The sequence below is a fragment of the Noviherbaspirillum autotrophicum genome (assembly GCF_000818395.1).
In the GTDB taxonomy this organism is placed as follows: domain Bacteria; phylum Pseudomonadota; class Gammaproteobacteria; order Burkholderiales; family Burkholderiaceae_D; genus Noviherbaspirillum; species Noviherbaspirillum autotrophicum.
The window spans coordinates 3,428,303-3,658,988 of record NZ_JWJG01000028.1; the positions used below are offsets into that span (position 1 = coordinate 3,428,303).

General features: G+C 57.9%; 222 protein-coding genes and 6 tRNA genes (1 of these 228 only partly in view). 144 read left to right on the top strand and 84 right to left on the bottom strand.

Translation table 11 applies throughout. The features are described from left to right. The 8 genes from TSA66_RS17155 to TSA66_RS17190 all read left to right on the top strand — a co-directional run. Window positions 1-175: flagellin (locus TSA66_RS17155; protein ID WP_269748417.1), on the top strand; the 175-nt coding region annotated here is incomplete at its 5' end. 78 nt (window positions 176-253) lie between these two features. Beyond that, a complete protein-coding gene (locus TSA66_RS17160) occupies window positions 254-634 on the top strand; it encodes a flagellar protein FlaG (RefSeq protein WP_040042708.1) in 381 nt (126 codons plus the stop codon). A 101-nt stretch (window positions 635-735) separates the two neighbouring features. Beyond that, window positions 736-3,333 carry a flagellar filament capping protein FliD gene (fliD, locus tag TSA66_RS17165; protein WP_040040815.1) on the top strand — a complete coding sequence of 866 codons (2,598 nt, stop codon included), beginning with the start codon at window positions 736-738 and terminating at the stop codon, window positions 3,331-3,333. A 34-nt stretch (window positions 3,334-3,367) separates the two neighbouring features. Then, on the top strand, window positions 3,368-3,835 hold the full coding sequence (gene fliS / locus TSA66_RS17170; protein ID WP_040040816.1) for a flagellar export chaperone FliS: 468 nt from the start codon (window positions 3,368-3,370) through the stop codon (window positions 3,833-3,835). 5 nt (window positions 3,836-3,840) lie between these two features. Further along, window positions 3,841-4,176, top strand: a complete 336-nt coding sequence (locus TSA66_RS17175) for a flagellar protein FliT (protein ID WP_040040817.1) — start codon at window positions 3,841-3,843, stop codon at window positions 4,174-4,176. 3 nt (window positions 4,177-4,179) lie between these two features. Beyond that, window positions 4,180-5,502 carry a flagellar hook-length control protein FliK gene (gene fliK, locus TSA66_RS17180; protein WP_040040818.1) on the top strand — a complete coding sequence of 441 codons (1,323 nt, stop codon included), beginning with the start codon at window positions 4,180-4,182 and terminating at the stop codon, window positions 5,500-5,502. A gap of 69 nt (window positions 5,503-5,571) precedes the next feature. Beyond that, entirely contained in the window at window positions 5,572-5,859 is a 288-nt protein-coding gene (locus tag TSA66_RS17185) for an EscU/YscU/HrcU family type III secretion system export apparatus switch protein (RefSeq protein WP_040040819.1), read from the top strand. A 43-nt stretch (window positions 5,860-5,902) separates the two neighbouring features. Continuing rightward, complete coding sequence (locus TSA66_RS17190; RefSeq protein ID WP_052452673.1) at window positions 5,903-6,664, top strand: flagellar brake protein; 762 nt, start codon at window positions 5,903-5,905, stop codon at window positions 6,662-6,664. Window positions 6,665-6,783: 119 nt separating this feature from the next. On the opposite strand, the gene fliE is transcribed toward TSA66_RS17190, so the two are convergent. Then, window positions 6,784-7,125 carry a flagellar hook-basal body complex protein FliE gene (gene fliE / locus TSA66_RS17195; RefSeq protein ID WP_040040821.1) on the bottom strand — a complete coding sequence of 114 codons (342 nt, stop codon included), beginning with the start codon at window positions 7,123-7,125 and terminating at the stop codon, window positions 6,784-6,786. A 236-nt stretch (window positions 7,126-7,361) separates the two neighbouring features. On the opposite strand from fliE, the gene fliF reads away from it, so the two are divergent. The 13 genes from fliF (at window position 7,362) to fliR (ending at window position 18,722) form a co-directional block, all read left to right on the top strand. Then, window positions 7,362-9,074 carry a flagellar basal-body MS-ring/collar protein FliF gene (gene fliF, locus TSA66_RS17200; RefSeq protein ID WP_040040822.1) on the top strand — a complete coding sequence of 571 codons (1,713 nt, stop codon included), beginning with the start codon at window positions 7,362-7,364 and terminating at the stop codon, window positions 9,072-9,074. Next, the gene (fliG, locus tag TSA66_RS17205) at window positions 9,071-10,066 is read left to right on the top strand and encodes a flagellar motor switch protein FliG (protein ID WP_040040823.1); all 996 of its coding nucleotides are present in this window, start codon (window positions 9,071-9,073) and stop codon (window positions 10,064-10,066) included. The genes fliF and fliG overlap by 4 nt, the downstream gene beginning before the upstream one ends. A 31-nt stretch (window positions 10,067-10,097) precedes the next feature. Further along, window positions 10,098-10,781, top strand: a complete 684-nt coding sequence (gene fliH, locus TSA66_RS17210; protein ID WP_040040824.1) for a flagellar assembly protein FliH — start codon at window positions 10,098-10,100, stop codon at window positions 10,779-10,781. Next, complete coding sequence (fliI, locus tag TSA66_RS17215; RefSeq protein WP_040040825.1) at window positions 10,778-12,181, top strand: flagellar protein export ATPase FliI; 1,404 nt, start codon at window positions 10,778-10,780, stop codon at window positions 12,179-12,181. Before fliH ends, fliI begins: the two co-directional genes overlap by 4 nt. 35 nt (window positions 12,182-12,216) lie before the next feature. Beyond that, window positions 12,217-12,657, top strand: coding sequence for a flagellar export protein FliJ (gene fliJ / locus TSA66_RS17220; protein WP_040040826.1), 441 nt, complete (start codon window positions 12,217-12,219; stop codon window positions 12,655-12,657). Window positions 12,658-12,676: 19 nt separating this feature from the next. Then, window positions 12,677-14,107, top strand: a complete 1,431-nt coding sequence (locus TSA66_RS27830) for a flagellar hook-length control protein FliK (protein WP_052452399.1) — start codon at window positions 12,677-12,679, stop codon at window positions 14,105-14,107. 281 nt (window positions 14,108-14,388) lie between these two features. Beyond that, complete coding sequence (fliL, locus tag TSA66_RS17230) at window positions 14,389-14,919, top strand: flagellar basal body-associated protein FliL (protein WP_040040827.1); 531 nt, start codon at window positions 14,389-14,391, stop codon at window positions 14,917-14,919. Between the two features lie 4 nt (window positions 14,920-14,923). Then, the gene (gene fliM, locus TSA66_RS17235) at window positions 14,924-15,988 is read left to right on the top strand and encodes a flagellar motor switch protein FliM (RefSeq protein ID WP_084199681.1); all 1,065 of its coding nucleotides are present in this window, start codon (window positions 14,924-14,926) and stop codon (window positions 15,986-15,988) included. After that, window positions 15,981-16,388, top strand: a complete 408-nt coding sequence (gene fliN, locus TSA66_RS17240; protein ID WP_040040828.1) for a flagellar motor switch protein FliN — start codon at window positions 15,981-15,983, stop codon at window positions 16,386-16,388. Before fliM ends, fliN begins: the two co-directional genes overlap by 8 nt. Continuing rightward, on the top strand, window positions 16,385-16,801 hold the full coding sequence (gene fliO, locus TSA66_RS17245; RefSeq protein WP_040040829.1) for a flagellar biosynthetic protein FliO: 417 nt from the start codon (window positions 16,385-16,387) through the stop codon (window positions 16,799-16,801). The genes fliN and fliO overlap by 4 nt, the downstream gene beginning before the upstream one ends. After that, a complete protein-coding gene (gene fliP, locus TSA66_RS17250; protein WP_084199683.1) occupies window positions 16,791-17,579 on the top strand; it encodes a flagellar type III secretion system pore protein FliP in 789 nt (262 codons plus the stop codon). Before fliO ends, fliP begins: the two co-directional genes overlap by 11 nt. 9 nt (window positions 17,580-17,588) lie before the next feature. Next, window positions 17,589-17,858 (top strand): flagellar biosynthesis protein FliQ, encoded by a 270-nt coding sequence (gene fliQ / locus TSA66_RS17255; protein WP_040040830.1) that lies wholly within the window; start codon window positions 17,589-17,591, stop codon window positions 17,856-17,858. A gap of 69 nt (window positions 17,859-17,927) precedes the next feature. Further along, window positions 17,928-18,722: a flagellar biosynthetic protein FliR gene (fliR, locus tag TSA66_RS17260; protein ID WP_040040831.1), complete on the top strand. Its 795-nt coding sequence runs from the start codon at window positions 17,928-17,930 to the stop codon at window positions 18,720-18,722. Between the two features lie 29 nt (window positions 18,723-18,751). Here fliR and flgL read toward each other — a convergent pair whose 3' ends face one another. The 11 genes from flgL to flgB all read right to left on the bottom strand — a co-directional run bounded on the left by flgL (window position 18,752) and on the right by flgB (window position 29,434). After that, window positions 18,752-20,020: a flagellar hook-associated protein FlgL gene (flgL, locus tag TSA66_RS17265; protein ID WP_040040832.1), complete on the bottom strand. Its 1,269-nt coding sequence runs from the start codon at window positions 20,018-20,020 to the stop codon at window positions 18,752-18,754. A 73-nt stretch (window positions 20,021-20,093) separates the two neighbouring features. Next, window positions 20,094-22,082, bottom strand: a complete 1,989-nt coding sequence (gene flgK / locus TSA66_RS17270; protein WP_052452400.1) for a flagellar hook-associated protein FlgK — start codon at window positions 22,080-22,082, stop codon at window positions 20,094-20,096. A 126-nt stretch (window positions 22,083-22,208) separates the two neighbouring features. Further along, complete coding sequence (gene flgJ, locus TSA66_RS17275; RefSeq protein ID WP_040040833.1) at window positions 22,209-23,096, bottom strand: flagellar assembly peptidoglycan hydrolase FlgJ; 888 nt, start codon at window positions 23,094-23,096, stop codon at window positions 22,209-22,211. A 5-nt stretch (window positions 23,097-23,101) separates the two neighbouring features. Beyond that, the gene (locus TSA66_RS17280) at window positions 23,102-24,226 is read right to left on the bottom strand and encodes a flagellar basal body P-ring protein FlgI (RefSeq protein WP_040040834.1); all 1,125 of its coding nucleotides are present in this window, start codon (window positions 24,224-24,226) and stop codon (window positions 23,102-23,104) included. Then, window positions 24,223-24,891: a flagellar basal body L-ring protein FlgH gene (locus TSA66_RS17285; RefSeq protein ID WP_040040835.1), complete on the bottom strand. Its 669-nt coding sequence runs from the start codon at window positions 24,889-24,891 to the stop codon at window positions 24,223-24,225. Before TSA66_RS17285 ends, TSA66_RS17280 begins: the two co-directional genes overlap by 4 nt. Before the next feature lie 23 nt (window positions 24,892-24,914). Next, on the bottom strand, window positions 24,915-25,697 hold the full coding sequence (gene flgG, locus TSA66_RS17290) for a flagellar basal-body rod protein FlgG (protein ID WP_040040836.1): 783 nt from the start codon (window positions 25,695-25,697) through the stop codon (window positions 24,915-24,917). 78 nt (window positions 25,698-25,775) lie between these two features. Next, window positions 25,776-26,516 carry a flagellar basal-body rod protein FlgF gene (gene flgF / locus TSA66_RS17295; RefSeq protein ID WP_040040837.1) on the bottom strand — a complete coding sequence of 247 codons (741 nt, stop codon included), beginning with the start codon at window positions 26,514-26,516 and terminating at the stop codon, window positions 25,776-25,778. Window positions 26,517-26,589: 73 nt separating this feature from the next. Continuing rightward, complete coding sequence (flgE, locus tag TSA66_RS17300) at window positions 26,590-27,888, bottom strand: flagellar hook protein FlgE (RefSeq protein ID WP_040040838.1); 1,299 nt, start codon at window positions 27,886-27,888, stop codon at window positions 26,590-26,592. Window positions 27,889-27,921: 33 nt separating this feature from the next. Next, window positions 27,922-28,599 (bottom strand): flagellar hook assembly protein FlgD, encoded by a 678-nt coding sequence (locus tag TSA66_RS17305; protein WP_084199685.1) that lies wholly within the window; start codon window positions 28,597-28,599, stop codon window positions 27,922-27,924. 14 nt (window positions 28,600-28,613) lie between these two features. Continuing rightward, a complete protein-coding gene (gene flgC / locus TSA66_RS17310) occupies window positions 28,614-29,018 on the bottom strand; it encodes a flagellar basal body rod protein FlgC (protein WP_040040839.1) in 405 nt (134 codons plus the stop codon). Window positions 29,019-29,020: 2 nt separating this feature from the next. Next, complete coding sequence (gene flgB, locus TSA66_RS17315) at window positions 29,021-29,434, bottom strand: flagellar basal body rod protein FlgB (RefSeq protein ID WP_040040840.1); 414 nt, start codon at window positions 29,432-29,434, stop codon at window positions 29,021-29,023. Between the two features lie 199 nt (window positions 29,435-29,633). On the opposite strand from flgB, the gene flgA reads away from it, so the two are divergent. From flgA to TSA66_RS17330, 3 genes are all read left to right on the top strand, one after another. Further along, a complete protein-coding gene (gene flgA / locus TSA66_RS17320; RefSeq protein ID WP_040040841.1) occupies window positions 29,634-30,338 on the top strand; it encodes a flagellar basal body P-ring formation chaperone FlgA in 705 nt (234 codons plus the stop codon). Between the two features lie 117 nt (window positions 30,339-30,455). Beyond that, window positions 30,456-30,755: a flagellar biosynthesis anti-sigma factor FlgM gene (gene flgM / locus TSA66_RS17325; protein ID WP_040040842.1), complete on the top strand. Its 300-nt coding sequence runs from the start codon at window positions 30,456-30,458 to the stop codon at window positions 30,753-30,755. 8 nt (window positions 30,756-30,763) lie between these two features. Then, window positions 30,764-31,240 carry a flagella synthesis protein FlgN gene (locus TSA66_RS17330; protein ID WP_040040843.1) on the top strand — a complete coding sequence of 159 codons (477 nt, stop codon included), beginning with the start codon at window positions 30,764-30,766 and terminating at the stop codon, window positions 31,238-31,240. A 43-nt stretch (window positions 31,241-31,283) separates the two neighbouring features. On the opposite strand, the gene motD is transcribed toward TSA66_RS17330, so the two are convergent. From motD to cysS, 30 genes are all read right to left on the bottom strand, one after another. Beyond that, complete coding sequence (gene motD / locus TSA66_RS17335) at window positions 31,284-32,057, bottom strand: flagellar motor protein MotD (protein WP_040040844.1); 774 nt, start codon at window positions 32,055-32,057, stop codon at window positions 31,284-31,286. Beyond that, entirely contained in the window at window positions 32,057-32,794 is a 738-nt protein-coding gene (locus TSA66_RS17340) for a flagellar motor protein (RefSeq protein WP_040040845.1), read from the bottom strand. Before TSA66_RS17340 ends, motD begins: the two co-directional genes overlap by 1 nt. Then, complete coding sequence (locus TSA66_RS17345) at window positions 32,776-33,507, bottom strand: RNA polymerase sigma factor FliA (RefSeq protein WP_040040846.1); 732 nt, start codon at window positions 33,505-33,507, stop codon at window positions 32,776-32,778. The genes TSA66_RS17340 and TSA66_RS17345 overlap by 19 nt, the downstream gene beginning before the upstream one ends. Before the next feature lie 63 nt (window positions 33,508-33,570). Beyond that, window positions 33,571-34,404 (bottom strand): MinD/ParA family ATP-binding protein, encoded by an 834-nt coding sequence (locus TSA66_RS17350; RefSeq protein WP_040040847.1) that lies wholly within the window; start codon window positions 34,402-34,404, stop codon window positions 33,571-33,573. Then, a complete protein-coding gene (gene flhF, locus TSA66_RS17355; protein ID WP_040040848.1) occupies window positions 34,397-35,773 on the bottom strand; it encodes a flagellar biosynthesis protein FlhF in 1,377 nt (458 codons plus the stop codon). Before flhF ends, TSA66_RS17350 begins: the two co-directional genes overlap by 8 nt. Beyond that, window positions 35,770-37,854 (bottom strand): flagellar biosynthesis protein FlhA, encoded by a 2,085-nt coding sequence (gene flhA, locus TSA66_RS17360; protein WP_040040849.1) that lies wholly within the window; start codon window positions 37,852-37,854, stop codon window positions 35,770-35,772. Before flhA ends, flhF begins: the two co-directional genes overlap by 4 nt. Then, a complete protein-coding gene (flhB, locus tag TSA66_RS17365; protein WP_040040850.1) occupies window positions 37,851-39,023 on the bottom strand; it encodes a flagellar biosynthesis protein FlhB in 1,173 nt (390 codons plus the stop codon). Before flhB ends, flhA begins: the two co-directional genes overlap by 4 nt. Before the next feature lie 154 nt (window positions 39,024-39,177). Further along, window positions 39,178-40,380 carry an EAL and HDOD domain-containing protein gene (locus TSA66_RS17370; protein WP_040040851.1) on the bottom strand — a complete coding sequence of 401 codons (1,203 nt, stop codon included), beginning with the start codon at window positions 40,378-40,380 and terminating at the stop codon, window positions 39,178-39,180. 65 nt (window positions 40,381-40,445) lie between these two features. Then, window positions 40,446-41,111 (bottom strand): protein phosphatase CheZ, encoded by a 666-nt coding sequence (gene cheZ / locus TSA66_RS17375; protein ID WP_040040852.1) that lies wholly within the window; start codon window positions 41,109-41,111, stop codon window positions 40,446-40,448. Window position 41,112: 1 nt separating this feature from the next. Beyond that, the gene (cheY, locus tag TSA66_RS17380) at window positions 41,113-41,511 is read right to left on the bottom strand and encodes a chemotaxis response regulator CheY (RefSeq protein WP_040040853.1); all 399 of its coding nucleotides are present in this window, start codon (window positions 41,509-41,511) and stop codon (window positions 41,113-41,115) included. Window positions 41,512-41,739: 228 nt separating this feature from the next. After that, on the bottom strand, window positions 41,740-42,816 hold the full coding sequence (locus tag TSA66_RS17385; protein WP_040040854.1) for a protein-glutamate methylesterase/protein-glutamine glutaminase: 1,077 nt from the start codon (window positions 42,814-42,816) through the stop codon (window positions 41,740-41,742). Between the two features lie 42 nt (window positions 42,817-42,858). After that, window positions 42,859-43,470, bottom strand: a complete 612-nt coding sequence (cheD, locus tag TSA66_RS17390; RefSeq protein ID WP_040040855.1) for a chemoreceptor glutamine deamidase CheD — start codon at window positions 43,468-43,470, stop codon at window positions 42,859-42,861. Continuing rightward, complete coding sequence (locus TSA66_RS17395; RefSeq protein ID WP_040040856.1) at window positions 43,467-44,360, bottom strand: CheR family methyltransferase; 894 nt, start codon at window positions 44,358-44,360, stop codon at window positions 43,467-43,469. Before TSA66_RS17395 ends, cheD begins: the two co-directional genes overlap by 4 nt. A 221-nt stretch (window positions 44,361-44,581) precedes the next feature. Next, window positions 44,582-46,300 carry a methyl-accepting chemotaxis protein gene (locus TSA66_RS17400; RefSeq protein ID WP_040040857.1) on the bottom strand — a complete coding sequence of 573 codons (1,719 nt, stop codon included), beginning with the start codon at window positions 46,298-46,300 and terminating at the stop codon, window positions 44,582-44,584. Between the two features lie 116 nt (window positions 46,301-46,416). Next, on the bottom strand, window positions 46,417-46,926 hold the full coding sequence (locus TSA66_RS17405; RefSeq protein ID WP_408639508.1) for a chemotaxis protein CheW: 510 nt from the start codon (window positions 46,924-46,926) through the stop codon (window positions 46,417-46,419). A gap of 16 nt (window positions 46,927-46,942) precedes the next feature. Then, window positions 46,943-49,135, bottom strand: a complete 2,193-nt coding sequence (gene cheA / locus TSA66_RS17410) for a chemotaxis protein CheA (RefSeq protein ID WP_040040859.1) — start codon at window positions 49,133-49,135, stop codon at window positions 46,943-46,945. A 55-nt stretch (window positions 49,136-49,190) separates the two neighbouring features. Then, window positions 49,191-49,556 (bottom strand): response regulator, encoded by a 366-nt coding sequence (locus TSA66_RS17415; protein WP_040040860.1) that lies wholly within the window; start codon window positions 49,554-49,556, stop codon window positions 49,191-49,193. A 65-nt stretch (window positions 49,557-49,621) separates the two neighbouring features. Then, the gene (locus TSA66_RS17420) at window positions 49,622-50,167 is read right to left on the bottom strand and encodes a hypothetical protein (protein WP_040040861.1); all 546 of its coding nucleotides are present in this window, start codon (window positions 50,165-50,167) and stop codon (window positions 49,622-49,624) included. 51 nt (window positions 50,168-50,218) lie between these two features. Continuing rightward, a complete protein-coding gene (gene motB, locus TSA66_RS17425; protein ID WP_040040862.1) occupies window positions 50,219-51,163 on the bottom strand; it encodes a flagellar motor protein MotB in 945 nt (314 codons plus the stop codon). A 38-nt stretch (window positions 51,164-51,201) separates the two neighbouring features. Next, a complete protein-coding gene (motA, locus tag TSA66_RS17430; RefSeq protein WP_040040863.1) occupies window positions 51,202-52,062 on the bottom strand; it encodes a flagellar motor stator protein MotA in 861 nt (286 codons plus the stop codon). A gap of 192 nt (window positions 52,063-52,254) precedes the next feature. Further along, window positions 52,255-53,022 (bottom strand): class I SAM-dependent methyltransferase, encoded by a 768-nt coding sequence (locus tag TSA66_RS17435; protein ID WP_040040864.1) that lies wholly within the window; start codon window positions 53,020-53,022, stop codon window positions 52,255-52,257. A 45-nt stretch (window positions 53,023-53,067) separates the two neighbouring features. Continuing rightward, window positions 53,068-53,628 carry a flagellar transcriptional regulator FlhC gene (gene flhC / locus TSA66_RS17440; RefSeq protein WP_040042714.1) on the bottom strand — a complete coding sequence of 187 codons (561 nt, stop codon included), beginning with the start codon at window positions 53,626-53,628 and terminating at the stop codon, window positions 53,068-53,070. Window positions 53,629-53,680: 52 nt separating this feature from the next. Continuing rightward, window positions 53,681-53,998 carry a flagellar transcriptional regulator FlhD gene (gene flhD, locus TSA66_RS17445; protein WP_040040865.1) on the bottom strand — a complete coding sequence of 106 codons (318 nt, stop codon included), beginning with the start codon at window positions 53,996-53,998 and terminating at the stop codon, window positions 53,681-53,683. Between the two features lie 403 nt (window positions 53,999-54,401). Then, entirely contained in the window at window positions 54,402-56,081 is a 1,680-nt protein-coding gene (locus TSA66_RS17450) for a methyl-accepting chemotaxis protein (RefSeq protein WP_052452401.1), read from the bottom strand. 250 nt (window positions 56,082-56,331) lie between these two features. After that, window positions 56,332-56,425: transfer RNA gene (locus tag TSA66_RS17455), tRNA-Ser, on the bottom strand. Window positions 56,426-56,524: 99 nt separating this feature from the next. Further along, window positions 56,525-57,775, bottom strand: coding sequence for an aspartate kinase (locus tag TSA66_RS17460; protein WP_040040866.1), 1,251 nt, complete (start codon window positions 57,773-57,775; stop codon window positions 56,525-56,527). A gap of 131 nt (window positions 57,776-57,906) precedes the next feature. Then, window positions 57,907-59,310: a tRNA lysidine(34) synthetase TilS gene (gene tilS / locus TSA66_RS17465; protein ID WP_052452402.1), complete on the bottom strand. Its 1,404-nt coding sequence runs from the start codon at window positions 59,308-59,310 to the stop codon at window positions 57,907-57,909. Between the two features lie 3 nt (window positions 59,311-59,313). Continuing rightward, window positions 59,314-60,288 (bottom strand): acetyl-CoA carboxylase carboxyltransferase subunit alpha, encoded by a 975-nt coding sequence (locus TSA66_RS17470; RefSeq protein WP_040040867.1) that lies wholly within the window; start codon window positions 60,286-60,288, stop codon window positions 59,314-59,316. A 32-nt stretch (window positions 60,289-60,320) separates the two neighbouring features. Continuing rightward, window positions 60,321-60,959: a DNA-3-methyladenine glycosylase family protein gene (locus TSA66_RS17475; RefSeq protein WP_040042717.1), complete on the bottom strand. Its 639-nt coding sequence runs from the start codon at window positions 60,957-60,959 to the stop codon at window positions 60,321-60,323. A gap of 5 nt (window positions 60,960-60,964) precedes the next feature. Further along, complete coding sequence (gene cysS / locus TSA66_RS17480; RefSeq protein WP_040040868.1) at window positions 60,965-62,356, bottom strand: cysteine--tRNA ligase; 1,392 nt, start codon at window positions 62,354-62,356, stop codon at window positions 60,965-60,967. Window positions 62,357-62,590: 234 nt separating this feature from the next. Here cysS and TSA66_RS17485 point away from each other — a divergent pair, with 234 nt between their 5' ends. Genes TSA66_RS17485 through TSA66_RS17495 form a run of 3 tightly spaced genes read left to right on the top strand, consistent with a single transcriptional unit; the run spans window position 62,591 to window position 64,510 of the window. Continuing rightward, window positions 62,591-63,169, top strand: coding sequence for a peptidylprolyl isomerase (locus TSA66_RS17485; RefSeq protein ID WP_040040869.1), 579 nt, complete (start codon window positions 62,591-62,593; stop codon window positions 63,167-63,169). 24 nt (window positions 63,170-63,193) lie between these two features. Next, complete coding sequence (locus TSA66_RS17490) at window positions 63,194-63,682, top strand: peptidylprolyl isomerase (protein ID WP_040040870.1); 489 nt, start codon at window positions 63,194-63,196, stop codon at window positions 63,680-63,682. A 15-nt stretch (window positions 63,683-63,697) separates the two neighbouring features. Next, window positions 63,698-64,510 (top strand): UDP-2,3-diacylglucosamine diphosphatase, encoded by an 813-nt coding sequence (locus TSA66_RS17495; protein ID WP_040040871.1) that lies wholly within the window; start codon window positions 63,698-63,700, stop codon window positions 64,508-64,510. On the opposite strand, the gene TSA66_RS17500 is transcribed toward TSA66_RS17495, so the two are convergent. The 4 genes from TSA66_RS17500 to rnr form a co-directional block, all read right to left on the bottom strand. Beyond that, window positions 64,491-65,192, bottom strand: a complete 702-nt coding sequence (locus TSA66_RS17500) for a YceH family protein (RefSeq protein ID WP_040042718.1) — start codon at window positions 65,190-65,192, stop codon at window positions 64,491-64,493. The two genes, TSA66_RS17495 and TSA66_RS17500, sit on opposite strands and share 20 nt — an antisense overlap. Window positions 65,193-65,202: 10 nt before the next feature. Then, a complete protein-coding gene (gene cysE, locus TSA66_RS17505; RefSeq protein WP_040040872.1) occupies window positions 65,203-65,955 on the bottom strand; it encodes a serine O-acetyltransferase in 753 nt (250 codons plus the stop codon). A 128-nt stretch (window positions 65,956-66,083) separates the two neighbouring features. After that, entirely contained in the window at window positions 66,084-66,824 is a 741-nt protein-coding gene (rlmB, locus tag TSA66_RS17510) for a 23S rRNA (guanosine(2251)-2'-O)-methyltransferase RlmB (protein WP_040040873.1), read from the bottom strand. A 3-nt stretch (window positions 66,825-66,827) separates the two neighbouring features. Then, complete coding sequence (rnr, locus tag TSA66_RS17515; protein ID WP_040040874.1) at window positions 66,828-69,278, bottom strand: ribonuclease R; 2,451 nt, start codon at window positions 69,276-69,278, stop codon at window positions 66,828-66,830. A 146-nt stretch (window positions 69,279-69,424) separates the two neighbouring features. On the opposite strand from rnr, the gene TSA66_RS17520 reads away from it, so the two are divergent. Both TSA66_RS17520 and TSA66_RS17525 read left to right on the top strand, forming a co-directional pair. Then, window positions 69,425-69,511 (top strand) — tRNA-Leu (locus tag TSA66_RS17520). A gap of 45 nt (window positions 69,512-69,556) precedes the next feature. Beyond that, a tRNA-Leu gene (locus tag TSA66_RS17525) sits at window positions 69,557-69,641 on the top strand. Window positions 69,642-69,831: 190 nt separating this feature from the next. On the opposite strand, the gene TSA66_RS17530 is transcribed toward TSA66_RS17525, so the two are convergent. From TSA66_RS17530 to TSA66_RS17540, 3 genes are read right to left on the bottom strand one after another with little or no spacing between them, the layout of a single operon-like run. Continuing rightward, complete coding sequence (locus TSA66_RS17530; protein ID WP_157691721.1) at window positions 69,832-70,341, bottom strand: hypothetical protein; 510 nt, start codon at window positions 70,339-70,341, stop codon at window positions 69,832-69,834. A 34-nt stretch (window positions 70,342-70,375) separates the two neighbouring features. Beyond that, window positions 70,376-70,576 carry a hypothetical protein gene (locus TSA66_RS17535; RefSeq protein ID WP_040040876.1) on the bottom strand — a complete coding sequence of 67 codons (201 nt, stop codon included), beginning with the start codon at window positions 70,574-70,576 and terminating at the stop codon, window positions 70,376-70,378. A 45-nt stretch (window positions 70,577-70,621) separates the two neighbouring features. Beyond that, window positions 70,622-70,849 (bottom strand): hypothetical protein, encoded by a 228-nt coding sequence (locus TSA66_RS17540; RefSeq protein ID WP_040040877.1) that lies wholly within the window; start codon window positions 70,847-70,849, stop codon window positions 70,622-70,624. 189 nt (window positions 70,850-71,038) lie between these two features. Between TSA66_RS17540 and TSA66_RS17545 the strand changes: the two genes are divergently transcribed. Continuing rightward, window positions 71,039-71,464, top strand: a complete 426-nt coding sequence (locus TSA66_RS17545; RefSeq protein ID WP_040040878.1) for a CopG family transcriptional regulator — start codon at window positions 71,039-71,041, stop codon at window positions 71,462-71,464. Between the two features lie 19 nt (window positions 71,465-71,483). After that, window positions 71,484-72,719, top strand: a complete 1,236-nt coding sequence (locus tag TSA66_RS17550; RefSeq protein WP_040040879.1) for an extracellular catalytic domain type 1 short-chain-length polyhydroxyalkanoate depolymerase — start codon at window positions 71,484-71,486, stop codon at window positions 72,717-72,719. A 44-nt stretch (window positions 72,720-72,763) separates the two neighbouring features. On the opposite strand, the gene TSA66_RS25715 is transcribed toward TSA66_RS17550, so the two are convergent. Further along, complete coding sequence (locus tag TSA66_RS25715; protein WP_052452404.1) at window positions 72,764-75,622, bottom strand: EAL domain-containing protein; 2,859 nt, start codon at window positions 75,620-75,622, stop codon at window positions 72,764-72,766. Between the two features lie 481 nt (window positions 75,623-76,103). Here TSA66_RS25715 and TSA66_RS17560 point away from each other — a divergent pair, with 481 nt between their 5' ends. Beyond that, window positions 76,104-76,751: a cytochrome c oxidase subunit 3 family protein gene (locus TSA66_RS17560; RefSeq protein ID WP_198358837.1), complete on the top strand. Its 648-nt coding sequence runs from the start codon at window positions 76,104-76,106 to the stop codon at window positions 76,749-76,751. A gap of 3 nt (window positions 76,752-76,754) precedes the next feature. After that, window positions 76,755-77,024: a hypothetical protein gene (locus TSA66_RS17565; RefSeq protein ID WP_040040880.1), complete on the top strand. Its 270-nt coding sequence runs from the start codon at window positions 76,755-76,757 to the stop codon at window positions 77,022-77,024. 33 nt (window positions 77,025-77,057) lie between these two features. Here the strand turns inward: TSA66_RS17565 and TSA66_RS17570 are convergent, their stop codons facing one another. Next, complete coding sequence (locus TSA66_RS17570; RefSeq protein WP_040040881.1) at window positions 77,058-77,525, bottom strand: Lrp/AsnC family transcriptional regulator; 468 nt, start codon at window positions 77,523-77,525, stop codon at window positions 77,058-77,060. A 434-nt stretch (window positions 77,526-77,959) separates the two neighbouring features. Here TSA66_RS17570 and TSA66_RS17575 point away from each other — a divergent pair, with 434 nt between their 5' ends. The 5 genes from TSA66_RS17575 (at window position 77,960) to TSA66_RS17595 (ending at window position 83,232) form a co-directional block, all read left to right on the top strand. Then, the gene (locus TSA66_RS17575) at window positions 77,960-78,730 is read left to right on the top strand and encodes a DUF3348 domain-containing protein (protein WP_040040882.1); all 771 of its coding nucleotides are present in this window, start codon (window positions 77,960-77,962) and stop codon (window positions 78,728-78,730) included. Further along, window positions 78,727-80,895, top strand: coding sequence for a DUF802 domain-containing protein (locus TSA66_RS17580; RefSeq protein WP_040040883.1), 2,169 nt, complete (start codon window positions 78,727-78,729; stop codon window positions 80,893-80,895). Before TSA66_RS17575 ends, TSA66_RS17580 begins: the two co-directional genes overlap by 4 nt. Next, complete coding sequence (locus TSA66_RS17585; protein WP_040040884.1) at window positions 80,895-81,533, top strand: OmpA family protein; 639 nt, start codon at window positions 80,895-80,897, stop codon at window positions 81,531-81,533. The genes TSA66_RS17580 and TSA66_RS17585 overlap by 1 nt, the downstream gene beginning before the upstream one ends. Beyond that, complete coding sequence (locus tag TSA66_RS17590; RefSeq protein ID WP_198358838.1) at window positions 81,526-82,269, top strand: DUF2894 domain-containing protein; 744 nt, start codon at window positions 81,526-81,528, stop codon at window positions 82,267-82,269. The genes TSA66_RS17585 and TSA66_RS17590 overlap by 8 nt, the downstream gene beginning before the upstream one ends. A gap of 123 nt (window positions 82,270-82,392) precedes the next feature. Beyond that, window positions 82,393-83,232, top strand: coding sequence for an N-acetylmuramoyl-L-alanine amidase (locus tag TSA66_RS17595; RefSeq protein WP_084199689.1), 840 nt, complete (start codon window positions 82,393-82,395; stop codon window positions 83,230-83,232). On the opposite strand, the gene TSA66_RS17600 is transcribed toward TSA66_RS17595, so the two are convergent. Then, window positions 83,195-83,497 carry a hypothetical protein gene (locus TSA66_RS17600; protein ID WP_040040885.1) on the bottom strand — a complete coding sequence of 101 codons (303 nt, stop codon included), beginning with the start codon at window positions 83,495-83,497 and terminating at the stop codon, window positions 83,195-83,197. The two genes, TSA66_RS17595 and TSA66_RS17600, sit on opposite strands and share 38 nt — an antisense overlap. Window positions 83,498-83,767: 270 nt before the next feature. Here TSA66_RS17600 and TSA66_RS27090 point away from each other — a divergent pair, with 270 nt between their 5' ends. The 4 genes from TSA66_RS27090 (at window position 83,768) to TSA66_RS17615 (ending at window position 87,264) form a co-directional block, all read left to right on the top strand. Continuing rightward, window positions 83,768-83,920, top strand: a complete 153-nt coding sequence (locus tag TSA66_RS27090; RefSeq protein ID WP_157691722.1) for a hypothetical protein — start codon at window positions 83,768-83,770, stop codon at window positions 83,918-83,920. A 160-nt stretch (window positions 83,921-84,080) separates the two neighbouring features. Then, window positions 84,081-85,373 (top strand): phospholipase D-like domain-containing protein, encoded by a 1,293-nt coding sequence (locus tag TSA66_RS17605; RefSeq protein ID WP_040040886.1) that lies wholly within the window; start codon window positions 84,081-84,083, stop codon window positions 85,371-85,373. A 92-nt stretch (window positions 85,374-85,465) separates the two neighbouring features. Then, window positions 85,466-86,788 (top strand): D-serine ammonia-lyase, encoded by a 1,323-nt coding sequence (locus tag TSA66_RS17610; protein ID WP_040042723.1) that lies wholly within the window; start codon window positions 85,466-85,468, stop codon window positions 86,786-86,788. Further along, a complete protein-coding gene (locus TSA66_RS17615; RefSeq protein ID WP_052452406.1) occupies window positions 86,785-87,264 on the top strand; it encodes a GNAT family N-acetyltransferase in 480 nt (159 codons plus the stop codon). The genes TSA66_RS17610 and TSA66_RS17615 overlap by 4 nt, the downstream gene beginning before the upstream one ends. On the opposite strand, the gene TSA66_RS17620 is transcribed toward TSA66_RS17615, so the two are convergent. Then, window positions 87,261-88,175, bottom strand: a complete 915-nt coding sequence (locus TSA66_RS17620) for an MBL fold metallo-hydrolase (RefSeq protein WP_040040887.1) — start codon at window positions 88,173-88,175, stop codon at window positions 87,261-87,263. The genes TSA66_RS17615 and TSA66_RS17620 overlap by 4 nt on opposite strands. A gap of 450 nt (window positions 88,176-88,625) precedes the next feature. Between TSA66_RS17620 and pstS the strand changes: the two genes are divergently transcribed. The 9 genes from pstS to TSA66_RS17665 all read left to right on the top strand — a co-directional run bounded on the left by pstS (window position 88,626) and on the right by TSA66_RS17665 (window position 96,916). Further along, the gene (gene pstS, locus TSA66_RS17625) at window positions 88,626-89,669 is read left to right on the top strand and encodes a phosphate ABC transporter substrate-binding protein PstS (RefSeq protein ID WP_040040888.1); all 1,044 of its coding nucleotides are present in this window, start codon (window positions 88,626-88,628) and stop codon (window positions 89,667-89,669) included. Between the two features lie 203 nt (window positions 89,670-89,872). Then, the gene (gene pstC, locus TSA66_RS17630) at window positions 89,873-90,820 is read left to right on the top strand and encodes a phosphate ABC transporter permease subunit PstC (RefSeq protein WP_232429577.1); all 948 of its coding nucleotides are present in this window, start codon (window positions 89,873-89,875) and stop codon (window positions 90,818-90,820) included. Further along, window positions 90,817-91,662, top strand: coding sequence for a phosphate ABC transporter permease PstA (gene pstA, locus TSA66_RS17635; RefSeq protein WP_052452407.1), 846 nt, complete (start codon window positions 90,817-90,819; stop codon window positions 91,660-91,662). Before pstC ends, pstA begins: the two co-directional genes overlap by 4 nt. A 1-nt stretch (window position 91,663) precedes the next feature. Beyond that, window positions 91,664-92,443, top strand: a complete 780-nt coding sequence (gene pstB / locus TSA66_RS17640; RefSeq protein ID WP_040040890.1) for a phosphate ABC transporter ATP-binding protein PstB — start codon at window positions 91,664-91,666, stop codon at window positions 92,441-92,443. A gap of 25 nt (window positions 92,444-92,468) precedes the next feature. Next, the gene (gene phoU / locus TSA66_RS17645; protein ID WP_040040891.1) at window positions 92,469-93,176 is read left to right on the top strand and encodes a phosphate signaling complex protein PhoU; all 708 of its coding nucleotides are present in this window, start codon (window positions 92,469-92,471) and stop codon (window positions 93,174-93,176) included. Window positions 93,177-93,178: 2 nt separating this feature from the next. After that, window positions 93,179-93,868 (top strand): phosphate regulon transcriptional regulator PhoB, encoded by a 690-nt coding sequence (phoB, locus tag TSA66_RS17650; RefSeq protein ID WP_040040892.1) that lies wholly within the window; start codon window positions 93,179-93,181, stop codon window positions 93,866-93,868. 8 nt (window positions 93,869-93,876) lie between these two features. Continuing rightward, window positions 93,877-95,184 (top strand): phosphate regulon sensor histidine kinase PhoR, encoded by a 1,308-nt coding sequence (gene phoR, locus TSA66_RS17655; protein WP_040040893.1) that lies wholly within the window; start codon window positions 93,877-93,879, stop codon window positions 95,182-95,184. Window positions 95,185-95,280: 96 nt separating this feature from the next. Next, window positions 95,281-95,871 carry a hypothetical protein gene (locus tag TSA66_RS17660; RefSeq protein ID WP_052452408.1) on the top strand — a complete coding sequence of 197 codons (591 nt, stop codon included), beginning with the start codon at window positions 95,281-95,283 and terminating at the stop codon, window positions 95,869-95,871. A 142-nt stretch (window positions 95,872-96,013) separates the two neighbouring features. Then, window positions 96,014-96,916 carry a patatin-like phospholipase family protein gene (locus TSA66_RS17665; protein WP_040040895.1) on the top strand — a complete coding sequence of 301 codons (903 nt, stop codon included), beginning with the start codon at window positions 96,014-96,016 and terminating at the stop codon, window positions 96,914-96,916. Between the two features lie 5 nt (window positions 96,917-96,921). Here TSA66_RS17665 and TSA66_RS17670 read toward each other — a convergent pair whose 3' ends face one another. Further along, window positions 96,922-97,383 (bottom strand): C40 family peptidase, encoded by a 462-nt coding sequence (locus TSA66_RS17670; protein ID WP_408639509.1) that lies wholly within the window; start codon window positions 97,381-97,383, stop codon window positions 96,922-96,924. Between the two features lie 195 nt (window positions 97,384-97,578). Between TSA66_RS17670 and TSA66_RS17675 the strand changes: the two genes are divergently transcribed. From TSA66_RS17675 to TSA66_RS17700, 6 genes are all read left to right on the top strand, one after another. Further along, window positions 97,579-98,760: a response regulator gene (locus tag TSA66_RS17675; RefSeq protein ID WP_040040897.1), complete on the top strand. Its 1,182-nt coding sequence runs from the start codon at window positions 97,579-97,581 to the stop codon at window positions 98,758-98,760. 64 nt (window positions 98,761-98,824) lie between these two features. Next, a complete protein-coding gene (locus tag TSA66_RS17680) occupies window positions 98,825-99,232 on the top strand; it encodes a GlcG/HbpS family heme-binding protein (RefSeq protein WP_040040898.1) in 408 nt (135 codons plus the stop codon). 235 nt (window positions 99,233-99,467) lie between these two features. Further along, on the top strand, window positions 99,468-100,637 hold the full coding sequence (gene carA / locus TSA66_RS17685; RefSeq protein ID WP_040040899.1) for a glutamine-hydrolyzing carbamoyl-phosphate synthase small subunit: 1,170 nt from the start codon (window positions 99,468-99,470) through the stop codon (window positions 100,635-100,637). After that, a complete protein-coding gene (gene carB, locus TSA66_RS17690) occupies window positions 100,630-103,860 on the top strand; it encodes a carbamoyl-phosphate synthase large subunit (RefSeq protein WP_040040900.1) in 3,231 nt (1,076 codons plus the stop codon). Before carA ends, carB begins: the two co-directional genes overlap by 8 nt. Before the next feature lie 100 nt (window positions 103,861-103,960). After that, window positions 103,961-104,437 (top strand): transcription elongation factor GreA, encoded by a 477-nt coding sequence (gene greA / locus TSA66_RS17695; protein WP_040040901.1) that lies wholly within the window; start codon window positions 103,961-103,963, stop codon window positions 104,435-104,437. Between the two features lie 6 nt (window positions 104,438-104,443). Beyond that, window positions 104,444-104,893: a DUF4149 domain-containing protein gene (locus tag TSA66_RS17700; RefSeq protein ID WP_040040902.1), complete on the top strand. Its 450-nt coding sequence runs from the start codon at window positions 104,444-104,446 to the stop codon at window positions 104,891-104,893. Window positions 104,894-104,899: 6 nt separating this feature from the next. Here the strand turns inward: TSA66_RS17700 and yhbY are convergent, their stop codons facing one another. Next, window positions 104,900-105,361, bottom strand: coding sequence for a ribosome assembly RNA-binding protein YhbY (gene yhbY / locus TSA66_RS17705; protein WP_040040903.1), 462 nt, complete (start codon window positions 105,359-105,361; stop codon window positions 104,900-104,902). Between the two features lie 36 nt (window positions 105,362-105,397). Here yhbY and TSA66_RS17710 point away from each other — a divergent pair, with 36 nt between their 5' ends. From TSA66_RS17710 to TSA66_RS17730, 5 genes are all read left to right on the top strand, one after another. Then, window positions 105,398-106,042 (top strand): RlmE family RNA methyltransferase, encoded by a 645-nt coding sequence (locus TSA66_RS17710; RefSeq protein ID WP_040040904.1) that lies wholly within the window; start codon window positions 105,398-105,400, stop codon window positions 106,040-106,042. Between the two features lie 136 nt (window positions 106,043-106,178). Continuing rightward, window positions 106,179-108,065, top strand: coding sequence for an ATP-dependent zinc metalloprotease FtsH (gene ftsH, locus TSA66_RS17715; protein WP_040040905.1), 1,887 nt, complete (start codon window positions 106,179-106,181; stop codon window positions 108,063-108,065). Between the two features lie 132 nt (window positions 108,066-108,197). Next, on the top strand, window positions 108,198-109,046 hold the full coding sequence (gene folP, locus TSA66_RS17720) for a dihydropteroate synthase (protein ID WP_040040906.1): 849 nt from the start codon (window positions 108,198-108,200) through the stop codon (window positions 109,044-109,046). Between the two features lie 13 nt (window positions 109,047-109,059). After that, window positions 109,060-110,397 (top strand): phosphoglucosamine mutase, encoded by a 1,338-nt coding sequence (gene glmM / locus TSA66_RS17725; protein WP_040040907.1) that lies wholly within the window; start codon window positions 109,060-109,062, stop codon window positions 110,395-110,397. Window positions 110,398-110,572: 175 nt separating this feature from the next. Beyond that, a tRNA-Pro gene (locus tag TSA66_RS17730) sits at window positions 110,573-110,649 on the top strand. 41 nt (window positions 110,650-110,690) lie between these two features. On the opposite strand, the gene TSA66_RS17735 is transcribed toward TSA66_RS17730, so the two are convergent. Genes TSA66_RS17735 through TSA66_RS25720 form a run of 3 tightly spaced genes read right to left on the bottom strand, consistent with a single transcriptional unit; the run spans window position 110,691 to window position 113,033 of the window. Beyond that, complete coding sequence (locus tag TSA66_RS17735) at window positions 110,691-111,668, bottom strand: tyrosine-type recombinase/integrase (RefSeq protein WP_408639510.1); 978 nt, start codon at window positions 111,666-111,668, stop codon at window positions 110,691-110,693. Further along, the gene (locus TSA66_RS28245) at window positions 111,578-111,907 is read right to left on the bottom strand and encodes a helix-turn-helix domain-containing protein (RefSeq protein ID WP_040040909.1); all 330 of its coding nucleotides are present in this window, start codon (window positions 111,905-111,907) and stop codon (window positions 111,578-111,580) included. Before TSA66_RS28245 ends, TSA66_RS17735 begins: the two co-directional genes overlap by 91 nt. Beyond that, window positions 111,894-113,033 (bottom strand): replication initiation factor domain-containing protein, encoded by a 1,140-nt coding sequence (locus TSA66_RS25720; protein ID WP_052452410.1) that lies wholly within the window; start codon window positions 113,031-113,033, stop codon window positions 111,894-111,896. Before TSA66_RS25720 ends, TSA66_RS28245 begins: the two co-directional genes overlap by 14 nt. A gap of 526 nt (window positions 113,034-113,559) precedes the next feature. On the opposite strand from TSA66_RS25720, the gene TSA66_RS17755 reads away from it, so the two are divergent. The 6 genes from TSA66_RS17755 (at window position 113,560) to rnk (ending at window position 120,502) form a co-directional block, all read left to right on the top strand. Continuing rightward, window positions 113,560-115,338, top strand: coding sequence for an NACHT domain-containing protein (locus TSA66_RS17755; protein WP_040040911.1), 1,779 nt, complete (start codon window positions 113,560-113,562; stop codon window positions 115,336-115,338). A gap of 506 nt (window positions 115,339-115,844) precedes the next feature. Next, window positions 115,845-118,061: a PAS domain S-box protein gene (locus TSA66_RS25725; protein WP_052452411.1), complete on the top strand. Its 2,217-nt coding sequence runs from the start codon at window positions 115,845-115,847 to the stop codon at window positions 118,059-118,061. Between the two features lie 3 nt (window positions 118,062-118,064). Then, entirely contained in the window at window positions 118,065-118,814 is a 750-nt protein-coding gene (locus TSA66_RS17765) for a putative bifunctional diguanylate cyclase/phosphodiesterase (RefSeq protein ID WP_040040912.1), read from the top strand. A 104-nt stretch (window positions 118,815-118,918) separates the two neighbouring features. Beyond that, window positions 118,919-118,995: transfer RNA gene (locus tag TSA66_RS17770), tRNA-Arg, on the top strand. A gap of 275 nt (window positions 118,996-119,270) precedes the next feature. Continuing rightward, window positions 119,271-119,642: an HPF/RaiA family ribosome-associated protein gene (locus TSA66_RS17775; protein WP_040040913.1), complete on the top strand. Its 372-nt coding sequence runs from the start codon at window positions 119,271-119,273 to the stop codon at window positions 119,640-119,642. Between the two features lie 446 nt (window positions 119,643-120,088). Further along, window positions 120,089-120,502, top strand: coding sequence for a nucleoside diphosphate kinase regulator (gene rnk / locus TSA66_RS17780; RefSeq protein ID WP_040040914.1), 414 nt, complete (start codon window positions 120,089-120,091; stop codon window positions 120,500-120,502). A 144-nt stretch (window positions 120,503-120,646) separates the two neighbouring features. Here rnk and TSA66_RS17785 read toward each other — a convergent pair whose 3' ends face one another. Genes TSA66_RS17785 through wrbA form a run of 4 tightly spaced genes read right to left on the bottom strand, consistent with a single transcriptional unit; the run spans window position 120,647 to window position 123,482 of the window. Then, entirely contained in the window at window positions 120,647-121,072 is a 426-nt protein-coding gene (locus tag TSA66_RS17785; protein ID WP_040040915.1) for a DUF4124 domain-containing protein, read from the bottom strand. Beyond that, entirely contained in the window at window positions 121,069-122,481 is a 1,413-nt protein-coding gene (locus TSA66_RS17790) for an FAD-binding oxidoreductase (protein ID WP_040040916.1), read from the bottom strand. The genes TSA66_RS17785 and TSA66_RS17790 overlap by 4 nt, the downstream gene beginning before the upstream one ends. Further along, on the bottom strand, window positions 122,478-122,870 hold the full coding sequence (locus TSA66_RS17795; RefSeq protein WP_040040917.1) for a DUF2069 domain-containing protein: 393 nt from the start codon (window positions 122,868-122,870) through the stop codon (window positions 122,478-122,480). Before TSA66_RS17795 ends, TSA66_RS17790 begins: the two co-directional genes overlap by 4 nt. 3 nt (window positions 122,871-122,873) lie before the next feature. Next, the gene (gene wrbA, locus TSA66_RS17800; RefSeq protein WP_040040918.1) at window positions 122,874-123,482 is read right to left on the bottom strand and encodes an NAD(P)H:quinone oxidoreductase; all 609 of its coding nucleotides are present in this window, start codon (window positions 123,480-123,482) and stop codon (window positions 122,874-122,876) included. A 68-nt stretch (window positions 123,483-123,550) separates the two neighbouring features. Between wrbA and TSA66_RS17805 the strand changes: the two genes are divergently transcribed. Beyond that, complete coding sequence (locus tag TSA66_RS17805; protein ID WP_052452412.1) at window positions 123,551-124,894, top strand: YihY family inner membrane protein; 1,344 nt, start codon at window positions 123,551-123,553, stop codon at window positions 124,892-124,894. Here TSA66_RS17805 and ssb read toward each other — a convergent pair. From ssb to TSA66_RS17825, 4 genes are all read right to left on the bottom strand, one after another. Then, a complete protein-coding gene (gene ssb / locus TSA66_RS17810) occupies window positions 124,861-125,301 on the bottom strand; it encodes a single-stranded DNA-binding protein (protein ID WP_040040919.1) in 441 nt (146 codons plus the stop codon). The two genes, TSA66_RS17805 and ssb, sit on opposite strands and share 34 nt — an antisense overlap. A 22-nt stretch (window positions 125,302-125,323) precedes the next feature. Further along, window positions 125,324-125,830, bottom strand: coding sequence for a siphovirus Gp157 family protein (locus tag TSA66_RS17815; protein ID WP_052452413.1), 507 nt, complete (start codon window positions 125,828-125,830; stop codon window positions 125,324-125,326). Next, window positions 125,827-126,756: an ATP-binding protein gene (locus TSA66_RS17820; protein WP_084200028.1), complete on the bottom strand. Its 930-nt coding sequence runs from the start codon at window positions 126,754-126,756 to the stop codon at window positions 125,827-125,829. Before TSA66_RS17820 ends, TSA66_RS17815 begins: the two co-directional genes overlap by 4 nt. Before the next feature lie 183 nt (window positions 126,757-126,939). Then, on the bottom strand, window positions 126,940-127,728 hold the full coding sequence (locus TSA66_RS17825) for a hypothetical protein (protein ID WP_157691723.1): 789 nt from the start codon (window positions 127,726-127,728) through the stop codon (window positions 126,940-126,942). 79 nt (window positions 127,729-127,807) lie between these two features. Between TSA66_RS17825 and TSA66_RS17830 the strand changes: the two genes are divergently transcribed. Continuing rightward, window positions 127,808-128,212 (top strand): hypothetical protein, encoded by a 405-nt coding sequence (locus tag TSA66_RS17830; RefSeq protein ID WP_040040920.1) that lies wholly within the window; start codon window positions 127,808-127,810, stop codon window positions 128,210-128,212. A 337-nt stretch (window positions 128,213-128,549) separates the two neighbouring features. Here TSA66_RS17830 and TSA66_RS17835 read toward each other — a convergent pair whose 3' ends face one another. Both TSA66_RS17835 and TSA66_RS17840 read right to left on the bottom strand, forming a co-directional pair. Then, window positions 128,550-129,362: an alpha/beta fold hydrolase gene (locus tag TSA66_RS17835; protein WP_040040921.1), complete on the bottom strand. Its 813-nt coding sequence runs from the start codon at window positions 129,360-129,362 to the stop codon at window positions 128,550-128,552. A 1-nt stretch (window position 129,363) separates the two neighbouring features. After that, window positions 129,364-130,674, bottom strand: a complete 1,311-nt coding sequence (locus TSA66_RS17840; RefSeq protein ID WP_040040922.1) for an O-acetylhomoserine aminocarboxypropyltransferase — start codon at window positions 130,672-130,674, stop codon at window positions 129,364-129,366. 162 nt (window positions 130,675-130,836) lie between these two features. Here TSA66_RS17840 and TSA66_RS17845 point away from each other — a divergent pair, with 162 nt between their 5' ends. The 3 genes from TSA66_RS17845 to TSA66_RS17855 all read left to right on the top strand — a co-directional run bounded on the left by TSA66_RS17845 (window position 130,837) and on the right by TSA66_RS17855 (window position 134,474). Next, complete coding sequence (locus TSA66_RS17845; protein WP_040040923.1) at window positions 130,837-131,283, top strand: CBS domain-containing protein; 447 nt, start codon at window positions 130,837-130,839, stop codon at window positions 131,281-131,283. 119 nt (window positions 131,284-131,402) lie between these two features. After that, entirely contained in the window at window positions 131,403-132,422 is a 1,020-nt protein-coding gene (locus TSA66_RS17850) for an NAD(P)/FAD-dependent oxidoreductase (RefSeq protein ID WP_040040924.1), read from the top strand. A 165-nt stretch (window positions 132,423-132,587) separates the two neighbouring features. Further along, window positions 132,588-134,474 carry an MFS transporter gene (locus TSA66_RS17855; RefSeq protein WP_040040925.1) on the top strand — a complete coding sequence of 629 codons (1,887 nt, stop codon included), beginning with the start codon at window positions 132,588-132,590 and terminating at the stop codon, window positions 134,472-134,474. Window positions 134,475-134,490: 16 nt separating this feature from the next. On the opposite strand, the gene TSA66_RS25730 is transcribed toward TSA66_RS17855, so the two are convergent. Further along, entirely contained in the window at window positions 134,491-137,751 is a 3,261-nt protein-coding gene (locus TSA66_RS25730) for a PAS domain S-box protein (protein ID WP_052452416.1), read from the bottom strand. Window positions 137,752-137,776: 25 nt separating this feature from the next. Continuing rightward, on the bottom strand, window positions 137,777-140,017 hold the full coding sequence (locus TSA66_RS17865; protein WP_040040926.1) for a putative bifunctional diguanylate cyclase/phosphodiesterase: 2,241 nt from the start codon (window positions 140,015-140,017) through the stop codon (window positions 137,777-137,779). A gap of 339 nt (window positions 140,018-140,356) precedes the next feature. Between TSA66_RS17865 and aroC the strand changes: the two genes are divergently transcribed. The 38 genes from aroC to TSA66_RS25735 all read left to right on the top strand — a co-directional run bounded on the left by aroC (window position 140,357) and on the right by TSA66_RS25735 (window position 182,433). Continuing rightward, window positions 140,357-141,457 carry a chorismate synthase gene (gene aroC / locus TSA66_RS17870; protein WP_040040927.1) on the top strand — a complete coding sequence of 367 codons (1,101 nt, stop codon included), beginning with the start codon at window positions 140,357-140,359 and terminating at the stop codon, window positions 141,455-141,457. 117 nt (window positions 141,458-141,574) lie between these two features. Continuing rightward, complete coding sequence (locus tag TSA66_RS17875; protein ID WP_040040928.1) at window positions 141,575-142,750, top strand: MFS transporter; 1,176 nt, start codon at window positions 141,575-141,577, stop codon at window positions 142,748-142,750. Window positions 142,751-142,758: 8 nt separating this feature from the next. Then, complete coding sequence (locus TSA66_RS17880; protein ID WP_232429489.1) at window positions 142,759-143,577, top strand: M48 family metallopeptidase; 819 nt, start codon at window positions 142,759-142,761, stop codon at window positions 143,575-143,577. A 154-nt stretch (window positions 143,578-143,731) separates the two neighbouring features. Further along, the gene (gene leuC / locus TSA66_RS17885; protein ID WP_040040930.1) at window positions 143,732-145,135 is read left to right on the top strand and encodes a 3-isopropylmalate dehydratase large subunit; all 1,404 of its coding nucleotides are present in this window, start codon (window positions 143,732-143,734) and stop codon (window positions 145,133-145,135) included. Between the two features lie 24 nt (window positions 145,136-145,159). Then, window positions 145,160-145,282 (top strand): entericidin A/B family lipoprotein, encoded by a 123-nt coding sequence (locus tag TSA66_RS26345; RefSeq protein ID WP_084199697.1) that lies wholly within the window; start codon window positions 145,160-145,162, stop codon window positions 145,280-145,282. Between the two features lie 51 nt (window positions 145,283-145,333). After that, entirely contained in the window at window positions 145,334-145,981 is a 648-nt protein-coding gene (leuD, locus tag TSA66_RS17890) for a 3-isopropylmalate dehydratase small subunit (RefSeq protein ID WP_040040931.1), read from the top strand. Between the two features lie 24 nt (window positions 145,982-146,005). Continuing rightward, entirely contained in the window at window positions 146,006-147,079 is a 1,074-nt protein-coding gene (leuB, locus tag TSA66_RS17895) for a 3-isopropylmalate dehydrogenase (RefSeq protein WP_040040932.1), read from the top strand. 35 nt (window positions 147,080-147,114) lie between these two features. Then, window positions 147,115-148,251 carry an aspartate-semialdehyde dehydrogenase gene (asd, locus tag TSA66_RS17900; RefSeq protein WP_084199699.1) on the top strand — a complete coding sequence of 379 codons (1,137 nt, stop codon included), beginning with the start codon at window positions 147,115-147,117 and terminating at the stop codon, window positions 148,249-148,251. 293 nt (window positions 148,252-148,544) lie between these two features. Next, complete coding sequence (locus tag TSA66_RS17905; RefSeq protein WP_040040934.1) at window positions 148,545-151,421, top strand: FimV/HubP family polar landmark protein; 2,877 nt, start codon at window positions 148,545-148,547, stop codon at window positions 151,419-151,421. Window positions 151,422-151,500: 79 nt separating this feature from the next. Continuing rightward, window positions 151,501-152,322, top strand: a complete 822-nt coding sequence (gene truA / locus TSA66_RS17910) for a tRNA pseudouridine(38-40) synthase TruA (protein WP_084199701.1) — start codon at window positions 151,501-151,503, stop codon at window positions 152,320-152,322. Window positions 152,323-152,351: 29 nt separating this feature from the next. Next, on the top strand, window positions 152,352-153,023 hold the full coding sequence (locus TSA66_RS17915; protein ID WP_040040936.1) for a phosphoribosylanthranilate isomerase: 672 nt from the start codon (window positions 152,352-152,354) through the stop codon (window positions 153,021-153,023). Window positions 153,024-153,035: 12 nt separating this feature from the next. Continuing rightward, window positions 153,036-154,304, top strand: a complete 1,269-nt coding sequence (trpB, locus tag TSA66_RS17920) for a tryptophan synthase subunit beta (RefSeq protein WP_040040937.1) — start codon at window positions 153,036-153,038, stop codon at window positions 154,302-154,304. Between the two features lie 93 nt (window positions 154,305-154,397). After that, window positions 154,398-155,195, top strand: a complete 798-nt coding sequence (gene trpA / locus TSA66_RS17925; protein ID WP_040040938.1) for a tryptophan synthase subunit alpha — start codon at window positions 154,398-154,400, stop codon at window positions 155,193-155,195. A gap of 96 nt (window positions 155,196-155,291) precedes the next feature. After that, window positions 155,292-156,164: an acetyl-CoA carboxylase, carboxyltransferase subunit beta gene (accD, locus tag TSA66_RS17930; protein WP_040040939.1), complete on the top strand. Its 873-nt coding sequence runs from the start codon at window positions 155,292-155,294 to the stop codon at window positions 156,162-156,164. A 74-nt stretch (window positions 156,165-156,238) separates the two neighbouring features. Further along, window positions 156,239-157,552: a bifunctional tetrahydrofolate synthase/dihydrofolate synthase gene (gene folC / locus TSA66_RS17935; protein ID WP_040040940.1), complete on the top strand. Its 1,314-nt coding sequence runs from the start codon at window positions 156,239-156,241 to the stop codon at window positions 157,550-157,552. Between the two features lie 52 nt (window positions 157,553-157,604). Beyond that, the gene (locus tag TSA66_RS17940) at window positions 157,605-158,531 is read left to right on the top strand and encodes an SPOR domain-containing protein (protein ID WP_040042733.1); all 927 of its coding nucleotides are present in this window, start codon (window positions 157,605-157,607) and stop codon (window positions 158,529-158,531) included. Window positions 158,532-158,546: 15 nt separating this feature from the next. After that, the gene (locus tag TSA66_RS17945; protein WP_040040941.1) at window positions 158,547-159,035 is read left to right on the top strand and encodes a CvpA family protein; all 489 of its coding nucleotides are present in this window, start codon (window positions 158,547-158,549) and stop codon (window positions 159,033-159,035) included. An 86-nt stretch (window positions 159,036-159,121) separates the two neighbouring features. Next, a complete protein-coding gene (gene purF / locus TSA66_RS17950) occupies window positions 159,122-160,639 on the top strand; it encodes an amidophosphoribosyltransferase (RefSeq protein WP_040040942.1) in 1,518 nt (505 codons plus the stop codon). Between the two features lie 235 nt (window positions 160,640-160,874). Then, window positions 160,875-162,116 carry a cystathionine gamma-synthase family protein gene (locus tag TSA66_RS17955; RefSeq protein ID WP_040040943.1) on the top strand — a complete coding sequence of 414 codons (1,242 nt, stop codon included), beginning with the start codon at window positions 160,875-160,877 and terminating at the stop codon, window positions 162,114-162,116. 100 nt (window positions 162,117-162,216) lie between these two features. Next, window positions 162,217-163,920, top strand: coding sequence for a GspE/PulE family protein (locus TSA66_RS17960; RefSeq protein WP_040040944.1), 1,704 nt, complete (start codon window positions 162,217-162,219; stop codon window positions 163,918-163,920). A 35-nt stretch (window positions 163,921-163,955) separates the two neighbouring features. Beyond that, the gene (locus TSA66_RS17965) at window positions 163,956-165,185 is read left to right on the top strand and encodes a type II secretion system F family protein (protein WP_040040945.1); all 1,230 of its coding nucleotides are present in this window, start codon (window positions 163,956-163,958) and stop codon (window positions 165,183-165,185) included. After that, complete coding sequence (locus TSA66_RS17970) at window positions 165,182-165,724, top strand: prepilin-type N-terminal cleavage/methylation domain-containing protein (RefSeq protein ID WP_157691724.1); 543 nt, start codon at window positions 165,182-165,184, stop codon at window positions 165,722-165,724. Before TSA66_RS17965 ends, TSA66_RS17970 begins: the two co-directional genes overlap by 4 nt. A 153-nt stretch (window positions 165,725-165,877) precedes the next feature. Continuing rightward, window positions 165,878-166,360, top strand: coding sequence for a type II secretion system protein (locus TSA66_RS28040; RefSeq protein WP_040040947.1), 483 nt, complete (start codon window positions 165,878-165,880; stop codon window positions 166,358-166,360). Window positions 166,361-166,413: 53 nt separating this feature from the next. Next, window positions 166,414-166,839, top strand: a complete 426-nt coding sequence (locus TSA66_RS28045) for a type II secretion system protein (RefSeq protein WP_040040948.1) — start codon at window positions 166,414-166,416, stop codon at window positions 166,837-166,839. Between the two features lie 77 nt (window positions 166,840-166,916). Continuing rightward, window positions 166,917-167,234, top strand: a complete 318-nt coding sequence (locus TSA66_RS17985; RefSeq protein WP_040040949.1) for a hypothetical protein — start codon at window positions 166,917-166,919, stop codon at window positions 167,232-167,234. Between the two features lie 107 nt (window positions 167,235-167,341). After that, a complete protein-coding gene (locus tag TSA66_RS17990) occupies window positions 167,342-170,143 on the top strand; it encodes an O-linked N-acetylglucosamine transferase family protein (RefSeq protein ID WP_198358839.1) in 2,802 nt (933 codons plus the stop codon). Between the two features lie 59 nt (window positions 170,144-170,202). Further along, entirely contained in the window at window positions 170,203-170,676 is a 474-nt protein-coding gene (locus TSA66_RS17995) for a pilus assembly FimT family protein (RefSeq protein WP_084199706.1), read from the top strand. After that, window positions 170,666-171,283, top strand: coding sequence for a type IV pilus modification PilV family protein (locus tag TSA66_RS18000; RefSeq protein WP_052452420.1), 618 nt, complete (start codon window positions 170,666-170,668; stop codon window positions 171,281-171,283). The genes TSA66_RS17995 and TSA66_RS18000 overlap by 11 nt, the downstream gene beginning before the upstream one ends. Beyond that, window positions 171,280-172,122, top strand: a complete 843-nt coding sequence (locus TSA66_RS18005) for a prepilin-type N-terminal cleavage/methylation domain-containing protein (protein WP_052452421.1) — start codon at window positions 171,280-171,282, stop codon at window positions 172,120-172,122. Before TSA66_RS18000 ends, TSA66_RS18005 begins: the two co-directional genes overlap by 4 nt. Next, a complete protein-coding gene (locus tag TSA66_RS18010; RefSeq protein ID WP_040040951.1) occupies window positions 172,119-172,562 on the top strand; it encodes a hypothetical protein in 444 nt (147 codons plus the stop codon). Before TSA66_RS18005 ends, TSA66_RS18010 begins: the two co-directional genes overlap by 4 nt. A 55-nt stretch (window positions 172,563-172,617) precedes the next feature. Beyond that, window positions 172,618-175,746 (top strand): DUF6701 domain-containing protein, encoded by a 3,129-nt coding sequence (locus TSA66_RS18015; RefSeq protein ID WP_040040952.1) that lies wholly within the window; start codon window positions 172,618-172,620, stop codon window positions 175,744-175,746. Window positions 175,747-175,857: 111 nt separating this feature from the next. Continuing rightward, window positions 175,858-176,805, top strand: coding sequence for a type IV pilus biogenesis protein PilM (locus TSA66_RS18020; RefSeq protein WP_040040953.1), 948 nt, complete (start codon window positions 175,858-175,860; stop codon window positions 176,803-176,805). Then, on the top strand, window positions 176,802-177,473 hold the full coding sequence (locus tag TSA66_RS18025) for a PilN domain-containing protein (RefSeq protein ID WP_040040954.1): 672 nt from the start codon (window positions 176,802-176,804) through the stop codon (window positions 177,471-177,473). The genes TSA66_RS18020 and TSA66_RS18025 overlap by 4 nt, the downstream gene beginning before the upstream one ends. After that, window positions 177,470-178,195 carry a type II secretion system protein M gene (locus TSA66_RS18030; protein ID WP_040040955.1) on the top strand — a complete coding sequence of 242 codons (726 nt, stop codon included), beginning with the start codon at window positions 177,470-177,472 and terminating at the stop codon, window positions 178,193-178,195. The genes TSA66_RS18025 and TSA66_RS18030 overlap by 4 nt, the downstream gene beginning before the upstream one ends. After that, complete coding sequence (locus TSA66_RS18035; protein ID WP_198358840.1) at window positions 178,180-178,581, top strand: MSHA biogenesis protein MshK; 402 nt, start codon at window positions 178,180-178,182, stop codon at window positions 178,579-178,581. The genes TSA66_RS18030 and TSA66_RS18035 overlap by 16 nt, the downstream gene beginning before the upstream one ends. 14 nt (window positions 178,582-178,595) lie before the next feature. After that, window positions 178,596-180,350 carry a pilus (MSHA type) biogenesis protein MshL gene (gene mshL / locus TSA66_RS18040; RefSeq protein ID WP_040040956.1) on the top strand — a complete coding sequence of 585 codons (1,755 nt, stop codon included), beginning with the start codon at window positions 178,596-178,598 and terminating at the stop codon, window positions 180,348-180,350. Between the two features lie 2 nt (window positions 180,351-180,352). After that, window positions 180,353-181,246 carry an ExeA family protein gene (locus tag TSA66_RS18045; protein WP_040040957.1) on the top strand — a complete coding sequence of 298 codons (894 nt, stop codon included), beginning with the start codon at window positions 180,353-180,355 and terminating at the stop codon, window positions 181,244-181,246. A gap of 14 nt (window positions 181,247-181,260) precedes the next feature. Continuing rightward, window positions 181,261-182,433, top strand: coding sequence for a tetratricopeptide repeat protein (locus tag TSA66_RS25735; RefSeq protein WP_157691725.1), 1,173 nt, complete (start codon window positions 181,261-181,263; stop codon window positions 182,431-182,433). A 71-nt stretch (window positions 182,434-182,504) separates the two neighbouring features. Here the strand turns inward: TSA66_RS25735 and TSA66_RS18055 are convergent, their stop codons facing one another. The 5 genes from TSA66_RS18055 to TSA66_RS18075 form a co-directional block, all read right to left on the bottom strand. Beyond that, window positions 182,505-183,098 (bottom strand): LOG family protein, encoded by a 594-nt coding sequence (locus tag TSA66_RS18055; protein ID WP_040040958.1) that lies wholly within the window; start codon window positions 183,096-183,098, stop codon window positions 182,505-182,507. Window positions 183,099-183,289: 191 nt separating this feature from the next. Further along, on the bottom strand, window positions 183,290-184,063 hold the full coding sequence (locus tag TSA66_RS18060) for a tetratricopeptide repeat protein (RefSeq protein WP_040040959.1): 774 nt from the start codon (window positions 184,061-184,063) through the stop codon (window positions 183,290-183,292). 13 nt (window positions 184,064-184,076) lie between these two features. Then, window positions 184,077-184,742: a TetR/AcrR family transcriptional regulator gene (locus tag TSA66_RS18065; protein ID WP_040040960.1), complete on the bottom strand. Its 666-nt coding sequence runs from the start codon at window positions 184,740-184,742 to the stop codon at window positions 184,077-184,079. 78 nt (window positions 184,743-184,820) lie between these two features. After that, window positions 184,821-186,077, bottom strand: a complete 1,257-nt coding sequence (locus TSA66_RS18070) for a patatin-like phospholipase family protein (RefSeq protein WP_084199708.1) — start codon at window positions 186,075-186,077, stop codon at window positions 184,821-184,823. Window positions 186,078-186,216: 139 nt separating this feature from the next. Next, window positions 186,217-186,747 (bottom strand): phasin family protein, encoded by a 531-nt coding sequence (locus TSA66_RS18075; protein ID WP_040040961.1) that lies wholly within the window; start codon window positions 186,745-186,747, stop codon window positions 186,217-186,219. A gap of 219 nt (window positions 186,748-186,966) precedes the next feature. Here TSA66_RS18075 and TSA66_RS18080 point away from each other — a divergent pair, with 219 nt between their 5' ends. Further along, complete coding sequence (locus TSA66_RS18080) at window positions 186,967-188,955, top strand: SDR family oxidoreductase (RefSeq protein ID WP_040040962.1); 1,989 nt, start codon at window positions 186,967-186,969, stop codon at window positions 188,953-188,955. Window positions 188,956-189,033: 78 nt separating this feature from the next. Here TSA66_RS18080 and TSA66_RS18085 read toward each other — a convergent pair whose 3' ends face one another. Further along, complete coding sequence (locus TSA66_RS18085; protein ID WP_040040963.1) at window positions 189,034-189,510, bottom strand: fasciclin domain-containing protein; 477 nt, start codon at window positions 189,508-189,510, stop codon at window positions 189,034-189,036. A 268-nt stretch (window positions 189,511-189,778) separates the two neighbouring features. Here TSA66_RS18085 and corA point away from each other — a divergent pair, with 268 nt between their 5' ends. Then, entirely contained in the window at window positions 189,779-190,744 is a 966-nt protein-coding gene (gene corA / locus TSA66_RS18090; protein ID WP_040040964.1) for a magnesium/cobalt transporter CorA, read from the top strand. A 6-nt stretch (window positions 190,745-190,750) separates the two neighbouring features. On the opposite strand, the gene TSA66_RS18095 is transcribed toward corA, so the two are convergent. Then, on the bottom strand, window positions 190,751-191,725 hold the full coding sequence (locus tag TSA66_RS18095; RefSeq protein ID WP_040040965.1) for an esterase/lipase family protein: 975 nt from the start codon (window positions 191,723-191,725) through the stop codon (window positions 190,751-190,753). A gap of 740 nt (window positions 191,726-192,465) precedes the next feature. On the opposite strand from TSA66_RS18095, the gene TSA66_RS18100 reads away from it, so the two are divergent. After that, on the top strand, window positions 192,466-193,176 hold the full coding sequence (locus TSA66_RS18100; RefSeq protein ID WP_052452424.1) for an FFLEELY motif protein: 711 nt from the start codon (window positions 192,466-192,468) through the stop codon (window positions 193,174-193,176). A 21-nt stretch (window positions 193,177-193,197) separates the two neighbouring features. Here TSA66_RS18100 and TSA66_RS18105 read toward each other — a convergent pair whose 3' ends face one another. Genes TSA66_RS18105 through TSA66_RS18120 form a run of 4 tightly spaced genes read right to left on the bottom strand, consistent with a single transcriptional unit; the run spans window position 193,198 to window position 195,334 of the window. Next, window positions 193,198-193,683 (bottom strand): RDD family protein, encoded by a 486-nt coding sequence (locus TSA66_RS18105; protein WP_084199710.1) that lies wholly within the window; start codon window positions 193,681-193,683, stop codon window positions 193,198-193,200. A gap of 16 nt (window positions 193,684-193,699) precedes the next feature. Beyond that, window positions 193,700-194,362: a DUF3106 domain-containing protein gene (locus tag TSA66_RS18110; protein ID WP_040040967.1), complete on the bottom strand. Its 663-nt coding sequence runs from the start codon at window positions 194,360-194,362 to the stop codon at window positions 193,700-193,702. A 1-nt stretch (window position 194,363) separates the two neighbouring features. Beyond that, a complete protein-coding gene (locus tag TSA66_RS18115; RefSeq protein ID WP_040040968.1) occupies window positions 194,364-194,768 on the bottom strand; it encodes a DUF3619 family protein in 405 nt (134 codons plus the stop codon). Further along, a complete protein-coding gene (locus tag TSA66_RS18120) occupies window positions 194,765-195,334 on the bottom strand; it encodes an RNA polymerase sigma factor (RefSeq protein ID WP_040040969.1) in 570 nt (189 codons plus the stop codon). Before TSA66_RS18120 ends, TSA66_RS18115 begins: the two co-directional genes overlap by 4 nt. 509 nt (window positions 195,335-195,843) lie before the next feature. Here TSA66_RS18120 and TSA66_RS18125 point away from each other — a divergent pair. The 6 genes from TSA66_RS18125 (at window position 195,844) to TSA66_RS18150 (ending at window position 202,991) form a co-directional block, all read left to right on the top strand. Then, entirely contained in the window at window positions 195,844-197,565 is a 1,722-nt protein-coding gene (locus tag TSA66_RS18125; protein ID WP_040040970.1) for an acetolactate synthase 3 catalytic subunit, read from the top strand. Further along, window positions 197,565-198,056 carry an acetolactate synthase small subunit gene (gene ilvN, locus TSA66_RS18130; protein WP_040040971.1) on the top strand — a complete coding sequence of 164 codons (492 nt, stop codon included), beginning with the start codon at window positions 197,565-197,567 and terminating at the stop codon, window positions 198,054-198,056. Before TSA66_RS18125 ends, ilvN begins: the two co-directional genes overlap by 1 nt. Window positions 198,057-198,103: 47 nt before the next feature. Beyond that, the gene (gene ilvC / locus TSA66_RS18135; RefSeq protein ID WP_040040972.1) at window positions 198,104-199,120 is read left to right on the top strand and encodes a ketol-acid reductoisomerase; all 1,017 of its coding nucleotides are present in this window, start codon (window positions 198,104-198,106) and stop codon (window positions 199,118-199,120) included. Between the two features lie 167 nt (window positions 199,121-199,287). Continuing rightward, a complete protein-coding gene (locus TSA66_RS18140) occupies window positions 199,288-200,037 on the top strand; it encodes an SIMPL domain-containing protein (RefSeq protein WP_040040973.1) in 750 nt (249 codons plus the stop codon). A 209-nt stretch (window positions 200,038-200,246) separates the two neighbouring features. Then, window positions 200,247-201,125: a CDP-diacylglycerol--serine O-phosphatidyltransferase gene (gene pssA, locus TSA66_RS18145; RefSeq protein WP_040040974.1), complete on the top strand. Its 879-nt coding sequence runs from the start codon at window positions 200,247-200,249 to the stop codon at window positions 201,123-201,125. A 327-nt stretch (window positions 201,126-201,452) separates the two neighbouring features. Beyond that, complete coding sequence (locus TSA66_RS18150; protein WP_040040975.1) at window positions 201,453-202,991, top strand: 2-isopropylmalate synthase; 1,539 nt, start codon at window positions 201,453-201,455, stop codon at window positions 202,989-202,991. A gap of 63 nt (window positions 202,992-203,054) precedes the next feature. Here the strand turns inward: TSA66_RS18150 and TSA66_RS18155 are convergent, their stop codons facing one another. Then, on the bottom strand, window positions 203,055-203,573 hold the full coding sequence (locus TSA66_RS18155) for a membrane protein (RefSeq protein ID WP_040040976.1): 519 nt from the start codon (window positions 203,571-203,573) through the stop codon (window positions 203,055-203,057). A 156-nt stretch (window positions 203,574-203,729) separates the two neighbouring features. Here TSA66_RS18155 and rpsO point away from each other — a divergent pair, with 156 nt between their 5' ends. After that, a complete protein-coding gene (rpsO, locus tag TSA66_RS18160; RefSeq protein WP_040040977.1) occupies window positions 203,730-203,999 on the top strand; it encodes a 30S ribosomal protein S15 in 270 nt (89 codons plus the stop codon). A 194-nt stretch (window positions 204,000-204,193) separates the two neighbouring features. Next, a complete protein-coding gene (gene pnp, locus TSA66_RS18165; RefSeq protein ID WP_040040978.1) occupies window positions 204,194-206,323 on the top strand; it encodes a polyribonucleotide nucleotidyltransferase in 2,130 nt (709 codons plus the stop codon). 123 nt (window positions 206,324-206,446) lie between these two features. Here the strand turns inward: pnp and TSA66_RS25740 are convergent, their stop codons facing one another. Then, on the bottom strand, window positions 206,447-209,260 hold the full coding sequence (locus tag TSA66_RS25740) for a sensor domain-containing diguanylate cyclase (RefSeq protein ID WP_052452426.1): 2,814 nt from the start codon (window positions 209,258-209,260) through the stop codon (window positions 206,447-206,449). Window positions 209,261-209,580: 320 nt separating this feature from the next. Between TSA66_RS25740 and TSA66_RS18175 the strand changes: the two genes are divergently transcribed. The 20 genes from TSA66_RS18175 to TSA66_RS18270 all read left to right on the top strand — a co-directional run bounded on the left by TSA66_RS18175 (window position 209,581) and on the right by TSA66_RS18270 (window position 227,773). Beyond that, window positions 209,581-210,561 carry an NAD(P)H-quinone oxidoreductase gene (locus tag TSA66_RS18175; RefSeq protein ID WP_040040979.1) on the top strand — a complete coding sequence of 327 codons (981 nt, stop codon included), beginning with the start codon at window positions 209,581-209,583 and terminating at the stop codon, window positions 210,559-210,561. A gap of 151 nt (window positions 210,562-210,712) precedes the next feature. Continuing rightward, window positions 210,713-211,459 (top strand): triose-phosphate isomerase, encoded by a 747-nt coding sequence (gene tpiA / locus TSA66_RS18180; RefSeq protein WP_084199717.1) that lies wholly within the window; start codon window positions 210,713-210,715, stop codon window positions 211,457-211,459. Window positions 211,460-211,509: 50 nt separating this feature from the next. Then, window positions 211,510-211,911, top strand: coding sequence for a preprotein translocase subunit SecG (gene secG, locus TSA66_RS18185; RefSeq protein ID WP_040040980.1), 402 nt, complete (start codon window positions 211,510-211,512; stop codon window positions 211,909-211,911). A 97-nt stretch (window positions 211,912-212,008) separates the two neighbouring features. Beyond that, window positions 212,009-212,093, top strand: a tRNA-Leu gene (locus tag TSA66_RS18190). Between the two features lie 96 nt (window positions 212,094-212,189). After that, window positions 212,190-212,549, top strand: a complete 360-nt coding sequence (locus tag TSA66_RS18195) for an NADH-quinone oxidoreductase subunit A (protein WP_040040981.1) — start codon at window positions 212,190-212,192, stop codon at window positions 212,547-212,549. A gap of 3 nt (window positions 212,550-212,552) precedes the next feature. After that, entirely contained in the window at window positions 212,553-213,029 is a 477-nt protein-coding gene (locus TSA66_RS18200) for a NuoB/complex I 20 kDa subunit family protein (RefSeq protein ID WP_040040982.1), read from the top strand. Window positions 213,030-213,047: 18 nt separating this feature from the next. Next, on the top strand, window positions 213,048-213,644 hold the full coding sequence (locus TSA66_RS18205; RefSeq protein WP_040040983.1) for an NADH-quinone oxidoreductase subunit C: 597 nt from the start codon (window positions 213,048-213,050) through the stop codon (window positions 213,642-213,644). Beyond that, a complete protein-coding gene (locus TSA66_RS18210; RefSeq protein WP_040040984.1) occupies window positions 213,644-214,897 on the top strand; it encodes an NADH-quinone oxidoreductase subunit D in 1,254 nt (417 codons plus the stop codon). Before TSA66_RS18205 ends, TSA66_RS18210 begins: the two co-directional genes overlap by 1 nt. Window positions 214,898-214,920: 23 nt before the next feature. After that, window positions 214,921-215,412, top strand: coding sequence for an NADH-quinone oxidoreductase subunit NuoE (gene nuoE / locus TSA66_RS18215; protein WP_040040985.1), 492 nt, complete (start codon window positions 214,921-214,923; stop codon window positions 215,410-215,412). Then, entirely contained in the window at window positions 215,409-216,704 is a 1,296-nt protein-coding gene (gene nuoF, locus TSA66_RS18220) for an NADH-quinone oxidoreductase subunit NuoF (protein WP_040040986.1), read from the top strand. The genes nuoE and nuoF overlap by 4 nt, the downstream gene beginning before the upstream one ends. A gap of 86 nt (window positions 216,705-216,790) precedes the next feature. Beyond that, complete coding sequence (gene nuoG, locus TSA66_RS18225) at window positions 216,791-219,127, top strand: NADH-quinone oxidoreductase subunit NuoG (protein ID WP_040040987.1); 2,337 nt, start codon at window positions 216,791-216,793, stop codon at window positions 219,125-219,127. Further along, window positions 219,127-220,194 carry an NADH-quinone oxidoreductase subunit NuoH gene (nuoH, locus tag TSA66_RS18230; RefSeq protein WP_040040988.1) on the top strand — a complete coding sequence of 356 codons (1,068 nt, stop codon included), beginning with the start codon at window positions 219,127-219,129 and terminating at the stop codon, window positions 220,192-220,194. The genes nuoG and nuoH overlap by 1 nt, the downstream gene beginning before the upstream one ends. Before the next feature lie 32 nt (window positions 220,195-220,226). After that, complete coding sequence (gene nuoI, locus TSA66_RS18235) at window positions 220,227-220,715, top strand: NADH-quinone oxidoreductase subunit NuoI (RefSeq protein ID WP_040040989.1); 489 nt, start codon at window positions 220,227-220,229, stop codon at window positions 220,713-220,715. A gap of 47 nt (window positions 220,716-220,762) precedes the next feature. After that, window positions 220,763-221,401 (top strand): NADH-quinone oxidoreductase subunit J, encoded by a 639-nt coding sequence (locus TSA66_RS18240; protein ID WP_040040990.1) that lies wholly within the window; start codon window positions 220,763-220,765, stop codon window positions 221,399-221,401. 12 nt (window positions 221,402-221,413) lie between these two features. Beyond that, window positions 221,414-221,722: an NADH-quinone oxidoreductase subunit NuoK gene (gene nuoK, locus TSA66_RS18245; RefSeq protein WP_040040991.1), complete on the top strand. Its 309-nt coding sequence runs from the start codon at window positions 221,414-221,416 to the stop codon at window positions 221,720-221,722. Between the two features lie 26 nt (window positions 221,723-221,748). Then, on the top strand, window positions 221,749-223,797 hold the full coding sequence (nuoL, locus tag TSA66_RS18250; RefSeq protein WP_040040992.1) for an NADH-quinone oxidoreductase subunit L: 2,049 nt from the start codon (window positions 221,749-221,751) through the stop codon (window positions 223,795-223,797). A gap of 27 nt (window positions 223,798-223,824) precedes the next feature. Next, window positions 223,825-225,315 (top strand): NADH-quinone oxidoreductase subunit M, encoded by a 1,491-nt coding sequence (locus TSA66_RS18255; protein WP_040040993.1) that lies wholly within the window; start codon window positions 223,825-223,827, stop codon window positions 225,313-225,315. Window positions 225,316-225,356: 41 nt separating this feature from the next. Further along, window positions 225,357-226,835, top strand: coding sequence for an NADH-quinone oxidoreductase subunit NuoN (gene nuoN, locus TSA66_RS18260; RefSeq protein ID WP_040040994.1), 1,479 nt, complete (start codon window positions 225,357-225,359; stop codon window positions 226,833-226,835). A gap of 11 nt (window positions 226,836-226,846) precedes the next feature. Beyond that, window positions 226,847-227,152 (top strand): DUF2818 family protein, encoded by a 306-nt coding sequence (locus TSA66_RS18265; protein WP_040040995.1) that lies wholly within the window; start codon window positions 226,847-226,849, stop codon window positions 227,150-227,152. A gap of 66 nt (window positions 227,153-227,218) precedes the next feature. After that, window positions 227,219-227,773: an NUDIX domain-containing protein gene (locus TSA66_RS18270; protein WP_040040996.1), complete on the top strand. Its 555-nt coding sequence runs from the start codon at window positions 227,219-227,221 to the stop codon at window positions 227,771-227,773. 51 nt (window positions 227,774-227,824) lie between these two features. On the opposite strand, the gene TSA66_RS18275 is transcribed toward TSA66_RS18270, so the two are convergent. Beyond that, window positions 227,825-229,513, bottom strand: a complete 1,689-nt coding sequence (locus tag TSA66_RS18275) for an electron transfer flavoprotein-ubiquinone oxidoreductase (RefSeq protein WP_040040997.1) — start codon at window positions 229,511-229,513, stop codon at window positions 227,825-227,827. A gap of 161 nt (window positions 229,514-229,674) precedes the next feature. Here TSA66_RS18275 and TSA66_RS18280 point away from each other — a divergent pair, with 161 nt between their 5' ends. Next, window positions 229,675-230,451 (top strand): SDR family oxidoreductase, encoded by a 777-nt coding sequence (locus tag TSA66_RS18280; RefSeq protein ID WP_040042743.1) that lies wholly within the window; start codon window positions 229,675-229,677, stop codon window positions 230,449-230,451. Between the two features lie 23 nt (window positions 230,452-230,474). Next, window positions 230,475-230,686 carry the 5' portion of an acyl-CoA thioesterase gene (locus TSA66_RS18285; protein ID WP_040040998.1) on the top strand. The gene runs 199 nt beyond the window's last position, so only the first 212 of its 411 coding nucleotides appear in the window; it begins with the start codon at window positions 230,475-230,477; the stop codon falls past the right edge of the window.

The window sequence follows — 230,686 nt, forward strand, 5'->3', positions numbered from 1 at the left end:
CCTGTCCACGACGGCGGAGAACCTCACTTCCGCACGCAGCCGAATCCAGGATGCCGACTTTGCTTCGGAAACGGCCAACCTCACCCGTGGCCAGATCCTGCAGCAAGCCGGTACCGCGATGCTCGCGCAAGCGAACTCGCTGCCTAACGGCGTGCTCGCCCTGCTCCGCGGCTAATTAGCACGGCAGGACCATGCTAACCGATACCCCGGCTGAAACCCTTTCAGTCGGGGTATTCCCTTTTAGGAGATGATCATGGACATCAAACCGATTGGTAGTTCGACAGCTCAACCCGGGCAGCGGATCTCGGACACAGGCAACTTCACTACGGACGTACCGATGGTTGCAGCAAGACAAGCCGCAGCTCCAGTACAGACAGTCAACGCGGTCAAGCAAGTCGCTGACATCCCGGCGCAAGCTCAAGTTAACGACGCGGTAAAGCAAATCAACGATACTTTGAAGAAGTTATCGCAAGATCTCGAATTTACACTGGATGAGGACAGTGATCGCCCGGTCGTGAAAGTAGTGGATCAGCAGACCAAGGAAGTCATCCGCCAGATTCCGACGCAGGAGGCACTGGAGATCGCGAAAGCCTTGGATCGCGTACAAGGATTGCTAATCAAACAACAAGCATGATCAGCCGCGGGCGGAAAACAGGCGGGTAAATCTCGCTCTAAAGTTCGGTTTGGTACCGCCGTTATTGAGATACAGTGATCACGTTTTAAAGGAGAGACAAGATGGGGATCTCATCTCCCGGTATCGGCTCCAATCTGGATATCAATGGCATCGTCGCCAAACTCATGCAGGCTGAAGCTCAGCCGCTGACGGCGCTCGCCAAGAAGGAAGCAAGTTACCAGGCCAAACTCTCCGCCTTCGGCACCTTGTCCGGCTCCCTGGGCGGACTACAGACGGCTCTGAATACACTGAACAATCAGTCCACGTTCACCGGGGTGAATGCCACCGCGTCGGACACGTCGATTTTCAGTGCATCAGCCACGTCCTCGGCCAGCGCTGGCAACTATAATGTCACCGTCACGCAACTGGCTCAGGCACAAACCATCTCATCGGCCGGCCAAACCAGCACGAGTGCGACCATCGGTACCGGCAGATCCACCAAGCTGACATTCCAGTTCGGCACGATCAGCGGCGGAAATTTCGTCACCACGGGCGCTCGATTAAGCTCCAGCGTTGCCACCAGCGGGATGCCGGCCAACTCGCTCAGCATTAACGGCAAGACAATCACCACCAGCGGGACGACCACCAGCGCCAAGGCGCTTGCCGACCAGATCAACCTTGAAAGCGCCACGACCGGCGTGACCGCTACAGCGAAGACGGATACTGGCGCGCTCGGCACGTTCACCACGACTTCCGCAGCCGGATACAGCCTGGACATTGGTGGCGTAAGCATTATCAGCAATGCGGCCGCCCCGGTCACAGCTGCCGATGCCCAGACGGCCATCAACAATGCGGCACCCGCTCTGACGGCGGCCGGCATATCCGTTTCGGGCACGGTGGCAACAGGTGACCTCAAGTTTACCAAGGCGGACGGAACTAACATTGCAATGCAGGAATCCGGGGCTGTCACCGGAGGATTCACATCTTCAATCGGAATTGGCGCGTCAAAGACAGCCGTTGGCGCAGTGTCGCTGAGCTCCGCAAATAAGATCAGCATAGACGGCACCAGCCCGGCGATTGCCGGATTCAGCGCGGGAAGCTCTGGCCCCTATACCTACAGCGGCGCAGGTTTTACCCTTGACCCGAACCAGCCCAGCGCCACGGTCACGATCGACAACACGAACAACTCGCTTCAGGGCATCCGCGATGCGATCAACAAGGCCAATATCGGCGTGACCGCATCGATCGTCTCTGATGGCAGCTCGGCGCCGAACCACCTGGTGATCAAGTCAAACAAGACGGGCGCTACTTCCAGCATGAAGATCAGCGTGGAAGATGCCACCGACCCGCTGCAGACCGAACAGAAGCTGGTCGATTTGCTTGCCTACAATCCTGCAGGCACGCAGAACATGACACAAAGCGCTGCCGGACAAAATGCAACTCTTTCGGTCAACGGCATTGCGGTGACCAGCACCACCAACACGGTGAGCAGCGCCATCGAAGGCGTGACCATGACCCTGTCAAAGGTGGGCAACGCCAATCTGTCCATTTCGGCAAACACCGCGGCCGTGACCTCGGCGGTGAACGGATTCGTCAAGGCATTCAATGACATCAATTCCACCATCAAGAAGCTAACGAGTTACGATGCAACCACTAAAAATGCGGGCATACTGCTAGGTGACTCATCCGTACGCAACATTCAGTCGCAGCTTCGCAAGATGATGTCGACTCCCCTGGTGGGATCGAGCGGCAGCCTGACAACACTGTCCCAGATCGGCTTGTCGATTGCCAAGGATGGCACGATGTCGCTCGACTCCGGAAAGCTGTCGGCAGCCATGAGCAAGAACATGAGCGATGTCGCCGCCCTGTTCTCCTCCGTGGGCACAACCACGGACAGTCTGGTCAAGTTCGAAGGCTCGACCTCGTCAAGTACGGCAGGCACATACAACGTACGCATAAACAAACTGGCAACTCAGGGAAACGTTACCGGATCGAACGCCGTCGCTCCCACCACCATCGACGGATCAAACAAGGACCTGGTCCTCTCGGTGGATGGCGTAACCGCCTCCGTTGCGCTGACTTCAGGCGCATATACGCCCGAGGCGCTGATTGCACAAGTCCAATCGAGCATCAACAGCGCCTCGGCGTTGTCTTCCGCCGGCATCGCAGTCAGCGTCACGCTCGATAATGCCGGCAAAATGGTCATCACATCGAACAAGTACGGCTCTACCTCCAAAGTCACCATTACCGGTAGCGGTGTTGCGGCATTGATGGGCACGGCGACAGCTACCGACGGCATCGACGTCGAAGGCACGGTCGCAGGAGTTAAGGGAATGGGCTCCGGCCAATACTTGACTGGCGCCTCCGGCTCGCCAGCGGCCGGTCTGAAATTGAATATTACAGGTGGCGCGGCAGATCCCCTATTAGGCGCAGATCGTGGCACGGTTACCTTTTCACATGGTTATGCCCATGACCTGAACAAGCTGATTGACGGCTATCTCGGCAGCTCAGGCCTGATTGGCGGCCGTACGGATGGACTAAACAGAAGCATCAAAGACATCGACAAGCAAAATGAAGTGCTTAACGCGCGACTGGCCGACACCGAGGCACGCTACCGCAAGCAGTTCACTGCTCTGGATACCCTGATCAGCAAGATGAACTCGACCAGCACTTACCTGACGCAGCAACTTGCGCAGATCAGCGCCAACTCCAAGTCTTAACAAACAACGCACGAAACATACGAGGAAAACGACAATGTTTGGATCGATGCGCAGCGGCGCAAACGCCTACGCCAAGGTCGGTATCGAAACCGGCGTCGTCGCGGCTAGTCCGCACAAACTGATCGTTATGCTGTTCGACGGCGCACTTGCGGCTCTGGCCACAGCTCTGCAGCACATGAATACAGGCAACATTCCGGGCAAGGGGCAAGCCCTGTCGAAAGCAATCACCATTATCGACAGCGGCCTGCGCGCCAGCCTTGACCATAAGGTTGGCGGCGAGATCGCGGCCAATCTGGACGCCTTGTACGAATACATGAGCACCCGGCTGATGACCGCCAACCTGAACAATCAGCCAGAACTGATCGAGGAAGTGCAGCGCTTGCTGCAAGACTTGCGAAGCGCGTGGGAAGCCATTGCCCCGGCAGGACAGGCAGCACCGGAAGCCCCCCCCGCAATCAACGATCCTCTCGCCCCCAATATTTCAGGACTAGTAAAGGCTTGACCACCATGACTGGCGAAGAAGTCATCTCTATCTACGAAAAGGTCGCGGTCATCACGCATCAGATGCTTGCCGCAGCGCGTGAATACGACTGGGAACAACTGGCGGAACTGGAATCCCAGTGCGCCAGCCATGTGGCAACGCTCAAGCGCGGCGAATCCGCCGTTCCGCTGACCGGCATGGTCCGCGAACAGAAGGTCAAGTTCATCCGCCAGATCCTGGCGGATGACCGCGAGATCCGTACTATCACGGAACCGTGGATGGAGCAGCTTTCCGTACTGATCAAGAGCACTGGAACAGAGCGCAAACTGGCCCAGGCATACGGCGCCAACCAGTCGGGTTAATCTATGCTCCCGCGGGCCGATATCGTTGGAACACGGCCCGTTGCCTCGGTTGAGGCAACCCGGCCGATCATCCCGGTCGGCGACGCCCACCAGGAATTATCGCAGCGCTTAAACCGGATTGCACTCGGCTCATTTCTCGAAGGCGAAGTACTGTCGCGACTGCAAGACGGGACATTTGTCGTAAAGGTAGCCGACACCGCCGTGCGCATGAATCTGCCGGCCGGCACCCAAGTCGGCAAATCCCTTGACCTGACGCTGGTGGCGACGCAACCGCGCCCCACCTTTCTGTTGGCCAGCCAGGCCCGAGACAATCCTCCCGCCCTCAGCAATGCCGGAAAACTCATTGACTGGATTATCCATACAGCGAAGGCTGCAGGCGCGCCAGTCACCCTGACCGGCAAGACGCCGCTGGTGCCGTCGGCCAACGCGGATACGGGACAAATCGCATCGTCAATGAAAGACTCGCTGGAGTTCAGCGGCCTGTTCTACGAATCTCACCTTGAACATTGGGCCAGCGGCGAGCGCCCGCTATCGGCGCTGCTGCGAGAACCACAGGCCGGCAACAGCAATCCCCGTCTGCTCCAGGCGGCGCTCCAGGCGGCGCTCCAGACAGCGCTCAAGGTCGCTTCACAAGGACAGTCACCGGCGGATACAGATCACGTTGCACGATTAATTGCCAGCCTGTCTAGCCAGCCCGAAGCCGCGCGCAACCTGCTGGCCGCATTGCATGCTGCACACAACCCGGACACAGCGCCCGCAGCCCTCACCCCTTCCCCGCAAGACAGCCAACAAGCCCCACAGGCATTGGCCAGAACGGATGGTGAAACCATGGCCGCGCTACCAGTCGATATATCGCTCTCCGACACATTGGCAGAAGCAGCGTCGAAGAATGCCGCGCTCGCTACCGCCGCCCCCCTTGCAAACGAAGTGGAGACCGCTGGACTAACCAAATTCATGAGCAGCGAATCGATCAACATGGTCAACCTGCAATTGAACACCCTCGAACAACACCGGATTGCCTGGCAAGGCGAGTTATGGCCGGGCCAACCGATCGAGTGGGAGATCGGCGAAGATACCCCGCAGACCAATCATGCCGAATTCCAGGAAAGGACGTGGCAAAGCGTGATCCGATTCGAGTTACCCACCTTGGGAAAGGTGGCGGCAACGATTCGACTGACCGGCGAGCGCGTTCAGGTTCAGGTCCGAGCAGCGAACGAAGACACAGCAACACTATTGCGCGCGTACGGCGATACGCTGGGCGCCGCCCTGGCCGCAGCCGGATCACCTTTGGAACAGTTTTCCGTAAAACGCGATGCAAAAGCATAGTCCAACGCCGAGAAAATCGCTTTCGCCGGTGCGACAAGGCATATCGGGCGTATCGAGGCGATAAACAAAATGACACAATCGCCCCCTCCCAAAAACGCTGTCGCACTCGCATATCAGAGCGGGGATGCTGCTCCCAAAGTAGTGGCCAAAGGGCGCGGCCTCGTTGCGGAACAGATCATTGCCCGGGCCAAGGAACACGGCGTGTTCGTGCATGAATCGCGCGAGCTGGTTGCCCTGCTGACCCAGGTCGACCTGGATGAACACATTCCACCGGCCCTGTACCGCGCCGTCGCTGAACTGCTGGCATGGGTGCACCACCTTGAGGCTGCCCAGCGAGGCACCAACGAGGTATCATAGAAGGTTGCACTTAATGTCACTCTTAATGCTCAACGAGAACCAGATGACTTCCGAATTTGACGACGACAGCCAGGATTTAAGTCGCTACCAGGTCTACTCGCGGCGGGAAATCGTCAGCCTGCTGCGTGCTGTAAGCACGCGCAATCAACTGGTGCGAATGCAAGCCAATAACGGCGCCGACGCCGTCATCACCTCTATCCTGGAAGTCGATGACGCCAACGATACGGTGATCATCGATCGCGCGCAGAGTGCATTGACCAACGAGCGCATCCTTGAAAGCGATGAGGTCGCGTTCGAAACCGTGCTGGAAAACATCCGCATCCTGTTTTTCGCGTCGAACGTATACAGCTGCGTGCATGACGGCCGCCCTGCATTGAGCATGGCGATCCCGGAAAGCTTGATTCGCTTGCAACGGCGCGAGTATTACCGGGTATCGACGCCGGTCGCGCACCCGGTGCGCTGCACCTTTACCATTCCCAGCGAGACGGGCGAAATCAGCGACACGATCACCGTCCCGTTGCACAATATCAGCGCAGGCGGCCTTGCCGTCGTCGACGAAAAGAAACAGATTCCCGCCACGCTCGGTATCGTCTATGACAAATGCCGTATCGAGCTGCCGGGCGGAGCCATCGAAACCCGGCTCGAGCTCATGAATATCCACGACCTCAAGCTCACCAACGGAAAGACCACGCGGCGCTTGGGTTTCATGTTCGTCAACATCCCCAACGCGGCTCTCGCGGCCGTCCAACGCTACATCACGAAACTGGAGCGGGAACAAAACGCGCGAGCGACAGGGATGGCCTGACTTAACGTTGTGATAACAACGAGAGGAAACTGGTTGTCGAAGATAGAAAAAAGGCGCGGCAATGCCGCGCCTTTTTTCTTCCCCAGATGAGCTGGCGCACATCCGGGAACAGGTACGGGTTACACCTGCATGTTCATGATGTCTTGATAAGCCGAGACCAGCTTGTTACGGACTTGAACCGTGGCTTGGAAGGAGATATTGGCCTTTTGCATGGAGATCATCACATCCGACAGGTTGACGCTGTCATCGCCCAATGCGAAACGCTGGCCAAGCTGCTCCGCTTTCTGTTGCGTGTTATTGACGGAGTCAAGCGAAGCGCGCAACGCAGCCGCAAAATCCGCCTTGGCTGCCGGCTGCTCGGCGTCGACCTGTTTGATGTCGCCCTTGGCGACTGCGGCAGCGGCCTTCAGTTGCGCCACCATGGCTTCGATGCGGCTGGTGTCGATCATCCCTGGTTTCATCATTCCTCCTTGCGGCAGATACGCATGGCAAAGGCACATCCGCCCTTTATGCTCACACATTATCACTTGGCGCAACAACAGACGGCGCGATAAGCAGCAGAAATGCCGCTCTATTCCAAAGATTGAAATCTTGTGCTGCACCGACAATTCAGGCTAAGGCATCATGTTTATTATTTGACGGCACCACAAGTGAAACTGACAACGATACTTAAAAACTGCACTCATGGAGGCCAGACATGGCAATAGTTGCGGAAGAGGATAACAAGGCCTCTCCCAACAATCTGCTGAACTTCGTGCGTACGCCGAACGGGCGCAATATAGCGCTGATGGTCGGTGTCGCGGCCGTCGCCGCAGCGATGGCCGGCGTATGGATGTGGGGTCAGCAGCCGGAGTACCGGGTATTGTTCTCCAATTACTCCGATCGCGACGGCGGCGCCATCGTCGCTTCGCTGCAACAGATGAACGTGCCGTACAAGTTTGCCGAAGGCGGCGGGGCCATCCTCGTGCCAGCCGAGCGTGTGCACGATGCACGACTCAAGCTGGCGTCGCAGGGGCTGCCGAAAGGCGGCAACGTCGGTTTCGAGCTGATGGAGAACCAGCGACTCGGCGTCTCCCAATTCCTTGAGCAGGTGAACTTCCAGCGTGCGCTGGAAGGGGAACTGGCGCGTTCCATCCAGTCCGTCGCCGCAGTGCAGGCGGCCCGCGTCCACCTGGCGCTCCCGAAAAACTCGGTGTTCGTGCGCGACCAGCAAAAACCGACCGCTTCCGTGCTGCTGAACCTGCACCCGGGACGGACGCTCGACCGACAGCAGGTAAGCGCAATCGTTCACCTGGTTGCCAGCAGCGTACCGGAACTGAATACGAAAAACATCACGGTGGTCGACCAGGAAGGCAATCTGTTGTCCGACACGAGCAAGCAGCCGGGCGCCAATGGACTCGACCCGACCCAGCTGAAATACGTGCAGGAACTGCAACAGAGTATCGTGCATCGCATAGAGTCGATCATCACCCCGATCGTCGGCACCAACAACGTACGCGCCGAGGCGACCGCAGACGTCGATTTTTCGACGAGCGAACAAGCCGCCGAGATGTACAAGCCCAACCAGGGCGACAACCCGGCCGCGGTCCGCAGCCAGCACAGCAGCGAAATGCGCAATGGCGGCAATACCGCTTCCGGTGTTCCCGGCGCATTGACCAACCAGCCGCCCGCACCGGCGACGGCGCCGCTGACCACCCCCCCCGGCACGGCAGCGACCGCAAGTGCGGCGGCAAGCGCGAACGGCGCCAATGGGGCCGCCGCATCCGGTCCAATGCAGCGCGATTCGACCGTCAACTACGAAGTCGACAAGACCGTGCGCTACGTGCAGCAGCCGATGGGCGGCATCAAGCGCCTGTCGGTAGCTGTCGTGGTCAACTACAAGCGCGTCGTTGAAAAAGGCGGTAAGGTCGCCTACAAACCGTTGAGCGATGCCGAAAAGGCCCAGATCAGCGATCTGGTCAAGGAGGCAATGGGCTACAACAAGGAGCGCGGCGACAGCCTGAACGTGGTCAACAGCCCGTTCGCCGGCCTGGACAAGGAAGTGCAAGCCGAACCGCCGCTCTGGAAGCAGCCGGAAATGCTGGACCTGGCGAAGGAAGCGGGCAAATACCTGCTGATTGCCCTGGTCACCCTGTTCATGTATTTCAAGCTGCTGCGCCCCTTGCTTGACCGCCTGACCGCAAAGGAAGAGGAAAAGACCGAAGCCCTCCCCGCCCCGGTGCTGGACGCCGAAGGCAATCCGATTCCACAGCCGACGGCAGCCGCCATCGATGACCTGTCGGATCTGAATGACGAGGAAGCGACGCCGGCGATCAGCACGTACCAGCGCCGCCTGGAAGCCGCTAAGCGTCTTGCCAAGGAAAACCCGAAAGTAGTGGCAAATGTTGTGAAGGAATGGGTAACCGAATGAGCGATATCGGCGTTCAAAAAGCAGCGATCCTGATGCTCGCATTGGGCGAGGATGAGGCGGTCGAGGTCATGAAGTATCTTGGCCCGCGCGAAGTACAAAAGCTCGGGACTGCAATGTCCACGATGAAATCGGTGACCACCGAGGAACTCGAAACCGTATTGCAGGAGTTCCGCCTGCGGACCAAGACCAACACGTCTTTCGGCCTCGATTCGGACGACTACATCCGCAATGTTCTGACCAAGGCACTGGGCGACGACAAGGCAACCTCCCTGCTCAACCGTATCCTGGGCGCGCGCGAGGCGCGCGGCATCGAAAGTCTTAAGTGGATGGACGCGCAATCGGTGGCTGAACTGATCCGCAACGAGCACCCGCAGATTATCGCCACCATCATGGTGCACCTGGAGCGTTACCACGCCTGCGAAGTGCTCGACCATTTCACGGAGCGCCTGCGCAACGACGTAGTGCTGCGCATTGCCACCCTGGACGGCGTGCAGCCTGCCGCTCTGCGCGAGCTTAACGACGTGCTGACCAAGCTCTTGACCGGCAACGAAAACCTGAAGAAGAAGCCGATGGGCGGCATCCGCACCGCGGCCGAGATCCTCAACTTCTTCAGCGGCGAAAACGAATCGTCCGCGATGGAAAGCCTGAAGGCCTACGATACGGAGATGGCGCAGCAGATCATGGACGAGATGTTCGTTTTCGAGAACATCATGGATATCGACGACCGCGGCGTACAGATCATCCTGCGCGAAGTGCAGTCGGAATCGCTGATCATCGCCCTGAAAGGCGCCAGCGAAGGCCTGCGCAACAAGATTTTCAAGAACATGTCGTCGCGCGCGGCCGAGATGATGAAGGAAGACCTGGAATCGAAAGGACCGGTCCGCCTGTCCGAAGTCGAGGAAAAGCAGAAGGAAATCCTCGCCATCATCCGCCGTCTCGCCGACGAAGGCCAGGTTGTCCTGGGCGGCAAGGGCGAAGATACCTACGTCTAGGCACGCATACACGTAATCGGATAACGACGAAATGAGTTCCAGCAGGATTCCCAAGGAACAATTGACCGCCTATCAGCGCTGGGAACTGGCATCGTTCGACGAGCCTTCTCCGGCCGAGAAGGCAGCAGCAGCGCTAGCCGACCAGGTCAAGAAAGCCACAGAAGAAGCGCGCAACGCTTCCTACGCGGCAGGCATGGAGGAAGGCCGCGCGGCCGGGTTCGAACAGGGCAAGGCGCAGGGCTTCGAACAAGGCTACGCCGACGGTTTGGCACAGGGCCGTGCGCAGGCAGATCAAGAACGTACGCAACTGCTGCAGATCGCGCAAGTCTTCAGCGACGAAATCGCGCAAGCCAACGAGAAGATCGCATCGGATATCCTGGACCTGGCACTCGACCTGTCCAAGGCCATGCTGAAGAGCGCGCTGCACGTGCGCCCCGAACTCGTCATCCCAATCATTGGCGAAGCGGTCCGTTACCTGCCCTCGCTGCAACAGCCAGCCCTGCTCTTTCTGCATCCGGAAGACGCCAAACTGGCCTGCACGCTGATGGGGGAAGAACTGACCACAGCCGGCTGGCGCATCGTTGAGGACGCTGCAATGGAGCGCGGTGGGTGCCGCGTCGACACGGCAAGCAATCAGGTCGACGCCACCGCAACGAGCCGCTGGCAGCGCATCGCCGCCGCTCTCGGCAAGGACTCCGACTGGCTGGCGCCATGAGCACGGACACACCACACAGCAGCCGTTGGCAAGCCTACCTGCGCGATTGCAGCGCACTGCTGTCAATCTCCGAGCCGCTGCTGGTTTCAGGCCGCATCACGCGCGTTACCGGCCTGGTGATGGAAGCCATCGGATTGCGGCTGCCGATCGGCGCGGCTTGCACCGTTCCAATGCCGAACGGTACGCGCATCGAAGCCGAAGTGGTCGGATTCCAGGATGACCGCCTGTTTCTCATGCCGCAAAGCGATGTCGAAGGCGTCGTGCCCGGCACCCGGGTCTTGCCGCTCGAACTGGCGCACAGCCTGCCCCGTCCCGGCGCCGTCAGCCATCCGCGCCGCCGCCCGAGCGATCGCGGCCGGCACCTGCCGGTCGGCAGCGAGTTGCTGGGCCGCGTGCTCGACGCGGCCGGCCGCCCGCTCGACAACCTCGGTCCGCTCAATGCATCGCATGTCGCCCCCTTGAACGCGCGGGCCGCCAATCCACTGTCGCGTGCACCGATTCAGGAAATACTCGATGTCGGCGTACGCGCAGTCAACAGCCTGCTGACGGTGGGCCGCGGCCAGCGCATGGGCCTGTTCGCCGGCTCCGGCGTCGGCAAGAGCGTCTTGCTCGGCATGATGGCGCGCTACACCAGCGCCGATGTGATCGTGGTCGGCCTGATCGGCGAACGGGGACGCGAGGTCAAGGAATTCATCGAGCAGATCCTCGGCCCCGAAGGACTGGCACGCTCCGTGGTCGTGGCCGCCCCGGCAGACACCTCGCCGCTGATGCGTTTGCAGGGCACTGCCTATGCGACGGCGATTGCGGAGCATTTCCGTGATGAAGGAAAAAATGTCCTGCTGATCATGGACTCGCTGACCCGTTATGCGATGGCGCAGCGCGAAATCGCCCTCGCCATCGGCGAACCGCCGGCTACGAAGGGCTATCCGCCATCGGTATTCGCCAAGCTGCCAGCATTGGTCGAGCGCGCCGGCAACGGCAAGGAAGGCGGCGGTTCGATCACCGCGTTTTATACCGTGCTTACCGAGGGCGACGACCAGCAGGATCCGATCGCCGACGCGGCACGCGCAATCCTCGATGGTCATATCGTGCTCAATCGCTCGCTGGCCGAAGCCGGGCACTATCCCGCGATCGACATCGAACAGTCGATCAGCCGCGCGATGCATTCAATTACCTCGCACGATCACCAGAATTTGGCGCGTCGCGTGAAAAAGCTGACGTCGAGTTTCCAGCGCAGCCGCGACTTGATCAGCGTCGGCGCGTACAGTGCGGGATCCGACCGCGTGCTCGACGAAGCGATCGCAAAACATGACAGAATTGAAACATTCCTGCAGCAGGATATCAGCGAGTGCGCCAGCCTTGCCGAGAGCTTGGGGCAACTTTCCGCGCTATTCCAGTGATTGAATAGAATCAGACAGGAGCTATACTCAATTACATGGCTACCCCTTCCGCACTCGATACGCTGATCGAACTGGCGACCCAACAAACCGACGAAGCGGCCAAGCGGCTCGGACGCGCGATCCGGAACAGCGAAGATGCCGAGAAAAAGCTGCAGTTGCTGCTCCAGTACCGGGACGACTACATGGCGCGCTTCCAGACGACACTGCAAGCCGGCCTGAGTGCATCGAGCTATCGGAATTTTCAGCATTTCATCGACAAGCTCGACGAAGCCATCAAGGGACAGCAACGCGTCATCCAGGATGCCCAGGGGCGCGTGACAAGGGAGCGCGGAGCTTGGCAGGACAGCGAGCGCAAGCGCATATCCTACGACACGCTGGCGACGCGCGCCGAAAAAGTGCGGCAATTGAAAGAGTCACGGCGCGACCAGAAACAAACGGATGAATTCGCAGCGCGTGCGCTGTTCAACAAACGCTAGGCAGCACAACGCGGAAAACATGAATACCTCAGCCATTTCGAATCTCGCCAATCTCGCTTCCGGCACCACACCGGCGGCAAAAGCGCCCGGCGCTGTATCCGACGCACCGTTCAGCCAGGTGCTGTCGCGCGAAATGGCCGCGCAACCGAAGCCCAGCGAGCCGGCCAAGGCCAGCAAGGCGCAAAACGACAAGGAATCGCAGCCTACGGAATCCGCTGCAAACGAATCGAAGCCCGTGCAACAGTCCGACGCGGCCGCTTCGTCGGATAGCACCTCTCCGGAAAACGCCGCGCGCTTCGCCAAGTCGGACAAAGCGGTTTCAAGCACGTCCGCCCGGGCCGGTGAAGACAAGGACCAAGACGACGATGTGCCGGTTTCGGCCGAGTCGGAACAATTGCTTGCCCTGGTGGCCAGCCTGACGCAACCGGTGGCAAAGCAAGCAGACACCAAGACTGAAGACGACAGCAAACAGGCGGCGCTCGATGCATCGGACGACGGTTCAGCGCAGGACAAGCAGGCAAAAGATATTTTGTTACTTGCGCAATCTGGACAACCTCAGAATACCCCACAAGAATTGGTGACAGACCCGGCTAAAGGCCGCCCGACTTCCGAAAAAATCGAAAGCCTGTCCCTCCCCGGACAAAACCGAGTCGAATCTGCATCGCCCCAGCCTGTCGGAACTGCCGCCAGCGCCGCTCGTCGTGGTGTCATTAATGCCGCCGGCGAGCATGTCAAAGCCGCGGGCACTTCCGAAGAGGTCTCCTCCGAGCCTGACGAATTCCGCACCAAACTCGCACAAGCCAAGGATGAGAAGACAGCGGCGGACAGCAGCGCCACAAAGGCACAGCCGAGCCACTCGGAGCTCCCCGCGACACAATCTGCCGACCACCAGTCCGCACTAAAACTGGTACAGCATGCTGAACAACCAACCGTTGCACCATTCACAATGAACGCCGCGCCCGCAGCGCAGCCTCAGCCGCTTCAAGCCATGGCTGCGCAGGCAAGCGACATGCTCTCCCCGCGCGTCGGCAGCCAGGGATGGGACAAGGCGCTCAGCCAGAAGGTCGTCTGGATGGTGGGCAGCGATGTGCAAAGTGCATCATTGACGCTCAATCCGCCTGACCTCGGCCCTCTGCAAGTCGTGTTGCACGTATCGGAGAACCAGGCGACCGCGAATTTCACCGCGGCACAACCGGAAGTACGTCACGCGCTCGAGGCTGCGATGCCCAAGCTGCGCGAAATGCTGGGTGATGCCGGCATTCAGCTCGGCCAGGCCAACGTCAATGCCGGCAACCCGAACAGCAACCCGCAAAACGCATTTGAGCAGCCGCAGCAATCGTCACGCCGCGGCTCCGGCGCAGCAAGCGAAAGCAGCGACAAGCCCCCGGTGAGAGTCGGCCGCACCCAGACGATCACGGGCGGAGAGGGATTGGTCGACACGTTCGCCTGAGCCCCGCAGGACCAGTCACCCGATAGACGCCGCCGTAAAGAATGGCGGCGGAGCTGACATCATTAGCGCCAAAAGTTGTAGGGCGCCCCTATCCTTTATGATTCCTGTGATTAATAATGGCGTTGCAGCGCGGACTCATACCGGCCAAGGAATACTCAATTGGCATGCGATGCCCGGATATGGAAGACCTTCCCCCTTCTTTTCGACGCATCCTGAGTACCGCTTTTTTTGAATAATGACTGCATGACTGCAGCAATGCCGCACACAAGGATTTAGCAACGATGGCGACCTCCGCTCCCAAAGCAGCCAATAAAGCAGGCGCGAAGCCGGACTCAGATCAACCGGCGGCCGGCTCATCGAAAAAAAAGAAACTGATGATCATTGCCGCAGCAGCACTGCTGCTGATCGTTGGCGCCGGTGGCGGCGCGTGGTTTTTCCTCGGCTCGAAGGCGCAACACAGTGACAAGCCGGCAAAAGAGCAGCACAAACCTGCCACTCCTCCAGTATTCATGGCGCTGGAAACCTTCACCGTGAATCTGCAGGGGGAAGACATGCAGCAGTTCCTGCAGGTGAACATGACTTTGCAGGTAGCTGACGAAGCCACGGCCGAACAGCTGAAGACAAACATGCCGCAGGTGCGCAACCGACTGCTGCTGCTCTTGTCCAGCAAGAAGGCGGCGGAAATACTGACCGTCGAAGGGAAAAAGAAGCTCTCCACCGAGATCGTCCAGCAGATTCAGGAGCCCTTCACGCCCAACGGTCCGAAACACGACGTGTCCGACGTCTTTTTCACTTCGTTCGTCGTTCAGTAAAGTCATGTCCGACAATTTCCTCTCTCAAGAAGAAATCGATGCCCTGCTCAAGGGCGTCACCGGCGACCAGGATGAAGTCGAGGTCCCGGAGGATCTGTCCGGCGTGCGCCCGTACAACCTGGCAACCCAGGAACGTATCGTACGCGGCCGCATGCCGACGCTTGAGATTATCAACGAACGTTTTGCCCGGCTGTTTCGCATCAGCCTGTTCAATTTCCTGCATCGCGCCGCCGAGGTGTCGATCGGCCCGGTGCGGGTATCGAAGTACAGCGAATTCATCCGCAACCTGGTGGTGCCGACCAATCTGAACCTGGTCCACATGAAGCCTCTGCGCGGCACTGCACTGATCGTATTCGACCCGAATCTGGTGTTCCTGCTGGTCGATAACATGTTCGGCGGCGATGGGCGTTTTCATACTCGCGTCGAAGGCCGCGAATTCACGCTCACCGAGCAACGCATCATTCAACGCATTCTAAATATCGTCTTCGAGACCTACGCCAAGTCGTGGGAACCGGTGTACCCGATCGAGTTCGAGTACATCCGTTCGGAGATGAACACGCAGTTCGCCAATATCGCCACGCCCAATGAAGTGGTGGTGACCACCACCTTCTCCATTGAACTGGGACCGGTCACCGGCGAAATGCACTTTTGCACGCCCTATTCCACGATCGAACCGATCCGCGACATCCTGACGTCCAGTCTGCAGGGCGAAACCCTGGAAATGGACAAGCGCTGGATCCGCCTGTTAAAGCAGCAGATCAAGACCGCCGAGGTCGAGCTGGTTGCCAATCTCGGTACCGCCGACGTCACCTTTGGCGACATTCTGAACATGAAAGTGGGCGACATCATACCGATCGCCGTTCCCAACCCGCTGTGCGCTACTGTAGACAGCGTGCCTGTCATGGAATGCACCTACGGCAAGCTGAACGGCCAATATGCATTACGCATCGAAAAGCTGATCTACAGCGCCAACGAGTCGCTGCGCGGCCACGAGCAACTGCGCCGGCTCAAGGAAACCGAAGCTCGGGACGACAACGAAATACCGCAAGGAGAAACAAAAAATGGCTAACGAAACAACCAGCCCGGACGATGATTGGGGCGCGGCCCTGGCCGAACAGGCCAAGATGGAAGCAGCCGATCAGTCAGCCCAGCCGACGCCGGCCGCGTTCCAGGATTTTTCCGGCGCCAGCGTCAAGAGTGGCACGCACAATGACATCGACTTCATCCTCGACATCCCAGTCCAGCTTACGGTGGAATTGGGCCGCACCAAGATCGCCATCAAGAATCTGCTGCAGCTGGCACAAGGTTCGGTGGTCGAACTCGACGGTCTGGCCGGCGAACCGATGGACGTGCTGGTCAACGGCTGCCTGATCGCGCAAGGCGAAGTGGTGGTCGTCAACGACAAGTTCGGCATTCGCTTAACTGACATTATCAGCCCTTCCGAGCGCATCAGAAAACTGAACAAATGATGCAAGCTCTCGTTCTTCCGCTGCTGTTGTGTGCTGGCGGAGTCGCGCATGCGGCCGAACAGACGGGACCGGGTTCGGCGGCAAGCCTGCTGCAGGTATTGCTGGGACTGGTCGTCGTGCTCGGACTGCTGGCCGGAACCGCATGGACCATACGCCGCCTCGGACTGGCAAAGCCCTCGACCGCAAGCGTGGTCAAGATCGTCGGTGGAGCAAGCATCGGCACACGCGAGCGCATCGTGCTCGTGGAAGTCGCGGACCAGTGGATCGTGGTCGGAGTCGCTCCCGGATGCATCAATGCCCTGTCCACCATGCCGCGACAGGAAGGCTATACACTGCAAGAGAACATGCCGCCCATGGCAAAGAATTTTTCAGCATGGCTGAAGCAAACGATTGACAAGCGTAATGCGCAATAAGGTTTCGTTGTTTAGAAAGATACAGCCAATTACCAAGGCTATATTGCGCCCGGCACCCATCGCCGCGCTGCTCTGTGTGCCCGCGCTCGCATTTGCCCAGCAGGCCGGATTGCCAGCGTTTAGCAGCACCCCGGGTCCAGGCGGCGGTCAGACTTATTCCCTCAGCCTGCAGACGCTCCTGTTGCTGACCAGCCTGTCGTTCCTGCCGGCGGCGCTGATGATGATGACCAGCTTTACCCGTATCATTATCGTACTGTCGCTACTGCGCCAGGCCCTCGGCACCCAGAGCGCCCCGCCCAATCAGGTGCTGATCGGACTGTCTTTATTCCTCACTCTGTTCGTGATGGGGCCAGTACTCGACAAGATCTATACCGAGGCCTACCAACCGCTCTCGGAAAACAAGATCAACATGTCGCAGGCGCTCGACAAGGGCGTGGCACCACTCAAGAGCTTCATGCTGAAGCAGACACGTGAATCCGACCTGGCACTTTACGTCAAGCTGTCGCGCGGCCCCGCCTTGCAAGGCCCGGAAGACGTCCCGCTGCGGGTGCTGGTGCCAGCCTTCGTCACCAGCGAGCTGAAAACCGCGTTCCAGATCAGCTTCGCGATCTTCATTCCGTTCCTGATCATCGACATGGTGGTCGCCAGCGTGCTGATGTCGATGGGGATGATGATGGTGTCGCCGGCCATCGTGGCCCTGCCGTTCAAGCTGATGCTGTTCGTGCTGGTCGACGGCTGGCAGCTGCTGATCGGCTCGCTTGCTCAAAGTTTTTACTAAGGAATTCCAATGACTCCCGAAAGCGTCATGGGCATCGGCCGCCACGCCATGGAAGTGACTTTAATGGTGGCAGCGCCGCTGCTGCTGGTGGCGCTTGCCATCGGCCTGATCGTCAGCATATTCCAGGCAGCGACGCAAATCAACGAGCAGACCCTGTCGTTCATTCCAAAACTGGTCGGCATTTTCGTCGCGCTGGTGGTGGCTGGCCCATGGATGCTGTCAGTCATGCTCGACTATATGCGAGAACTGTTCACGAATATCCCAAACATGATTGGCTAGCCCGCGGCACCAACTCAATTCGGCAATGCCGCCCTTGCACATCGTTTCAGGCGGTTTTTTGCTTTTCATATGCTCTCTTTCACCAGCACCGAACTAAACACCTGGATCGCATCATTCCTGTGGCCACTGACCCGCATACTCGGGCTGGTATCAGTTGCTCCGCTGTTCGGCAATGTCAGCGTGCCTGCCCGCGTCAAGCTAGGTCTTGGCGTCATGCTGGCGATGGTGATTGCCCCCACCGTTCCTGCGGTGTCCGCGATGGCCCCGATGTCGCTGCAGGGGCTTCTGATCCTCGTGCAGCAACTCGTGATCGGCCTGTCAATGGGATTTGCGATGCGCACTGTCTTTGCCGGTATCGAAATGGCTGGCGAAATTAGCAGTATGACGATGGGATTAGGATTCGCGACCTTTTACGACCCACAATCGCGCGGCCACTCGTCGGCAATCAGCCAGTTCCTGGCGCTGCTAACACTGATGATTTATCTGGCGACAGACTTGCATCTGGTGCTACTGTCGACGCTGGCGCAGAGCTTTTCCAGCCTTCCGATTTCCACCGGGGCCCTTTCCAGTGCCGGGTTTCTGCAAGTGGTAAGTTGGGGGGCGCGTATTTTCAGCGCCGGGGTGCAATTATCGCTGCCGATCGTTGCGGCACTTCTTATTACAAACATGGCGCTCGGCATCCTGACTCGGGCAGCACCACAGCTGAACATCTTCGGCATCGGTTTTCCGATCACCATCGGTGTCGGGTTCTCGATGATTGCCGTGACCCTGCCCTATCTCGCCACACCGATCGGACATGTACTGCATGAAGGCATCGACGCTATCCAGCAAATTACTGCATTGATGGCGCCCAAGGCGAACTAGCAGCCTCCCGACTTATGCGTAAATAGGCGTTAAATATAGTTAAAAAGCGACAGATGGGAAACCTGCAGAAAGGATTTCTGCGCGGCTTCGAGCGCCTGCTGCTGCTGCGTAAAGTTGGAAATCACTTCAGCAAGATCGATATCCTGCAATTGATGCAGGGCTTCGGTGTACTGGACGTTAAGATCATCACCCGTGCTGTCGAGCACGTCGAGCTCTTTCAGGCGAGTACCAACCGCAGCGCGGACGGACAGCAAGTTATCCAGCGCATTATCGATGTTGTTATTTGCTGCATTCAACCCATTGGTAAGCTTTGCCTGCCCGGCTGCTGACATGGCCGGAGAGCTTAGCGTGTTCAGCAGAGTCTTCAACGTGGTGAAGATGCTTTGATTGGTGCTGGGGCTGGTTGTGAACTTGTCGCCAGAGGCGGGGTCACCTTTGACATCAATCTGCAGGCCATCGAATGTAATCGCCTGTCCGCTCACATATGTCGTTCCGGTAGCCGGTGGCGCTGCCAAATTGAAAACACCAGTAGCGGGGTCCATGTAAAACCCGGTGTTCGTATCCTGTACTACATAGGTCGTTGTCGGAGGATTGAACGGTACAGCAGGTGGGACGACGGTAAAGTTCACGCTGTAGCTGTGCCCGGTAACAAGGGTGCTGTCCACTACCGCACCACTCCCGACAATGCCCGAACCGGTATTGGCGGGCGCGGCGGCGGCCAGGAAGTCACCATTACCGGTGCGATTGTTTTCAAAAACCGCAGTGCCTGAATCATTGAGTGCTGTATGGCGGGACGGGCCGACTTGCAGCATGCGCTGCCCCTGATCGCCGCTGTACTGCGCACCTGTTGGTGTTTCCGAGAATGGTTGCGATGAGATCTGGAAACCGCCAAACATGAAATTTCCAGCACCATCGCGGCTGTTTGCAAGCCCCATCAACTCATCGATGCGTCCCCGTAGTTCCGCCGCCAGATACTTGCGTTGCGAATCCTCCATTGCACCGTTACCGGAATTAACGACCAGGGTCTTTACATCCTGCAGCAGCGTGGTCACACCCTGCAACACGCTTTCCTGCTGCGACAATAGGTTCTTTGCGTTCTGCCGATTGGTTGCAAACTGCTCGTTGATCGACATCGACTGGGTAATCCCCAGAATATTGGACGAAGCAACCGGGTCGTCAGCAGGCGTCAGCACCCGGCGCTGAGTCGATAACTGCTGCTGAGTCTTCACCAGCTTAGCCTGGAGATCGCTGATCTTCGTGGAGCCCAGTTCGAAAATCGTATTCGTGCTAATGCGCATGATCTAATACTCCTACCAACCTGAAACCATTAAATTCACGCTACTGCGCCATATCGACGTATTAACCTGGACATCAGCCTTGGCCTAATCGGACCAAGGTATCGAACATTTCCTTCACAGCCTGCATGACTTTGCCTGCTGCTACATATGCCTGTTGGTAACGCAACAGATTCGCACCTTCTTCGTCCAGATTTACACCGGAATCCGCGTCTTGCGCTTCCTTGAGCTGGGTAACCAAATTGGTTTGCGCGTCCGTACCTACCTGCAGTTCATGCGTCTTGTTACCAACCATGCTTACCATTTGGGAAAGCGCCCCCTGGTAGGTAGTTGTTCCATTTACCAGCGTCACGGCTGTTTGCAGATTACCCAGCAACACCATGTTACGGTTGTCACCAGAAGTGCTGCTATTGGCCTTAACGACGAACTGGTCACCATTACCCGGCGCCCCGCTAATCTGGAGACTTATGCCACCGACATCAGGAGGCGGTCCAGGTAGCGACGCTCCAAATGTGATCGTGGCGCCTGACGTGTATGGAACTGCCGTGCCAGGCGCGTAAATTGTAGAGTTTCCGTTAATATCGGTGACCTTGACGTCAAACGGAAATCCGGTCGCAGACGGCGCATTGAGCGTACCTGTTGTAGCGTTATAAACCAACGTTTTCGGCGTGGCGACCATTGCAGTCGTAAAATTCTTATCGACTGTTCCTGCACTTAGAGTCGCAGTGCCAGTATTGGTCGTCGGGCTCGTTGTTGCAATCGGGGCAGCTGAAGCAATGTTGTTCAGATCCGATACGAGCACCTTGAACCCGGCCGCAGCATTGATCGTCGGCTTCACGATGTATTGGTCGCCTGCCACGGTTGTCCCGGCGCCCAACGTAATCTTTACGCCATCGACCGTAACGCCCGCGGCCAGCGCCGCCGGTGATGAAGTGGATACCAGCGTATTGTCAGACAGGCGCGTGATCGCGTAATTGCTGCCATCAAAGTTGATCTTATAATCGCTTGCCTTCAACGCCGATACGTCGGTAATGTCCGCATCCACGTCAGCCGTGCCGGCGTTCAGGTTGCTGTGAATGGACAAGGGCTTCGCCATATTGAAGAAGTCGCCCCCCATCGCACCAGTTCGATCCTTGCCCAGCTTGTGCTGGTCATTGAAAGTGGTGGCAAGTCCAATTGCAATTCGCCCCAACTGGTTCTGCGCATCGGTCAGGGTGGTGCTGCGAAACTCGAACAACCCACCCAGTTTGCCACCTTGCAGGCTGCTTTCGGAAAGACGTACCGTGCCTTTGGATGTAACCAGCCCAACCTCGACTTCACTGAGATCTGTTGGCGATGTGGCGGGAGCGAGCTGAGACACGGTCGATCCGACCACCATGGGTTGGCCGTTACCAATGAAAATTCCGTAATTGTTGCCGTCTTTGGACACTGTGACCTTGGTCAGCTTGCTCAACTCTCCGACCAAGTGATCACGCTGATCGAGCAAATCGTTCGGCATCTGGCCGCTGCCGCTCTGTGCCTTGGAGATTGCCTCATTGAGGTCTGCGATCTGCTCCGCATAGGAGTTAATTGCGGTAATAGTGGTTGATATCTCGGAATTGACCGCGACACGCAATTCACGCAACTGACCATCCATGCTTTGGAAACGGCTCGCCATCGATTGTGAAGCCGCCAACATTGAACCACGCGCGTCCGGATTTGCGGCCAGGTTTTGCACACTCTGGAAAAAATCTTGTAATACCGGCGACAGCCCAGAATTGGGGTCGGCGAGCATGTTATTAATACGGGATGCTTGGGTGTAATGAGCATCCAGCTGGCCTTGACTGGTCTGTACGGTGCGCAGTTGCGAGCCAAGGTATTCGTTATAGACACGCTGTACGGATATCACCTCGGTACCCTTGCCGATGAACCCGCCCCCCTCGTTCTGCCCGCTTACTGCGGCCTGCAGCACGATCTGGCGATGATAGCCTTCGGTTCGCGCGTTGGCGATATTGTGAGCGGTGGTCGCAAGTCCCTGCTGCGCAGCAACAAGTGCACTATTAGTGGAGCTGAGGATATTGGCCATGATTTTTTTCCTTGGTATCCCGATATACCGTGACGCCTCTATGTACGGCAGCTTGGGGGAAAACTTGAGGCAATTTTGAATATTTCGCCATTTTCGGCGCACCGCGGTGATCGAGAATTGTCAGATCTATAAGATTTGCGAAATGATCTGGGTCAGCTTGGCGGCATAGTGCGGGTCTGTCGCATATCCAGCGCGCTGTAAGCCTTGGGCAAAGCCACTAACGTCACTGACATTGGCTAGTACATTTTCATAGCGCGGATTGGAACGTAACAACCGGGCGTAATCGCGGAAGGAGTCCGCATAGGAATCGTAGGCACGGAATTTCTCGACCCGCCTTTGCGGAACACCATCGACGTATTCAGTCGTGACGGCTTCCACCACCCGGCCCTTCCAGCCGCTCCCAGCTTTGATGTTAAACAGGTTATAACTGTTGCTACCATCGGCTGCCAGAATTTCTTTTTTTCCCCAACCGGTTTCTAGTGCAGCTTGCCCAAGCATGAACTTGGCCGGAATACCGCTAACCCGGCTCGCCTCTTCCGCATGTACCGTCAAGCGCTCCTGAAATGCCTGTACATGAGCCGGCTGGGCACCGCTCGACTTCGAGCCATCCGCCGGCGCCGTCAGATCCGCCGGTTGCCATGCTGCGTACTGACGCGCTTGGACGCTCGATGCCTTGTAATAAGAGCTGGGCGTAGCCTCTGCTTGCCCCCCCACCGAGGCGGACAGCTGACGTACCAGCATGTCGGCCAAGCCGAGGCCTCGTTTGGATAGGTTCTGGCTCAATTGCGTGTCCAGCATCGACGTGTACATGCGGCTCTGTTCATTATCGAACATACCGTCCTGCGGTGAAGCTTCGCGCATGCTTTTCATGATCATGTTCATGAAAAGCGCTTCGAATTGCTTGGCGGCGGTCTTCAGCGCTTCAGGCGCATTGTCATGCGCAGAGCGGCGCAGCGAGTCGAGCCCCTTGGTATCGATTGCAAGATTATCCGAAGGATTGATTCGATTAACCATCGTACTTAGATTACTTCTAGTTCGGCGCGAAGCGATCCTGCCGCTTTCATCGCCTGCAGGATCGCCAACAGATCCTGTGGCGTCGCACCGATGGCGTTAAGCGCCTTGACCACATCGGCCAGCGAGGCGCCGCCCTTCAAGAACAATACCTGCCCCGGCTCCTTCTTGATCTCGATCTGCGAGGTCTGTGCAACCACGGTCTGGCCGCCTGAGAGCGGCGCCGGCTGGCTGATCACCGGTTCAGTATTGATTACCACTTGAAGATTGCCGTGGGAAATCGCGCAACTGTCAAGGGTAACAGCCTGATTCATCACCACCGAGCCCGTCCTGGCATTCAGAATGACCTTGGCTGCGACTTGCGCTGGAGTCACGTTCATGCTCTGCAGCGCGCCCAGGAAAGACACCCGCTCGTCGCTGCCCTGCGGCGCACGTACCCGGATCACTCGGCCATCCTGGGCTGCAGCCGTCTCGGCACCGAAGCGCTGATTAATCGTCTCAACCACCCGGCTGGCGGTAGAAAAGTCGGTATCGTTCAATTCAAGGTACACGAAGTCGCCCTGACCGAGTGCGGTCGGCACTGCACGCTCCACGGTGGCACCACCGGAAATGCGCCCAACGCTCAAGTGGTTAATCTGCGCCTTGCTGCCATTGGCGGCAGCACCGACGCCGCCCACCACTACGTTGCCTTGCGCGATACCGTAAATCTGGCCATCGGCACCTTTCAGGGGCGTCATCAGCAGCGTGCCGCCGCGCAGGCTTTTCGCATTACCCATTGACGACACTGTCACATCGAGCATCTGCCCCGGCTGCGCGAACGGCGGTAGCGACGTTGTGACCACGACCGCAGCGACGTTCTTGAGTTGCAGGCTAACGCCGGCCGGCAGGTTGACGCCCATGTTCTGCAGCATGCTGATCACGCTCTGTACCGTAAACGGTGTCTGCGTCGTTTGGTCGCCGCTGCCGTCCAGGCCCACAACCAAACCGTAACCAATCAACTGGTTCTGACGCACGCCTTGCACGCTGGCGAGGTCTTTTAGACGCTCTGCATGAACGGAGCCCGGCAATGCAAGGCAAAGCGCCGTGAAAGCGGCTGGAATGAGTTCTTTGAAAATGGAGATACTGATTCTCATAACGGCGCAAAGCTCAGGAAGAAGCGCGCGATCTGTGACATGAATTCTGACTTGTCGATCCGGCTATTGGTGCGGTATTCGATACGGGCATCGGCCACCTGGGTGGAGGACACGACATTTCCTGCCCCCACGGTCTGCGGACTAACAACGCCGGAGAAGCGGACAAATTCCACGCCCTTATCGAACGACACCTGCTTTTCACCTGCCACCAGCAGGTTACCGTTCGGGAGCACCTCGGTCACGGTGACCGTGATCGTGCCACTGAAGCTGTTGCTGGACGCCTGTGCGCCCTTCTCTTCGAACTTGTTGGCGCTGGATGCGCCTACGCCAAGATCGGCGACGGTTGCTGCCGGCACTCCAAACAGTTTCGATACGGATGAATCAGTGCTGCCTGTCTTGCTGCCGGAATTCAGTGCATTCTTGCCGGCGCTGGTCTTTTCGTTGATTGCGATAGTCAGGATGTCGCCCACGAGGCGAGCGCGGCGATCTTCGAACACCGGCCGATAGCTTGCCGCCTGAAAAATCGCACCATTGGCAGGAGGGACGGAAGCAGGCTGCTGCGGCCGAGCTGACAGCGGTTGCTGCACAATGGTTTCCGGTACAGTGCCGCAGGCGGCAAGACCCGCAACGGCGGCACAGATCAGAGCAAAAGACGACAGTTTCATTTCAGGCGTTTAATCCGACGTGATTACAGCTGCGCGAGCTTTTGCAGCATCTGGTCGGACGTCGAAATCGCCTTGCTGTTGATCTCATAGGCGCGCTGGGTCTGGATCATGTTGACCATTTCCTCGACCACGTTCACGTTCGAGGTTTCGACATAGCCCTGCACCAGCAAGCCAGAACCGTTGGTGCCCGGCGTATTGGTGTTGGGATTGCCCGACGCAGCCGTTTCAACGTACAGGTTTTCGCCCTTGCTTTCCAGGCCAGCCGGGTTCATGAAAGTTGCCAGCTGGATTGCGCCAATCTGGGTCGGTGTCGGATTGCCCGGCTGCGTAACCGAAACGGTACCGTCGCGGGCGACTGTCACGCTCTGCGCATCCGCCGGAATGGTAATCGCCGGTTGCACCACAAAGCCACTGGAAGTCACTAGCTGGCCCTGGTTGTCGACCTGGAAGGAACCGTCGCGGGTATAAGCTGTCGCACCATCCGGCAGCAGCACCTGGAAGAAGCCGGCGCCCTGGATGGCGATATCCTTGCTGTTGCCGGTCTGTTGCAGGTTACCCTGCGTGAAAATCTTTTCGGTCGCGACGGGACGCACGCCGGTGCCGATTTGCAGGCCCGATGGCAATTGTGTCTGCTGCGAAGATTGGGCGCCCGGCTGACGCATGGTCTGGTACAGCAAATCCTCGAATACTGCGCGCGAACGCTTGAAGCCGCTGGTGCTAACGTTGGCCAGGTTATTGGAGATGACATCCATCTGCGTCTGCTGCGCATCCATGCCGGTTTTGGAAATCCAAAGCGATTTGATCATGTTATCTCCTGAGACCCTAATTCGTTATGCCGCATATGGAAGGGAGCGGCCGCCCATTGTTCATTGATAAGGAAACGATCAACCTAAAGACAGGATTTCGTTTGCCTTGGACTCGTTGCTTTCAGCATTCTTCATCAGGCTCATGTTCAGCTCGAACTGGCGCGCCAGGCTGATCATGCTGACCATCGAATCGATCACGTTGACGTTGCTGCCTTCGAGCGCTCCGCCAATCAGCGTCACGCCGGCATCGGCATCGGCGGGTTCGCCGTCCTTGACGCTGAACAGGCCGTCGTCGCCACGCACCAGCGACTCGGTCGGCGGATTGACCAGCTTGATGCGTCCCACCACCGTAGTCGCGCCTGGCGAGTTCCCTTGAGTGACCGTGGAAATTGTGCCATCCTTCGCGACCGTGACAATCGCATCCGGCGGAATCGTGATCGGTCCGCCGTCACCCAGCACATTCAAGCCGCTCTGCGTCTGCAGCACGCCGTTTTCGTTCAGTTTCAGGCTTCCATGGCGCGTGTATCCTTCCGAACCATCCAGACGCTCCACTGCAATCCAGCCGTCGCCCTGAACAGCGACATCAAGCTCGCGGCCGGTTTGCTGAATCGCCCCGGGGCGAAAATCGGAGCCGACAGTCGCATCGACCACAAAGGTCCGTGTCGGCAATCCATCACCAACGACGGGCACAGCACGAAATGAATCGAGCTGCGCACGAAAGCCGGTCGTGGTCGCATTGGCCAAGTTGTGCGAGGTCGTTGCCTGCTGCTCCAGGATATGCTTAGCGCCGGTCATGGCTGTGTAGATCAGGCGATCCATCTGCTCCCTCCTTCGATTAGGCGCGTTGCCAGTACGGCAGGCGCCTCAATCTTCATGCATCACTTCAGCTCGATTACCTCAGATTGACCAGCGTCTGCATGATCTGGTCTTCGGTCTTGATGGTCTGCGCATTGGCTTGATAGATACGCTGCGCGGTGATCATCGATACCAATTCGGCAGTCAGGTCGACGTTGGACTCTTCAACGGCCGACGACTGTACCGCACCCAAGCCACTGTTACCCGGAGAACTAACTACTGGAGGGCCGGAAACCGCGGTTTCCTCCCATGCATTGTCGCCCTTCGACTGTAGTCCGTTTGGATTGGCAAAGCGCGCCAAAGCGACCTGTCCAAGCACATTCGTCTGGCCGTTGGTATAGCTGCCGACGATCTTTCCGTCTGACGATAGATTAAATGAAACCAGGTTACCGGCCGTGAAACCGTTTTGCTTCTGATCACGCACGCCGAACTCCAACGCATACTGCGTGGTGCCCGAGAAATCAACGTCTACTGACAGCGGAGACGCACCGTTCGTCAGTGTTGCAGTGGCAGTAGGAGTCGCTGGCACATATGACATTGCAACGCCGCCTGTACTGAACGTAATGCTGGACAGTGCAACCGGTGCAGCTGGCGGCGTATAGCCGATCGGCGTGCCGTCGAGAGTCGCATACACATCCCACGTGTTGCCTTGTCCCGCTGCGAGAGGCGCAATGGGGCCGCGGTTGACATAAAAAGTAGACAACACGTGCGAGTTACCAAGGCTGTCGTACACCCCTACGGAAGTCTGATTGCTATAGGTAGTCGGATCGGTAGGGTCGAAGGTAACCGCTCCAGGAACAGGCGCAGCAGGAGGCACTGATGGACGCAGGAGGACGGGCTTGCCTGAGTCCAGGTTCAGATTGACGTCGTAGGTAGTAGTCGGCTGCGGCGCCAAAGCAGTATTGGTGATCGTCAACGGCGCTGGCGCACCATTCGAGATCGTGCCGTTCGGACCGGCCGGATAACCCGTCAATACAGCACCATTGGCATTTTCAATGTTACCGTTCTTATTCAGCTGAAACTGCCCGTTACGCGAATACGAAATCGCACCGTTGTTACTCAAACGAAAAAAACCATCGCCGTTGATTGCGATATCGAGCGGATTGTTGGTGCCGGTGATATTCGCTTGCGTGAACTGCTGCGATACGCGAGCAAGTTTAGTACCAATACCGATTGGGGACGCGCCGCTGCCCACCAGAGAACTCGCATACACGTCGGCGAACTGCGCCTGCGATTTCTTGAAGCCGACGGTGCCGGCGTTGGCAACGTTGTTGCCGATTGTTTCCATGGTCTTTGATGCAGCATTCAAACCGCTCAAACCTTGTTGAAAAGCCATGTCATTCTCCCTTGGTGTTCTGCTGCTGATGGATCAAAGAATCTGCCGGACGTCCGCCAAATTGAGGGTGCCCATGCCGTTGACGTTGAGCTTGACGCCCTTGGCATCGGTCGAAACGGTATCGACCAGGCCGAATTGCAATGCGGTCGCCGTCACCTTGGCATCATTGTTGGTGGCTGCGACTTCGAATGTGTAACGACCGTCTGCAACGGCGCTACCGTCTTCTGCCTTGCCGTTCCAGGTCAGCGGCAGCGAGCCTGCCTTCTGCGCGCCGAGTTCCAGCTTACGCACCTCCTGACCGGAAGCGTCGCGTATCGTCACGCTGACTTTGGTGGCTGAATCGGCCAGCTCGACGCCCATCAGCGCACTGCCCTTTACAAGGTCGATTTTCGAGCCAGCCGACAGCACACCATGGCCGATCATGCTCACCGCCTGCAGCGTCTGGTTGGCCTGATAGCCAGCCATCATGGTCGCCATCGTGTCATTGAGCTTGTTGATCCCGGAAACCGTCGACAGCTGCGCGAACTGGCTCGTCACTTGCGCATTATCGAGCGGATTCATCGGATCCTGGTTCTTCATCTGTGTCACCAGCAGCTTCAGAAAACGATCCTGCGTTTCTTCCACGTCGGTTTTTGATGAAGCGCTCGCCTTTCCGTTCATCGTATCCATCAACGCGCTGGACACGCCACTGTTCTGTACCGTACTCACCATCGTACTTCCCTTTCTTACTGACCGAGGGCCAGCGTCTTCAACAGCATGTTTTTGGCGGTGTTCATGGTTTCCGCATTGGTCTGATAGGAACGCGATGCCGAGATCATGTTGACCATTTCCTCCACCACGTTCACGTTGGGCATCGCGACATAGCCCTTTTCGTCAGCCTGCGGATGCTTCGGGTCATACACCATCTTCAACGGCGAGGCATCCTCGATCACCTGCTGCACCTTGACGCCGGTCGCGGCCGCATTCTCGGTCGGTACGGCGGAAAACACCACTTGTTTCGCGCGATAGGTCTTGCCATCGGCGCTGGTCGCGCTGTCGGCGTTGGCGATATTGCTCGACACGACGTTGAGGCGCTGCCCCTGCGCGCTCATCGCGGAACCGGCAACATTAAAGATATTAAATAGCGACATAACTATTGTCCCTGGATGGCGGTCAGCAGATTCTTGATCTGATGCGAGATCATGGTCAACCCAGCCTCGTAGCGGATTGCGTTGTCGGTGAACTGGTTACGTTCCACGTCCATATCGACCGTATTGCCGTCCACCGCGCCCTGCGTCGGCTGCCGATACTGCGGCGTCAGGCCGCCGATGGTTGGCTGCCCTTGAACCGAAAGATGGGCGGAGGCAGTCTTGACCAGCTCGCCCTGCGCCGGCGCATTGCCGCGCGCTAGCGCGCCCTGCAGCGCCTTGCTAAAATCGACGTCCCGCGCCTTGTAATTGGGCGTGTCCGCATTCGCGATATTTGACGCCAGCAACTGCTGCCGCTGAGCCCGCAAGCTGAGAGCCGTTTCATGGAAGCGTAACGCTTCGTCAAGTTTTCCGATCATCGCCTTCTCCCGGGTATATCGACGCGAAATCCGGCACGGTAAGCCGCCACTCGCCCGATAGGTGGATTTGTGTAATCTCGATCATACGGACGCCCTTGGCAAGCCGATCACACGATAAGACTGCAAAATTCCGCCCTATTCGACCCTTTGCGCGGCCCCATCGCGCTTACCATGACGCTGGATCCAAACTCGAACCGCAATGAACCGCTATCGCCAAGCCCTCCTCACTCTGCTGACGCTGCCATTTTGGCAATACGCGTACGCACAGGATCCCGGCCCGCGCCAGCAGCATGCTGCCCTGCGCGACATGATCGAACAATTTCTTCACACCCAGGCCGCAGGCTTGCCAGGCAATGCCAGCATCTCGGTAGGCGCAATCGATCCACGATTAAATCTCGCCGCCTGCCCTTCACCCGAAGCCTTTTTCCCGGCTGGCAGCCGTGCTTGGGGCCGGACCACCGTGGGCGTGCGCTGTACGGCGCCGGCCAGCTGGACGATTTATGTGCCGGCGACGGTGCGCGTTCATGGCGATTACTTTGTTGCGGCGGCGCCACTGGCCCAGGGGCAGACCATCGGTCAGAACGACATCCGCAAGGTAAAAGGCGACCTGACAACGCAGCCCGCCGGCGTCATTACTGACGCCTCGCAAGCGATCGGTCGCAGTCTCGCCATTTCAGCACCGGCTGGCGCTGCATTGCGCCAGGACACGCTGCGCGCGCAGCAGGCGATCCAGCAGGGACAGACAGTACGGATCACGACGAATGGCCCTGGCTTTCGCGTCAGCGCAGAAGCGAGGGCGCTGACCAATGCAAACGAAGGCCAGGTGGTGCAGGCGCGTACCGCGTCAGGACAGGTTGTGAGCGGTGTAGCCCGGATGGGCGGGATCGTCGAAGTAACATACTGATACAAACACAATAAAATTGGGCTGCAAAAGTACCGCATTGGGCACTAAAGTTTGCGGTAATATCGCCGATATAGAGGCAGACAGCGGCGATAAGCCCGGACAAAACGAGGAACTGTGATGAAAATTTCTGACTCGCTCAACAAAGCCAACGGTTTAGGTGTGGCTGCGCCCAAGGCACGCGCCGCAAAGGCAGAGGACAAGGCAGGCGCGGACAAGATCGCGTCCGACAGCGTCACCATCTCGTCTGAAGCACAGGCGCTGTCGAGCCAAAACTCCGGCAATCAGGTGTTCGATTCGAAAAAAGTGGAAGAAATCAAGGCTGCGATTGCCAGCGGCCGCTTCCAGGTCGATGCGGGCAAGATCGCCGATGGGCTGATCGACACCGTCAAAGACTTGATTTCGGCTAGAAAAGGGTAATTGATATCATGCACGCCTCCGGCACCAGCCCTGCGCACGGACTCGACGAAGAGCAGCAGGCCGCCAACAGCCTGCTGCAACTGCTCCAGCAAGAGCAGGCAGCCCTCGTCAATGCCGACGTGGACGGCTTGATCAAGCTGACTGGTGAAAAGGCGAAGCTCGCGGCGCAGATGACGCAACTGGCGAAACGCCGCCACAAAGCGCTGGCCGCCGCCGGGTTCGACGCGACCGAGGCCGGCATGCAATCCTGGCTGGGCAGCTCCGGAGCCACCACTGCCGATAACAAGGTCTGGACCGACCTGCTGGCGGTGATGCAAGCGGCCAAGGAGCACAATCGCGTCAACGGCCTGCTGATCAGCCAGCACATGACGCGCAATCAAAACGCGCTCAACGTATTGCAGGGCAACGCCCAGGGCGGCCCCATTTATGGTCCGGACGGACAAGCGACCACCAAGATCGGCAGCCGCCGCCTGGTCGTTGGCTGACGCCGCAGGCCCTCTGTCGCCCCACCTTATCGAAAGCTCCCCCTTATTGCACCGGCGCCGTGGCAAGCGGCACTTCCGTTACGTGCTCTGGCAGGCTTGAAAGAATAATCACCGTTACCCGTCGATTGCGCTGCCGGCCTTCGGTGGTATCGTTGCTGTCGACCGGTTGCGTATCCCCCCTGCCGACTGCGGTCAGCCGGTTCTGCGTGACACCACTCTCGGCAAATAGACGCACGACGCTGCTTGCGCGTACCGACGACAGCTCCCAATTGGATGGAAAAGCAGAATTCCGGATCGGCACGCTATCGGTGTGACCTTCGACCTGAATCGCGTGGTCGTCGCTCTTGAGCACGGACGCTACCGCCTTGAGCACTTCGCCGGTATCGTCGCCCAGCCTGGCCTCGCCCGGCGCAAACAGCACGCTTGCATTAATCTCGACGCGTACGCCGCGCGGGCTTTGCGTCACTCGCACCTTCCCCTGGCTGACCAGCGGCGCGAGCGACTTCTGGATATCGCGCGCCATGTGCGTCATCTGCTCCCGCTCGCGCCGCAAGGCTTCGGCATTGCGGCGCTGTTGCGCCGCCTTGGGGATGCTTGGCGCATTAAGCTGCTGCGCATTGTCGCTCGCCGGAATAACCGGCGTACTCTTGAAGGCGCCAACCAGAGAACTGGCAACGGACCGGTACTTTCCCTCGTTGACCGAGGAGATCGCATACATCACAACAAAGAATGCGAACAGCAGCGTGATGAAATCGGCATACGATACCATCCAGCGATCATGGTTATCGTGCTCTTCTTCGTATTTTTTTCGAGGCATTAGCGATATGCGGCCAGGCGCTCCTGGATCACGCGAGGGTTGTCGCCGCTGGCGATACTGGAAAACACCTCGGCCAGCATTTCGCGCCTCGCCACTTCGCGTGAAATGATAGTCTTGAGCTTGTTGGCAATTGGCAGAAATACCAGATTGGCGAGGCCGACACCGTAAATCGTTGCAACAAAGGCAACCGCGATGCCGCTGCCAAGCTTGCTTGGATCGGCGAGGTTTTCCATTACATGGATCAGGCCGAGTACCGCGCCGAGGATGCCAATGGTCGGCGCATAGCCCCCGGCGGCTTCCCATATCTTTGCAGCCTGGCGCTCACCGCGCTCATAGGAAGAAATATCGATGTCGAGGATTTCCCGGATCTTCGCTGGCTCCAGCCCGTCCACCATCAGGCGCAGCGCAGTCGCCATGAACGGGTCCTGTACCGACGGCAGGTCTCGCTCCAGGCTGAGCAGCCCCTCGCGCCGTGCGGTAGCACTCCATGCCATGATCTCCATCGTTTCTGCCGCCGAATTGTCCTGTGGCGGAGAAAACACCCAGCGAGCCATTTTCACGCCGCGCATAAATACCTGCATACCGCTTTGCAGCAGTACCGCCCCGCAAGTGCCAACCACCACCACCGCGCCAGCGGCAGGCTGAAGCAGCGACGCGAGATGCCCTCCTTCGAGCAGCTGCCCCGACAGAATGCCCGCCAGCGCGATCACCAGCCCCGCTACGCTTGCCCAGTCCACGCCTGCTCCTTCAGCTTTGCGCGCAGGCGCGCCATTGCCTGACTGTGTAACTGGCACACGCGCGATTCCGACACGCCCATCACGGCACCGATCTCTTTCAGATTCAACTCCTGCTCGTAGTAGAGCCCAAGCAGTATTTTCTCGCGCTCCGGCAAGGCCTCGATCGCTTCGATGATCGCACTGCGAAAGGCGCCATCGAGCAGCGCGCGCAACGGATCGCCCTCTTCGTCAATTACATGACGATCGAGGAAATTTTCATTTCCCTCGGTGTCGTGGAAGTCTTCGTAATAGATCAGCTGGTGGCCGCTGCCGTCGCTTAGCATGTCCTGATACTCGGTCAGCGAGATCTTGAGCTCGCCCGCAATCTCGGCCTCGCCCGGCGGCCGTCCCAGCCGCTGCTGCAACGTATTGATGGCAACCTCGATCTTGCGCATGTTCTGGCGTATGCTGCGCGGCAGCCAATCGCTGCTGCGCAGCTCGTCCAGCATGGCGCCGCGTATGCGCTGCACGGCATAAGTCTCGAACTGCGCGCCATGCGTGTCTTCATAACGGTTGATGGCATCGAGCAAGCCCATCATGCCGGCCTGGATCAAGTCGTCAACCTCGACGCTCGGCGGCAGCTTCGCCATCATCTGATGCGCCAGCCGCTTCACCAGCGATGCATGGCTCGCCAGCAAGGCGTTCTTGTCTTTTTTTCCACTAACGGTGTACATGTAAAAGCCTGTTATGCATAGTCGCGCCCTGTGAACGGAAAATCAGCGGAGCGCGGCAGCGCCTCAGAAATTGGCGCCGCTGGCAGATAAATCATGCAGCTCTCCGATGGCGACCTCCGACGGCGCGAACTTCCCGGCCAGGCGCCGGAACGCCACAGACGCACCGGCGAGAGGAAAGGCATCGACCACGGAGCGCCGCAGGCGCGCCGCGCGCGACAAGTGCTCGTCGGCCGGCACCGAGCCCATCGAACAGAGCTTGACGGCGAGATAGCGGTTGGCGGCCTGCGCCATGTTCTGGTACACCACCTGCGCTTCCTTTTCCGAGGCACCGGTCACCAGCACGCCGCAGGGACGCCGTCCCAACTGGTTATTAAGGCGCTTGATGATGGCATATGCCGAAGTGATCGATTCCGGGCTGGTCGACACCTGCACCACGATCTCGCCATTGGCCAGAGCCGGCAGCGGAAAGCTGTCATCGCTGCCCAGCTCCGCGTCCACCACCACGATATCCGCCTGTGCCGCCACCATATCGAAGACATTCGACAGGCGCTGCACCTGCTTCGGCTCGCGGATTGCCGCGCGCTGGCTGCCGCGCATGAGTGCAGCCACGCCAAAGCCTTCCGGCACCGACTGCACCACCTCATCCAGCGCGCGCTCCTGCGCCGCCACCTGCTGAAGCGTCGCGCCATTCGCCTGCAGCCGCGCGGAGACACCTTCCGATGACGTGCAGGCATCGAGCACCAGCACGTCGCTGCCGGTTTGCGCGAGCGAAGCTGCCAGATTGACCAGCATCGCACCCTTTTCCTCGCCCGAAGTCGCCGACAGGAAGGTATAAATCCGCGTCCTGGCTCCGGCGAGCATGCGCCGCAGCCCTTCGGCCTGATCGAAATTAGCCAACTTTCACCTCGCGCAGGGCCTTGTCGTTCATGCCGCGCGCAGAATTTGCGACGACAAGCGGCAGCTCCTCGTCCTTGAGTTGAAATGCCGCCGTCTCGCGCTTGAGCTTGAATGCGCGGTCGACGAGGTAGTTGCGATTGACCACGTGCAAGTCTTCCGGCACGCGCTGCCCGTTCGCCACGTAATACACCTTCAACTTCTGGCGAATCACCACATCCAGCACATTGCCGATGGTCGCCGCCTCGTCGAGCTTGGTGACGATACAGCCAGCCAGTCCGCCGCCGAGATAGGAGCGCACCACTTCGTTGAGCGTCTCGCCGGTGGCGATCGCCGAAAGGCACAGCAGGCGCTTGACCTCGGTGCCCGCGCCCTGCAGCATCGCGACCTGCTCTGCCACCATCTTGTCGCGCTGGCCGACACCGACCGTGTCGATCAACACGATGTGCTTGTTCTTGAGCTCGTCGAGGGCGATACGCAGATCGGTTTCATCCTTCACCGAATGGACCATCACGCCAAGGATCTTGCCGTAAATGCGCAACTGTTCGTAGGCGCCGATACGATAGCCGTCGGTCGTGATCAGGGCCAGCTGCCCGGCGCCGTGCTTCATTACGCAGCGCGCCGCCAGCTTGGCGGTAGTCGTGGTCTTGCCGACACCAGTCGGGCCGACCAGCGCATACACGCCGCCTTTTTCCAGCAGGTCGCGTTCGTTGTCCATCACCGGCAGGTTGCGGCCCAATACCATCCTGATCCAGTTCATCGCCTCTTCCGGCTTTTCCGACGCTGGCAGCTTCTCGGCCAGCAGGCGCGACAGGCTGGCGGAAAATCCTGCCGACAGCATCTCGCGCAAGGCCATGGTCTTGTGCGGCGCCCGGTGCTGCTGACCGCTCCAGGCGATTTCCGCCAACTGCTCTTCCAACATGCCGCGCATCGAACGGATCTCGCCCATGACTTCGGTGCGGATCTCGCTCATGACTTCGGCCAGTTCGATGGCAGCCGAATCCTTGATCGGCGCAGGCGCCGCTTCCGCGGCGGCAGCGGGCATTCGCGGCGTTGCAGGTTCAGCTTGCGCCTGCACCGGAGCCTGAGTTGGGGGACGGACTGCGGCTGGCCTGGGAGCGGCGGGCTGCGGCGGCGCGCTCTCGGCACGGTACTTCGGACCGGAAAACGCCGCCAGCGTGGACTCCGATATGGGCTTTCTCTCCACAGCCGGTTCCGCAAGCGAAGACATGTCTTCCATCGGTAACGCCAGAATTTCGACCTTGCCGTCGACCGTGCGATTGGACAGGATCACTGCATCCGGTCCAAGCGCTTCGCGGACGAGGCGCCAGGCCTCACGCGAAGTACTTGCAAGGAATTTTTTGACGTTCATGCTTGCCCTCCAACTAGGCTGGTAACTCTAATAGTCTTTGAATCAGGAAGTTCCGCGTGCGAGAGAACCTTCAATTGCGGCAGCGCCCGGCGCAGGAAGCGCGACAGCGATGCACGCAGCGGCGCCGGCACCAGCAGCACCGGCGTCAGCCCCATCTGTTCCTGCTGGCGTGCCGCCTGCTCGGTCTGCGCCACCAGGGCGTCTGCCAGGCCCGGCTCCATGCCGCCGCCGTCAGGACCGCTCGACTGCATGGCCTGCATCAGTAATCGCTCAAGCTTGCTGTCGAGTGCCATCACCGACAGTTCATTGGTCGCCGGGAAAATCTGCTGGACGATAGCACGGCCCAGCGCGATACGCACCATTGATGTCAGATCCGTTGCATCCTGACTATGCGGCGCATGCTCGGCGAGCGTCTCGATAATGGTGCGCATATCGCGGATATGCACGCCTTCCGACAACAGGTTCTGCAGCACCTTCTGCAGGGTAGCCAGCGGCAGCAGCTTGGGCACCAGGTCTTCGACCAGCTTCGGCGACTCCTTGCCCAGATGATCCAGCAATTGCTGCACTTCCTGACGACCAAGCAGGTCAGCTGCATGCATGGTGATCACGTGATTGAGATGGGTCGCGATGACGGTGCCCGCATCCACAACGGTATAGCCCATTGCCTGTGCCTGTTCGCGCATGCCGTTGTCGATCCAGACCGCGGGCAGGCCGAATGCCGGATCAGTGGTCGCCGCACCCGGCAAGGTTCCGCTCACCATGCCAGGATTAATCGCCAGGAACTGGCCAATATGCGACTCGCCGCTGCCGACTTCCACGCCTTTCAAGGTAATGCGATAGGCCGAGGGCCGCAGCTCCAAGTTGTCACGGATATGCACGGACGGCGGCAGGAAACCGACTTCCTGCGCAAACTTTTTCCGAATGCCCTTGATCCGCCGCAGCAGTTCACCGCCCTGTGCCTTGTCGACCTGCGGAATGAGGCGGTAGCCGACTTCCAGCCCGAGCGTGTCGACCGGGACGATATCCTGCCAAGTCGCCTCTTCCACTTCAGGAGGAGCGACCGCAGCAGCCGGTTCGGGCAGTTGGGTTTCGACCTTGCGGGCGCGCTGGCTCATTGCATGGCCTGCGCCGCCGAGTGCGGCGGCCAGCAGCAGGAAGGCCAGATGAGGCATTCCCGGGATGATGCCCATGCCGCCGATGATGCCGGCCGTGATGTACAGGACTTGCGGCTTGCCGAACAGCTGGCCCATCAATTGGCCGCCGATATCCTGTTCGCTGGCCACGCGCGACACGACGGCACCGGCGGCGAGCGAAATGATCAGGGAGGGAATCTGTGCCACCAGGCCGTCGCCGATTGCCAGCAGCGTGTAATTCTTCAGCGCCTGGGAAAAGTCCAGGTCGTGCTGCACCATGCCGACCACCAGGCCGCCGACGATATTGATGATGGTGACCATGATGCCGGCGACCGCGTCGCCGCGCACGTACTTACTGGCACCGTCCATCGCGCCATAGAATTCTGCTTCCTGGCCTACCTCGGTACGGCGGCGGCGCGCCTCCTGCTCGCCGATCATGCCGGCATTGAGGTCAGCGTCGATCGCCATCTGCTTGCCGGGCATGGCGTCCAGGGCAAAGCGCGCGCCGACTTCGGCGATACGGCCGGCGCCCTTGGTCACGACGACAAAGTTGATGATAGTGAGGATGACGAATACGACAATGCCGACCGCAAAATTCCCGCCGATCAAGAAGTGTCCGAACGCCTCGATCACCTTGCCCGCGGCATCCGGTCCCGCATGCCCCTCGGTCAGCACCACGCGGGTGGAGGCGACGTTGAGCGACAGGCGAAGCATGGTACTCACCAGGAGCACCATCGGGAACGCCATGAAGTCAAGCGGCCTGACCGTGTACAGGCTGGTCAGCAGCACGATGATCGACAGCGCGATATTGAAGCTGAAGAAGATATCGAGGACAAATGCCGGCAGCGGCAAGATCATCATCACCAGGATCATGATGATGAGAATCGGCGCCGCAAGCGCCTTGCTCGATGGCCCGGAAAGCCAGGCCGGCAGTCTCAGGCTGTTCATTGCATCAACCCATTATCTGTTTTCTTTTGCGCGGCCGGATTGAGCGGATCAAGCTGCGCAGGAACATCCAGGTCATCCGGCACGTCAGGCCGTACGCCGCCATTCGTCTTGTACGCGCGCAGCTGGAATACATAGGCCAGCACCTCGGCCACCGCCGTGTACAACCCCTCCGGAATCTCGTCGCCCAGGTCGGTATGGGTGTACAGCGCACGCGCCAGCGGCGGCGCTTCCAGCAACGGTACGTTGTGCTCGGCGGCGAGTTCGCGAATCTTGGCCGCAACCTCGTCGGAACCCTTGGCGACAACCTTGGGCGCGCGCATCTTGCCGTCGGTGTATTTCAGCGCCACGGCATAGTGGGTCGGGTTGGTCACCACGACGTCGGCGGTCGGTACTTCGGCCATCATGCGACGCTTGGCCATCTCGCGTTGCATCTGGCGGATCTTGGCCTTGATATGCGGATCGCCATCCGACTCCTTCGCTTCCTGGCGCACTTCTTCGCGCGTCATTTTCAGCTTGTTGGCGTAATGCCAAAGCTGGTACGGCACATCGATCGCCGCGATAAACACCAGGCTGCCGACGATCGTCAGAAAGCCGGTCAGCATCAGATGGGCAAGGTGCGGCCCTCCCGTCTTCGGCGGATCCATCGTCAGCGCCAGCACCGACTCGATCTGGCTCGAGATGACCAGCCAGGAAACCGTGCCGACCACGAGCGTCTTGACGATCGACTTCAGCAATTCCACTCCGGATTGCGCGGAAACGAGGTTGCTCAAGCCCTTCATGGGATTGAGTCGCCCGAAGTTCGGTTGCAGCGCCTTGCCGCTGAACAGCCAACCGCCGATCAGCAGCGGGGAAATGACCGCGACAATCATCAGCAAGGCGGCAAAGGGGGCAAACCCCACCAGCAGATCGAAAATATCCGCGCCCAGACGCGTGACGAGCAGGTTGAAGTCGAAGGCCTGTTCGCGCTCGAATGACAGGCTCGATACGAGCATGTGATTGATCCGGGCAACGAGGCCGTCGCCCAACATCCAGAAGCCGACGCCCGCGGCGAGCAGAACCGTGCACGTGGCAAGCTCGCGCGAGCGCGGTACATCGCCTTCCTCGCGTGCCTGTTCTAGTCGCCGGGGCGACGCTGGTTCTGTCTTTTCGAGATCGCTGTCTTCGGCCATCACCGACTCCTGTCAAGTCCGCCCGGCGCCAGAATGACGCACTGAGGGACCATCAGGCACGATTATTGGGCAGAAGGCTGCCAGCCTATCGGAGGAACAGGTGTGAAAACCCCTCGCTTTTCGGCGCAGCGAGAGGCTTCGATGGCATGAAGGATTAGAGGTGCAGGCTTTGCGCCCAGGCCAGCGCGGACAAATGCGACTGATTCACCTGTAGCGCGCTGATGCACAACGCGCCGGCCATCGATTCGATATCCGAGGCCGGCGATTCGCACGCCTCGGCCAGCGCGATGAATGGACCATAAATGCCCTCCCTACTGAGCAGGGCTTCCGATACGGCGTCGGAAAGTTGAACTTTTTCCAACACTTCTTCCATCGGAACGCCCAGCAGGCGGTCGAGCAAGGAAAACATCCCGACCACAAACAGGTTTTCCGCCTCCCCCTTGGGCAGGAAGCCCTGACCGAGCAGTTCGGCGAAGCGCCCCCGGATAACAGCCGTCTGCATCAGCACCGGGGAATAACCGGTGGTGGTGGCAGTCGCCATCAGCAGCGCCAGCCAGCGGTACAGCGGGGAATAACCCAGCAACGTCACCGCATGCTTGAGGGATTGGATCTCGCAGCCCAGCCCGAATCCTGCGGAATTAATATAGCGTAGCAGTTTGTAGGAAATGGCGGCATCGTGCTTCAGCACGCTTTCGAGCTGCCGGACGTCTGCGCCTTTTTTAACCATGTCCATCAGTTGCAGGATCATAGTCTGCGCCGGATTAAGTTCCTTGGGGCGGCTGCCTTCGCGTGGCGACAATTGCATCGTGCCGGCAAACGACTGCAACCCCATGGAAGCGCACAGATCGAACTGCGCCCAGTCACCAAGATCGCGCGCGACAAGCTGCACCGCAGGCAAGTCAAGCGCGCGCCACTGCCTTACCTGTTCAGCGAAATCGCTTGCCGCAGCCGATATTTCGACATGCGATAAAAAAGACAGGAGGCTCTTGTCGATCGTTGCCGGATTGGCTTCGCGCAGTGAAATGCAATAGCCCTGCGCACCGCAGGTCTTGAGCGCTGTTACAGCGTCGCCATCCGCCAGCTGCGACGCGCGCACAGCCAGTACGGTACGTTTCTTTGGCAAGCCAGAAAATGCGTTCGCCTTCAGCAAGGCGGCAGGCGCCGCCAGAAACAGCAAATGATCGCCGAGGAGCGTTCCGGACTCCATTTCGCTGATGTGACCAGCAACAAAATCGACCAGCGCGCGCGCTTCCTCCTCGTTCGAATCATTCGTGCGCTGCCAGCCAAGCTCGTAGCCGAGGACCCGCTCCTGAGGATTGAGAAGCGGCTCCCTTACAATGAATTTATCTTCTTGCATGACTTTCTAAAACACCTTTATGCGCGGCCGGAACAACAGCAAGCCGCAGCAATGCAGCCAGCCGGTCAAAATCCCAAACTGTCCAGCAAGTCGTCGACCTGCTCCTGACCGGCAACGACGTCGGGGTTGCCCTCTGGGTTGATCTGCGGGCCGTTCAGCAATCCTGAGCCGGCATCGCGTCGCAATTCCGGCGGTGCGTAATCGATCAGGAGCTGGACCAGTTGCTGTTCGAGGCCATGAGCAAGTTCGGTCACCTTCTTGATCACCTGCCCGGTCAGGTCCTGGAAGTCCTGCGCCATCATGATGGTCAGCAGTTGCTGCTTGGTGTTGCCGGCATCGCTCCTCACCTGCCCCAGGAAGTCGAGGGTCTGCGCGGCCATGGCGCGATAGCGCTCATCCGCATCGGGGCTTTGCAACAGTTCCTGCCATGCCGCCGCCAGCTGCCCGGCACCGGCATCCATGCCCTCCTGCAGCGGAGTGGCAACGTCGGTCGCGTTGAGCACGCGCTGCGCCGCCTGTTCAGTCATCTTTGCGACATAGCTCAGGCGATCCCTGGCCGTCGGCATCTCATGCGCGGCTTTCTCGATGAGCTTGTCGAAGCCAAGCGCACGCAGGTTCTGGTGCAGCGCACGCGTCATCTGGCCGATGCGGGCAAGCACCTCTTCCTGCGTGCCCGCGGCGGCCGGCGGCATGGTAAGGTCGCCTGCGGCCTGCTGGCGCGGATGAACCATGTCAGCCTCCCGCCGCTGCCAGCTTCTCAAAAATTTTCGAGAGCTTTTCGTCGAGCGTGGCGGCGGTAAATGGTTTCACGACGTAGCCGTTGGCACCGGCTTGCGCCGCCGCGATGATGTTTTCCTTCTTGGCCTCGGCGGTCACCATCAGCACCGGAATCTTGGCAAGCGCGGCATCAGCGCGGATATTCTGCAGCATCGTCAGGCCATCCATCACAGGCATGTTCCAGTCGGTGATGACAAAATCGAACTGCTCGCTGCGCAGTTTCGCGAGCGCCATGGCACCGTCTTCCGCTTCGTCCACGTTTGAATACCCCAATTCTTTGAGCAGATTGCGAACGATACGACGCATCGTCGAGAAATCGTCGACAACCAAGAATTTCGTTTTCGGGTCAGCCATGAATCACTCCAATATTTCTTTAACGCGTTATCGAGCCTGCCGAACAATCAACCTTGAATGCGAACGGCTGGCAGAGTTCAAGTATAAATAAAACTTGCTCTAAAACCTTGCTCTATTATGCACCTTGGCATCGGCGGCAGCAGTCATCTTCCGAAGAAAATGCGCGGCTTCGTTGCGCTGCCTGCGCCTGCCTGACCAAGGCTCTCCTGCCATCTTTACAAGCCGCCGTCACACCCGCAGGGCGCGGCTGCTGTGGGTCGCCAGATAATCCAGCACCATCCGCGGCAATGCATTAAGCGCGCCGATCTCGTGCGCGGCACCGACCGCGATCGCCTCGCGCGGCATGCCGAACACGACGCACGACGCCTCGTCCTGCGCGAAATTATAGGCGCCCGCGTTTTTCATCTCGAGCATGCCTGCCGCGCCGTCCTTGCCCATGCCGGTCAAAATTACGCCTACCGCATTCTTGCCGGCACAGCGTGCGGCCGAAGAGAACAGTACGTCGACCGAGGGGCGATGGCGGTTGACCGGCGGGCCCTGGTCGAGCTGCGTCACATAGTTCGCGCCGCTGCGTGCCAGCAGGAGATGCGAATGACCAGGCGCGATGAATGCATGACCAGGCAGGACGCGCTCGCCGCCGGCGGCTTCCTGCACCGTGATCTTGCACAGACTGTCCAGCCGTCGCGCAAACGAACGGGTAAATCCTTCAGGCATATGCTGCGTAATCAGTATGCCCGGGCAGTCGGACGGCATCTGCATCAGGAATTCCTTGATCGCTTCCGTGCCGCCGGTAGATGCGCCGATGATGATGAGCTTCTCGCTACTAGTGAGCGGATTGCGGATCATCGGCAGCTCCGTTCCCGCTTCCTTGTTCGTATCGGCATGAACGATGGCGCGTGGCTTGACGCGCGCCTTTGCCGCCGCCCTGATCTTGTCGGCGATCAGCTCGGTATATTCGAGCATGCCGCTCTGGATCGACAGCTTTGGCTTGGTCACGAAGTCGACCGCGCCCAACTCCAGCGCACGCAGGGTGATTTCCGATCCGCGCTCCGTCAGCGAGGACACCATCACCACCGGCATCGGGCGCAAGCGCATGAGCTTTTCGAGAAAGTCCAGCCCGTCCATGCGCGGCATTTCCACATCGAGCGTCAGCACGTCGGGATTGGTCTGCTTGATCAGGTCGCGCGCGACGATCGGATCGGGAGCAACGCCGACCACTTCCATATCCGGCTGGCTGCCGATGATTTCCTTCATGACGCTGCGGATCAGAGCCGAGTCGTCGACAATCAACACTTTCGTTTTCATGATACGTACCTTCCGGGACTTGCTTTCCGAGCCACTGCCGGCTTAGCCGAACAGTTCGACGTCGCCAGATACCGGCGTCGTTTGCAGACGGCTTGCATAATCCTGTTCCCGATTTACCAATGTATTGTTATTCAGTTGCTTGAGTTTCTTGACCAGCACTTTACCGCTGCGCGGGAAAAAATATACCTTGCGCGGGTAGATATCGTTGAGGTCTTCGGCCACGATGCGGATATTCTCGGCGCGCAGATAGTCGCGCACGAACTGGGCATTCCGCTCGCCCACATTAATCGCGATGAAGCCGCGCAGCACGTTGCCTCCTCCGAACACCTTGGCTTCCAAGTTTTCCCTGCGCGCGCCGGCCTTTAGCAGATCGTTGATCAATATTTCCATTGCATAGGTGCCGTACCGCATCGATGCCGACACCGGGCTATCCGCGTCCCCGCCGCCATCCGGCAGCATGAAGTGATTCATCCCGCCGATGCCAGTAACGCGGTCACGGATGCACGCCGACACGCACGACCCGAGCACGGTGACGATCATCATGTCCTTGCAGGTGAAGTAATACTCGCCCGGCAAAATCTTCGCCGCGTCACAGTCAAATGTCCGGTCGTAATAGACGTTCGTCGCAAAATGTTCTTCGACTGCGTAGCTCATAATTCTTTCTCAAGCCGGCGCGGCGGCGCCGGGCGCCCGGCCGCGCGATGCGGGTCCAACTCGTACACGGTTTTGCCGCGCAGCTTGAACGCATCGGATACATACAGAAAATTTTCGGAGTGCCCTGCAAACAGCAGCGCATCCGGCTTCATCAACGGCACAAAGCGCGACAGGATTTTGCTTTGCGTGGGCTTGTCGAAATAGATCATCACATTGCGGCAGAAGATCGCATCGAACTGCCCCGAAATCGGCCAGCTGTCGGCCAGCAGATTCAATTGCTTGAATGTCACCATTTCGCGCAGTTCCGGCCGCACTCGCACCAGCCCTTCCTGCTGCCCCTTCCCCTTGAGGAAGAAGCGCTTGGCGCGTTCGGGCTGCATCTTGTCCAGTCGGTCGAGCGCATAGATGCCGCTGGAAGCCGTGTTGAGCACGTTGGTGTCGATATCGGTGGCCACGATATGCGCCTGCGGCGTGAGCGTACCCAGCGCTTCGCACAGCGTCATCGCGATCGAATAAGGCTCTTCGCCGGTAGAGCTGGCGCAGCACCAGATCGAGATCGGCTCTTTCCTGTTGCGCACATGATCCGCAAGAATCGGAAAGTGATGAGCTTCGCGGAAAAAACTGGTCAGGTTGGTGGTGAGCGCATTGGTGAACGCTTCCCACTCGCTATCGTCGCCCTTGCTCTCCAGCGTGTCGAGATAAGCCTGAAAGGAGCGGATGCCGGTGGCGCGCAAGCGCCGGGCCAGCCGGCTATACACCATCTCCTGCTTGCTCTCAGCGAGCGCGATACCGGCCCGTTTATAAATCAGGCCCCTGACTCGTTCGAAGTCGCGAGCGGTGAACTCGAACTCCTTGATGGCATCCGATTTGTTTGGTCTCACTGAATTCATCACGCCGAACTACTTCCCCTGTTTCGCACTGCCCGCGGACACCTCGATGGCGTCCGTCGTCGCTTCCCTGTCCAGATCGTGCCATGCCTGGAATTATGATTCTCCTGATCATGACATCATCAAAAGAAAAGAACCCCATTACCCTGCCTGTTAGGAAAAAGGCGTGCCTGTTCAAGCACGCCTTTTTCACCTGCTTGCATCGTGGCTAACGCGCGTCGGATTCAAAACTCTTCCCAGTCGTCCCCGCTGCCCGCCGGTGCGGCTTTCGGCCTGGCAGCCGGCGGCAACGCGGTACCACCGGCCGAGACACCGGAGCGGGCCGGAATCTTTGCCGGCGTCGCCGGGCGCGAAGGCGCGCTTGCGCTGCGCGCTGGAGCCAGGGCCAGCGACTGGGCGCCGTCCTTCAGCTTGAACACCGATACCGCCTGCGCCAGCGTCGCCGCCTGGCTCTGCATGCTTTCCGCCGCAGCCGCCGCTTCTTCCACCAGCGCCGCATTCTGCTGCGTCATTTCATCCATCTGGCTGATGGCGCGATTGACTTCTTCAATGCCGTTGCTCTGCTCGGCGCTCGCCGCCGCGATTTCACTCATGATGTCGGCCACATGCTTGACCGACGTGACGATCTCGTCCATGGTCTTGCCCGCCTCGTCAACCAGCTTGCCGCCCGCGTCGACCTTTTCCACCGAGTCCCCGATCAGCGACTTGATTTCCTTGGCCGCCCCCGCCGAACGCTGCGCCAGGTTGCGCACCTCGGCCGCCACGACCGCGAAGCCGCGTCCCTGCTCTCCCGCACGCGCCGCTTCCACCGCCGCATTCAGCGCCAGGATGTTGGTCTGGAACGCGATGCCGTCGATGACGCCGATGATATCGACGATCTTGCGCGAGCTTTCCTTGATCGAGCCCATCGTTTCGACCACCTGCCCCACCACCCGGCCGCCCTTGAGCGCGTAGTCGGAGGCCGACACCACCAGCTGGTTGGCCTGGCGTGCGTTTTCCGCGTTCTGGCGCACGGTCGAAGTCAGTTCTTCCATCGACGACGCCGTCTCTTCCAGCGAACTGGCCTGCGACTCGGTGCGCGCCGACAGGTCCGCATTGCCGGTGGCGATCTCGCGCGAAGCCACATTGATCGTTTCGGTGCCCTGCCGCACTTGGCCAATGGTATGAACCAGGCTGTCAGTCATGTCTTTCAGCGCCTGCAGCAATTGCCCGGTCTCATCCGATGAGCGCACTTCGATCCGCTGAGTGAGATCACCCGCCGCAACGCTCTTGGCAACGCGCACCGCTTCATTCAGGGGAGCCGAAATTGCGCGGATCAACCACATCCCGACGAACCCAGCCATCGCCAGCCCAAACAGGATGGCCGCAATCGACATGGCGCGCACAGTGAAGTAAACGCTCTGACTATGCTCGAACTCGCTTTTCGCCACGTTCTGCTGCAGCCTGACGAGTTCGTCAAAGCTCACCTGCATGGGGGCGTAGTACTGCGCCATCGGCCCCTGCATGACTTCCATCGTCATTTGCACGTTGTTGGAACGCTGCGCATTGATGGCCGGGCGCAGCCCTTCGGCGATGAACTTCTTGTAGTTCTCGTTGAATCTGTCGGCAAGCTTTCTCTCATCGGCAGTCAACGGCCCGGACAGATAGGATTCCCACGTCTTGTCTATTTCGACGATACGCTTTTCGGCCTCTTCCATCTTCTTGACGACGACGATCGGATCGCCGTTCATCGTCTCCGCAATCGCCATGCGATCGCTATCGATGGCGCGCGCGACAAAATCGAGCTTACCCATTGGCACTAGCCGCGTCTCGTACATCGTCTTGAGCGAGGCATTGGCGGAATGCAGGCTGGTCAGGCCGATAATGCCGCCGCTCACAAGCAGCATCGACAAGAAACCAATTACGAAAACCAGGCGCGACTTAATCGTCAGATTTCTGAACATTTGTCTCCTCCTCCCGCCGCAGTCAGATCGCCGGCACATGCCGGCATTCCCTGCAGCGCTGCTAATCGTTGTTATCGCCGCAGCGTGTTTCCGCTGCTTTTATGGCGTGGATGTTCTTATGCAGCGAGCTTGTCGATCAGTCCCATCTCGGCGCTCGACATGAGCTGGTCGATATCGACCAGAATCAGCATGCGCTGATCGACGGTGCCCAGGCCGATCAGGTAATCGGTATTGAGCGCCGTGCCCATTTCCGGCGCCGGCTTGATCTGCTCCGGCGAGAGGGTGATCACGTCAGAGACGCTGTCGACCACCATGCCGACCACGCGCCCGCCGATGTTGAGGATGATCACCACGGTGAACTGGTCGTAGGTCGGCGTGCCGAGGTTGAACTTGATGCGCATGTCGACGATCGGCACGATAATGCCGCGCAGGTTCACCACGCCCTTGATGAATTCGGGTGCGTTGGCAATGCGCGTGACAGTTTCGTAGCCGCGGATTTCCTGCACCTTCAGAATGTCGATTCCATACTCTTCCTTGCCCAGGGTGAAGGCGAGAAATTCCTGGCCGGCGACGTCACGATCGGATTTTTCGCCGGGTGCCGAAGTATTGATTTGCGCTGCTTGCATCATGTCGTTGTCCTTATCAGGAATAAATGGATTCGTCGCTGAGCTGCCGGCTCGAACGCAATAGCGCAGCGACGTCAATAATCAGGGCGACGCCGCCGTCGCCCAGAATCGTGGCACCGGAAATGCCGGCGACCTTGCGGTAATTCGATTCCAGGTTTTTCACGACCACCTGTTGCTGCCCCACGAGGTCGTCGATGAACAGTGCCGCCTTCTTTCCGTCTGACTCGAGGATGACGACGATGCCTTGCGACGGGTCGGTGAAGCGCGGCTCGATGCCGAACATCTGGTACAGGGGGATCAGCGGCAGGTACTCGCCGCGCACCTTGATCACGCGCCCTTGGCCGGTGATTTCCTTGACATCGGATGGATCGGGCTGCAGCGATTCGACCACATAGCCCAGTGGCAGAATGTAGATTTCCTCGCCCACCTTGATCGACATGCCATCGAGGATTGCCAGCGTGAGCGGCAGGGAGATCGATATCGTTGTGCCGAAACCCTTGGCCGAACGGATGTCGACCACGCCGCCCATCGCGGTGATGTTGCGCTTGACGACGTCCATGCCGACACCGCGCCCGGACACATCCGTGACCACTTCGGCGGTTGAAAAGCCTGGCGCAAAAATCAATTGCCAGACGTCGGAGTCGGACATGGAATCCGATACGGCCAGTCCCTTTTCCTTCGCCTTGGCCAGAATTTTTTCGCGGTTCAGTCCGCCGCCGTCGTCGGTGACTTCGATGATGATGTTGCCGCCCTGATGCGCCGCAGATAGCGACAGCTTGCCCATTTCGCTCTTGCCTGCAGCCAGACGCACGTCCGGCATTTCGATGCCGTGATCGATGCTGTTGCGCACCAGGTGTGTCAGCGGGTCCACAATGCGCTCGATCAATCCCTTGTCGAGTTCGGTTGCCGCGCCGTGCGTGACGAATTCGATGCGCTTGCCGAGCTTGGTCGCCAGGTCGCGCACCATGCGTGGAAAACGAGAAAACACATAATCCATCGGCATCATGCGAATCGACATCACGGCTTCCTGCAAGTCGCGCGTATTGCGGGTGAGCTGGCTGACGCTGTTGAGCAGGCGTTCGTGAATCATCGGGTCGAGCGAACCGGTACGCTGCTCGATCATGGCTTGGGTGATGACCAGTTCGCCGACCAGGTTGATCAGCTGATCCACTTTTTCAATCCCGACCCGGATCGACGTCGATTCCGAATTGTGGGCATTCTTGTCAGCGATCCTAGGGGTTGCCTTCTTCTCCGCCGCCGCATTGCTTGCCGCGTCATGCCCATGCGCCGACGCTACCGCAGTCACATCCTGCGGCGTTGCCTTGGCCGCGGCTTCTTTCGCCTCGCGGGCTTCCTTCATCACCGGCGTCTCGAATCCGTCGAAAAATCCGTAGCCCTGCCGTTCTTCCTGCGCCGACTTCTCGGCAGCCAGCTGTTCGGAGGTCGGCTCCAGCGGCTCGAAAAAACCGTATCCCTGCGCCTCTTCCTGCGCCGCCTTCAATTCGGCGGCCGTCATCACGCGCGGCATCTCTTGCTCGGAAATCTTCAGGTCCTTCGGGTCCAGGATAAACGAGCAGATCGCGACGATATCGTCGGCACTCGCATGACCGGCCAGCGTGAACACGACGCGGCCGTCGTCCAGAAGTGCCTTGCTGATCTGCCCCAGCAGACCCAGCTCTGCCATCAGCGCCTCGACGTCGCGCTCCGATGCGGGCGGCAGCTCGATCCGGAACTGGCGTAGGCCATCCGCGGCCACGACGGGCGCGGCTTCCGCTTTCGGCGCCAGCTCGATCGACGCGGTCGGAGCCGCCTTCGCCACCTCTCCCTGGGACAGCGACAGCAGCATCATCCGCGCATCGGCAACCGCTTCCTGATCGACCGGCGTCTGCAGTCGATGGCCGTCCAGCTGCATCTTGAGCACGTCCTTGGCGACCAGGAACGCGTCGACATGTTCCGCCGACAGCGCCATTTCTCCCTTGCGGATCTTGTCGAGCAAAGATTCCAGGACGTGCGTCACATCGATCAGGTCGGTCAGGCCGAAAGTGCCGGCACCGCCCTTGATGGAATGCGCAGCCCGGAAGATGGCGTTGAGATCCTCCGGGTCGGGCGACGCTACGTCGATCGCCAGCAGCAGCTTTTCCATTTCGGCGAGAAGTTCCTCGGTTTCGTCAAAGAACACCTGGAAGAACTGACTCATATCGATGGTCATAACACCCTCTACGCTCTACATGTTTCTTATGATGGTTTTTCGCGTCTTGCCTGTGCTATCCGATGACCTTCTTGACCACTTCCGTCAGGCGCTGCGGATCGAACGGCTTGACCAGCCATCCGTTGGCGCCGGCGGCACGGCCTTTCGACTTCATCTCGTCGCTCGACTCCGTGGTCAGCATCAGGATCGGCACCTTCTGGTACGTCGGCAGCCCGCGCAGCGAACGGATCAGGGTCAGGCCATCCATGCGCGGCATGTTCTGGTCGGTCAGGACCAGGTCGAACACCTGCGTGCGGGCCTTGTCCAGGCCGTCCTGTCCATCCACGGCCTCCGTGACCTGGTAGCCAGCGGCCCTCAGGCTGAACACCACCATTTGCCGTAGCGAGCCCGAGTCGTCCACCGCCAATATCGTTTTTGCCATCTTTCTAACTCCCGCTATTTCCGTTTTCCGGGCCTGCAGCCCGTTTTCCTGATTTTTGATTCCGGTTAAAACAACTCGACGTCGCCGCTTTCCATGTGAGTCTGGCAAACCGCCTTCCACAACGCGCTTTCCAGCTTGACGCTCTGTTCTTCCAGCACCGTGTTGATGCCTTTCAGTGTCGCGACAATCTCTTCGCCGGAGTTTTCCGATATGCCGGAACTGCCGGAACCGACCCCACTCAACACCTCGCGCAAGCCGATCACGCGTGTTACGGTGCGGCCGATCAATTGACTCGTCATATCCTGAAACTGCAGCCCGGTGACCGCCGCATTCACGTGCTGGCTGATCTCGCCCTGCTTGGCCTTGAGCTTTTCCGCAATCTCGGGGGTGGGTTTGGTACCGGACAGCAGCAGGTCGATCATCTCTTGCTGCGCTGTGACGGCTTCGTGAATTGCCATGAAGCTGGCGCCAAGCTTGCTGATGGCTTCGCCCAGCAGAATGCTGGTCTGCACCAGGTCAGTCTCGACTTCCGTCAGGTGTTGCGTCCCATGATCCGACAAGTTGGATAACAGGTGCTTTACCTGAGACCCCAACATTTTTTCTCTTGTCATGAAATTATCCTGTCCCACCCTCTCGTTGACTCGATCACGGGCCGAGTTTGCTCACTGAGCCGCTGCGCCGACCACTTCCTGCCGGGCCTGCGCCTCGTTAGTGACTTCCACCGACCCGCCATCCTTCGATGCGGATTCTTCCGCCTTTTTATTCATCACAATGATGCTGATGCGCCTGTTGATCGGATTGAACGGATCGGCCTTGTCGAACAACACCGCCGACGACAATCCGACCACGCGCAGCACCTTGGCTTCGTCCATACCGCCGGCAATGAGCGCGCGGCGCGATGCATTGGCGCGGTCGGCCGACAGTTCCCAGTTGCTGTAGCCCTTTTCACCGCTCGCATACGGCGTGGCATCGGTATGGCCGGACAGGCTGATCCGGTTCGGCACATCGTTGAGCGCTCGCCCGATCTCGAACAGGATATCTTTGGTGTAGGGCTGCAGCTCGGCCTTGGCCAGGGCGAACATGGGTCTATTCTGCTCGTCGACGATCTGGATGCGCAAGCCTTCCGTCGTGATATCGAGCAGCAGCTGATTCTTGAACTGCTTGAGTGCCGGCCGGGCGTCGATCGCGGCTTCGATTTTCTGCTTGAGCGCTTTCAGGCGATTGAGTTCTGCACGCGCCATTTCGGCCTGTACCGCTGCGGTATCGCTCTTCGAGGTGTACAGTCGCTTCGGCCCCGGATCCAGGTCGCTCTTCGTGACCTGCCCCACCTTGCGCGTCAGGTCGCGGCCGCCACCCTGGATCACGCTGGAGCTGTCGCCGCTGCCCGAGCCGCCGGCCATGGCTACCTTGAGCGGCGTCTTGAAGTACTCGGCGATCCCCTGCAGGTCGCCCTTGGTGGTCGAGCCAAGCAACCACATCAGCAAAAAGAACGCCATCATCGCCGTGACGAAGTCGGCATAGGCGATCTTCCATGCGCCGCCATGATGGCCGCCGCTGGTCTTGTTCACCTTTTTTACGATGACTGGCCGTAGCCCTTCGTCTGCCATATCGACTTCCGCGTTGTGTTGACTTGTTTTGGCTGTGCTTACTTCGATTTGGATTGCTTGATGTGCTCTTCCAGCTCGGTGAACGAAGGCCGCTCGGTGGAGAACAGTACCTTGCGCCCGAATTCGACGGCCAGCGCGGGCGCATAGCCGTTCAGGCTAGCCAACAGCGTCACCTTGACGCACTCGAGCATCTTCGACGATTCGTGCAGCTTCTGCTCCAGCAAGGTCGACAGCGGGCCGATGAAACCGTATGCCAGCAAAATGCCCAGGAAGGTACCGACCAGCGCGTGCGCAATCAGGATGCCGAGCTCGGCCGGAGGCAGGCCGACCGACTCCATGGTGTGCACCACGCCCATCACCGCAGCCACGATACCGAACGCCGGCATTGCGTCCCCCAGCTTGGCGACCGCATGCACCGGCACTTCGCCTTCGGCATGGTGCGTCTGGATCTCGTTATCCATCAGGTTCTCGATCTGGAACGCATCCATGTTCCCTGACACCATCAGGCGCAGATAGTCGGTCAAGAACTCGATCACGTGGTGGTCGTGCAGAATGCCTGGATATTTGCTGAAGATCGGGCTTTCCTCCGGCGCATCGATATCGCCTTCGATCGACATCAAGCCTTCCTTGCGTACCTTGCTCAGCAATTCGAACAGCAGCGTCATCAGCTCCATGTAAAGCGCTTTGGTGTACTTCGAGCCTTTCAGGGTGGTAGGCAGTGCCTTGAGCGTGGCCTTGATCGCCTTCCCGTTGTTCCCAACGAAAAACGCACCCGCCGCCGCGCCGCCGATCATGAGCAGCTCGACTGGCTGAACAAGCGCAGCAAGATGCCCGCCCGCGAGCGCAAAGCCGCCGAACACGGCGCCCGTCACGATGAGATATCCGAGAATGACTAACAAGGGTGATGCTCCGCTCTCAATTGATGGACTGCAGACCGCAGCCGGATTTTTTACCTGTACTCGTCAGAATAACAACTAGTCCGCTCAGGCAAATGCTCGAACAGATACCTGAAAGACGGCTTTCACTTTAATTACGGCGCGCACGCAGAAAACTTGACGGCGCACCGCCCACAATTTTATCGACCTGCCTTACTACATATGCCAGCCACATAGAAGCGGCCCACCCTCGGTCGGCGCCATCGTCAGATGCGACGCCACACCCGGTATTGCAAACTCGTAGCTCAGCAACAGCGCCCCGGAGCGCATTTCAGCGCGCGCCTTGCGCCATAGCGCCGGCATGGCCGCCGGCGATAAATAGGCAAATACGACGTCGTATTGTGAGAAATCGACGCGTTCATAGTCGCCACGCACAAAGCGCGCGCCAGTTGGCGATACTTTGGCGCGCAGCGCGCTGATCAGCCATGGCAATGGCGCGATCTCGATTCCCGTGAATACGCTGTCGGGCCGGGTGCGCGCAAGATGCAGGACCAGGCCACCCAAGCCGCTGCCAATATCGGCGAACTGGACTGGCCGGCCTGGCGGCAGCAAGGCGGCAACCGTCTTCCAGGCGGCCGGATTGGATGGATAAAACGGAACCTGTGTGCGGAACGTGCTCCAGTACAGCGCAAGCAGCGCGACGAACACGGCAAGGAAAATAGCCGGCGGAAGCTGCAGCGCCAGCATCGCGACCAGCGCCAATGGGAAGGCCGCCTGGATGGCGAGCCACCAGGGAGCAAGGCGGAACATGCGCGAAAGCAACGCCGCAATCACTCCCTGCAGCAGCGCGGCAACGGCGACCGTCACCTGACGGCCCGACAGCAGCGGCGCGACGGCAGCAAGCGCCAGCACGAATGCGAATGCCAAAATCTGGATCGATGCCGCCCGCATTGCAGGGGCGCGCAGAATCGTTTTGCGGCTCATCGGATGGAGCCCATCATGGTTGGTTCGATAATGCGGCCGGGTGCGCTACGCCAGCAATTCCGCTGCGGCGGAAGCGGCATCCTCTTTGGCTTTCTTGGTTTTCCCGGCGCGCGAAGGCATATGGCACAGGCCGCACACATAGTGGTTGTGCAAGTCGAGCTTATGCACGACGAACTCGCCTGCGCACTTGCTGCAACAAGCCGTTGACAGCATCTTGCTTTCGAAAAAGCGCACCAGAGTCCAGGCCCGCGTCAGCGACAGCACCGGCTCGCCGCTTGGGTCCGGCTCCACCTGCTCCAGGTAAAGCTTGTACGCTTTCATGACCGCCTCGATCCCGGTCACGCCAGCATGCTCCACGAGATACCTGTGAATGTTGATGAACAGGGAAGAATGGATGTTCGGCAGCCAGGTAATGAACCAGTCAGTGGAAAACGGCAGCATCCCCTTCGGCGGCGACACTCCCTTGAGCTCCTTGTACAGCTTCAGCAGCCGCTCACGCGACAGCGTGGTTTCCGACTCCAGCAGCTGCAGGCGTGCGCCGAGATTGATCAGTTCAATCGCGAGCTGGATTTCCTGCGCTTCTGTCACCACACTTTTTTTCGCCATACTCAACCTCGTATTGATGCGCGCCATCCCGGCCCGCACTGCATATTATTTTTTAGGAAATTTGTTCAACTGGTTGCCGCGCCATCAGGATGGCAGCATGCGAATGAGCCAGTTCGCGATCCTTGTTGTAGTTGGTTAACATGCCGAGAATGTGGCCGTCGTCGAAGCGGAAGCGTGCCAGCATCATATTGGTGCCGGCAAGTTTCAGGATTTGCGCATTGCTGAGCCCTTCGAGCAAATCCGCAATTTCGCTGCTAATACCAAGACGGAAAATCGCGGTTGCCTTATCGGCGCGAATCATTTGCTGGGCGAGCATCAAGTAACTCAGATTCGCCTCACGAATCTCGGCAATCATGTCATTCGTGTTCATTTCCCATCTCTCCAATCCAGCAGACGCTGGTGAAGAGCATTCTGCTTGTAGGATTGCCAGACGGAAATAGGTAGTCTTCGGTATTTTCCGTGGGAGAACCTATTGCGCACCACGTAGGGATTTGTCTTACACAATGCGCAAATCGATTGACAATCCGAGCCAGGCGAAACCCGGGTAAAGCCGCATGGATAATGGCTTTACAGCGCGAATTCAGGCGTCACTCGCTGCAATCAAGCTGAACCGGGAAGCAGGCCAAGCAGGACATTACAGGCGGCACCCCGCCTGCCGACAGCGTTAATTTTTCCGACGAACAGCGACAGAAGTGTTGCATTAAGACCGCATTCTCCACGACATCGAATTGCAATGCGCCGCAATGAAGTGCCGCGGCGCGTTGCACTTCCTGTCAGAATTCTTCCCACCCATCGGCGCTGGTCGCCTTGGGCAAGGCGGCTCGCGCCACCCGCTGCGGCACCGCCGCCACACTAGACGGATGAATGCTTCGTGTAGCTGTTGCAACAGGAAGCGCGCCTGGCACATTCGTCCCGTCCAGCTTGAAAACGCCCACCGCCTGCGCCAATCCGCCCGCTTGCCCGCGCATCGCGTCGGCCGCTGCCGCCGCCTGCTCAACCAGAGCGGCGTTCTGTTGCGTGACCTGGTCCATCTGACTCACTGCCCGGTTAATCTGTTCGATGCCGGCCGTCTGTTCATGGCTGGCTGCCGCGATCTCGCCCATGATTTCCGTTACGCTCCGGATGCTGGCGACGATTTCCTCCATCGTCGCGCCCGCCTGGTCCACCAGCTTGGTGCCGGCACCGACCTTTTCCACGGAATCGCTGATCAAGTCCTTGATCTCTCTGGCTGCGGCAGCCGAACGCTGCGCCAGCGTGCGCACCTCCGCAGCCACCACGGCAAACCCGCGCCCCTGCTCACCGGCGCGCGCTGCTTCCACGGCGGCGTTCAATGCCAGGATGTTCGTCTGGAATGCGATGCCATCGATGACGCCGATGATGTCGGCGATTTTCCGCGACGATTCGTTGATCGAGCCCATCGTGTCGACCACTTGCGATACCACCGCGCCGCCCCGGTTTGCGACGTCCGACGCCGATTGCGCAAGCCGATTTGCCTGCCCGGCGTTCTCGGCATTCTGCTTGACGGTCGATGTCAACTCCTCCAGCGAGGATGCGGTTTCCTCGAGCGAACTTGCCTGCTGCTCGGTGCGCGCGGAGAGGTCTTGGTTTCCGGCTGCGATCTGAGACGACGCAGTGGCGATAGCGTCGGTGCTGGCGCGAACCTGGGTGACGATTTGCACCAAGCTGTCGTTCATGTTCTTCAGCGCATACATCAACTGCCCGGTTTCGTCATTCGAGGTAGACGTGATCTTCTGCGTCAGATCACCGCCTGCCACGCTCGATGCCACTTTGACGGCTGCATCCAGCGGCTTGGTAATCGCCAACACCAGCCACCAGCCGACCAGGGCGGCAAACGACAAGCCGAGCAGTATGCCCGCGATGCTGATGTTGCGGACCCACTGGTAAGTGCTTTGCGATTTTTCGTACTCGACCTTCGCCACATCCTGCTGCAGTTTGATGAGCGCGTTGATCTTGTCGCGTACGGGCACGAAGAGGGTCGTCATCGGCCCATGCAGGGCAGCCACGCCAGCCTGAGTATCAAATGTACGCAACGCCTCGACGGCAGGCTTGAGCCCTTCCGCCAAATACTTCTTGCGCGCCTCGGCAAACTCGACCGCCAGCACCTTTTCTTCCGGCGTGAGATAGGTCGCCATGTAGGCGTCCCATTCCCGGTCGATATGCTGAATACGCTCGCCAATCTCCTTGACTGCTGCGTCCCGCTCCCCCTGCTCACCGGTGAGCGCTTTCGCAACATCGGATTCGTTCAGGTTCATCCAGCGGATGATGTGGTCCAGCTGGCCCAGCGCCACCATGCGGTCGTCATAAATCGTTCGAATCGCGCTGTTGGCATGCCCGAGACTGGACACTCCGACGAATCCGCCAACGACCAGCTGAAGGGACAGGAATGCGATAACGGCTATCAGCCGCGTCTTGATGGTAAGGCTTTTCAACATGAGGCAACTTTGGGGAAGGATTTAAACAAAGCGACGACGACCGCAGAGGAAGCGGGCTACGATTTCGCACGGCAGATGACCTAGGTGCGGAATGTAAATCTGTTTTCGGCAACACCGCTTGAAACTGAAGGGGGCGTTCCGCATTTCTCGCCATTTTCAAAAGCAGTAGCAAAGGAATTGCTGCATCAAGAATTGGGCTGAACGACTGGACATAAAAAAACCCGTTGAAAATCAACGGGTTTAGTGTTCCTGGCGGAGACGGAGGGATTCGAACCCTCGATACAGGTTTAAGCCCATATGCTTCCTTAGCAGGGAAGTGCCTTCGACCTCTCGGCCACGTCTCCACTCACTCGGACGACCATTAGCCCACCGAGTGAAGCCACGCATGATAACTGCTCATGCGGACTTGGTCAATGAAACAATGCAATTCCGTCAGGTTTTGATCAAGCTTTTTCCAGGTCGAACGCCTTGTGCAATGCACGCACGGCGAGCTCCATATATTTCTCGTCGATCAGGACGGAGATCTTGATTTCAGAAGTGGAGATCATCTGAATGTTGATCCCCTCTTCCGACAAGGTACGAAACATCTGCGAAGCGATGCCGACATGGCTGCGCATGCCGACACCGACGACCGATACCTTCGATACTTTAGTATCGCCGGTAATGCTGGCGGCACCGATGTGCTCCTTGACCGTCTTGTTCAGCACATCCATCGCCTTGGCATATTCCCCGCGCGGCACGGTGAACGTGAAGTCGGTCTTGCCCTCGACCGACTGATTCTGGATGATCATGTCAACTTCAACATTGGCATCGGCGATCGGGCCGAGAATCTGGTATGCGATGCCCGGCTTATCCGGCACGCCCATCACGGTGATCTTTGCTTCATCGCGGCTGAACGCGATACCGGAAATGACGGCTTGTTCCATGTGTGTATCTTCCTCAAACGAAATCAGGGTGCCGGAATTGGCCTCTTCTTCCAGCGGCATGAGCGGATCGGTCAGCGACGACAGTACGCGCGTCGGCACCTTGTAATTGCCGGCGAATTCCACCGAGCGGATCTGCAGTACTTTCGAGCCGAGCGACGCCATTTCGAGCATTTCTTCGAACGTCACCGTCTTCAGGCGGCGCGCGTCGGAAACCACGCGGGGATCGGTCGTATAGACGCCGTCGACGTCGGTATAGATCAGGCACTCCTGCGCCTTCAATGCAGCAGCAACGGCCACAGCGGACGTATCGGAGCCGCCGCGCCCCAGCGTCGTGATATTACCGCCATCATCCACTCCCTGGAATCCGGTAATGATCACGATCTTGCCCGCGTCCAGATCCTTGTGCACCCGCGCATCGTCGATCGACTGGATGCGCGCCTTGGTAAAGGCGGAATCGGTCTTGATCGGCACCTGCCAGCCGGCGTATGACACGGCTTTCTTGCCGATCGACAGCAGTGCCATCGACAGCAGCGCAACCGACACCTGCTCGCCTGTCGACGCCAGCATGTCGAGCTCGCGCGCATCCGGTTGCGGCATGATTTCCTTGGCGAGAGCAATCAGGCGATTGGTTTCGCCGGACATCGCGGAGGGCACCACGACGATCTGGTGGCCGGCGTCATGCCATTTGGCGACGCGCCTGGCGACGTTCTTAATGCGCTCGGTCGAGCCCATGGAAGTGCCGCCGTATTTGTGGACGATTAAAGCCATAAGGGTTGGGAAGCTTGCGCTGAAGAGAAATGAAGAAATATGATTAAAATCAACCTTTTACTTTACCTTCTGCAACGCAAAATGGCAAGTGGCAGGCCGGTAAAATTGGATCAAAAAGCTGCGAAAAATCGTCAGAAATCGATTGCCTCCCAGCGCATCCGAATCCGCCGGCCGTCGCCGGCTTGCAGGTCGCGCCAGTTCAATCCGATTCCGGCTGCAAACAGCAGCTGGCCGGCGACGGTATAGACCAACGGCAGGCGCAAACGCTCCCAGGCAGGAATATCGAGCGCCTGGTAATGATGTTTCAAGGAGCGTGTCGGGCGATTGCGCGCCGGTTTCAGCATCTCACCGCCACGGCGATATCCGAGAACCAAGTCTTGAGCGGCCAGCCATTCGGCATCAATCCCATCCTCCGCCGGCTCAAAATGGAGCCGCCCTCGATAGTCCCGGAAATCCATCCAATCCTCCCCCTGCCACCGGAAGGATAGGGACGACGCTTGCGGCGGCACTTGCCCCATTCTTGGCGTTACAAACACCTTGTTGCGATGGCGTCGGATGTGACAGTCGGGGTGCGACACGCACAGTTGCGCATCTTCCCGCGCCTCGAACAACTGCGAGCGCATTTCACCCAACCAGGAAGTCGAAGGCATGCGCACGCCACATGACGCGAGCCAATAGCGCAGCAGGTTATCAATCCGATCATGACTGAATGCTTTCAGTCTATCGAGATTAACCCCCTCTCCATCCCGGCACTTGGCAAGGTCGGACTCCGCCATTTCATCGAGCAAGCGGTGCGCGGATTGGGCATGTTGCGCCGACCGCGCGAATCGCAATTGATAGCCTGGAAAGTAACGAGCAAGCTCGGGCATCACGTGATGGCGCAAGGCGTTGCGCGCATAGCGCGGATCTGCATTCGACTCATCCTCGACGTAATCGATGGCGCACGCCGCCGCGAAGCGCTCTAATTCGGCACGCGCGATATCGAGAAACGGACGTGCCACAAGCAAGTTCGGATCGCCGAGCAGGTCCGGCGCGGAGTTGACGATTTCCATGCCGGACATGCCGGCCACACCGCAGCCTCGCAATAGCTGCAACAGGATTGTTTCAGCCTGATCGTCGAGATGATGGGCGGTCAGCAGCAGTCGCACCCGATGATGCCTGCAAAGCTCCCCGAGCGCCGCATAGCGGCCAAGTCGCGCTGCCTGTTCAAGCCCATGCCGGCTACGCTCACTCAGCGCCACCCGGCGCGCATCAAAGCGAATCCCGAGCCTCATGCATTCACGCTCGCAATGCGCCTGCCAGGTATCGGCATTGGAGCTGATTCCGTGATGGATGTGAAACGCGAACAGGATAACGCCGCGCGCCGCTGCATACCGCTGAGCCAGGTCCAGCAACACCGACGAGTCGAGCCCACCGCTATAGGCCACGGCAAGCGAAGGTGTCGCACTCTCCGCAGAAGCAGAAACGCGCGCCAGAATGACATCCAGCGCGCGTTCGAAGGCGTCGCTCAGCGACGCAGAGTGTTTTGCCGTCACGGCTTATTCGGGGGAATTGATTTCCTTGAATTTGCCGTAGCTGAGGAGCTTTTCATGGCGCGCTGCCAAAAGCTCCTTGGGTTTCATTCCCTGCAGCTGGCGTAGGGAATCAGCCAGCGCGCGCTTAAGCAACGCCGCCATCTGCTTCGGATCGCGATGCGCGCCGCCGAGCGGCTCGTTGACGATCTTGTCGACCAGATTCATCGCCTTCAGGCGATGCGCAGTCAGGCCAAGCGCCTCAGCCGCTTCCGGAGCGCGTTCGGATGTCTTCCACAGGATCGACGCGCAGCCTTCCGGCGAAATCACCGAATAAGTCGCATACTGCAGCATCAGGACGACGTCGCCCACCGCAATGGCCAATGCGCCACCGGAGCCGCCTTCGCCGATAATGGTCGCGATCAGCGGCACTTTCAATTCTGCCATTACATACAGGTTGTGGCCGATCGCTTCAGACTGGCCGCGCTCTTCCGCGTCGATGCCGGGAAAAGCGCCGGGCGTATCGACAAATGTGAAAATCGGCAGGCCGAATTTCTCCGCCACCTTCATCAGGCGCATCGCCTTGCGATAGCCTTCCGGCTTGGGCATGCCGAAGTTGCGCAGTGCGCGCTCCTTGGTATCGCGCCCTTTCTGATGACCAATCACCATGCAGGACTGGCCATTAAAACGCGCCAATCCACCGATGATCGACAGGTCGTCCGCATAGGTGCGGTCGCCGTGCAGCTCATGGAAATCCGTGAAGATCTCGTTCACGTAATCCATGGTATACGGGCGCTGCGGATGCCGCGCGATCTGCGATACCTGCCATGGCGTCAGCTTGGCGTAGATGTCCTTGGTAAGTTGCTGGCTTTTCTTCGACAGGCGATCGATCTCTTCCGAGATGTCGACGGCGGAATCGTCCTGCACGAAGCGCAGCTCTTCGATTTTTCCCTCGAGTTCGGCGATCGGCTGCTCGAAACCGAGAAAAGTTGTCTTGCTCATCGTGCCTCCTTTTATCTCAACACGAGACGGGTTCAATACACTACCGGCGCAGAATCGAGACTGCGCCACAGATACCATGTCGCGACGGTGCGCCACGGCTCCCAGTTGGCGGCCACCTCGCGCACATCGCTGCGGGATACCGGCTCGCCGGAAAAATAATTAACGCTAATACCCTTGAGCAACCCAACGTCGTCCAAGGGCAGAATATTCGGCCGGAGCAGATTAAATATCAAAAACATCTCTGCTGTCCAGCGTCCGATCCCGCGGATCTGAACCAATTCCGAGATGATTTCCTCGTCATCCATTTCAAGCCATCTCTCGGCATGCACGCGCTTGGCCTTGAAATGCTCAGCCAGATCGATCAAATACTCGGCTTTCCTCTTTGACAAGCCGCACGTTGCCAGTGTTTCAACGCCCGCTTTCAATACCTGCGCTGGAGTGCATTTCGGACATTGCGCCAGCAACCGCTGCCAGACCGCATCGGCAGCCTTCACCGAAATCTGCTGGCCGATGACTGCCCGCGTCAGCGTTGTGAAAGCCTCGCCGCGCGCCACGAGATGCATGTCGCCGAATTGCGGAATAATCTTGCGCATGATGCGGTCACGCTGCATCAGCTCTTCCTTGGCATCTTGCCAATAGACAGGAATGCCTGACTCCCTCGCTATAGACATGCCGCTTACGCCCTGCGCCACTCTGTCATGCCGCCTGGCTTGTCTTCAAGAACAATGCCATTGGCCAGCAGATCAGCCCGAATTCTGTCCGCCTCTGCAAAATTCCTCGCCTTCTTCGCCGCGGCCCTGGCTGCGATCTGTTCCGTGATCATCGCTTCGTCACAGCCACCTTGCTCGGCAGGTCCGGCTTGCAGAAACTCTTGCGGCACACGTTGCAACAATGCGACTGTCCCGGCTAATTCCTTCAATTGGCGGGCTAACGGCGCCGACTTGGTCTTGTTGACTTCATTGGCCAGGTCGAACAGCACGGCGATTGCAATCGGTGTATTGAAGTCATCGTTCATCGCCTCGGTAAAGCGCACGGCATGCACTTCGTCCTTATCTAGCGGCAAGGAATCGGGCGAGACTTCCTTTAACGCAGTATAGAGGCGAGTCAGGGCGTGCTTAGCATCATCCAGGTGGGCATCCGAATAATTCAACGGGCTGCGGTAGTGCGCGCGCAGGATGAAGAACCGCACTACTTCCGGATCATATTTTTTCAGGACATCGCGGATCGTGAAAAAATTGCCCAACGATTTGGACATCTTTTCATTGTCGACGCGGATGAATCCGTTATGCATCCAATAGTTCACGAAAGGGTGACGGTGCGCGCCCTCCGATTGCGCGATCTCGTTCTCGTGATGCGGGAATTGCAAATCTTCGCCGCCGCCATGGATGTCGAACTGTTCGCCGAGCAGATCGCAGCTCATTGCAGAACATTCGAGATGCCAGCCCGGACGGCCCTTGCCCCACGGCGAATCCCATTTCACTTCTGCCGGCTCAGACTCTTTGGCCGCCTTCCACAACACGAAATCAAGCGGGTCGCGCTTGCCGGTATTCAGCTCGACGCGCTCCCCTGCGCGCAAGTCGTCGAGTGACTTGCCGGAAAGCTTCCCGTAACCCGGAAAATCACGCACCGAATAATTCACGTCGCCGTCATTCGCCCGGTAGGCCAGGCCATTGCGTTCCAGTTTCTCGATCAGGCCAAGCATTTGCGGCACATAGTTGGTGGCACGCGGCTCATGGTCGGGTTTTTGAACCCCGAGCGCGGCGGCGTCCTGGTCCATCGCTTCGATAAAGCGCTGAGTCAGTCGAGAAATGGACTCCCCATTTTCAACGGCACGCTTGATGATCTTGTCGTCGATGTCGGTGATATTGCGCACATAAGTGACTTCCAGCCCCGATGCCCGCAACCAGCGCTGCACCATATCGAAAACCACCATTACGCGCGCATGTCCAAGATGGCAGAAGTCGTACACAGTCATGCCGCATACGTACATGCGAACTTTGCCGGCTTGCATAGGAACAAACGTCTGCTTTTCACGTGCGAGCGTGTTGTAGATCTTAATGGCGGTCATGGAAGGTTTTCCGTTTCGGCTGAGGATGCGTCACACACTTGGGCGAACAGCCTACGGACTTTTTCGGAGCGTTTATGTGACATTCTGCAACAGGGTCGCCGAACCCTCTTGTGATGGGTATTTTGATAAAATGCGCCTTTCGCCGCAGTATAACATCGAAGAAACCTCTCCCGGCGAAAGGGACAAGGAAGATACACAATCAATAATTGCCTGTAAAGAGATAAGGAACAAACGATGAAATATTCGCGTCGAGCTTTCGTTCAGCTGATGTCGGCCTTGGCTTTGACGGGAACGATGTACAGCGCCCAGGCGGCCGATACGCCACACGTATCGCTGAAGACCAACATGGGCGAGATCGTGCTCGAACTCTATCCGGAGAAGGCGCCGAAATCCGTCGCCAACTTCCTGCAGTACGTCAAGACCGGTCACTACAACGGGACGATCTTCCATCGCGTGATCGACAACTTCATGATCCAGGGCGGCGGCTTCGACAAGAGCATGGCGCAAAAGCCAACCAATCCGCCGATTGAAAACGAAGCAAAGAACGGCCTGAAGAACGAGCCCTATACGGTCGCAATGGCGCGTACCGCATCCCCGCATTCGGCGTCTGCCCAGTTCTTCATCAACGTCAAGAACAACAGCTTCCTCGACTATCCTAGCCAGGACGGCTGGGGATATGCCGTATTCGGCAAGGTCATCAAGGGCACCGACGTCGTCGACAAGATCAAGTCGGTCGAAACCACGACCGTTGGCCCGTTCCAGAACGTGCCGACCAAGCCGGTCGTGATCGAGTCGGCCTCCATCACCAAGTAACAACTCAACTTTTTAAGGATTCCCATGGCTGTTGTCCTCACTACCAATCATGGCAAAATCAAGCTCGAACTCGACGCTGAAAAAGCCCCCAAAACTGTTGAAAACTTCCTTTCGTATGTACGTTCCGGCCACTTCAACGGCACGATCTTCCACCGCGTTATCGATGGATTCATGATCCAGGGCGGCGGCTTCGAGCCTGGCATGAAGCAGAAGCCGACCGGCGAACCGATCGAAAACGAAGCAAAGAACGGCCTGAAGAACGAACCGTACACGATCGCGATGGCGCGCACCTCGTCCCCGCACTCGGCAACCGCCCAGTTCTTCATCAACGTCAAGAACAACAGCTTCCTCGACTATCCTGGCCAGGACGGCTGGGGTTACTGCGTCTTCGGCAAGGTCTCCGAAGGCACCGACATCGTCGACAAGATCAAGTCGGTCAAGACCACCCGTTCCGGCATGCATTCGGACGTACCGGTGGAAGACGTCGTCATTGAAAAAGCTGAAGAAGTCTAACCCTTCTGCAGACGCATGCACGATCCGAATCCAGGCTTGAAGGCCACGAAGAAAGCGCAATCGAAACCGGTTGCGCTTTTTGTTTCAGATGTTCATTTGCAGGCATCCATGCCGCGCACCACACAGGCATTTCTCGACTTTCTGAAACGTCATGCCGTCGACGCGCAACAGTTGTATCTGCTTGGCGATTTGTTCGAGTACTGGGCTGGGGACGATGATCTCGGGTCCAGCTACACCAAGCAGATCGTCGATGCATTACGTACGACAGGCGAAGCTGGCGTGAAAATTTTCTGGATCGCCGGGAATCGCGATTTCCTGGTCGGCGCGGAGTTTGCATTGGCAACAGGCGTAACGTTATTGCCAGATCCGACGGTCGAGACGCTATGCGGCCGGCGCATCGTGCTCACCCATGGCGACGCCCTGTGCACCGATGATTACGATTACATGGCGTTCCGGAACCAGGTGAGGACGCCGGGGTGGCAAACCCAGTTCCTGGCGATGCCTCTGGCACAGCGCAAGGCCATCATCGAAGGGCTACGCAACGGAAGCCGCGAAGCACAACGCGGCAAGTCATACGACATCATGGACGTGAATGCGGGAGCGACCGCAGCTCTGTTCGATGCTACAGTTGCCACAGTCATGATTCATGGTCACACGCATCGACCGGCATGCCATGAATATTCAAGCGACGGCCAATTGCGGCTGCGCTACGTGCTCCCCGACTGGGATTGCGAGGCAAACGCGGCGCGCGGCGGATGGCTCGCACTGAACGCCGACGGCTCTATCACGCACTTCAGGTTTGACGGTTCTAGTCAAACTGTTTCTTGAAATTGTCGAACTGCGCGCTGAGCCGCTCAACCTCGCCGCGCAGCCATACCACCTCCGCCTCGAGCTGCGCCACGCGGTCCTGGCGTGGCACCTCGGCCGCGCCGGAGAAACCGGCTGCGGTTTCCTGCCGCTCGATCACTTCTTCGCCTGCCAACAGATGCGCGTAGCGCGCCTCTTTCGTGCCCGGCGCGCGCGCAAGGCGCGCTACCAGCGGCGGGAACTTATCGATCAGGAACTGCAACCCCTGCTCCACGTCCGCCACAGTTGCGAATTCATGCAACCGTCCGCTGCGCGAACGGATCTCGCCGGCGGTCTGAATTCCACGCAGCATCAAAATTGTCAGCACCGCAAGCTTGTCCTGCTCGAGCGACCACTTCATCCGCATCCGGTGCTCGTACTTCGCCACCCGCGCGCCGGCCTGTCGCACCTCGGATACCAGCTTTCTCTGTGCCAGGCGCTGCAAGACGTCCTGCACCGTCTCCTCGGAAATCGACATCACCGGATCTCGACTGGACAATTGGTTGCAGCCGTTGGTCAGCGCATTGAGCGACAAGGGATAATTATCCGGCGTGAGCGCCTCTTTTTCCGCCAATACGGCGAGCACACGCACCTCGAACGGATCGAGCACTTCCCGCCCGTCCGCAGAAGCATCCGCCAGTTGCGGCGCAATCGTGTCAGTCACAGCAACATCCTCATTCAACCAACTTATTCAATTTCGCAGGATCGAAATGATCAGACTGCGGCAATACTTCACAATTCAAGCCGGCCGCATTTAACGCAGCGATAATTTCCTGCATCTGCCGCTCCTGGGCGACCGCGCGGTCGATTAACTGGTGCAAGGCGGTCGACAGCGGATCGTCGCCGCTGTTGGGTGTCACGCCGTAGGCCGCGAACACACGCGCCGCAGCTTCTTCGCGCTGCCTGTTGGCGTCCTTTTGCATGATGTGGGCGGGATTGCCGACTGCCGTCGCACCCGCAGGCACTTCCTTCACCACCACGGCATTGGAGCCGACCTTCGCCCCTTCGCCGACCGTAAATCCACCCAAGACCTTGGCCCCCGCACCGATAATCACGCCGCGCCCCAAGGTCGGATGGCGCTTGGCGCCCTTGCTTAACGAAGTGCCGCCCAGCGTTACGCCTTGATAAATGGTGCAATCGTCACCGATCTCGGCCGTTTCTCCGATCACGACGCCAAAACCATGGTCGATGAAAACTCTCCGCCCGATCGTCGCGCCAGGGTGAATCTCAATCCCGGTAAGGCCGCGCGCAATGTGCGAAATGAACCGTCCCAGCCATTTCAGCCCGTGCACCCAGCACAGATGTGCCCAACGGTGCATCATGATCGCGTGCAACCCCGGATAACAAGTCAGCACTTCCCATGCGGTACGGGCAGCGGGGTCACGCTCGATAATGCTGGAAATGTCTTCGCGGATGCGGCTGAACATAAAAATGCAGATGGCTTGTTGAAACCGTAATGTTATCGCGTTGATTGCGTCCACGAAACCAGGGAGGTGCGCCTCCCTTCGCGCGCGGCAAGCGCCGCCCGCGTACGTCTGACAGGGTAGGAGGCGAGTTATGCCAGCGCGATCCGCTGGCGTCGCGCTTCGTACAGGCATACGCCGGACGCCACTGAGACGTTCAGGCTTTCCACCGCACCATGCATCGGTATGCTGACCAGTACATCGCAAGTTTCACGCGTCAGCCGCCTCATGCCTTCCCCCTCCGAACCCATTACCAGCGCAACTGGCCCCTTAAAGTCGGCTTCATAGAGATTTTTCTCTGCATCGTCAGTTGTACCGATCAGCCAGACGTCGCGTTCCTTGAGCTCTCGCATGGTGCGAGCAAGGTTGGTGACAGTGATATAGGGAACCGTATCGGCGGCACCGCTGGCAACCTTGGCAGCGGTCGCATTCAGTCCGACAGCGCGGTCTTTAGGCGCAATCACTGCGTGCGCTCCGGCGCCGTCGGCCACACGGAGGCATGCTCCCAGGTTATGCGGGTCCGTGATGCCGTCCAGAATCAGCAGCAAGGGAGGTCCTTCGATCGCATCGAGCAGTTCGTCGAGATTGCGCGCAAGCGAAAGCTCTCCTGCCTTGGCGACAACGCCTTGATGACGGCGCGTACCCACCATGCCGTCGAGTCGCTGTCCATCCGCATGGATAATGCGCACCTTGGCGCCTTCCGCTGCGCGTAGCAGGTCAGTCATGCGGCGATCATGGCGGCTGGCATCGACATACATTTCCTCGATCGAGGACGCATCGTGGCGCAGCCGGGCTGTCACGGCGTGAAAGCCAAAAATCATTTTACTTTTCATGTCTTATCTTTTTTTCTTCCCGGCCTTGCCGGGCTTTGCCCGCGCATTGGCGGATCGGGAGGGCTTGCTTGCGCCAGACAGCGACTTCGCACGCTTGTCCTTTGCAGGCTTGCCTGCCTCGGACTTGCGTGGCGTCTTTGCCGAAGCCGTTTTTGCCGGCGCTTTCTTTTCGCGGGCATGTTCGGCGTCGGCACGACGCGCCTCGTTTCTCAGCACGGTCCGAATGCCAGGTTCGTTCACCAACCGCAAATCGATCTTGCGCGCATCCAGGTCGACCCTGCTCACCTGCACTGTCACGCGGTCAGTCAACTGATAGCGGATGCCGGTACGCTCGCCGCGCAGCTCATGGCGAACTTCATCGTACTGGAAGTAGTCCGCGCCCAGCTCGGTAACATGCACCATCCCTTCGATGAACAATGTGTCGAGCTGCACGAAAATGCCGAACGGGGCAACCCCGGAAATCGTGCCGGTAAATTCCTCGCCGAGTTTGTCGCGAATGAAATAGCACTTCAGCCAGGCTTCGACGTCGCGCGACGCTTCGTCCGCACGACGCTCGTTGGCAGAGCAGTGAATGCCGAGCGACTCCCAGATTGCGAGCTCTCCCTCTTTCCTTTTCTTGCCCGCTGCCTTGTCCTCGGCAAGCATCTTGCGCGCAGCCGGCGACAATGTCGTATTCAGGCTGCCGATATCGATTCCCTTCGGCTCGTAGCGCTTACCCTGCAGGATCGCCTTGATCGCCCGATGCGTCAGCAAATCCGGATAACGTCGGATCGGGCTGGTGAAATGCGCATACGCCTCATAGGCCAGTCCGAAGTGACCGATGTTGTCAGGACTGTACACTGCCTGCTGCATCGAGCGCAGCAGCATGGTCTGCAGCAGTACCGCATCCGGACGCAGTTTGATCTTCGGTATCAGCTCGGCATAGTCCGAGGCGGTCGGCGTATCCCCACCTCCCAGGTGCAACCCCATTTGCTTGAGGAAGGTTCTGACTTGGTTGAGCTTTTCCTTGGATGGCGCCGCATGCACACGATACATGCCGGGATGCTTGTGCCGCGCCAGCAGGTCTGCTGCACAAACGTTAGCCGCCAGCATGCACTCCTCAATCAGGCGGTGTGCGTCATTGCGCGTGCGCGGCAAAATCTGTTCAATCTTGCCTGCCGCATTGCAGACGATATAGGTTTCGGTCGTTTCGAAATCGATCGCACCACGCTTCTGGCGTGCATGCAATAGCGCATTGAACACGTCGTACAGGTTCAGCAAATACGGCACCAGGGCATGGCGCTTGGCAGCCTCCGCCCCCTTGGTGTTTTCCAGGATGGCGGCGACCTCGGTGTAGGTCAGCCGGGCAGCCGAATGGATCACCGCTGGATAAAACTGGTAAGCCTTGATTTCGCCCTTGGCGGTAATGACTGCGTCGCAGACGAGTGTCAGGCGATCGACATCGGGATTCAATGAGCACAGCCCATTGGAGAGCTTCTCCGGCAGCATCGGGATCACCCGCCGCGGAAAGTATACGGAAGTACTGCGCTCCAATGCGTCGGCATCGAGTGCATCGTTCGGCTTCACATAGTGGCTCACATCGGCGATCGCGACAATCAGTCGAAATGCCTTGCTGCGCCCGACCTTTACAGGTTCGCAGTAAACGGCATCGTCGAAGTCGCGCGCATCCTCGCCATCGATCGTCACCATGGGAATGTCGCGCAAATCGACGCGGTCGGCCAGATCGGCGGGGCGCACTTGCGCCGGCAGCTTGGCAGCCTGCTTTTTCGCCGCATCGGAAAATTCGTGTGGCACGCCATACTTGCGTACCGCAATTTCGATTTCCATACCAGGATCGTCGATGTCTCCCAGGACTTCGACGATCTTCCCGACCGGCTGCGTATAGCGTGACGGCTGCTCCAGCAACTCCACGCTCACAACCTGCCCTGTCTTCGCCTTGCCTGGCGAGCCGGACAGAAGGATATCCTGCCCGATTCTCTTGTCTTCAGGCGCGACGATCCAAACGCCGTTCTCGTTCAGCAGACGACCGATCACGTGCGTATTGGCACGTTCGACGACCTCGACGATCGTTCCTTCCGGGCGTCCTCGGCGGTCGGTGCCGACAATGCGAATCTGCACGCGATCACCGTGCAAGACCTTCTGCATTTCCTTTTCCGGCAAAAAGACGTCATCGCCGCCCTCGTCCGGCATCAGGAAACCGTAGCCTTCCCGGTGGCTGCTCACCCTGCCTTCGATAAAGTTGGCGTGATGCGTGAGTTGGTATTGGCCGCTTCGATTCGGCTTGATCTGACCGTCACGTTCCATTGCATTCAGACGGCGCATCAAGCCGTCCATTTCATTGGGTTTGACGGCGAGTGCCGCAGCCAGGGCGTGCGCATCCTGCGGTTCGGCCGCAGTGCGCAGGATGCCGAGAATTTCCTCCCGGCTGGGAATGGTGTAGGAGAATTGGTTCAAATGGGTGCTTCTATTCATTATTATTAATACGGGCTTAAGTGTAACGGAGGACTCCGTATTTACCTAACCCCAACTTTCGTAAAAATCCATTGCATCAGTGAATTGACATCCATTGGGATTCCGCTATAATTCTGATCTTTCGCATCGCCCAGATGGCGGAATTGGTAGACGCACTAGGTTCAGGTCCTAGCGGTGGCAACACTGTGGAGGTTCGAGTCCTCTTCTGGGCACCACTCTCATGCAGTGGTCATGGCGACATGACGCCAGCACACTCTTCAGCCCAGATGGCGGAATTGGTAGACGCGCAACGTTGAGGTCGTTGTGTCTTAGGACGTGGAGGTTCGAGTCCTCTTCTGGGCACCATTCTCGCAGCAGTCCCGCCTTGGCGGATGCCTTCGCTCCCCCTGGCGGGGCTTGCCCAGAAAAATACTATCCTTCTTCGAATTACGCGCTGCGGGCGGAAAGTATCCACCGCGTGTCGGCAGTCTTGCCTCCTCTTTCCTGAAACAGACCGGCGCACCAAACGCCGGCTATCCTTTGCAAAGGCCTCCGGCTAGCCCAGAGAATTCACGGCGCGCTGGGCCTGCTCGATTGCCGCAGCCAGTACATGGTTGGGCGCCGCGCTGATCGCATCGATGATCGGCGGAAGTGTCTCGCGCAGCCATTTCACTTCATCTTCGAGCGCGTAAAGGCGGCCTTCCTGCTGTTGCCTGTCGACGATGACGGCCAGGCGGCTGAGAATTTCAGTTCCGACAGGTTCATTGGTTATCAGGGTCCACAGTAATCCCATCATCTGCAGTTCCCCGATATGGCCCATGTCGAGCCAGTCAGTGTCGAGCGAGATCAGCGCGACGCGCGCAGGCAATTCTGTTTTGATCAGATGCTTTGCGTTACCGGGCAGCAGGGCATTGCGGGGGACATGTTTTTTTTTCATCGTTGCTCTGAAAATACTGAGATGCTGTTGCTGATCGGACTGTAGCACGCCCCGCCTTGCCGGGAGCCTTTTTACATGATTATCGGCAACATTTTTATCTAACAGCATCGACAGGGCATGTTCGGCCACTCTCGCTTTTGCCCGGGAACCGTCCACCCATTTCTTAGTCGTGCAAGGCTGCCTTCGCCGCTTCTTCCGGCGACAATCCGTCATAGAACATGTCGGTGAACCACTCGACCTGTTCCTCGATATGTTCTTGTGCCTGGGCAAGCGTAGCGCCGCCGGCCACCAGAAATCCTTCCACTTCCGTGCACCACTGAATTAACGCTTCGGTTTCCGGATCAAGCTTCTCTTTTTTCGCCATCGGATTTTCCTCTTCCTGTAAATGATGTGATCGCTTCAGCCAGGATCACAATGCTGCCGTCGTCCTGATTACCGTAACACGGCTAATGAGGAATTCACCGTCTACCACGGTTCGGTGCGGAATGCCGATCACATTGAATCCCGGCCCGCCATCGTCGAGCCAGCGTTGCGCCATCGGATCGAACTCCTGCGGCTTGATGCGGAGCATTTGCGCGGTGATGACAAACTGCGCGCCGGCTTTTTGTTTTCTTACCAAATCCTCAATGGAAGCCATACCTCACCTTTTCCGTCGTGACTGCCCATCATAAAGCAGTTTTCCGGAGAGATTCTATCGAGGCAACCGGTTTCAGCGGCGCCCACGAAGAGATCAATCTTTTCATCAACATCCATGAAGCTGAAAAACCATCCACATGGATGGGAACTGGATGGTGATTGGCTGGTCATAACGTGAAAGGAGACACTCATGGGACGCGAGATCGTTGTGCAGGATAACCGGGCGAAACCCGGCGACACCGAGAAAATCACCATTAACCTCGGGCCGATCGACCTCGGCCAGATCGACTTGCTGGTGCAGGAAGGTTTCTATTCCAACCGCACGGATCTCATCCGTACCGCGATCCGCAACCAGTTGCAGTTACACGGCGACGTGATCAAACAAACGGTCGCGCGCAAAAGCCTCGTTCTTGGCTTGCAACATTACACCCGTGCCGACCTGGAGGCGGTGCGGGACTCCGGACAGAAGCTGCAGATACAGGTGCTGGGGCTGGCAAGCATCGGCGCGGATGTCACGCCCGAACTGGCGCTGGCCGCCATCGACTCTGTCACCGTGCTGGGTGCCTTGCACGCCAGCGCAGCCGTCAAGGCCGCCTTGGCCGGACGGATACATTAACTACTTACGAAAGAATGCCATGAAAATCGACGAAGGTTTTCTCGCGCAAATGCGCGAAGCCGCAAAGATCCTGCAAAACGACGGCCCGATGGCCGCCACGGCCGCCATCCAGCGCGCCCTGCACGGCGCCGGCGCGGCAGATACGCCCGCGCCGCAAGCGGATTGGACCCGCTACCTGCCGAAGGCACCGGAACTGCGCGGTAGCGACGCGCCGCATGCCACAGAGGCGCAGCCGAGCGCACATTCGCCCGATCGCATACGTGCGCAGCTCCATAAATTCCAGCGCGCGTGGCCGGGGGCGATGGCCAGCCAGGAGATCGAGGATGTCGAAGCCAGGGAGGAGGTCGCCGACCTGGCGGGCAAGGGCCGTTTCCTGTCCGGCTCGTGCACCAGCCACGCCGGGACGCGCGCCTACAAGCTGTACGTCCCGAGCGGCTACACCGGTCAGGCGCTGCCTCTGGTCGTCATGCTGCATGGCTGCACGCAGCATCCGGATGATTTCGCCGCCGGCACCGGCATGAACGCCGCCGCCGAAGAGCGCAACTGCTTTGTCGTGTATCCGGCCCAGATCAAGTCGGCAAACACTTCGAACTGCTGGAACTGGTTCAACACCGGCGACCAGCGCCGAGATCAGGGCGAGCCTGCCATCATCGCCGACATTACGCGTGCCATCGTCCGCGAATACGCCATCGACACCGGTCGCATCTATGTTGCCGGCCTGTCCGCGGGCGGGGCCATGGCGGCAGTGATGGGCGCGACCTATCCGGACCTGTATGCCGCGATCGGCATACACTCGGGGCTCCCGTACGCCGTCGCGCACGACATGCCTTCGGCGTTCGCGGCGATGAAAAGCCGCAAGATCAAGGCCTCGGCACGCAAGACGGGATGCAAGCCGGCGAAGCCGTTCGGGCACACCATGCCGGTCATCGTGTTCCATGGCGATCGCGATGCCACCGTCGATCCTGCCAACGGCGAGCTGGCGTTGGCGCAGTGCATACCGTCGCCGGACGCGAACGGCAAGGTGGAAAGCGGCAAGGTTCACAATGGCAGAACGTATACGCGAACGGTTCTGCACGACGAGCAAGGCAAAGCCATCGCGGAAAAATGGATCGTGCACGGTGCCGGGCATGCATGGTCCGGCGGCAGCACCAGGGGGTCGTACACCGATCCGCAAGGGCCGGATGCATCGCGTGAAATGCTCCGCTTCTTCCAGGTGCACGGGCGAAATGCGCCGTCGAGCAAACCTGCGGCGTGACCTGGCCGGCTTTTGCGCTGGCGCGAAAGGGAGGGCAGGGCGGGCTAGCCCGCCTGCTCTTTAGTGAACGGAGCGAACAGCAGGAGCTCGGCGTCTGCCGGGGCTAACGGCTTGCTGAAGAAATAGCCTTGCATTTCGTCGCATCCATGCTCGCGCAAGAAGCTTTCCTGCGCCGCGGTTTCCACGCCTTCCGCGACGACCGTCAGGCGCAGGGTTTTACCCATCGCGATAATCGCTTCCGTAATGGCACGGTCTTCGCTATTCGTTTCCAGCTCGCGAATGAATGAACGGTCCACCTTCAGGATATCGATCGGGAAGCGCTTGATCTGCCCGAGCGACGAATAGCCCGTGCCGAAATCATCGATCGCAAGCCGCACTCCCATCCTTTTGAGGGCCCCCAGCAGCTGCCGCGCATGTTCGGGATCGTCGATGACCATGCTTTCCGTGATTTCCAGCTCCAGCAAGCCTGGCGCCATTCCTGTCTCTTGCAAGATGGAGGCGATATCATCGAGCAGGCAGGGATCGCTGAACTGGCGCACTGACAGATTCACCGCCATGGAAATCGGCGGCAGCCCGTGGCGCTGCCATTGCACCAGCTGCGCGCATGCGTTTTTCAGCACCCACTTGCCGATCTCGATGATGAGTCCGGTGTCTTCCGCAACCGGAATGAACTGCGCCGGCGGCACGCTGCCAAGCTCGAGGTTATTCCAGCGCAGCAGCGCCTCGACGCCGGTAATTCGCCCCCCGGCCAGATGGCGCTTGGCCTGGTATTGCAATGACAATTCGCCGCGCTCCAGGGCGTGGCGCAGATTGTTTTCCATGACCAGGCGTTCCAGCGATTGCGTGCGGATATTGTTCGTATAGAACTGGAAATTATTCTTGCCCTGATCCTTCGCGTAATACATTGCGATATCGGCGTTTTTCATGAGCGACTGCTCGTTTTCACCGTCCTGCGGATAGACGGCAATGCCGATGCTGGCGCTCACCCGGCATTCGCGCCCCGCCACCATGAGCGGTTCCGTGGCGGCGGCCAGCAGATCGGCCGCCAGGGTAGCGGCGCGGCCATGTTCGGACAGGTCCGGCATGAGCACCACAAATTCGTCGCCGCCCAGGCGGGCAATCACTTCATCGCCCTGTAGCACGCCCTCGAAACGCCTCGCCACTTCCACCAGGAGCTTGTCGCCGGCATCATGGCCGAACGTGTCGTTGATGAACTTGAAGCGATCCAGGTCCATGAACAGCACGCCCACACGGCTGCCGCTGCGCTGCGCATGCAGGATCGCGCTGCTCAGCAGGTGGGCGAACATCATGCGGTTGGGCAGCCCGGTCAGGCCGTCATGGGTTGCCAGGTGATGAATTCGCTCTTCCGCCAGTTTCTGGTCCGTGATCTCGCGCGACACGCCGCGGTATCCGCTGAATTTGCCGTCCTGGCCGAAGACGGGCTCGCCGCTGACGCTGATGAAATACGGCCGCCCGTCCGCCAGGCGCCGGTGCATGACGACATCGCGAAACGGTTTGCGGGCGGCCAGCACGGCGTGGTGCGACTGCCATCCTGCGCCGCCATCGATGTTCAGGCCGGCTTCCCACGGCCGCTTGCCGAGGAAGGAAAGCTGGGCCGCCCCCGCGTTTTCGTGGCGGCTCTCCATGCGGGTGTAGCGATACTCGGCATCCTGTTCCCAATACCAGTCGGACGACAGGTTGGTCAATGCGCGAAAACGCGCTTCGCTCTCGCGCAGCGCCTGCTCGATCTGGCGCCGGGCCGTGACATCGCGCACCATGCCGCGAAAGCCAGCCGCCTGACCGTCGCTATTGCGCACCAGCTGCACCGAGCCTTCGCCCCAGCGGATGCTGCCATCCTTGCGCACCATCGGCCAGTCGAAGCTGCGGGACGGCAGGCCGGTTCGGTAGACCTGGTTGAAAATCCCGAAAATGACGCGGGCGAATTCCGGCGTCTGGAACATCCGGCTGCTCTTGCCGATGAGTTCCTCGGCGCCGTAGCCGAGCATGCGTCCCATCGCGTCATTGCACAGGACGAAATTACCCAAGAGATCGACTTCGTAATAGGGATCTTCGATCGTTTCGAGGATGCCGCGATATTTTTCTTCACTCTCGCGCAATGCCTGTTCGACCTTGCGCCGCGCGGTGACGTCGCGCAGGAAGCCGCAGAATCCGGCCGGATTGCCGCCGGCATTGCGTACCAGTTGCACCGTGCCTTCGCCGAGCACCGTGGTGCCGTCCTTGCAGATGAGCGACCAGTCGAAACTGTCCGCGGCCTGGCCGGTTCGGAACACCTGGTTGAACGTCTGAAAAATCTTTTCAGCCATGTCTGGCGCCTGGAATCCCCGGTAATTCTGGCCGATCAGTTCGTCTGCCGTATATCCCAGCATGCGCAGGAAGGCGCCGTTGCACATGACGAGATTCCCGGTCAAATCCACTTCGTAATACGCATCGCTGGCCGAGTCGAGGATGCCGCGATATTTTTCCTCGCTTGCGCGCACGGCTCGTTCCATCGTCCGGGAGTCGGTCACGCGCTCCACCGTGCCGCGAAACCCGATGGTCCGACCTTCCTCGTCAGTTACCGGCCGCGCCGTGATGTCGCCGCTCAGTTCGGTGCCATCCTTGCGAAGGAATGAGCAGCGCGCGTTTTCAAGCGGCACGCCGGTGCGGTAGAGCGTGCTGAAGAGGTCGTAGGCGTGCGCAGCGGCCGCCTCGGACTGGAGCTGGCGATGGTTCATGCCCGTCAGTTCGGACATGGCATAGCCGAGCAGGCGGCTTAAGGCGCTGTTAAACATCACGAGATTGCCGCGCAAATCCACTTCGTAGTACGCGGCGTCGAAGGTGTCCAATATCGCGCGAATGGCCACATCGCTTGCCAGCGCCGCGCCGCGCATGACCTTGGTCATCGCTGCCTCCCCCAGGCGTGCCTGCCATCCGTGGCGAGCGCATAGCCGGGATCATGGATGAAATATGTCTGCATGCCGCCACTCCTCGTCGTGGACATGATTGCACTCCATTTGGAGTTCAATCAATTTATTTCATACTAGCAACAAATCATGCTTGTTGTCGCCACCCTCTTGCAAGCGTCGGAAGCCTTTTCCCTGCCTGCTCACGACGGAACATGCGTACGCAACAGCTTCGGGCTAAGGCAATTCGTCCGGCGTATACTGCGTCTGGGCAATATATTTGCACCGGCTCCTGGTACTGGCCGGCGTAGCGTTTTGCGGGGTGCTACTGCTCCGGATTGCCTTAAAACGGATTTCATCCACGCCCTTGGCACGGTGGCGAGCGCACTCGCCGCGACAGAACGCCCGCAGCACAACGAACGGCTTCAGGAGCAGGCAAAGGCGCGCCGCCGTTTCACGATATGAATGAAGGACTCTCAAGATGATGATGGAAGCGACCTACGTTCCCGGGTATGCGCCGGCCGAGGCAGAGCGCAAACCGGAGCGCGTGCCGGAACCCAACGCAGGGCGTCTGCCGGGCCGCATACCGGGTAATCGGGGTATGTGGGTTGGCATTACCTGCGAATTCGTCGAATTCGCGCTAATGTTTTCCGTGTACTTCATCGCCCGGTATCACTATCCGGACGCCTTCCGGCAGGGGCCGGAGCTGATCTGGACGACGGCCGGCGTGGTCAATACGCTGATCATGGTGACCAGCAGCTTTTTCGTGGCCTGTTCGCTTGCATCGGTCAAGAATGCGCAAATTCGCCGCGCCAAGTACTGGCTGGCAGCGGCGATCGTGACGGCCTTGGGCTATCCCATCGTCAAGCTGCTGGAAGTCGATTGGAACCTGGCGCACGGCATCGATGGCAAGGCCGGGATTTTTTACACCGTCTATTACTACCTGACCTTCAACCACCTTGTGCATGCCTGCTGGGGAATCCTGGGCATGTGCTGGGCATTTTTCAGGTTATCGACGAATGCCTATTCGGCCGAGCAGCACGACGGGCTCGAAGCGCTGGCATGCTACTGGCACGCGACCGACATTATCTGGCTTGCGCTTTTTCCGCTGTTTTACGTATTGGCTTGAACGATGAATCAGACTGCAAAAAAAGTGCTGCCGGTCCGGGCCTGGCTGGCCCTTCTTGCGCTCACCGGCGTCAGCCTGGCATTGGGGCAAAAGGCCGGTCATGCCTCCTGGATGCCTGTCGTTGTCGCCGCCATCATCTGGATCAAAGGAACGGTGGTGGCACGCCACTTTCTGGAATCGCGCACGGCACATCCGTTCATCGCCTGGCTGCTGCGCGTCTTCGTGGCAATCGCGCCTGTCGCATTGCTGCTCACGACGTGGCTGGAACGCTAGCGGCTTGGTTCCTTCTGCGGGCAGGCCGTTCCGTCACGGCGTGACGGAATGCACCCGCTTCAGGCAGCGCAATGCGAAGGTCGAGCGGGAATGGCGAATGCCGGGAATCTTGTACAGCTTTTGGCGGAGAAACCGTTCGTAGCCCTCCGTGCCGGAGACCGCCACCTTGATCAGGTAGTCGTAGTCGCCGGTGAGCAGATAAGCTTCCATGACTTCCGGCAGCTCCGCCAGCGCATCGCCGAAGCGCTGGAAAATGTCATCGTCATGCCGCTCCAGTGTGACCTCGATGATGACCGTGTCCGGCAAGCCGAGCGCGCGCTGGTCGAGGATCGCGACATATTCATTGATGAAGCCCGCTTCCTCCAGCGCCTTGACCCGGTTCCAGCACGGCGTGGGAGACAGGTTCACCATTTCGGCCAGCTTCTGGTTGCTAATGCGGCCATCGCGACTCAAGGTGCGCAGGATCTTGCGATCGATTTCATCCAGCTGGTTATCCTTCATTGCGATTCTTTCTTTTGCGATTATTTGCCAATGAAGGGATATTATCTATGGGACTTATTATTGGTAGAAGAAGTTACTGCATTTTTATGTTTTTGCTCTGAAAAACAAAAGCACATTCTGGCGGGCCAGCTGTAACATTTTCACGTGCTCACAAGGCGCAACAAAGTCGCATTCCACCGCCTTCCCGCACCAAGGGAAGGCGGAAATGCTCCGGTTTCCGGCAATCCGCCCAGGGAGATTGCAAGGCAACGTCCGCCGCGCCAGCCGCTCGTTTGAGTTCGCCATTCCTCCAAGATATAATCGTGCGCTTATTTATGCCATGAATGGGTTGCCGACAGTGGCTCAGATTCGCTAGAGCAGGACCAGAACGAGTGTTCATGCGGATAGCGGCGTGAACTATAGCCTGCTTTTTTCGACTTTGATCGCACCTGCCTATGACGCGAGCGTCACCGCGTACACACTTCCACAGCTCGAAACTCCTTCGATGTCTTGCTGACCTGTCCCTTGTGGATGCGGCCGACTCCGGGGGGGCATTTGCGGAACAGCTGGGCCTGTGGATTCACTTTGCCGATGCCATCGCGCTGTCTGCCGTGCATAGCGACTGCATCGCCAGCGCGCCAAAAACACGGCACGGCATGCAGCACAAAGGGCCTGCAGTCGTGCATGCCGATGCCGAATTCGACCGCATCCAAGCGCTCTTGATGAATTCCATCAGGAAGAGTTTCTCGCCCGGCTTGGGCAAGGCGCACATCACGCTGCCCACGCCAATACTCGAGCTGCCGTTGGATGTTGCCGCGGCTTACGCGCCGTACCGCCGGTTTTATGAAGCGCATCAGCGCGACATGGAATTGAGCATTCAACCCTTGAGGGTCAACATCCGTGCAGCGGTGGCGAAGACGTCGCCCGAGCTCGGGAAGCTGGCCGACCTCGACGCGGCGCTCGAAAAGATACTGCGCGATCGCGAGAGGCAATTGCTGTCGAAAGTGCCGGTGCTTCTCCGGAAGCGGTTCGATTACTTGTTCAAGGAACATCAGCAGAGGCTTGCCGATACCGGGCAGGCAGACAACCCTGCCGGCTGGACGCAAGCGGGCGGCTGGCTGGCGCGCTTTTTCCATGACATGCAAATGCTGCTGCTGGCTGAAGCGGAGCTTCGCCTGCAGCCGGCAATGGGACTCATTGAAGCATTCAAACAAGAGACGCAATGAACAGACATTTATTTACAGTCGCCTTTCTTTTGGGCGCGCTCGGGATCGTTTGGGTAGGCGTCGGGTTTATCGATTCCAGTTTTCTGGCGCTGGGGATGACGGCGGCCATCGGCGCCGTCTATGCATATGGCGCGCTCGAACTGCACCGGTTCCGGCAGGCGACCGCCACCTTGGCAGCCGCGCTGGCGGCGATTCCGGAAAACCTGACGGAGCTCAGCGACTGGCTGGCCGGCGTGCATCCTTCTCTGCAAAATTCCGTGCGCTTGCGCATCGAGGGCGAACGTGCCGGCTTGCCCGGCCCATCCCTCACGCCATACCTGGCCGGGCTGCTGGTCATGCTGGGGATGCTCGGCACGTTTCTGGGCATGGTCGTCACGCTCAAGGGGGCCGTCTTTGCACTGGAAAAAACCGCCGATCTTCAGGCAATGCGCTCCGCGCTTTCGGTGCCGGTCATGGGGCTGGGCCTGGCGTTCGGCACCTCGGTGGCGGGCGTTGCCGCCTCCGCGATGCTGGGCTTGATGTCGGCGCTGAGCCGACGCGAAAGAATGCAGGCGGCGCAGCTGCTGGACACCCGGATTGCCACGGTCTTGCGCCGTTTTTCACTGGTACATCAGCGCCAGGAAACCTTCCGGGCGCTGCAGCTGCAATCCCAGGCCTTGCCGCAGGTCGTCGATAAATTGCAGGCGATGATGGCGCAGATGGAGGGCATGAGCCAGCAGCTGAACCAGCGCCTGCTCAGCAATCAGGAAGACTTCCACGCCAATGTCAAAGGCGTCTATACCGATCTGGCACGCGCAGTCGATCAATCCCTGCGCGAGAGCTTGAGCCAGAGCGCGCATGCCGCCGGCGAAAGCCTCAAGCCCGTGGTCGAGGCGGCAATGAGCGGGGTCGCCCGCGAGGCGCAGTTGATGCACGAACGCACGACCGATACCGTGCAGGCGCAGCTCGACGGGCTTTCCGCGCGATTCGGCGATACCGCAACCAAGGTAGCGGACACCTGGGCGGCGGCACTGAAGAACCACGAACAGGCAAGCGCCGGCCTCGTCGCCAGCGTGGGCCGCTCGCTCGATGCATTCAACGAGACGTTCGAGCAGCGTACCGATGCCCTCGTGACCCAAGTCGGCGAGGCTTACGCCGGCTTGCAGGACGCTCAGATGGAACGCGACACGCAGCGGCAGCAGGCATGGACGCAGTCGCTGGAAACCATGGCGACGGCGCTCAGTCGCGCATGGCAAGAAGCGGGCGCGCAAACGCTTTCACAGCAGCAGAAGATCTGCGACACCCTCAAGCAGACCGCGCACGACATCACCGAACAAGTGCAGGCAGGCGCGACTCATTCGCTCGCCGAGACAACACGCCTGGTCGCTTCCGCCGAAGAACTGATGCGCTCCCGCATCGCTTCCGAAGCGCAGTGGATTGAACAGCATCGCGAACGCATGGATCAACTGGCAAGCCTGCTGCGCTCGGAACTCGGCGCCCTCAGGGACGACGAAGCGGCGCGCGGCCATGCAGCGGTTGAACGGCTGGGTCAATTGCAAGCGGCGCTGACGCGCCATTTGACGACTCTGGGTACCGCCCTGGAAGAACCGATCGCGCGGCTCATCGAAACTGCTTCGGAAGCGCCGCGCGCGGCGGCGGAAGTCATCGGGCAGTTGCGCCAGCAAATCTCCGGCAGCGTGGCGCGCGACAACGAACTGCTTGAGGAACGCAGCCGCATCATGGCAACGCTCAACGCGCTGCTTGGCGCGATCAATCATGCTTCCCTTGAGCAGCGCGCCGTGATCGATTCCCTGGTGTCGTCTTCCGCGAAGGCGCTCGATGCCACCGCCAGCGCATTTGCCGACAATGTCGCCGCCGAAGCCGCCAAGCTGTCCGACATTGCCGCCCACGTCACCAGCAGCGCCGTCGACGTATCGAGCCTCTCCGAAGCCTTTGGCTTTGCCGTGCAGGCGTTCAATGAAGCCAATGAAAAACTGATCGCGAACCTGCAGCGCATGGAGGGCGCGATGGACAAGTCCATGTCGAGAAGCGACGAGCAACTCGCCTATTACGTGGCCCAGGCACGGGAAATCATCGATCTTTCCATGATGTCGCAAAAGGAAATCGTCGAAGCGCTGCGCCGGCTGCCGGCGAAGCAGGGCAATTTTGCCGAAGAGGTCAGGTAATGGAGGACAGTGACGCAGACGTCGAACACGGCGCGCCGGTCTGGACCGTTTTTGGCGATTTGATGTCAGGCTTGCTGGGCGCGTTTGTGCTGGTTCTGGTGGGCGTGATGGCGGTCCAGATGGAGTTGACGTCGCACCTGCAGGATGAAGTGAAAAAGCGCCAGCTCGAAGAGCAGCGCCGCATGAGCCTGGAAAAGGCGCTGGCCATTCCGCTCGCCTCGGGACGGATCACCCTGAACAATGGCCGCATCGGCATCAGCGGGCAAGTCCTGTTCGCGCTCAATTCGGATCAGCTGCAGCCGGAAGGCCGGCAGCTGTTGAATAGCCTTGTCACGCCGCTGCGGGCGTATCTGACGGCGCGCGATGAGCTGCTCATGGTGAGCGGGTTTACCGATGACAAGCCGGTGCGGGGAGGGCCGTTCGCGGACAATTGGGAACTGTCGGCCCAGCGCGCCCTGACGGTCACCCGCACCCTGATCGAGGAAGGAATGCCGTCTTCCATGGTCTTTGCGGCGGCCTTCGGTTCCGAGCAGCCCGTCAGGGCCAATACCGATGACGCCGCGCGCGCGCAAAACCGGCGGGTGGAAATGGCGCCCGTGCCGAAAACCGCCAATGCCAAACCGCCGCACCATGAATGAGTCGGATCGCAGGGGAATTGCGCCGGCGCCGCCGGAATCCTCCCCCGAGGTCGACGCGCTGATCGCTTCCCTGCGCGCGGCAGGCGCGAACCGGTTCGACCCGACGGGCTGGCACTATGTTGAAGTGCTGGCCAAACGTGCAGCCGCGCATCAGGGAAGCGTCAGGCGCATACTCGACGCGCGGCTGGTGCGCGCGCTGACGGCGCTGCAGGCGCGCGTCGAGCGTGCGCAGTGCGATGCCAGGGAAACGCTCGCCCGGGGCGTGCAGCAATATCCGCATGCGGCCGCCGATCTGCAGCGGCTCCATGACGCCGGCGATGTCAAAGGATTGCGACGGCTGGTCGCCACACTGCAGGCCAACGAACGATGTGCCTCGCTGGGGGCGCTGGTGCGCCAACTCGAACAGCATTCCCCGGATCATGCCGAAGCGCAGCGTGAAGGAATTGCCGGGCCGCGTTCCGAACTGAAGGCCATACGGAATTTCAGGAACACCTGGGCAAAACTGAGTGTGAACAAACAGGTTGCACAGGCGCTTGAGCAAGCCCCGAAGAATGCCGGTCCGATCAATTCCCACATGCTGGTGCTCCGCTCGCTGTCACTGATGCGCGATATCTCGCCCGATTATCTCAACTGGTTTATGTCGTACGCCGATACCTTGCTTGCTCTCGACCAAGGCGAGAAAGAAAAAACGGCTTCCCCCAAAAAAGGCCCGGCGGCGAGGGCGGCAAAAAAATAGGCTGTCGCTGCGGCTTTCTTCCGGCCAGAGATTTTTCCACGAAGCGGCAGGCACATCGCGTCCGAGCTCCAGGAAAGCTACAATTTCCCACATTGCCTCGACCTTTGCCGCGTATCCGACCTGATGAAATTTCTGCCATCGATCCTGGGCTTGATATTGCTGGCCGGCTGTGCGGGCGGGCCGCCGATTGATCACAGTTATACGTCCGTCGCCCAGGACAGTCGCGTGCGCTATGTGATCCTGCATTACACGGAGGGCGATTTCCCGCGCGCGCTGCAGGTCCTGACCCGGGGCGGCGTGAGCAGCCACTACCTGATCTCGGATCGTCCCGCGCAGATTTATCAGTTGGTGGATGAAAACCGGCGCGCCTATCACGCCGGGGTGAGCGCATGGAAATCCGACGCCCAGCTCAATTTCAGTTCGATCGGCATCGAGCTAGTCAATCCCGGCTATCGCGATACGCCAGAGGGGCGAGTGTATTTTGCTTATCCGCCGGAGCAGATCGCGTTGCTGATCGACTTGCTCAAGCAAATCGTCGCGCGGCACCAAATCGCGCCGGACCGGATTTTAGGCCACAACGAAATTGCACCCCAGCGCAAGTCTGATCCCGGCCCGATGTTCCCCTGGCAGCGACTCGCGCAAGCCGGTCTGATCTCCTGGCCCGACGCCGCGCAGGTGGCACTGCGGCGGCAGGCGTTCGAGCAGCAGTTGCCCGACGCGCTCTGGTTCCAGCATAAGTTAACGTTGCATGGCTACGTTTTGCCCTGCAGCGGACTATGGGACGACGCGACGCGGCAAGTCCTGGTGGCATTCCAGATGAAGTACCGTCCGGGTCGTTTCGACGGCCTTCCCGATGCCGAAACGGCGGCACTCCTCGATGTGCTGATTTCAGGCCAGGAGGCAGCGCCGGCCGGGGCCGGCAACGCTATGCCGCCTGCTTGTGCGGCGCATACTGCGCCGTGATCCGCGAAATGGCTTGCTGGCCTTGCGCAATCGCCTGCGCTGCGGCTTCGCGCATCCGGTCGGACTCGGTTTTCGTCAGAGCATGCCTGCGCACTCCCTGTTCTGCCATTTCGAACGCGTCGCGCTGCAGCAGGCGCAGCGCGCTGCGGTGCCTTTCCGCTTCGCCGAGGATTTGTTCATACTGCACGGAGGGTGCCAGTTGCTTGGCGACATAGGCAAATGAGCGGACGATCAAATCGGCATCTGACGTGATTTGTATTTTCATAACTAATCCCTGAGCGAAATGGTGATACAAGGCATATAACGCCTTGCCCTGCAATTCGGTCGACGCACTCACAAAAACTTACGAATCTTTTTTTTAGAATTGCATGAAAGACAATTCCATGCCTACTGAAAAAATAAACCGGGAAAAGCCGGACCGATGACGGTCCCTGGCATGTCTGCCCCTTGATGTCGGAATGAACATGAAACCTTATCGGGAGCACGGGCACTAACGGATGTGACCGTTCTGCAGCTTCTTTTTGGAGGAAATTTCATGGCAGCAAATACGAAAAACAAGTATCCGGCCGACAAGGCTGGCACCAAGTACAGCGAATTCAAGAACACGAAGCGTACTCCTCCGGGCAAGGTGCATCGGGAGACAAAGCAATCCGGAACGGCTGATCGGACAGCCGGCAAGACGGCATAGCCTAGCTTGCGCAGGCATCTTGTTTCCCTGGCTCGCTAACGGCAGTTCGACGGGCGGGCTTTGTTTTCTTTGAAAAGCGTCATTCCACAAGTCACGTTTTGATGCCCTAGATGGCAGAAAAACGGATCGATTCAAAAAATAGCGAGCGCCCTCGGTAGGCATGAAAAGCGCTGCCAGGAAAGTGTTTCAACACGGACTTCGGCTGTTACTGGTCATTGTTGCAACACTCCTGGTTGCAATTTTGACATTCAATCTCAGCCTGGGCGACAAGCAAATCGACCAGGCCATTCCTCACACCTATGCGGTACACAATCCCCAATTTCGGCGCACCATGGGCGTCATCCTCGGGCCCGATTTCATTGGCGGGAATAATGTCGAGGCGCTGATCAACGGGCGGGAAGCGTTTCCGGCCATGCTGGATGCGATTCGGGCAGCAAGGCAGTCCATCACGCTTGAAACCTACATCTTTCATTCCGGAGCGGTCGCGCGGGAATTTGGCGCGGCGCTGATCGAACGCGCCCATGCGGGAGTGAGCGTGAACATACTGGTCGACTGGCTCGGCAACCAGCTCGACGACGATCTGGTCGAGCAGATGGAAAAGAGCGGCGTTCAGGTGCGGCGCTATCATGCGCCGCGCTGGTACAGCCTCGCGAAGATGAATAACCGCACCCACCGCAAGCTGCTGATTGTCGATGGCAAGGTGGGCTTTACCGGGGGCGTGGACCTGGCGGACAAGTGGCGCGGCAACGCGCAGGATCCATCGCATTGGCGCGACACCCATTTCCGCATCACCGGTCCGGTGGTGGCGCAGCTGCAGGCCGCGTTCGTCGACAACTGGCTGCAGGCCACGGGCGGGATATTGCATGGCATGCGGTATTTCCCCGATCTGGACCCGGTCGGGCCGCTGAGTGCCCAGGTATTCACCAGCGCGCCGGGCGGCGGGTCGGAAAGCATGCAACTCATGTATCTGCTGTCGATCAGTGCCGCCGAGCGATCCATTCGTCTCAGTGCAGCCTACTTCGTGCCCGATGAAGCTGCCGTTGCCGCGCTCGCGGATGCTGCCCAGCGCGGCGTGCGGGTGCAGATCATCGTTCCTGGCGAACATATCGACTGGGATTTCGTGCGCCGGGCATCCCGTCATCGATGGGGTGAATTGCTGCGGGCAGGGGTGGAAATCTACGAATATCAACCCACCATGTACCACGTCAAGATGCTCATCGTCGACGCGGTCTGGGTGTCGGTCGGGTCGTCGAATTTCGACCAGCGTTCCATCGCCATCAATGACGAAGCCAATCTCAACGTCTACGACGAAGGATTCTCCCGGAGCCAAATCGCCGTATTCAATCAGGATCTTGCGCGCGCCAGGCAAGTGACGCTGCAAGACTGGAATGCACGTTCCTGGCACGACCGGATGCTCGACGCCTGCGCATCCCTGTTCGGCCCGCAGCTGTGACAAGGTCGAGGTGCAGCGCCTCCGTCAAAGGTGTGGTGGACGATTGCGATCCCGCGTTATGATCGCCCGTATCGCAACTTGATGGATGCATGATGCCGACTGTTGAAGAAATGCCCGACGAAGCCACGCGTACGCTTCGCACGCGGCAACCGTTCCTGTGGCTGAACCCAGCGCGCCGGCCCGCGGCCGACGCCTTGCCCGGCATGCTGCCCGACGCTGCCGCGATCGAGGCGGCAAGCGCGCGCTGGCAGCGCTTTGCCCCATTGCTGATGGCGCTGTTTCCGGAAACAGTGGCAACTGGCGGCATCATCGAATCGGGCCTGCTCGCGGTGCCTGCCCTGCAGCAGGCTCTGACAGGACAATCCGCCGAAGGAAAATGGTTCGTCAAGGCGGACCATGCGTTGCCGATTGCCGGTTCGGTCAAGGCGCGTGGCGGAATTCACGAAGTGCTCGAATTCGCTGAAAAGCTCGCGCTGGAACACGGCCCGATCGACCTCTCCTCGGATTATGCGGCGCTGGCGGCACCGCCGGCACGCCAGCTGTTCGCACGTTATACGATCGCTGTGGGGTCGACCGGCAATCTCGGCATGAGCATCGGCGTGATGGCATCCGCGCTCGGATTTCGTGCGCAGGTGCACATGTCGGCCGAGGCGAAGGAATGGAAAAAGCAGCGCTTGCGCCGGCACGGCGTGGAAGTGATCGAACACGCCGGCGATTACGGCGCGGCGGTCGAGGCGGGGCGGCGCGCCGCCCAAGCCGACGCCTGCAGCTATTTTGTGGACGACGAGCGTTCCCTGTCGCTGTTCCTCGGTTACGCAGTCGCAGCCTTGCGCCTGGCCGAACAGCTGCGGCAAGCGGCCGTTGCTGTCGGTCCGCAGGCGCCCCTGTTCGTCTACCTGCCGTGTGGTGTGGGCGGGGCGCCATCCGGTATCGCATTCGGGTTGAAGCAGGTGTTCGGCGACCATGTGCATTGCTTCTTCGCCGAGCCGACCGCGTCACCGTGCGTGCTGGCGCAGATGAGCCAACCCGGCCGCCCCGGCATCACGGTCTACGACCTTGGGCTGGACAACCGTACGGCAGCGGACGGCCTTGCCGTGGCCCGCGCATCCGAGCTCGCGGTGCGCGTGATGACGCCGCTGCTGTCCGGGATATTCACGCTGGATGACGACGCGCTGTTTCGTAACCTCTATCTGCTGCACGAAAACGAGGGCATCCGCATCGAACCTTCGGCTGCGGCAGCAATCAGCGGACCGCAGATGCTCCTGCACACTCCCGCCGGGCAGCAATATCTGAAGGAAAATGGGCTGGAACAGGCAATGGCCAATGCCGTCCACCTGCTGTGGACAACCGGCGGCCTGTTCGTTCCGGACGAAGACTATCTCGGGTTCCTGGCGCGAGGGAGGGCGCTGCCATGACAATACGGATCAGGCGTTATCGCGCCACCGACAGAAAGGCCGTTATCGCGGCGTTCCGCTCGAATGTCCCCGATCATTTCCCGGCGTCGGAAGAGCGCTGGCTGCGCTCCTGCCTGGATGAGCCGGACGGTCCGCTGTTCGTCGTGGTGGAGGACGGGGAAGTGATCGGATTCGGCGGCTATGAACTATCCGAGTTCTACCATCTCGGCACGCTCGTGTTCGGCCTGGTGCGCGCCGACCGTCATGGCATGGGGATCGGGCGCATGCTGCTGAACTACCGGCTTATCCACATGGCCGGGCGCAAATTGCGCCCGCGCTACGTTACGGTCGATACGCATCCGCATACGGCGCACTTTTTCAAGCGCTGCGGATTCGTCGAAATCGCCCGTTGGCCCGGCGGCTATCGCTCCGGCCGGGAGCGCGTCGATCTGCGTTTCGAGTTGACGGACGAGGCGGTTGCGGCGCTGCGCCGTTAAGAGGAGTGTTGCGGCCGCCATGCTGCTTCTGCCCCCCGGCCGGGACGATAGGCATACGACTCCGCCGGCACGTGCAGCGAATGGCCGGTTAATTGCTCGTATTCGACCGGATCGTGCGCGCAAAAAACGGTCACCTCCGATCCATGCGCCTGGCGCAGGCGGCGCAGCCTTTCCTGGTTGCCCAGACGGGCCAGGCGGTCCTTTTCCATCATGGTCTGGTAGAGGCGCAAGCCGGGAGTGCACCAGGGATGTGATGTATCCATCTCCCGGTGATAAAAATAGGCATCGCCTGCCTGCAGGAGCCAGCGTTCCGGCGTGCGAATGGCAATGCCGGCATGCCCGAAAGTATGTCCAGCCAATGGCACGAACAATATTTCCGGCGGCAACCCGGCAATGTCGCGCACGCAATCGAACCCGTACCAGGCTTCGCCGTCCCCGTCTCTGTAGGTTTTCCACCGGCTGCGGCTGGCCCATTGTTGCGGACGAAAGCGCTGCCGATCCAGCCATGTCCTTTGTAATACCGCATAGTCGCGCTCTTGCTGGAGCATGTGCACCGTTGCATAGGGAAAATCATCCAGCCCGCCGGCATGGTCGAAATCGAGGTGGGTCAGGAGTATGTGCTGCACATCGGAAGCGCGGAATCCCAGCCGCTCGATTTGCCGGACAGCGGTCATTTCTTCATGAAAGTCGGGACTCAGCAGTGCCAGGAAAAAACTGCTGATGCGGCTTGCAGGGTTGGTCACGTCACTCAGCCCGAATCCGGTGTCGATCAGGACAAGCCCGCGGTCGGTTTCGACGAGCAGGCAGTGGCAGCACAATTCTCCGCGTCGCCATATGGACGGCGTCCTTCCGTCCATCAACTTGCCGCCAAGGGGGCAGGATGAAATGCAGTTCAAGTGATGAATGCGCATTAAGGCTCTCCTTGGGTGAAAGCAGCGGAGCGGGCAGCGCGTTGGAGCGCTGGATACATGCCGAAAAGACATCGGACAGGCTCTTAATGGACTGGATTCGAGGAGGACGGTTCCTGATCGGCGCGAAGGTTGCGAATAGAGGGCTCGGTAGCAGTTGGGCTGCGCCAGCAACGCCATTGCAGGAGAGAACAATAGCCGGCAACGCGAGGGCCTGTAACGGTTCTTGTTGCATGCACTACAACGTCGTCCGGCAAACGGGTGTTGCAGGTCAAGATCTATCCATGTGTAGCGGATGGCATCCGGCTGGAGCGGTAATATTACCGCTTGATGACACAATTTTATCATTCCGGCACTTTGTGACATGCCGCTTTGTCAGTGTCATAAAGCTGTCACATTCGGCGGTTAGAGTTCGCACTGTCCTTTTTTGACAACTTCCCTGAAGGAGTGGATATGCGACTGAACAAATTTCTCTCGGCCACGCTGGTAGCCGTCGGTACGGCGGCAGTATTTTCTTCCGCCGTTGCCGCCGACATCACCGGTGCCGGTGCAACCTTTCCGTACCCGATTTATGCAAAGTGGGCCGAAGAATATAAAAAGGCCAGCGGTAATGGCTTGAACTACCAGTCCATCGGCTCCGGCGGCGGCATCAAGCAGATCAAGGCGAAGACCGTGGACTTTGGCGCCTCCGACATGCCGCTCAAGGAAGAAGAACTCCACGAGGCCGGACTGATGCAATTCCCGGCAATCATGGGCGGCGTCGTGCCGGTGGTGAACCTGGAAGGCGTCGCTCCGGGCCAGCTGAAACTGACCGGCCAGGTGCTGGCCGATATCTACCTGGGCAAGGTCGCCAAGTGGAACGCGGCTGAAATCGCCTCCCTCAACCCGGGCGTCAAGCTGCCGGCCGATGACATCACGGTCGTGCACCGCGCCGACGGGTCCGGCACGTCTTTCCTCTTTACCGATTTCCTGTCCAAGGTCAACCCGGAATTCAAGACCAAGGTCGGCGCCGGCACCGCAGTCAAATGGCCGGTCGGCGTAGGCGGCAAGGGCAACGAAGGCGTGGCCGCCAATGTCCAGCGTATCAAGAACGCGATCGGCTACGTCGAGTATGCCTATGCAAAGAAGAACAAGATGGCTTACACCCAGCTGAAGAACCGCGACGGCCAGTTCGTGCAGCCGGACGACGACACGTTCAAGGCGGCTGCCGCCGGCGCGGACTGGGCCAAAACCCCGGGTTTTGCGATGGTGCTGACCGATCAGGCCGGCAAGCACAGCTGGCCGATCACCGGCGCTTCCTTCATCCTGATGCACAAGGTGCAGGCTGATTCCGCCAAGGGCAAGGAAGTGCTCAAGTTCTTCGACTGGGCATACAAGAACGGCGACAAGATGGCGGCCGAACTGGACTACGTTTCCATGCCGGCACCGGTCGTCAAGCTGGTGCAGGATGCATGGAAGTCGCAGCTGAAGGATGCTTCCGGCAAGGCGGTCTGGTAAGTCGCCGCACGCAGCATTGTCGATTTATCGCATTTCCAGGCTCGGGTCGGCATGCCGTCGGATGACGGCGGCGCGACCCGGCCGCATTGCCCGCGAGGGCACTCCGACTTATGAATGCACCTCTCTCTTCGATGGCGGGCCCGGTGGCGAAACCTGACCACGCCGGCGCGGATGCTGCGGCCGTCCGCGACGCTGACCGCGCAATGATCGCCATCATGCGCAGGCAGCGCGTGCAGGACTTCGTATTCCACAAGATTACGCTCGTCTTCGCATTGAGCGTGCTGGCCGTTTTGATGGGCATCATCGTCTCGCTGATGATCGGCGCCTGGCCCGCGTTCAAGGAATTCGGGCCGGCGTTTATCACTACCGTCGAATGGGACCCCGTCAACGAGCAGTATGGCGGACTGATCGCGATCTACGGCACGCTGGCGACTTCGCTGATTGCGCTGGTGATCGCTTTCCCCGTCAGCTTCGGCATCGCGCTGTTCCTCACCGAAATCTGCCCGGCCCGCTTGCGCCGTCCGCTCGGCACGGCCGTCGAACTGCTGGCCGGCGTGCCCAGCATTATCTACGGCATGTGGGGCCTGTTCGTGTTCGCGCCGCTGTTTGGCGACTTCATCCAGCCGGTGTTGAACAAGACCCTCGGACAGTTGCCGCTGATCGGCATGCTGTTCAAGGGACCGATAATGGGCATCGGCATCATGACCGCCGGCCTGATCCTGGCCGTCATGATCATCCCATTCATCTCCTCCGTCATGCGCGACGTGTTCGAGATCGTGCCTGCCGTCCTGAAAGAGTCGGCCTACGGGCTCGGCTGCACCCGGTGGGAAGTGGTACGCAAGGTGGTCCTGCCGTACACCAAGACCGGCGTGGTTGGCGGCGTGATGCTGGGCCTTGGCCGCGCGCTGGGGGAAACCATGGCCGTCACCTTCGTGATCGGCAACGCGCAGCAGTTGTCCTGGTCGCTGTTCGCGCCAGGTAACAGCATCGCGTCCACCCTTGCTAATGAATTCGCCGAGGCGGCGTCGACCTTCCATGTCTCGTCGCTGTTCGCGCTCGGACTGATCCTGTTTTTCATTACTTTCCTAGTGCTGTCCGCTGCAAAACTGATGCTGCGGGGCTTGTCTCGCCGCGAGGGAACGAAATCATGAATCCTGTGTATCGCAAGCGCCTGTGGGCGCACCGCATCGGCATGGCATTCTCGGTGCTGGCCATGGCCGTCGGCCTGTTTTTCCTGGTGTGGATCCTGCTGACGCTGGTGGTCAAGGGCTTTAGCGCGTTAAGCCTGTCCATGTTCACCGAAACCACGCCGGCGCCGGGTAGCGAAGGCGGCGGCCTGATGAACGCCATCGTCGGCAGCCTGATGCTGGTCGGCGCTGCGACCCTGGTCAGCACGCCGGTCGGCATCTTGGCTGGCATTTATCTCGCCGAATACGGCGAGGAGAGCTGGCTGGCGCAAGTTACGCGCTTCGTCACCGACATCATGCTGTCGGCGCCGTCGATCGTGATCGGTCTGTTCGTCTATGCGATCTACGTCGCCAACGTCAAGCATTTCTCCGGCTGGGCCGGCACCTTCGCGATTTCGCTGATCGCGATTCCCGTGGTGGTGCGCACCACCGACAACATGTTGAAGCTGGTGCCCAACAGCCTGCGCGAAGCGGCGTTTTCGCTCGGTGCGCCGCGCTGGAAGGTGGCGATGCTGGTGCGCCTGCGTGCGGTGAAGGCGGGCGTGGTGACCGGCGTGCTGCTGGCGGTTGCGCGCATCTCCGGCGAAACGGCGCCGCTCCTGTTTACCGCGCTGAACAACCAGTTCTTTTCCGCCGACATGAACAAGCCGCTGGCCAACCTGCCCGTCGTGATCTACCAGTTCGCCATGAGCCCCTACGACAACTGGCGTTCGCTTGCCTGGGGCGGGGCATTACTGATCACCTTCAGCGTGCTGGGCCTGAATATCCTGTCGCGCACATTGTTCAGCCAAAAGGTTCCGAATTAATATGACTACTCAACATCACGCCGCAGACAAGGCGACGCTTGAAATCTCGAGCCTCAACTTTTTCTACGGTTCGTTCCAGGGCCTGAAGAACGTCAACCTGAACATCCACGAGAAGCGGGTTACCGCCTTCATCGGCCCGTCCGGATGCGGCAAGTCGACCCTCTTGCGCACGCTCAACCGCATGTATGATTTGTATCCGGGCCAGCGCGCCGAGGGCAGGATCATGTACCAGGGCCGCAATATTCTCGACACCGACCAGGATGTGAACATGTTGCGCGCCAAGATCGGCATGGTGTTCCAGAAGCCGACGCCGTTCCCGATGTCGGTGTACGACAACATCGCGTTCGGCGTGCGCCTGTACGAAAAACTGTCGAAGGGCGAAATGGACGAGCGCGTCGAGTCGGCGCTGAAGAAGGCGGCGCTGTGGAGCGAGGTGAAGGACAAGCTGAACAAAAGCGGCCTGTCGCTGTCCGGCGGACAGCAGCAACGGCTCTGCATCGCGCGCGGCATCGCGGTGCGGCCGGACGTGCTGCTGCTGGACGAACCGACCTCGGCGCTCGACCCGATTTCGACCGCGAAGATCGAGGAGCTCATCGCCGAGTTGAAGGAAGACTACACGATCGCGATCGTGACGCACAATATGCAGCAGGCGGCGCGCTGTTCCGACTACACCGCATACATGTACCTGGGCGAACTCGTGGAATTCGGCGATACCGACCAGATCTTCATGAATCCGGTGAAGAAGGAAACCCAGGATTACATTACCGGCCGTTTCGGCTGAACGACTGAATGCACGGAGAATTAGAATGCCAGGCGACCACTCTTCAAAGCAGTACGACATGGATCTCGAGACGATCCGCTCCAAGGTGTTGCAGATGGGCGGATTGGTGGAAAGCCACTTCAACGACGCGATGGCCAGCTTTAGGACTGGCGACGTCGCGCAGGCGGAACAGGTCATCAAGTCCGACGAAAACGTCAACCGGCTGGAAGTGACGCTGGACGACGCCTGCAGTCACCTGATCGTCAAGCGCCAGCCTGCGGCAAACGACTTGCGCACCGTGATGGCCACACTGAAGGTCATCACCGACATCGAGCGCATCGGCGACGAGGCGACCAAGATTGCGCGCATCAGCAAGACCCTGCACGAGCGCGGCACGGTCAGCGTGCTGAACCATTACGAATCGGTGCGCATCATGGCAACCAATACCGCCAACCTGCTGCACGACGCGCTGGACGCCTTCGCCCGGCTGGATGAAAAGCAGGCCGCCAGGCTGATCGCGCAGGACGCCGAAATCGACCACGAGTTCGGCGCCGTCCTGCGCACCATGATCACCTTCATGATGGAAGATCCGCGCACCATTTCCGCAGCGCTCGACACGCTGTGGGTGGCCAAGGCGATCGAGCGCATCGGCGACCATGCGAAGAATATCGCCGAATACGTGATCTACGTGGTCGAGGGCAAGGACATCCGCCACACCGATTATGTCTACACCAAGCTCAACAGTTCCGTCTGACCATGGCAGTCGATAAAACCACCATTCTGATTGTCGAGGATGAACCGGCGATTGCCGAGCTGGTGACCTTCACGCTCAGGGAAGCGGGCTGGAATACCTTTGTTGCCGGCAGCGCGGGGGAAGCATGGGAGTTTATCCAGCGCCGCATGCCGCACCTCGTGCTGCTCGACTGGATGCTGCCGGACCAGTCCGGCCTGCGCCTGCTGTCGCGCATCCGCGCCGACCGGCAGCTGCAGGGCATCCCGGTAATCATGCTGACCGCAAAAAGCATGGAGGAAGACAAGATCGCCGGCCTCGACAATGGCGCCGACGACTACATCACCAAGCCGTTCTCGCCGCGCGAGCTGGCCGCGCGCATCAAGGCGTTGTTGCGGCGCAAGAGCCCGGAACATGCGCAGAGCTTGATGAGCGCGGGCGTCGTGACACTGGACCCGGCCAGTTGCACAGTCATGCTGCACGGCCAGAAGATCGACATCGGCCACGCCGAATACAAGCTCCTGAAGTTTTTCCTGGCACACCCGGAACGCGTGTTTTCACGCGGCCAGCTGCTCGACAAGGTGTGGGGCGACCATGTCGCGATCGAAGAGCGTACGGTCGACGTGCACGTGCTGCGGTTGCGCAAGGCGCTCAAGGATGCCGAGTCCCTGATCAGGACGGTGCGTAGTGTAGGATACATGCTGTCCGAAAAGTAAATTCATTCATGAGTCCTCGGTTGCTATTCTGGGTGCCGGCAGGCCTGCGCCTTTCACTGCTGCTGCTCGGTGCCGGCGTCATCTGGCATTTTTTTGGCATCGTTGCCGGCCTCGCGGCAGGGCTGGCCGGGATGAGCGCGGCGCTGATCGTGCAGCTGCATTACCTGTATCGCCTGGCCGACTGGCTCGATCATCCTGCGAGCGCCCGCCTGCCGGATGGCTGGGGCGCCTGGACCGATATCTTTTCGCGTCTGTACAAGCTGCGCCGCGACGATGAAAAAAACCAGGCCGAGCTGGCCGAGTGGCTGGCGCGCTTTCGTCAGGCGATGAGCCTGCTGCCGGACGGCGTGGTCATCATGGACGACGTGCTGTTCCTCGAGTGGTGCAATCCGGCGGCGGAAAGGCATCTCGGCCTGCACCTCGAACGCGACAAGGGCATGCGCGTCACCAATCTGATCCGCAGCCCGGAATTCATGGATTACATCATCCTCGGCCGTTATGGGCAGCCGCTCACGTTGTCGCTGCGCGAGCGCAAGCTGGTCGTGCAGATCATCCCGTTCGAAAACCGCCGCCAGATCCTGGTCACGCACGACGCCACCGAATCGGAACGGATCGAAATGATGCGGCGCGACTTCATCGCCAATGCCTCGCACGAGCTGCGTACGCCGCTGACCGTGATTAACGGCTTTCTGGAAATCGCGCAGAGCCAGCCCAACCTCGACGTGCAGACCAGGATGGGGCATCTGAAACTGATGATCGAGCAGGGCCACCGCATGCAGAACCTGGTGGAGGACATGCTGACGCTGACGCGGCTGGAGTCGGTCGAATATCCGCTGCGCCCCGAACGGGTCAACATTCACGCCCTGCTGGAACAGATCCTGCACGAAGCGACGGCGCTGTCGAACGGCCGGCACAAGATATCCCTCGACGTTGACGGACCGGACATCAGGGGCAGCACGGACGAGCTGCGCAGCGCGTTCGGCAATCTGGCTTCCAACGCCGTGCGCTATACGCCGGAGCAGGGCAGCATTCATATCGCATGGACGATGACGCCGGCCGGGCCGCGATTCACAGTGCGGGACACCGGAATCGGCATTCGCCCGGAACACATATCGCGCCTGACCGAACGCTTCTACCGGGTCGACAAGAGCCGGTCGCGGGAAACCCAGGGCACCGGGCTGGGACTGGCCATCGTCAAGCATGTACTGCTGCGCCATGATGCTGCCCTGTCGATCGAATCGGAGCCGGGCAAGGGCAGCACTTTCACGGTGACCTTTGCAAACAAGGCCATCTGCAGTGCCGACGAGGCAGCTTGATGCCTGAATGTGAGGCAAAGCATGGAATTTCTTTGGGATAACTAAAGTTCATGCTACATTGAAAGTACACGAGTTGCCCGCATACGTCGCATTTCCATGATCACGACCGCCGGATTACTGCAGCATGTACCGACGAAGACTGTTCTGGCTGCCTTGCTGTTCGGATTAGCCGGATGTTCCAGCCTGCTTCCGGACGCACGTCAGGAAACCCAGACCCCTTGGCACAGCTATGCCGACGCCCAAGCGATGTTCAACAGTATCGTTCCAGGTAAGACGACGCTGGCGGAATTGAAAGCGCTCGGTATCGACCCCGACAAGACCACGAATGTCGCATTGCTGAGCCATACCGACCTGTTGCGCCGGTTGGTCCCCTCGACGTCGTTTGATATCGGATTGCTCGATCCCGGCTTGCAGGAGTGCGTGTCGGCGCAGGCACGGTGTTTTGCATATGAAATCGAACAGCTTTCCCTCCAGCGCAACCGTTACGGCAACTTCTGGCTGGATTTCCTGAACTTTCGTCGACAGACCGATGTATCGGGGTGGCAGTTCGATGCCGTGGTGGTCATCAGGAAGGAAACCGTCGTCTACAAGACATGGAGCGGAAAGCCCAAGGTGCACCAGCTGGAAAACGAACGCAATCCGCTCGGGCCTCTGCAGGGGCTGGGGCCATCCCTGATCCAGCGGTGACGCCTTGTAACGATCGCGCGATCTTGATTCCAGGACATCCGCTACAATCCCCATCTTCTTCGACCGCCGAGCTGCCTAAGCGCCGGCCGGTCGCCCGCTTTTTCAACTGCTGTTCAGGCGTTCTGTAGCGCCGCCAAATTTCATGTCTCGCCTACGTTCATCACTTATTTCCCTGCTCTCCATCCTGTTTTTGCTCGCTGCATGCACCACCACGCCGCCCGCGCCACAAATCGTCAGCCCGCCCAAGGCTGCTCGCCCGGTCAAGATCGGCCTCGCCTTGGGCGGCGGCGCCGCGCGCGGTTTCGCGCATATCGGCGTGATCAAGGCGCTGGAGGCGCAAGGCATCGTGCCTGATATCGTGGTTGGCACCAGCGCCGGAAGCGTGGTCGGCGCGCTGTACGCCGCCGGAAACAATGGATTCGCCTTGCATAAGCTGGCTCTGGAAATGGACGAAGCGACGATTTCGGATTGGTCGCTGCCATTCTTTTCCAAGGCAACCGGCGTGCTCAAGGGTGAGGCGCTGCAAAGCTATGTGAACAAGGCGGTCAATCAGGTGCCGCTGGAAAAGCTGAAAATCCCGTTCGGCGCGGTCGCCACCGACCTCAACAGCGGCGCTCCGATCCTGTTCAGGCGTGGAAATACCGGCGCCGCCGTGCGCGCCTCGTCAGCCGTGCCCAGCGTGTTCCAGCCAGTGCGCATCGGTGATCACTCCTACGTCGATGGCGGCCTGGTGTCGCCGGTGCCGGTGCGCTTTGCACGGGAAATGGGGGCGGATTTCGTGATCGCGGTGAACATCTCGGCGCAACCGGACGCGCAACCGGCGTCCAGTTCGCTGGAAGTGCTGTTGCAGACGTTTGCCATCATGGGCCAGAGCATCAACCATTATGAGTTGAAGGAGGCCGATATCGTGATCCAGCCGCGCCTCGGCACGATGAAGGGAAGCGATTTCCCCGGCAGGAATACGGCTATTCTCGTCGGCGAACAGGCGGCGACGGCGTCGATGGCGGAATTGAAGCAGAAACTGGCGGCCAGAAGGGCCCAGTAAAAGTGCTATTGCTCGGGCTCGTTGATGCGGCGGGCCCCGTTGAAGCGCTGTTTCCAGTAGCTCAGGTCCATGCTCTCGATCCGGACCTGGCCGCCGCTGGAGGGCGCATGGATGAACTTGTTATCGCCCAGGTAAATGCCGACGTGCGAAAAGCCGCGACGCAAGGTGTTATAGAAAACCAGGTCGCCCGGACGCAAATCGTTCGTATCCACTTGCTGTCCGACGTGACTGATCTGTTCCGAGGTGCGCGGCAAATCCTTGCCCCATACCTGCTTGAATACATAGCGCACCAGGCCGCTGCAATCCAGGCCGCTTTCCGGCGCGTCGCCGCCATACTTGTAGCGAATGCCGATCATGCCCATTGCCTGAATTGCCAATTCGGAGGCCCGGTTGGTTAGGTTCTGCAATTTTGACAATGCCGTGCTCGAACTCGGTTCTATGGCTTGCGACTCGGCACCAAAGGCCATTCCGGACAAGCAGGCAACTGCCACCGCCATTGAAAGGCGACGTCGGAAGCGCTGATTGAGGGAAGGGTGTTTTGATGTCATTTATGCAATGTTTCTTCGGCGTGACAATTGCAATGTAAGGGAATCGGGTATTGCTGTCAAAAAATAGTGTGTAAAGGTATGCTTGCACTAGTGCATCTTTTTTGATCAATCAGCATGGCCACACTCGCCGCCCCCGACATCTCCGTAAAGCCCAGGGTATTGATCGCTGACGACTCGCGCATCGTTCGCGCCTCGTTGATCAAGCACATCGAAGGCATGTTCGAATTCCGCGAGGCGCTCAACGGGGAAGAGGCCTGGGAAACCCTGTTGATCGATCCGAATATCCGTGTCGTCATCACCGATCTGACCATGCCGAAGCTGGACGGCTATGGCCTGTTGCAACGTATCCGTAGTTCCAAGATCAGCCGGATCCGCGATATTCCCGTGGTCGTGGTGTCAGGCAGCGACGAGAGCGTGGAACGCGAGCGCGCCAAGGCGGCGGGGGCGACCGACCTGATCACCAAGGGGATCGGCACTGCCCAGCTGCTGTCCCGCCTGGATATCCTGTCCAAGCTGGTTGCCACGCAACGCGAGTTCGAGCGCAGCCTGGAAACGCTGGTGCGCAATGCGCAAGTGGAGACGGTTGATCTGCCTTCGGCCGACGTGCTGCGCACTCAGGCGTCGGTGCTGTTGGCAAACGCTGTCAAGAACAGAAAAAACTTTGTTGTCCTGAATGTGTGTGTCGGGCTGAAGTGCCTCAGCCCGGACGACGCGCCGGCGGCGCTGCCGGCTAGCGTGGTCGATGCCATCGGCCAGCTTCTGCAGCGGAACGTGCGCCAGACCGATCTGGTTGCACGGACCGGCGAAGCGGAATTCACGCTGGCCACCGGTAGCATCAATTTCGACGCCGCGCGCTACTTCGCGCGCCGGGTGTGCAAGGCTATCGCCGGAGCCCAGCTGGCGCTCGACGCGCGCATGTCGTTCATTGCCAGTTGCGGCGTGGTGTCGTTAAGCGATGACGACGTCGATACCCACCTGACGTTCGACGCGCTTGCCGAAATAGCGCATCGGCGCGCCATGCTGGGACTGAATTGCGCGATAACCGGCGTCGTGGGACGCACCGAAGAGGAAGTCCTGCTGCGCTCCAAGGGGACGATGGCTGCCGCGGCATCCCATTCCGGGCTGGATCAGGCGCCCGCGTCTGCCGGAGTGCGCAGCGCCGGCTCTCCCGACGTGCCAGTCCTGCTCCAATGGATCAGGGACGGGCGCCGAGCGGAGGTGCTGCCGCACCTCGACAAGCTGCCGGCCGATTTGCGGACCCTGGTCGAGGTGGCCATGCAGCAGGGTGAGCAGTAAATCTCCGGCGACTTGCCCGGCTAGGCTGTCGTACAATTCCTCCTTCATTTTTTGGGGAGAGACGATGTTATCCAAACAAGTCCTGGCGTTGGAAGAAGTCAAGAAAATTGCAGCTGCCGCCGAGGCGGAAGCAAAGTCCAAGAACTGGACGGTGACGATTGCCGTGGTCGATGATGGCGGCCAGTTGGTGTGGCTGCAGCGCATGGATGGCGTGGCCCCGATTTCAGTTGAAATGGCGCAAGCCAAGGCAAGAACCGCAGCGCTCGGCCGTCGCGAAACCAAGATTTACGAAGACATGATCAATAACGGCCGCTTTTCCTTCATGAGCGCGCCGGTTCTGGAAGGCATGATCGAAGGCGGCGTTCCCATCATGGCGGACGGCCAGTGCCTTGGCGCAGTCGGCGTGTCGGGCGTCCGGTCCGCCGAAGACGTGCAAATTGCCAAGGCGGGAATCGCCGCACTTGGTCTCTGATTTTTGCAGGCCGCCGATGCCGGCCGCATCGGCGGAGACAGTCTTACGCCAAGCTTACGGCATTGCAGGGAGTGGCGTCTTCGGCTATAATTTTGGGGTTTAACCAAATCAGTCCGCCGTAGCGCATACCCCTTCCATCACGTCCCAAAAAGACCCACAGCACCCTAACGCATGCCGTTCGGTTGACGGTCGTTCTGGCGCGGCGCAGCGGCGGTAACAATCTCAGGAGTTACCCTTGCTGCCATTTTTTTCTGGCCAATCAGTTCCGGCCATCCTAGCGCTTGCAGACGGGTCGATTTTCCAGGGTTTTTCCATCGGTGCTTCCGGTCATACGATCGGCGAAGTCGTGTTCAACACGGCCATCACAGGCTACCAGGAAATCCTGACCGACCCCAGCTACTGCCGTCAGATCGTCACCTTGACCTATCCGCATATCGGCAACGTCGGCGTCAATGAAGAAGACGTCGAGGCGAGCAAGATCCATGCGGCCGGCCTGATCATCAAGGATCTGCCGCTGCTGGCGTCGAACTTCCGCTCCCAGCAAAGCCTGTCGGATTACCTGAAGTCGCAGGGCGTGGTCGGTATCGCCGGCATCGATACCCGCAAGCTGACCCGTATCCTGCGCGAAAAAGGCGCCCAGAACGGCGCGATCCTGGCCGGTGAAGCCGCCAACGCCGAAGAGGCGCTGGCCTTGGCAAAGTCGTTCCCGGGCCTGGCCGGCATGGACCTCGCGAAGGTCGTGTCGACTGCCAAGCCGTATGTGTGGACCGAATCCGAGTGGAAGCTGGGCTCCGGCTATGGTCAGCAGGTGAACCCGAAATTCCACGTCGTCGCGTTCGACTACGGCGTCAAGTACAACATCCTGCGCATGCTGGCCGAACGCGGTTGCAAGGTGACGGTGCTGCCGGCGCAGGCTTCGGCCGCCGACGCGCTTGCGCTGAACCCGGACGGTATCTTCCTGTCCAACGGACCCGGCGACCCGGAACCGTGCGACTACGCGATTGCGGCGACCAGGGAGTTGATCGAGCGCGGCATCCCGACCTTCGGCATCTGCCTCGGGCACCAGATCATGGCGCTGGCTTCCGGCGCGAAGACGCTCAAAATGAAATTCGGCCACCACGGCGCGAACCACCCGGTGCAAGATCTCGATACCAGGCAGGTAATGATCACCTCGCAAAACCACGGTTTCGCGGTCGATCAGGCCACGCTGCCCGACAACTGCCGCGTCACGCACGTGTCGCTGTTCGACGGTTCGCTGCAGGGTTTTGCGCGCACCGACAAGCCGGCATTCTGCTTCCAGGGGCATCCAGAAGCATCGCCCGGCCCGCATGACATCGCCCCCTTGTTTGATCGCTTTATCGGGTTGATGACCCAGGCGATGACGGAGAAACACAAAAATGCCTAAGCGCACAGACATTAAAAGCATTCTGATCATTGGCGCCGGCCCGATCATCATCGGACAGGCGTGCGAATTCGACTATTCCGGCGCGCAAGCCTGCAAGGCGCTGCGCGAAGAGGGTTACAAGGTCATCCTGGTCAACAGCAATCCGGCGACCATCATGACCGACCCGGAAATGGCGGACGTTACCTACATCGAGCCGATCACCTGGCAAGTGGTGGAGCGCATCATCGCGAAAGAGCGCCCGGATGCGATCCTGCCGACCATGGGCGGCCAGACTGCGCTGAACTGCGCGCTCGACCTGCATCGCCATGGCGTGCTGGACAAGTACAAGTGCGAACTGATCGGTGCTACCCCGGAAGCGATCGACAAGGCGGAAGACCGCTCCAAGTTCAAGGAAGCGATGACCAAGATCGGCCTCGGCTCCGCCCGCTCGGGTGTGTCGCACACGATGGAAGAATCGTGGGCGGTGCAGCGCGAAATCGGCTTCCCGGTCATCATCCGCCCGTCGTTTACGATGGGCGGCACCGGCGGTGGCATTGCATATAACCCGGAAGAATTCGAAACCATCTGCAAGCGCGGCCTGGAAGCTTCTCCGACCTCGGAACTGCTGATCGAGGAATCGCTGATCGGCTGGAAAGAGTTCGAGATGGAAGTGGTGCGCGATAAGAAGGACAACTGCATCATCGTCTGCTCGATCGAGAACCTCGATCCGATGGGCGTGCATACCGGCGACTCGATCACCGTAGCTCCCGCGCAGACGCTAACCGACAAGGAATACCAGATCATGCGTAACGCGTCGCTCGCGGTGCTGCGCGAGATCGGTGTCGACACGGGCGGCTCCAACGTGCAGTTCGCGGTCAATCCGGCCGATGGTCGCATGATCGTTATCGAGATGAATCCGCGCGTGTCGCGTTCGTCCGCACTGGCGTCAAAGGCCACCGGCTTCCCGATCGCGAAAGTCGCGGCCAAGCTGGCGGTGGGCTTCACGCTGGATGAGTTGCGCAATGAAATCACTGGCGGCGCGACACCGGCGTCGTTCGAGCCGAGCATTGACTATGTCGTGACTAAGGTGCCGCGCTTTGCATTTGAGAAATTCCCGACTGCCGACAGCCACCTGACCACCCAGATGAAATCGGTAGGCGAGGTGATGGCGATCGGCCGTACTTTCCAGGAGTCGTTCCAGAAAGCGCTGCGCGGTCTGGAAGTCGGCGTCGACGGCATGAACGAAAAGACCACCGACCGTGAAACGATCGAGGAGCAGCTCGGCGAGCCCGGTCCGGAGCGTATCTGGTACGTCGGCGACGCGTTCGCGCAAGGCTTCTCGCTGGAGGAAGTGCATCAACTGACGCACATCGATCCGTGGTTCCTGGTGCAGATCAAGGAAATCGTCGACATCGAACTGTGGCTGGAAAAGCAGGCACTCGAGTCGCTCGACAAGGCCACGCTGTTCAAGCTGAAGCAGAAGGGCTTCTCCGACCGTCGCCTGGCCAAGCTGTTGAAGACCAGCGACAAGGAGGTGCGCAACCGTCGCCGTGAATTCAATGTGCGCCCGGTGTACAAGCGTGTCGATACCTGTGCAGGCGAGTTCGCCACCAATACGGCCTACATGTACTCGACCTACGATGAGGAGTGCGAGTCTCATCCGACCGGTAACAAGAAAATCATGGTGCTGGGCGGTGGTCCGAACCGCATCGGCCAGGGTATCGAGTTCGACTATTGCTGCGTGCATGCAGCGCTGGCGATGCGCGAAGACGGTTACGAGACCATCATGGTCAACTGCAATCCGGAAACTGTTTCGACCGACTACGACACGTCCGATCGCCTGTATTTCGAGCCGCTGACGCTGGAAGACGTGCTGGAAATCGTCGACAAGGAAAAGCCGCACGGCGTGATCGTGCAGTACGGCGGTCAGACGCCGCTCAAACTCGCGCTCGATCTTGAGGCGAATGGCGTGCCGATCGTCGGCACCTCGCCGGACATGATCGATGCCGCAGAAGACCGCGAGCGCTTCCAGAAACTGCTGCAGGATCTCGGTTTGCGTCAGCCACCGAACCGCACCGCGCGTACCGAAGAAGAGGCGCTGCGCCTGGCGCAGGAAATCGGCTATCCGCTGGTGGTGCGTCCGTCCTATGTGCTGGGTGGTCGTGCGATGGAAATCGTGCACGAGCAGCGCGACCTGGAGCGCTACATGCGCGAAGCGGTGAAGGTGTCGAACGATTCGCCGGTGCTGCTTGACCGCTTCCTGAACGACGCGATCGAAGTTGACGTCGACTGCCTGTCGGACGGCCAGCGCACCTTCATCGGTGGCGTGATGGAGCACATCGAACAGGCCGGCGTGCATTCGGGCGACTCTGCCTGTTCGCTGCCGCCGTATTCGCTTTCGCCGGAGACGATCGCTGAGCTGAAGCGCCAGACCTCGCTGATGGCCAAGGGCCTGAACGTGGTCGGCCTGATGAATGTGCAGTTCGCCATCCAGCAGCAGGAAATCGACGGCAAGCTGCAGGACGTCGTTTTCGTACTGGAAGTCAATCCGCGCGCGTCGCGCACGGTGCCGTACGTGTCGAAGGCAACCGGACTGCAACTGGCGAAGATTGCCGCGCGCTGCATGGTCGGCCAGTCGCTTGACAGCCAGGGCGTCAAGGAAGAAGTCGTGCCGTCGTATTACAGCGTGAAGGAAGCCGTGTTCCCGTTCAATAAATTCCCGGGCGTCGATACCATCCTCGGCCCGGAAATGAAATCGACCGGTGAAGTCATGGGCGTGGGCAAGACCTTCGGCGAAGCGTTTGTCAAGTCGCAACTGGGTGCCGGCGTGAAGTTGCCAAAATCAGGCAAGGTTTTCCTGAGCGTTAAAAACAGCGACAAGCCGCGCGCAGTGCAGGTGGCAAAAGACTTGGCTGAGCTCGGATTTACGCTGGTCGCGACCAAGGGAACGGCGGCGGCGATCAGCGCAGCCGGCATTCCGGTCACCGCGGTCAACAAAGTGGTCGAGGGGCGTCCGCATGTGGTCGACATGATCAAGAACAATGAGATCGTCATGGTCATCAACACGGTCGAGGAAAAGCGCACCGCTATCACCGATTCACGCACCATCCGCACGTCGGCATTGCTGGCGCGGGCGACCACGTACACGACCATCGCCGGTGCGGAAGCGGCGGTCGAGGGCATGCGGCACCTTGATGAGCTGCATGTCTACGATTTACAAGGCCTGCATAAAACCTTACACTAACCCGACAATTTAATCTCGCCACAGAGGTCACAAACGGTACCGGGTTCTTCCCGGCACTATTTGTGACCTCTGTGGTTTTCATTTGATCAGTAGAAAAAATATGAGCACAGTTCCAATTACCAAGCGCGGCGCAGAACTCTTGAAGGAAGAGCTGCATCGCCTGAAGACGAAAGACCGGCCGGCAGTCATCAATGCGATTTCCGAGGCGCGCGCGCAGGGCGATTTGTCTGAAAATGCCGAATACGATGCGGCAAAAGAGCGCCAGGCTTTTATTGAAGGGCGTATCGCCGAGCTCGAAGGCAAGCTGAGCGCGGCACAAATTATCGATCCGACGGTGCTGGATGCGGAAGGCCGCATCGTGTTTGCATCGACGGTCGATCTGGAAGATATGGAGTCCGGCCAGAAAGTCACTTACCAGATCGTCGGCGAAGACGAAGCTGATCTGAAAGAAAAGAAAGTGTCGATTACTTCCCCGATCGCCCGCGCATTGATCGGCAAATATGCCGGCGATGTGGTGGAGGTAAATGCGCCCTCCGGCGTGCGCGAGTATGAAGTCCTTGAAGTGCGCTATATCTGATCATCTATGCTTGCCGCACGCGTCCGCCTGCTGATTGCAACCCTGTGGGCCGGCAGCTTGTGGACCGTCGGCTATTTGGTTGCGCCGACCTTGTTTGCAACATTGGATGACAAGGTACTGGCCGGCTCGATTGCGGGCAGCCTGTTTCGTATCGAAGCATGGCTGTCAATCTTCTGCGGGGCCGGTTTGCTGGTGCTGGCTAAGTTCTCGGCAGGCGCGGGCAGCGGCAGGCCGGACCGGCGTTTATTGTGGATTGTCGTCGGTATGCTGGCATGTACGGCGATCGGATATTTCAGTCTCCATCCGTACATGGCCGCCCTCAAGGAGGCGGCCGGTCCCGCGGGAGTCATGACGGCTGACGCTAGAACGCAGTTCGGTATCCTGCACGGCGTTTCCAGCGCGTTCTACCTTGTTCAAAGTATGCTGGCTGTCGCGCTTGTCCTAGTCGCGCGGTAAAAACGCTCAGGTTGATTTCTTGCTGCTGGTTTGGCGTGGCTTTGCGCGTTTGATGAGGCCGCCGGCAGTAACCCGCTCGTTGCCTTTCAGTACAACCTTCGTGACGGTAGGGCGCTTCGTGCCGCTCGGGCTAGGCTTGACGATGGTCACTTCGCGCAGGCCCTTGCCACGTTTTTCGCTGCGCTCCTTTTGTGCCTCCTTTTTCGGGCGATAGAGCACCAGCAGCTTGCCGATATGCTGGATGGGGGCAGCACCGAGTTGCTCGCAAATCGTTTCATACATTTCAATGCGCGCGTCGCGGTCGTCGCCGGCGACGCGGACCTTGATCAGTCCATGTGCATTCAGACTGGCGTCGATTTCCTTGAGCACGGCCGGTGTCAATCCGGCATCGCCAATGATGACGACCGGGTTCAGTGCGTGCGCCTCGGAACGAAGCGCACTGCGCTCCGCAGGGGTGAGTTTTAACATAGTCAATAAATCCTTCAAAAGCGGTATTCTACGCGAATGGCAAAGAACAAATTCAACAAAAACTGGCTTCACGATCACATCAATGATCCCTACGTGAAGATGGCGCAGAAAGAGGGATATCGCGCCCGCGCCGCCTACAAGCTGAAAGAGATCGACGAGAGTGAAAAACTGATCAGGCCAGGGCAAATCATTGTGGACTTGGGATGCGCTCCCGGCAGTTGGTCCCAATATGTGCGCAACAAGCTAGCGGGACAGGAGGGCGGCCGTATCAACGGCACCATTATCGGCCTCGATATGCTGCCGATGGATCCGATCGCCGACGTGCATTTCATTCAGGGGGACTTCCGGGAACAGGACGTGCTGGAAAAGCTGGAGTCGGTGGTGGGCGGTCGCAAGGTGGACCTGGTATTGTCCGACATGGCACCTAACCTATCGGGCGTGGCAGTGACGGATGCGGCACGCGTCGAACACATCATTGATCTGGCTATAGAATTCGCACAGGCGCACATGAAACCTTCCGGCGCCTTGCTCGTCAAATGCTTCAATGGGACAGGTTATACCCAGCTGGTTGAGAAATTCAGGCAGGAATTCAAGACCGTCGTGTCCAAGAAGCCGAAAGCCAGTCGGGATAAATCGTCAGAAGTCTTTTTGCTCGGCAAAGTGCTCAAAAACCCCTCTTAAAGCCTCGTTATTTACTTGATAACCCTTGATTTTCAGGGTCTTAGCCGCACATGCAGCCTAGCAAGCGCTGATTAATGCGGGTAGAATCAATTTTACAAGTCTTGTAAATGGGCGCGCCTGCGTCTAAGGAGTCCTAGTGAACAACATGTTTTCCAAGGCCGCCATCTGGGTGGTCATCGCCTTGGTGCTCTTCACCGTCTTCAAGCAGTTCGACGGACGAACGCTGGCCGGCGGCGCTCAGCAGGTGGCGTATTCGGACTTCCTTGATGAAGTCAAATCCAAGCATATCAAGGAAGCGACCATCGAGGATCGCAGCATCGTGGCGACGACCACTGACGGCAAGAAGATCAAGACCGCCGTTACTTATCTCGACCGCGGCCTGATTGGCGACTTGGTGAACAACAATGTCAAGTTTGACGTGAAGCAGCCGGAGGAGCAATCCTTCCTGTCACAGGTATTCATTTCCTGGTTCCCGATGCTTCTCCTCATCGGCGTTTGGGTGTTTTTCATGCGCCAGATGCAGGGCGGTGGCAAGGGCGGCGCGTTTTCGTTCGGCCGATCCAAGGCGCGCATGCTGGATGAAGCAAGCAATACTGTCACATTTGCTGATGTTGCCGGCTGTGACGAGGCGAAAGAAGAAGTGCAGGAACTGGTCGACTTCCTGCGCGACCCCACAAAGTTCCAGAAACTGGGTGGTCGCATTCCGCGCGGGGTATTGATGGTCGGCCCTCCGGGAACTGGTAAAACTCTTCTCGCGCGTGCAATTGCCGGCGAGGCGAAAGTTCCGTTCTTCACGATTTCCGGTTCCGACTTCGTTGAAATGTTTGTCGGTGTCGGCGCATCGCGTGTACGCGACATGTTTGAAAATGCGAAGAAGCATTCTCCCTGCATTATCTTCATCGACGAAATTGATGCTGTCGGTCGTCATCGCGGCGCCGGCATGGGAGGTGGCAATGACGAGCGCGAGCAGACATTGAACCAGTTACTGGTGGAGATGGACGGTTTCGAAGCCAATTCCGGGGTGATCGTGATCGCGGCAACCAACCGTGCCGACGTGCTGGACAAGGCACTGCTGCGTCCGGGCCGTTTTGACCGTCAAGTCATGGTTGGCCTGCCCGATATTCGTGGTCGCGAGCAGATTTTGTATGTTCACATGCGCAAGGTGCCAATTGCTCCGGACGTCAAGGCAGATATTCTGGCGCGAGGCACTCCGGGTTTTTCCGGTGCCGATCTAGCCAATCTGGTGAACGAAGCCGCACTGTTTGCTGCCCGCCGCAACAAGCGCTTGGTGGAAATGCAGGATTTTGAAGACGCCAAGGACAAGATCGTGATGGGGCCGGAGCGCAAGTCAGCGGTCATGCGCGAGGAAGAACGCCGCAATACGGCCTACCATGAATCAGGGCATGCGGTGGTTGCGAAACTGCTGCCGAAAGCTGATCCGGTACATAAAGTGACGATCATGCCGCGCGGCTATGCATTGGGGTTGACTTGGCAATTGCCTGAGCATGACAGAGTGAACATGTACAAGGACAAGATGCTGGAAGAGATTGCCATCTTATTCGGTGGTCGTATTGCTGAAGAGATCTTCATGCATCAGATGTCAACCGGCGCTTCAAACGACTTCGAACGTGCGACCAAGCTGGCGCGTGCGATGGTTACCCGTTATGGCATGTCCGAAAGCATGGGCACCATGGTGTACGAAGACAGCGAGCAGGATGCCTACTTCGGGAGGATGACTGCCAAGACGGTGTCGGAAGCGACTCAGCAAAAGGTGGACAATGAAATTCGCCTGATTCTCGATACGCAATATGCACTGTCGCGGAAATTGCTGGAGGAGAATCAGGACAAGGTCGATATCATGGCAAAGGCTTTGCTTGAATGGGAAACCCTTGATGCCGAGCAAATCAACGACATCATGGAAGGCCTTGAGCCGCGTCCGCCGAAAGCGGGCATCCCGGCCAAGCGATCCGCCTCGGATAGTACATCGGGAGGCGTATCTCCCAATGCAACGGCGCCGGCCTGAATTCAGCATAGCTGAGAGTAGTGAAAAAAGGGTGAGGATGAGTCCTCACCCTTTTTTTATGGGATGTATTCATCGTTGATCAGCACGATAATGTGTGCATGCCAATGAGCAAGCAATTCACTTGAAAAGAAAATGACTACTCAAATGTTGCAATGTGGGCGTTACCACTTTTCCCTCGGCGATAATGCCAAGCCGTTGGTGATGGGGATTCTCAACGTAACACCAGATTCATTCTCGGACGGTGGCCACTTCCAGTCCTTGGATCTGGCATTGTCACGTGCCGAGCAAATGATTGCGGAAGGCGTCGATATCATCGATATTGGGGGCGAGTCGACCCGTCCTGGTTCACAACCGCTGCCATTGGAGGAAGAGTTGCGCCGGGTAATGCCGGTGATCTATGCGCTACGCGATTGTGGCAAGCCATTATCGATCGATACATACAAGCCGGAGGTTATGCGCGAGGCAATCGCGGCGGGCGCCGACATGATCAATGATATCAACGGTTTCAGGGCGAATACTGCGTTGAGTGTCGTCAAGGAAAGCGATTGTGCACTTTGTATCATGCATATGCAGGAGGATCCTTTGACAATGCAGATGCAGCCGAAGTATGAAAGCGTCACCGATGAAGTCATCTCATTTTTGCATGAGCGGATCAATGCTGCGGAATCAGAGGGAATCGCGCGCGAGCGTTTATGCATCGACCCCGGCTTTGGATTTGGGAAATCGTTGGAGCATAATCTTGCTCTCTTGAAAGATACGCAGAGGATCGCTGATGAACTGGGCTTGCCGGTGCTGGCTGGCTTGTCACGAAAATCGATGATTGGAGTAATTACCGGCCGGCCTGTAGAGCAGCGTCTGGCTGGAACACTTGCGGCGAATCTGGCCGCCATAGCCCATGGCGCCAAGATTTTACGTGTCCACGATGTGGCTGCAACGGTAGATGCAGTCAAGGTCTGGCGCGCGATTCATGATTTCAACTAGGAATATCTAAAGAATGACACGCAAATATTTCGGTACGGATGGGGTGCGAGGACGAGTAGGCAGTATGCCGATTACGCCCGATTTCGTCATGCGGCTTGGCTATGCGGCCGGCAAGGTATTGGCCAAGGCGGAAACGACGGCGACGACTCCAGTCGTATTGATTGGTAAAGACACGCGCATTTCGGGGTACATGCTGGAAGCGGCGCTTGAAGCAGGATTTGCAGCGGCCGGCGTCGATGTGATGCTAGCGGGGCCTATGCCCACGCCGGCTATTGCTTATCTGACCCGCGCATTGCGGCTGTCGGCAGGGGTGGTGATTTCGGCGTCTCATAATCCGTACGACGACAACGGTATCAAGTTTTTTTCTGCGTCGGGCAACAAATTGCCAGATATGGTCGAGGCTGAAATCGAGGCCGCGCTGGATCAGCCGATAGACTGTGTCAGTTCGGAGAAGCTGGGCAAGGCCAAGCGCTTGTCCGATGCGCAAGGAAGATATATCGAATTCTGTAAGAGCACGTTTCCTAACGAACTGGATTTGCGCGGTCTGAAAATCGTGGTTGACTGCGCTCATGGCGCCGCCTATCACATCGCACCCGATGTCTTCCATGAACTTGGAGCCGACGTGATCGCAATCGGCAATGCACCGAACGGACTCAATATCAATGACGGTGTTGGTGCGACCGCTCCGGCCGCGTTGTCAGCGGCAGTCAAAGAGCATCAGGCCGACCTCGGCATCGCGCTCGACGGTGATGCCGATCGCTTGATAATGGTCGATGCGACCGGCCGGGTATACAACGGTGATGAATTGCTCTACGTAATGGCCAAGGACCGGATGCATGCCGGGCCAGTTGCGGGCGTTGTCGGCACCTTGATGACCAATATGGCGCTGGAAGTTGCCTTCAAACGGATGGGTATCGGATTTGCCCGTGCAAAGGTCGGGGACCGTTACGTGCTCGAGGTATTACAGGAACGCGGATGGCTGGTCGGCGGAGAGGGGTCAGGGCATCTGCTTTTCCTCGATAAGCATACTACCGGCGATGGCATCGTTTCAGCGTTGCAGGTATTGTCGGCGTTAAAGCGCAGTGGCAAGACATTGGCTGAAGCGACCGCCGATCTCGCACTCTATCCCCAGAGCCTGATCAATGTGAGGGTTGCCCCGGGTTTTGACTGGCAGAAGAATATGGCTGTCGTCGCCGAAAAGGAAGTGGTCGAGGCCGAGCTGGGTGACAATGGCCGGGTGTTGATTCGTCCGTCTGGCACCGAGCCCTTGATTCGGGTGATGGTGGAGGCCACGAGCGCCGAAACGGCGCAAAGAATGGCGCACCGTATTGCAGATAAATTGGCGGCGTAAAAGATGGCTGGCGCAGAGGATGCGCCGGCCCTTAAAATGGCGCTATGACCAGAGGTGAGCCGGGCGGTCTGCTGATTGGCATGCATTCTGAACTTGCCGTTCTCTCTAATTTATTTTCCAGTAGTAGCAGTTATAAATTGACCTCGAACTCAGGGAACGGTATGATGCGTGCTCTCGGGGCGTAGCGCAGCCTGGTAGCGCACCTGATTTGGGATCAGGTGGTCGGACGTTCGAATCGTCTCGCCCCGACCAGGTAAATCAAAGGGTTAGCTTTAATGGCTAGCCCTTTTTTATTACTGCTGTGCCGAAAACGTGCCGTTTAGCAGAACATCGACCACCTGTGCGTGCTGGGAAAACTGCTCCGGTGCTAAGTGAGCATACCGCCTCACCATGTCAGCCGACTCCCAAGCGCCCATTTCCTGAATTACATTCAACGGCACTCCTTGTTGAGTCAACCAACTCGCCCAGGTATGCCGCAAATCGTGCCAGCGGAAATTCTCGATCCCGGCGCGCTGCAATGCTTTGCGCCAAGCTTTGGTGTTGACTTCGACTACAGGCTTGCCCTTGAAGGTAAATACAACCTTTGGGTGTTTGCCTATTTGCTTGGTCAACATCTCCACGGCAGTTGCGTTCAACGTAACGTGAATCGGCTTTCCTGCTTTAGCCTGGTCCCCGTGAATCCACGCAACTCGACGCGCGATATCCACTTGCGACCATTCCAGCCCGGTTACATTGGCCTGCCTCAATCCGGTTGCAAGTGAGAACCGCACCATGTCTGCCAAGTGCTCCGGCAGCTCACGGAGGAGGGCATTCGCTTGCTCCGGTGTCAAGTACCGCACCCGACGCTTTGCCTCTCGATACAGCTTGATGACTGGAGGCCTATCGATCCACTCCCAGTCAAGGGCTGCTTTGCGCAGAATGGCGCGAATCAGAGCCAATAAACGATTTGCCGTTGCCGGGCTCGTTTCCTTCAGCTTCAACTCGCCCACTTTTGCGATGACGTCCCGAGTCAAGTCGTCGATGAATTTACCCTTGAAGAACTGTTGGAGCCAGCGGATTTTCGCCACATCTTCGAGATGTGACTTCTTGTGCTGGCTTTCCATCAGCCATCGGTAGGCAGCTTCATCCCAGGTGCGTTTTGGCCTTTCACCCAGTTTCGCGATGCGCCACGATTCGGCTTTCAGCTTATCGTGGAGCTCTTGAGCCTGGGTTTTGTCTTCAGTTTCAGCAGAGCGTCTAATGCGCTCGCCGCCTGGTGTGGTGAAATCAATCCACCACGTTTTACCGCGTTTGAAGAGTGACATAAATAATTCTCCTTATGCCCCACTTGCAACGCTTGCCGAGGCTGAGCATATAACGAACGCATGTATGCAGCAAGATCATCCTCGATGAAGCCCCAGCGCTTGCCGAGCTTTGCACCTGGGATTATCCCGGCCCTTGCCCGGCGGCGTACCTCCTCGTGATGAAGTTTTAAGAAGTCAGCCGCCTCCCGGAGATCAAGCGTCCTCATTTGTTCCTCCTGCCGTTCGCGGATTTGCAAGCTGGTCTTGATATGGAATCAAACGCTTCGGAATTCCTTTCCTTCGCAGCAGTTGCACCACTTTTCGCGCATCACCCTGATGCACCTTCATCAGCACGTTGATTGCTTTCCCCGATAATCGGCTGGCATTCGCCGTCATGCGGTCAAGGGACATGGCAGTAGCTTTTTGCATCGTTCTGAGCTTGACTTGTTCGACCGCTAGGAAGCCTAGGCATGGATAGGCACCAGCCAGGTACTGGCCGGGGCGGGTGAGCATGTCCCAGGGTAGATGTCGGTTCTTATTACGTAGCTCAAGCTCCACGCGGAACCAGTCGCTAGCTGAGTCCCCAAGTTGCTTGCCCTTTTCGTAGCAGCGGAGCATCTTATTCCCGCGAGTGCCGATGTAGATTGTTCGCCCATCGGTCAGGTCGTGCCAGTCGCCAGCCAGCTTTACCTTGGCATCACGCCCGCCACAATTGAAGCCTCGTTGCTCATGCCAGGCGAGCACCTGCTGCACGTTGCATTGCGCCCCATCGAGATCGTCGTGTGCAAGGTCGATGCGGGTAATCCATGCGTTTTGTGCCGCCCCCCAGGCCTGCACCTTCGCCCAGTCAGCGATTCTTGCGCATCCGGTGCCGTTAATTTCAACGTGAACGGTTCCACGCTGTGCTTTGCCTCCCCACGCGACGATTCCAAAATCCCCGAGCTTTGCACATTGCGTATAGCCGTTCCAGCCAGATTTTTTTATCTCGGATACGGGCAGTCGAAAGACAGACACGAGCTCCTTGAATAACCAGCTTCGGACTCGTTCCTCTGCCAACGACAAGGTAAAGCCGAGCCAATCCACATGCGCGACGGAGGAGCAACTCGTATTGGACGGGATAGGGTGAAAAACAACTGTACCTTGCCCATTTCGGCCTGCCCTTAGCGTGACTGTTTCCGTATCCCTAGCAGGGAACGAATATCTTTCAACTGCGGGGTGGGGCTCCTGATTGGCCCTTTTATCCCGTATTACTAAACGGGATGCGTTCGCGACCGACCGTTGCCCGTCCTGCGGATCGAGCAAGCTGCCGTTCGCGCACGCGTTGTCTTTACTGATTTTGTATTGAGTATGCATGATGACTCCATTCGCGTTATGCAATGGGGTCATTAATCTTTAAATGGAGGGAAGACCATGACCCCACCGCCGGTTATTTAAAACGACGATGAAGTCATAGGGGGCTTAAAGATGGTGCGGATGGCGACCCCTTGGAGTACAGCATTAATGAGGGCCTTGCCTCTGCCGAGATTCTCTCAAGCGCCAAAAAATCCGTCTTGGAATGGGAAGCTTCCTTACCTATGACGTTCGTATGCTAACGAACGATGTACTTTGCTGCAAGGGGGGGAAAGTGCTTGTATGGAAAATACTTGACGTCCGTAAGTTACCCACAGGCCCACCCGCCCATGCTCTGTTTAGGGAGCGGCGGGTGGGCCTGTGGGTAACTTACTGTGTTAGAGATGTATCGAAGGAGGTCAATATGAATAAGTTACTTATGGTAAATTTTCAGTTGTTTGACCTATAGGAACTTGAGCCCATGCATTCTTCGCCAAGTTTTCTTTAATCTGCTGAGAACATTTACTTAAAAGAAAGATGGCTTGGGAGCATGATGGACGAAGGTAAACTAATTGCTGATTTCTTAACTGCAAACGCAGAGAAAATCTGGGCACTTGGAAAACAAGCCTATGGAAAGGCTGACGCGTTAATACAAGTAAAGCTAAAGACTGCCTACAGGAGTTATCTTTCTAATACAAGGGAAAAATATTCTAAGGCCAAGTCGTTTTTTATCCGTAATGAACCGGTCGATTTGTATAGCTACTACGTGCCAACAGGAATCGAATGTGGTGCTAAGGAAATCGAACAGCCCAATTTTAATGAGTGTATTGCCTATTCCAACCGCATTGTCCTCACAGGTTCTGGCGGAAGTGGTAAGTCGGTTCTAATGAAACACCTATTTTTGGATTGCATAAATAGCAAGGAATATGCGCCAGTAATGGTGGAATTAAGAGACTTAAATTCCGAAGATCAGCCACTACAAGACTTTATTGAGCATTTGCTCGACACTTTAGGATTTAAGACGTCCGAAGACTACATAAAACGAGCGAAACAAGCCGGGCATTTTTGTTTCTTTTTTGATGGTTTTGATGAGGTCAATCCTGAACTTCGCTCAAAGCTAATAAAGCAAATTAAATCTTTATCTAAAAGTTTTCCGAAGTGCCCGATTTTTTTATCTTCTAGGCCGGACGACGTATTTAATGGTATAGAAGATTTTTCAGTGTTTCGAATGCTGCCTCTTGACTTACGAGCTGCTCTAAGTCTTGTTGAAAAATTGCCGTTTGATAAGGATATTAAAGAGAAATTCAGTGCGGCCTTAGAGAACAGCCTTTTTGAGAAGCATGAATCATTTTTGTCGAATCCATTATTGCTCTCGATCATGCTACTCACCTATGGTGAAAACGCAGAGATTCCCTCAAAGCTCAGTATTTTCTATAACCAAGCATATGAAGCGTTATTCCAACGACATGATGCTAACAAAGGGGGATATAGTCGTAAAAGATTAACAAGTCTAGATATACAAGATTTTTCTCATGTTTTCTCTCTTTTTGCCTTGCAAACTTATGAGAAGAGGCTATTCAAAATGCCTCGAATGCAATGCCTTGGTTTTATTGAAAAAAGTAGAGATAGCCTAAGGCAGAAGTTTAATGCGGACGACTATCTTTCTGATTTGCTCAGTGCAGCATGTCTACTATCAGAGGATGGCCTTGAAATTGCATTTTCTCACCGTTCATTTCAGGAATACTTTGTCGCCTTACATATAGCTCAGGCGTCTCCCGAGATTCAGACAAAGCTAATTGAGCGATATTGGCAGAATATGCGGTATGACAATGTTATGGATTTGCTATTGGAGCTTAATCCTGACTTGGTTGAGAGAACATTGTTAATTCCTCAACTTGAAAAAATATTCTCTGATTTGGGTGTGAGTCATAGTGTCGGTATGACGCATACTGCGAAGTATTTAAAGACATTTTATTCTTCAATAAATGTAGATGCCGATGGCATTAGTGCGACATGTGCAAGCTCCAAAGCAGACGGATCCTCGGTGCTACACATGGCAGTTAGGCATTGCGGGACATACACCTTTCCTATCGGCACTCAATATGACGTTGTCCACGCGCAGCTATATCGGCAGTTTGGGAGCGGAAATCAGCGCTCCGAATATCCTACTAAATCGATTACTCATAGATCGCCTATATTTTTAGCAGTGTCTGCGACGCATGGAATTTTCTCCAGGGAATATCTGGCTGCGGCCCACCTAGCATTAAAAAATCTTAAATTGAAACATGAAAACACCGTACATAATCTGGATGTTCTATTAGGAATATAGTTGAAGAAGACACAACTGAGGTGGTGAGATTCTTTTGTCGATGATCGATGTTATGCGTCAGTGTGTCAAATTTGTGCCATAACATCAGTTAACTAAGTACTGTGCAACCTATGGTTATGCTGCACCTTGGGATGGCAAGCATTGTAAGTGGCTGGTTAGAAAAGCTATTAGGATTGAAATAGAGGTTTTGGGATCAGGTGGTCGGACGTTCGAATCGTCTCGCCCCGACCAGGATTTGCCGCAATATGCGGCGCCTAGCAGTTCATCCCTCCTCGCATTTTTTCCTATCCCTAGTTTTTCCTGATTGCGTCGGTTTTTGTGCGAATGTCAAGGCCGTAACCTTGGCTTGGCTCTCGCCACAACAGTCTTTTTGAAAAGACGGCCGATCGTTTGATTTGGCTCAGTACGACTGAGATAATCAGACTTATCTCATCGATGACGGGAATAAACTTGCCGGCTGCTTATTTGACGCTCGACGTAATTTTCCGGTCTGGCTGGACGCTAGCATGATAAAACTGGACGAGCTGGTCGAAGCCATTTCACGCGAGATTGGACTGGATCAGGATGACATCGCCCAGCGCAAGTCCATCCTTGAAATCAGCGAGAGCGATTTGATGTGCTTGCGCCATGTACATGCGCGGCTCGCTCGTCATCAGGGCGAACTCGTAGGCGCCATTCACGCATATTTGGAAAAATTACCGGTTTTAGGCAACTTGATCGGTGACGCTACAACTGCGGAACGCCTGAAACACGCACAATCCGAATACTTTATACGACTTTCTGCCGGCGAATACGATCTTGGGTATTTCAAGCATCGCCTGCGCGTGGGTGCGGTCCACCAACATATTGGCTTGGAGCCGAAATGGTATGTCGGGGCCTATCGAAAATACCTGTCCGAACTGACGCCGCTCCTGCTCGAACTGATGCAGGACGAACCAGATCAGTTTTGGCCGACTTACAACGCGTTGTTGAAAGTGGTTTGCCTGGACATCGTGTTGGCCCTCGACACTTACTTCCAGATTGATCGCCAGGCAATTCTGAGCGCCAAGCAATATACGGAAGAAATCATCAGATCCATGCCCTCGGGCCTGATGGTGCTCGATGCGCAATTCCGCATCCGTTCTGTCAATCGTGTGATGAGCCAAATGTTCGGCATCGAAGGGCTCGACCAGATCGCAGGCGCGGACGTGCGCGAGGTGATACCGAACGCGCAACTGGGCGACTGCATCAGAGAGGTATCGGCCAACGGAGGGGAGCACACCCTGCTGGTTGCCATTCCCGGCGCCTCCGACGTCAGGCATGTGGAATTTAAGATCTCGGCGGCGTTGCTGGGGCAGGAAAGCATCCTGCTTTTGATGGCCCAGGACGTCACGGAACGCGTTCGTTCACAGGAAGAGATGCGGCGCTTTCGCATGGCGCTCGACAGTTCCATCGACGCGGTCTACCTGATCGACCGTGCGCAGATGCGCTTTATCGACGTCAATGAAACCGCGTGCGTCGCGCTCGGATACACGCATCAGGAATTGCTGTCGCTCGGTCCGCAACATCTTGAGCCGGGTGAGGGCGAGATGGAGCGCCTTATTCGATGCTTGGACGATGTCGTTCAAAGCGAAAGCAAGACCGGCATGATTCGCACCGCGTATCAGCGCAAGGATGGTTCGCGCCAGCCGGTCGAAGTGTATCTGCGCTCGATCGAGTCGGAAGGGGGCCAGTTGCTGCTTGCCGTGGCGCGCGATATGACCCAACGGCTGCAGGCAGAGGCGGTGCTGCGCGAAAGCGAGGAACGCTTCCGGGTCGCTTTTAACCAGGCTGCCGTAGGGCTGGCGCACGTGGGGACGGATGGCCGCTGGCTGATGGTCAATCGCAAGCTGTGTCAAATAGTCGGCTACACGCAGCAGGAATTGCTGGGCATGAGCTTTCGGGATATTACCCACCCGGATGACCGGATCGTCGACCGGGAGCTGGCGCGCAGCATGTTCAGGCGCGAGCTGGATGAAAAGACGCGTGAAAAGCGGTATCGCCACAAGAATGGTTACTACATCTGGGTTAACGTGACCAGTTCCACTGTGCGCGACGAGGATGGCAACCCGAAGTATTTCAGTACCGTAGTCGAGGATATATCCAGGCGCAAGCAGATCGAAGAAGAATTGCTGCATCTGGCCAATCACGACGCACTGACTCATCTGCCGAATCGTTCCCTGTTGCTGGATCGCCTGTCGCAGGCACTGGTATATGCGAACCGGTCGGACGGCCAGGTTGCAGTGCTGGTGATTGACTTGGATCGGTTCAAGAACATCAATGATAGCTTGGGCCACGATGTCGGCGATCGTATCATCATAGAAGTGGGCCGCCGCTTGTTGGCCTGTGCACACGAGGGAGACACCATCGCCCGCGTCGGCGGCGACGAATTCGTGGTGCTGCGACCGGATGTGCAGCGCGAAGAAACGGCGGCGATTCTGGCTCGGGAGATACTGGAAGCGCTGGCATGTCCGATGACGATTGCCGGGCACGAGTTCTATCCTACCGCCAGTATCGGTATCGGGATGTACCCGAAGGATGGGCAGGACGGGCAGGCATTGCTGAAGAACGCGGATACCGCGATGTATCGCGCCAAGGATGCAGGGCGCAATAACTTCCAGTTCTATGCGCATGAGATGAATTCCCGGGCGCTGGATCGTCTGAAGCTGGAGAGCGGCTTGCGGCGCGCCCTGGAGCGCAAGTAATTCGTGCTGCACTACCAGCCGCAGATGGATCTCGCCAGCGGCGCGCTCGTCGGCCTCGAGGCATTGCTGCGCTGGCAGCCGCCGGGCCAGGCAATGATATATCCGGGAGACTTCATACCGATCGCCGAGGAGACTGGATTGATCGTGCCGATCGGTGAATGGGTCTTGCGCAGCGCTTGCGCGCAGCAGAAAAAATGGCAGGATGCGGGCATGTTTGCCGGCGTCAGGATGGCGGTCAATCTCTCGACGCGCCAGTTCGGACAACAGGATATTGTTAGTACCGTATTGAATGCGCTGGCGGAGTCCGGGTGCAGTCCGTCCTGGCTGGAGCTGGAAATCACGGAGAGCGTGATCATGGATAATCCGCAGGCTGCGACTGAAACGCTGCAGCGGCTAAGCGATATGGGCGTGCATTTGTCGATCGACGACTTCGGCACCGGCTATTCGAGCCTGAGCTATTTGAAACGCTTTCCGATCGATGCGCTGAAAATCGACAGGTCCTTCGTCAGGGATATTACGGTCGATGCGGACGATGCGGCAATTGCACAGGCGGTCATTGCACTCGCTCATAGCCTGAAGCTGAAAGTCATTGCCGAAGGCGTGGAAACCGCCGAACAACTCGCATTTTTGCGGAAACAGGGATGCGATCAGATCCAGGGATATTACGTCAGTCAGCCGTTGGCAATCGACAAGTTGGAGCAACTGATGTCGGACAATAAACTGCGACTGGCCGTTGAAACACCGGGCCATTAGATGTAATATCCGCAAGCTCTGCAGCAATGGCCTTCCAGATCGCCAGTCACATACCTTATTGTGCATGATTGCAATTCGGTATTATATTTCGGTAATTCATCCTTCCGTCCTTAGCTCAGTTGGATAGAGCAACGGCCTTCTAAGCCGTAGGTCACACGTTCGAATCGTGTAGGACGGGCCATCATCCTCCTTCGTCTTAAATCCATTCAATTCTCGGGAAAAGAGAGCCTGCTCATTTCCCGGCCTGCGAGCGCATATCCGATGCACCCGACGAGCACTGTCATGGCGTTACCATCGCCGCATGCCTTGCGGTCGAACTGTCCGAAGGGCGATATCGTTCTGTTTTTCGGAACCTGACATCAGGAAAATGCATCTTTTGCCACCCCGTTTTCTATGGAACCATGAAGGTGCGGTTTGGATAAGGCCGCATCACTAGTTCTGTAAGAGGAGGTTTTCATGCAGGTTCATTTCATGACAAGCGAGTTCGAATTGACTCCGTCGCTTCGGGATCATCTCACGCGCCGCTTGCGTTTTGCATTTGTATCGCTTCAAAACAAGATTCAATCCATCTCTGTGCGCCTGCGGGACTTGAATGGACCCAAAGGGGGGCGCGACATGTTGTGCCAGGTAGCCGTCGTCATTCCCGGTCGACCGACCGTGCTCATCAAGGATATTCAGGAAGACATGTATGCGGCGATCGACAGCGCATTCAAGCGGGCATCCTACCGCGCGACGCAGATGATTACGCGCCAGCGCAACGCCATGCGCGGGTTGCCTAGACCCGGGAATCGAAGTGAGTCTGAAACCGATCAACAGCTGGATGACTGAGTGCATTACCATAGCGGCCGGTGCCTGAGGATGCGCTATTGAATCTGTAGCTGCGACATCACCGGCATTGGTCGCCAATGTCCATGGCCCGCACTCCCGTGAAAGGGATGCGGGCAATAAATTTTTATTCAGGATGTATCACAGGCGCACAAGGCTTCTCGTTGCCACCGTTGCCGAAATCGTTTTTACAAGGACTATCCTGGATGCCTCGCTGGTCTTTCATGGACTCGGTGAGTGCCTTCCTTAGATTTTCGTCTCGCATCCGAGTACCCAAACTGAAATTTGAATGCAATGTCTGGCTTGATGCGTCGTGCAATAGACGCACCACTCTGACGGTCATGCGGAACAGCATCGGCGCGACGGTATTTTATCGCGATCAATGCGAAACGGTTAGGCCACAAGAAATGCATAGAACCGCATCGGAATGTTCGCAAACGGAAAATATCATGATGAAACCTCACATTACTGTCTCCGAACAAGACTTGGAACAACTCGAATCGCTGCTCGATACGCTTCCCGTGTCCGCAGGCAGGAGCAGGGCGGCGCTGCTCGAGGAACTTGACCGGGCTGAAATCGTCGACCTGCGCAACATACCTCGTTCAGTGGTTACGATGAATTCGACAGTTCGGTTCGAGATCGACTCGCCAAGTGAGGAATTTTGTCTGACGCTTACTTATCCAGACAAAACAGGCGACACGCCGGGCGCGATTTCCGTGCTGACCCCAATCGGCACCGCGCTTTTGGGAATGTCCGTGGGAAGTGAAATCGAATGGCCTCGGCCGGACGGAAAGCTGGTCAAGGTACGCATACTGAGTGTGGCCCGTCAGCCCGGGCATGCTGGCAGCCAGGCACTATCCTAGAAATACGGGAGAGTGCAGACGACAGGGCTGGATTTTTGCGTCGGAAGGCGGAGGAATGAAGCTCCTGCCATCGATTACATCATGCACCAATCGATATCAGGGAGCGCCACCGGGGGGACGCGTGAAGCGCTCCCTGCACGCTGCTTATTTCGGGCATTCCCCGTCGTACTGTTCTACCAAGCGGTGCGCTTTCCGTATCGTTTTTTCGGTAGATCTTCCATGTGCCAGGCGGGAGTCTTCTTCAGCCCACTTGACCCGGCGCGCCAGCGCATCGCATTTTCTCTTGCGGCTCGCCATTGCGTGAGCGATGCGCAACTGCTCCTTTTCTTCTTTTGCTTCGCGCTTGTGCCTGTCGTTTTCCAGGCGCTGCAATGCGCTTTTTTCCTGCGCCAGCTGCTGCTTTGCACTCGCCGCATCGGTGGCGGGCACTGCGATATCCAGCTGTCGGCCGCCGGGACAGGCGAAGTCGCTGTAGCTTATTTTTCCGCCTTCCTCGCACTTATACACGGCTAATGCGGGAATCGAAAACGACAGCAGGCATAGCGCCATCAGCGCACGGCGCGCCGTCATGCCTGAATAACCTTTCCCGGATTCATCAGTCCATGCGGGTCGAGCGCGTGCTTCAGTGTCTGCATGAGTTTCATTTCCACCTCAGATTTATAGAGCCGGACTTCGTCGCGCTTCAGCGCGCCGAGACCATGTTCCGCCGAAATCGAGCCGCCGAAGCGGTGAACGCTGTCGTGCACGACACGGTTGATTGCGGCTTGCCTTGCGATGAATGCGTCGGGCGCTTCATCCTCCGGTGGCGACACGTTGTAATGCAGGTTGCCGTCGCCCAGATGGCCGAACGTCACCATGCGACATTTCGGAAAAGACTGCTGCAGCAGCGCATCCGTGGTGCGGATGAATTCGACGATGCGCGAGATCGGTACCGACACGTCATGCTTGATGTTCTTGCCTTCCTCGGCCTGCGCCAGCGGAATATGCTCGCGCAGGTTCCACAAGGCTTTTGATTGCGCGATCGAGGATGCTACTGCGGCATCCTGAATGACACCTTGTTCCAGCGCATCCGTAATCAAACTTTCCAGCATTGCATTCGCATGCTCCTCGGATTCGCTGTCCGACAGTTCCAGCAGCACGTATTGCGGATAATTCTGGGGAAACGGCAGGCGCAACTGGGCGAAATGCTTGGCGACCAGCTTCAGGCAGAAGTCGGACATCAATTCGAATCCGGTTAGTGCCGCGCCGCATGTGCCTTGTGCCAGTGTCAGCAGGCGCAAGGCATCCTCCGGCGTCTGCATCGCGGCGAGCGCGGTCAATTGTGCCCGCGGCTGCGGAAACAGCTTGAGCACGGCGGCAGTGATGATGCCAAGCGTGCCTTCCGCGCCGATGAACAAGTCGCGCAAATCGTAGCCGGTATTGTCCTTGCGCAGCCCGCGCAAGCCATCCCAGATCTCGCCCTGGGGCGTCACGACTTCCAGGCCGAGGCAGAGTTCGCGCGTATTGCCATAACGCAGCACAGCTGTACCGCCGGCATTGGTCGAGAGATTGCCGCCGATGGTGCAACTGCCTTCGGCTGCCAGTGACAGGGGAAACAGGCGACCGGCTTCGGCGGCCGCATTCTGCACCTCTTCCAGGATGCAGCCCGATTCAACTGTCATCGTGTTGTTGACCGTATCGACTGTGCGGATACGGTTAAGCCGGGTCAGCGACAGGACGATTGCCGTGCCGCTGTCGTCCGGTACGCTGCCAAGTACGAGGCCGGTGTTGCCACCCTGCGGCACGATGGGCACCCGAAATTCGTTGCATAACCGAACGATGGCTGCGACCTCGGCGACCGTGCCGGGTTTGACGACGGCCAGTGCCTTGCCCGTAAAGCGGCGGCGCCAGTCGGTCAGGAAAGCTGCCGTATCGCCGGGGGCGGTCAGTACATGATTGGTCCCGACGGTCCCGCGGCAGCGGTCCAGAAAATCATTCATTTCGATGCTTTCTGTATGGCTTGCTGCGCCAGCTTCTTGGCTGCCTGCTTATACGGGCGCAGATAAAAGATGACGCAAACGAAGAACACGCATACGAGCCCGAATTCGATCCATCCCAGGCTGGCCGAGATACCCTTGTCGCTGGTGGCGCGCACGATGCCTTCGGCGAGATAGAGCAGGATCAGCATCGACGACCACTGCATCGTGTAAATGTCGCGTTTCAACACGCCGCGCAAGGGCAGCAGCAGCGGGATGACTTTCAGGACCATCCAAGATCCGCCCGGGCGCAGCGGCGCGAGCACCAGTTCCCAGGCCACGCACAGGGCGATCAGCAGCGTGAGGCTGATCACACTGCCGACATAACAGGTTTTTTGCATCGGGTTTTGCATCAGTTACATTCCTTTCAGCTTGCACGCGGTTTGCGCCAGTCGCTTCCCAAGGGCGACCGCTAATGATTTGGTGTCGTCGGAGACGGCATGCGTTCCATTCGGGCCGGCCCAGTGGCTTGCGCCGTAAGGGGTGCCGCCGGTGGCAGTGGTCATCAGTTCCGGGCAGGTATAGGGCAAGCCCATGAGCATCATCCCGTGGTGCATCAGAGGAAGCATCATCGACAGCAAGGTCGATTCCTGGCCGCCATGCAGGCTGCCGGTCGACGTGAAGACGCAGGCCGGCTTGCCGCTGAGTGCGCCGGACAGCCATTGCGCCGACGTGCTATCCAAAAAGTACTTCAGGGGAGCGGCCATGTTGCCGAAACGGGTAGGGGAGCCGAGCGCCAGGCCCGCGCATTGCTCCAGGTCCTGCAGCTCCACATACGGCGCGCCATGTTCCGGAATCGCCGGTTCAGTCGCTTCGGCCACCGTCGAGACGGCCGGCACCGTGCGCAGCCGTGCATCGCATTCGGGAACGCTTTCCACGCCTTGCGCGATCAGCTCGGCCAGTCGCCGCGTTGCGCCGTGCCGGGAATAATAGAGGATGAGAATGGTAAGGTTCGGTCGATTCATGCTTGGTATTATAGTGGCACTCAATCACCGCGACGCCCCGGCAACCGCACCGGGCAACCATTTAACGCATGCTTCGATTCGACCATCCGCTACTTCGCCAGTTGCCTCTCGACGATGCACGGGCCTTGCTGCGCTTCGCGCGCCGCCGCCTGGACGAAGAACGGCTGCCGCAGGTGGCTGGCAGCCTGACTTTTACCACCGTATTGGCGCTGGTGCCGATGTTGACGATCGCGTTCGCGATATTCACCACGTTCCCGTTGTTCAATACCTTTCGCGCATCGCTGGAGGCCTATTTCATCAAGAGCCTGATGCCGAAAACAATTTCCAATACGATCCTCGGCTACCTGAGCCAGTTCGCCTCCAAGGCGACACGCCTGTCCGCCATCGGTGCGGCCGGCCTGATCGTGACAGCGGTAGCGACAATGCTGACCATTGACCGGGCATTTAACCAGATCTGGCGTGTCAAGCGGGCGCGTACCTTCACCCAGCGGATGGTGATCTACTGGACCATGATTACGCTCGGGCCGTTGCTGATCGGCGTGTCGATCACGGTCACGTCCTATCTGATCGCCGCCGCCAACGGCTTGGTGGGAAGCTCTTCGTTTTTTGGCACATTGCTATATACCTCCATTTCGATCCTGCTGACGACAGGCGCGTTTACGCTGCTTTATATTGCCGTGCCGAATCGTATGGTCGATTGGCGCGATGCCGTCGCCGGCGGATTTCTGGCCGCCACTGCCTTTGAAATTGCCAAACGCATTTTTGTGGTGTTCGTCACCAAGATCCCGGCGTACACCATGATCTACGGCGCGCTGGCGGCACTGCCGATCTTCCTGTTATGGGTTTATGTTTCCTGGATGATTACGCTGATGGGGGCGGTGCTGGTGGCAGCACTGCCAGTGGTGAAGTACGAGCGCTGGTGGCATGTGGCCACGCCCGGGAGCGCTTTCATCGATGCGATGGCGATCCTGAAAGTCTTGTACGCGGCCAGGGAAGGCGGTGCAACGGCCGCAGTCGACGCCGCCAGCATCCGCACAAGCACGCGGCTGGGATACGACGAATCGGAAATGCTGCTGACCAAGATGCTGGAAGTCGGCTGGGTCGGCCGGATCAGGACGGAACGGGTGAGGCGTGTCCAGTTCGGCAAGCGCATTACCGAAGGACTGTACAAATGGACGCTGCTGGCGAATCCGCAGCAGCTGAGGCTGTGCGACGTTTACCGCTTATTCGTTTTCAGCAAGACTGGTGATACGGAATTGGCGGAAAAAGTGGAAGCCGCCGTCGAGCAAGGGTTGAACCAAACCCTGTCCGGCTATTTCACAGCCGGACAGGTAGGAAAGGCCCCGACGGTTTCGGGAGACGTCAGAACGATGCCTGGTCAGAATGGAATGGCGTCGTCCTCGTACTCATAGCGCGCCTGCGGCTGGCGGGCATGTTGTGGCGCTGCGGGCGCGTTGTCTTCATTGCTGGCGTCGCTGGCAGCCGGCCGGGCGCCGAGCATGCGCATATCGTCTGCGATGATTTCCGTGGTGTAGCGGTCGATATCGTCCTTGCCGGTCCACTTGCGGGTTTGCAACCGCCCTTCGAGGTAGACCAGCGAGCCCTTTTTCAAATACTGGCCGGCAATCTCAGCGAGTTTGCGATACAACACGACACGGTGCCATTCGGTCGCTTCCTTCTTTTCCCCGCTCGACTTGTCCTTCCAGGTTTCCGTCGTCGCTACCGCAAGATGAGCAACGGCATCGCCGGCAGCCGTCGAGCGCATTTCCGGATCATGCCCGAGATAGCCGATCAGGGTAACTTTGTTCAGTGTTGCCATAGCAATCTCCTAGCTGGGTAATCTAATGAATCTCAAGGCGCACATGCTGCTCGCTATGCGCTCCGGGGACAGGGATGCCTGATTTCAATGCCGCTGCGATCGCCTTTTTATCCGGTGTCGGCGCCGGTGGCTCGTGCCGGATGAGGAAATTCGGCGGCAAGGCGGCTTCCTGGTCGATGACGACTTGCGGCGGATTCTTCCTGACTGCGATCGAGAACAATGCCGTGGTTGCCTTGTCGCGGCCCGCTGCCTGCATCAAATCGAGCATCAGCTTGCGGGCGCGCTCGGTGGCGCGCAGCAGCGCGACATGGCGGCGTTCGAGGTTGGCAATCGTCTGTTGCACGCCACTGGCGGCGCTTTCGATGTTGCGCACCATCTTGGCAAGATTCTCGAGCCGCTCGTCGAGCGGCCCGGAAATGCTGTCCAGCGTGTCCGCAATCACCTGCTCGTCGTTGTGCCGCTCGGCCAGAATTTCAGCCAGTTGCCGGTACTGCGCCGCAAGTTCGAAGGCTTCAAACATCGGATTCATGCGGTAACCCCATAAGCAGCACTGTTATGCACTTCGAGCCAGACCTTGCGCGCATCCTTCACCCTCGTCAGGTCGGCCAGCGCATCGGGATCGGGCAAGGCGTTCGCCGCACGGTAAGCAACTGAAAACGCCTGGAACAGATCATCCACCGAGCCGGCCCGGTAAATTGAACCGATCAGCTCCGCCTTCTGTTCCTCCGGCATGACATTGTGTTTGACCTGTGGCTCGTCCATGCCGGTATTCAGCCAGCCAAGCAGACGGCGCCCGGTATCAAGTTCCGGCCGGAAGATCTGGCCATCGAACAGTTGCGTGCGGTCCTTGCCGACAAAGGCCATGTGCTGCACATCGAGTTCGAAGAAGGTCGTGAACTCGTACTCGATGCCATCGCGCATGATCGGTGCCAGACCAATCTTGCGCACCACCTGCTTGCCGGTACGTTCATCCTTTTCCTGCACGTACTCGGTCTTGGCACGCATTGTTGCAATGATGTGGCAGGGACTTTGCAGCAGGGTTTCGACCAGGGCATTGTGCTCCGGAGTCACCTGCCGCCAGGCTTGCCAGCTGTTGCCGGACTTGTCGGCGATCTTGCCTTGCCGGTCGAGCGAACCGCCTTCGCCGCTCCATGCATGGGTCAGACTGTCGACGATGATGGTCGATACGCCCGCTTCCTCTAGCGCATGAATTGCTTCGATATAACGTGCCGGTGTAAAGGGCGGCGTGAGCGACAGCACGTCATAGCCTTCCGGCAGCAGATCGGCATACAGGTCGCCGCTGCCGTGTTCGGTATCGATCATGCCGATCCGCCCGCCCAGGCCGCTGGCAATCAGCAGCGCGGAATAGGTCTTGCCGCTGCCAGCCGGTCCGGACATGCCAAGACGCAGCTTGGCGCGACGCTTCGTGGCACGATGAATCTCAAATGTACTCATGATTTCGTTCCTTTCCTGGTCCTCGTGTTCAATGTGCTCCAAACGGCCAACTTGCTCATACCACTGCATTCCGCCGTCATTCCAATCAGCCTGGCAATCCATTGCCTGATTCCCGCAAATCGGTTGTTAACTACCGAAAAGGTAGTCATGAAAGACGTGCCTGCCGCTGCTCCGTGCTGTTGATCAGCACAAGTTCTTGATTCTCACCTGCGCGATGATTTCCTGCGCACTGCGCGTAATGGAACGTTTCGGCAGCAGCTGCTCGACATGGCTGGCCGACAACCGTTTCTTATCCACCGCTTCCAGCAGCGCCCGCTCGCGTCCGGCTGGATCATTGCCAAGCGATGGTGTCCAGTGCGGCGGCTCGCGTCGGATGCGCGCATCCAGCACAGCCTTTGCATACGTATCGCGAAACGCACTGCGCGCGCCGCCTGCATCACCAACATTGAGTAACGGCAACACCGTACCCCAGGCCATGGCCATCTCGTCGGTCCAGACCACGGACGCCAATTCACTCCTGGGCATCATCGCCCAGGCTTCGTCCGCATCCGGCCGCCCGTCATCGATGCGCGTCAGGATATCGGACATTTTCAGCGGACCTTGCAATTCCATTCGGCAGCGTGCTAGTGCGGCCAGCACTTTCTCTTCGTCGAAATCGCCCAAATCGCTTGCCAACATGTCGGCAGCGGCCGCCGACAAGGTCTGCCCGCACACTTCAGCCGTCAAAGAGATTGCCTGCACCAGCACGGCGCGCTTTGCTTCGCGGCGTGCGATCGGCCCGACAGAGCTCTGATTGCTCCATTGCGGATAGTGGATCTTCATCTTTTTCATAACATTCAAGCAGTGTGATTGCGGAATAAGGCTCGACGCATCACTTGCACGCATTTCTTTGCCTCGGTTAATCGTCGAAAGTTTGTTACGCCCGGTAAGTCGCTTTTGAGCAAAAAACGATACAAAGCTGAAATGCGCCAAATATGGTTGCATTGGCTCAACAAAAATCGGCGCGCCTGGAGTACACTGTCTGGCCTCTTGCAGCATCGGCGACAGGACGATGGATAGTGCACAAATAAGACATAACAATTTCCGGAAGCTGTTTGATGATTTCGTCCGTCAGCATCCAGACCTGCCGCAGCGTGGCATGCTCAAGCTGTTTGCTCAGCATCTGGAGCTGTCCGACCGCTACCTCAGCCATATCAAATGCAATCGTAAAAATATCGGCAACAATGTCGCGCGTGCCATCGAAGAGCGGTTGAAACTGCCGCGTGGCTGGATGGACCGCGAACACGACGCGTTCAGCATGCCTGTCGATGAAAAAGAAAAACTGTTTGTCGAAACGGCGCTGACCCTATTTCGGTCGCAACCGGAAAATGCCCGCGAAATCATGATCGACATGCTGCGCCAACGCTTGCAGGCTCCGCCGCCAGCGCCGAAACGCCGTCAACCAAAGTTCGACTGAGACTGGCTGGAAAATAAATCAATGCTTGCCTGAGCGTAACGGGAACGTGTTGCGCATCCTGTCCACTTACAGATACTGTATAAATACACAGTGAATGTTAAACAAAGTGGCGGCGATATGCAATACCAAATAGGTAGTTTGGTCAGAAAAAATTCGGCGGCGTTGCATCCATGCTGATTGCTTTTGATTAACGCGTAAGATACTGTTTCAAAAGGAATTTGTTGCGGTGGTGGGAGCGCGTGAAGCTACTTCTTGTTATTGATATGTAGCTTCACTGTCATTTTTCAAGTGGATAAATGCGACTGTTTTGGGTGATTTTTTGCTCGCCGGCCAGCCATCAATCCGGTACGCGAGAGAATGCGTACAGCGCATCGAGCACCGCATCCGGTTGTTCCGCCATCAACGCATGGCCGCAGTGATCGATTTGCACCACCTGACAGTGCGGCAGATTGGCGCTTAGCGTTGCCGAAGCCTTCAGCGTCGTCATCATGTCGCGCTTGCCAAGCACGAGCAGGGCCGGGCTGGCGACGGCTTTCGCCGCTGCTTCCCCATTCGCGTAGGCGTTGCAGGCGGAAAAGTCGATATAGAACACCTTTGCCGGATTGCGCCTGGCAATATGCTGCATCAGTCGCTGCGCGCCGCCCATCACGTAAAACCCCGGGCCGGGGCAGGAGGGCTTGTGCGCGATCGACGAATGCGACCAAATGTTGACCATGTCGATTGCCTTCTGCTCTTCGTTTTTCGCCGCCTCCAGCAGCATGCTCGATACTTTCATCGGATAGGCGGTGCCGACCATGGCCAGCTTGCTGCATCGTTGCGGTGCGCGGAATGCCGTCTCCAGCGCAACCAATGACCCCATGCTGTGACCGATCAGGATCGCCTTGTGCACGCCTGCCGCATCCAGCACTGCGAGCAGCCAGTCCGCCATGGCTTCGACCGTTGCCAGCGGCTCGCCCTTGCTGCGCCCATGACCGGGCAGGTCGACCGCCAGCACGCCGAAACCATGGTGCGCGAAATACCGGGTCTGCAGGACCCAGACAGAATGATCGTTCTGGGCGCCGTGGATGAACACGGCCGTGGGCAGGGACGGATCGAACGGCTTGCCGCCGGTGTAGCAATAGGCTTCGTGGCCTTGTACGTTGAATAGCACCTCATGCTCCTTTCTGCGCAGCCTTCAGCCCGCGTCCCAAATCTTCGATCAGGTCGTCGGTGTCTTCCAGGCCGATCGACAGGCGCATCGTGCCTTCGGTGATGCCGGCTTCCTGCAGCTGATCAGCTGGCACCCGGAAATGGGTGGTCGACGCCGGATGGATGACCAGTGACTTGGCATCGCCGACATTAGCCAGGTGGGAGAAGATCCGCAGCGACTCGACGAAGCGGCGGCCCGCGGCGCGGTCCCCCTTGATGCTGAACGAAAACACTGCGCCGCATCCCTTCGGCAGCAGCTTTTGCGCCAGTGCATGATCCGGATGGGAGGCGAGTTCCGGGTAGGCGACCGAATCCACTGCCGGATGCGCAGCCAGAAATTCGACGATGCGGCGGGTATTGGCTACATGACGCTCCATGCGCAGGCTCAGTGTCTCGATTCCCTGCAGGATGGCGAATGCGTTGTGGGGGCTCATCACGGCGCCGAAGTCGCGCAAGCCTTCGCGTCGCGCACGCAGCGAGAACGGCGCGACCGACGATTCTTCGGAAAACACCATGCCGTGAAACCCGTCATACGGTTCGCACAGCTCGGCAAAATGGCCGGTTTTTTCATATGCAAGCTGCCAGTCGAACGTACCTCCGTCGACGAGCAGGCCGCCGACGGCTGTGCCATGCCCGCACAGGAACTTGGTTGCAGAATGCAAGATCAGGTCGGCGCCATGCGCGAACGGCTGCAACAGGTATGGCGTGGTAAAGGTCGCATCCACCATCAGCGGCAGATGGCGTTCGTGTGCGATCGCGGCGACTTGGGGGATGTCGAGCACGTCGAGCCCCGGATTGCCGAGCGTTTCCCCGAACAGCACCTTGGTATTGGGACGGATTGCGCCGCGCCAGGCATCGAGGTCGCGCGGATCGACGAAGGTGGTGTCGATGCCGAAGCGCTTTAACGTATAGGCAAGCAAGTTGTGCGAGCCGCCGTACAGCGCGCGCGAGGCGACCACGTGCGAGCCGGCACCGGCGATCGTGGCCAGCCCCAGATGAAGCGCCGCCTGGCCGCTGGCGACGGCGATTCCCGCCACGCCGCCTTCCAGCGCTGCGATGCGCTCTTCCAGCACCGCATTGGTCGGGTTGGAGATGCGCGAGTACACGTGACCGGCGCGCTCCATGTTAAACAGCGAGGCTGCGTGGTCGGAATCCTTGAACACGAACGAGGTGGTCAGGTAGATCGGCGTGGCGCGCGCGCCGGTGGTGGGGTCGGGCGCGGCTCCGGCATGCAGCGACAGGGTGTCGAAGCCGGGGTATTTGGGATCGCTCATGAGGTGGTTTGTCTCCCGGAACTGGTTTGAGTGTGCGCAATCCTAGCATCGAACGCAACATTGAGCTGTCATGCAGGTGACATCTGCCGTGCTGGATTTTTCAGGCAGCTTAGGCTACATTTGAGCTGCTAAAACAACAATTCCTCTACCAGGGTGACGCCCATGAAAGTATCCGAGATTCTGAAGGTCAAAGGAGACATCCTTTATACCGTGACGCCAGACACGCCGATGTCGCAAGCCGTCGACACCATGGCGGAAAAGGATATCGGCTCGCTGGTGGTGATGGAGTACGGCGAGCTGGTCGGCATGCTGTCGTTCCGCGAAGTGATGAAAGCGCTGTACGACAACAAGGGCGAGATCGGCAGCGGCACCGTGCGCAAGCACATGGACGACCATCCGATCACGATCACGCCCGACACCGACGTCAACGAAGTGCGCCGCCTGATGCTGGAGCGTCATGCGCGTTATGTCCCGGTGGTGGATGCCAAGACCCTGATGGGCGTGATTTCGTTCTATGACGTGGCGAAAGCGGTGTTCGAGGCGCAAAGCTTCGAAAACAAGATGCTCAAGGCCTACATCCGCGATTGGCCGGCCGAGGGCGACGAATAACAATCACGTCCACGCGATGAAACAGGCCGTTCATGGTAAGCGAACCATGAACGGCCTGTTTCATATGCGCGCCCGTTTTTAGGCATCATTTGCGGCAACCAGGAAAGGGGATTCCATCCATGCATATCGCAATCATCGGTGCCGGCCTGTCCGGACTGACCTGCGCACACCGGCTTCAGGCACAGGGGCATGAGGTCATCGTGTACGAGAAGGGCGAGGAGATCGGCGGCCGCATGAGCACGCGCCAGACCGAGCTCGGCGGTTTCGATCTGGGCGCGCAATACTTTACGGCGTCCAGCAGCCGATTCAGGAAAGAGGTTGCCGCATGGCGCAGGGCGGGCTGGGTCGCGCCGTGGGATGGGCGCCTGGTGACGCTCGATCATGGCGTCGCGAAAGCCGCCGGCCGCACTAGCGGAGCCGGCCGGGAGCGCCTGGTTGCGGTTCCCGGGATGGCATCGCTTGCGCAGCGTCTGGCGCAGGATATCGAGGTTCGTGCCGGGCAGGCGGTGTCCGGGCTTGAATGCCATGGCACACAATGGCTGCTTTCGGTGTTGTGCGAAACGGTGCCAGTCGCGGCGACAGCCGGCCCCTTCGATGCAGTCGTGCTGGCCATCCCGGCCGAGCGGGCTCTGCCGCTGCTGGAGCCAGTGTCGGATATCGCCGTCCAAGCCGGCGGCGCGCATCTTGTGCCGTGCTGGGCATTGATCCTCGGCTTCCAGGAAGCGTTGAACCTGGATTACGACGGGGCCTGGGTACAGGGTTCGCGGTTGAAATGGATCGCGCGCGACGCCTCCAAGCCGCAGCGGCGGCCGGGCGAGCACTGGATCGGGCATGCATCGCCGGAATGGAGCCAGGAGCACCTGGACGACGATCCCGAGCGGGTCAAGGAAAAACTGCTCAAGGCGTTTCACGAGGCAACCGGCTCGCCGGTCAACCCCGTGTATGCGGATGTGCACCGCTGGCGCCACGCGCAGGCTGACCGGCCGCTTGCGGCGGATTGCTGTTGGGACGAGGGGGCGCGTATCGGCGTCTGCGGAGACTGGTTTGCCGCCGGACTGGATGGCAGCGGCCGCATTGAAAATGCCTATCTGAGCGCCATGGCGCTGGCCGATGCGATGTGCGCCGGGCAGCCACGCTGAACCTGCGGTATCGAAAGCCGCGACTTTCTGCAATACGCAGACAACGCTTGCGTTGTCCTCTACACTTGCGCCATTGATAACAGGCACTGCCGGCCAGCGGGCGAACGGTCTTCCTGCTGTCAGCCGGGTGCATTCCGCTTTCAATTTTTTCGAACATTCACCATCATGAGTCAATCCAGTCAATTCGCCTTGCTTGCGCAACGCCGTTTCGGCCCGTTTTTCTGGACCCAGTTTTTCGGCGCGTTCAACGACAATGTCTTCAAGACCGCGCTGCTGACGATTCTGACCTATGAGGCATTGAGCTGGACATCGCTCGATCCCGGCTTGCTGAACAACCTGATCCCGGGGCTGTTCATTCTGCCGTTCGTGCTGTTTTCGGCCACGGCCGGCCAGCTGGCCGACAAGTTCGAGAAATCGGCGCTGGCGCGTTACGTCAAGCTCCTCGAAATCGCCATCATGACTGTTGCCGCCGTCGGTTGGATGACGCACAGCCTGTGGCTGCTGGTCGCCGCCGTTGTCGGCATGGGGCTGCATTCGACGCTGTTCGGCCCGGTCAAGTACGCCTATCTGCCGCAGCAGCTGAAACCGGAAGAACTGGTCGGCGGGAATGGCTTGATCGAAATGGGGACCTTCGTCGGAATCCTGCTGGGCGAGGTGCTGGGCGCGGTGCTGGTTGTGCACAAGCCTTGGGGCATCCAACTGGTCGCCTACGGCACCATTGCTATCGCCATGATCGGCTGGCTCTTCAGCCGCCGCATACCGGATTCTCCCGCACCCGCGCCGGACTTGAAAATCAACTGGAATCCGCTGACCGAGACGGTGCGCAACATCGGCTTCACCCGCCAGAACCGCCCCGTGTTCCTGTCCGTGCTTGGCAATTCCTGGTTCTGGTTCTACGGCGCCGTGATCCTGGCGCAGTTCCCGGTTTATGCCAAGGATTACCTGCATGGCGACCACAGCGTCTTCGTGCTGCTGCTGACCGTGTTTTCCCTCGGCATCGGTGCCGGCTCCCTGCTGTGCGAGCGCATGTCTGGCCACAAGGTCGAGATCGGCCTGGTGCCGTTCGGCTCCATCGGATTGTCGCTGTTCGGCTTCGACCTGGCACTGGCCAGCACACACTACACAAATGCGGTGCCGGTCGACCTGGCAGGTTTTGTCGCGCAGCCCGGCAGCCTGCACATCCTGTTCGACTGCATGATGATCGGCATGTTCGGCGGCTTTTACATTGTCCCGCTGTTTGCACTGATCCAGACCCGCTGCGACCGCAAGCATGTGTCGCGCACCATCGCCGGCATGAACATCATGAATGCGCTGTTCATGGTGGTCGCCGCCTTATTCGCGATGGTTCTGCTGAAAATGGGCTTCAGCATTCCGCAGATCTTTATGGCGACCGCCTTGCTCAATGCGCTGGTCGCAAGCTACATTTTCTCGCTGGTGCCGGAATTCCTGATGCGTTTTCTGGCATGGCTGCTGATCCACACCGTTCACCGTGTGCAAACCGTCGACACCGACCGCATTCCGGAAGAGGGCGCTGCGGTCCTGGTCTGCAATCACGTCAGTTACGTCGATGCCATCGTCATCATGGCAGCCAGCCCGCGCCCGATCCGCTTCGTGATGGATCACCGCATCTTCAAGATTCCGGTGCTGTCCTGGATATTTCGCACTGCCAAGGCAATTCCGATCGCGCCTGCCAAGGAAGATCCGTGGCTGATGGAAAAATCGTTTGTCGATATCGCGCAAGCCTTGCATGAGGGAGAGCTGATCTGCATTTTCCCGGAAGGGAAGCTGACCACGACCGGTGAAATGAATGAATTCAAAGGCGGCATCCGCAAGATCCTCGACCGCACCCCGGTGCCGGTGATTCCGATGGCGCTGCGCGGGCTGTGGGGCAGCATGCTTACCCGTAGCCCGGGCAATCCGTTCGAACGTTCGTTCCGGCGCGGCCCGTTCTCGCGCCTGTCGCTGGTCGTGGGCCAACCGGTCGCACCGGCAGTGGCCACGCCGGAGGCGCTTTATTCGCAGGTGCGCGAACTGCGCGGCGACTGGAAGTAACGTCGGGGCGCGAGCGTCATGCCCGCAACGCTTCCTCGTCGCTCTGCCGCTGTGGCGCAACCAGCGGCAGGCTTAGGATGAAGGAGCTGCCGCGTCCGAGTTCGCTGTGCACACGGATGCGTCCGCCCAGGATGCCGGTCACGATGTTGTGCGCGATGTTCAGGCCCAGCCCCGATCCGCCGGAGCCGAGCTTGGTGGTGAAGAAGGGATCGAAGATGCGGTTCAGATTGGCGGGCGGGATTCCCACGCCGTCGTCCTGCACCAGGAGCTCCAGCCAGCCGTCGGCGGCATCATGTGCCGATATCAGCACCGTGCCGGCAGAGCGGCCTTCGAAGCCGTGCAGCAGCGCATTGTTCACCAGGTTGGTGATGACCTGCCCGAGCGGCCCGGGATAGCTGTCCATTTTCAGGCCGCCGGCGATGTCCTGCTTAACTGAGAATGACGTTTTCTTCAGCGTCGGCCACAAGGTCAGCATGATTTCCGCCACCACTTCCGCAACCGAGAACGTGCGGCGCTGCGAACTGGTCTGGTCGACCGCCACCTGCTTGAAGCTGGCGACGAGGTTGGCTGCACGCTGGAGATTGCGCACCAAAATGTCGCCAGCGTTTCCCGTGTCCGCGATGTAGTGTTCGAGCGTCGAGCGTTTGATGCCGTTGTCCCTGGCGTAGCTGGCATTCAGCGATCGGCTCTGGTCGAGCAGGGTGCTGGCGACCATCAGGCTGTTGCCGATCGGCGTATTGAGTTCATGCGCGATGCCGGCAACGAGGGAGCCGAGCGCGGCCAGCTTTTCGCTGCGCACCAGCTCTTCCTGCGCCATGTTCAAGGTGCCGAGCGTGTACTCCAGTTCCTCGTTGGCTTGCTGCAGTTCCTCGGTGCGCTCGATCACCCGCTGCTCGAGCGTCGCGTTCAGTTCGCGGATTTCATTCTCGATACGGCGCTTGTCGGTCACGTCGGTGCAGGCCAGGATGCCGAACTTGTCGCCGGCCAGCGTAAAGGTATGGCCGAATATCTCCACCAGGACCTTGCTGCCGTCGCCACGGAGCATCCATATCTCGGGCCTGCTGTCTGCAGTGCCGGTCTGCCTTAATTCCGCGATGAGTGCAACGCGATCTTCGGGGTTGCAATACAAGCCAAGCTCGGAAGTGTTTTTTCCGAACACCGAATCGCGGCTGCGCAGGAACAATTGCTCGAATGCGCGGTTGACATCCTTGATGACGTAGTTGCCGCGCACTTGTGTGACAAACATCGCGATCGGCGAAGACTGGAAAATGCTGGAAAAGCGCTGCTCACTGGCGCGCAGTTCTTCTTCGGCGCGCTTTCTTTCCAGTTCCGCCGACGCACGTTCGCTGAAGACTTGCAGCAGCGAACGCACCAGGTCGGGATTGCCGAGCGGCTGCGAATGCAGTACCGCCAGCACCCCGACTGTATTGCCGGCGGCATCGCGCAGCACGGCGCCGGCAAAACTCTGCCAGTCGTACTGGGGCAGCAGCGGGGCGGCCGGAAAACTTCGCTGAACGTCCGATGCATACACGTAGATATCTCCTTCCAGCGTTCGCTCGCACGGAGTACCGTCAATCGCAAAGTCGAAGGTCGCGATGCTGTGGCCCCGCTCGTGGGCCGCAATGGTGCGGAGCCGGTCAGGCGCGCCCGGCATGCGCAAGCCGATGAACGCGCAATCAGTGCGCAGCGCCGAAGCCAGGTCCGCCACCAGCAGGTCGAAGAAGGACTCGCCGGCGATGTCGCGCGTGCCTTGCGCCAGGCGCAGCAGGGCACGGTCCGCTTCCGCCTTCTGTGCCTCGAGCAGGCGCTGATCGGTGACATCGCGGATGACAACGAGAATGTAGCTTTCGTTGCTGGCGCTGAAAACGGTGCCGTTGGTGGTGCATTTCCGCTGAGTTCCCTGCCTGGTGCGCATTTCCCAGGAAAAGTTGCGCACGCTGTGGTGGATGCGCAGCTCGCGAAACATGGCTACCCGTTGCTCGGGGTTGATCCACATCTGCAGTTCGACCGAGGTCATGCCGACCGCTTCCTGGCGCGCATAGCCCGTCATCTCCACGAACGTCTGGTTGACATCAATGATTACGCCGTCGTTCATGCGCAAGATCGTGACTGCATCCGGATTGCAGTCGAATGCGCCGGCGAATTTGGCTTCGGACAAGCTCAATGCATCCTCGGCGCGGCGTTTCTCGGTGATATCCTCCGCGATGGATAGCAGCCGGTCGGCGCTGCCGTCTTCTCCGGCGATGTAGGTATGGTTCCACTGGCAGGTGATGATCCGGCCGTCGGCCCGGCAGTTTTCGATGATCTGGCGGTGCTCACTCCTGCCTGCGACTATCTTGCGAAATGCCGCATCGACTGCGTCGCGACTCGCATTCGGGATGATGAAGCCGGCGTGCCGGCCGATCGCCTGCGCACGCGCGTGGCCGAAGATGTTTTCCGCCGCCGCGTTCCATTCGATGACTTCGTACCGGCTGTTCCATTCGATGATCGCGATCGGGCTTTGTTCGACCAGCACGCGGAAGCGTTCTTCGCGCTCGTGCAACTCCTGTTCGACGCGCTTGCGCTGATCGATGTCCTGTTCCAATTCCCGGTTCTTGCGGTCGAGTTCGTCGAATAGCTTGCGCAGGCTGATCCGGGTGTCTTCCATGCGGCGGCTGAGCAAGCCGAGCTCATCGAGCCGCTGCCAGGTAAACGGCACTTCCAGCTGGCGCGCGGCCAGTCGTTCGGCGCCGAGGCTGATCCGCTGCAGCGGGCGCACCAGGCGCCGGTCCAGCAGGATCAGGATCAGCACGATCGAGAGCGCCGCCTGCGCGATCACCGCTATCGTCGACTGCAGCAGGTCATCGATCATGATGCGGCGCAGCCGTGCGCTGCCGACTTCGATTTGCACCGAGCCAATGGTGCTGCCGTGGTAGAGAACGGGCCTTTCGGTGGCGGCGGTATAACCGCTGCGTCGTTCCGGACGCTCGCCCGCAGCGAACACCCCGAGCGCGTTGTCGCGCACGTCGATGCGCACGACGTCCTCGTTGCGCGACATCATCGCTTCCAGCAGGGCGTTGCCACTTTCATGGTTGAGATTCCATAGCGGCTCCTGCATGCCATTGGCCAGCACGGCGGCATTCTGCTGCAACAAGTCTTCGGTTTGCTTGCGGATATCGTCGTTATAGCGCTTGAACCAGGAGTAGCCGTTAATGAGAAGGGCTGGTATCAGCAAGCCCAGCATCACCATGAGCACGATGGCGCGCCGCAGTGTCAGGGTGCGTCCTCTGCGCATCATGGCCGCTCCGGCAAGAAATGTGGCGTCATGCGGCGTGGTGCGCCAGCCACTTCTGCAGTTGGTCGGCCGGCATCGGCCGTGCAAACAGGTAGCCTTGGGCCAGGGGGCAGCCGAGCGCCGCCAGGATTTGTGCCTGGCGATCGTCTTCCACGCCCTCTGCCACCACCGACAGGCCGAGGTTGCGCCCGAGCTGGATCACCATTTCGGCAATGCTGCTGCCGCGCGCGGAGCTGGTGATCTCCGTTACGAAGCCGCGGTCGATCTTGAGCCGGTCGGCCTGCAGGCGCTGCAGGTAGCTGAGCGAGGAGAAGCCGGTGCCAAAATCGTCGATCGCGATGCTGACCCCGATCTGCTTGATCTTGCCGAGCAGCTCGATCAATGCGTCGGGTTCTTCCATCGCAATCGATTCAGTGATTTCCAGTTCGATGCGCGAGGCCGGCGCCCCCGTATCGGCCAGCACGTTGCGCAGCGTGTCGAGAAAGCGCGGATGGCGGAACTGTACCTGGGAGACATTGACCGACATCGTGAAATCGGTGAATCCGAGCGCCTGCAGGCGCACCAGTTCCTCGCAGGCCACGCGCATCACCTGTTCGCCGATTTCGATGATCAGGCCGGAGTATTCGGCGATCGGAATGAAGCGGTCGGGGGCGATGAAGGTGCCGTCCTTGGTTTTCCAGCGCAGCAAGGCTTCGGCTCCGACCGGTCGCCGCGTCGCGAGGTCGATTTGTGGCTGATAAACGACAAACAGTTCCTTCGCTTCGAGGGCCGATCGCAGCGCATGCATGAGGCGCACCCGTTCGCGGATGTCCACGCCCATGCTGCGCGAGAAATAGAAATGGCCTGCGCGTTGCAGCAGCTTGGCGCGCTTGAGCGCAATGTCGGCATCCTTGAGTGCATCCGCGCCGCAGCCATCGTAATCGTGCAGGTTGACCAGGCCGGCGGTGGCGGACAGCTGCACCTCTTGCCCGTCGATGCGGAACGGCTTGTCGAACAGGTTCAGGATCACATTCGGATTGACGAGCGCAGCATTGCCGAGCACGCTGAAGGTGTCGCCGCCCACGCGCCCGACGACCAGCTGTTCGCCCAGCTCCGACTGCAGGCGCGCTGCCACGCCCAGCAAGAGCGAGTCGCCGAATTGATGGCCCAGCGCGTCGTTGGTCTCCGCAAAGTGGTCAATGTCGACCAGGGCAAGCGTTGCCTCTGGCCTCGACGGCGCAGCGAGCGTTGCATCCAGCATTTCCCTCAGCCGGGTGCGGTTGGGCAGCTTGGTCAGCGGATCGTAGAATGCCGACGTGTGCAGGCGCGACATCAGCAGCACGTTGTCGAGGCCGACGGCGATGTTGCGGCAGAATACATTCAGCAGTTGCTGTTCAATTTCGCCGAGGACCTTACCGGTATCGAAAAACGCGACGAACTCGGCGCTGGCGTTGCCGCCAAGGTAAAGCGCAGCGAAATCATCTCCGTAGACGTGGCGACGCTCGCGCAGGGCTGCCTGCATGGCGCCGGCAATATGGGCGCTGGAAAGCGCGCAGATCGGCTTGTTCAGTAGCCCGGCGTGCGGCCCGAGGGCGGCCACGCTCAGCAATTCTTGCCCGAGGTTGTCCGATTTTTCATGCCGGCAGAGCAGCCCGTTCGGAGGCAGATCGAGCAGGCGAGCCACCTGGCTGAGGACGCCAGCGGCAAAGCTGTCCAGCCCGTGCAGCGCCATCAGTTCGGAACTGGCGCGCGCGATACGGTCAAGCCCGCGCCGGCTGGCGTTGATCGCGCAGATCTGTTCGTAGGAGCGAATGGCTGCAGTCACGGTGGTGTACAGCTTGATGCGTGTCAGTTCCGACTTGGTCTTGTAATCGTTGATGTCGAAATCGCGGATGGCATCAATTTCCGGCGCGTAGCCGGGCTGGCCAGTGCGCAGGATGATGCGTACCTCGCTGAGCTTGAGTACTTCGCGGATATGGCGCACCAGTTGCAGCCCAGATTCGCCTTGTTCCATCACGACGTCGAGCAGGATGACAGCAATGTCTTGTTCGCATGCCAGCAGATCGCGCGCCTGTGCCGCCGAATAGGCATGCAGGAATTCCAGGGGGCGGTGCTGCATTTCCAGGTTGGCGAGCGCGAACATGGTCGCGGAATGGACATCGACATCGTCGTCGACGATCATGACCCGCCATACGGGTTGCCCGGTCGGGCGCCCGGTGCTGCCGGTCACGTCTGCCGTCTCTTCCAGAAATACAAGATCGTCGTCAGCCGATGTTCTCGATCTGCTCATTGTCCCCTCCGCAGCTCAGAGGTTTTTGCCTGAAAGCAATATACAGAAAATTCCATGTGAAACGATACGACTATGTGTTTTGTATTGCCAGGCTAGTAATTTTTTCTTGGTGCTGTTCCGGGGCGGTTATCCGGTGATCATGCTTTCAGTAGAATAATTTCACTCTGTAAATTATTTTTCGGATACTGCACGATATTTCGTTGTCGTGCAATCGGCGGATTTCTTTAATTTTTTCTGCGCGGTTAATCTGTCTTCCCGACTGTTGGTTGTCTCGTTTTTTCAACGATCACAAGGGTGATACGTTAAAATCGTGCCTTTCCTAATCAATTCGATATCAACATGTCCGGTAACACTTTCGGCACGCTCTTTTCCGTCACCACTTTCGGCGAGTCACACGGACCGGCCATCGGCTGCGTGGTGGATGGCTGCCCGCCGGGCATGGCATTGTCGGAAGCGGATATCCAGCCCGAACTCGACCGCCGCAAGCCGGGCACGTCACGCCATGTGACGCAACGCCAGGAATCGGATACGGTGGAAATCCTGTCCGGCGTATTCGAGGGCAAGACGACAGGTACGCCGATCGCGTTGTTGATTCGCAACGAAGATCAGCGCAGCAAAGACTACGGCAACATTGCCGATACGTTCAGGCCGGGCCATGCCGACTATACGTACTGGCATAAATATGGCATCCGCGACCCGCGCGGCGGCGGCCGCTCGTCGGCACGCCTGACTGCGCCGGTGGTCGGCGCCGCTGCCATCGCCAAGAAATGGCTGCACCAGCAGTTCGGCACTACTTTCATGGGATGCATGAGCCAGCTCGGCGAGATCGCTATCCCGTTCCAGTCTTGGGAGCATGTGCCGAACAATCCGTTTTTTGCCGCCAATGCGGATATCCTGCCGCAACTGGAGGCGTACATGGATACGCTGCGCAAGGAGGGCGACTCTTGCGGCGCGCGCATCGACGTGGTGGCGCAAAACGTCCCGGTCGGCCTGGGTGAGCCGATTTACGACAAGCTGGATGCCGATATCGCGTACGCGATGATGGGCATTAACGCAGTCAAGGGCGTCGAAATCGGCGCCGGTTTCGAGTCGATTGCACAAAAGGGAACGGTGCACGGCGACGAGCTGACGCCGGCCGGCTTTGCGACCAATCACGCCGGTGGCATCCTGGGCGGCATTTCGACCGGGCAGGACATCACGGTGTCGATCGCAATCAAGCCCACCTCGAGCATTCGCACACCGCGCCGTTCGATCGACAAGAGCGGCAATCCGGTCAACGTCGAAACCTTCGGGCGCCACGATCCCTGCGTGGGCATCCGCGCCACCCCGATTGCGGAAGCGATGCTGGCGCTGGTCTTGATGGACCACGCGCTGCGTCATCGTGCGCAGTGCGGCGACGTGCGCGTCGATACGCCGAAGATTGCCGCGCGCATCAAATAATGTTGGCAAGCCGCTGCCCGGGCGCCATTCCCGGGCTGTTGACGTTGGTCCTTCGACAGGCTGAGGGCAGGCGGGGCGCCGCGCAACCAAGCCTGCAGCACTCATAACATCACTCCCGTGCAGCATCCGTCCTGGCCCAAGCAGTCGTTCAGTTTCGCTCTGTTTTTTTTCGCGTACTACGGCTACGTCGGCGTCTTTTCGCCCTATGCGAGCCTGTATTTTTCAGGCAAGGGCATGAGCGCCGCCGAGATCGGCGTGCTGATGTCGCTGATGCAAGTCATGCGCATCTTTGGCCCCAACCTGTGGGGCTGGGTGGCCGACCGTCACCAGCAGCGCGTAACGGTATTGCGGCTGACGGCCGTGGCAGCCACGGCGCTCTTCGCCGGCATCTTTGTCGGGCAGACGTTTGCGCACTTCTTTCTGGTGATGGTTCTGGTGAACTTGTTTACCAGCGCACAGGCGCCGTTGTCGGAAGCATTGATGCTGTCGGAGATGCGCGGCGACCTCACGCATTACGGCCGCCTGCGGCTGTGGGGGTCGGTCGGCTTCATCCTGACGGTGACGATCGCCGGGCCGGTGCTCGATCGCTTCGGCATCCATTTGATGCCCTGGATCGCGATATCGTTGCTTGCGCTGGTGCTGGTCGCCAGCCTGCGCATGCAGGAGGCGGCGCCCGGGCCTATGCCGCACGGCACGCCATCGGTCACCGCACTGCTCAGGCGGCGCGAAGTGCTGGCGTTTTTTGTGTCCACTTTCATGATGATTGCGGCGCACGCGTCGCTGTATGTCTTCTACTCGCTGTACCTGGCGCAGATCGGCTATAGCAACACCGTGATCGGCCTCATGTGGTCGCTCGGCGTGGTAGTGGAAATCGCGTTTTTCTTTTTCCAGGCTCCAATTTTTCGTCGTTTCGGCGTACAAAAGCTGATGATGGCCAGCCTCCTGATTGCGGTGGTGCGCTTTCTGCTGATCGGCTTCGGCGCGCAGTCGCTGATCCTGCTGCTGATTGCGCAGGTGATGCACGCGGCCACCTTCGGCACTCATCATTCTGCATCCGTGGCGACCCTGCAGCGCTGGTTCTCCGGGCCGCTGCAGGCGCGCGGGCAAGCGCTGTTCACGAGTATCTCGTACGGGCTGGGCGGAACCGTCGGTGGACTGATTTTGGGCGTTTTCTGGGATACATTTGGCTCGCAAACAGTCTATTTAATGGCAGCAATGTTCTCGCTGGCGGGCGCCTTCGCAGCAGCATTGTCGTACCGCTGGCAACCCCATCGTCATGAGGAGAGAAAATGAAAACGGCTATGAGAGGTCCACTATGGAAGCGGATGCTGGCGGCAGCGATGATGCTCTCGCTGGTTGCCTGCGAAACGGTGCAAACCACGCAAGGCGGTGCGGTCGGCGTAACGCGCGAGCAGCGAATGGTGGTGCCGGCGGCTGAAATCCAGGAGGCGGCCAGCCAGGAGTACGCCCAGGTGATGAATGAGGCGCGCAGCAAAGGCTTGCTCAACCGGAATTCTGCTCAGGTGCAGCGCGTGCGCAACATCGTCAATCGTCTGATTCCACAAACTGCGGTTTTCCGCCCTGACGCATTGCAGTGGAGTTGGGAAGCCAATGTGTTGACCTCTCCGGAAGTGAATGCCTGGGCTATGCCTGGTGGCAAAATTGCCGTGTACACGGGTTTGATCGAACAGCTCCATGCCACCGATGAGGAGCTGGCCGCCGTCCTCGGCCACGAAATCGCGCACGCCTTGCGTGAGCATTCGCGCGAGCGGGCGTCGGAGCAGATGGTAGCGGGCAGCCTGATCCAGATCGGTTCCGAATTGCTCGGCTTGGGTGATGTTGGGCAGAAGGGTGCGGAATACGCGTACATGGGACTGGTCGGCCTGCCGCATTCGCGCAATCAGGAGTCGGAGGCCGACCGCATCGGCGTGGAGCTGGCCGCGCGCGCCGGCTATGATCCGCGCGCGGCGATTTCGCTGTGGCAGAAAATGGCGCAGGTCGGTGGCGCCGAGCCGATCAAATTCCTGTCTACCCACCCGCCGCGCGAAGATCGGCTCAATGACTTGACCAACTATTCGCAACGCGTGATGCCGCTCTACGAGCAGGCGCGCAAGAAGTAGGGATTGAAAAAAAATCAACAAACGCCCGCCGGATGCGAATGCGGGCGCTTTTCATCGCGCGCGCCGCAGGTTTTGCGCTGCACTATGGCATAATCGAGAACTATTTTCACCGTTTTGCGCTGCATGGCGCACCCTTTTGGCTCGCTCTTGAAACATGGCTCAAACGCTCTACGACAAACTCTGGGAATCGCACGTCGTGCATACCGAAGAGGACGGCACCGCCATTCTCTATATCGATCGTCATCTGGTGCATGAAGTCACCAGCCCTCAGGCATTCGAAGGTCTGAAACTGGCCGGACGCAAGCCGTGGCGCAATTCCGCCAATCTGGCGGTGGCCGACCACAACGTGCCGACCACGGACCGCGCCCAGGGCATCGCCGATCCGGTATCGCGCCTGCAGGTCGAGACGCTCGACGCCAATACCAAGGAATACGGGCTCACCTATTTCAGCATGCGCGACAAGCGCCAGGGCATCGTGCACGTGATTGGGCCGGAGCAGGGCGCCACCCTGCCGGGCATGACGGTCGTGTGCGGCGACTCGCACACTTCCACCCACGGCGCATTCGGCTGTCTGGCGCATGGCATCGGCACGTCCGAAGTGGAGCATGTTCTTGCGACACAGACGCTGCTGGCGAAGAAATCCAAGTCGATGCTGGTGCAGGTCGACGGCGCGCTGCCGATGGGCGTGACCGCCAAGGACATCGTGCTGGCCGTGATTGGCAGGATCGGCACCGCCGGCGGCACCGGATATGCAATCGAATTCGCTGGCTCTACCATCCGTGCGCTGTCGATGGAAGGTCGCATGACGATCTGTAACATGGCGATCGAAGCGGGCGCGCGCGCCGGCATGGTGGCGGTGGACGACACCACGATCAACTATGTGAAAGGCCGTCCGTTCTCGCCGGTCGGTCCTCACTGGGACCGCGCGGTGGAATTCTGGCGTACGCTGCATTCCGATGCAGGCGCGAAATTCGACATGGTCGTCACCTTGAACGCTGCCGAAATCAAGCCGCAAGTTACCTGGGGCACGTCGCCCGAGATGGTGGTCGCCGTCGATGACCGCGTGCCGGACCCGGACAAGGAAAAGGATGCCGTCAAGCGCGACGCGATGGAAAAGGCACTGGTCTACATGAACCTGAAGCCGAATACATCGATCTCCGACATCCGCATCGACAAGGTGTTCATCGGCTCGTGCACCAATTCGCGCATTGAAGACTTGCGTGCCGCCGCCGCCGTCGTGCGCGGCAAGTACCGCGCATCGAACGTGAAGCTGGCGCTGGTGGTGCCGGGCTCCGGCCTCGTGAAGGAACAGGCTGAGCGCGAAGGGCTGGACAAGATCTTCAAGGAAGCCGGTTTCGAATGGCGCGAACCGGGCTGTTCGATGTGCTTGGCGATGAATGCCGACCGGTTGGAGCCGGGCGAGCGTTGCGCATCGACGTCCAACCGCAATTTCGAAGGGCGCCAGGGGCAGGGCGGCCGTACTCACCTGGTGTCGCCGGCAATGGCGGCCGCCGCAGGCATTGCCGGGCACTTCGTCGACGTGCGCGCGCTGCGCTAGCGGCATTTAGGGAGGCAAATAAAAATGAAAAATCTGTTCGCTCTGCTGTTTTCCTCGCTCATTCTGTTGGGATGCAACACGGTGGAAGGCATCGGCAAGGATGTGAAGCGCGCCGGCGAAGTCGTCGAGAGCGCAGCGAGAAAATAAGGAAATGCAAGGCGCCTGCCGCTGCGGCAGGCGCCCAGTGAGATCAAGACCATGGATAAATTTATCGTACACGAAGGATTGGTTGCGCCGCTCGATCGTGCCAATGTCGACACCGACGCCATCATCCCGAAGCAGTTTCTGAAATCGATCCAACGTACCGGCTTCGGCCCGAACCTGTTCGACGAATGGCGTTACCTCGACCACGGCGAGCCGGGCATGGATAATTCCAAGCGCCCGTTGAATCCCGACTTCGTGCTGAACCAGTCGCGCTATCAGGGCGCATCCATCCTGTTGACCCGCAAGAATTTCGGGTGCGGCTCTTCGCGCGAGCATGCGCCCTGGGCGCTGCAGCAATACGGCTTCCGCGCCATCATCGCGCCGAGCTTCGCCGACATCTTCTTCAACAACTGCTTCAAGAATGGCGTGCTGCCGATCGTATTGTCGGAAACGCAGGTCGACCAGCTGTTCAACGAAGTCAAGGCATTCCCCGGCTATCGCCTGGTGGTTGACCTGGAAAAGCAGGTGGTCAGCACGACCAACGGCAGCGCCGTGTATCCGTTTGAGGTGGACGCGTTCCGCAAGTACTGCCTGTTGAATGGCCTGGACGATATCGGCCTGACGCTGCGCCACGCCGACAAGATACGTGCATTCGAAGAGCGCCATCTCGCTGCAAAGCCCTGGCTTGCAAATACGATTTAATAAATAGATAGCCAAGAAGACCAAATGAAAATCGCAAATCTGCCGGGCGACGGCATCGGCCCCGAAATCATCGAGCAGGCGACACGCGTGCTGAACGCGCTCGATGAAAAATTTGAAATGGAAAGCGCGCCGGTGGGCGGCGCCGGCTACGAGGCGCACGGCCATCCGCTGCCGGAAGGTACCTTGAAACTTGCCAAGGAAGCCGATGCGGTGCTGTTTGGTGCGGTCGGCGATTGGAAATACGACAAGCTGGAGCGCGCGCTGCGTCCGGAGCAGGCGATTCTCGGTCTGCGCAAGAACCTGAACCTGTTTGCCAACCTGCGTCCGGCCATCCTGTACCCGGAACTGGCCGGAGCGTCGACGCTCAAACCGGAAGTCGTGTCGGGCCTCGATATCCTGATTATCCGCGAACTGACCGGCGACATTTATTTTGGTCAGCCGCGTGGTGTGCGCGAGTGCCCCGACGGCCCGTTTAAAGGCGAACGCGAAGGCTTCGATACGATGCGCTATGCGGAAACCGAAATCCGCCGCATCGCGCATGTGGCGTTTCAGGCGGCGCGCAAGCGTGGCAAGCGCCTGACCAGCGTCGATAAGGCGAATGTGCTGGAAACCTTCCAGTTCTGGAAAGACATCGTGACCGACGTGCACAAAGAATACCCGGATGTGCAGCTCGACCACATGTACGTAGACAATGCGGCGATGCAGTTGGTGCGTGCACCGAAGAAGTTTGACGTGATCGTCACCGGTAACATGTTCGGCGACATCCTGTCCGATGCCGCTGCCATGTTGACTGGTTCCATCGGCATGCTGCCGTCGGCGTCGCTGGATGCGAACCACAAGGGCTTGTACGAGCCGTCGCACGGTTCTGCGCCCGACATTGCAGGCAAGGGCATCGCCAATCCGCTGGCGACAATCCTGTCGGCCGCGATGATGCTGCGCTATTCATTGAACAAGGCCGAACAGGCCGACCGCATCGAGAATGCGGTCAAGAAGGTGCTCGCGCAGGGCCTGCGTACGCCGGACATCTACGAAGAGGGCACGACCAAGGTCGGAACGAAGGAAATGGGCGACGCCGTGGTGAAGGCACTCGCGCAGTGAGCAGAGTTTTTTGAAGTGTATTGAGGGAGAAAATCGTGAAGTTAGTCGGTCTGGTGGGTTGGCGCGGTATGGTGGGCTCGGTCCTGATGCAGCGCATGCAGGAAGAGGGCGATTTCGCTCATATCGAGCCGGTGTTCTTTTCGACGTCCAACGCAGGCGGCAAGGCTCCTGCAATGGCGAAAAACGAGACCGCGCTGAAAGACGCCAACAATATTGATGAGCTCAAGAAGTGCGACATCATCATTACCTGCCAGGGCGGCGACTACACCACCGAGATTTTCCCGCAGCTGCGCGCAGCCGGTTGGAATGGCTACTGGATCGATGCGGCTTCCACGCTGCGCATGAAGGATGACGCCATCATCGTGCTCGATCCGGTCAACCTGAACGTGATCAAGGACGCGCTGTCGCGTGGCGTGAAAAATTACATCGGAGGCAACTGCACCGTATCGTGCATGTTGATGGGCCTGGGCGGCCTGTTCCAGCACGATCTGGTCGAATGGATGACGTCCATGACCTACCAGGCGGCTTCCGGCGGCGGCGCGCAACACATGCGCGAATTGCTGACCCAGTTCGGATCGATCAATGCCGAAGTCAAGGCGCTGCTGGATGATCCTGCTTCCGCAATCCTGGAAATCGATCGCAAGGTGCTGGCCAAGCAGCATGCGCTTACGGCCGATGAGACCAAGAATTTCGGCGTGCCCCTCGGCGGCAACCTGATTCCATGGATCGACAAGGACCTCGGCAACGGCGTATCGCGCGAAGAGTGGAAGGCCGGCGCGGAAACCAACAAGATTCTTGGCCGTGGCGAGGCGTTCGGTGCAGCGGCGAAGTCGGCCATCCCGGTCGATGGCTTGTGCGTGCGCATTGGCGCCATGCGCTGCCATTCGCAAGCGCTGACGATCAAGCTGAAGAAGGACGTGCCGCTGGACGAGATCGAAGGCATCATCGCCGCGACCAATCAGTGGGCGAAAGTTGTCCCGAACAATCGCGAGGCATCGATGAAGGACCTGACCCCGGCGGCTGTCACCGGCAGCCTGAACATCCCGGTCGGTCGCCTGCGCAAGATGCAGATGGGCGGCGAGTATCTGTCGGCATTCACTGTCGGCGATCAGTTGCTATGGGGCGCTGCCGAACCGCTGCGCCGCATGCTGCGCATCGTGCTGGACGCCTGATCAGAAGCTTGGGAAAGTAGGGCGCTGGGGCCTGCCTGCAGTCGGTTCGACAGGAACCGGTTGCAGGCAGGCCCCAATTACGTTGTCAACGCGCAACATTGACTTTGTATGATTTTCCAGCGCAGTCCTGTGTCTAATAAGGCCCGGCGCCTAGTACAACTTAGCAAGTTGGTTACACTTGCACGCCTAAGTCCATGATGATATGGTGAAAGTTCCCCAAAACAATGATAAATTGGCGCGGTAATTGTGCCTCCACCAGATACGCAAACGGAATGCCTCCTATGCCATCAAACATGCATGCAACCACACGCCAGAAGTTCGGCTCGCTCAATTTGAAGACGATCAGTGCCGCAGTTGCTTCGGCCCTGCTGTTCTCCAATGCGTATGCCGCAGGCATGGGAAAGCTGACAGTCTTGTCGTCGCTTGGACAGCCTTTGCGCGCCGAAATCGAGCTTAGCACCGTGGCCAAGGACGAGGCCGGCGCACTGGTCGCGAAACTGGCATCTCCGGAAGCCTTTCGCCAGGCTGGCGTCGACTACAATTCGGCCTTGTCGTCATTGCGTTTCTCCGTGGAGCAACGCGGCGGACGCCAATTCGTTTATGTCACGTCGACCCAACCCCTGAACGAGCCCTTCGTCGACATGTTGCTGGAGCTGGGCGGCCCGAATGGACGCCTGGTACGCGAATACACCTTCCTGCTGGACCCGCCGGACATGCGTGCAGCACAACCGGCACAGGTGGCGCCCGCGCCGCGTGCCGAGCAGGCTCGCGCCAATCCGCCGCAACCCGCTGTCACGCAGCCCCCGGCTGCGCCCGCAGAGAAGCCGGTAGCATCCAAGCCGCAAACAGCCAAAGCAGTCAAGCCGGCGCCGCAGGAGAGCAGGGAGGCGGGAGCCGCCGAATACCAAGTCAAGAACGGCGACACTCTGGCCAAGATCGCTAGCCAGTACAAGAGCGGCGGTGTGTCGCTCGACCAGATGCTGGTCGCACTGTACCAGGCCAACCCCGACGCATTCGCCGGCAACAACATGAATCGCCTTAAGGCAGGGCAGATATTGACCGTGCCAAGCGCTGATGAAGCACAGCGAGTCGGTAAATCCGAAGCACGCGGCATCGTCGTGGCGCAATCGGCGGATTTCCATAATTACCGCAGCAAGCTGGCAGGACAGGTCGCTACGGCGGCACCGCAGAAATCCGGCGAAACCAAACAGAGCGCTAGTGGCAAGATTACTGCCAAGGTCGAAGAAAAGCCGACGCCCGCCAGCGAATCGAAGGATAAGTTGAAGTTGTCCAACTCGGCGACGTCTCCCGCTCCGGACAAGGCAGCCGGCGCTGCATCGGCCGAAGACAAGATTGCCAAGGAAAAGGCGGCTGCCGAAGCGAGTGCCCGCATCAAGGAGCTCGAGAAGAACGTAACCGACCTGCAGAAAGTCCTGGAGGTCAAGAACAAGGGGCTGGCCGAACAGCAGAAGCAGGCCGAGGCGGCAAAGTCAGAAGCCAAGCCTGCCGCACCAGCCGCATCCACTCCGGCCGTTGCGGCACCGAACGACGGCAAACAGGAACAACCAAAGACCGAGACGCAGACAGCGCCTGCCGCCGCATCGGCGCCGAACGCAGCATCGCCGTCTGCGTCTGCTCCGGAGGCCTCTGCACCGGCCGCATCCGCACCTGCGGCAAGCGCACCAGTGGTGAAAAAACCGAAGGCGGTTGCGCCGCCACCGCCACCGGCACCGGAGCCAAGCTTCTTCGACGGACTGCTCGACAATCCGTTGGTGCTACCGGGACTTGGCGCATTGCTCGTTGCCTTGGGCGGGCTCGGCATTTATAGCGCGCGCCGCAGGAAGAGCAAGCAGTTCGAGGACAGCATCATTACCGACTCCAGTCTGAAGGCCAATTCGCTGTTCGGTTCGACCGGTGGACAGAGCGTCGATACCAACAATAGCGTATTCAATTCCAGCTTTTCACCGTCGGCCAGTCAGCTCGATACCAATGAAGTTGATCCGGTGGCCGAGGCCGATGTGTATATCGCTTATGGTCGCGATGCGCAGGCCGAAGAGATTCTGAAGGAGGCGCTGCGCACGCAGCCAGACCGCCATTCGGTGCGTGTCAAACTGCTGGAGATTTACTCGAATCGCAAGGACTTGCGCGCATTCGAGGTGCTGGCAACCGAGTTGTACGGCCTGACCAAGGGCGAAGGCGACGAGTGGGCACAAGCCGCTTCCATGGGGGCGGCGATCGATCCGAACAATCCGCTGTATGCCGGCGGCAAGGTTACTGTAGAGTCCGATTCCGCGCCCGCTGCCGGCATGGTTGCACCAACCCAGCCGCTGGAAGATCAGGGCCTGGCCACGCTGTTAGCAACCACCCAGCCGGACGCGCCTAGCGAAGAAATAAGCTCGCTCGAAACGGATACCTCCTACTTCAACAATTCCGCGCTAGGGGCCGACGCGCCGCTTGAGCTCCCGCAGGAGACACCGGAGCCGGAACTGCCGACCGCGAAGGCGGATTCAAACGATCTTGACTTTGACTTGGACGGCTTGGATCTCGCGAAGGTCCCGAACACGATTCCGCATCCGGCGCCGGCCGAGCCTTCGGCCGATCTCGCGTCGATCGATTTCGACTTCCTCGACGAACCGGCCAAGCCGGTCGAAGCGGCCCCGGAGCCGGTGCCGCAATCTGAACCGGAATCGCTGGCCGACCTGCAACTCGATCCGATTCCGCCAATCGCTGATCTCGAGTTCCAGGCACAGGAGGAAGCCGCCGCGAAGGACGCGCCGCTGGAATTGCCTTCGGAAGAAAGCGCCGCGCTGGATATCGGCATTCCGAACTTGCCCGAAGTGCCGGCTGCTTCGCACGCGCAGGCGGAACCGGAGTCTCCTGCCGAGCCCGAGTCGCTGGATTTCGACCTGTCCGGGATTAATCTCGACCTGAATCCAGGTGAATCGAATGCCGCGCCCGAGCTCGCCATGGAGTCGTTCGACGAACTGCCGTCGCTGGATCTGAATACGACGTCGGTCGACGCCGAGATGGCGACCAAGCTGGATCTGGCGATTGCCTATCGCGAGATCGGCGACAAGGAAGGCGCGCGCGAACTGCTGGACGAAGTCATGAAAGGCGGTTCGCCCGAGCAGAGCGAAAAGGCGAAATCGCTGTTGCTGGAACTCGCATAGTCCGGACACTCAACCATAAACGGGCGCGACGCAATGCGGGCGCCCGTTTTGTTTTTTACGAATTCATAGCGGAGCCGACTTGAAACGCATTGTGCTCGGAGTCCAATACGACGGAACACCATGGCGCGGATGGCAGACCCAGCCGGGTGGAGGAACCGTGCAGGACACGCTGCAAGGCGCGCTCAGGAAGTTCACCCTGACCGACATCGCCACCACATGCGCCGGACGCACCGACGCGGGCGTTCACGCTCTCGAGCAGGTGGTGCACTTCGATACCGGACTCGATCGCGAACTGTTTTCCTGGGTGCGTGGGGTCAATGCATTCTTGCCACCTTCTATTGCGGTGCGATGGGCCTGCGAAGTGCCGCACGGTACTCCGGATGATTTTCACGCGCGTTTTTCCGCGGTTGCGCGCACCTATCATTATGTGATCTACAACCATCCGGTGCGCTCGCCTCTGCTGGCGGGCAAGGCCGGATGGGTGTTCCGTCCGCTGCGGGTCGAGCCGATGCGTGAAGCAGCGCGACACTTGCTGGGCACCCATGACTTTTCGTCATTTCGCGCGGCTGAATGCCAAGCCAAATCGCCGGTCAAAACCATGCATGACATCCGCATTGAACGTCAGGGTGACATTGTTGTCGTTACTTTGCGCGCCAATGCATTCCTGCACCACATGGTGCGCAATATCGTCGGCTCGCTGATCGTGATCGGCAACGGCAACCAGGCCCCGTTGTGGATGAAAGAGATACTCGAGTGCCGCGACCGCAGTCGCGCGGCGCCGACTTTCATGCCCGACGGCCTGTATCTGGCCCGGATCGATTACGATGCAAAATGGGCCCTGCCGCACGACGCCGTCAATCCGTTGCCATGGGCTTCAACCACGCTCCCGGCCCACGCCTGAGGCGCCGCAATTCAATTTGAGCAACCTTGATGAATTCCCGCACCCGAATCAAAATTTGCGGCTTGAGCCGCGTCGAGGATGTCCAGACCGCCGTTGAAGCCGGTGCCGACGCGATCGGCCTCGTGTTTTATGCAAAAAGTCCACGCTATGTGGAGCCTGATGCGGCTTCGCGCCTGATTGCGGCGCTTCCGCCATTTGTCACGGTCGTTGGCCTCTTCGTGAATGCCACGCCACGGCAAGTGCAGGAAATTGTTGCCCACGCTCCCGTTTCCCTGCTGCAGTTTCACGGCGACGAGACAGTTGACCAATGTTGCGAAGCGGCCCGATCGGTAAATCGGCCGTTTACCCGCGCGTTCCGCGTTTCGGCCGATATGAGGGGCGCCGATTTGCTAAAATACGAGCAAAATTATCGTGACGCCAGCAACTTGTTCAGCGGATTGCTGCTCGATGCATTCGTGGATGGTTATGGCGGCGGTGGAAAGGTTTTCGATTGGTCTCTCATTCCAAAAGAGCTCGCGCCTCGGGTCGTTTTAAGTGGTGGCTTGAGCGTGCAAAACGTAACTGAGGCGGTCCGGCAGGTGCGCCCGTATGCAGTCGATGTCAGCAGTGGCGTCGAAATGGCCAAGGGCATCAAGAATCCCGCCCGGATCGCCGAGTTCATCCGCGCAGTACGTCAGGCGGATTCATCACTGGATGAATAGAAGAGAACGATCATGAAAGAACTGAACCCGCTCGAGAACTACGCCGAGCGTCAATCTGTGCAGAACACGGCAATTCAGCAAGCCGCGCGCTACAACCTCCCGGATTCGAGGGGGCATTTCGGCCCATATGGCGGCAGCTTTGTTTCTGAAACGCTAACCCACGCGCTGACTCAGCTGAAGGAAGGCTATGCGCACTACCGCAATGATCCGGACTTCCTCGCTGAATTCGACAACGAGCTGAAGCATTTCGTCGGTCGCCCCAGCCCGATTTATCACGCCAAGCGCTGGTCGGAAATGATGGGCGGCGCACAAATCTATTTCAAGCGCGAAGACCTCAACCATACCGGCGCGCACAAGATCAATAACGTGATCGGCCAAGCTTTGCTCGCCAAGCGCATGGGCAAGCCGCGCGTGATCGCCGAAACCGGCGCCGGCCAGCACGGCGTGGCGACTGCCACGATCTGCGCGCGCTTCGGACTCGAATGCGTGGTCTACATGGGGGCCGAGGACGTCAAGCGCCAGGTGCAGAACGTGTACCGGATGGAGCTGTTGGGCGCCCGGGTGGTACCGGTCGAGTCCGGCTCGAAGACGCTGAAGGATGCATTGAACGAAGCGATGCGCGACTGGGTCACCAATGTCGAAAATACCTTCTACATCATCGGCACCGTGGCCGGTCCGCATCCTTATCCGATGATGGTGCGCGATTTCCAGTCGGTGATCGGCAAGGAGTGCCTGGTCCAGATGCCGGAAATGGCGGGGCGACAGCCGGATTATGTGGTCGCCTGCATCGGCGGCGGTTCGAACGCGATGGGCATTTTTTATCCGTACATCGATTACAAGGACGTGCAGCTGGTCGGCGTCGAGGCCGCAGGCGAGGGGCTGGAAACCGGCCGGCATTCGGCTTCGCTGATTGCCGGCTCACCGGGCGTCTTGCATGGCAACCGCACTTATCTGCTGCAGAATGAAGACGGACAGATCATCGAAACGCATTCGGTGTCGGCAGGCCTGGATTATCCGGGCGTCGGCCCCGAGCATGCATACCTGAAGGATTCCGGGCGAGCGCAATACGTATCGATCACGGATGACGAAGCGATTGAGGCATTCCACAATTGCTGCCGCATCGAAGGCATCATTCCGGCGTTGGAATCCAGTCATGCGCTGGCCTATGCAGCCAAGTTCGCGGCAACTCTGCCGAAAGACAAGATCGTCCTGGCGAATTTGTCCGGACGTGGCGACAAGGATATGCATACCGTGGCCGAGCGTATGAAGAAACAGTTCTGAGCCTAGACGGCCGCATACAACACGTTACAAGCAGGTGCCGTTCCGGTGGAGGCCGGAGCGGCGCAAAGAAAGCGAATCCAAGGCGAACCGCCCATGTCCCGAATCCAATCCGCATTGTCTGCCCTGGCAGAGAAAAACAAAAAAGGCCTGATCCCGTTCATTACTGCAGGCGATCCCGATCCCGAATTGACCGTACCGTTGATGCATGCGCTGGTAGCAGGCGGTGCCGACATCATCGAACTCGGCGTGCCGTTCTCGGACCCGATGGCAGATGGCCCGGTGATTCAACGTGCATCCGAACGGGCGTTGGCCAATGGCGTTGGGATGTGCCATGTTCTTCAGTTCGTGCGCGAATTCCGCAGCACAAACCAGACCACGCCGGTTGTCCTGATGGGCTACGCTAACCCGATCGAACACATGGGGGCGGATGCATTCATCGCTGCGGCGAAACAGGCGGGCGTCGATGGCGTGCTGGTGGTGGACTATCCGCCGGAAGAGTGCGAAGAGTTTGCAGCACGCATGAAGGAAAACGGATTGGATCCGATTTTCCTTTTGGCGCCGACTTCAACCGACGAGCGCATCGAGCAGGTTGGAAAAATTGCAAGTGGCTATGTGTATTACGTGTCCCTGAAAGGGGTGACCGGTTCGGGTCATCTGGATCTGGATGCCGTGGCACAGAAAATTCCGGCGATCAAGAAGCATGTGCAAGTCCCCGTCGGAGTCGGCTTTGGTATTCGCGACGCGGCAACGGCGAAAGCGATTGGATCGGTTTCCGATGCAGTGGTGATCGGCAGCCGTATCATCCAGGAACTGGAAAATACGCCGCGCGAACACGCGGGGGAAGCAGTACGCGCTTTCATTTCCGGAATCCGCAAGGCGCTGGACGAATAATTGACTAATATGAAGCTGCGCCGTCGCAACGCATTATTGGCGTAAGGCAAGGCGAGCTGTACAATGCGGCAACCAAAAAAGTGAGAAGAGGTCACGATGAGCTGGCTTGAAAAACTGCTTCCCCCGCGCATCCAGCGTTCCGAGTCGGCGCAGCGCAAATCCGTGCCCGAAGGGCTCTGGGTCAAATGCCCGTCCTGCGAGGCCGTACTTTACCGTACGGACCTGGAGTCCAATCTCCATGTCTGCCCGAAATGCGATCATCACATGCGCATCCGTGCGCGCGAGCGTTTGGATGCGCTGCTCGATGCCGGCGGGCGCTACGAGATCGGACAGGAAGTGCTGCCGGTCGATTCGCTGAAATTCAAGGACAGCAAAAAATATCCGGATCGCCTGAAGGATGCGCTGGAAGGAACCGGCGAAACCGATGCAATGGTAGTCATGGGCGGCGCGATCATGACGCTGCCAGTCGTCGTGGCCTGCTTTGAATATGAATTCATCGGCGGCTCGATGGGCTCGGTAGTGGGCGAGCGCTTCGTGCGCGGCGCGCAGGCGGCGCTCGAGCAAAAAGTGCCGTTCATCTGCGTCACGGCCACCGGCGGCGCCCGCATGCAGGAAGGCTTGCTGTCGCTGATGCAGATGGCGAAAACTACTGCGATGCTGACCAAGCTGTCCGAGAAAAAGCTGCCGTTCATCTCGGTGCTGACCGACCCGACCATGGGCGGCGTGTCCGCTTCGTTCGCCTTCATGGGCGATGTCGTGATCGCGGAGCCGAAGGCGCTGATCGGCTTTGCCGGCCCGCGCGTGATCGAGAACACGGTGCGCGAGAAACTGCCGGAAGGCTTCCAGCGCGCGGAATTCCTGGTGCAAAAAGGCGCCGTCGACATGATCGTCGACCGCCGCAAGATGCGCGAGGAAATCGCCCGCTTGCTCGCATTGTTGCAGAACCAGCCGGCCGAAGTGCTGGCCTGATTCTCCCGCCGTGCAAACATGGCCCGGACTATCCCAGGTCCGGGCTTTTTAGTTTTTAGCGTAGGTTTTCAGTCATGCAGAATCTTCCCACCACCTTGGCCGACTGGCTTTCCACTCTTGAAACCATGCATCCGAAGGCCATCGACATGGGCCTCGATCGCGTCAGGCAGGTCAAGGACAGACTGGATATCCATTTTGATTGTCCGGTCATCACGGTAGGGGGCACCAACGGCAAGGGGTCGACCTGCGCGATGCTGGAGTCGATCCTGATGCAGGCGGGCTACCGGGTCGGACTCTACACTTCGCCGCACTTGATCGACTTCAACGAGCGCGCACGTGTCAACGGCGAGATTGCATCGGACGAGGCGCTGATGGCGCAATTCGCGGCGGTTGAAGCCGCGCGTGGCGATATATCGCTGACTTATTTTGAGTTCACTACGCTGGCCATCCTGCGCCTGTTCGCGCAATCGCCGCTCGACGCGGTGATCCTGGAAGTCGGACTCGGCGGCCGGCTGGATGCGGTCAACGTGATCGATCCCGATGTCGCGATTGTGACCAGCGTCGATATCGACCATACCGAATATCTGGGCGATACGCGCGAGCAGATCGGCTTTGAAAAGGCCGGTATCTTCCGTCCGGGAAAAGCGGCGATTTGCGGCGATCCGGTGCCGCCCAAGTCTCTGGTCGACCATGCCGCCGCCATCGGCGCGGATCTCTGGCTGTTCGGGCGCGACTACAACTATTCCGGCGATAAGCAGCAATGGAATTTCGGCGGGCGTTCACAGCGTCGCAACTCGCTCGGGTATCCCAGCCTGCGCGGCGCCAATCAGTTGTTGAACGCGTCCGCCGCATTGGCCGCATTGGAAGCCTTGCGCAACCGGCTGCCGGTCGGTGCGCAAGAGGTGCGTAACGGCCTCGTGATGGTTGAACTGCCGGGACGCTTCCAGGTGCTGCCGGGACGTCCCAGCGTGATTCTCGATGTGGCGCACAATCCGCATGCGGCGGCCACGCTGGCGCAGAATCTCGACAACATGGGGTTTCATCGATACACCTACGCGGTATTCGGCGCCATGCATGACAAGGATATCGACGGCGTGATCGAGCAGTTGAAAGACCGCGTGGATCATTGGTACGTCACCGATCTACCGCTGCCGCGCGCGGCGACCGCCGAGCAGCTCAGGCAGCGTTTGCTGGGTGCTGGCGTTGTTCCGAGTACTGCCAGCGGTGCCGAAAAGACAATTGAGACCTTTTCATCACCGGCTGCGGCGTTTGCAAGCGCTCGGAGCAGGGCGGGCGAGAATGATAGAATTGCGGTTTTCGGATCTTTCCTGACTGTCGCTGGCGTGATGGAATTCAGGCGATCCGAGGGGCAGTCGGGAAAAGCGTGACAGTTTTTCAAGGCGGCTTTTGAATCTCATTGATGGACTATATTTTTATCGCATGAGCTTGTTCTCGTTCCTTCGCAAAAACAAGCAAGAGTCAGCTTCCGACGACAGCACCTTTTATTCGCGTGCCGAGGAAGAGTCGAACAAGATCCGCAGCCGCGGCAAGCGCGGTCAGACCACTCCAAGCAAGCGTTCCGAACAGGCAGATCCGGTTTTGCCGGAAAAGAAACGCGCGCGCCGCCGCCTGGTCGGCGCAATCGCGCTGGTACTGGCAGCCGTGATCGGTTTGCCAATGATCCTCGATTCCGAACCGAAGCCGGTAGCAGACGATATTTCGATCCAGATCCCATCCAGGGACAAGGCCGTGCCGGCTGCATCCGCCGGACAGACGGCCGCTGCGGTGGCTGTCGAGAAGGTTGCCGCCTCAGCTTCGCTCGACCCCAAGGAAGAGGAAGTGATCGATCCACCTTCTGCGGATGCAGCACCGCAAAAGCCTGATATGACTGAGGCTGCAGCCAAGCCCGCTGCCGCAAACAAGGTGGCGGCAGTGAACGCGCACCCGAAGGATGAGCCAGGCCAGGCAGAAGTCCCCAAGGCCAAGACGGCCGACAAGCCGCATGCGATGCCGCTGCCGGTTGCGAAAGCCGATGCGAAAATGGAAAGCAAGTCGACTGAAAAGAAGTCCGACGACTCGGCGCGCGTACAAGCTCTGCTGGATGGGAAACCGGATCCTAAGGCTGCAGAAAAAAAAGCGGGAAAATTTGTAATCCAGGTGGCGGCACTTGCGACCAAAGATAAAGTCGATGAACTGCAAACCAGGTTAAAAGGCGCCGGCATCAAGTCGTACACGCAAAAAGTGGCAACTTCGTCGGGTGACCGCATTCGCATTCGCGTCGGCCCGTTCACCAGCAGGGAAGAAGCGGACAAGATGCGCGCCAAGATCGTGAAGCTGGGACTGAACGGCACTGTCGTGCCGGCTTGATAATCCCTGACTGCCGTGACCATTTTCGACTACCTGGTGCTGTTCGTGCTGATCTGTTCGGTTGTCATCAGCATCTTGCGCGGACTGGTCAAGGAGATATTGTCGCTGCTCGGCTGGGTGGTGTCGTTCGTGGTCGCAAACGCGTATGGAGACGATCTCGCGAAACTATTGCCGGAGGTTATTCCCGGTGCGGTAACGCGCTTGATCGTTGCGTTCATCGTGTTGTTTATCGGCGTAAGATTGCTGATGAAATTGCTGACCATGGCCATCGAGGCGGCGATCAAGGCGAGCGGACTAACGCTGGCCGACCGCGGTCTGGGCGGATTGTTCGGTCTGGCGCGCGGTTTGGTGATCGTGCTGGCCGCCGTTCTATTGTGCGGCATGACGGCGGTTCCGCAACAGCCATTCTGGAAAGGCGCGGTATTGAGCCCGCTGGCGGAAACCGCGGCGCGCACCGTCAAGCCATTCCTGCCGGGCGATTTCGCCCGGTATGTACAGTTTTAGCTGCGGTCGCAATTGGCACTGCCTGCTTGTCTCGCCAGTCGGCCCGTGCATAAACAAGGTTTTGAGTTTTCGTTGAGGAGTCCACCATGTGTGGCATAGTTGGCGTTGTTTCCCATGGCCCCGTTAATCAGCTGATCTATGATGCGCTGTTGCTGTTGCAGCATCGCGGACAGGATGCGGCGGGCATTGCTACCAACCACGGCAATATGTTTTCCATGCACAAGGCGAATGGCCTGGTGCGCGACGTATTCCGCACTCGTAACATGCGTTCGCTGCCGGGTAATGCCGGTATCGGCCAGGTGCGCTATCCAACCGCCGGCTCCGACAGTGAAGCGGAGGCACAACCGTTCTACGTCAATGCGCCGTTCGGCATCATCCTCGCTCACAACGGCAATCTGACCAACTGGGAACAGCTCAAGAGCGAGATGTTCAAGAACGATCGCCGGCACATCAATACCGATTCAGATTCGGAAGTGCTGCTGAACGTGCTGGCGCATGAAATCCAGCAGGCTACTACCGGCTACTCGCTCGATCCGTCGGCATTGTTCAAAGCGGTCTCGGCGCTGCACAAGCGCGTGCGCGGCTCCTATGCGGTCGTGGCGCAAATCGCCGGCTACGGCCTGCTCGCATTCCGCGACCCGTACGGCATCCGCCCGTTGTGCATCGGTTTCAATGAAACCGATGCCGGACCAGAATACATGCTGGCGAGCGAATCGGTTGCGCTCGAAGGACTGGGCTTCCGCTTCCTGCGTGATGTGGTGCCTGGCGAAGCGATCTTCATCGACCTCGACGGCAAGCTCTACAACCAGCAATGTGCGGATAACCCGCTGCTGAGCCCGTGCGCATTCGAATTCGTCTATCTTGCGCGCCCAGACTCCGTGATCGACGGCGCATCCGTGTATGCGACACGCCTGAAAATGGGCGAATACCTGGCAGAGAAGATCAAGCGCCAACTCTCCACGGGAGACATCGACGTGGTGATGCCGATTCCCGACTCGTCGCGCCCCGCCGCGATGGAGCTCGCGCTGAAGCTCAATCTGGAATACCGCGAGGGCTTGATCAAGAACCGCTACATTGGCCGCACTTTCATCATGCCGGGCCAGGCGCAGCGCAAGAAATCGGTGCGCCAGAAGCTCAACACCATCAGCAGCGAATTCAAGGGCAAGAGCGTGCTGCTGGTGGACGACTCCATCGTGCGCGGCACCACCAGTCGTGAGATCGTGCAGATGGCGCGCGACGCCGGCGCGAAGCGCGTGATTTTCGCCTCGGCGGCGCCGCCCGTGAAGTATCCGAACGTGTACGGTATCGACATGCCGACGCGTAACGAACTGATCGCGCACGGCCGCAGCGACGAGGAAGTCTGTCGCGAGATTACCGCCGATGCGCTGGTGTATCAGGATATCGATGCGCTCAAACGTTCGATCTCGGACGTCAATCCCTTGCTCAAGAAGTTTGAGGCATCCTGCTTTGATGGCGTCTATGTAACCGGCGATATTTCGCGCGACTACCTCGACCGAGTCGAGCACGTGCGTAACAATCCGAAACCGGTCAGCGAAGATGCGGTGCGCTCGCAACTAAATCTGAATCTGGCCCGGGCCGACTGATCGCCTGCCGTGGCAATACCCAAGCCCGTTGCCTATTCAGGCGCGGGCTTTTTCATTGCCAGACTGTGCGGATGCCTGAATCTTTTGTATTCCCCGCATTTTGCGCTACGATAGGATTTGCGCCGATTTGCATCTGCTTGCGGGCGCCAGGGTGCAGTCCCACAACAAATGCCGCTAAAAGGGAAACAAATTCATTAACCCGTTTAGCGCAAGCTGAACGGGTTTTTTATTCATCATGACTGACTCAAAGAAATACGGTTTCACCACCACCATCCTGCACAGCGACCGGCAAAAGCCGATCGAGCATGGCTCCTTGCACAAGCCGATCCACATTTCCGTCACCTTCGGGTATCGCGATGCGCGCGAACTGGCTTCCGTCTTTCAGGGCAAGCAGCCCGGCTACCGCTATGGGCGCCAAGGGAATCCGACCGTGTCGGCGCTGGAAGACAAGGTCACGAAGATGGAGCAGGGACTGGCGACCATCTGCTTTTCCACGGGGATGGCGGCGATCGGCGCTCTGGTGCAGGGGCTGTTGCGCAAGGGCGACCATGTGGTGTCGTCCTCGTTCTTGTTCGGAAATACCAACAGCCTGTGGCAAACAGCAAATGCGCTAGGCATTGACGTATCAATGGTCGATGCGACCGATGTGAAAAACGTCGAAGCCGCATTGACACCGGCCACGCGCTTGGTATTTGTCGAAACCATTGCCAATCCGCGTACGCAGGTGGCCGATTTGAAACGCATCGGACAGTTGTGCCGTGACCGCGGCATTCTTTACGTGGTCGACAACACGATGACCTCGCCCTATCTGTTCCGCCCCAGGATGGTCGGTGCCAGCCTGGTGGTCAATGCGTTGACCAAGTCGATCGGAGGTCATGGCAATGCACTGGGCGGCAGCCTCACCGATACCGGCCTATACGACTGGAACAAGTTCCCGAATATCTACGACAGCTACAAGCGGTACGCGTCTTCGCAGTGGGGCATGGCGCAAATCCGCGCAAAAAGCCTGCGCGACTTCGGCGGTACCTTGGGGCCGGAAGCGGCACATCACATCGCGGTGGGAGCCGAAACCATGGCGTTGCGCATGGAGCGCGAATGTGCCAACGCGCTGGCGCTTGCGCAGATGCTGGAGGCCGACGAACGCGTGGCTGCCGTTTACTATCCCGGATTGCCGTCGCATCCGCAGCATAAACTCGCCAAGGAATTATTCGGCGCATTCGGCAGCCTGTTCAGTTTCGAGTTGAACGACAAAATCGATTGCTTCGATTATCTGAATCGCCTGAAGCTTGCTATCCCGGCGAGCAATCTCGGTGACACCCGCACCTTGGTCATTCCGGTGGCGCACACCATCTTCTACGAAATGGGGGCGGATCGCCGCGCCAGCATGGGGATTGCCGAATCGCTTATCCGCGTGTCGGTGGGTATCGAAGATACGGCAGATTTGCTTGAGGATTTTCAGCAAGCGCTCGCCGTTTAAATGTGTTGCTGTACTGAAATTTCCTAATAAAAACAATTCGCTGCGGAAATTGGAATGTGGCTAAAATACGCGGGTGATTGATCCCCAGTAAGGAGTGCGTATGGCACGGCCCGAGAAGGTCCGCCTCGGCGAAATTTTAGTGCAGCAAAAGTTGCTGTCTGAAGAGCAACTGCAGTTTTCCCTTGGCGAGCAAAAGCGGACCGGCCGCAAACTCGGACGCGTGTTCATTGAAAACGGCTTCGTCACCGAAGAGCAGATTTCCGGCGCGCTTGCCAAGCAGCTCAGCATTCCTTACATTAACCTCAAGTTTTACAATGTCAATCCGGAAGTCGTTCGCCTGCTGCCGGAAACCCAGGCACGACGCTTTCGCGCCATCGCACTGGAAGACCGCGGAGCGACGCTACTGATCGGGCTGGCGGATCCCACCGATCTGTTCGCCTATGACGAGATATCCCGCTCGGTAAAGCGCAGTATCGATATCGCTGTCGTCAATGAAAGCGAACTGCTGCAGACGATCGACCGGCTGTATCGCCGTACCGAGGAAATCACCGACTTTGCACGCGAACTGGAGCAGGACCTTGGCGACACCTACGTCGACTTCGGCGGTTTGGGAGGCACGCCCGGCATTGAGGAAGCGCCGGTCGTCAAGCTGCTGCAATCCGTGTTTGACGACGCAACGCAAGTGCGCGCATCGGATATCCACATCGAGCCGCAGGAAGGCCGCCTGCAAATCCGCTTCCGCATTGACGGCGTGCTGCATCTGCAAACCGAGGCGGACATCAAGATTGCGCCGGCACTGGCGCTGCGCCTGAAGCTCATGTCCGGCCTTGATATCTCCGAAAAGCGCCTGCCGCAGGACGGCCGCTTCGCGATCAAGGTGAAGCAGAATCAGGTGGACGTGCGTATCTCGACCATGCCCACGCAATATGGCGAATCGGTCGTCATGCGTCTGCTGAATCAGAGCGGCGGCGCGCTCAAGCTCGATTCGATCGGCATGCCGCCCAACATGGTGAAGCGCTTTCGCGCCATCCTCCAGCGTCCGAACGGTCTGGTGCTCGTCACCGGCCCGACCGGCAGCGGTAAAACCACGACCTTGTATGGCGCGCTATCAGAACTGAATAGCACGGAACGAAAACTGATTACCGTCGAAGATCCGGTGGAATACCGGTTAGCCGGGATCAACCAGGTGCAGGTAAACGAGAAGATTGAACTGACGTTTGCCCGCGTGCTGCGTGCTGCGCTGCGCCAGGACCCGGATGTGGTGCTGGTGGGCGAGATGCGCGACCAGGAAACGGCGCAGATCGGCATGCGCGCCGCACTCACCGGTCACCTTGTGCTGTCGACGCTGCACACCAATGATGCTGTCAGCACGCCGGTGCGATTACTCGACATGGGAGTGCCCCGGTATATGGTGGCAACCTCACTGCAGGCAGTGCTGGCGCAGCGATTGGTCCGCGTGATTTGCGAAAGCTGCGCCGAGCCCTATGCCCTGAAGCCCACCGAGGCGGAGTGGCTGAAGTCGGAACTCGGTGACACGGTCAGCCAGCGCAAGTACATGCATGGACGAGGTTGCACTCATTGTAACGGCACTGGATTTCGCGGCCGCACCGGCGTCTATGAAATGCTGGAAATGACCGAGGCGGTCGCGGACGCCGCCAATCACCATGATCCCGCGCATTTCATGAAAATTGCTGAAGCGCAGATGGCTGGCCAAACCCTGCGACGGCATGCAGTCGCGCTAGTGGTAGCTGGCAGGACCACGGTCGACGAGGCCATGCGCGTCAGCAATCAGTTTGATGATTGACGCTGGTTCGATGAATCGCTTTCGCAGGAATTAACGTGCCATATTTCGCATACAAGGGACGCAACGCGCGCGGCGAACTGCTGCAAGGCGTGCTGGAAAGCGCCGACAGCGGCGGGGTGGCTGATCAACTGTTCAGCACTGGCGTGACGCCAATTGAAATCGTCGCGACCTCGAAGCCGAAGATGGACGGCGCGGATAACTGGTGGACGAAACTGACAGAGCCGAAAATCCGGCCAATCGACGTGCAGCTATTCAGCCGCCAACTCCACACGCTCCTGAAAGCCGGCGTTCCCATCATGCGCGGCTTAGGCGGACTGCAGGAGTCCGCCATCAACAAGTCCTTTGGAAGAGTGGTGAAGGACTTGCGCGAGTCGCTCGACGCCGGCCGCGAACTGTCGGCTGCGATGCGCCGCCATCCCGACGTGTTTGGTCCGTTTTACCTGAGCATGGTGCGTGTCGGCGAAACGACCGGACGCATGGACGAAATCTTCCTGCGTCTGTTCGATCAGCTCGAATTCGAGCGCGACATGCGCGAACGCGTCAAGACGGCGATGCGTTATCCGATGTTCGTCGTGATCGCAATGACAATTGCGATTGCGGTCATCAACTTGTTTGTCGTCCCGGCGTTCGCGAAGGTATACGCGGGTTTTAATGCCGAGCTCCCGTTGATGACCCGTGTATTGATTGCATCATCCAATTTCACGATCACGTACTGGCCGCTGATGCTCGCCGCAATTATCGGTGCGGCGTTTGGATTCCGGACCTACGTCGCGACGCCGAAGGGCCGGTTCCAGTGGGACAAGATCAAGCTGCGCCTTCCGATTGTTGGAAAGATCATGCTCAAGGCGGCGCTATCGCGCTTTGCGCGCAGCTTCGCGTTGTCCGCTAAGAGCGGCGTACCGATCGTGCAGGGGCTGAACGTCGTGGCGCAGACGGTCGACAATGCCTATATCGCCAGCCGCGTCGAGCAGATGCGCGACGGCGTGGAGCGCGGCGAAAGCATTCTGCGCACTGCGGTCGCCAGTGGGGTGTTTACCCCGGTTGTGTTGCAGATGGTCGCGATCGGCGAAGAAACTGGCGAAATCGACGATCTGATGGACGAGATCGGGGCCATGTATGAGCGGGAGGTTGATTACGAGCTGAAGACCCTGTCGTCGCAGATCGAGCCAATTCTGATCGTCGGCCTCGGTATTCTGGTGCTGATTCTCGCGCTCGGCGTGTTCCTGCCGATCTGGGATCTGGGCAAGGCGGCGATGCACAAGTGAGCCGACTTATGGATGCCCGGCGCGTGCGCCGCCACCAACACGGCTTTTCGCTGCTCGAACTGGTGGTGGCAATAAGCCTGATTGCGATTCTCGCGGCCGCCCTTCTGGAGCGGCTGCGGTTTTATCAGGAAGCGGCGGAAAAGGCTAATGTCGAGTACACCATCAGCGCCCTGAAAAGCGCATTACGCGTGCAGATGGCGGCCATGATGGTGGAGGGGCGGGTGCAGGACTACGACCAGCTTGAACATCAGAATCCGATCGACTGGCTGGACGAAAAGCCGCGCAATTTCTCGTTTGGTGTGCCTGCTGTCGTCGCCGCCTGCAAGGGGTGCTGGTCATACGATGCGGCCAGTCGCACACTCACCTATTGGCCCGCGCGTGGCGAATACCTGCAACCGGACAGCGGGGGGCAAAAGCGTATTCGCCTGCGGGTGAATACGCTACGTGATATCGCCAGCAACGATGTCGACGCGAGAGGGGGAAAGCCGATCATGCGTGTCGTCCTGGAAGTAGTCGAGCCTTATTCCTGGCTTCTTTGAAATTATTGCTGATGAGCAACGTGGCGTGATATGCACAGCTGACGAAAAAATGCACTACAAAAAATCATCATTCCATAGATTTTTTGAGCTATGTCTATATAATTCCCTACAAGCAAACGTTGTTTCTAACTTTAACAATTACACAAAAAACAAATGCGTGTCAGACAAGCTGGTTTTACTTTAATTGAATTGGTGGTGGTCATCACCATTCTCGGCCTGTTGACAGCGATCGCCTTGCCGCGGTTTGCCGCTCTTCAGACGGATGCTCGTATTGCAAAGATGAATGGGGCGTTGGCTTCAATCAAGGCCGCGGCCACGCTGGCGCATGCGCTCCAGTTGGCCCAGAACTTGGCAGTTAATACTTCGGTGACGATGGAAGGTCCGGCTGGCAATATCGCCATGGCTAACGGTTATCCGACCTCGGCGCTGGCCTCGATTGGCCGTGCAGCAGGCTTGGTAGACGACGCAGGAAATGCAATTCCAGGCTATGTGCCGCAGACCAATTCGACTGTATTCACAGTCTATCCCGACGCACAACATCAGAACTGTTCCGTGACTTACACAGTGCCGGACGGATCGAATACTTTTGCGCCGACTTACAGTAGCACCAATCTGACTACGACAAATTGTCAATAAACTTGCATTTTTTCAATAATTAATTTTTTGACTGCCCTGAGGGAGGAAATAGCATGAACAAGCAACAGTCCGGTTTTACCCTGATCGAATTGGTCGTGGTAATTGTGATTTTGGGCATTCTGGCGGCAACGGCATTGCCGAAATTTGTTGATCTGAAGTCGGACGCAGAAGCTTCTGCGATGAAGGGGGTTGCCGGTGCTGTGACTTCGGCGTTTGCGGTGAACTACGCCGCTCGCATGGCAAATAGCACCAAGGGTGTTGCCGTTAGTGGTGCGTCGGTGAGCCTTAATGGTACTGCTGCTACCGATTTGATGCCCCAAATCATGGCTGGTGGCTTGCCTTCCGGATATTCGTTCTCGCCTGCTACTGCTGCTTGTGGAACCGGTAACTCTGCAGGTGCGGCGGTCAATGTTACCCTGTCAAACGCTAGTCTATCGAGCAATAACTCGGCAACTGCCACTCTCGTTTGCACTGGCTGATCGCAGCTCGGGTAGTTATGAGGCGCGTTGCATCTGACCGATGCGATGCGCCTTTCATTTTTTAGGTTGGAAAATTCATGGGAAAAACACAAGGCCGGGTTCAGGCAATCAGTGAAAAGCTTTGTGAGGAATTCCTACGCGCTGTACCGCTTCACCCCGCCAAGCTCAAGCGCGGGAAGAAACTCTCCGAAAGCGAAATCCAGGCATTTTCGGAGGCGGCTTTGAAAGACTTTTATGAAGTCGCGCGCAGCGAAAGGCAGCGCCACCGGCTCGGTGTGATCGGACGCGCGCGCGTCGCGTTCGGCCTGCAACAGCGACTGCTGCAAGCCGGTTATCCGGCGCCGCTCGTAAAACAGGTTCTCTTTGCAATGTTGGCAACCGTCTTTGTCGGCTGAGCATTGGTCTTGTTGCGTTCATTGCGATGAAAGGGCAGGTATCCGTGTTTAGTCGCCTCGGTAGTGCGTTGTGGTTTTATTTAGGTCATTGGCTGGACCGCAAAGGCTTGGTTTCACTTGCCGAGTCCTCCTATCGAAACGGTGGCGGCAGCGACGGCAAGAGCGCTGCGGAAGCCAGCTTTCGCCTGAGCCAATTGATGCTTGCCAAGGGCTGCAATCGCGAGGCGGCGGATATCTGCGAACAAGCTCTGCGGCTTCATCCTTCTCATGCGAAGCTCTGGTGCGCGCTGGGCGCTGCGCACAGGCGGTTGGCGCAGATGGACGCGGCGCGCGCCGCCTATGAGCATGCCGTCGAGCTTGATCCGGGCTACGCGCAAGCCTGGTGCAACATTGGTGAATGGCTACTGGTCAAGGGCGAACTGTCCGCCGCATTGGAAAAGTTCCAGCAGGCGCTGAGACTCGAGCCGCGCCTGCTGGAAGCACTGAACAATCGAGTCGCCGTGCTCTACGAGCTGGGACGGTTTGCTGACGCCGAAGCGGCGGCCCGGCTGGCAATCGAGATCCATCCCGACAAGGCGGCCCTGCATGTCAATCTCGGCAATGTGCTGCTGCATTCGGCCAAGGCTCGTCCGGCGATCAAGGCGTTTCGCAAGGCGCTCGAATGCGATCCGATATGTGCCGAAGCGCACCTGAATCTGGCGATGCTGCTGGGAGAAACGTATCGGCTGGCAGAGGCGCTGAGCTTCATCGAGCACGATATCGCCGTCAAGGGCGAGAGCGCGCAACGCCTCGCATCGCTTGCTCTCGCCCAGTACTCCAAGGGCGATTTACCTGCCGCCGAAGCGACGTGCAAAAAGACCTTGGTGATGCAGGCCAATAACGTTTCCGCGCTGATCACGCTCGCCAGCTGCAATAGCGCTCGCGGCGACCATCACGAATCGATACGTCTATATCAGCAGGCAATGGCAGAAAATCCTGAAATGCCGGCGATCTATTCGAATATCGCGTTCAATTCCACCTACGTGCCCGACATATCCCCCGCGGAAGTCTTTGACTACCACCGCGAGTGGGCCGCGCGTTTCGAAAAGACCGTCGACAAGCCTGCCTACAGCTTTGAGCAAGGTAGGCAGGCCGGACGCCCCTTGCGAATCGGCTATGTCTCTGGCGACTTCGGTACGCATCCAGTCGGCTTCCTGCTGCGCGACGTGATGCGTCATCACAACCGCATGGAATTCAGCATCCATTGTTATTCCATGATGCGCAGCAGTGACGACATCACGGTGGCAATACGTGAGCATGCCGACTCCTGGGTTGATGCACTGCTGATGAGCGACGACGAGCTGGCCGAGCGCATACACGAGGATAGAATCGATATCCTGGTTGATTTGTCCGGCCATACTGCCTATAACCGACTGCCGGTCTTCGTGCGCAAGCCCGCGCCGGTCCAAGCCACTTGGATTGGCTATTTCCATTCAACCGGACTGGAAAGCATCGATTACTTCATTACCGATCCCTATACGACGCCAGCCGACAGCGGGCAATTGTTTTCCGAAACACCGGTCTGGCTGCCGCACTCGCGCTTTTGCTATTCGCCGCCAGATTATGCCCCTCCGGTTGCTTCCTCGCCCGTGCTCGAACGCGGCAACATCACTTTCGGATGCTTCAACCGTGCTGAAAAGCTAGTGGAACCAGTGATCGCGGCGTGGGCCCTGATAATCAGGACGGTGCCAGGCAGCCGTTTGCTGCTGAAGGCCAGTGCGTTCGAAAATCCGCAGGTGTGCGATGAACTGCGCAGCCGCTTCATCGCTCATGGTCTTGAGAGCGAACGGCTGGAATTGCGTGGCCGTTCCTCGCATCGCGACATGCTGGAGCAATATGGTGAGGTCGATATCGCACTCGACCCGTTCCCGTTCAACGGCGGTATGACCACGCTCGAAGCGCTGTGGATGGGCGTTCCGGTGGTGACGTTGGCTGGTAGCGGCGTAGTGTCGCGCCAAACGACTTCGGCGCTGGCCAATATCGGCGTCACGGAACTGATTTTCGACGACCTCGATGGGTATATCAAGGGCGCGGCAGCGCTAGCCAGTGATGTAGAACGTTTGAGCCGGTTGCGGCAGGAGATGCGTGCGCGCATGGCGAACAGCCCGTTGTGCCAGGCTGACCAGTTCACTCACGACCTGGAAGCGCTGTACCGCCGCATGTGGCAGGCTTGGTGCCGCGGAGAAAAGCTCGGCACCGAAATCGTGCCTGGATCCCCGGTAGCCAGGAAAACCGTGCTGCATGTCGGCTGCGGCGGCTCCGACATTCGCTCGCTGCCGCAGATGTTCCAGAGGCGCTGGCAAGAGATACGCCTGGACATCGACCCGCAGGCTAAGCCCGACGTGGTCGCTAGTATGCTGGATATGGCGCCGATTGAAAGCGCGAGCGTGGATGCATTGTATTCCTCGCACAACATCGAGCATTTGCATCCACACGAGGTCGAGGTCGCGCTCAAGGAATTTAAACGCGTGCTCAAGCCCAATGGAGTGCTGGTGCTGACCTGCCCGGACCTGCAATCGGTCTGTGCGCTGGTTGCCGCTGACAAACTGGAAGACGTGGCGTACGAATCTCCTAGCGGGCCGATCGCGCCGATCGACATCCTTTATGGTTATCGCAAAGCCATGGCGAAGGGTAATCTTTACATGGCGCACAAGACCGGATTCACTGCACGCAGCCTGAAGCGGGCACTGGTCGAGAGCGGTTTCGAGACCACGATCGTTGAACAGGATGGGCATTACAACCTCTGGGCGTTGGCTTATCCGCAGGCGGTCGAAGCCAAGCGCGTCGAGGAAGACAGGAAGCTGTGCTTCTCGAAGTGGCTCGCAGAACCTGTCGCGCAAGCTTTCGGGAAATTGCAGGCTGTTGCCTAGGACAGCATACGGCACCTCTCGGGGCAGGGCTGCCGTAATTACGATAATGTCGAGCGGCGATGATGCGTACAAGAACAAGGGGCTTCACACTAGTTGAGCTGATCGGCGTGATGGTGACTATCGCCATCCTTGCCGCTGTCGCGCTGCCGCGTTTTTTCGAACGTTCTGCCTTCGAGGCGCGCGCCTTTTCCGACCAGACCCTAGCCATGCTGCGCTACGCGCAGAAAGCAGCGATCGCGCAGAGGCGTACAGTTTGCGTCACCTACAGTGCCGTTGGCACTGTCCCCGCGACGGTGACGCTAACCATCGCAAAGAATTTCGGTGGTGCCTGCGACACTGATCTGAGTGGGCCAAATGGGGCTGCACCTTACAAGATCACGGCACCATCCGGCGTCGCCTTCAGCACGCTCACGCCGGCCAGCACCAGCAGCTCTTTCAACGCGCTTGGGCAACCGGATGCGGCGCGCACTATCCAGGTGAGCGGAGCGCAGAACGCGATCAAAATCGAACAGGAAACCGGCTATGTGCACTGACAGCCGCTCCTTGCGCCGTATGGCGGGCCTGACCCTGATCGAGCTGGTGTTCTTCATCGTTATCGTCAGCGTCGCGGTCGCCGGGGTGCTATCGGTCCTCAATGTGACGGCAAGGCGCAGTGCTGATCCGCAGCTTCGCAAGCAGGCAATCGCTATTGCCGAGGCGCTGCTTGAAGAGGTGGAAACAATGCCGTTCACCTACTGCGATCCGGACGATCCTAATGCCGGTACGGCTAACAGTTCCGACGATTGCTCGGCCGGCAATAATGAAGCCAGCCTGCCGCTGGGTGCGCAGGCGAACGCGGCGAGCGAAATGCGAGGGAGTCTGGATACGCCATTCGACAACGTGGCCGACTACAACGGTTTTACTATTCAGGGCGGCAACGCCGGCAGCGCCGACATCGGCGGCGTTGTATCCGTCCCGGCTGGTTACAATGCCAGCGTGGCGGTGGCGCAGGAAGCATTTGGGCCGACGGGCGTGCCCAGTCCGCAAGTCCCGGCGGTAGCGGCCCTGCGCATTACGGTCACCGTAACCTATAACGGCGGCAGCGACAGTATCGTGATGGAAGGCTACCGTGCCCAATACGCACCGAGGGCTACGCCATGATGCTTCATGTTTCTCGAAATTTGCGCGGTTTCACGTTGGTCGAGGCAGTCATCGTGATCGCCATCACAGGTGTTATCGCCGCCATCGTCGCGGTATTTATTCGCGCGCCGGTACAAAGCTATTTCGACAGCGCGGCGCGCGCCGCGCTGTCCGATGAAGCCGACACTACGCTGCGCCGCATGGCGCGCGACATCCGGCTGGCGCTGCCGAACAGCATACGAATCGACACCAGCGGCGTCTATTTCGAACTGCTGCTAACCGCCTCCGGCGGACGCTACCTAGCGGAAGAGGATGATCCTACCGCGGGTCAGATCCTGGACTTCAACAACACTGGTGCGCTGTCATTTGACGTGGTATCGACGGCGCCGACAATCACGGCAGGCAATTCGATCGTGGTCTACAACCTCGGTCCCGGCCTGGATCCGGCCAATGCCTATTGCGCCAGCGCTACCGGCTGCAATAACCGCGCGGTCGTGGCAAGCATCGCTGCCAGCCCGGATGTTCCGAATGCGACGCGAGTCAGGCTCTCGGCCAATCCATTCCTGAATGGATTGCGCTCGCCCAGCTTCCGCTTCCAGGTCGTCACGATGCCAGTGACCTACGGCTGCGCCGGGGGTACGCTGACGCGTTACTGGAATTATACGATCTCGGCCAGCCAGCCCACGCCGCCGAGCGACGGGCAGCATGCAGTGCTGGCGACGAACGTCAACTGCACCTTCTCCTATGCCCGCGCCAATGAGCGCTCCGGGTTGGTCGGGCTCGGCCTCACGATGACCGGCAAAGGAGATGCCGGCGCGGTGAGCCTGTTTCAGCAAGTACACGTGGATAACACGCCATGAGACCGCGAACGACAGTATGCATCTGCCAGCGTGGCTTCAGCCTGGTCAGCGCGATTTTCTTATTGGTCGTTCTGGCCGCGCTGGGAGCGGTAATCGCCCATATTTCCAGCGCCCAGCATACGAGTTCGGCACTTGACCTGCAGGGCGAGCGCGCCTACCAGGCCGCGCGCGCCGGTGTCGAATGGGGGCTCTATCGGCAACTGATCAACAATTCCTGTCAGGCCGGCCCGATCCCCTTCGTGCCGCCGGCGTCGACGCTGAGCGCATTCACGGTCTCGGTTACTTGCACGTCGACGAATTTTGCGGCCACGAGTACGGGCATCGCTGCGGTTCGTATCCAGGCCACCGCTTGCAACAAGCCCGTGAACGGAAATTGCCCGGGCGACGCCGGCGGAACCTATTACGTGGAGCGGCAGGTACAGGTGGATCTGGGTGGATGAGATCGACGGTTCGGTCGGATTGCCACCGATACAGACGCCAGGGAGAAGACTCGGCATGAACAAGAAAAAGCTGCATGAACTGATTTTATTTTTTGCGCTCGGCCTCGGTCTGCTATTCGCATGGCGCGCGGCGCTCGCCGATACCACGCCGACGCTGTACGACAGCTTTGCCGGCTATGTGAATTTCGTTGGCACGCAGAGGACGCTGCGCACTGCGGATAACAACACCAATGCCGCAGCACTCGTGAACGGGACCACGACTTCTAATGGCTCGGACCCGACGACGGCAACCCTTTCCGGGTTGCCCACTACCGGGACAACCATCCGCGCGGCCTATCTCTACTGGGCGGCATCGGGTAGCACGCCGGACTATACGGTGAAGTTTGAAGGCAACACGGTCACCGCCGACCGGAAGTACACGATCACGAATGCCGGCGGCACGTCTGGCCGAAACTACTTTTCCGGCGTGGCAGATGTGACCTCCGTGGTGGCTGGCAAGGGCAACGGAACTTACACGTTCTCCGGTCTGACGGCCAGTAACAGCAGTACCTGGTCCAGTAGTCAGACAGTGCTGGCCGGCTGGGCGCTGCTCGTGGTTTATGAAAATCCCAATACTGAGCGTTTCCGCGTACTGAACGTCTATGAAGGCTTCGCACCGTTTTTTGGCTCGAAAATTCCTCTGACGATCTCTAACTTCGTTGTTCCGTCCACCAATATCGACGGCAGACTCGCTCACCTGACCTGGGAAGGAGACGTGACGAATTCGACGTCGTCCAATGGCTTCAGCGAGCAGCTCACGTTCAACAACAACGTCCTGAGCGATTCCTACAATCCAATCGGCAACCAGTTCAACTCCGTCTCCACCATCCGCGCCGGCTACCCCGATTCCGTGTCGTACGGCATCGACTTCGATGCCTATAATGTCGGTTCCTACTTGACGCCGGGGGCGACCTCCGCATCTTCGGTCTACAGTTCGGGTGCAGACCTGGTGCTGCTATCGATGGAAGTCATGAGCGTCGCCAATGAGCCGGTGGCGGACCTTGGCGTCACACTGACACGCAACGATGTGCTGGTGCCCGGCCAGACTGCAACCTATACCGTCAATGTCCTCAGTAACGGCCCGAGCGTCGAGCCGGGACCGATCACAGTGAAGATCAGCCTGCCGAGCTCCCTCAGCTTCGTGGATGGGAGTGGCACAGGTTGGTCTTGCACGTCCACCGTGCAAAGCGGCACGACTACCGTGACCTGCACCTACAGCGGACCTTCGCTTGGTGTTGGGGCTTCCGCACAGCCGCTGACGCTGACGACCAGCGTGGCGCCGTCGGCATTCGCCGACACCGTTACGGTAGCGGTCACCTCGGCGCAGGGGACTACGTTCGACAATGACCAGACCAACAATAAGCCGTCGGACACTTACACTATCCCCACGCCGCCCTACGTCTTCACAGATAGGGCATGCACCAACGATATCGATTTTGGCGCATCGCAACCGTGCAAGCTGATCACTTGGTCCCCGCAGACGGCCGGGCAGGACTTGACTAATGTCTATATCACCGCGCTGGGCTCGACAGGCAGACCGACTCGGCTCAGCAGCAAAAATCCGACGACGGTGAACATGCAGTTCGCCTTGTCCTGCCATAATCCGACCACGCATGCCGGCGTGGCGGCGACCTTCAGCGCCGTCAGCGCAAGCCTGCCGACTTGCACCGCCAATGGCGCGACACCGACTGCATGGACGACTCAAACGGCGGGCATTATCTTCCCGGCCGGCTCGCCTTCTTCCAACGCCGGATACACGTTCAATTACGCCGATGTCGGCAAGGTCGAACTCTTCATGCGCGATAGCGCCAACACCAGCAAGATAGGCTCGAGCTTTCCCTTTGTCGTCAAACCGGCGGCATTCGCCTTGTCCGGCATTCAGCAAACCGCATCGCCCAATCGCGTCAATCCCGGAGCGACAAGCGCTACGGGCCAGGTGTTTGTCAAGGCGAGCGAGCTGTTTACCGTCAAAGTGGCGGCGCTGACCGCCGGCGGCAAGGCCAAGGCGCTTGCCGGTACCGCAATCGACTGCAGCACCAGCACCAGCACCGATTGCACGCCGAACTTTGGCAAGGAAACGACGCCGGAGGGAGTGAAGCTGAAACCGAGCAATGTGATCGCAGGGATGGTGACGCCTCCCGCTGTCAAAGGAAGCTTCGGAACTTTCTCCGGCGGCGCGGCCACCGGCAGCGCTTTCAGCTGGGACGAGGTCGGCATCATCACTTTGACGCCGAGCATGGCCGATGGTAATTATCTCGGCGCTGGCGATGTCACTGGTATCACAAGCGGCAATGTCGGACGCTTCTATCCGGATCATTTTGATACGGAAGTGATTCAGGTGTCGGATGTGCCGATGGATTGCCCGGACAGCCTAGTGTGTCCGACGTCATACTATGGCATCGTGTATGCGCAGCAGCCTTTCAGCGTCAGGGTAACCGCAAAAAACGGATTGGTGGCGCCGGCCGCCAACACGACCGAGAATTACAATGCTACGACCGGCCTCGCCAAGACCGTCACGCTGACGGTCGCCGCGCAACCGGGCTCAACAACCTTGCCGAGCGGGGCGGGAACGCTGAGCGGGACGAACGTCACCGGCTTCGACAAAGGCGTCGCGACTGCCAGCGCCGCCTCCTACCGTTTCACAATGACTCCTACTGCGCCCACCGATATCTATTTGCGGGCAGCCGAACCGGGCGGCTCCGATGGCGTGACATCGCAACGTGGTGCTTCTTCTGTTGAGGGCGGCGTGAAAGTGGTCAGCGGGCGCATTCTGGTCGCGAGCGCCTACGGATCGGAATTATTGCCGCTGCCGATAGGCATGACCGTCCAATACTGGAATGGCGCCCGTTATGTCACCAGCGCTACCGATAGCGTAACAAGCTTCGATTCGAACAAATCACCAACTGGCAATATCGTGACGACGATTGCAAAGGTGCCTCTTGCTACCTCCAACGTCAATATTGTTTCCCCAGGGCTGACTACATTTTCATCCGGCATCCAAACGATTACGCTTGCCGCGCCGAGAGTGGCTGGCAGTGTCGACCTGACTCTCAATACACCCAGCTTCCTACCTATTGTCCGCGGTCGCGCGACTTTTGGCATTTACAAGTCCGGCCCTGTGATTTACATGAGAGAAATGTATTAAAAAATTTCCATGTGGAAAAAGTCTATGCGGCGAAAAAAATACGGCCGGGAAAATGATTGACAGCAATTGTTTCTTAACTTAACTTCAGGCAATTTCTCGAAAACCACGACTATGCGTTTGTTTACCAAAGCCAATAAAATTGCCGGTTGGCTGGCAATTCGCATTCAGAAAGAAGGCATCAGCGCAGCGTATGTCAAACGCGCTCCTTCTGCTGGGCCTGTCGTGGAGAGGCTGGCTTTTTACCCTGCTGATAAATCATCGCAACTGGAGTTGCTGGAAAAGCTCGCCAAGGATTTGCAGGTGAGTCGTTACCAGTGTTCCAACCTGCTGGCGGCTGGCGACTATCAGATTCTTTCGGTTGAGGCGCCCAACGTTCCTCCCGATGAGCTGAAGACGGCGATCCGTTGGCGTCTGAAGGACATGCTCGATTTTCACGTGGATGATGCGACGATTGATGTGCTCGATGTCCCCGTGGACAAGAATGCAGCGTCTCGCAACCATTCTTTATATGCAATTGTCGCTCGCAATCAATTAATCTCGCAAAGACAGAATCTTTTCACGGACGCCAAGATTCCGCTCAGCGTGATCGATATTCCTGAGATGGCACAACGTAATATTGCTGCCTTGGTCGAACCGGAAGGGCGTGGCTTGGCAATGCTGTCGTTCGATGCCGATGGCGGTTTGCTCACAATAAGTTTTGCTGGTGAGCTTTACTTGTCGCGTCGTATCGACGTGCCGTTGGCTCAGATCATGCAGTCGGACGCTGAGCAAAAACATGCGGTATTGGATCGGGTGACGCTGGAGTTGCAACGTTCTCTTGATCATTTCGACCGGCAATACCATTTCGTAACTCTTTCCAAGCTGATGCTGGGCCCGATCGATGCCACCTCTGGCTTGCAGGAATATCTCGCCGCCAATCTCTACCTTCCGGTGGAGCCCCTGAGCCTGGAAACCGTATTTGATATCTCGGGGGTGCCGGAATTGAAATCGCTGGAAGCACAGCAACGTTACTTCCTGACCCTCGGTGCGGCATTGCGTCATGAGGAGACAGCGTTGTGAGCCAGCAGATCAATTTATTCAATCCGATTTTTCTCAAGAAGAAAAAGTATTTCTCCGCCACGACCATGGCCCAGGCTCTTGGCTTGATCGTGCTTGGTTGCGCGCTTGGGGCGGCTTACGCCAGTTACCAGGTCGCGATGCTTGCCAAGGAAGCAGAAAGGACGACGGCGCAACTGAATGCGGTAAAGGACCAACTGGGCAAGGCCAATGCCGCCTTCGCGCCGAAACAGGCGGACAAGTCGCTCGACGATGAGATCCGAAAGACGGAAACCGACATCGCTTCAGTGCAGCGACTGTTCGATTTCATGCAAAAAGGTGATCTCGGCAATACGAAGGGATATGCCGAATACATGCGCGCCTTCGCGCGTCAGGTTATGAACGGCGTTTGGCTGACCGGGTTTCATATCAATGGCGCAGGCAACGAGATCGGGCTCCAAGGAGGCGCTCTGCAGCCTGAGCTGGTGCCAGCCTATATCAATCGCCTGAAGCGCGAACAAATACTTCAGGGTAAATCGTTCGCTGCGCTTGACATGGAAGCCCCAGCCGTCGATCCGAATGACAAGGCTGGTGCGGCCTCGCGGCGTACACCAGCCTACATCAAATTCCGCCTGCAATCTTATGGCCTGTTGAACGAGTCAGCGCAATCGTCGGGAGCGAAGGGTAAATGAAGCAATACTGGCAAAAGCTGGCGACGAAGATCGACGCGCTGACGTTGCGCGAGCGGGTCATCATTTTTGCGATGGCGGCGTTGATCATGGTTGTCCTGATCAATGCTATGTTGCTTGATCCACAATACGCAAAGCAGAAGCAATTATCCGAACGCATCAAGCTCGAGCAATCCCAGATCGCAGCCATGCAAGCCGAAATCCAAGCCAAGGCAACTGGGCAAAATCACGATCCCGACAGCGCCAACCGGGTGCGCCTAGGTCAGTTGGAGCAACAGTTCATGCAAATGCAGAACACGTTGCAAGGCATGCAAAAAGGCCTGATTTCTCCAGATCGCATGTCGTCATTGCTGGAAGATATCCTGAGGCAAAACCGCAAGCTGCGCCTGCTGTCGCTGAAGACTTTGCCAGCAGTTGCCGCGGTTGACGCTGTCGTATCGGACAAGAAAGCCATGGAGGAAAAAACGGCAGTCCAAGCTTCGGGGAGCGGAAAGGACCCGACGAACAGCAAGCCTGCCAACGAGGCCTTTGTTTACCGCCATGGCGTCGAGCTAGTGATTCAAGGCAACTATCTGGACATTATGGATTATCTGACCCAGCTTGAGTCGATGCAGTGGCAAGTGTTTTGGGGCGAGGCGAAACTCGATGTAGAAGAATATCCGACAAACAAATTGACGCTGACACTTTATACTTTGAGTTTGGACAAAAAATGGCTAAATATTTAGATATAGCCATAAAGCAAGTATTGCTTTGTTATGGTCTGATGCTGGCCATCTGCGGTCTGCATCAATCAGCGGTTGCACAATCGCTAAACGACCCGACTCGTCCCCCCATTTTGGCTGCAGAAGTTGGGGGGGCGGTAGCATCCGATCCGGGTCCTAGCCTGCAGTCGATCCTGATTTCGCAACGGCGCAAGGAAGCAATTATTAGCGGTAAGACGCTCAGAGTCGGAGATAAGTTCGGAAACGCGAGGGTGGCCCGAATAACGGAAACAGAGGTGATTTTGCGTGACGGCAAGAATTTTCAGACGTTGAAGCTCTTTCCGAATATCGAAAAAAAGCGAGCCAATTCCAGTAAGGACAACATCATGGGTGCTGCTCTGCAGCAATGAAGGCAAATCGAAGAATGCAAAAATCACTATCCATCATTATTGCCCTGAGTTTGCTCGGCTGCGCTGCGCCATCTTCCAAGCGTGCGACCTATGATCTGATCGCTGTGGAGATGGAAAAGGCTGCCGAATCCACGTCGCGCCACGCTACGCCGGATGCCGTTTCGTCGGCATTGCTCCCGCCGATCAAGATCGAAGTGCCGAAGCCGCGTGCCCCGCAGGAAGAGCGCTTCAGCCTGGCACTGAATAATGTGCCGGCCGGCCAGTTCTTCGCTGCGATCGCTTCCGGTACGCGCTACAGCATGCTGGTCCATCCGGAAGTGACCGGCACGATTTCGGCTAACCTGAAGGACGTGACTCTGTTCGAAGCGCTGGACGCGATTCGCGAACTCTACGGGTATGACTATGATGTCAACGGAACTCGTATCTATATCAAGCCGCCGACATTGCAAACGAGGGTGTTTTCAGTCAATTATCTGACCGCAAACCGGCGCGGCACCTCGGATATCCGCGTGACCTCCGGCTCGGTGAGCGATTCCTCTTTGGGGGGGGCGACCGCGAGCACTCAGGGCGCACTTCCCGGTTCGACCAATCCCGGCATATCAACTCAGACACTGAATAGTAGTAAGATCAGCACGACTTCCAGCAGCGATTTTTGGGGCGAACTCAAAGCATCGCTGGAAGCGATTGTCGGAAACAAGGAGGGGCGCAGCGTTGTTATCAGTCCACAGTCCGGTGTAGTGTTAGTACGTGCGATGTGGGACGAAATGAAGAACGTCAACGCCTATCTCAAAGCGGCCCAGCTGGCAGTCGACCGCCAAGTGATACTTGAAGCTAAAATACTCGAAGTGCAGCTCAATGACAGCTTTCAGAGTGGGATCAACTGGGCGTCGTTCGCTTCCTTTGCAGGGATCGACAATAACCGCGTAGCTGCTGGTTTCCTCGCACCGGGCACTAAACTGTCGTCTGCCGCGCAGTCGAACACCCTGACAACAACAGTTCCGACAACCAATCCTAATACCGGGGCGAGCGGCAACGCAGCGATCACCGCCAATACAAGCTTAGATATGAGCGTTGTCGGTGGCGCCGCAGGTTCACTGTTCGGCTTGGCCTTCCAAACCAATAATTTCGCTGCCCTGATCTCGTTCCTGGAAACGCAAGGTAATGTGCACGTGCTGTCGAGCCCACGCATCGCGACGCTCAACAATCAGAAGGCAGTGCTGAAGGTCGGCAAGGACGAGTTTTTTGTCACCAACATCAGCTCGACCACGTCGACCACTGGAACGACCAGTTCCATTACGCCGAGCGTCACTGTGCAGCCGTTCTTCTCTGGTGTCGCTCTCGACGTCACACCGCAAATCGACGAGGAGGGCAATATCATCCTGCATGTCCATCCTTCGGTAAGTAACGTGACAACGGTGGATAAGCCCTTGAACCTGGGAACAGCCGGCTCCTTCAGCCTGCCGCTGGCGTCGAGTACCGTGTCGGAAACCGACAGCGTCGTGCGTGGGCGCGATGGACAGATTGTTGCACTCGGCGGCCTAATGCGCCAAGCTTCGACCTCCGAGCGCTCCCAGGTTCCCGGTGTGGGAGATGTGCCTGTGCTTGGCGGCCTATTCCGCAACACTAACCAGATCTCGCAGAAGCGTGAACTCGTTATCCTGCTGAAGCCGACAATTGTTCAAGGCAACGCATGGAATCAGGATGTAACGGAAGCGCAGCGCCGTATTCAGGCACTGGAGCCACGCGACGGCGCGGTGGAGCTTCGGTAAGCATGTACAAGGCCCATTTCGGGCTGCGTGAGCAGCCATTTGGCATCACGCCGGATACCAGTTTTTTCTTCGCCTGCCCGAGCTATCAGGAAGCCCTCAATACGCTGCTGATCGCAGTAAGGAATGGCGAAGGCTTCATCAAGATTACAGGCGAAGTCGGGGTAGGCAAGACGCTCTTGTGTCGCAAGTTCATGACGACGCTGGGCGACGAGTTCGTTACTGCTTATATCCCCAATCCATTTCTCGAGCCGCGCGCGTTGATGTTCGCGCTGGCCGATGAATTGGAGGTCTCGCTCGAGAAGGATGTCGACCAGCATCAGCTCCTGAAATCGATCAACCACCGATTGCTGGTATTGGCGCGCGCAGGAAAACGCGTTGTTCTATGCCTCGACGAAGCGCAGGCAATGCCATTGGATACGCTGGAGGCGTTGCGGCTGCTTACCAACCTGGAAACCGAAAAGCGCAAATTGCTGCAGATTGTGATGTTCGGACAACCGGAGTTGAATCACAAGCTGCAACAGGAAGCGATTCGCCAATTGAACCAGCGAATCACATTTCACTATCATCTTGGCCCACTTAATAAAGACGACATGGAGTTTTACGTGTCGCATCGATTGAGCATCGCTGGCTACACTGGCGGCCGACTGTTTGGTAGCAGCGCCATTCAGGCGATGTACGCGTCAAGCGGCGGCGTGCCGCGTCTGGTCAATATCCTGTCGCACAAGGCGTTGATGCTGGCTTATGGCGAAGGGAAGCACGAAATTACTGCTCGCCACGTCCGGGCCGCTGCGCGGGACACCGGCGCAGCGAGGAACAAAATATGGTTTCTTGGTTGGCTCGCTGCCGCAGCCTTGATTACCGTGGGAACAAGTATAGGATGGGCCTATTTTAAATGAGCCTTATTAATCAAATGCTGAAGGAACTGGACGCCCGTAGTTCCGAAGTGACCAGCATGAGCGAAGCATATGGTGGCCAGATTCGTGCAGTAGCGAAGCCAAAACGCATTCACCCCGCATGGTGGCTCGCATTAACGTTGTCGGTGGTACTGATCGGATTGCTGGTCTGGATCTTGGTACGATCGCCTGTTCCGCCGCAAACGGCAGCAGGTCCGCAACTACCGTTGAAGGTCGATTTTGATCTGGACTTGCCGCATCAACCTGCGTCGGAACGTCCGACGGTATCTGGTGGCACAACGGCGCAAGTAGTCTCTGCATTGCCGAAAGCAGTAGAAGCCGTGCCCAAATCGATATCCAGCGACTTGAGCGCTGAGCCTATATCGCCGACGAAAATCAATGCTGCGGTTCCAGTACCATCAGCTCTAATTGATTCGGAAATTTTATTGCCAAAGCAGGGTGCATCCGATCGCCCGTTGAAGCAAAAATTCCCCTTGGTGGTACCGGAAAACGCCAAGCCCTCCGCCACAGCTAAAGCAGTCGGCGAGACGGATGTCGTAACGACTTCTGACACGACAATGCCCGTGTCTTTCAAAAAGCAAGTCAAAGAGCTGACTCCGCAACAGCGTGCGGAGAATGAATATCGCAAGGCGGTGTTGCTGATGCAACAAAACAAGTCGGCAGAAGCTGCCGTCGTGCTTGAGCAAACGTTACAACTGGACGCGCGGCATATCGCGGCTCGTCAAGCGCTCATTGGAATATTGCTGGACGGAAAACAGCAAGATGATGCAATCCAGCAAGCCCGTGAAGGTGTTGCCCTAGACCCTACACAAGCAGGCCTTGCGATGATCCTGGCGCGCTTACAAGTCGAAAAAGGTGAGCTGCCGTCCGCCATAGCCACCCTTGAGCGATCATTGCCTTATGGCGCTGAAAGAGCGGATTACCGCGCATTCTTAGGCGCATTACTTCAGCGTGACGGGAAGCATAAACAAGCCTCCGAGCAATATTGGCTGGCCTTACAAAAGGCTCCACAAAATGGTTTATGGTGGATGGGACTTGGAATATCGTTCCAAGCCGAAAAGCGCGTTGCGGAAGCGCAGGAAGCATATAAACGTGCGAAGGCCACTAACACTTTGTCTCCAGAGTTGCTTGCTTTTGTGGAAGAGCGGCTAGGTGAATTGCGGCGCTAACTATACTGCGCCAAACCTATCGAAGACAGGCAATATCATGCAGTTCGACGTTTGCAGCGGTGCGATTTGATTTAGATAATTTTTGCCGCAGTCGAGGAATCAAGCAGTTTTTCGTGACTATCCGGTTTGGCTAACTTCAGTTTTTGGACCAGTGTCTCCGGATCAGAGTCATGCATTAATAATGATGCTTGCATGGGTTTGAGGAAGCCTTCTCTGACGACGTGCTCAATGAAGTTAATCAATCCGCTGTAAAACCCATCAACATTTAGCAAGCCAATGGGCTTGTCATGAAAACCAAGTTGGGACCAGGTGAATATCTCGAACAGCTCTTCGAGCGTTCCGATACCGCCTGGCATCGTAATAAATCCGTCTGACAAATTGGCCATTGTCGCTTTGCGCTCATGCATGTCTTTTACGACGAGCAGCCGCGTCAGTCCGTGATGCCCAACTTCCTTTTCCATGAGCGCTTTTGGAATTACGCCAGTAACTTCTCCACCCAAGCGCATAACTTCATCAGCAATGATTCCCATCAGGCCGATATTGCCGCCGCCATAGACCAATCTGATATGGCCTTGGACCAAAACTTTAGCCAATCGTTGGGCGGCGTGGGCATAAGCTGATGATCTCCCGATCGAAGAGCCGCAATAGACACAAAGAGATTTCATCTCGGCTAGTAATGGAGACGGGGATAGCTAGTACACTCCCGACGCAAAATAAAAACGCTAATCAAGTGCCGGGAGCATACAAATAACCGATTATATTGGGCCAATTATCTTCGATTTCTCCAAAAAGGAAGCGAGATCAGATTTGAAATGAGCCAGAGTCGCAAACGCCGCTCATGGTGTATTTCAACTGCTCAGTCTTCCAGCTCTTCCTTGGCCAATTCGACATCAAGTCGTTCCATGGCATCCATCGGTACGCACGCCGCCGCCTCATGGTACAGCTTGACTGCCTCGTCCATCTTTTTCTTTCCTTCAAGCATGATTAAGCCGTTGGCATATTCAACGCGTCCAATCGCGGAGTGCGGATTGACTTCAAGCGCTTTTTTGTAGTATTTCAGGCCTTCGTCCTTTTTCGCACCGTAGGTCAGGCCTCCGATCATCGCGCCGACCTTGTCAATAATTTCTGCATGGTAGGCCCCCAGGCTGATCAGGGCATCTGCATGTTTGGGTGCAAGTTTGATCGTCATGTCGAGGCTGTGCTTCACCTTGGTGCCGATTCCCTGCGATAAAGCCTTGACGACTGAAATGCCCTGTGCGTAACGGCCCAGCGCATACGCATGGTTATAGTAGCCGGCCGGATTTTGGGGCTGTTCTTTCTGCTGGGCTTCGCATCGCTCGGCTACTTCGAGAAAAAGAGCGAGTTTCTTCTTTTCTGATTTTTCCAGGTAGTGGGCATAGATGTTGGTTGCCTTGTTGGCGACCGAATAGCCATCCATACCGTGCTCCAGTCCGATTTTGGCGGCGGTTTCAAAGTCCCCGGCATGGAACGCGATCCATGCGTCGACCAGTCCGGCTTCTTTCGGGAATGGTTCTGTGTCGCAGGCGTGCAGGCGAGCCCATGCCTTCTTCAGGCTGGCTGCCGTGTAGTGGTATTTATTGTCCGGGTAGGGGAATTTGGCCCATGCCATGTTGTTGTCTTCCTCATTTAAGTTTTTTTAAATATTCTTCAGCCAGTTTGTCGAATAAAAGCTGTGTTTCACCGCGCAAATAGGGACCGATCAGGGACAGCACCTGATAGCAGCCACGCGCAAGCGCCTCAGCCATCGCTTCCTGTTCAGTATATTTGCGTGGATTACGAACATATTCGTAAGATAGCCAATAGGTGGCTACGACCACCATGTTGGTTGCCAGCGCATCGATTTCCTGATCGTCGGCTTCCAGTGCCTTGTCACCGCGTAGGCCAATACACAACTGCTGCGCGACCTTGATCTTGTGCGCCAAGATCTGCTTGAAGTGTAATTCCAGCTTGCGGTTGCGCGATAAGAGATCGCTCAAATCCCGGTAAAAAAAACGATAGCGCCACACCAGTTCAAACATGAGATGCAGGTATAGCCAGACGTCTTCAATGTTTGGCTTGCGATCAGCCGGCACCGCTAGCATGCGTCCGATCTCGGTCTCGAACTGGGCAAACAAGGAGTTGACGATATCGTCCTTGTTTCGGAAGTGATAGTACAGGTTGCCTGGGGAGATATTCATCTCTTCGGCGATGACGGTGGTGGTGATGTTCGGTTCGCCGAATTCGTTGAACAGTCGCAGCGAAAGTTCGAGAATCCGTTCGCGCGTACGTCGCGGGGCCTTGTGTTGCATGCTAGCTGCCTCCCTTGTCTGCTTTGGCTTTTTTGCTAGCATAACACCGATAAATCAATCCACAAACGGCATCCATCTCTAGCCTGCGGTGATTTTCAGGTGGCGTTCCAGGCTGTTTAGTGTATCGGTCAAACTGGCCAATCCAAACCGATCCTCCTTGTCTCTGGCAGGAGTTTTTACCAGGGTCAGAGTGGGATCGCGCAATACTGATAGCTTGAGTCTGAGTCCGTGGTGCGCGAGTTTTGCGTTAAGTTCGTGGCGGCGCTGCCACAGCAGCATGCGTGTATTCTGGTACGCGTTTTCGCACATGCGTCGACGGTTGTTATAGCTGAACAGGTTTGTGAAAAACATTTCTGCATCTTCCTGGCTCGGCTCCAGCAGCACGATATCGGTGTCTGGATAGGTGACGCCGTAATTCGCCATGCCGATCTCGACACGAGAGTGAATGACTGCCCGTAGCGATTGCGATAGCACCGACAACAAGCCTCCTTGGGCAATCTTGCCTGGGGCATGCTCGGTCCTTGCATTATAGGGAACCAGCGGATTGACACAGAACAGCAAGTCCACTTCCTCTTCCAGTGCAATAGATGCGTGGAGCGTTTTTCTGAGGGCGCCGTCAACGAAATATTTACCGTCGATTTCAACCGGTGGAAATAACCCGGGAACCGCTGCGCTAGCTTGTGCAGCCTTGGAAATCGGAACGTGGTCCAGTCCGGAGCGGCCGAAGCGCGCCGGTTCACCCGAATCGAGATCGGTCGCCACGATTACCAGGCGCCGCTTAAGCTTCCGAAAGTCGTTGGTGCGATTGCCGGCTGAAAACACCTTTTGCAGGAATTCATGTATGCCTTCGCCGGACAGTATCCCCGCGGGCAGCGTCATTTTTAGACGATCGAGGGAGTTCGCGAGGCTGGCTCTTCCACGATGCCGAAAATAGTGCAGCAGCGAATCTGCTAGAAGAACGGGCAGGGCGACAGCTCGAATACTGAATTCATTCCATGCCGGCTTGAGCAGGATTTCGGGCTTGAACAATTCCTGCTTCGATTCGGTGGCGTCGCTTTCGACAAACATCCGGCACATCTCGTGCGGTGTGATTCCGTTTGCAAGGCCAGCGGCGATCAGGCCGCCGGCGCTGATGCCAACATAAATGGCGGCGTCGTTCAGATCCAGTCCTTCGATGGACTCCTCAAGCGCGGCAAGTGCCCCGATTTCATATACTGCACCTAGCGGACCACCGCCGGCGAGAGCAATGCCGATTCTGGGCGTGGCAGGCGTTATGGTGCGTTTTTGATGTGGGGACTTGCGTGGAGGTAGATTGGACTTTCGCTTGGCTGTCATAGGCCGGATGGTGATGGTGCCGAGAGTAATCTGTGGTGCAGTATGTGGTGTATCCCTATCGGAGGATATCTGTATACGCACTTAAATCCATGCGCAGAGGACTTGGCGATTACCTAAATCCTCCGCGCGGGCGCAGACGTCACTTGGCGGCAGCAGCCGCTTTTCTACCGTTAGTCTTGGCGGCCGTTTTCTTCACTGCGGCAGTTTTAACCGGAGCTTTCTTGACAGCTGCACGAGATACAGTCTTCGTGACAGTGGTTTTCTTGCCAGAAAGGGTCGCCACCGCTTTGTTCAGATCTTCGACGCGCTTGGTCAGTGCCTGGATGTCCTTTTGGGTCGGCACGCCTAGGCTCTTCAGCGAACGCGATACGCGGTCTTCAAAAACCTGCTCCAGCTTATCCCACGAGCCGGCAGCCTGTTTGCTTACCGAGTCTGCTACCTTGCTGACCGTGCCGGCCACGTCGGAAACCTTGCCCTCGGCCAGACGCTGAGTGCGTTTCTGCAGGTCGGTTCCTTCCTTGACCAGCTTCGCAAAAACCTTGCCGCCTTCTTCCTGTGCCTTTGCAAATGCGCCCAAGCCAGCTTGCCAGATCTGCTGCGCTGAAGCGCGAACAGCGTCGGCCAGTTGTTTGTCATCCGATTTTGCCAGTGCCTTCAACTTCTTCACCATTTATATTCTCCACTCGTTGGTTAACTCGACATGCCGGAATACCCGGCGCACTTTTCCGATGAATGCAGTTTAAGCGGCAAAAGTAGAGATGGGTTACTAAATCCATAGAGAGTGTGTTCTAAATGACAACTCTGTTGTGCCGTGCTATTGCCAATCGAGACAGGGCCTGCAATGATTGTCATCTAGACAAATATTTGGGAATTTGAAAAGGGAGCGAGCATGCAGTATTTCGTTACAGGGGCGACTGGTTTTATCGGCAAGCGACTGGTTAAAAAACTATTGGCACGCAATGATAGTGTCGTGTATTTCCTGATGCGCGAAGAAAGCCGAGGCAAGGTCGCTGCGCTACTTGAATACTGGGGAGTGTCCGAGACGCGAGCAATCCCCGTATTTGGTGACCTGAAGTCCGCACGGCTTGGCGTGTCCGCCAGCGATATCGAAACCTTGACCCGAAAGGTCGATCACTTCTTCCACCTCGCTGCTGTCTACGACTTGAAAGCCGATGCGGAAGAACAAATGGCAGTGAATGTGGAAGGCACGCGTAATACAGTCGCCCTCGCGAACGCGATTGGCGCCCGGTGCCTGCATCATGTGAGTTCCATTGCGGCTGCCGGCCTGTTTGAAGGCATCTTCCGAGAGGATATGTTCGAAGAAGCGGAAAATCTCGATCACCCATATTTTGCAACGAAGCATGAATCGGAAAAGATTGTCCGCCAGGAGTGCGAGGGCGCTTTCCGCGTTTACCGACCGGGGATGGTGGTTGGCGATTCCAAGACGGGCGAGATGGACAAGATCGATGGCCCGTACTATTTCTTCAAGCTGATCCAGCGTCTTCGCCAGATCCTGCCGCCGTGGATGCCGGCCATTGGCCTGGAAGGCGGTCGCATCAATATCGTTCCGGTCGACTACGTAGTCGATGCGATGGACTACATCGCACATCTGCCTGACCTTGACGGCCGGTGCTTCCACTTGACCGACCCGGAACCGATGCGCGTCGGCGATGTGCTTAATACGTTTGCACGTGCGGCCCATGCGCCGACCATGAGCGTGCGTATTAATGCGGCCCTGCTTGGATTTATTCCCAAATCGATAACGAAGGGAATGATGGCGCTGACACCGGTCCGCCGTGTGCGCAACGCGCTGATGAAGGATCTCGGATTGCCCGACGACGTGATGCAGTTCATTAACTATCCGACGCGCTTCGACAACCGGGATGCAGCCCGCGCACTCAAGGGCAGCGACATCAAGTGTCCGCGTCTAGAAGACTATGCATACCGCATTTGGGATTATTGGGAGCGTAACCTCGATCCCGCCCTTTTTATCGATCGCACATTGCACGGGCAAGTGGCGGGCAAGGTCGTGCTGGTTACCGGCGGCTCGTCCGGTATCGGCTTGGCTGCTGCACATAAGCTCGCCGAAGCAGGGGCAGTTACCATCATCTGCGGGCGCGATGAAGAGAAACTGGCGGAAGCCAAAAAGGAAATCAATGACCGGGGCTACGAAGTTATTACCTACTCGGTTGACGTTGCCAACATGGAGGATTGCGATCGCTTCGTCAAGCTGTTGATCGAAAATCATGGCGGCATTGATATCCTAGTCAACAATGCAGGCCGGTCTATTCGGCGTGGAATCGAATCGAGCTACGACCGCTTTCACGATTTTGAGCGCACTATGCAGCTGAATTATTTCGGCGCATTGCGCTTGACGATGGGGCTATTACCGAGGATGGTGGAGCGCAAGCGCGGACACGTTATCAATATTTCGTCGATTGGTGTGCTGACCAATGCTCCGCGGTTCTCCGCTTACGTTGCATCGAAAGCGGCACTGGATGCGTGGACTCGCTGTGCTGCATCCGAATTTGCGGACGTTAATATCAAATTTACGACAATTAACATGCCGCTGGTACGTACGCCGATGATCGCACCGACCAAGATTTACCAGAATGTGCCGACACTGACGCCGGAAGATGCCGCTGACTTGATCGCGCAGGCGATTGTCGATAAGCCGGTACGTATCGCTACGCGTTTGGGTATTCTCGGGGAAGTGGTGCACGCGCTGTTGCCCCGTGTTGCCCAGATCATCATGAACACCAGTTTCCGCATGTTCCCTGATTCAACTGCAGCGAAAAACGCCGATGAAAAGAAGGCGCCGCCAATGAGCGCCGACCAGATCGCGTTGCAGCAACTGCTGCGCGGGGTGCATTTCTAAGCAGGGCCAACTAGCAATTCCGTCGCTTGCGGCGGAATTGCTATTTTCATCTTTCAGCACATCAACTCTTCATGCGTGCTATTCGTGCTCGTCGGGAAGTATGACATTGTCTATTTCATGAATGATGCCGTTATCAGCCATCAAATCACTCTGAATGACGTTCGCCCTGTTTACTGTGACTTTGCCGTTATCAGAAGTAAGGGTGAGGGGGGCTCCCTCGATTGTTTTTGCCTTGCCTGGCTTGACTTCGGTAATGGTAATTTTGCCTGGAATGACGTGGTAGGAAAGAATCTGGGCGAGCCGGGTTTTATCTTGCAAAAGCGTCTCCAAAACTTCTGGGGGGAGTTTTTTAAACGCCATATCGGTTGGCGCAAAGACAGTGTATGGCCCGGTATTTTTTAAAGTCTGAATAAGGCCAGCCGCTTTAGCTGCGACAAGGAACGTTTTGAATGTACCTGACGCGGCTGCCGTCTCTACAACATCCGTCGCGAAAGCATTAGGTGTATTGCACATCACTGTAAGTGTCGAAGCGATGGCGAGCAGAAATTGTCGCATTACGGTTCCCTCAGAAAAATGCAGTAGATAGAAATTGGACTCCGGACGTTTTCAGCGCGTCCGCAGTTCAGGTTTATCCGTCAGTTTTCCCGAGTTGGGAAAAGTTCAACACAATCTCCGTGTTACTTCAAGAACTGCAATCGGCTTTCCTTCCGGTAGAGGTGGAAAGTACTTCAATATGCATGTAACGATTGGGGCAACCAAATCGCTGTAAGCTGAATGCATATTAAATGCGTCAAAACACCCCATCGCATGGAGGACAGGACTCATGCTCATCAATTGTGTCGCATACCAAGAGGGAAAAAGGATGTGCGACGTTCCAGTGGCACAAATCAGTGAATTCCTTTCCCGCCCTGGCTGCTTTGTCTGGGTTGCATTGCGAGATCCGGATGCGAAGGAACTTGAGCAAATGCAACACGAGTTTGGTTTGCATGAATTGGCTGTTGAAGATGCACATCATGGACACCAGCGGCCGAAGATCGAGGAATACGGCGATTCCCTTTTTGCAGTCGTCCACACGATTGAATTGGATGATGGCGAACTATTAGTTGGTGAGCTTGATATTTTTGTGGAGGAGCGCTACGTATTGTCAGTACGCAATCGCAGCAGGCAAAGCTTTCTTGGCGTACGTGCCCGTTGCGAGAGGGAGCCGCATTTGCTGAAGCAGGGAACGGCGTTTGTGTTCTATGCCTTGATGGATGCAGTCGTCGACCGATACTTTCCCGTGCTGGACGCCCTCGAAACCGAACTTGAAACCATTGAGGAAGAGATCTTCAACAAGGGATCGGAGCGCGCCAATATCGAACGTTTGTACGAATTGAAGCGCAAGGTGACGGTGCTCAAGCATGCCGTGGCGCCGTTGATGGAATCCGTCGCGAAGCTTTATGGCGGAAGGGTGCCCCATATCTGCATCAATACTCAGGAGTATTTCCGTGATGTCTACGATCACCTGTACCGAATCAATACCTCCATCGATGCGATTCGCGACACTATTGGAACGGCAATTCAGGTGAATCTTTCCATGGTTGCCATTGAGGAAAGCGAAGTCACTAAGCGGTTGGCGTCGTGGGCGGCCATCTTTGCAGTGGCGACGGCTTTTGTCGGCATCTGGGGGATGAACTTCTCCTACATGCCAGAGCTGAAATGGCACTATGGCTATCCTGCTGCCCTGGTTTTTATCGCGGTCGTATGCGGGTATCTGTATCTTCGATTCAAGAAGGCGGGTTGGCTTTAGTGACAGTTATTGCCGAACCAATTCTGAAGAGGGATCAGTCGCCTGCGCTAATGCGCCTTGGATTTCGCGCACGACCTGAGTCTGAATGGCGGAGTGCATCGCCAAGGCAACATGCCCGATCCCTTGAAATTCAATATTCTTGGCGCCATTCAATTGGGACGAGGTTTGGGGGGCGATGATATTGTCGTGATGGGAATAGATCGAAACGATGAGTCGGTACACAGCCTTGTCCTCAGTCTCGGCTAGCTTGCGCAGCCAGGCGCTCGATAGTCCTTCCTGTTCGCCGACGGTCCACAGCATTTGCTTGGTATTGATTCCGATGCCGAAGCGCGCCAGGGCAGTTCCGTGGTGTGGCGTGCCTAGCGTGATGGTTTTTGCGATTCGGTCGCTACCGTGGTCGCGCAGGTATGCCCGGGCAGCCAAGCCCCCCATGCTGTGCGCGACAATAATGATTTTTTCGCTTCCGGTTTCCTTGCAAATTCGGTCTACGGCTTGCCGAATCAGCGGCACATATTCATCGATGCTCCCTATGACTGGCTCCATGTCAATCGCATAGTGGCTGATGTCCTGCTTTGCCAGTACTTCGCTTATTGGGTGCCAGTAGCCGCTGTTGCAACCATATCCGTGAATGAGCAGGACGGGAGGCGCGGATGGCTTGCTCGCCAATCGCCTGGAGAATGTGCAGAATGGCATGGTCCAAGACGATGCGGTCATCGTTGCCCGAAACTCTCCAAAGAATAACCGGATTGCCAGCCACAAGCTCAGCCGATACTGCTGTGGCGTTTCGCTTCGATAATGCCATGCCAGCGAAAAGTTGTTCGCTGTAATCGACAGGCGAAGCAGAATGACTACAGCCATCCCAAGCATGAGGGCGACTGCATTGCTTTGGAGGTGAAACGCCGATTTTGCGACAACCGCCATCGCCAGCGCGAGGACGACTTGAATCAGGAGAAGAAGTCTGGTGATGCGAACGACAGCCATAAATTATTCGGATGCGTTAATGGGACGTGGCTAATTCAGGAGGCAGTTTCCGCTCAGTTGTTCGGCGAATTTGCAGGCAAGCTTGGCGGTCGTTTCGTAACTCGATGGCTGGAAATTGGCGCCGATTGAAGTCGGAAACTCCGAGCCGCGATGCATGGGTAAATTCAAGATGTCATGATAGCGCCCATATGATGACACGACACTCACTTTCGTCGTCCGACATTCCGCATCTCTCTATGACAAGGGTGAACATCGCATGCATAAGCGACGGCTTGGACGTAGCGCTCGATTGCCTATTTGGTTTCAGTTCGGGTGATGTTGCCTTCTATTTTGTGTGCCAGGGATACGGTCGTCGCGCCTGGCGTGAACTGAATTCAGGCATGGTCAGCAAAGCATGGTTGATGCCGTTCCAGACAAAATCGTTGATTGGATAATCAAGTGCGGCGATCCGTGGCTGCGCGATTCGACATCCTCTCTGAGGGAATGTTCATTAAAGCCGTCGCGCTACAGATGCTTGTTTTCAGAATGGAGTGGGGGAGTTCGCTGCTGCCATGTCTCTCTCAATTTTTTGCGCAGTGAACTCCAAGCATTCAATGGAGCATGGCGATGAACTAGAGTTCTCGCTCTAAGGCGGAGGGGAGGCGTTGAATCTTCTGATGCCGGCTTAATATAGCTTTTGTCAGATATTGCCAGAAGTGCCGGTTAATAGCGCGCGACGCTTGCATTCAGGTAGTTATTTTATGAATAAAGAGAGAGCCATTGCAGCCATTCGGCGAGAATTAGAGGCAGTGACTGCCGAAAGACGTGCGGCCCAAAATGATCCCGCAGCATATGTTTCACGTATCGCTCTTAGGTCCTTTCAGTCACAGCGGATGGCGCGTACCCATGCCGATCTGCTGAATAACGCTGAATCGCGTAAAGCAGCAGAGTTTTTCCTGAATGATTTGTACGGCACCGAGGATTTGGCTAAGAGGGATGCTGATCTGGAGCGTGTGGTTCCGGCAATGGAGCGCGTCTTGCCAGGTACGGCATTGAAGACGGTTGCCGAAGCAATTGCACTGGATGCGTTGTCCGAGAAGCTGGATGCGGCGATGGCGCAGCGTCTGGGTCAGAGTTTCAGCGAAGAGGAATACGTTGCCGCATACCGAGAGGCAGGGACACGGACTGAACGTGAGCGGCAAATAGCCCATGTCGAATCGGTCGGAAATGCATTGTGCGAATTGGTGCGTATTCCCTTGATTGGCAGCACGCTGGCCATGATGCGAGGTCCAGCGAAGCTGGCGGGACTAGCAGAGTTGCAGAGTTTTCTCGAACGCGGATTCAAGGCGTTCAAGGCGATGAAAAATCCGGATCTGTTCGTGGCGACAATCGTTCAGCGAGAACGCGCAATCATGGACAGGCTATACGCCGGAGTAGTTGATCCGTTCTCGCTTGGCCCGACAGGTGATTAGGTGGGCTCTGCCCTCATCTGCTCAAGGAGCGACGTTGATGATGCGCGTTCCAGCCAGACGGTCATGCAGGAACTGTCGTTGCGGATCAAGATAAATCGTCAAAGCCCATAACACCATATTCATTGCCGGAATGATGGCAAGGCTCCAGTTCCTGGCACCCGCCAACCAAGCCAACGCAAGCCCTGGCAAGACCCACAGCCACGCGATCAGATACCTGAAAAATGCACGCCTGATATCGACTTGCCTGCCATCGGCGGTGACCAAGCGAATGCGCCAAGTCTTCATCGCAAGAGTTTGGCCGCTTTTTGTCCAGAACCAGACAAAATAAGACGTAATGACGACCAATAACCAGAGTTGGAGGGCATGGCGCAAGTACAGCGCATGGCGCTGCTGAAACAGCATGGAAAACAGTGCGCCGGTAACGCCGACCACGCCAAACAGCAGCATGGCTTCGTACATCATGCTGGCCAGCCTGCGTTTCAGGGAGGGAGTTGTGTCAGTATTCAACGGAGATGAGGAGTTGCTAGTTGGCTTGGGCTGGTGGTGACGCTTGCAGCGCGGATTGGCTTGCTGCCTGAGGAGTGACAGAGCGTTCGATTACGGGTTTGGGTGCCGATTTAATCGGTGGTACGGTCTTGCTATGGCTTGGATGGGCCGCATTTGAGGGGAGCGTGGCAACACGTTTTTTCGATGCTGCATCGGCAGCCAACTTCTTCTTTTGCTCTTCCGGCAATTGCTGATACTGCTCCCATTGTGCAGACTTTTGATCCGGATTCAGTTTTTTTGCGCGAGCATAACTTTCGCGCGCAATACGCCTCTGCTCCGGCGTGAGCTTTACCCAGTCGTGCATGCGCTCTTGCATGCGCTGCTGTTCGGCAGGCTTCATTGTCGCGTATCTGTTGCCGATGGCTAGCCATTTGTTCTTGCGCAGCGAGTCAAGCTTGTCCCATTCGTTTGCTAGTGGAGCAAGCGCCTGTTGCTGGGCGGGTGACAATTCCGACCACAAGGGTTTAGCCAACTCTTGTGCTGAATTTGCGGCAGGCTGCGCTGTGCTGGAAGAGGCAGTTGTGGTCTGGGGTGACACGTCTGCACCCTGTGCAGCCGCTGCCAAGAGAGACAGGCTTGCCCCAAAAATGAGCATTATCCGCAGCGGATAGCCGGGCGAAAACACAATGGGTCGCGCCATATCACTCGCCTCGCTTGGCGAGGTAGGCGTTAAATCCATGGTCAACGTACGCCGACAGCGGCAATTCGTCCGCCAGTACCGCCGCATCGATCTCGGCGGTTTCATCGATATGTCGTTGCTGCTCATATTGATAAATTCCAGCCACTCCGGCAGCCACAACGATCAATGGCAGGATCAATCCCATTCGGGCAAGCCAGGAAAAACGCGCGTTGAGAATGCCTCCGGCTTCGCCGGCAAGTCGCCGCGGCGAAACGAGGACGCGGAGTGCGGAATCGTTCTTTTTGCGAGATAAGGCAATTTTACGCGCAGAAGCAAGGCGTTCTGCTGTGGGTTGCGGCAAATTGTCGGCGGATTCGTTGAGTGCGTGACGCACTTTGTACGCGAAGTTCAGTTCTTTCTGGTTCATAGGGTGATTCCTTTGGCTCGCAATGCCAGGGCCAATGCATGTGTGGCGCGAGAACAGTGGGTTTTTACGCTGCCCTCGGAGCATCCCATCGCTGCAGCCGTTTCGGCTACATCCATATCTTGCCAATAACGCATAAGGAAGGCTTCCCGTTGACGGGCGGGCAGCTTTTGTACTTCCGCTTCGATCGCAGCCAAAACTTGTTGGCGCTCCACCTTGTCAGCGCTCGATTCTGCTGCGAGCGAACCTTCTTCCGACTCGAATGTTTCTAATAAATCAAAATTTTCACCGTCGTCCGTGTCATTGCCGATGCCGGAGAACAGACTGACCCAGGTACTGCGTACCTTTTCGCGCCGAAAATAGTCATGAATCGTGTTTTGCAGTATTCGCTGAAACAGGAGTGGCAGTTCAGCGGCTGGCTTGTCCCCGTATTTTTCGGCGAGCTTGATCATCGCGTCCTGAACAATGTCCAGGGCGGCTTCATCCTTGCGGACCGCATAAACCGCCTGTTTAAAGGCGCGGCGTTCCACGTTTTCCAAAAAATCGGAAAGTTCTTTTTCAGTTGCCATGCGAGGTGGCGGGTTGTCTTTGGGCCGCCAATGGTAAGCGATCAGGGGAGTTAGAGGCTGTCGAATGTTGTTCTTCAAAACTGTGCGCATGCTAGCAAAAAAGGCCGTTGCTGTGGGTATTTTTTGGCTTAATGCGCTTGATTTCAAAAGGTTTTGGACGAATTTGACTTGACCAAAATGGTGCAACACATTAACGTATCATTCCCTTCTCACCCGTGAAGGATAGTCTTTTCGTGCGGCCCAAGATGCCGCTTTTCGATCAGGCGCGCTTCAACATTTGAAAGCTGTTTGCTCTAACCCACGCCACAAGCGTGAGAAAACCGTATCGGATCTTCAGTATTCCGGCTGAACGAGTCGCGTTTAGCGTCGCTTCGAACCGCATCTACGGATGTGCGCCGAACTGCCGTGACCGCACAAGAAAGGGATGCCCCAAGAACTGTCGTTTCGTACGATTTCGCCAGGAGAGAGCATCCGATCAATCTCCAATGGACCTTGAAAGGAACCTAGCAATGAGTATCGAACTGACAGGCGCGGAAATCGTCGTGCGCTGTTTAGCCGAAGAGGGCGTCGAGCACGTGTTCGGCTATCCCGGCGGCGCAGTGCTCTACATCTACGACGCAATCTTCAATCAAGACAAATTCCAGCATATCCTGGTGCGCCACGAACAAGCGGCGATCCATGCGGCAGACGCGTATTCGCGCAGCTCGCAGAAAGTTGGCGTCGCCATTGTGACTTCTGGCCCTGGCGTGACGAATGCGGTCACAGGCTTGGCTACCGCTTACATGGATTCGGTGCCGATGGTCGTGATCTCCGGCCAGGTGCCTACGAACGCAATCGGCCAGGACGCCTTCCAGGAATGCGACACCGTGGGCATCACCCGCCCGTGCGTGAAGCACAACTTCCTCGTCAAGGACATCAAGGACTTGGCCTCGACGATGAAGAAAGCCTTCTACATCGCCACTACGGGCCGTCCGGGACCGGTGCTAGTCGATATTCCGAAGGATATCTCGATGCACAAATGCGCATTCGAGTATCCGAAAGAAGTCGAAATGCGCTCTTACAAGCCGGTCGACAAGGGGCACTCAGGTCAGATTCGCAAGGCCGTTCAGCTGTTGCTGTCCGCCGAGCGTCCGATGATTTATACCGGCGGTGGCGTCATCCTGGCCAACGCATCGGCAGAATTGAACAAGCTGGTCGACAAGCTCGGCTACCCATGCACGAACACATTGATGGGCCTCGGTGCATACAAGGCTTCGAGCGACAAATTCGTCGGCATGCCCGGCATGCATGGCACATATGAAGCCAACATGGCGATGCAGCATTGCGATGTGATGATCGCGATTGGTGCACGTTTCGACGATCGCGTGATCGGCAATCCGAAGCACTTTGCGACGCATCCGCGCAAGATCATCCATATCGATATCGACCCGTCGTCGATTTCCAAGCGCGTCAAGGTCGACATTCCGATCGTCGGCAACGTGAAAGATGTACTGCAGGAATTGCTCTCGCAGCTCGACGCTGCCGAAACTGCCGCCAAGCCGAATGCGCCGGCGCTGGCCGCGTGGTGGCGTCAGATCAACGAGTGGCGCGGCCGCGAGTGCTTGAAATATGCAACGTCCGATGACGTGATCAAGCCGCAGTCCGTGGTCGAGAAACTGTGGGAAGTGACCAAGGGCGATGCCTTCATTACGTCCGACGTCGGTCAGCATCAGATGTGGGCGGCGCAGTACTACCGTTTCGACAAGCCGCGCCGCTGGATCAATTCCGGTGGCCTGGGAACCATGGGCGTGGGCCTTCCGTATGCAATGGGCGTACAAATGGCCAATCCTGGTGCTACCGTCGCCTGCGTTACCGGCGAAGCATCGATCCAGATGTGCATCCAAGAGCTCGCCACTTGCAAGCAGTATCACCTGACTCCGAAGATCATACTTCTGAACAACCGCTTCCTTGGCATGGTGCGCCAGTGGCAGCAGATCGATTACGGTTCGCGCTATTCCGAGTCGTACATGGACTCTCTGCCTGATTTCAACAAGCTCGCAGAATCGTTTGGCCATGTCGGGATGAAGATAGAGAAGCCGGGCGATGTCGAAGGTGCGCTGAAAGAAGCATTCGGCATGAAGGACAAGCTCGTGTTCATGAACTTCATTACGGATCAAACCGAAAACGTCTGGCCGATGGTGAAAGCTGGCAAAGGCTTGACTGAAATGCTCTTGGGTTCGGAGGATCTGTAATGCGTCATATCATTTCTGTATTGCTTGAGAATGAAGCGGGAGCATTGTCGCGCGTGGTGGCATTGTTTTCGGCGCGCGGCTACAACATTGAGACCCTGACCGTAGCCCCAACGGAAGACGTGACCCTGTCGCGCATGACTATCGTCACGACGGGATCGGATGACGTGATCGAGCAGATTACCAAGCATCTGAATCGCCTCATCGAAGTCGTGAAGGTGGTCGACCTGACCGAAGGCGCGCATATCGAGCGCGAACTCATGCTCATCAAGGTGCGCGCTGTGGGCAAGGAGCGCGAAGAAATGAAGCGCACTGCCGACATTTTCCGTGGTCGTATCATCGACGTTACCGAGAAAACGTACACGATCGAACTGACGGGTAATAAGTCCAAGCTCGACGCCTTCATCGAGTCGATCGATCGTACCGCGATTCTGGAAACCGTCCGTACGGGCGGTTCCGGCATCGGGCGCGGCGAGCGCATTCTCAAAGTTTAATAAACCAGTTCCAAGCAATTAAATAAATAACCATATTAGGAAGATTAATGAAAGTTTTTTACGACAAAGACTGCGATCTATCTCTCATCAAGGGTAAGAACGTCACCATCATCGGTTACGGTTCCCAAGGTCATGCGCACGCCCAAAACCTGAACGACTCTGGCGTCAAAGTGACCGTCGGCCTTCGCAAGGGCGGCGCTTCCTGGGAAAAGGCAAAGAATGCTGGCCTGAATGTCGCTGAAGTCAACGAGGCAGTCAAGGCTGCCGACGTCATCATGATCCTGTTGCCGGATGAGAATATCGCCCAGGTCTACAACGAAAACGTCGCTCCGAACGCCAAGCAGGGCGCGGTGCTGGCTTTTGCCCACGGCTTCAATGTGCATTACGGTCAGGTCGTGCCGCGCGCTGATCTCGATGTCATCATGGTTGCACCGAAGGCTCCGGGCCACACTGTACGTGGAACTTACACCCAGGGTGGCGGCGTGCCGCACCTGGTTGCTGTCTATCAGGACAAGTCGGGCAATGCGCGCGACATCGCCTTGTCCTACGCAATGGCCAATGGTGGTGGCCGTGCTGGCATCATCGAAACCAATTTCCGTGAAGAAACCGAAACCGACCTGTTCGGTGAGCAGGCTGTTCTGTGCGGCGGCACGGTTGAGTTGATCAAGGCTGGCTTCGAAACGCTGGTTGAGGCGGGTTATGCGCCGGAAATGGCGTATTTCGAGTGCTTGCATGAACTTAAGCTGATCGTCGACCTGATCTATGAAGGCGGCATCGCCAACATGAACTATTCGATTTCCAACAACGCCGAATATGGTGAATATGTCACCGGTCCGCGCGTCGTTACCGAAGACACCAAGAACGCGATGCGTCAGTGCCTGAAGGATATTCAAACCGGCGAATACGCAAAGAGCTTCATTCTGGAGAACAAGGCCGGCGCGCCGACCCTGCAATCGCGTCGCCGCCTGACTGCGGAACACCAGATTGAGCAAGTCGGCGAAAAGCTGCGTGCAATGATGCCTTGGATCAAGAAGAACAAGCTGGTCGATCAGTCCAAGAACTAAATTCGGCTTTGCGCTTGCCCTGTGATCAATGCGATCATGCGGGTTAAGTAAAATAAATGGGGCGTACACAATGTGTCGCCCCATTTTTGTTTCGGCTGCAACTTCCGCTTCGAGACTTGCTGCGTGGTTTGTCTCTTGCCGGAATGTCACTATCTGGGAGGATGCAAATGTCAAAATTTAGGAGTGCGGTATTGGCGACGCTGATCTGCTGTGCAATGAGCGGTGCCTTCGCACAGGCAGTAATGCAGACATCAGGTGCGCTAGTCATCGTTCCAGCTGTCGGGGAGGTCAGGCATCTTAACGACGAAGCGCACGCTACGTTGATGATCGAGGAGCAGGACAAGGATAAGGCTGCGGCGGCTTCGCGCGTCAATCAAAAAATGAAGCAGGGTATTGATCTCATCAAGCGGGAAGATCCTCAGGCGATATTGCAAACGCGCGGTTACTATACCTACCCGGTATATGCAGACGAGCAGATACCAAGGCCGGCCGGGAAGGCGCGTCAGCCGGTTGGGTGGCGTGTTGGGCACTATCTGGAGCTGACTACAAACAATATCAATGGATTGCCGAATACAATCGCGTCCGCTCAACGCATTCTGGCGCTCAACGGGTTGTATTTCGGTTTGAGTGAAAACGCTGCAAAAAAGATGGAAGAGCAGCGTATTGCCGCCGCCTATCGGAATCTGACGGATCGAATCGCGGCAATTGCCAAGACAATGGGGCGGAACTTGTCGGATGCGGTGCTGGATACAGTAGACTTCGAGGTCTCTGGCGCTTACGCGCCGCAGCAGGATATGCGTGCGGCAAAAACGATGATGTCTGCAGCTGCGTCGGCCGAGCGCGTTGAAGAACCAAGTTTTGAGCCTGGCGAGACAACATTGAGCATGCGCGTGGTTGGCAAGGTTAGGTTCAAGTGAGACGGATGCTGGACAATTCGGGGGTTACATTTGCTTGTTGCTCGACTAGAATAGCCACGCCTTTAGTATTTCATTATCAAACGGAGCGAAGTTGAATAATTGTCCGTGCACTAACATCGCGCATGAGGATCGGCCACTTTTGGAGAGTTTGACTGGAATTGATTCTGGCCGGGATGTTCTCATTGCATCATCATTGAAGCGGAATAAGCATGGCAACATTTAATCGTCGTAAAGCGAAAAGCAATACCGGAACATTTCCCAAGGGTGCGCATTTGAAGCGTGCCTTGCACCATACGCCGCTGGCAGATCAGATTCCGCCGTCGGCACCAACCTTGCGCCGGCGCGGCATCTATTTACTGCCGAACGCCTTCACGACTGCGAACCTGTTTTGCGGATTTTTTGCGATCGTGATGGCAATGAACCTCAAGTTCGATTTCGCATCCATCGCGATTTTTGCCGCGATGCTGCTCGATAGCGTTGATGGGCGTGTGGCGCGACTTACCAATACCCAGAGTGAGTTCGGTGCGCAGTACGACAGTTTGTCCGATATGTTGTCGTTCGGTGCGGCGCCGGCGCTAGTAGTCTATGAATGGTCGTTGCGTGGCATGGGCAAACTTGGATGGCTGGCTGCGTTTGTCTATTGCGCCGGAGCGGCGTTGCGCCTGGCGCGTTTCAATACCAACATTGGCGTCGTCGACAAGCGCTATTTCCAGGGGTTGCCTAGTCCGGCTGCAGCGGCGCTGGTGACGGGATTTGTCTGGCTGATGGATGACTTGCGCTTCACCGGTCTGGAGTTGAGCTGGTATGCCTGGGCGATTACCTTGTATGCCGGCTTGACGATGGTGACGAACGTGCCGTTTTACAGTTTCAAGGAAGTGAACTTCCGCAAGTCGGTGCCATTTATTGCCATTTTTCTGATCGTGCTGGTGTTCGTTCTCATTTCGAGCGATCCGCCCAAAGTGCTGTTTGGCATGTTCGTGTTGTACGGGTTGTCTGGTTATGTCGTTTATTTCTGGCGGCTGGCAAAAGGCAAGCCGGTCAGTATCGTCGAGACGACGGAAGGTCATACCCCGGACGGAAAGGAATAATGGTCTTTGGTTTCCGGTAGCTGCCTACCCCGCGGCTGCCGGATGCATGCCGGAACGGGCTCTGGAAAATCTGCTGGATTATCAGGTAGTTGCACTTTTCCACAATTCCGCTTATAGTTTTTCCATGTCTCGCGAAATCCACATTTCCGCATCCGCATCTTTCAGCAGCTTCCTGCTAGGCCTGCTGCCGCCGCTACTAGTGCGTTAACGCGCGCTAAATCCCATTTCCCACAATTCGTGTCGTGTCCGGCCCATGTTGAAGAATGCAAGGGCGGGCCAGATACCATTTAGAACCGATCCGATTACCGACTTCCTGAGGAGTGCAGCATGGCCGACAAACTGATTATTTTCGACACCACTTTGCGCGACGGCGAACAATCGCCAGGCGCCTCGATGACCAAGGATGAAAAGATCCGCATCGCTAAGCAGTTGGAGCGGCTGCGGGTGGATGTGATCGAAGCCGGTTTTGCAGCCGCCTCTCCTGGTGATTTCGAAGCAATCAAGGCGATTGCGGGAATCATCAAGGATTCCACCGTCTGTTCGCTGTCGCGCGCCAATGATCGCGACATTTCGCGTGCGGCGGAGGCGCTTGCCCCGGCAGCCAGGAAGCGTATCCATACTTTCATTGCAACCTCGCCGCTGCACATGGAAAAGAAGCTGCGCATGACCCCGGACCAGGTTTTCGAGCAGGCTAAGCTGGCGGTTCGTTTTGCCCGGCAATTTACTGACGACATCGAATTCAGCCCGGAAGACGGCAGCCGTTCCGATATGGATTTCCTGTGCCGCGTGATCGAGGCGGTGATCAATGAAGGTGCGCGGACGATCAATTTTGCCGATACGGTTGGATATGGCGTGCCTGAGTTGTACGGCAACATGATCAAGACACTGCGCGAACGTATTCCGAATTCCGACAAGGCGATCTGGTCAGTGCACTGTCATAACGATCTGGGAATGGCCGTCGCCAATTCGCTGGCTGGTGTCAAGATCGGCGGTGCGCGCCAAGTCGAGTGCACGATCAACGGCTTGGGTGAGCGCGCAGGTAACACCGCATTGGAAGAGGTCGTGATGGCGCTGAAAACGCGCAAGGACTATTTCAATCTCGAATTGGGCATCGACACGACCCAGATCGTGCCGGCGTCCAAACTCGTATCCCAGGTGACCGGTTTTGCGGTGCAGCCGAACAAGGCTGTAGTGGGGGCCAATGCGTTTGCGCATGCATCCGGTATCCATCAGGATGGCGTGCTGAAAGCGCGCGATACCTATGAAATCATGCGCGCGGAAGACGTGGGCTGGACGGCCAACAAGATTGTGCTTGGCAAGCTGTCCGGACGCAATGCATTCAAGCAGCGCCTGGAAGAACTCGGCATCGAACTGGATTCTGAGGCGGAAGTAAATGCGGCGTTTGCACGTTTCAAGGAATTAGCAGACCGCAAGTCAGATATTTTTGACGAAGATATCATTGCCCTTGTTTCTGATGAGCAGCATTCTCATGACAATGAGCACTACCGTTTCGTGTCGCTGTCCCAGCATTCCGAAACCGGTGAAAAGCCGCGTGCGAAGGTGGTGTTCTCTATGGGGGGCGAAGAAATGGTGTGCGACGGGCAGGGCAATGGGCCTGTCGATGCGACTGTCAATGCGATCGAGTCGCAGGCAAAAAGCGGCGCGGAACTCCTGCTGTTCTCCGTAAACGCAATTACTACCGGCACGCAATCGCAAGGCGAAGTGACGATGCGCCTCTCCAAGGCTGGACGGATTGTCAATGGTGTCGGCGCTGATCCGGATATCGTGGTGGCCTCGGCCAAGGCGTATCTGTCTGCCTTGAATAAGTTGCACTCCAAGTCGGAGAAGCTGAATCCACAGCTCTGATTGGAGTGTAGACATATTAAAAGCGCCTGGTCGACACAGGCGCTTTTTCTTTCCTGCAGATCCTTAGCGGACCCGGAACATTCCGAAAGGAAAGTGTTCATCCGGGTCAAAGCGCGGATCTGGGCCATTCATCATTTTGCGTACGATGCCTGACCTGTCGAAATGGATGTGCATCAGAGAATTCCAGACGCCGCTTTCCTTGTAAGGATAGGACCAGACTTCAAGCTCGCTCAGGCTGAGATAAGAAGTTTCGCTCGGTGCTCCGACCGTGCGTAGAACATCATCCTTGGTGGCTTGGCCAATTTTAATTGATGCAAATTTCTGGGAAGTTAAAACCTGCTCAAAAGAAATTACTCTGCTGTCGGGGCCGATGTGCACCATATAGGTTGCTTGTCCCCAAGGACCCTGCGCATATTCTAGTATATGGTCGCGCCCATCTTGATAGCGATGCGTCGGCTGGCCACGCTTCGCAATGACTTGTTCTTCACTATCTCCAGTGTGGACAGATGCCGGGATGAGGGCGGAGCAAGCGCACAATAGTGCCAAAAGTCCAGAGGTCAATAGCCGACCGGCAAATTCCATGATTTCTCCGCTAAAAACATCCAAAAACCGCCTAAGTATTTGAATCCCTTCGGCATTTCCTATATACTGCGCTACTTGGTCAATTTGGCCAAGTTTTTATCAATATGTCACGGTGTACGGGGTCGCGACTCCATCCACCGCATGTGAAAGGTAATCATGACAGTCGAAAATATCAACAAGGCCGCCATCATTGCGGACAACGCTCGTGGCACCAACGATACCGGTTCTCCTGAAGTGCAGGTCGCACTGCTGACCGCCCGTATCAACGAGCTCAACAACCACTTCAAGGCCCACGCCAAGGATCACCACTCCCGCCGCGGCCTGATCATGATGGTTAATCGCCGCAAGAGCCTGCTCTCCTACCTGAAGGGCAAGGACGCAAATCGTTATCGCGCCCTGATCGAGAAGCTCGGCCTGCGCAAGTAATTTTTTGCGACATTCGCTCGGTTTATAGCTGAAATGCCTGCGTCAGCCTGCTGATGCGGGCATTTTGCCATTTTGTGGCTTGTATTCGACAGCGATTAAGAAGTGAAGGTGGCAGGTCATTCGTGATATGCCATCCGTGGTGAGGTGAACGACAGCGCCTGAAAATCTGTCGGCAAAAATAGAAAGGAAACACCGTGTTCAATAAAGTTACCAAGACCTTCCAGTACGGCCAGCATCAAGTCACGTTGGAGACAGGTGAAATTGCTCGCCAGGCTTCCGGTGCCGTGCTCGTATCGATTGAAGATACCGTGGTGCTGGCGACCGTCGTCGCGAAGAAGGATGTCAAGGCGGGGCAGGATTTTTTCCCACTGACCGTCGATTATGTCGAGAAGAGCTATGCAGCCGGACGTATTCCGGGTGGCTTCTTCAAGCGTGAAGGCCGTCCATCCGAAAAAGAAACGCTGACCTCGCGCCTGATCGATCGTCCGATTCGCCCGCTGTTCCCGGAAGGTTACCTGAACGAAGTGCAGGTCATCGTGCATGTCCTGTCCGTCAATCCTGAAATCGATCCGGATATCGCATCGATGATCGGTGCCTCGGCTGCGATCTGCGTCGCCGGCATCCCGTTCAGCGGCCCGCTCGGCGCGGCACGCGTCGGCTATGTCGACGGACAATACGTGTTGAACCCGACCGCGTCGCAATTGGCGAAATCGCAAATGGATCTGGTCGTAGCCGGTACCGAGCAGGCCGTCCTGATGGTGGAATCGGAAGCGAACCAGCTGTCCGAAGAAGTCATGCTTGGCGCCGTGGTGTACGGACATGAACAGATGAAGGTCGTGATCGACGCGATCCACGAACTCGTGCGCGACGGCGGCAAGCCGGAAGTTGTATGGAATCCGCCGGCGAAGAACGAAGTGCTGATCGCACGCGTCACCGAACTGGCTGAAGCCAAGCTGCGTGAGGCATATCAGACCAAGGATAAGCAGGCGCGCACGGCCAAGCTCAATTCCGTGTCCTCCGAGGTGAATGCGGCGCTGGCAGCGGAAGCCGCTGCGGCAGGCGCCGCAGCACCGGATTCGGCCGAAGTCGGCAGCATCCTGTTCGATCTGGAAGCAAAGATCGTTCGCTCGCAGATCCTCGAAGGCGAGCCGCGTATCGACGGCCGCGACACCCGCACCGTGCGTCCGATTTCGATTCGCTCCAGCGTATTGCCGCGTACTCATGGCTCGGCGCTGTTCACACGGGGTGAAACCCAGGCGCTGGTGGTAGCAACCCTCGGCACTGCACGCGACGAGCAGAAGATCGATGCATTGATGGGCGAGTATTCCGACCGCTTCATGCTTCACTACAACATGCCTCCGTTTGCGACCGGTGAAACTGGCCGTGTAGGCACGCCGAAGCGCCGCGAAATCGGCCACGGCCGTCTGGCCAAGCGTGCACTGCAGGCTGCACTGCCGGCACCGGAAGAGTTCAGCTATTCGGTGCGTCTGGTCTCGGAAATTACCGAGTCAAATGGTTCGTCGTCGATGGCATCGGTGTGCGGCGGCTGCCTGGCGCTGATGGATGCGGGCGTGCCGATGAAGGCGCATGTGGCCGGCATTGCAATGGGCCTGATCAAGGAGGGCAGCAAGTTCGCCGTACTGACCGATATCCTGGGCGATGAAGATCACTTGGGCGATATGGACTTTAAGGTCGCCGGTACCGCTAACGGCATTACAGCTCTGCAGATGGACATCAAGATCCAAGGCATCACCAAGGAAATCATGCAGGTCGCACTGGCGCAAGCCAAGGAAGGTCGCATGCACATCCTGGCGAAGATGCAGGAAGCCCTGCCGACCGGGAAGGCAGAACTGTCCGACTTTGCACCGCGCCTGATCACCATTAAGATCAATCCGGAAAAGATCCGTGACGTGATCGGCAAGGGTGGCGCGGTCATCCGTGCGCTGACCGAAGAAACCGGCACCCAGATCGACATCAGCGATGAAGGCGTGGTGACGATTGCGTCGGTTGATGCTGCTGCCGGCCAGGAAGCCAAGCGTCGCATTGAGGAGCTGACCGCCTCCGTCGAAGTAGGCAAGATCTATGACGGTGTCGTGCTCAAGCTGCTCGATTTCGGCGCGATCGTGCAGGTTCTGCCGGGCCGCGACGGTTTGCTGCACATTAGCCAGATCGCCAACGAGCGTGTGAACGCAGTGGCTGACTACCTCAAGGAAGGTCAGCAGGTGCGCGTCAAGGTGCTGGAGACTGATGAGCGCGGCCGTCTGAAACTGTCGATGAAGGCCGCCGCTGCCGAAGAAGGTGGAGCAGCGCAGCAACAGCAGTAAGAAGAAATGGGTGGCGATTGCTTATGCAGTCGTTATCAATGAAAACCGCCCATAGCGATCGCTTGGGCGGTTTTTTTATTGTACAGGGCTGGAATGCAACGCGGAACGTATTGAGGCGTGACGTCAGCTGTAGTACGTGGTTTCGCCATCCTTCAAGTGTGCCATCAACTGCTGCTTGAACATGTCCAGTTTTTCCACGCCGTATTCCAGGTGCGGCGAAAAGAATTCGTACGCATTTTTCCCGCGATCCTTTGCGCGGTACATCGCGCTATCGGCGTTTTTCAATAGCGTAAGTTCATCTCCGCCATCATCAGGAAAAATGCTGATCCCGATGCTCACGCTTAGCTGGCAGTCTCGGTCGCCGACACGCACCGGGCGTAACGCTGCATCCAACAGCTTTTGGGCGACATCTGCGGCATAACGGCCGTCGCTGAGCTCCTCGATCAAGATATAGAATTCATCGCCACCCATGCGGGCGATCTTGTCGGTATGACGAAGGCAGTTACGCAGGCGTTTGGCAATTTCGCGCAACACCTGGTCGCCAGCATCATGGCCCAGCGTGTCATTGATTTCCTTGAACTTGTCGAGGTCGAGGAAAAAGACAGCAAATTTTTTTCCGTGCCGCTTTGCATTGCGTAGTGCCAGATCGAGGTATTCCTTGAATAGAAATCGGTTTGGCAGCGATGTCAGTCCGTCATAGTGGGCGAGATAACGAATTTTTTCTTCCGATGCGCGGCCCTCGATGGCAATGCCGGCAAGATTGGTGCAAATGCTAAAGAGCTGCAGATCTCTTGCGGATGGCGCGGCCGGCTCCATGAAATAAAGGGCAAAGGTGCCGAGAATTTTCTTGTTCTTGCCGAAAATCGGCCAGGAGGTGCACGCCCTGAGCCCATGTGCGAGCGCAAGATCGCGGCGCGACGTCCAGAGCGGGTCGGTTGCTATATCAGTAACGATCACGGGCTGTGCCCGATAAACAGCCGTTCCGCATGAGCAATTGTCTGGCCGGACCTCGCTGTCGCCGAGCCGTGCAAGATATGTGTGCGGCAGGCTTGGAGCGATTCGATCGGTCAGCGCCGAGCCATCGCTGTTGAGCTGCATGATTGAACACAGACCATGGTCCGACTGGCTTTCGACGAATCGCGCGATTTCCATCAGAATTTCAGGCAGTGCAACTCCGGTTGCAACCATATTCAAAATGCGATTCTGGCCCAGTTGCAGCGACTCGGTTCGCTTGCGTTCGGTAATGTCGCGCACAACCACCTGTATTGCTGGTTCATCGTTGTACATCAGATGGGTCGCTGCAATCTCCGCATTGAATCTGCTTCCATCTGTGCGCAGCCAGATTTGTTCGATGAATGGCGTGGCGGGAAGGGCCATTGGCTCCGTCAGTGCCTTTTCCTGAAACAGGGCGTGATGATCGGGGTGAATGAAGTCAAAGATGCTGCGCCCAAGCAGTTGTGTTGTGTCCGCTGCTCCCAGCAGGCGGCCGCCTGCTTGATTGAGAAGAGCCAGCTTGCCCTTCCGGTACACGAAAATCGCCTCTGGGGAAAGCTCCACCAGCTGGCGATAACGCATGGCGCTGTCTTTTAGAATCGCCTGGCTTTGCTTGAGCTCCGAAATGTCGCGAATAAACGCGGTAAAGACGGGCTTGTTGGCGATGCTAAGCGGGACGACTGCGAGCTCGACCGGAAAAATTGTGCCGTCGGAACGCATCGCTGTCAGCTCGATGCGTCGGTTGAGCATGGTGCCCTTGCCAGTCGCGAGAAAGCGCTCGACGCCTTGCTGATGGCGTTCGCGCCACTCTTTCGGGACCACGGTGTCAACCAGCTTCTTCCCGAGCACCTGTTCACGGCGATAACCGAAGGTCCGCTCGGCGGCTTCATTGAAACTGATAATCTCGCCCTTGTGATTAATTGAGATGATGCAATCGAGAGCGGCGGTCAGGATCGCGCTCTTGAAGCGCTCGCTATCCACCAGCGCCGCTTCGATCGCCTTTCGTTGTGCTTCGCGTTCGTAGTTTTCGATCGCAAACGAAATATCGAGAGCCATTTCCTGCAGCAGTTCGATCAACTGCTCATCGAAAAAATCTTTTTCTGCCGAATACAAATTCAATGCGCCAAGCGGCTCGCCGCCGATGCAGAAAGGGAAGCTGGCGAGTGATTGAAATCCTGCCTGATCGGGCACTTCCGGACAGTGATTCAATTTGGGGGAGCTGTAAAGGTCGTTACAGATATTCGGTCGATTCTCCCTGATTGCCGTACTGATTACGCCGCTCCTCCCCGGCGTCGTTTCGTCAATCGGAATTGCAATGCGCTGGAGCATGTCGAAACCCTTGCCATAGGCTGCGACGCTGACAACCTGCCTGTTGCTATGATCGATCAGGCCGATCCACGCTAAGTGGAAGCGCCCATGTTCGACGGCGATACGGCAAATTTCACGGAACAATGCGTCTCGATCGCCAATGCGGACGATCGCCTGGTTGGTCTGGCTGAGCGTGGCATACAGATCGCGCAGGCGGGAGATTTTTCGTTCGCTTTGCTTGCGTTCATCGATATCTGAAAAGGTGCCTACCATGCGGATGGCCCGTCCATTGCGGTCACGCGCAACGACCTTGCCACTGATGCTTACCCAACGCCAAGCGCGTTGGGCATCCCGCAAGCGCAGTTCCGCCTTGTAGATGGAACTGTCCGTGCCGGCTGCCCCCTTGAGAACATCGTGCAGATGGCGACGAAAATTTTCCTTGTCGTCGTTATGGATGATCGCTGGCAGCGCGCTGGAGTGCCATGTCTTCTGCCGCTCAAGCAGCGAGTCCGTAAACCCGCCCGTCGGCTCGCTACTGAAAAAAAGCTTGTCGTCAGGAATGTGCCAATCAAATGCAATCTGGCGCGAACTTTCGAGAGCAAGAATAAGCCGTTCATTAATTGCCGATAAATGCATTTTCAAATGCTTTCCTATTGGCCTTGAGACAATTGCGCGCCGCATGACGGTACCTCGACATGAGTTTGTATTTCCAATTGGAAATGAAACTTGTCAATTTGGTTCCCGCTTTTTTGTAACAATTGAAACAACTCCAGCGCGGAAAAGAAGGCATTGGTTGACCTGTTTTAAATGCCCCTTCGCTATTTTTGCCGATACTGAAGTAACAATGTTGCGATGCATCAATTGTTGTCCATCGGAATTGTCATGCCCCTGCGTCCAGCTGTAGCGGGAGTGTACGTGGCGTACAATGCTCTTTTTGTTCCTCGCACAACGACGACATGAAAGCCATCGAGATTACCCGGCCGGGACCTCCGGACGTTTTGCAGCTTTGTGACAAGCCCCTACCCACATTGAACCCAGGCGAGGTGATGATCAAGGTGCATGCGGCAGGTATTAACCGGCCGGACGTGCTTCAACGCCTGGGGCATTACCCGGTGCCTCCTGGAGCCTCCGAGTTGCCGGGACTCGAAGTCGCTGGTGAAATCACAGATGGCGACTTGAATGGCAGCGGATTCAAGAGGGGCGACATGGTTTGCGCCTTGGTGCAGGGCGGGGGCTATGCAGAATATTGTGCAGCACCAGTACGCCAATGTTTGCCGATCCCGAAAGGGTTGAGCGTTAACGAAGCAGCGTCATTGCCTGAAACGTTTTTCACTGTATGGAGCAACGTATTCGACCGCGCCCGTCTTGCCGGTAATGAAACCTTGCTGGTGCAGGGAGGCACTTCCGGCATTGGTGTGACGGCGATTCAGATGGCGACTGCACTCGGCCATCGTGTATTTGCAACTGCTGGTACGGATGAGAAATGCAGGGCCTGCGAATCGTTTGGTGCTGTGCGCGGCATTAACTATCGCAGCGAGGACTTCGTCGAAGTCGTAAAGGCCCAGACCGAAGGGAAGGGCGTCGATGTCATTCTTGATATGGTCGCGGGTGCTTATGTGCTGCGTGAAGTTGACTGCCTTGCTGATGATGGGCGCCTTTCGATCATTGCGCTGCTGGGCGGTGCGAAGGCAACAATCGATGTGGGGCAAGTGCTGCGGCGCCGTCTTACGATCACCGGTTCAACGTTGAGACCGCGCCCGGTCGAATTCAAGGCAGCGATTGCGCGGCGCTTGCATGAGCATGTCTGGCCGCTGCTTGAAAGCGGTAAAATCAAGCCGGTTCTGCACAGTGTCTTTCCGCTTGCCGACGCAGCGCAGGCCCATGCATTGATGGAGTCAGGTACGCATATCGGCAAAATCGTCCTGACAGTGGGTTGATCGCTTTGCCGCGCATGCGAACGTGAGGTAGCGATATATTCCGTGGCGCACGGAACATGTCGGGGCGCGTGCAGTCCAATTCCTTCTTTATGGTTTGACCATGCATGCTGCGCCGCGCTAGAATCAAGGGTTATTGCAATTTTGGATCCCTATGCGCCGCAAACTCATCGCCGGTAACTGGAAAATGAATGGCAGCCTCGCTGCCAATGCAGTTCTATTAAATGGAATCAAAGGCGAGCTCGGACAGCCGACATGTACGGTTACGGTTTGCGTACCGGCTCCCTATCTTGCACAATGCCGCGCGGAGCTTGCTGGAAGCCCGGTTGCCTGGGGCGGGCAAGACGTTTCAATCCATGATTCCGGGGCCTATACGGGTGAGATTTCAGGAGGCATGCTCGCGGATTTTGGGGCGCGCTATGTCATTGTCGGTCATTCCGAACGTCGCACATATCACGGTGAGACTAACGAGCTAGTCGCGCAAAAAGCCCTCTGCGCTCTTAGGGCGGGTTTGGTGCCAATCGTATGCGTCGGTGAATCGCTCGCCGAGCGCGAATCCAACCAGACTGCAGCGGTCGTTGGGGCGCAAATTGATGCCGTATTAACGCGGCTCGATCCGAAAGATCTTGCAAAGACCGTGATCGCGTACGAGCCGGTGTGGGCAATTGGCACTGGCAAGACGGCTACCCCGCAGATGGCCCAAGATGTTCATGCAATGTTGCGTGCCAAGCTTGCAGAAAAGAGTGCCGAGGCTGCAGAGCTTGTTCAGATCCTGTACGGTGGCAGCATGAAGCCGGATAACGCCAAGGAATTGCTGGCAATGCCAGATATCGACGGTGGCCTGATCGGCGGCGCGTCGCTTAAGGCGGCGGATTTCCTGGCAATCGTCAGGGCTGCATGAAGTGTGCGTAACGAGCGCCCAAAGAATTAACTTTTGATTGGAAATTATCAATGAACGCTTTGTTCACATTTGTCGTCGTGATTCAGGTGTTGTCCGCGCTAGCAATTATCGGACTTGTGTTGCTGCAGCATGGCAAAGGGGCTGACATGGGGGCAGCATTTGGCTCTGGTGCGTCGGGTAGCCTTTTCGGCGCAAGCGGATCGTCGAACTTTCTCTCCAAGTCGACGGCAGTTGCTGCAACCATTTTCTTTGTTGCGACCTTGGCACTGTCTTTTCTCGGTAATAAGCGTACTGTCGCCGGGGGTGGTGTAATGGAGAGTTTGCCCGTGCCCTCTGCGCCGGCCTCTGGTGCTCCTGCCAACGGTTCTGCCAATGCGCCGCAAGGGGCTGTGGCCCCGGCGCCGACTGCGCCAGCTAATAATGCGGGACAGGCAAATCAAATTCCCAAATAATATTGGCGTCGCTAGCGCAAAAATTGCTTTTCGTTTTGATCTTGAGCAATTGTGCGTTGAACAAAGTAGTCAAAGCAGGGTAAAATAGCAGTCTTTAGCCGACGTGGTGAAATTGGTAGACACGCTATCTTGAGGGGGTAGTGGCGCAAGCTGTGCGAGTTCGAGTCTCGCCGTCGGCACCAAAAATATAAGGCCAGCAAGGGTGCTCCCGAGCTGGCTTTTTATCGAGGAAATTTGGTTTTGTAATTCCTTTAACTGGCCAACATCCGTCTTTCATCGTGAACCTCGAAAACTACTTCCCCATTCTTCTCTTTATCCTTGTTGGTATCGGTGTCGGCGTGTTGCCGCAGGTGCTTGGCCGGGTGATTGCGCCGCACAAGCCGGATGCTGAAAAGCTTTCTCCGTACGAGTGCGGCTTTGAGGCGTTTGAAGATGCGCGCATGAAGTTTGATGTGCGCTACTACCTGATTGCCATCCTGTTTATTTTGTTCGATCTGGAAACCGCCTTTTTCTTCCCGTGGGGCGTTGCAATGCGCGACCTCGGTTGGCAGGGCTTTGTCACGATGATGGTGTTCATCGCTGAATTCGTTGTCGGGTTCTGGTACATCTGGAAGCGCGGCGCCCTGGATTGGGAGTAAGTCATGTCTATTGAAGGTGTTTTGAACGAAGGTTTCGTCACCACGACGGCTGATAAGCTGATCAACTGGACTCGCACCGGTTCGATGTGGCCAATGACGTTTGGTTTGGCATGCTGTGCGGTCGAGATGATGCATGCCGGTGCGTCGCGTTATGACCTCGATCGTTTCGGTGTGGTGTTTCGTCCGTCGCCGCGTCAGTCGGACGTTATGATTGTTGCCGGCACCTTGTGCAACAAGATGGCGCCTGCATTGCGCAAGGTGTATGACCAGATGGCCGAGCCACGCTGGGTGATCTCGATGGGTACCTGTGCCAACGGTGGCGGTTATTACCACTATTCGTATTCGGTGGTGCGTGGCTGTGATCGTATCGTGCCGGTGGATGTGTACGTGCCGGGTTGTCCTCCGACTGCGGAAGCTCTGCTGTACGGCATTATGCAGTTGCAGAACAAGATCAAGCGCACCAACACGATCGCGCGCTAAGACAGGGCGCCAAAAAATATGACGACGAAAATTGAAACACTCGAAGCGGCCCTGCGTAATGCGCTTGGCAGCCAGATCCGGAGCCTGACTGTCGCGTTGGGCGAAGTGACGGTAGTGATCGGTGCTTCCGAATATCTGTCGGCAATGCGCGTGCTGCGCGATCATGCTGATCTGCGTTTCGAAGAATTGATCGATCTGTGCGGTGTCGACTACTCGACATACGCCGACGGTACCTGGGAAGGCCCGCGATTCGCTGCGGTTTCCCATCTGTTGTCGGTTGCGCATAACTGGCGACTGCGTGTGCGCGTGTTTGCGCCGGACGACGAACTTCCGGTGGTGCCTTCGGTCGTGGATATCTGGCCTTCCGTCAACTGGTATGAGCGCGAAGCGTTCGACCTGTTCGGCATCCTGTTCGAAGGTCACAACGACCTGCGTCGCATCCTCACCGACTACGGCTTTATCGGTCATCCGTTCCGCAAGGACTTCCCGGTATCGGGCTATGTCGAGATGCGCTACGACCCCGAGCAAAAGCGCGTAATTTACCAACCCGTCACGATTGAGCCGCGTGAAATCATTCCGCGTGTGATTCGCGAAGAAAAGTACGGGATGAAATAATGGCTGAAATTAAGAATTACACCCTCAACTTCGGTCCGCAGCACCCCGCTGCGCACGGCGTTTTGCGTCTGGTGTTGGAGCTTGACGGCGAGGTGATCCAGCGTGCCGACCCGCATATCGGCTTGCTGCATCGCGCCACCGAGAAGCTTGCAGAAACGAGGACCTTCCTGCAGTCCGTGCCTTACATGGATCGTCTCGACTACGTGTCGATGATGTGTAACGAGCATGGTTATGTGCTGGCGATCGAGAAGCTGCTCGGTATCGAGGTGCCACTGCGCGCGCAGTATATCCGTGTGATGTTTGACGAGATCACACGCATCCTGAACCACCTGCTGTGGATCGGTGCGCACGGTCTGGACGTCGGTGCGATGGCGGTGTTCCTGTACGCGTTCCGCGAGCGTGAAGACTTGATGGATATGTACGAGGCGGTGTCGGGCGCTCGCATGCACGCGGCTTACTACCGTCCGGGTGGTGTCTATCGTGATCTGCCGGATTCCATGCCGCAGTACAAGGCATCTGTGATTCGCAATGAAAAGGCGATCCGCCAGTTGAACGAGAATCGTCAGGGTTCGCTGCTCGACTTCATTGAAGATTTCACCAACCGCTTCCCAGGCTACGTCGACGAATACGAGACGCTGCTGACCGACAACCGTATCTGGAAACAGCGCCTGGTTGGTGTTGGCGTCGTATCCCCCGAGCGCGCCAAGGCAATGGGCTTTACCGGCCCGATGCTGCGCGGTTCCGGTATTGAGTGGGATTTGCGCAAGAAGCAGCCGTATGAAGTGTACGACCTACTCGACTTTGATATCCCGGTTGGCGTCAACGGCGATTGCTATGACCGCTACCTGTGCCGCGTCGAAGAGATGCGCCAGTCGAACCGCATCATCAAGCAGTGCGTCGAGTGGTTGCGCAATAACCCGGGTCCAGTCATTACCGACAATCACAAAGTCGCGCCGCCGTCGCGTGTCAACATGAAGTCCAACATGGAAGAGCTGATTCACCATTTCAAGCTCTTTTCTGAGGGCTTCCATGTGCCGGAAGGTGAGGCTTACGTTGGCATCGAACATCCGAAGGGCGAGTTTGGTATTTACCTGATTTCGGACGGTGCGAACAAGCCGTATCGCATGAAGATCCGCGCGCCTGGCTACGCGCATCTCCAGGGACTGGATGAAATGGCGAAGGGCCACATGATCGCTGACGCAGTAACGATCATTGGCACGCAAGACATTGTGTTTGGTGAGATTGACCGATAACCCGCGCAGAGCATCGCGCACGAATGGCTGACAATATGCTGTTAAGTCAAGAAGCGTACAAAAAAATCGATCGCGAAATCGCGAAATTCCCCGCCGATCAACGGCAGTCCGCAGTGATGGCCGCGCTTGCCATCGCGCAGGTCGAGAAGGGCTGGCTGTCGCCGGAGGTCATGCAGGATGTCGCTGATTACCTCGGCATGGCTGCAGTGGCGGTGCAAGAAGTCGCCACCTTCTACAACATGTTTAATACCAAGCCGGTTGGCAAGCACAAGATTTCCGTGTGCACCAACCTGCCGTGCGCGCTGTCCGGCGGCGAGCGGGCAGCTCATTACCTCAAGCACAAGCTCGGTGTCGACTACAAGGAAACCACTGCCGATGGTCAGTTTACGCTGATCGAAGGCGAGTGCATGGGTGCATGCGGCGATGCTCCGGTCATGCTGGTGAACAACAAGCGTATGTGCAGCCACATGTCGAATGAAAAGATCGATGCACTGGTGGAGGAATTGAAGAAATGACCTCCCTGCACACACGCCATATCAATCCGCTGATTCTGGCAGGGCTCGACGGCAACAACTGGCATTTGGCCGACTACGTCAAGCGTGGTGGCTATGAAGCGCTGAAGCGCATTCTGACCGAAAAAATCACGCCGGAGCAGGTAATCGCCGAACTGAAAGCTTCGTCGTTGCGTGGCCGCGGTGGTGCAGGCTTTCCGACCGGGCTGAAGTGGAGCTTCATGCCGCGCCAGTTCCCAGGGCAGAAATACCTCGTCTGCAATACCGATGAAGGCGAGCCGGGCACATTCAAGGATCGCGACATCATCCGCTACAACCCGCATGCGCTGATCGAAGGCATGGCCATCGGTGCGTACGCGATGGGCATTACGCAGGGTTACAACTACATCCACGGCGAAATCTGGGCGGAGTACGAACGCTTCGAGCAGGCGCTGGAAGAAGCTCGTGCCGCTGGTTTTCTCGGCAATAACATCATGGGCAGCGAATTCAGCTTCCAGTTGCATGCGTTCCATGGATATGGCGCGTACATCTGCGGCGAAGAAACTGCGTTGCTCGAATCGTTGGAAGGCAAGAAGGGTCAGCCGCGCTTCAAGCCGCCGTTCCCGGCGAGCTTTGGCCTGTATGGCAAGCCGACCACGATTAACAACACTGAAACGTTCGCAGCCGTGCCGTTCATTATGCACATGGGCGGTGAAGCGTATGCCGCGCTCGGCAAGCCGAACAATGGCGGGACCAAGATTTTCTCGATGTCGGGCGACGTCGCTCGTCCAGGTAATTACGAGGTTCCGCTTGGTACACCGTTTGCGAAGCTCTTGGAGCTCGCTGGTGGTATGCGAGACGGCAAGAAGATCAAGGCTGTCATTCCGGGCGGCTCGTCGATGCCGGTACTGACGGGCGAAGTGATGATGAATACCGACATGGACTACGACTCGATCGCGAAAGCCGGTTCGATGCTGGGTTCCGGGGCTGTGATCGTGATGGATGAGACGCGCTGCATGGTCAAGTCGCTGTTGCGTCTGTCGTACTTCTACTTCGAGGAGTCCTGCGGGCAGTGCACACCATGTCGTGAAGGTACCGGTTGGTTGTACCGCATGGTGCACCGGATCGAGCACGGGCAAGGGCGCGCGGATGATCTCGATATGTTGAACTCGATCGCCGACAACATCCAGGGACGCACTATTTGCGCGCTCGGTGATGCGGCCGCGATGCCGGTACGCGCATTCATTAAGAATTTCCGCGAAGAGTTTGAGTACCACATCGAGCACAAGCGCTGCATCGTACCTGCATACGTTTAACCGGCATCGGTGCGCTGCACGCACCGAAAGCCAGAGTCACTTGGCGCGTTTGTCGCGCCATACAAATACTGAGGCAAAACTGAGCCATGGTTGAAATCGAAATTGACGGCAAAAAGGTCGAGGTGCAAGAAGGCAGCATGGTGATGGACGCTGCCAACAAGCTGGGCACCTACATTCCGCATTTTTGCTATCACAAAAAACTGTCCATTGCGGCCAATTGCCGCATGTGTCTGGTCGAAGTCGAAAAGGCCCCGAAGCCTCTTCCCGCATGCGCTACACCGGTAACCAACGGCATGATCGTGCGCACTGGTAGCGACAAGGCTGTCAAGGCGCAGAAGAGCGTGATGGAGTTTTTGCTGATTAACCATCCGCTGGACTGCCCGATTTGCGATCAGGCCGGCGAGTGCCAGTTGCAGGATTTGGCAGTGGGCTACGGGCCATCGGCTTCGCGCTATGAAGAAGAGAAGCGCGTGGTCGTACCGAAAGATGTCGGCCCGCTGATCTCGACCCGCGAAATGACCCGTTGCATTCACTGCACACGTTGCGTGCGCTTCGGTCAGGAGATCGCCGGCGTGATGGAACTCGGCATGCTGAACCGCGGCGAACATTCCGAAATCACTACCTTCGTTAACAAAACGGTCGACTCCGAATTGTCGGGCAACATGATCGATCTGTGCCCGGTCGGTGCGCTCACTTCCAAGCCGTTCCGTTACACTGCCCGTACCTGGGAACTGTCGCGCCGCCGTTCGGTAAGCCCGCATGACGGCCTTGGTGCTAACCTGATCGTTCAAGTCAAGAGCGGCAAGGTCATGCGCGTGCTGCCGCTGGAAAATGAAGCGGTGAACGAATGCTGGCTGTCGGATAAGGACCGTTTCGCTTACGAAGGCCTGAACAGTGAAGATCGCCTGACTGTGCCGATGATCAAGCAGGACGGTAAGTGGCTGGAAACGGGCTGGCAAACGGCGCTGGAATACGTTGCGCACGGACTGAAGAATATTCGCCATGAGCACGGCGCCGACGCAATCGCCGCGCTGGCAGCACCTTACTCGACGCTGGAAGAGCTATCGCTGTTGCAGAAAATGGTGCGCGGGCTGGGCTCGGACAATGTTGACTTCCGCCTGCGCCAATCCGACTTTGCACTCGACGGGAAGATTACCCCGTGGCTTGGCATGTCGATCGAAGAATTCGGTCAACTCGACCGTGCATTCGTGATCGGTTCGTTCCTGCGCAAGGATCATCCGTTACTCACGGCACGCCTGCGTCATGCCACCAAGCGCGGGGCAAAGGTAAGCGTATTGCACGCAACCGATGACGATCTGCTATTGCCGCTGGCTGCCAGAATGATCAAGGCTCCTTCTCAATGGCTGTCCGGGTTGAGCGAAGTCGTGGTTGCCGTTGCACAGTCAAAAGGAATTGCTGCACCGGCAGGGTATGAAGGAATCGAAGCGGGCGAGGTTGCAAAAGCCATCGCCGCAACGCTGCTGTCCGGCGAGCGCAAGGCAGTCATGCTGGGTAACGCCGCAGCACAGCATCCGCAAGCTTCCCAATTGCATGCGGCCGCACAGTGGATCGCGCAGAACACAGGCGCCACGCTCGGCTATCTGACCGAAGCGGCCAATTCGGTTGGCGGCTATATCGCCAACGCGACTTCTGGTAAGGGCGCCAATGCTTTGCAGGTGTTCGCTCAACCGCGTAAGGCGTACGTTCTGCTGCATGCGGAACCGGAATATGACTGCTACGACCCGCAGGCTGTACGCGCCGGGTTAAACCATGCCGACATGGTGGTGGCACTGTCGCCATACAAGCATGCTGCTGAGTACGCGGACGTGATGCTGCCGGTCGCGCCGTTCTCGGAAACTGCTGGCACCTTCATCAACTGCGAAGGCCGTGCTCAGGGTTTCAACGGCACCGTCAAGCCTTTGGGTGAGACACGTCCGGCATGGAAGGTGTTGCGCGTCCTGGGCAATCTGCTGGAACTGGATGGATTCGATTACGAGACATCGGAAGAGATTCGCGCCGAGCTCTTGGGAACCAAGAATGCCGAGGATGCTGATCTGTCTTCGCGCCTGAACAACATCGCAGCCATCCAGCCACAGGCAGCCAAACCGGCCGCTGAAGCTGCTGTCGAGCGAGTGGCCGACGTGCCCATTTACTTTACCGATGCAATCGTGCGACGTGCGCCGTCGCTCCAGTTGACTCACGACGCACAGGCACCCAAGGCGACTCTGTCGGCCGTGCTGGCGCAAAAGCTCGGCGTGGCGAACGGCGCGCAAGTCAAGGTGACGCAGGGGCAGGGAAGCGCGGTTCTGACTGCAGCGATCGACGCCAAGCTGCCGGAAAACGTCGTGCGGGTGTCGGCTGCACACGCATCAACAGTCGGCTTGGGCGCCATGTTCGGTGCCATTAGTGTGGAGAAGGCGTAATGGATCAGATGTTCACGACCATCAACGAGAGCGGGCTAAGCCTGTTCGGCGGCGCATGGCCGCTGATCTGGACACTGGCCAAGATCGTCGTCCTGGTGTTGCCGCTGATGGGCGCTGTGGCTTACCTGACGCTTTGGGAACGCAAGATGATCGGCTGGATGCACATTCGCCTCGGCCCGAATCGTGTCGGTCCCGCCGGTTTGCTGCAACCGATTGCCGATGCGTTGAAGCTGCTGCTCAAGGAAATCGTTGTGCCCGCACGCGCCAACAAGGCATTGTTCGTGATCGCACCGGTCATGACCATTGGCCCGGCGCTTGCAGCCTGGGCCGTGATCCCCTTCGGGCCGGAAACGGTTATCGCCAACATCAACGCCGGCCTGCTGTTCGTGATGGCAATCGCGTCGATGGAAGTCTACGGTGTGATCATCGCGGGCTGGGCATCCAATTCGAAGTATGCGTTTCTGGGCGCGATGCGTGCTTCGGCGCAGATGGTGTCCTATGAGATCGCGATGGGTTTTGCACTGGTGATCGTGCTGATGGTTTCCGGAAGCCTGAACTTCATCGACATTGTCGGGGCGCAGAACAAGGGTTTTTTTGCAGATAAGGGACTGACATTCCTTTCATGGAACTGGCTGCCGCTGCTGCCGATTTTCGTGATCTATGTCGTGTCTGGCATCGCTGAAACCAACCGCCATCCGTTCGACGTGGTCGAAGGCGAATCCGAGATCGTGGCCGGCCACATGGTGGAATATTCCGGCATGTCGTTCGCGATGTTCTTCTTGGCCGAATACGCCAACATGATCCTGATCTCTGCATTGGCATCGCTGATGTTCCTGGGCGGCTGGGCATCCCCGGTTTCGTTCCTGAACTGGATTCCGGGGTGGATCTGGCTAGGTATGAAGACCTTCTTTGTGGTGTCGCTGTTCATCTGGGCGCGCGCATCATTCCCTCGCTACCGCTATGACCAGATCATGCGCCTAGGCTGGAAGGTATTCATCCCACTGACGCTCGCCTATCTTGTGATCGTCGCCGCATGGATGCAGACGCCCTGGAATATTTGGAAGTAAACAAACTAGGCTGAACACAACGGAAGCCAAAAATGGAAGCAATTAAGGATTTTTTCAGCAGCCTGATGCTGCGGGAACTGATCAAGGGCCTGGCCCTGACAGGACGTTACATGTTTGCCCGCAAGATCACAGTGCAATTCCCGGAAGAGAAAACGCCGCTATCGCCGCGCTTTCGTGGCTTGCATGCGCTGCGGCGCTATCCCAACGGTGAAGAGCGCTGTATCGCCTGCAAATTGTGCGAAGCGGTTTGCCCAGCGATGGCGATCACTATTGAATCGGCCGAGCGCGAGGATGGTACACGTCGCACCACGCGCTATGACATCGATTTAACCAAGTGCATTTTCTGTGGATTCTGCGAAGAGTCGTGTCCGGTGGACTCGATTGTCGAAACCAATATCTTCGAATATCACGGCGAAAAGCGCGGCGATCTCTACTTCACGAAGGAGATGCTGCTCGCAGTCGGCGATCGCTACGAAAAGGATATCGCCGCCAATCGCGCAGCAGATGCTGCTTATCGTTGATCGCATAGTTCGACTTGCTTGGTTCAGCTGACTTTTATTGGTCCATTATGGAATTTCAAACTGTACTGTTTTACGCGTTTTCGGCGATTCTGGTTTTTGCCGCATCGCGTGTCATCACCGACCGCAATCCGGTGCATGCAGCCCTGTTTCTGGTGCTGTCTTTTTTCTCCGCGGCCGCCGTGTGGCTTTTGTTGAAAGCCGAGTTTCTGGCGATCGTCCTTGTGCTGGTATACGTCGGCGCGGTGATGGTGTTATTCCTGTTTGTCGTGATGATGCTCGATATCGATATGACTAAGTTGCGGGCTGGATTCTGGAATTACTTCCCGCTCGCCGCCACGGTCGGCGTCGTCATCGTTCTGGAAATGTCGTCCGTCCTGTTGAATGGATTCTGGTCATATGACGCGCAGGTTCCTGCCGCGGCAGCGAACATCGGCAATACCAAGGAACTCGGCAAACTGATCTATACGCAGTACATCTATGCGTTTGAAATTGCTGCTGTCGTGCTTCTGCTCGCGATTGTCGCCGCCGTTGCTCTCACGCTGCGTCGCCGCAAGGACACCAAATATTTCGATCCGGCCGCTGCAGTCAAGGTCAAGCGCAACGACCGCGTGCGTATTGTCAGCATGAAGTCGGAATCGGCACGGACGAACGGTAGCGCGCAGCCGGCTGCTGCGGAAAAACAATAAGGGGAAGTCACCGTGGCATTATCGCTCGCTCACTATCTGATTCTCGGCGCAATCCTGTTTGCGATCTCGATCGTCGGCATTTTCCTGAATCGCAAGAACATCATCGTGTTGCTGATGGCAATCGAGTTGATGCTCCTCGCGGTCAACATGAACTTCATCGCCTTCTCGCACTATCTCGGCGATGCGGCTGGGCAGATTTTCGTTTTCTTCATTCTTACCGTGGCTGCTGCTGAGTCTGCAATCGGCCTCGCCATTCTGGTGGTTCTGTTCCGTAATCTGGACACCATCAATGTCGAGGATCTCGATAGTCTCAAAGGTTAACCGCAACAATAACGATAAGGTCCATCATGGCGGGGCAACTCAACCCTAACGTTTTACTGGCTGTGCCGCTGGCACCTCTGGCAGGATCCGCGATTGCGGGCCTGTTCGGCACCAAGTTTTTCGGTAACAAGATCGGCCGTACGGCGTCGCATACGGCGACTATCCTCGGCGTGCTGATCGCGTTCGTCATTTCCTTCCAGACGCTGCTCGCAGTGCTCGACGGCGCAACCTATACCGGCACCATCTATAACTGGATGACCGTGATGAGACTGAAGCTTGAAGTAGGCTTCCAGATCGACAGCCTCACGGCAATGATGATGTGCGTGGTGACCTTCGTGTCGCTGATGGTGCATATTTATACGATCGGCTACATGGCCGAAGACGAGGGTTACAACCGCTTCTTTTCGTATATCTCGCTGTTCACCTTCTCGATGCTCATGCTCGTCATGAGCAATAACTTCCTGCAGTTGTTCTTCGGCTGGGAAGCGGTAGGTCTGGTGTCTTATCTACTGATTGGCTTCTGGTACACCCGTCCGTCCGCAATTTTCGCCAACATGAAGGCATTCCTGGTAAACCGTGTCGGCGACTTCGGTTTCATACTGGGTATCGGTCTTCTGCTGGCGTACGCCGGTTCCCTGAACTATGGCGAGGTGTTTGCAAAGAAGGAAGAACTGGCAACGCTGATGCTGCCGGGTAGCGACTGGCGCCTGATTACCGTTGCCTGCATCTGCCTGTTCATTGGCGCGATGGGCAAATCGGCACAATTCCCGCTGCACGTATGGCTGCCGGACTCGATGGAAGGCCCGACGCCAATTTCCGCGCTGATTCACGCCGCGACGATGGTAACCGCCGGTATCTTCATGGTGGCACGCATGTCGCCGCTGTTCGAGCTGTCCGACACTGCTCTGTCGTTCGTGCTGGTGATTGGCTCGATCACGGCATTGTTCATGGGCTTCTTGGGCATTATTCAGAACGATATCAAGCGCGTCGTCGCATATTCGACGCTGTCCCAGCTCGGCTACATGACTGTTGCGTTGGGCGCGTCTGCCTATTCGGTTGCGGTATTCCACCTGATGACGCATGCATTTTTCAAGGCACTGCTGTTCCTCGGTGCCGGCGCGGTCATCATCGGCATGCACCATGATCAAGACATTCGTAATATGGGTGGCCTGCGCAAGTACATGCCGATTACCTGGATTACCTCGTTGCTCGGGTCGCTAGCCCTGATCGGCACACCGTTCTTCGCCGGTTTCTACTCGAAGGACAGCATTATTGAAGCCGTGCAAAACACTCATATCGCGGGTGCAGGCTTTGCGAGTTTCGCTGTGCTGGCCGGCGTGTTCGTGACTGCGTTTTACTCGTTCCGCATGTATTTCCTGGTTTTCCACGGCGAAGAGCGTTTTGGCAAGCCGCATCCGGGTGAACATCAGAATCATAGCCACGATGAGCACAGCGACGAACATCACCATGGCTTGGGCCCTGGCGAAAAGCCGCACGAGGCACCGCTGGTGGTCACTGTGCCGCTGATGCTGCTGGCTATTCCATCGGTGGTGATCGGTTTTATCGCTATCGGGCCGATGCTGTTTGGTGATTTCTTCAAGGGCGTAATTTTTGTCAATGAGTCACATCAGGCAATGGAAGAACTCGCGCACGAATTCCATGGCGCCTGGGCGATGGCCATGCATGGCTTTACGTCACTGCCGTTTGCATTGATGCTGGCGGGCGTGGCATCGGCCTATTACTGCTATATGGTCAACCCGAAGGTTCCCGCCTGGTTCTACAGCAAGTTCCATCGGACCTACACGCTGCTTGACAATAAGTACTACATGGACAAGATCAATGAGGTCGTGTTCGCACGTGGTACGCGCGTCTTGGGCGGGGGCTTGTGGAACGTGGGTGACCGCACCTTGATCGACGGCCTGATCGTTAATGGCAGCGCCAAGGTGGTGGGGTGGTTCGCGTCGGTGATTCGCTACTTCCAGTCGGGTTACATCTACCACTATGCTTTTGTAATGATTCTCGGCGTACTGTGTTTCCTGATTTATTTCATGCCGTTCCCATCATTTGCCAAATAAGTTGGCGAGGTAGAGCAAACAACAATCATGATGCAGTCAACTTTTCCTCTTCTGAGCCTGGCGATCTGGTGTCCGATCGCATTTGGTCTGTTCGTTCTGGCATTTGGACGGGATGACAATCCCGGTCTCGTGCGTGGTGTCTCGCTGTTAGGGTCCATCGTCAGCTTTCTGGTAACGCTGCCACTGATCCAGAATTTCGACAAGGCGGCGCACGGCGTGCAGTTCGTCGAGAAGGCCGCATGGATTGATCGCTTCAATGTCAATTACTTCCTTGGCATTGACGGCATTTCGGTCTGGTTCGTACTACTGACAGCTTTCATTACCGTGATCGTGGTTATAGCGGGCTGGGAGGTGATCGAGAAGCGCGTTGCACAATATATGGGCGCTTTCCTGATTTTGTCGGGGCTGATGATTGGCGTGTTCTGCGCGCTGGATGGCCTGTTGTTTTATGTGTTCTTCGAAGCGACGCTGATCCCGATGTTCATCATCATCGGCGTGTGGGGCGGACCAAATCGTGTGTACGCGGCGATCAAGTTCTTCCTGTACACCTTGCTTGGCTCGTTGCTGACTTTGGTCGCCGTCCTTTTCCTTTATTTCAAGTCGGGCGGCAGCTTCGACGTGCTGGTATGGCACAAGTTGCCGCTGCCGCTGAACACGCAGATTCTGATCTTCCTTGCCTTCATGATGGCTTTTGCCGTGAAAGTGCCAATGTGGCCGGTGCACACCTGGCTGCCGGACGCGCACGTGGAAGCACCTACCGGTGGTTCCGTGGTGCTGGCTGCGATCATGCTGAAGCTGGGGGCTTACGGTTTCCTGCGTTTCTCGCTGCCGATCGCGCCCGACGCAAGTCATTCGCTCGCGGGCTTCGTCATCGCGCTGTCACTGATTGCCGTGATCTATATCGGCCTGGTGGCGCTGGTGCAGTCAGACATGAAGAAGCTGGTTGCGTATTCCTCTATCGCACATATGGGCTTCGTCACGCTTGGCTTCTTCATGTTTAATGATATGGCCGTGCAGGGCGGTATCGTGCAGATGATTTCGCACGGATTTGTGTCCGGCGCCATGTTCCTCTGCATCGGCGTGCTGTACGACCGCATGCATTCGCGCCAGATCGCCGATTACGGTGGCGTGATCAATACCATGCCGCGTTTCGCCGCGTTGTTCGTGCTGTTCTCGCTGGCTAACTGCGGTCTTCCCGCAACCTCCGGTTTCATCGGCGAATTCATGGTGATTCTTGGCGCAGTGAAATACAACTTCTGGATCGGCTTGTTGGCAGCAACGGCGTTGATTTGGGGGGCAGCTTATTCGCTGTGGCTGGTCAAGCGGGTCGTGTTTGGCGAAGTGGGCAACAAACACGTCGCCGAACTGAAGGACCTGAACATGCGTGAATTCTTTATGCTTGGCCTGCTCGCTGTCGCAGTGCTGGTGATGGGCTTGTACCCGGCGCCAGTCACCGACGTGATGCAAACCTCCGTTGCCGACCTGCTCCAGCATGTCGCTGTATCGAAAGTGCACTGAAGTAGTGAACGAATACGTGGAAGCAATTTAGCGACGACAACATGAACAACACGAATTTGATCCCGGTTTATCCGGAAATTTTTCTCCTGATCGCGACGTCGGCAATCCTGCTGATCGACATGTTCCTGAGCGAGGCAAAACGCAATATTACCTATGTGCTGACCATCGGTGCCCTGGTCGTTTGCGCGGCATTGACCATGAACGACTTCGGTCCGACTGCCTATACGTTCAACAACATGTTCGTGTCTGACCCGATGTCGGGGCTACTGAAGCTCTTCTCGTATATCGCGATCGGCATGACATTGATCTACTCGCGCCAGTACGTTGGCGATCGCGGTATGCTTGGCGGCACACTGGGCGGCGAGTTCTACGTCCTTGCGCTTTTCTCGCTGCTCGGACAGATGGTCATGATTTCGGGGAATAACTTCCTGATCATTTATCTTGGCCTAGAGCTGATGTCGTTGTCCCTGTACGCGCTGGTGGCACTGCGTCGTGGTTACTCGATTTCAACCGAGGCAGCGATGAAGTATTTCATTCTCGGCGCGCTGGCATCTGGCTTCCTGCTGTATGGAATTTCGATGTTGTACGGCGCAACCGGCTCTCTCGACCTGACGGAAGTCGCAAAGGCGACGGCATCGGGCACCGTGAACAAGACGGTGCTGGTGTTTGGCGTCGTTTTCGTGGTTTCCGGCCTCGCATTCAAGCTTGGCGTGGTTCCGTTTCACATGTGGGTTCCTGACGTGTATCAGGGCGCGCCGACTGCCGTCACGCTCCTGCTCGGCGGCGCTCCGAAGCTGGCGGCGTTTGCCATCACCATCCGGTTGCTGGTGGAAGGATTGTTCCCACTCGCCCTCGACTGGCAGCAAATGATCACCGTGCTTGCCGTACTGTCGATGGCTATCGGCAATATCACGGCGATCGTGCAGACCAACATCAAGCGTATGTTGGCCTACTCGACGATCGCGCAAATGGGCTTCATGTTGCTTGGCATGCTGTCCGGCGTTGTTAATGGCAACGTGTCGTCTGCCGCGAACGCGTACAGCTCGGCGATGTTTTATACCGTCACCTATGTATTGACCACGCTGGGCACGTTTGGCCTGATCATGTTGTTGGCACGTTCTGGCTTTGAAGCGGAAAATATCGATGACTTAAAGGGCCTGAATCAGCGCAGCCCATGGTTTGCATTCATGATGCTGATCCTGATGTTCTCGCTGACCGGTATTCCGCCGACCGTCGGTTTCTATGCGAAGCTGTCGGTGTTGCAAGCGGTGCTGGGCACCGGGCAGATCTGGCTGGCCGTCGTTTCGGTTTTGCTGTCGCTGATTGGTGCCTTTTATTACTTGCGCGTCGTCAAGGCAATGTACTTCGATGAGCCAGTCGATACAGCAAAGATTGTTGCGAATGGCGATATGAAAGTCGCACTGAGCGTCAACGGGCTTGCCGTTTTGGTGCTCGGCGTGCTCCCAGGGCCGTTAATGGCCGTGTGCGCGACGGCCATTGTCAAGACGCTCACTTCCTGATTGTTCGTCTAGTGGATGTCTCTCTTTCCAGCTGGTTCGTGATTCTGTTGGCGGCTTTTGCCGCCAACCTGCCTTTCTTTAACGAACGGCTATTCGCTATCATTCCGATTGCACGTTCTCCCAAACCGATCTGGTTACGCTTGATTGAGCTGTTTGGCCTGTATTTGCTGGTACGTGGTGTCGGATACCTGCTTGAGTCTCGTATCGGCAATACTTTCCCCCAAGGCTGGGAGTTTTACGTCATCACAGCCTGCCTTTTCATCGTTCTAGCCTTTCCTGGCTTCGTCTACCGTTACTTGCGAAAGCAGCATGGTTGATCTGCGAACCTTGCAGATTCTGACCATGCTGTAATATTGAGCTCAATACGTTATTGGAGCCTACGCATGGATTTGCATTTGAAAGAAGTGAAGGTCGACGGTGATGTCGCATTCGAGGGCAAATTCCTCAAGCTGCAAAGCGATACCGTTCGCCTGCCAGACGGTAAAACATCGAACCGAGAATATATTCGCCACCCCGGCGCTGTTGTTGTACTTCCTCTTTTCGTCGATGGGACGGTACTGCTGGAGCGGCAATTCCGTTATCCGCTCGATCAGGTTTTCATCGAATTCCCAGCTGGAAAAATCGATCCAAATGAAGATCCGCTCGATTGTGCTCAGCGTGAGCTTCAGGAAGAAACCGGCTATACCGCAAGCGACTGGGAATTCGTCTGCACTATTCATAATGCCATCGCCTATTCAGACGAACATCTCGACATTTATCTTGCACGTGGACTGACTGCCGGTGAAAGCAAACTCGACGATGGTGAATTTCTTGAGACCTTCAAGGCTTCCGTTCCGGATATGCTGCAATGGATCCGCGAGGGAAAAATCACCGACGTCAAAACTGTCATCGGCGCCTTCTGGCTTGAGAAAATATTGGCAGGGCAGTGGAAACTGTAACTCCTTGCAGCGCCGGTCAATAAAAAAGCCGCGAATGCGGCTTTTTTATTTTTACATTCCCGAATAGTTTGGTCCACCACCGCCTTCGGGCGTAACCCACACGATGTTCTGCGTCGGGTCCTTGATGTCGCACGTCTTGCAATGCACGCAGTTCTGCGCATTGATCTGCAACCGATCCTCGCCGCCATCGGTCTTCACGAATTCGTACACCCCCGCCGGACAGTAGCGGCTTTCCGGCCCCGCAAACTTCGCCAGGTTGATCTTCACCGGCACCGACGGATCCTTCAGCGTCAGGTGCGCCGGCTGGTTTTCTTCATGGTTGGTGTTGCTCACGAAGACGCTCGACAGCCGATCGAAGGTCAGCTTGCCGTCGGGCTTCGGATACGCGATTTGCTGGCACTGCGCGGCTGGCTGCAGATAGACGTGATCGGGCTTGTCGCGATGCAGCGTCCACGGCGGATTCTTGACCCCGAGCTTGGGCAGGAACCACTGCTCGATGCCCGTCATCAGCGGCCCCATCAGCGCCCCCTTCTTGAACCACAGCTTGAAGTTGCGCGACTGGTCGAGCTCTTCCTTGAGCCAGCTGTTGTCGTACGCTTGCGGATACGCGCTGAGCTCGTCGGCGGCGCGACCGGACGTGACGGCTGCAAAGACGGCGTCGGCGCACAGCATGCCGCTCTTGATCGCGGTATGGCTGCCCTTGATGCGGGCCGCATTCAGGAAGCCGGCGTCGCAGCCGATCAGGGCGCCGCCCGGGAACACCAGCTTCGGCAGCGCTTGCGGCGTGCCATTGTTGATGGCGCGCGCGCCATAGCTGATGCGCTTGCCGCCGTCGATGTGGGCGCGGATGCTCGGGTGCGTCTTCCAGCGCTGCATTTCCTCGAACGGGCTCATCCACGGATTCTTGTAATCCAGGCCGATGACGAAGCCGAGCGTGACCTTGTTGCCTTCGAGGTGATACAGGAAGCCGCCACCGAAGGTTTCCTTGTCCATTGGCCAGCCGGCGGTGTGCACCACCAGGCCGGGCTTGGCCTTGGCCGGATCGATTTCCCACAGTTCCTTGATGCCGATCGCAAAGCTTTGCGGATCCTTGCCCTCGTCGAGCTTGTACCTGGCAATCAGCTGCTTGCCCAGGTGGCCGCGCGCGCCTTCGGCAAAGATCGTGTACTTGCCCAGCAATTCCATGCCGAGCTGGAAATTCTCGGTCGGCTCGCCATCCTTGCCTATGCCCATGTTGCCGGTAGCAACACCGCGCACGGCGCCTCGGTCGTCGTACAGCACTTCGGCAGCCGTAAAGCCCGGGAAGATTTCCACGCCCAGCGCTTCGGCTTGCTGCGCCATCCACTTGACGACGTTGCCGAGCGCGACCACGTAGCAGCCCTCGTTATGGAAGTTGCGCGGCACCAGGAAATCGGGCGTGCGCTTGGCGCCGGTCTCGCTCAGGAACAGGATGTCGTCGCCGGTGACCGGCTGGTTCAGCGGGGCGCCGAGCTCTTTCCAGTTCGGGAACAATTCGTTCATTGCGCGCGGATCCATCACCGCGCCCGACAGGATGTGGGCGCCGGGTTCGGAACCCTTTTCGAGCACCACCACCGACACGTCCTTGCCTTGTTCGGCGGCCAGCTGCTTGATGCGGATCGCCGTGGCCAGGCCGCCGGGTCCGGCGCCGACGATCACTACGTCGTATTCCATCGACTCGCGCGGGCCATACTGTTCTATCAGATTTTGGGTCTGTGTCATGGTCTCACCAGGGTAGTTAAAATTATCGAACGAACGTGCTAATTGTCGTGGATTTTGCGGGAGAATGCTAGGCAGAGCACTCTAAATGCCACTCTTTCATGTAATCATAACGTCAAGTGGGACGGTACGGTCGCTTGCCGGCCAATAACAAGGAGATTTTCGTGGGCATCGAAATGAATTTTGAAGGGAAGATTGCTTTGATTACCGGCGCTTCCAGTGGACTGGGCAACCGGTTTGCAAAGGTGCTGGCGCAGGCGGGGGCTCAGGTGGTGCTGGCATCCCGCCGCGTGGAGCGACTGAAAGAATTGCGTGCGGAGATTGAGGCCGGTGGCGGTGCCGCCCACGTAGTTGCGCTCGACGTGACCGATTATTCCAGCATCAAATCCGCGATTGCGCATGCGGAGACGGAAGCGGGGCCAATCGATATTCTCGTCAATAATTCGGGCGTGTCGACAACACAGCGTCTGGTCGATGTTACGCCAGAGGATTATGCGTTTGTCATGGATACCAACCAGCGCGGTGCGTTTTTCGTGGCGCAGGAAACAGCCAAGCGCATGATCGCGCGTGCCAAGGGGGATCCGAAAAAGCAGCACCGCATCATCAATATCGCGTCAGTCGCCGGCCTGCGCGTGCTGCCGCAAATCGGCATTTATTGCATGAGCAAGGCGGCCGTCGTTCACATGACTAAATCAATGGCAGTCGAATGGGGGCGCTACGGCATCAATGTCAACGCAATCTGCCCTGGCTATATCAGCACCGAGATCAACGCAGAGCATTTCGGCACCGAGCAAGGCCATGCGCTGATTAACATGTTGCCGCGCAAACGGCTGGGCAAGCCGGAGGATCTGGATGGATTGCTGCTGTTGCTCGCGTCTGAGGAATCGCGCTTTATCAATGGCGCCATCATTACTGCGGATGACGGCATGAGCGCGCAATAGAGCACGGCCAGGGCAAACAATCCATGACAACGAAAAAACTCGTTCATACCTTGCGCATGCCGATCCGCTGGGGGGATATGGATGCGATGGGGCATGTCAACAACACGGTTTATTTCCGCTACCTGGAGCAGGCGCGCATCGAATGGTTTACCGAAGTTGGGTGCGATCCCGACCCGCTTGGCGAGGGACCGGTGATCATCAATGCGCATTGCACCTTCATCAAGCAGCTCAAGTA

Coding starts and splice junctions, on each gene's coding strand:
- TSA66_RS17160 (WP_040042708.1), top strand. CDS start 254: ATGGACATCAAACCGATTGGTAGTTCGACAGCTCAACCCGGGCAGCGG.
- fliD (WP_040040815.1), top strand. CDS start 736: ATGGGGATCTCATCTCCCGGTATCGGCTCCAATCTGGATATCAATGGC.
- fliS (WP_040040816.1), top strand. CDS start 3,368: ATGTTTGGATCGATGCGCAGCGGCGCAAACGCCTACGCCAAGGTCGGT.
- TSA66_RS17175 (WP_040040817.1), top strand. CDS start 3,841: ATGACTGGCGAAGAAGTCATCTCTATCTACGAAAAGGTCGCGGTCATC.
- fliK (WP_040040818.1), top strand. CDS start 4,180: ATGCTCCCGCGGGCCGATATCGTTGGAACACGGCCCGTTGCCTCGGTT.
- TSA66_RS17185 (WP_040040819.1), top strand. CDS start 5,572: ATGACACAATCGCCCCCTCCCAAAAACGCTGTCGCACTCGCATATCAG.
- TSA66_RS17190 (WP_052452673.1), top strand. CDS start 5,903: ATGACTTCCGAATTTGACGACGACAGCCAGGATTTAAGTCGCTACCAG.
- fliE (WP_040040821.1), bottom strand. CDS start 7,125: ATGAAACCAGGGATGATCGACACCAGCCGCATCGAAGCCATGGTGGCG.
- fliF (WP_040040822.1), top strand. CDS start 7,362: ATGGCAATAGTTGCGGAAGAGGATAACAAGGCCTCTCCCAACAATCTG.
- fliG (WP_040040823.1), top strand. CDS start 9,071: ATGAGCGATATCGGCGTTCAAAAAGCAGCGATCCTGATGCTCGCATTG.
- fliH (WP_040040824.1), top strand. CDS start 10,098: ATGAGTTCCAGCAGGATTCCCAAGGAACAATTGACCGCCTATCAGCGC.
- fliI (WP_040040825.1), top strand. CDS start 10,778: ATGAGCACGGACACACCACACAGCAGCCGTTGGCAAGCCTACCTGCGC.
- fliJ (WP_040040826.1), top strand. CDS start 12,217: ATGGCTACCCCTTCCGCACTCGATACGCTGATCGAACTGGCGACCCAA.
- TSA66_RS27830 (WP_052452399.1), top strand. CDS start 12,677: ATGAATACCTCAGCCATTTCGAATCTCGCCAATCTCGCTTCCGGCACC.
- fliL (WP_040040827.1), top strand. CDS start 14,389: ATGGCGACCTCCGCTCCCAAAGCAGCCAATAAAGCAGGCGCGAAGCCG.
- fliM (WP_084199681.1), top strand. CDS start 14,924: ATGTCCGACAATTTCCTCTCTCAAGAAGAAATCGATGCCCTGCTCAAG.
- fliN (WP_040040828.1), top strand. CDS start 15,981: ATGGCTAACGAAACAACCAGCCCGGACGATGATTGGGGCGCGGCCCTG.
- fliO (WP_040040829.1), top strand. CDS start 16,385: ATGATGCAAGCTCTCGTTCTTCCGCTGCTGTTGTGTGCTGGCGGAGTC.
- fliP (WP_084199683.1), top strand. CDS start 16,791: ATGCGCAATAAGGTTTCGTTGTTTAGAAAGATACAGCCAATTACCAAG.
- fliQ (WP_040040830.1), top strand. CDS start 17,589: ATGACTCCCGAAAGCGTCATGGGCATCGGCCGCCACGCCATGGAAGTG.
- fliR (WP_040040831.1), top strand. CDS start 17,928: ATGCTCTCTTTCACCAGCACCGAACTAAACACCTGGATCGCATCATTC.
- flgL (WP_040040832.1), bottom strand. CDS start 20,020: ATGCGCATTAGCACGAATACGATTTTCGAACTGGGCTCCACGAAGATC.
- flgK (WP_052452400.1), bottom strand. CDS start 22,082: ATGGCCAATATCCTCAGCTCCACTAATAGTGCACTTGTTGCTGCGCAG.
- flgJ (WP_040040833.1), bottom strand. CDS start 23,096: ATGGTTAATCGAATCAATCCTTCGGATAATCTTGCAATCGATACCAAG.
- TSA66_RS17280 (WP_040040834.1), bottom strand. CDS start 24,226: ATGAGAATCAGTATCTCCATTTTCAAAGAACTCATTCCAGCCGCTTTC.
- TSA66_RS17285 (WP_040040835.1), bottom strand. CDS start 24,891: ATGAAACTGTCGTCTTTTGCTCTGATCTGTGCCGCCGTTGCGGGTCTT.
- flgG (WP_040040836.1), bottom strand. CDS start 25,697: ATGATCAAATCGCTTTGGATTTCCAAAACCGGCATGGATGCGCAGCAG.
- flgF (WP_040040837.1), bottom strand. CDS start 26,516: ATGGATCGCCTGATCTACACAGCCATGACCGGCGCTAAGCATATCCTG.
- flgE (WP_040040838.1), bottom strand. CDS start 27,888: ATGGCTTTTCAACAAGGTTTGAGCGGTTTGAATGCTGCATCAAAGACC.
- TSA66_RS17305 (WP_084199685.1), bottom strand. CDS start 28,599: ATGGTGAGTACGGTACAGAACAGTGGCGTGTCCAGCGCGTTGATGGAT.
- flgC (WP_040040839.1), bottom strand. CDS start 29,018: ATGTCGCTATTTAATATCTTTAATGTTGCCGGTTCCGCGATGAGCGCG.
- flgB (WP_040040840.1), bottom strand. CDS start 29,434: ATGATCGGAAAACTTGACGAAGCGTTACGCTTCCATGAAACGGCTCTC.
- flgA (WP_040040841.1), top strand. CDS start 29,634: ATGAACCGCTATCGCCAAGCCCTCCTCACTCTGCTGACGCTGCCATTT.
- flgM (WP_040040842.1), top strand. CDS start 30,456: ATGAAAATTTCTGACTCGCTCAACAAAGCCAACGGTTTAGGTGTGGCT.
- TSA66_RS17330 (WP_040040843.1), top strand. CDS start 30,764: ATGCACGCCTCCGGCACCAGCCCTGCGCACGGACTCGACGAAGAGCAG.
- motD (WP_040040844.1), bottom strand. CDS start 32,057: ATGCCTCGAAAAAAATACGAAGAAGAGCACGATAACCATGATCGCTGG.
- TSA66_RS17345 (WP_040040846.1), bottom strand. CDS start 33,507: ATGTACACCGTTAGTGGAAAAAAAGACAAGAACGCCTTGCTGGCGAGC.
- flhF (WP_040040848.1), bottom strand. CDS start 35,773: ATGAACGTCAAAAAATTCCTTGCAAGTACTTCGCGTGAGGCCTGGCGC.
- flhA (WP_040040849.1), bottom strand. CDS start 37,854: ATGAACAGCCTGAGACTGCCGGCCTGGCTTTCCGGGCCATCGAGCAAG.
- flhB (WP_040040850.1), bottom strand. CDS start 39,023: ATGGCCGAAGACAGCGATCTCGAAAAGACAGAACCAGCGTCGCCCCGG.
- TSA66_RS17370 (WP_040040851.1), bottom strand. CDS start 40,380: ATGCAAGAAGATAAATTCATTGTAAGGGAGCCGCTTCTCAATCCTCAG.
- cheZ (WP_040040852.1), bottom strand. CDS start 41,111: ATGGTTCATCCGCGCCAGCAGGCCGCAGGCGACCTTACCATGCCGCCG.
- cheY (WP_040040853.1), bottom strand. CDS start 41,511: ATGGCTGACCCGAAAACGAAATTCTTGGTTGTCGACGATTTCTCGACG.
- TSA66_RS17385 (WP_040040854.1), bottom strand. CDS start 42,816: ATGAAAACGAAAGTGTTGATTGTCGACGACTCGGCTCTGATCCGCAGC.
- cheD (WP_040040855.1), bottom strand. CDS start 43,470: ATGAGCTACGCAGTCGAAGAACATTTTGCGACGAACGTCTATTACGAC.
- TSA66_RS17395 (WP_040040856.1), bottom strand. CDS start 44,360: ATGAATTCAGTGAGACCAAACAAATCGGATGCCATCAAGGAGTTCGAG.
- TSA66_RS17400 (WP_040040857.1), bottom strand. CDS start 46,300: ATGTTCAGAAATCTGACGATTAAGTCGCGCCTGGTTTTCGTAATTGGT.
- TSA66_RS17405 (WP_408639508.1), bottom strand. CDS start 46,926: ATGCAAGCAGCGCAAATCAATACTTCGGCACCCGGCGAAAAATCCGAT.
- cheA (WP_040040859.1), bottom strand. CDS start 49,135: ATGACCATCGATATGAGTCAGTTCTTCCAGGTGTTCTTTGACGAAACC.
- TSA66_RS17415 (WP_040040860.1), bottom strand. CDS start 49,556: ATGGCAAAAACGATATTGGCGGTGGACGACTCGGGCTCGCTACGGCAA.
- TSA66_RS17420 (WP_040040861.1), bottom strand. CDS start 50,167: ATGACAAGAGAAAAAATGTTGGGGTCTCAGGTAAAGCACCTGTTATCC.
- motB (WP_040040862.1), bottom strand. CDS start 51,163: ATGGCAGACGAAGGGCTACGGCCAGTCATCGTAAAAAAGGTGAACAAG.
- TSA66_RS17435 (WP_040040864.1), bottom strand. CDS start 53,022: ATGAGCCGCAAAACGATTCTGCGCGCCCCTGCAATGCGGGCGGCATCG.
- flhC (WP_040042714.1), bottom strand. CDS start 53,628: ATGGCGAAAAAAAGTGTGGTGACAGAAGCGCAGGAAATCCAGCTCGCG.
- flhD (WP_040040865.1), bottom strand. CDS start 53,998: ATGAACACGAATGACATGATTGCCGAGATTCGTGAGGCGAATCTGAGT.
- TSA66_RS17450 (WP_052452401.1), bottom strand. CDS start 56,081: ATGTTGAAAAGCCTTACCATCAAGACGCGGCTGATAGCCGTTATCGCA.
- TSA66_RS17460 (WP_040040866.1), bottom strand. CDS start 57,775: ATGGCTTTAATCGTCCACAAATACGGCGGCACTTCCATGGGCTCGACC.
- TSA66_RS17470 (WP_040040867.1), bottom strand. CDS start 60,288: ATGAGCAAGACAACTTTTCTCGGTTTCGAGCAGCCGATCGCCGAACTC.
- TSA66_RS17475 (WP_040042717.1), bottom strand. CDS start 60,959: ATGTCTATAGCGAGGGAGTCAGGCATTCCTGTCTATTGGCAAGATGCC.
- cysS (WP_040040868.1), bottom strand. CDS start 62,356: ATGACCGCCATTAAGATCTACAACACGCTCGCACGTGAAAAGCAGACG.
- TSA66_RS17485 (WP_040040869.1), top strand. CDS start 62,591: ATGAAATATTCGCGTCGAGCTTTCGTTCAGCTGATGTCGGCCTTGGCT.
- TSA66_RS17490 (WP_040040870.1), top strand. CDS start 63,194: ATGGCTGTTGTCCTCACTACCAATCATGGCAAAATCAAGCTCGAACTC.
- TSA66_RS17495 (WP_040040871.1), top strand. CDS start 63,698: ATGCACGATCCGAATCCAGGCTTGAAGGCCACGAAGAAAGCGCAATCG.
- cysE (WP_040040872.1), bottom strand. CDS start 65,955: ATGTTCAGCCGCATCCGCGAAGACATTTCCAGCATTATCGAGCGTGAC.
- rlmB (WP_040040873.1), bottom strand. CDS start 66,824: ATGAAAAGTAAAATGATTTTTGGCTTTCACGCCGTGACAGCCCGGCTG.
- TSA66_RS17535 (WP_040040876.1), bottom strand. CDS start 70,576: ATGGCGAAAAAAGAGAAGCTTGATCCGGAAACCGAAGCGTTAATTCAG.
- TSA66_RS17540 (WP_040040877.1), bottom strand. CDS start 70,849: ATGGCTTCCATTGAGGATTTGGTAAGAAAACAAAAAGCCGGCGCGCAG.
- TSA66_RS17545 (WP_040040878.1), top strand. CDS start 71,039: ATGGGACGCGAGATCGTTGTGCAGGATAACCGGGCGAAACCCGGCGAC.
- TSA66_RS17550 (WP_040040879.1), top strand. CDS start 71,484: ATGAAAATCGACGAAGGTTTTCTCGCGCAAATGCGCGAAGCCGCAAAG.
- TSA66_RS25715 (WP_052452404.1), bottom strand. CDS start 75,622: ATGACCAAGGTCATGCGCGGCGCGGCGCTGGCAAGCGATGTGGCCATT.
- TSA66_RS17560 (WP_198358837.1), top strand. CDS start 76,104: ATGATGATGGAAGCGACCTACGTTCCCGGGTATGCGCCGGCCGAGGCA.
- TSA66_RS17565 (WP_040040880.1), top strand. CDS start 76,755: ATGAATCAGACTGCAAAAAAAGTGCTGCCGGTCCGGGCCTGGCTGGCC.
- TSA66_RS17570 (WP_040040881.1), bottom strand. CDS start 77,525: ATGAAGGATAACCAGCTGGATGAAATCGATCGCAAGATCCTGCGCACC.
- TSA66_RS17575 (WP_040040882.1), top strand. CDS start 77,960: ATGACGCGAGCGTCACCGCGTACACACTTCCACAGCTCGAAACTCCTT.
- TSA66_RS17580 (WP_040040883.1), top strand. CDS start 78,727: ATGAACAGACATTTATTTACAGTCGCCTTTCTTTTGGGCGCGCTCGGG.
- TSA66_RS17585 (WP_040040884.1), top strand. CDS start 80,895: ATGGAGGACAGTGACGCAGACGTCGAACACGGCGCGCCGGTCTGGACC.
- TSA66_RS17590 (WP_198358838.1), top strand. CDS start 81,526: ATGAATGAGTCGGATCGCAGGGGAATTGCGCCGGCGCCGCCGGAATCC.
- TSA66_RS17595 (WP_084199689.1), top strand. CDS start 82,393: ATGAAATTTCTGCCATCGATCCTGGGCTTGATATTGCTGGCCGGCTGT.
- TSA66_RS17600 (WP_040040885.1), bottom strand. CDS start 83,497: ATGAAAATACAAATCACGTCAGATGCCGATTTGATCGTCCGCTCATTT.
- TSA66_RS27090 (WP_157691722.1), top strand. CDS start 83,768: ATGGCAGCAAATACGAAAAACAAGTATCCGGCCGACAAGGCTGGCACC.
- TSA66_RS17605 (WP_040040886.1), top strand. CDS start 84,081: ATGAAAAGCGCTGCCAGGAAAGTGTTTCAACACGGACTTCGGCTGTTA.
- TSA66_RS17610 (WP_040042723.1), top strand. CDS start 85,466: ATGCCGACTGTTGAAGAAATGCCCGACGAAGCCACGCGTACGCTTCGC.
- TSA66_RS17615 (WP_052452406.1), top strand. CDS start 86,785: ATGACAATACGGATCAGGCGTTATCGCGCCACCGACAGAAAGGCCGTT.
- TSA66_RS17620 (WP_040040887.1), bottom strand. CDS start 88,175: ATGCGCATTCATCACTTGAACTGCATTTCATCCTGCCCCCTTGGCGGC.
- pstS (WP_040040888.1), top strand. CDS start 88,626: ATGCGACTGAACAAATTTCTCTCGGCCACGCTGGTAGCCGTCGGTACG.
- pstC (WP_232429577.1), top strand. CDS start 89,873: ATGATCGCCATCATGCGCAGGCAGCGCGTGCAGGACTTCGTATTCCAC.
- pstA (WP_052452407.1), top strand. CDS start 90,817: ATGAATCCTGTGTATCGCAAGCGCCTGTGGGCGCACCGCATCGGCATG.
- pstB (WP_040040890.1), top strand. CDS start 91,664: ATGACTACTCAACATCACGCCGCAGACAAGGCGACGCTTGAAATCTCG.
- phoU (WP_040040891.1), top strand. CDS start 92,469: ATGCCAGGCGACCACTCTTCAAAGCAGTACGACATGGATCTCGAGACG.
- phoB (WP_040040892.1), top strand. CDS start 93,179: ATGGCAGTCGATAAAACCACCATTCTGATTGTCGAGGATGAACCGGCG.
- phoR (WP_040040893.1), top strand. CDS start 93,877: ATGAGTCCTCGGTTGCTATTCTGGGTGCCGGCAGGCCTGCGCCTTTCA.
- TSA66_RS17660 (WP_052452408.1), top strand. CDS start 95,281: ATGATCACGACCGCCGGATTACTGCAGCATGTACCGACGAAGACTGTT.
- TSA66_RS17665 (WP_040040895.1), top strand. CDS start 96,014: ATGTCTCGCCTACGTTCATCACTTATTTCCCTGCTCTCCATCCTGTTT.
- TSA66_RS17670 (WP_408639509.1), bottom strand. CDS start 97,383: ATGGCCTTTGGTGCCGAGTCGCAAGCCATAGAACCGAGTTCGAGCACG.
- TSA66_RS17675 (WP_040040897.1), top strand. CDS start 97,579: ATGGCCACACTCGCCGCCCCCGACATCTCCGTAAAGCCCAGGGTATTG.
- TSA66_RS17680 (WP_040040898.1), top strand. CDS start 98,825: ATGTTATCCAAACAAGTCCTGGCGTTGGAAGAAGTCAAGAAAATTGCA.
- carB (WP_040040900.1), top strand. CDS start 100,630: ATGCCTAAGCGCACAGACATTAAAAGCATTCTGATCATTGGCGCCGGC.
- greA (WP_040040901.1), top strand. CDS start 103,961: ATGAGCACAGTTCCAATTACCAAGCGCGGCGCAGAACTCTTGAAGGAA.
- TSA66_RS17700 (WP_040040902.1), top strand. CDS start 104,444: ATGCTTGCCGCACGCGTCCGCCTGCTGATTGCAACCCTGTGGGCCGGC.
- yhbY (WP_040040903.1), bottom strand. CDS start 105,361: ATGTTAAAACTCACCCCTGCGGAGCGCAGTGCGCTTCGTTCCGAGGCG.
- TSA66_RS17710 (WP_040040904.1), top strand. CDS start 105,398: ATGGCAAAGAACAAATTCAACAAAAACTGGCTTCACGATCACATCAAT.
- folP (WP_040040906.1), top strand. CDS start 108,198: ATGACTACTCAAATGTTGCAATGTGGGCGTTACCACTTTTCCCTCGGC.
- glmM (WP_040040907.1), top strand. CDS start 109,060: ATGACACGCAAATATTTCGGTACGGATGGGGTGCGAGGACGAGTAGGC.
- TSA66_RS28245 (WP_040040909.1), bottom strand. CDS start 111,907: ATGAGGACGCTTGATCTCCGGGAGGCGGCTGACTTCTTAAAACTTCAT.
- TSA66_RS25720 (WP_052452410.1), bottom strand. CDS start 113,033: ATGCATACTCAATACAAAATCAGTAAAGACAACGCGTGCGCGAACGGC.
- TSA66_RS17755 (WP_040040911.1), top strand. CDS start 113,560: ATGATGGACGAAGGTAAACTAATTGCTGATTTCTTAACTGCAAACGCA.
- TSA66_RS25725 (WP_052452411.1), top strand. CDS start 115,845: ATGATAAAACTGGACGAGCTGGTCGAAGCCATTTCACGCGAGATTGGA.
- TSA66_RS17775 (WP_040040913.1), top strand. CDS start 119,271: ATGCAGGTTCATTTCATGACAAGCGAGTTCGAATTGACTCCGTCGCTT.
- rnk (WP_040040914.1), top strand. CDS start 120,089: ATGATGAAACCTCACATTACTGTCTCCGAACAAGACTTGGAACAACTC.
- TSA66_RS17785 (WP_040040915.1), bottom strand. CDS start 121,072: ATGACGGCGCGCCGTGCGCTGATGGCGCTATGCCTGCTGTCGTTTTCG.
- TSA66_RS17790 (WP_040040916.1), bottom strand. CDS start 122,481: ATGAATGATTTTCTGGACCGCTGCCGCGGGACCGTCGGGACCAATCAT.
- TSA66_RS17795 (WP_040040917.1), bottom strand. CDS start 122,870: ATGCAAAACCCGATGCAAAAAACCTGTTATGTCGGCAGTGTGATCAGC.
- wrbA (WP_040040918.1), bottom strand. CDS start 123,482: ATGAATCGACCGAACCTTACCATTCTCATCCTCTATTATTCCCGGCAC.
- TSA66_RS17805 (WP_052452412.1), top strand. CDS start 123,551: ATGCTTCGATTCGACCATCCGCTACTTCGCCAGTTGCCTCTCGACGAT.
- ssb (WP_040040919.1), bottom strand. CDS start 125,301: ATGGCAACACTGAACAAAGTTACCCTGATCGGCTATCTCGGGCATGAT.
- TSA66_RS17815 (WP_052452413.1), bottom strand. CDS start 125,830: ATGAATCCGATGTTTGAAGCCTTCGAACTTGCGGCGCAGTACCGGCAA.
- TSA66_RS17820 (WP_084200028.1), bottom strand. CDS start 126,756: ATGAGTACATTTGAGATTCATCGTGCCACGAAGCGTCGCGCCAAGCTG.
- TSA66_RS17830 (WP_040040920.1), top strand. CDS start 127,808: ATGGATAGTGCACAAATAAGACATAACAATTTCCGGAAGCTGTTTGAT.
- TSA66_RS17840 (WP_040040922.1), bottom strand. CDS start 130,674: ATGAGCGATCCCAAATACCCCGGCTTCGACACCCTGTCGCTGCATGCC.
- TSA66_RS17845 (WP_040040923.1), top strand. CDS start 130,837: ATGAAAGTATCCGAGATTCTGAAGGTCAAAGGAGACATCCTTTATACC.
- TSA66_RS17850 (WP_040040924.1), top strand. CDS start 131,403: ATGCATATCGCAATCATCGGTGCCGGCCTGTCCGGACTGACCTGCGCA.
- TSA66_RS17855 (WP_040040925.1), top strand. CDS start 132,588: ATGAGTCAATCCAGTCAATTCGCCTTGCTTGCGCAACGCCGTTTCGGC.
- TSA66_RS25730 (WP_052452416.1), bottom strand. CDS start 137,751: ATGATGCGCAGAGGACGCACCCTGACACTGCGGCGCGCCATCGTGCTC.
- TSA66_RS17865 (WP_040040926.1), bottom strand. CDS start 140,017: ATGAGCAGATCGAGAACATCGGCTGACGACGATCTTGTATTTCTGGAA.
- aroC (WP_040040927.1), top strand. CDS start 140,357: ATGTCCGGTAACACTTTCGGCACGCTCTTTTCCGTCACCACTTTCGGC.
- TSA66_RS17880 (WP_232429489.1), top strand. CDS start 142,759: ATGAGAGGTCCACTATGGAAGCGGATGCTGGCGGCAGCGATGATGCTC.
- leuC (WP_040040930.1), top strand. CDS start 143,732: ATGGCTCAAACGCTCTACGACAAACTCTGGGAATCGCACGTCGTGCAT.
- TSA66_RS26345 (WP_084199697.1), top strand. CDS start 145,160: ATGAAAAATCTGTTCGCTCTGCTGTTTTCCTCGCTCATTCTGTTGGGA.
- leuD (WP_040040931.1), top strand. CDS start 145,334: ATGGATAAATTTATCGTACACGAAGGATTGGTTGCGCCGCTCGATCGT.
- leuB (WP_040040932.1), top strand. CDS start 146,006: ATGAAAATCGCAAATCTGCCGGGCGACGGCATCGGCCCCGAAATCATC.
- TSA66_RS17905 (WP_040040934.1), top strand. CDS start 148,545: ATGCATGCAACCACACGCCAGAAGTTCGGCTCGCTCAATTTGAAGACG.
- TSA66_RS17915 (WP_040040936.1), top strand. CDS start 152,352: ATGAATTCCCGCACCCGAATCAAAATTTGCGGCTTGAGCCGCGTCGAG.
- trpB (WP_040040937.1), top strand. CDS start 153,036: ATGAAAGAACTGAACCCGCTCGAGAACTACGCCGAGCGTCAATCTGTG.
- trpA (WP_040040938.1), top strand. CDS start 154,398: ATGTCCCGAATCCAATCCGCATTGTCTGCCCTGGCAGAGAAAAACAAA.
- accD (WP_040040939.1), top strand. CDS start 155,292: ATGAGCTGGCTTGAAAAACTGCTTCCCCCGCGCATCCAGCGTTCCGAG.
- folC (WP_040040940.1), top strand. CDS start 156,239: ATGCAGAATCTTCCCACCACCTTGGCCGACTGGCTTTCCACTCTTGAA.
- TSA66_RS17940 (WP_040042733.1), top strand. CDS start 157,605: ATGAGCTTGTTCTCGTTCCTTCGCAAAAACAAGCAAGAGTCAGCTTCC.
- purF (WP_040040942.1), top strand. CDS start 159,122: ATGTGTGGCATAGTTGGCGTTGTTTCCCATGGCCCCGTTAATCAGCTG.
- TSA66_RS17955 (WP_040040943.1), top strand. CDS start 160,875: ATGACTGACTCAAAGAAATACGGTTTCACCACCACCATCCTGCACAGC.
- TSA66_RS17960 (WP_040040944.1), top strand. CDS start 162,217: ATGGCACGGCCCGAGAAGGTCCGCCTCGGCGAAATTTTAGTGCAGCAA.
- TSA66_RS28040 (WP_040040947.1), top strand. CDS start 165,878: ATGCGTGTCAGACAAGCTGGTTTTACTTTAATTGAATTGGTGGTGGTC.
- TSA66_RS28045 (WP_040040948.1), top strand. CDS start 166,414: ATGAACAAGCAACAGTCCGGTTTTACCCTGATCGAATTGGTCGTGGTA.
- TSA66_RS17985 (WP_040040949.1), top strand. CDS start 166,917: ATGGGAAAAACACAAGGCCGGGTTCAGGCAATCAGTGAAAAGCTTTGT.
- TSA66_RS17995 (WP_084199706.1), top strand. CDS start 170,203: ATGATGCGTACAAGAACAAGGGGCTTCACACTAGTTGAGCTGATCGGC.
- TSA66_RS18000 (WP_052452420.1), top strand. CDS start 170,666: ATGTGCACTGACAGCCGCTCCTTGCGCCGTATGGCGGGCCTGACCCTG.
- TSA66_RS18005 (WP_052452421.1), top strand. CDS start 171,280: ATGATGCTTCATGTTTCTCGAAATTTGCGCGGTTTCACGTTGGTCGAG.
- TSA66_RS18010 (WP_040040951.1), top strand. CDS start 172,119: ATGAGACCGCGAACGACAGTATGCATCTGCCAGCGTGGCTTCAGCCTG.
- TSA66_RS18015 (WP_040040952.1), top strand. CDS start 172,618: ATGAACAAGAAAAAGCTGCATGAACTGATTTTATTTTTTGCGCTCGGC.
- TSA66_RS18020 (WP_040040953.1), top strand. CDS start 175,858: ATGCGTTTGTTTACCAAAGCCAATAAAATTGCCGGTTGGCTGGCAATT.
- TSA66_RS18030 (WP_040040955.1), top strand. CDS start 177,470: ATGAAGCAATACTGGCAAAAGCTGGCGACGAAGATCGACGCGCTGACG.
- TSA66_RS18035 (WP_198358840.1), top strand. CDS start 178,180: ATGGCTAAATATTTAGATATAGCCATAAAGCAAGTATTGCTTTGTTAT.
- mshL (WP_040040956.1), top strand. CDS start 178,596: ATGCAAAAATCACTATCCATCATTATTGCCCTGAGTTTGCTCGGCTGC.
- TSA66_RS18045 (WP_040040957.1), top strand. CDS start 180,353: ATGTACAAGGCCCATTTCGGGCTGCGTGAGCAGCCATTTGGCATCACG.
- TSA66_RS25735 (WP_157691725.1), top strand. CDS start 181,261: ATGCTGAAGGAACTGGACGCCCGTAGTTCCGAAGTGACCAGCATGAGC.
- TSA66_RS18055 (WP_040040958.1), bottom strand. CDS start 183,098: ATGAAATCTCTTTGTGTCTATTGCGGCTCTTCGATCGGGAGATCATCA.
- TSA66_RS18060 (WP_040040959.1), bottom strand. CDS start 184,063: ATGGCATGGGCCAAATTCCCCTACCCGGACAATAAATACCACTACACG.
- TSA66_RS18065 (WP_040040960.1), bottom strand. CDS start 184,742: ATGCAACACAAGGCCCCGCGACGTACGCGCGAACGGATTCTCGAACTT.
- TSA66_RS18070 (WP_084199708.1), bottom strand. CDS start 186,077: ATGACAGCCAAGCGAAAGTCCAATCTACCTCCACGCAAGTCCCCACAT.
- TSA66_RS18075 (WP_040040961.1), bottom strand. CDS start 186,747: ATGGTGAAGAAGTTGAAGGCACTGGCAAAATCGGATGACAAACAACTG.
- TSA66_RS18080 (WP_040040962.1), top strand. CDS start 186,967: ATGCAGTATTTCGTTACAGGGGCGACTGGTTTTATCGGCAAGCGACTG.
- TSA66_RS18085 (WP_040040963.1), bottom strand. CDS start 189,510: ATGCGACAATTTCTGCTCGCCATCGCTTCGACACTTACAGTGATGTGC.
- corA (WP_040040964.1), top strand. CDS start 189,779: ATGCTCATCAATTGTGTCGCATACCAAGAGGGAAAAAGGATGTGCGAC.
- TSA66_RS18095 (WP_040040965.1), bottom strand. CDS start 191,725: ATGGCTGTCGTTCGCATCACCAGACTTCTTCTCCTGATTCAAGTCGTC.
- TSA66_RS18100 (WP_052452424.1), top strand. CDS start 192,466: ATGAATAAAGAGAGAGCCATTGCAGCCATTCGGCGAGAATTAGAGGCA.
- TSA66_RS18110 (WP_040040967.1), bottom strand. CDS start 194,362: ATGGCGCGACCCATTGTGTTTTCGCCCGGCTATCCGCTGCGGATAATG.
- TSA66_RS18115 (WP_040040968.1), bottom strand. CDS start 194,768: ATGAACCAGAAAGAACTGAACTTCGCGTACAAAGTGCGTCACGCACTC.
- TSA66_RS18120 (WP_040040969.1), bottom strand. CDS start 195,334: ATGGCAACTGAAAAAGAACTTTCCGATTTTTTGGAAAACGTGGAACGC.
- TSA66_RS18125 (WP_040040970.1), top strand. CDS start 195,844: ATGAGTATCGAACTGACAGGCGCGGAAATCGTCGTGCGCTGTTTAGCC.
- ilvN (WP_040040971.1), top strand. CDS start 197,565: ATGCGTCATATCATTTCTGTATTGCTTGAGAATGAAGCGGGAGCATTG.
- ilvC (WP_040040972.1), top strand. CDS start 198,104: ATGAAAGTTTTTTACGACAAAGACTGCGATCTATCTCTCATCAAGGGT.
- TSA66_RS18140 (WP_040040973.1), top strand. CDS start 199,288: ATGTCAAAATTTAGGAGTGCGGTATTGGCGACGCTGATCTGCTGTGCA.
- pssA (WP_040040974.1), top strand. CDS start 200,247: ATGGCAACATTTAATCGTCGTAAAGCGAAAAGCAATACCGGAACATTT.
- TSA66_RS18150 (WP_040040975.1), top strand. CDS start 201,453: ATGGCCGACAAACTGATTATTTTCGACACCACTTTGCGCGACGGCGAA.
- TSA66_RS18155 (WP_040040976.1), bottom strand. CDS start 203,573: ATGGAATTTGCCGGTCGGCTATTGACCTCTGGACTTTTGGCACTATTG.
- rpsO (WP_040040977.1), top strand. CDS start 203,730: ATGACAGTCGAAAATATCAACAAGGCCGCCATCATTGCGGACAACGCT.
- TSA66_RS25740 (WP_052452426.1), bottom strand. CDS start 209,260: ATGCATTTATCGGCAATTAATGAACGGCTTATTCTTGCTCTCGAAAGT.
- TSA66_RS18175 (WP_040040979.1), top strand. CDS start 209,581: ATGAAAGCCATCGAGATTACCCGGCCGGGACCTCCGGACGTTTTGCAG.
- tpiA (WP_084199717.1), top strand. CDS start 210,713: ATGCGCCGCAAACTCATCGCCGGTAACTGGAAAATGAATGGCAGCCTC.
- secG (WP_040040980.1), top strand. CDS start 211,510: ATGAACGCTTTGTTCACATTTGTCGTCGTGATTCAGGTGTTGTCCGCG.
- TSA66_RS18200 (WP_040040982.1), top strand. CDS start 212,553: ATGTCTATTGAAGGTGTTTTGAACGAAGGTTTCGTCACCACGACGGCT.
- TSA66_RS18205 (WP_040040983.1), top strand. CDS start 213,048: ATGACGACGAAAATTGAAACACTCGAAGCGGCCCTGCGTAATGCGCTT.
- TSA66_RS18210 (WP_040040984.1), top strand. CDS start 213,644: ATGGCTGAAATTAAGAATTACACCCTCAACTTCGGTCCGCAGCACCCC.
- nuoE (WP_040040985.1), top strand. CDS start 214,921: ATGGCTGACAATATGCTGTTAAGTCAAGAAGCGTACAAAAAAATCGAT.
- nuoF (WP_040040986.1), top strand. CDS start 215,409: ATGACCTCCCTGCACACACGCCATATCAATCCGCTGATTCTGGCAGGG.
- nuoG (WP_040040987.1), top strand. CDS start 216,791: ATGGTTGAAATCGAAATTGACGGCAAAAAGGTCGAGGTGCAAGAAGGC.
- nuoH (WP_040040988.1), top strand. CDS start 219,127: ATGGATCAGATGTTCACGACCATCAACGAGAGCGGGCTAAGCCTGTTC.
- nuoI (WP_040040989.1), top strand. CDS start 220,227: ATGGAAGCAATTAAGGATTTTTTCAGCAGCCTGATGCTGCGGGAACTG.
- TSA66_RS18240 (WP_040040990.1), top strand. CDS start 220,763: ATGGAATTTCAAACTGTACTGTTTTACGCGTTTTCGGCGATTCTGGTT.
- nuoL (WP_040040992.1), top strand. CDS start 221,749: ATGGCGGGGCAACTCAACCCTAACGTTTTACTGGCTGTGCCGCTGGCA.
- TSA66_RS18255 (WP_040040993.1), top strand. CDS start 223,825: ATGATGCAGTCAACTTTTCCTCTTCTGAGCCTGGCGATCTGGTGTCCG.
- nuoN (WP_040040994.1), top strand. CDS start 225,357: ATGAACAACACGAATTTGATCCCGGTTTATCCGGAAATTTTTCTCCTG.
- TSA66_RS18270 (WP_040040996.1), top strand. CDS start 227,219: ATGGATTTGCATTTGAAAGAAGTGAAGGTCGACGGTGATGTCGCATTC.
- TSA66_RS18275 (WP_040040997.1), bottom strand. CDS start 229,513: ATGACACAGACCCAAAATCTGATAGAACAGTATGGCCCGCGCGAGTCG.